We start from the raw sequence: 230,686 nt of genomic DNA on the forward strand, positions 1-230,686 counted from the left end.
CGACGGCCCGTACGGTGCCGCGCGGAGTGGTGAAGGTGACGCGCAGGTCGCGCACCTCCAGGAGTGGAGCGCCCATCAGTACCTCACCCTCGGGTCGACGACGGCGTACAGGAGGTCGACGACGAGATTGGCGACGACGATGAAGAAGGCGGCGAGCAGGGTGACGCCGAGAACGACGGGCTGGTCGGAGCTGACCAGCGCCCCGTAGAAGAGCCGGCCGATGCCGGGGAGCCCGAAGATGGACTCGGTGATGACGGCTCCGGCCAACAGCCCGCCGAGGTCCATGCCGAAGATGGTGAGGATCGGCGTCATTCCGGAGCGCAGCCCGTGTTTGACGACGACCGTGCGCTCGGGCATGCCCTTGGCGCGGGCGGTGCGGATGTACGGCTCGGCCATCGCCTCGATCATGGAGCCGCGGCTCTGGCGGGCGTACATGGCGGCGTAGAGCAGGGCGAGGGCGATCCAGGGCAGCAGCAGGTTGGCCGCCCAGGCGAGCGGGTCGTCGGAGAATGCCTGGTAGGTGGGGTAGGGCAGGAGTCCGGCGACGCGGATGACCCCGTAGATGAGCAGGACGGAGGTGAAGTAGACGGGCAGGGAGGCCGCGGCGACGGCGCCGACCATCAGGGCCTTGTCGGTGACGGTGTCCTTGCGCAGGGCGGCGGTGACGCCGGCGCCGAGGCCGAGGAGCAGCCAGAGGGCGGCGGCGCCGAGGGCGAGGGAGGCGGAGACGGGGAGCCGGTCCATGAGCAGGTCCCACACGGGCAGGGAGTTCTCGTACGAATAGCCCAGGCAGGGGAAGTCGCAGGCGACGGCGTACTGGCCGGTGCCGAGGGTGCGGCCGGTGAAGATGCCCGTGAGGAAATCGGCGAACTGCCGCCACAGGGGCTGGTCGAGGCCCAGGTAGGCGCGTACGTCGGCGAGGCGCTCGGCGCTGCAGGTCTTGCCGCAGGCGGCCGCGGCCGGGTCGGCGGGCAGGACGTAGAAGATGAGGAAGGTGACGGCGGCGATGGCCAGGAGCACGCCGGCGAGGGCGAGCAGGCGGCGGGCGAGGTAGAGGATCACGTGCGGCCGCCCCTCGGGTCGAGGATGTCGCGCAGGGCGTCGCCGAGCAGGGTGAAGGCGAGCACGGCGAGGAAGAGGAAGACGCTCGGGATGACGAAGTACATGGGGTCGGTCTCGTAGAAGGCGACGGACTCGGCGATCATCTGGCCCCAGGAGGGGGTGGGCGGGCGCACGCCCACGCCGAGGTAGCTGAGGGCGGCCTCGGTGCTGATCATCCCGGGGATGAGCAGGGTGGTGTAGGCGATGACGGGGCCCGAGACGCCGGGGAGGATGTCGCGCGTCAGGATCCGCCAGGAGCCGGCGCCGCCGACTCGGGCGGCGTCCACGTACTCGCGGTGTTTGAGGGAGAGGGTCTGGCCGCGGACGACGCGGGCGACGCCGGGCCAGCCGAAGACGCCGATCACGGCGGTCATGAGGACGATGCGGTTGACGTCCTTGGCGACGGACAGCATCGCGATCATGAAGATGAGGGACGGGAAGGACATGGTCAGGTCCATCAGCCGGGACAGGACGGCGTCGACGCGGCCGCCGAAGTAGCCGGCGGCGATCCCGGCGGCGGTTCCGGCGACGACCACGATGGCGGTGGCGGCGAAGGCGATGAGGAGGGAGACCTGGGCGCCGTGGACCACGCGGGCGAACAGGTCGCGGCCGGTGACGGGTTCGACGCCGAGCCAGTGCTCGGGGCTGATCCCGCCGAAGGAGCCGAGGGGCTGTCCGCCGAGGTAGGGGTCGACGGCGGACTTGTCGAACTCCTCGGGGGACCAGCCGCCGAGCGCGCCCAGCCAGGGGGCGGTGACGGCCATCAGGACGAAGAGGAGGACGACGCCGAGACTGACAAGGACGGCGGGGCGGCGGCGGAGCTCCCGCCGGGCGAGCTGCCAGGGGCTGCTGCCCGGCGGGGCCTCCTTCACCTCGCGGGCCGCCGGGGCGGATGCGGTGGCGGTCATCGCGGCCCGTCAGCCCTGGCTCTTGGACGGGTCTTTGAGGCCGACGGTGGCGTAGTCGATGGTGCCGGTCCAGACGGGGTGGCCGTAGGCACCCGCGATGTTGGCGCCGACGAGCAGCGGCTTGCGCTTCAGCAGAAGCGGGACGGACGGGGACTTCTTCATGATCTCGGCGTCGAGGTCGATCCAGGCCCGGTTGGCCTGCCGGGCGTCGGCCATGGCGTTGATCTCGTCGATCCGCTTCATGGTCGCCTCGTCGCGGAACTGGGCGTTGTTGCCCTGGTTGCCCTTCTCCTTGATGGTGCGTCCGTCAAAGACGAAGGGGATCCAGGTGGAGCCGGAGGGGTAGTCGGGGCACCAGCCGGAGAGCGTCATGTCGGGGGTCGTGGAGAGGTCGCCGATGACGTCGTAGTAGGCGCCCGGGTCGATGGTGTCGACGACGACCTCGACGCCGGCGCGTGCCAGGCCCTGCTGGATGGCTTCGGCCTTGCCCTTGTCACCGGTGGAGACGGCGAGGGAGACCTTGAGGGTCTCCTTGCCGGCGGCCTTGAGCAGTTCCTTGGCCTTGGCCGGGTCGCCGGAGGGGGCGATCTGCAGAGTGTCGGCCTGCTTGCCGTCGGAGAGGGCCGGGGGCAGGTAGGCGGTGGCCACCTCGTTGAAGGCCGGTCCGCCGCCCGCGATGACCACGGCCTCCTTGTCGACGGCGTACTGCATGGCCTCGCGGACCTTGGGGTCGTCGAAGGGGGCGCGGGAGTTGTTGAGGTGGAGCATCTCGGTGCACCCCTGGGATTCGGCGAGCAGGCGCGCCTTGACATCGGGCTTGGGCAGCACCTTGGGGGCGCTCTCGGGTCGCATGTCGGCGTACTGGACGGTGGAGGCGTCGGCGCCCTCGCTGGCGATGATGCGGTCGTCGATCTGGCCGCCCTTGAGGCCCATGAGGACGACGAACTTGTCGGGGTAGGCCTTGCGCACGGTGTCGGTCCCCGGGTCCCAGTGCTCGTTGCGGACGAGCACGAGTTTCTTGTCGCGGTCGTACTTCTCGATCTTGTAGGGGCCCGAGGAGAAGGGGCGGGCGTCGTACTGGGTGCCCTTCTCCTGGGAGGCGGGCACGGGCGCGAAGGTCGGCAGGGTGGCGGTCGCGGAGAACTCGGCGACGGGCCGCTTGAGTTCGAAAACGATCGTGCGGTCGTCGGGGGTCTTGACCGAGTCGAGGTGCTGCCCCTTGAGGGGGCCCTTGTAGCCCTTGGTTCCGGCCAGGTACTGGGCGGCGTAGTCGGGGCCGCCGGTGAGGTCGGGGGCGAAGGAACGCTCGACGTTGTACTTGATGTCCTGGGCCTTGATCGGTGAGCCGTCCTCGTACTTCACGCCTTCCTTGAGGGTGAAGGTCCAGGTCCGGCCGCCGTCGGAGGGGGTGCCGAGGTCGGTGGCGAGGTCGGGGACGAGTTCGCTTCCGCCCTTGCCGGGTTCGGCCTTGAAGGTGACGAGCGTGCGGTACAGGAGGCGGGTGCCGAAGTCCATGGTCGGCATGACCCAGTTGCGGGCGGGGTCGAGGTGGGAGAAGTCCTGGTTGGACAGGACGGTGAGGGTCCCGCCCTTCACCGGGGTCCCGCCGAGGATCTTGCCGTCGTTGACGGCGGCGGGGTTGGCGCCCGCGGCGTCGTCGCCCGCAGACCCCTTCTTGGGGTCGGAGCAGCCCGAGGCGCCGAGTGTGAGTGTCGCCACCAGGGCGGTAGCGAGGGCCAGTTGCGTGCGCTTGGTCATTGGTCACTCCAGTGAAGGGGCACTCCAGGATGTGACCGGTAACATAGTAATGTGAAATTGCACTGCACAAGAGGTTCGCGCCGCCGTTATCCAGCCGTGTCCAAATCGGCTCGGATCAGAAGTGGTTGGCTGGACCCGGACAGCGGAACGCCCGCCGTCCCGGACGGCGCGTCGGCGCCGGTACCGTGAGGCGGGCGGTCCGCACCGGGCCCGCCGGTCCAGGGCGTTCGGGATCGGCTCGGTGTCGCCGCGCCGGAGCGCGACCTTGGCGCCGGCGGCCGGGCCGAGCGCCCCGTCCGCCGGCGCCGTGGAGCCCGCACAGCGCCCTTCAACGCCAAGCAGGGCCCTGATCACGGTCTTGACACCCCGTGCCGGTCTCGACGCCGAACCCACCGGGTACGCGTACCCGGTGGGTCGGGGCTGGACGAGCAGGTTGAACGCGCCCGCGACGGCGGCCCGGGCCGGCGTGGAGGCCTTCAGCAGGGCCCCGGCGGTCGGGGGACGGCACGAGCGCGGCGCCTCAGCTTCGAGAGCGCTGCCCGCGATTCAGCAAAAGTTGGCCGACAGGGAGCAGACACCAAGGTGTCCGCTCCCTGTCGACGTCGCCTACCGATCCGTCACATGCGCGCGCCAATGCCTCCGGCCGGCCGGCCGACCGGTTCGTCGCGGCCCCGGGCCCACAACGAGCGGACGTGGCCGAGGTGGCGCAGCATGCACGCCTCGGCCGCCTCGGCATCACCGGTGAGCATGACGTCGAGCAGCTCGACGTGCTCCTCCGCCGAGGAGACCAGCTTGCCGGCCTCGTCCAGGCCGGTCAGACCGTAGAGGCGGGAGCGCTTGCGCAGGTCGCCGACGGTCTCGACGAGGCGGTCGTTGCCCGAGAGGCCGAGCAGGGTGAGGTGGAAGCACCGGTCCGCCTCCAGGTAGCCGATCAGGTTGTGTTCGCGGGCACTGGTGACGATCTCCTCGGCGATGGGACGCAGGGCCTCCAGCTCATCCGCGGTGGCGGTCTTCGTGATCCGGCCGATCGTGGGGACCTCGATGATCGTGCGCAGTTCGGTGTACTGGTCGAGGTCGCGCTCGCTGACCTCAGTGATGCGGAACCCTTTGTTGCGGACCGGCTCGACCAGCCCCTCCCGCGCGAGGTCGAGCATGGCCTCGCGCACGGGGGTGGCCGAGACGCCGAGCTCGGCGGCGAGACCAGGCGCCGAGTAGACGCTGCCCGGGCGCAGTTCGCCCGCTATCAGAGCCGCACGGAGGGCGTGGCCGACCTTGTCGCGGAGTCGTTCCTGGGCCTTGATGAGACTGTGCTGCTTCAGGACACCCATTACTTCCTCCGAGAGCCTTCACCACTCGCCGATGTGCAGGATCTCAGCGTACAATGTCACGTTTCGCTGTTTGCCCCGGCGGCCCCGAACAGTGCGACCGCCATGGCAAGATCTTCCCAGGCCATGCCCACGCTCTTGAAGAACTGTGGACGACTTCGTGACCCGCCCGCCGGGATCCTCCCGTGCACGAGGTCGGCGAGGGTGCCCGTGATGTGGTCTGCTCCGATCGCCCCCTCCGCCTCCGGGATCAGCAGGTCCCCGGCCTCCCGCAGTGCCGCCGCCCGCGACTCCACGTACACCGCCGCCCGTCGCACGAGGGCGGTGTCCGTCTCCCGGGCGGACGGTTCGTGCGAGCCGACGGCGACGACCACCGCGTCCGGCCGCACCAGCCGCCCGTCGAAAAGCGGCTCCCGGGCGGTGGTGCAGCAGACGACCAGATCGGCGTCGGCCACCTCCCCCGCCCCGCCCGTCCGGGCACGCACGCCCAGGCCCTCGGCGTGCGTGACGAGCCTCCCCGCCCGCCCCGGGTCCCGGGCGACGACGACCACCTCCTCCAACGCGCACTCCGCGAGCACGGCTTCGAGGTGTCCGTACGCCTGCGGTCCGGAGCCGAAGAGCACCAGCCGCAACGGCCGCCCGGTCGGCGCCAGATGGCGCAGCGCGAGCGCCGAGACCGCAGGGGTGCGCAGGGTGGTGAGGACCTCCCCGTCGAGCAGGGCGAGCGGGCGCAGGGTGGGGCCGTCGAGCAGGAGGTAGCTCCCGGTGATCCGGGGCAGACCGCGGGCCGTGTTGCCGGGCACGACCCCGGCGATCTTCACCCCGGCATACGTCCCGGAGGCTGCCGGCATCAGCAGCAGTTCTCCGGCGGGGACGGGAAGCACGGTGCGCTGCGGGCAGGCCTCCGGGTCGAGCCCGCCGCGCAGGGCGTCGGCCAGGGCATCGGCCGCGGCGGCCGGGGTGAGCAGCCCGGCCAGCTCCTGCGGGCCGAGCTGCGGGATCCCGGTCACAGCAGGAACCCCGTGCCGAGGGCGTCGTACGGGTCGACGGTGAAGGCATGCTCGCCGGTGCGGTGGGCGGTGCCGGTGACCTCGCTGACCCCGCCGGGCAGGATCCGCCCGGTGAAGACGGTGCCGGTGACCGACTCGTGCAGCAGCTCCTCGCCGGGACCGAGCCGCCCGTCCTCGGCCAGCAGCGCGAGCCGCGCGGAGGTGCCGGAGCCGCAGGGCGAGCGGTCGACCTGCCCGTCGGCGAAGACGGTGACGTTCCGCTGGTGTGGCCCGAAGGGGGTGTCGGGAAGTTCCTCGTGGAGGATCACCCCGTAGACGCCGGAGAGCAGCGGCCCGTCCGGGTGCCGGGTGGCCGGGTGGGTGGCCAGCATGGACCGGATCTCCCGTCCGGCCCGCACCAGGTCGGGCAGGGCGGCGCGGGAGACCTCCAGGCCGAGGTCGCGGGCGGCGACGGAGGCGTAGCAGGCCCCGGCGTGCGCGATGTCCACCTCGGCGGCGCCGAACGTGGTGGCGACGGGCACCTTGCGGGCACTCACCCGGGCCGGGACGTTGTGGAAGGTGACCCCGGTGGTGCGGCCGGATTCGCGGTGAACGGTGGCGGTGACCCGTCCGGAGGGGACATCGATACGGACCTGAGCCTCCCCGTCGTCCGGGGCGGCGACCCGGCCGCTGTCCACCGCCCAGACCCCGAGGGCCATGGTGCCGTGTCCGCAGGCGGTGGAGTAGCCGTCCTTGTGCCAGAACAGCACCCCGAAGTGGGCGCCGTCGTCGTCCGGCGGGACCACGAACCCGCCGTACATCCCGGCGTGTCCGCGCGGTTCCTGCACCAGGAGCCGCCGCATGTCGTCCAGTGCGCCGCGGCGCGGGGCGGCCGCGGATCCGCCGGGTCCGATGGTGGTGGCGCAGCGCTCGGCGACCGTGTCGCCGGGGACGGGCGGGAGTGCCCCGGCGACGATCCGAAAGGGCTCTCCCGCAGCGTGGTAGTCCACGGCCCGGACAGTGGTGGTCATAGGAGGAATCCTCCCGGGAAGGGGTCGGTGGGGTCGAGGAAGTACTGGGCGGTACCGGTGATCCAGGCCCGGCCGGTGACGGTGGGGACGACCGCGGGGTGACCGCCGACCGTGGCCTCCCCGATCAGGCGGCCGGTGAACTCGGTACCGATGAAGGACTCGTTGACGAAGTCGGCGCCGAGGTCCAGCAGGCCGCGTGCGTGCAGTTGGGCCATGCGCGCGCTGGTGCCGGTCCCGCAGGGCGAGCGGTCGAACCATCCGGGGTGGATGGCCATGGCGTGCCGGGAGCGGCGGGCGTCGGAGCCGGGTGCGGCGAGGTAGACGTGCTTGACCCCGGCGATGGAGGGGTTCTCGGGATGGACGGGCCGGTCGGCGGAGGCGTTGACTGCGTCCATGACGGCGAGCCCGGCGGCCAGCAGGTCGTCCTTGCGGGCCCGGTCGAAGGGCAGCCCGAGGGCGTCGAGTTCGACGAAGGCGTAGAAGTTGCCGCCGTAGGCGAGGTCGTAGGTGACCGTGCCGAAGCCGGGGACCTCGGCCTTGAGGTCGAGCCCCGCGCAGTAGGAGGAGACGTTGGTCAGGGTGACGGCGGTGGCCGCCCCGTCCTCGACGCGGACGTCGACGGTCACGAGCCCGGCCGGGGTGTCGAGCCGGACGGTGGTGACGGGTTCGGTGACCGGCACCATGCCGGTCTCGACCAGGACCGTGGCGACCCCGATGGTGCCGTGCCCGCACATGGGGAGCAGGCCGGACACCTCGATGTAGAGGACCCCGAAGTCGGCGTCGGGGCGGGTGGGCGGCTGCAGGACGGCGCCGCTCATCGCGGAGTGGCCGCGCGGTTCGTACATGAGCAGCGTGCGGATGTGGTCCATGTGCTCCATGAAGTGGAGCCTCTTGTCGGCCATGGTGGCGCCGGGGATCACCCCGACTCCCCCGGTGATCACCCGGGTCGGCATGCCCTCGGTATGCGAGTCCACCGCGTGGTAGATGTGGCGGGTGCGCATTGCGTTCCCTTCCCTCCCCTTCGGGGTCCCCCGCGGGGGCTAGTTGAGGCCCTCGGCCAGGGCCTTCTCGGTCGCGGCGCGGATGGCGGCCTCGGTCTCCCCGGTGAGCGGGAAGCGCGGCGGCCGGGTGGCGCCGCCGGGCCGGCCGGCCAGGTCCATGGAGAGCTTGATGGCCTGCACGAACTCGGTCTTCGAGTCCCAGCGGAGCAGGGAGTGCAGGGACTTGTAGAGCGGCAGGGCGGTGGCGAGGTCTCCCGCGACGGCGGCCCGGTACAGGGTGGCGCAGGCGCTGGGGAGGGCGTTCGGGTAGCCGGCGATCCAGCCGACCGCGCCGGCGAGTGCGAATTCGAGCAGGGTGTCGTCGGTGCCGATGAGCAGGTCGAGGCCGGGGGCGCGTTCGGCGACCTCGTAGGCGCGGCGCACGTCGCCGTTGAACTCCTTGACGGCGACGATGGAGCCGTCGGCGTGGAGCCGGGCGAGCAGCGACGGGGCGAGGTCGACCTTGGTGTCGATGGGGTTGTTGTACGCGACGACGGGCAGCCCGGCCCGGGCGACTTCGGCGTAGTGGGCGCGGACGGCGTTCTCGTCGGCCCGGAAGGCGTTGGGAGGCAGGAGGAGGACGGAGCCGGCCCCGGCCTCGGCCGCCTGGTCGGCCCAGCGGCGGGACTCGGTGCTGCCGTAGGCGCCGACGCCGGGCATGACGCGGGCGCCGTCACCGGCGGCTTCGACAGCGGTGTGGACGACGCGTGCCCGCTCCTCGTCGGTGAGGGTCTGGTACTCGCCGAGGGAGCCGTTGGGGACCACACCGTCGCAGCCCTGGGCGATCAGCCAGGCCACGTGTTCGGCGTACGCGTCGTAGTCGACGCTGAGGTCCGCGCGCAGCGGGAGCGCGGTGGCGACCATGATTCCGTGCCAGGGGCGGGCGCGGGTATCGGCGGCGGGCGCGGGGATGTGTCCGTGGGTCATCAGAACTCCTTAAGTAGTGTGTGACATTTTACTAGGTGGTGCGAGACGGCCACAAGGGTCCGGCGGACCCGATCAGCCGTCGGTCGGGGGAAGTTCGGCCAGCCGGCGCAGCGGGACCGGGCAGGACAACGGTCGCCGGTCGGGCGCGGGCCGGGTTCCGGCGAGGGCGGCGACGGCGGGGCCGCACATCCGGCCCTGGCACCAGCCCATGCCGGCCCGGGTGAGGAGCTTGACCGTACGGGCGTCCCGCGCCGCGAGCTCTTCCACCGCTCGGCGGACCGGTCCGGCCTGAACCTCCTCGCACCGGCACACGACGGCGTCGTCCGGGAGCCAGCCGGTCCAGGCGGGGCCGGGCCGGTGGGTGGCCGACAGCGCGGCGGCGAAGGCACCCAGCCGCGAGCGGCGCCGGGCGAGCGCGGCGGGCACCGGCCGGCCGGCGACCGTGTGCGCGGCGATCTCCCCCTCGGCCAGGGCGAGCTGGACACCGCCGATGCCACCGGTCTCCCCGGCGGCCCAGATGCCGGGGACGGACGTGCGCTGCCCGGCGTCCAGCTCCAGGGCGACGGTGCCGTCGGGGTCGCGGCGGGTGGCGCAGCCGAGGCCGGTGGCGAGCTCCAGTTGCGGTACGAGGCCGTGGCCCACGGCGAGGGCGTCGCAGGGGATCCGGCGGGAGGTGCCGGGCAGCGGGCGCCAGTCGCGGTCGAGCCGGGTCACGGTGACGGCCTCCACCCGGTCGGTGCCGTGGGCCTCGGTGACGGCGTGCCGGGTGAGGAGGCGGATGCCGTGGCGCAGCAGGGCGCCGCCGAACAGGGCGCCCTCGGCCAGCTTGCCGGGGTTGCGCAGCAGGGCGGGGGCCCGGCCGGCGTAGCTGCTGTAGGCCGACGCCTCGACCACGGCCGGGACGGTGGCCCCGGCGGCGGCGAGCGAGCCCGCCACGGCGAGCAGCAGCGGGCCGCTCCCTGCGACGACTACCCGGCGGCCCGGCAGCACCAGGCCGCCCTTGAGCATGGCTTGGGCGCCGCCTGCGCCGATCACTCCGGGCAGGGTCCAGCCGGGAAAGGGGAGTTGGCGTTCGTGGGCGCCGGTGGCGATCAGGACGGCGCGGGCGGTGACGGTCGCGGCGGCCTCCTCGGGGCCGTTCCCGGCAACGGCGTGCAGCAGCCAGCGGCCGTGGCCGGCGCCGCCCGGAACCACCGTCCAGACGTGGTGGCCCGGGAGGTACGTGATGCGGCCGGCCGACACGTGGGCACGCAGGGCGGCTTCGCGGGAGGCGAAGGCGGCCCAGCCGTGGTGCAGCGCCTCGGGCCGGGTGGCGCCCAGGCCCGGCGCGGGCCGCCGGTAGTACTGCCCGCCGGGCTGCTCCCCGGCGTCGAGGAGGGTGACGCGCAGCCCGTGCCGGGCGGCGGTGACGGCGGCGGCGAGCCCGGCGGGCCCGGCCCCGACGACGGCGAGGTCGGCGGGCGGCTCCGCTTCAGACGGCCAGGTCGTCATGGCCCGTTCCTTCCTGGGTGGTGACGGCGTCGCCCGGGCGGGCCGGGACCAGGCAGGCCCGCTGGTTGGGGCGCCCGTTGACGGTGACGAGACAGTCGTAGCAGCTGCCGATGCCGCAGAACGCGCCGCGCGGGGCGCCGCCCTCGCGGGTGGTACGCCAGGCGAGGATCCCGGCGGCCCACAGCACGGCGGCGATGCTCTGCCCCTCCTGCGCGGGCAGTTCGCGGCCGTCGAAGAAGATCCGGTGGACCGCGTATGGGGCGCCGCCGACCAGGGAGCGGGGTGTCGGAGTCATCGGCCGTTCTCCTTCGGGGGCTCGGCGGGGAACCGGTCCGGCCGGAACGGGCCGGGCGGGAGTGGGGGTTCGGCTCCGGTCAGGGCGGCGGCGATCAGGGCCCCGGTGGCGGGGGCCAGGCCGATGCCGGCGCCCTCGTGCCCGCAGGCGTGCAGCAGGCCGGGGCGGCGCGGGTCGGGGCCGATGGCCGGGAGATGGTCGGGGAGGTAGGGGCGAAAGCCGTGGTAGGTCCGCATCACGCGGACGTCGGCGAGCACCGGGAAGAGGGCTGCGGCCTGGGTGGCCAGTCGGCGCAGCGCCTCGGTGGACAGGGAGCGGTCGAACCCGACGCGCTCGCGGGTAGCGCCGATCAGGACCGGGCCGGAGGGGGTGCCCTCGACGACCGCCGAGGATTGGAGCGCGGCGGAGCCGCTGGCCACGTCCGCAATGTAGTCGGCGGCGTAGACCTTGTGCCGTACCACCCGGGGCAACGGCTCGGTCACCAGGACGAAGCCGCGCCGCGGCAGCACGGGCAGGCTCGTCCCGGCGAGTTCGGCGACGGCGCCCGCCCAGGTGCCGGCGGCGTTGACCACGGCGGGGGCGAGCAGGCGGCGACGCGGGGTGCGGACCCCGCACACCGCCTCACCGGAGCGTTCGAACCCGGTCACCTCCTCCCCCGGGTACATGGTGGCGCCCGACGCGGCCAGCAGCCGGGCCGCCGCCTGCGCGGGCTGGACCTGGGCATCCTGCGGGTAGTGGAAGGCGCCCGCCAGGCCGGGGGCCAGGTGCGGTTCCAGCTCGGGCAGGTCGACCAGCCCCACCTCGGCGACTTCGACGCCGGCCTTGCGCTGTCCTTCGGCAAAGTGGCGCAGGGCGTCGAGCGAAGCCGGGTCGGGGGCGACGACGAGCCCGCCCTTGGCCTCGTACTCGACCTCCTGCGGGAGGAGGGCGGCGAGTTCGCGCCACAGCCCGGCCGAGTACAGAGCGAGGTCGAGCTCCGGGCCGGGCTCCTTGTCGGAGACGAGCAGGTTGCCCTCGCCGGCGCCGGTGGTGCCACCCGCGACCGGTCCGCGGTCGACCACGGCCACAGTGAGTCCGGCGCGGGCGGCGTAGAAAGCGCAGGACGCTCCGACGACGCCGGCGCCGATGATCACGGCGTCCAGGGAATGTGTAGTGAGCACGCCAGTAATATGTCACATTCTTTAGTGCTTGCCCAGAGCGGATCCACTCCCGCTCCGGGGCGGGTCCGCCAGGGCCGGAATCCGGTGCGGATCGGCTGCGAATCGGGCCTTCGCAGCTGTAACTCGACGTCCCGGCGGTGACGAGGAGGGTCATGGCGGCGGAGGAGGTGAGGAGCGATGAGCGCACGGCTCTGCGCTTGAACACCGACAACTCCTGGCCGGAGAGGGTGACGCGGGGGCGGCGCGGTAACTGGTCTGCGCCATGCGGCGCTTGACGGGGATTTACGCACCACGGCGCGAGCCGTAACATAACAATGTGAAATTGCACTGACCGATCGGGCGTGCCCACCAGTTCACGTCTTCTCGAAGGAGCCTCCGTGACCGATACCTCCTCCCGCCTCCACACCGGCAGCCACGACCTGCCGGTTTCACCGGAATTGTCAAAATTCATGGCGGGGAACTGGACCCCGTCCCCGCTGCCGGTCGCGGCGCGGGTTCCTGGCCACTCCCTCACCCCGGCCCGCCGGGCCCGGCTCTCGGCCCGCTTCCCGGGCGAGCGGCTGATCATTCCGGCCGGTGAACTGAAGGTCCGCTCCAACGACTGCGACCACCGCTTCCGCCCGCACAGCGCGTACGCGTGGCTGACCGGACTGACCGGCGAGAACCAAGCGGGCCACGTCCTGGTCATGGAGCCGTCGGGACCGCATGGACACGAGGCGGTCCTCTACCTGCGGCCGCGCTCGCCGCGGGCGGACGGGAACGAGGAGTTCTACCGGGACCGCCGCTACGGGGAGTTCTGGGTGGGCCGCCGCCCCGACCTGACGGAGGCCGAGCGCCTCACCGGCATCCGCTGCGCCCACCTGGACGCGCTCGGCTCACCGGTGGGCCGCGACGCCGCCACCGATGCCGAACTGGCCGCCGCCCTCTCCGAGTTGCGCCTGATCAAGGACGCGTGGGAGGTCGAGCAGCTGCAGTTGGCCGTCGACCACACGACCGCCGGTTTCGAGGACGTCGTACGGGCACTGCCGCGCGCCCTGGAGCACCCGCGCGGGGAGCGGTGGATCGAGGGGATCTTCGGTCTGCGTGCCCGGGCCGAGGGCAACGGCACCGGTTACGACACCATCGCCGCCTCCGGCGCGCACGCGTGCGTCCTGCACTGGATCCGCAACGACGGCCGTCTGAACGGGGAAGACCTGCTGCTCCTGGACGCGGGCGTGGAGACCGACACCCTGTACACGGCCGACATCACGCGCACCCTGCCGCTGTCGGGCCGCTTCTCCCCGGTACAGCGGCAGGTCTACGAACTGGTCCTCGCCGCTCAGGACGCGGGGATGGCGGCCCTGCGCCCCGGGGCGAGCTTCCGCGACTTCCATCGGGCCGGCATGCGGGTGATCGCGGAGGGCCTCGCGGAGTGGGGCGTCCTCAAGAACGCGGAGAGCGATCTGCACCGGCGGTACACGCTGTGCAGCAGCGGTCACATGCTTGGCCTGGACGTCCACGACTGCGCGAAGGCCCGGTCGGAGACCTACCTGGACGGCGTCCTGGAGGAGGGCCAGGTCCTCACGGTGGAGCCTGGCCTGTACCTCCAGCCGGACGACGAGACTCTCCCGGCCGAGCTGCGCGGGATCGGCGTGCGCATCGAGGACGACCTGGTCGTCACGGCGGACGGCGCCCGCCTGATGTCGGGCGCCCTGCCGCGCACGGTCGACGGCATCGAGGAGTGGATGGGGCGCCTGCTGGACTCCGCCGCGGGCTGATCCGGGACCGGGGTCAGGCCCGGGGGCCTCGTCCGGGAGCGTGGTCGGCCCGGACGAAGCTCTCGGGGATGAACCGCCCCGGCCCGCATAGTGGCTCGACTTCATGAGAGGAAGGATCGAGTCATGGCACGACCTTCCCGTTGCCCGCTTGAGTTCTGCCGTCGTGCGATGCACATGGTCGCCGAGGTACGCAACGACCACCCGAACGAGACGGCCGCCTTGCAGGCGGCTGCGGAGAGGCCCGACATCGGCTCCCGCGAAACACTGCGGACCTGGCTGAAACAGCACGAGATCGAGGCGGGGACGCGGCCGGGAGCGACGACTGAGGAGTCCGCCCAGCTCAAGGCGCTGAAGAAGGAGAGCACCGAGCTCAAACGGGCCAACGAGACACTCAAGGGCGCGGCGAGTTTCTTCGCGGCCGAGCTGTGCGCCACGAAGCGCGATGTTGATCGAAAGGCGGTGCAAGACCGCATGCGCTGGGCCGTCGCAGCGGCCTGATCGAAGCTTGGGGCAGCCTGATCCGGGGAACGCCGGTGAGGGTGGCAAGCGGCCCCGACGACGACGGGACGTGCTGGAACTACCGGACGGGGCGGGCCCGCCCAGCGAGGTCAGAAGGTACAACGACAGCGAACCAGTGGTTGAAGCTCCGCAAGAGCGAAGCCGGGTCAAATCTGGTGGATGTCGGCCGGTGGGCAACGCGAGCTGTTTGTCTGCCCGCATCGCGAGGGCAGGGCCGTCACAGCTCCTTGTCATCCCATTGGCCCGGGAGATCGTCGCCCATGGCGTGACCGGGCTCGGCCGCATCGTCGCGCAGCGATTGATCGGCCCAGATGACCTCGCCATGGTCGGTGTACCGGGTGTCCCAGCATTCGGCGAACTGGGCGATGAGGAACAGGCCGCGTCCGCCCTCGTCCGTGGTGGCCGCCCGACGCAGATGCGGAGAAGTGCCGCTGCCGTCAGAGACCTCGCAGATCAGAATGTTGCGGTCGTACGGCAGGCGAAGCCGGACGGGGGCGACGCTGTAGGCACCGGGCCCGCGATCAGGTAGAACTTCCCGCCCAGACCTGCCGCTTCTTCCGCGGCCGACAACATCAGCCGCGCATCGTCCGCGGCTACTTCGGCGGCCCGCACGTCCACTACGTCCTGGACGAGAACCCCATGAGTTTCTGATCAATAGCGCCGGGGCTCAACCCTTGCGACCGGGTGGCGAACGGCAGAGGGAGGGGATGAATCCCTATCGAAATGGTGCAGGCCCGTGGCCATCCGGCGGTACCAAGCCGACCGAGCATGAAATCCGCTCGTACAAGACGGGTCACTACCACCTTCGGGTGATACGAGGTTACGAGCCTTGCCCCTCAAATCCCCCTGTGGGTCACTGAAATGGTGAACAGGCGGGCTGCACATCCCTGGCCGAGGAAGTTGAGAACAGACAGCACTTGCCGGTTCTTCTCCGTGCCCGAGAAGAAGTTCCGGCAGCCGGGGCCGGGCCCCGGCCTTATGCACCCGCTCCCCCGGACTCTCGGCAGCGCCAACAACTGCGTGCTACCACACGTGGCGTCGCTTGACGTCGTCGACAACCGACCTTTCCGGCGGAAGCCGAACACTTGGGTCGGGCGCGTTCCGCCGGTCCCCGAATGTTCCATCGGAGAACAAGGAGCGTTGTACATGCCTCTCGTCCAACCAGGGCTCCACCGGCGGCGGAACCCTGGTGACCATCACGGGAACGAACCTGCCCAACACGACCAAGGCGACATTCGGCAGCAAGCCGGCCACCAGCATCACCCAGGTATCCCCGGCCCAGGTCACGGCGTTCTCCCCCTCGGGCACCGGCACGGTCGGGGTCTCCGTCACCGCCCCATACCCCGGCACAACTCCTCCCGGATCAGGCACTGACCACTCGCATGCAGCACGGCGAGAAGCACCGGCAACTCATCGCCGTTCCGCCGGGCAGGATCCTGGGCGAGGAGTGAACCGGTAGGGCCACTGCTGGGCCAATGCGACCGAGTTCGAGTGGCGGCCCGACGGTGGACAGCCGAGGCCGAGGCAGCGGTTCGGGATCCGGACGGCAGACCCCGCCCTCGTGATTCCCGGACCACTCGCTCCCGCCACGAAAAGCGCGATTACGGAGCGCCCACCGTAATGGCGACGGCACACGAAAGTTCCTCAAGGAGCTCGCATGGAGGAGAAATCCCTCGATTTCTTGACCCCCGGGCCTGATGAATCCGCAATCGATACAAGCGGGTTCACCAGTCCGGAGACCGGAATCGAGAAAGACCTCGCCGAGGTGCTGGCCGACGTCATGTGCGTCGAACGGGTGTCGATCGACAGCCATTTCTTCGACGACCTCGGCGCCAACTCATTGGTGATGGCTCATTTCTGCGCACGAGTCAGAAAACGAGCGGACCTTCCCTCGGCGTCGATGAAGGACATCTACCGCCACCCGACGATCCGCAGTCTGGCGACGGGGCTCGCGAACGCCGCCCCCGTCGAGCCGTCGGTCCCGGCGCCGTCCGAGGTGGTGACCCCAGTCGGCACGGTGCGGTACGCCCTCTGCGGAGCCCTGCAGTTCCTGCTTTTCCTGGGATACGTCTTCCTCGCCGGACTTGTTGCCAACCGAGGCTACACATGGGTCTCCGCCGGGTCGGGTGTGGTCGATATCTACCTGCGATCTTTCGTCTTCGGAGGCATCGGCTTCCTCGGTCTGTGCACCTTCCCCATTGCAGCCAAATGGCTCCTCATCGGCCGGTGGACATCACGAAATTTCCCGGTCTGGGGTCTGACCTATCTGCGCTTCTGGACCGTCAAAGTGCTGATCCACGCCAACCCGATGATCTTCTTCGTCGGCAATCCCTTGTACGTGCTGTACCTGCGAGCACTGGGCGCACGGATCGGCAAAGGGGTCACGATCCTCTCCCGCAACGTTCCGGTATGCACCGACCTCCTCACGGTCGGCGCCGGCACCGTGATCCGCAAAGACTCGTTCCTGCTCTGCTACCGGGCACACGCCGGGCGTATCCAGACTGGCCGGGTCACCCTCGGCCGGGACGTGTTCATCGGCGAGAAGACCGTGCTCGACATCGACACGTCGATGGGCGACGGGGCCCAACTCGGCCACACGTCCACGCTGTACAGCGGCCAGGCGGTCCCGGGCGGTCAGCGCTGGCACGGGTCCCCGGCACAGCTCACGCAGCACGACTACCTGAGGATCGGGCCGGCCGCATGCGGCACGCTGCGCCGGGCCGGATTCGGCCTCATCACCGTGCTTCAGCTGTTCTTCCTCTACGTGCCACTGTCTGTCGGGGGCGCGTACATGCTGGTGAACCTGGCCCCGGCGCTGCACAACCGGCTGGTCCCGGGCACGGTGGAGCTCACGTCACTGGATCTCTACGTCGACGCGCTGCTCCTTTCCCTGCTGCTGTTCCTCGGCTTCGTCGTCGTGGGCCTGGCCGTGGTGTTCACCGTTCCGCGCCTGCTGAACCTGGTTGTCAAGCCGGACAAGATCTATCCGCTGTACGGGTTTCATTACTCGGCGCACCGGGCGATCGGGCGCATGACCAACATCAAGTTCTTCACATGGCTGTTGGGTGACAGCTCCTACATCGTCCACTACTTGCGCGGCATCGGATACGACTTGTCCCGGGTCGAGCAGACGGGGTCGAACTTCGGCACGGAAGTGCAGCACGAAACCCCGTTCCTGTGCTCGGTCGGGAGCGGAACGATGGTCGCCGACGGGCTCTCCATCATCAACGCCGACTATTCGAGCACGTCCTTCCGGGTGTCCCGGGCCTCGATCGGGTCACACAACTTCCTCGGGAACAACATCGCCTATCCCTCGGGGGCCAGGACAGGTGAGAACTGTCTCCTCGCGACGAAGGTGATGGTTCCGCTCGAAGGCGAGGTGCGCGAGGGGGTGGGCCTGCTCGGCTCGCCGTGCTTCGAGATTCCCCGGTCGGTCGAGCGCGATTCCCGGTTCGACCATCTGCGCGCCGGCGACAAGTTGCGCCGCAACCTCGCTGCGAAGAACCACTACAACATCCGCTCGATGAGCTTCTTCCTGCTCGTGCGCTGGCTGCACTTCTTCGTACTCACGATGCTCGGCCTGGCGAGCGCCCAGCTCTACGACTCCTACGGGCATGTGCTGATCGCCACGTTCCTGGTGCTCAGCCTCGTGTTCACCGCTGTCTACTTCGTACTGGTGGAGCGCGGCATCGCGGCATTCCGCGCGCTGCAACCGCAGGCGTGCTCCATCTACGACCCGTACTTCTGGTGGCACGAGCGCCTCTGGAAGGTGCCCGACACCTACCTCGACATCTTCAACGGCACCCCTTTCAAGAACGTGATCTGGCGGATGCTGGGGGTTCGGATCGGCAGCAGGGTCTTCGATGACGGCTGCTATGTGACGGAGCGGACGCTCACCACCATCGGGAACGACTGCACGCTCAATGCGGGAAGCAAGATCCAGTGCCATTCGCAGGAGGACGGCACCTTCAAATCCGATCGCAGCACCCTCGGCACCGGTTGCACCATCGGCGTGGGAGCCCATGTCCATTACGGCGTGACGATGGGCGCGGGTGCGGTGCTGGCACCCGACTCCTTCCTCATGAAGGGCGAGGAGGTCCCGCAGCACGCACGCTGGGGAGGAAACCCGGCCACGGAGATGCGAGACGCCCCTGATCAGCCCGAGGCACTGACGCGGAGGGGATAGCAGCTCCGCCCTTTTCGGGGCTGAACAGCACGGTGGCGAAGGCGAATGGAGAGGTACGACCAGATGGGAATGCAAGCGCAGGCCGACCGGGATTTCTGGCACGATGTGCTCGTCGCCGGTGGATTCACCGAAATCCCGCGGTGGACGCTCACTCCGCAGAAGGGCATCCGCGCACACGAGGCTCCGATCCCGGACGATGTCGTCGCGGCGTTGGGCCGGCTGGCCGAGGACCTGGCGGTACCACTCGACTCGGTGCTGCTGGCAGCGCACTCCAAGGTGCTCGCCGCGCTGTCCGGCGAGCACGAGGTCGCAACCGGATACGTCACCGCGGAGGGCGGCCGACCGCTGCTCTGCCGGCTGACGACCGAGCCCGACTCGTGGCGGACGCTGCTGCTGGACGCTCATCGAGTCGCGTCGGACCTGCTGTCGCACAAGGACTACCCGGTCGATGAGCTCAGGTGCGAACTGGGCCTGGCAGAGCCGTCGATCGCGGCTGTGTTCGATCCGCACGGCGTGGGCGGCGAAGTCGCCGGTAGCACCATGCTGTGGGTGGGATTCTCACAACGCGGCCGCCGCCTTGTGCTGCGGCTGCGCTATCGGACCGACGCGCTCGACGAGGACTGCGCCGTCAGGATCACCGGCTATCACCTCACCGCACTCGCGCTGATCGCCGCCGCTCCGGACGCCGAGCACGGGCGGCAGAACCTGCTCTCCGCCGAGGAGCTCCATTTCCAGCTCGAATCACTCGCTGGCCCACGCCGAAAACTGCCGGACCACCGGTTCCACGAACTGTTCGAGCAGCGGGTGGCAGCACACCCGGACGCCATCGCCGCGGTGCATGGGGAGCAGCAACTGACGTATCGGGAACTCAACGCACACGCCAACCGGGTGGGACGAGCCCTGCTGGCGCGGGGGCTGCGCCCCGAAGGCGTCGTCGCAGTGGTGACCGAGCGCAACCTGGACTGGATGGCCGCCGTCCTCGCGGTCTTCAAGGCCGGCGGCGTGTACCTGCCCATCGAGCCGCATATCCCGGCCGACCGTCTCGCGACCATGCTCTCCCGTGCCGCATGCGGGCTCGTGCTGACCGAACCCGGCAGCACCTCCACACTCGACCAGGCCCTCGACTCGCTGTCCGGGGTCCAAAAGCTCTTTGTCTGCGCAGCCTACGAGGAAGACCACGCCGACGATGATCTGGGCCTCCGCATCGCACCGGACCAGCTCGCCTACATCTACTTCACCTCCGGCTCCACAGGTGAGCCCAAGGGGGCGATGTGCGAGCACGCGGGCATGCTGAACCACCTCTACGCCAAGATCGACGACTTGGAGATCGGCGAGGGACAGGTGGTCGCCCAGACCGCACCCCAATGCTTCGACATCTCGCTGTGGCAGTTGGTGTCCGGGCTCCTGGTCGGGGGGCGGACCCTACTGGTGGAGCAGGAGGTGATCCTGAACGTCCAGCGGTTCGTCGAGAGGATCGTCGACGGCCGGGTCGCCGTCCTCCAGGTCGTACCCTCCTACCTGGACGTGGTCGTGTCCTGGCTGAAGCAGCACCCCCGCGAGCTGCCGGACCTGCGGTGCGTGTCGGTCACGGGCGAGGCGCTGAAGAAGGAGCTCGTACAGCGCTGGTTCGCCGCCCAGCCCGGGATCAAGCTGGTCAACGCCTATGGGCTGACCGAGACCTCGGACGACACCAACCACGAGGTCATGGAATGCGTGCCCGACGGAGACCGGGTCCTGCTGGGTGCCGCAGTCAACAACGTGCACGTCTACGTCGTCGACGAGCACCTGATCCCGGTGCCGCTCGGTGCCCCCGGCCTGATTGTCTTCTCCGGTGTCTGCGTCGGCCGCGGATACGTCAACGACCCCGAGCGCACCCGGCAGGCCTACCTGGCCGATCCGCACCGTGAGGGCGCCCGCCTCTACCGGGGCGGCGACTACGGCCGCTGGACGCCCGAGGGAAAGCTGGAGTTCCTCGGTCGCCGCGACACCCAGGTGAAGATCCGTGGCTTCCGGATCGAGATCGGCGAGATCGAGAACACCCTGTTGCAGGTGCCCGGTGTTCGCGACGGCGCGGTCGTGGTCACCGAGCGGGCCGACCGGAGCAAGCACCTGGTGGCGTTCTACTCCGGTCGGCGGCCGCTCGTGGTCGACGTCCTGCTGGATCGGCTCGGTGAGTCGCTGCCCGCGTACATGGTCCCGTCGGCCTTTCACTGGCGGGAGGCTCTGCCGCTGACGGCCAACAGCAAGATCGACAGAAGGACCCTGCAGGCACTCGCCCGAGAACTCGACGTGGTCCGGGACGACTACCGCGCGCCGGATACACCGACCGAACAGCAGTTGGCGGCCGCATGGGCGAAGGTCCTCGGCATCCCACAGGACCAGATCGGACGGCGGGACCACTTCTTCGACCGGGGCGGCACGTCGCTGTCGGCAGTAAAGCTGGCCATTGTCCTGGACCGTGCGGTGTCCCTCAAGGATGTCACCGGTCACCCGATCCTCGCCGATCTGGCCGGGCTGATCGACGGCAGGTCCGTGCGGCGTGCCGGGCTGCTTCAGCCGCTGTCGGAACCGGACGGTGCGCAGACCGCAGCCCTGGTGTGCTTCCCCTACGCCGGCGGCAACGCGGTGAACTTCCAGCCGATGGCCGCAGCGCTGCCGGACGGTGGACCGGCGGTCTACGCCGTCGAGCTGCCCGGTCACGACGTGGCCGCCGAGAGCGAGTCGCTCGTGCCGATGACGCACGTGGTCGAGCAGGTCGTCGACGAGATCACGGGGCGTGGCCTGACCAGGGTCCTGCTGTGGGGCCATTCCTCGGGAACCGCGCCGGCCCTGGAGACGGCCAGAAAGCTGCGGGAGCGCGGGGTGGACGTCCAACGGGTGTTCCTCGGCGCGCAACTGCTCGGTGACGCCGACGAGCGGCGCTCCGCCATCACCGAGCTGACCGGACGGAGCAACGCCGAGATCGCCGCGAGCCTGAGCACGCACGGCGGCCACAGCTCGCTCGGTGAGCTGGGTGCGCAGCACGCCGAGCACTTCGGCGCCGCCTACCGGCACGACTGCGTGTCCGCACACCACTACTTCGTCGACGTCCTGGAGCACCCGCCGGCGCAGAAACTCTCCGCGCCGGTCACCGTGGTGGTTGCCGCGGACGACCCGAGTACGGCGGAGTACCCGCGCCGGTACCTCGACTGGCAGCTTCTGGCCGAGCAGGTCGACCTGCATGAGCTCGCCGACGGCGGCCACTACTTCCTGCGCACCCGTCCGGTCGAGGCGGCAAAGGCCGTGCTGCACGCCGCCGAATTGTCCACTTCTTCCTGAGTATCGACTGAAAGGAAAACGAGATGTCGTTCACCTCCACGGCGTTGCTGGTCGACGTGGAACTGAATTCCGGCGCACCCCCACGGGTGCGGGCCGAGGCCACCGGCGACGCGCCGGCCTGGGCGGCCGGGCACCGGAACGCGCTGCGCGCAGTCGTCGCCGAGCATGGTTCGGTCCTGGTCCGTGGCCTCGGGCTGCGCGATGCGGCCGAGACCGGAGCCGTCTTCTCAGAGCTGGCGACCGGTCTGATGACCGAGCAGGAGGCCTTCGCACCCCGGCAGGCCTACTCCGACGGGCTGTACTCCTCATCGAAGTGGCCGCCGAACCAGCCCATGTGTATGCACCACGAACTGAGCTACACGCTGGAGTTCCCCGGCCTGATGATGTTCGCCTGTCTCAGCGCGCCCACCGACGGCGGGGCGACCGCGGTGGCCGACTCACCGACCGTGCTGAACGCACTGCCCACCGAGTTGACCGAGCGGTTCGAGCGCGAGGGCTGGCTGCTCACCCGCAGCTACAACGACGAGATCGGCGCGTCCGTCGCCGAGGCCTTCGGCACGGACGACCGGGGCGCCGTCGAGCGCTACTGCCACGCCAACGCAATCGCGTTCGAGTGGCAGCCCGACGGTGCACTGCGCACCAGACAGCGCCGTAGCGCCGTGGTGCGCCACCCGGTCACCGGCCGGCGCTGCTGGTTCAACCAGATCGCGTTCCTCAACGAGTGGACGATGGCCCCCGAGGTCCACGAGTACCTGGTGGACGTCTACGGCGCCGACGGGTTGCCGTTCAACACCCGATTCGGCAACGGCGACCCGATCGGCGAGGACGTCGTCGAACTGCTCAACAGCGTCTACGAGGCGAATACCGCACGCGAACCGTGGCAGGCCGGCGACCTGATGCTCGTCGACAACGTCCGCACCGCGCACAGCAGGGAGCCCTTCGAGGGACCACGCGAGGTGCTCGTCGCCATGGCCGAACCGGTGCGTCTGGCCGACTGCTCACCGACCGTGGAGGTGACCACGCGATGAGCACTGTCGATTCCACCGCGGGAGAGCCCGCAAGCGTCGCACCGCTCTCCGTGCCACCGTTCGCGGTGATTTCCGGTGCCCAGGTCCGGCGCACGCTGCACGGATGCGAGAAGCGGATCACGGAGTTGGTCGAGACCACCTACCGGGTGCACGGCGCCGGTGATTCGGTGAACCCGCCGTCGTACTTCCTGCGTTTCCCCGACCGCCCGTCCTCCCGGATCATCGCGCTGCCCGCCTCGATCGGTGGGGACACACGGGTGGACGGCCTGAAGTGGATCTCCAGCTTCCCGGAGAACGTGACGGCCGGCATCCCAAGGGCGTCGGCCGTGCTGATCCTCAACGACCATGACACCGGCTACCCGCTCGCCTGTCTGGAGAGTTCGATCATCAGCGCCACCCGGACGGCCGCGTCGGCGGCGTCGGCGGCCGACTGGCTCAGCCGCGACCGGCCGCGACCGACGCGCGTCGGGTTCTTCGGGGTGGGCCTGATCGCCCGCTACATCCACACCTTCCTGGTCGGTACCGGCTGGTCGTTCGACGAGATCGGCGTACACGACCTGTCCGCCGACAGTGCGGCAGGCTTCCGCTGCTACCTGGAGCAGTCGGACGCCCCCGGCCGAATCACCGTGCACGACAGCGCCGAACAGTTGATCCGAAACAGCGACCTGGTGGTCTTCGCCACGGTCGCCGGTCAGCCGCACGTCAGTGACCTGTCATGGTTCGCACACAACCCGCTGGTGCTGCATGTGTCGCTGCGCGACCTCGCGCCGGAGATCCTGCTCGCCTCGACCAACATCGTCGATGACGTCGAGCACTGCCTCAAGGCCGACACGTCGCCGCATCTGGCCGAGCAACTCACGGGCAACCGGGACTTCCTGCACGGCACGTTGGACGACGTGATGGCCGGGCGGGTGACAGTGCCGACGGACCGGCCGGTGGTGTTCTCGCCCTTCGGCCTCGGGGTGCTCGACCTCGCGGTGGGCAAGTACGTGTACACCGAAGTGGCCCGCCGCGGAGAGTTGCACGTCGTCGACGACTTCTTCCACGAACTGAGCCGGTACGGATGAGCAGGCCGAGAGTCCGGGAGGCTCCTTCAAGGCTGATTCCAGGAGAGACCACCGGTCACGTCGCAGCAGGTCCTGACACATGAGACAGCGGGTGCTGACGCAGGGCCCGTCCCGCCTGGTTGGACACGGGGTCTCGCCCGCACAAGCGAGGAACGCGCCCACGGCCGGATGGAAGTTCCGATAGTGCGCTGCTCCAGACAGAGGAGACCATCGTGCCCGTCATTTCCGCTCCCTACGCCTTCAACGAAGAGGATCTCTATGTCGACCTCCGGTCGATCTTCGGGCACTCGCTCTTCCTGAAGTGTGAGGGCTTCAACTTCGCCGGCTCGATCAAGTTGAAGGCCGCGACCGAGATGGTGGAGGACGCTGAGCGGGATGGAATCCTGACGCCGGAATCGATCCTGGTCGAGTCCTCGTCCGGAAACCTCGGCGTGGCGCTGAGCGTGATCGCGGCGAGCAAGGGCTACCGGTTCCTGTGTGTGACGGACTCCCGCGTCAATCTGTCCAACAGAATGATGATGGAGGCGTTGGGCAGCCAGGTGCACGTGATCGCCGAACAGGAGGCCAACGGCGGATTTCTCGGCGCACGGCTCGACTATGTCCGCGCGCTGTGCGCCTCCGACGACCGGTACGTGTGGCTCAGCCAGTACACCAATCCGAGCAACTGCAAGGCGCACTACCGCACGACCGCGCCGGAGATCGCCCGTCAGTTCCCACGGTTGGACGTGCTGTTCGTCGGAGCCGGCACCACAGGGACCCTGATGGGCTGTGCGCGCTACTTCCGGAGATGGCACCGGCGGGTGCGGATCATCGCGGTGGACAGCGTCGGCTCGGTATCCTTCGGCGGTTCGCCGGGCCGCCGGATGATTCCCGGTCTGGGCACGAGCATGCGCCCGCCACTGCTCGACGAGTCCTATGTCGACGAGGTGATTCGTGTCGAGGAGGCGAATACCGTACGTGCCTGCCATCGTCTGGCCAGGCGCGGATTCCTGTTCGGCGGCTCCACCGGCACGGTGATCAGCGGCGCAACGGACTGGATGGCCCGGCATGACGCGCGCGAACTCACCGCAGTGGCCATCGGCCCGGACCTCGGCGAGCGCTATCTCGACACCATCTACCAGACCAACTGGCTGCAGGATTTCTACGGCAAGGACGTGCTCGCCTCCGACAAGGAGGCCGCAGATTCCTGGGCAGCCGCCCCCTCGTCGGCGACACCGTAGGGCCGTCGGCCGGACCCTGCCGGCCGGCAGCCGCAAGATCACGGAGGAGAATCTTGCGAAGAATCTGAGCGACGAGCAGATCACCGAGTTCGCGAGCCGCGTATACGCGAGTGCCGGGACGTCCGCCGGTCAGTGGACTGAGTCTTGCCGGAGGCCACCGGTACTGCTTGCAGAGTTCATCGTGGTCCCTGCTGTGTCAGCGGCTGAAGGAAGCTCACGACCAGGCCCGGAGCACTTGCTGGCGGAGGCGGAAGTTCATGGCACAGAGTCGGCTTCGTACTGCAATCACAGTTATGAGGTCTGGCCTCGTCGTTTGTAGTGGCTGCGGCAGGCGCTCGTGGACCTCCGACCGAGCGGCGCATGCTGTGCAGACGAGTGCGCAGTCGTAGACCTTGTCCGACTTATGAATGAAACGGCCTGATGAAGCCGTACAGCAGATCGAGAAGGTGCCTGCGGAGTTCCTCGGTGGTCAGGCGGAGTGCGCCTGCGCCCGCCAGATGGTCGAAGACGAGCCCGTCCAGGAAGGCCACGAATATGGGCGCCTGTGACGGTGGATCGGATGCGCCCGCGGCGGTGAGCAAATCCTGCGCTACGGCCCGGTGGGCCTTGCCCGCGGCGACGAGAACGGCATGCAGCTCGGGGCGACGTGTGGACTCCAGGGACAGTTCGTAGCGGGCGAGCATGCGTTCGCGGCCGGCGGTGACCCAGCGTTCGACGAGATCGGCAGCGACCGTGGCGACCTGGGCGATGTCCGCTGGCTCGGCCATGACGGGGCGATCGGCCAGGTCGGCAATGTCCGCCTCGGCCAACCGCTCGACCGCCGCCTGCAGGAGCGCCTGCCGGGTGCGGAAGTAGTACGAGCACGTGCCGGTCGGTACACCAGCGGCCTCGTCGACCGCGCGGTGCGTCAGACCCCGCATCCCCGCCCGAGCCAGCGTGCTGATCGCCGCATCGGCCAGTTCCTGCCGCCTTGTCGTGCGTTCGGCCACTGTTCCCTCCCTCTCTACGATCAACCCACTCTACAGGTGTAGTATTCCCGGTTACTGCCACGGATGCAGAGGGCAGGCTCGGTGGGTGCAGGGACGTCACCCCAGGGCGTCAGTCCGCGTAGTGCGCTCGTGGTCGGAGCCTTGGCCCAGGAAGGCCGCGGCGAGGGCCTGGCCCATCAGGCCCAGGCCGAGGACCGAGAGGGGGGTACGGCCGGTGTCGGTGTTGTGCATCTTGCGCCCGCTTCCGGTGAATCGGCGTGGTTGGAGGGGTGCCTGGGGGTCAGCTCGTGGTCGTGGGCAGCTGCCAGGAGGTGCGCAGCTGGCGCACCAGGACGGAGGCCGGGGTCAGGCGGACAAGGGTGTTGCGTATCCGGGTGCGTCCGGGAGTGCTCCAGTGGGCGATGCGTCCGAGCTGGTGGGCGGCCTTGACGACGGCGTTGGCCCTGGGCTGGCGGAAGCGTTCGTAGCAGCGCAGGGCGTCCGGGGTGGGGCCGTATTCGGTGATCAGGTCGGTGAGGGCGAGAGCGTCCTCAATGGCCTGGCACGCGCCCTGGCCCAGGTTGGGAGTCATGGGGTGGGCTGCGTCGCCGAGCAGGGTGGTGCGGCCCCGGCCCCACTGGGTGACCGGCGGGCGGTCGCGGATGTCGTCGCGGCGGATGGCGCTGACGGGGGTGTCCTTGACTGCCTGGCGGACGTAATCGGGGAACTCGGCCGTGGCCCGGGTGAGTGCGGCACGGGTGTCGCTGTCCTTGCCTTCGGCGGGGCCGTTGGCGCACAGGAACCAGTACAAGCGGCCGCCGTCGATGACGCATCCGCCGAAGCGGCGGCCCGCTCCCCACATCTCTCCGATCCAGTCGCTCGGCAGAGGGTTGACGTCGGTGACGCCGCGCCAGCAGTAGTAGCCGCTGTAACTTGGCGCCTGGGCGCCCAGCAGTGCGGTTCGGACGGTGGAGCGCAGGCCGTCCGCACCGACCAGCACGGAGCCGTGTACTTCCTGTCCGTTGGCGAGGGTGACGGTGGCCCGATTGGGGTCGACGGCGGTGACGGTCGAAGCGAGCCGCAGTTCGTTGGTGCCGAGTTGGCCGACCAGTGCTTGGTGGATAGTGGCGCGGTGCAGGCCCAGGGTGGGGGCACCGATCTCCGCCAGCAGGGCGCTGGCCTGGGCGGGGCTGGGCTGCAGCAGCACGCGGCCGCGGGCATCGTAGACGGCGGCCGTGGAGAGCCGAGCGCCGACGGCTTCGAAAGGCTCGGCCAGGCCCAGGCGGCGCAGCGCGATCAGCGCGTTGGGCTGCACGGTCAGGCCTGCCCCGACAGGCGCGAGCTGTTCGGCCTGCTCCAGGACGACGGCCGGGATGCCGCGGTTGGCGAGTCCCGCCGCGAGGGTGAGTCCGCCGATGCCTGCTCCGACGATGAGTACGTGGCCCATAAGGTATTTTTTTCCTTTCGGGTTCTTGCCAGGTTTTGGGAACTTTTTTGCGGCAGATCCCGCCCCATCAACAGTGGTACCGAAATCACTTGGTGAAGGTGCGCATCAGGTACGGCAGCGTGGTGCACGGTTTGGCCGGGTGGAGATCGAATCCGTCCGGGCTGGCCAGAAGGTCGAAGATCAGACGCCGATGAAGGCGTTGGGTGCTTTCGCGCGCTGCTCCGGCATGGGGTTGTCGACTGCCGTAAGCAGGTCGACGATCGGCCATCGCATGTGTCCAGCTGCGATCTTCAGTAGCGCCCGCTGGTCGGGCCCGCATGTCGTCTCAAGGGCGGTTTTGTGGCGTGCCGGCGCTCACACGCGCCCCCAGGTCATCCGGTGCTTTTCGTAGGAGCGCCCGCCGGATCCCGAAGCAGGAGCAACAGGAGCCCTCCGCCGGCCCTGCCCGCTGGTCGACGGCTCGGTCAGTCAGCCCCCGCGTGACCGTCGCGGTCAGCTTCTTGATCACCGCGTCGGCCGACCGCTTCCGTCGTGTCGAGCTTTCCGTCACAGTCGTCCCCGTTCACGCGCCCCATCCCTCTACAGACGTAGAGTACACCCTTGCTACTACAGCTGTAGAGGCCAGGGGTGGGTCCACTGGTATGAAGGTCGAACTGGCAGCGGCCCCGGAAGTTGACATGCCGGTCCTTGAACGGTGAAACCCGGGCGACGCCCAGTGGACCGTTCCGGGTTCGGCAGGACTCGATCACCGGAGAGGACCGAGTCCTGGCACGTCCTTCCCAGTACCCGCTTGAGCTGCGCCGTCGTGCGGTGCGGATGGTCGCCGAGGTGCGGCCGGAGTACGACACCACGTGGGCCGCAAGGGAAGCGGTCGCCTCCAAGCTCGGGATCGGCACGACCGAGAAGCTGCGCAAGTGGATCCGACAGGACCAGATCGACGCTGGAACCCGACCGGGAACGACGACGGAGGAGTCCGCGCAGATCAAGGCGATGAAGAAGGAAATCGCCGAGCTGAAGCGGGCGAACGAGACCTTCAAGGCTGCGGCGAATTTCTTCGCGGCCGAGCTCGACCCGCCACACACGCGCGTAGCGTTCATCGACGAGCGCCGGGACCGCTTCGGTGGCGTCGAGCCGATCTGCCGTGTTCTGACCGGCCACGATTGCAAGATCGCCCCGTCCACCTACTACGCCCACCACAAGCGCCAGCAGGCTCCTTCGGCCCGCACGCTTCGGGACGCCGAGCCGAGGCACTGATCCGACAGGCGTACGACGCCAACCACCGCGTCTACGGAACGAGGAAGATCCGGCGGCACTTGAACCGACAGGGGCACAGCGTCGCCCGATGCACCGTCGAGCGGCTGATGCGCGAGCTCGGCATCACCGGCGCGGTCCGCGGCAAGCGGTGATCACCACAATCCCCGGGGTGAGCGCGGAACGGGCACCGGACCTCGTGGACCGCAGCTTCGTCGCCCCGGCCCCGAACCGCTGCTGGGTCGCACGGCAGCCAGAGCGCGTACCGGGCCCGACGCTTGCGGGCCCGGTACGCGCTCCTTCGGACGAGAACTCCCGCTCCCTAGTGGCGGATGCCCGCCTCGATCATGAGAGGGATGACCTCGTCCTTGAACATCGAGAGTTCCTGGTTCGGGTCGATCAGGCCCATGATCATGCCGCCCATGCCGGCCTCGTTGAGCTCCTTCATGCCCTGAACGACCTGCTCGGGGGTGCCGACCAGTGGGTAACCACCCCAGCCGGCGATGAAGCGCTCCGACATCTCCCTGGCGTGGTCGAACGACTGGCTCGCTCCGGAGAGCGCGATCTTGATGACGTTGCCCGCAGCACCCCAGTCGCCCTCGTCGACGACGTGCTGGAAGGCCGCCTTCGCTTCCTTCTCGGTGTCACGGACGACCACCAGGCCGTAGGTCATCACGTCGATGTCGCGCTTGTAGTCGTTGCGTGCCTTGTTGCGGACGGTCTGGGTGTAGGTCTTGATGTTCTCCAGCGTGTCGAGGCTGGCGAAGTTGATGTCGACGTTGCGGGCCGAGTAGTCAATGCCGGCGGGCGAGTTGCCCGCATTCAGCAGCACAGGGTTCGGACCCTGGTGCGGCTTCGGGTAGGCCTCCACGTCCCGGCCCTGGAAGTACTTGCCGTCGACGTCGAAGCTGCCCTGCTCGGACCACAGGCGCGTCGCGTAGTCGATCCACTCCTGTCCGAACGCGTACCGCTCGTCGTGCTGACGCTGCTCGCCGCCGAACATCTCCATCTCCGGCGGAACCCAGCCCATGACCAGGTTCAGGGCGAACCGACCGCCGGAGATACGGTCGATCGTGGTCGCGGCCTTGGCCGCCACGATGGGGTGCACGGTCGGCAGGTGCGAAGTCGCCGCCACCGCGATGTTCTCGGTGGCCTCGGCGATGCCGGCAGCCCAGGTGTAGGTCTCGAAGCAGTTGCCGTTGAAGTTCGTCGAGCCGCCGAAGCCCTTCCAGCGCGCGACGGGAACCATGACCTCCAGGCCCATTCGGTCGGCCTGCTGGGCAATGGACTTCGTGTGCTCCCAGGTGATCTCGTACGACGAAGCGGCGTGGGACATGATCAGGCCGTAGGAACAGTTGGTGCCGAACAGGCCGAGCTTCATCGGCTGGTCGTTGAGCAGCGGGTTGGTCTCCCGGCGGTCCTGAACCGGCTTGGTCTCGTTGTCGGGACGCGGGTCGGTGGCGGCGAGTCCGAGCCTCTCGTTCGCGCTGAGCGTCATGTCGTTCTCCTTGGTTCTCTGGTTCGCCTTGCACGAGAGAAGTCGTGCTCAGGAGGTGGTGGGGACGGGCGCAGTTCGCGTGGACGGTCGCGCCGGTCAGGGGGAAATGGGCGCGGTCAGCCCATCTTGAACGGGTCGCGGGTCCCGCCGGTGAGTTCGACCAGGACGGACTTGTTCTCCAGGTACTCATTGACAGCGTCGGTGCCGTTCTCGCGGCCGATGCCGGAGAGCCCGAAGCCACCGAAGGGCATGTTCGGAGTGACGACCCGGTAGGCGTTGATCCAGACCGTGCCGGCGCGTACGGCGGCAGCCACTCGGTGAGCTCGATGCACGTCCTTGGTCCACACGGCACCGGCCAGGCCGTACGGCGTGTCGTTGGCCAAGGCGATGGCCTCGTCCTCGTCGGTGAAGGTGTAGGCCGCCAGGACCGGGCCGAACACCTCTTCGCGCACAATCGTCTTGTCGGGGTCGGCGAGTACCACGGTCGGCCGGATGAACAGGCCGCCGATGTCGGCGTTCGGTTCGCCACCGCAGGCGATGGTCGCCCCCTCGGCCTTCGCGCCGTCGAGGAAGCCGAGAACCTTCTCGTACTGAGGACGGTTGGCGACCGGCCCCATCTCGGTCTCGGCCGCTGTGGGGTCACCCTGCTTGATGGCATTGGCGCGCTCGACGACCTTGGCCACCAGTTCGTCCTTGACCGACTCGTGCACGATGAGCCGGGACCCGGCCATGCACGTCTGCCCGGTTGCGGCGAACACGCCGGCGATGACTCCGTTGGCCGCGGCGTCCAAGTCGGCGTCGGGGAAAACGATCTGCGGCGACTTCCCGCCGAGCTCAAGGGTCACCTTGTTGATGTTCGCGACCGCGGCCTGCGCCACCTTCGCGCCGGTCGCGGTCGAGCCGGTGAATGCGACCTTGTCGACGCCCTTGTGCGCCGCGAGTGCCTCGCCCGTGGACCGGTCCCAGCCGGTGACAACGTTCAGGACTCCGGCGGGCAGGCCGGCTTCGGTGAGGATCTCGGCGAACGCGATCGTCGAGGCAGGCGAGTGTTCCGACGGCTTCACCACGCAGGTGCATCCGGCTGCCAGGAGCGGCGCGAGCTTGAACGTCAGAAGCAGCAGAGGGCTGTTCCACGGTGTGATGGCGCCGACTACCCCTACGGGCTGCCGAACTGTGTAGCCGAAGTAGGTCTGCGGGTTCAAGGCCGGCACCGTCTTGCCTTCGAGCTTGTCGGCGAGCCCGGCGTAGTAGGTGTACCACGTGCCGAGGCCCTTGAGCTGCCCGAGCATCTCGCGCAGGAGCTTGCCGGAGTCGCGCACCTCCAGCAGCGCGAGCCGCTCGGCGTTCGCGCTGATGGCATCGGCGATGTTGCGCATGATGGCGGCGCGTTCGAAACCGCTCTTGCCGCCCCACTCACCTTCGAACGCGGCCCGAGCGGCTTGGACGGCGACGTCGATGTCTTCCGGGCCGCCGTCGGCGATCGACGCCCACGGCTGCCCGGTGTAGGGATTGAGCGACTCGAAGGTCTTTCCGGAGATGGCATCGACGCACTTGCCGTTGATGAACAGCTTGAACGTCTCGAGTTGGGAGGAGGCGGGAGCCATGTTGTTCGGTCTCCTCGGGAGTGATTCGGAGTGTTGGGGGCTTCACACCGAACGCTAAGAACGGCGGCGGTCGGCTCCTATCCCTTCGCTGACGCGTAAGGGCCACTCAGTGCAGAGTTGACGGATGCATGGTCGGCATCGCCGTTGCGAGAGCATGACGACGCGCGCCCGGCCGTCGGGCCGGGCGCACATGGATGTGACGGGTCAGCGCTGGAGTGTGGCGGAGGGCAACTCGTTGAACTGGTCCCGGTACTGCTGAGCGAACCGTGACTGGTGGAAGAACCCCCACCGCATGGCCACGTCCGAGACCCGGATCTTCTGGGGGTCGCTGCGAAGCAGCTCGGATCGAGCTTTGCTCAACCGGATACGACGCACGTACGCCATGGGCGACTCGCCGAGCTGTTCCTGGAACGCGGCATGGAGGGTACGGACGCTCACGCACCCGATACGCGCGAGAATCTCGGGGGTTATCTCGCTGTCCGCGTGCTCCTCGATGTAGGAGACGACGGAGGACAGCCGACCGAGACGGCGCACGTCCTCGTTCCCGGTGAGCGCGTCACTGAACTGGTGGCGGCCTGCGTGCAGCAGCGACGTAAGGACATACGCCTCGAGTTGCTCACGCGCGAGCGGCATCTCGGCCAGGCCCGCGGGCTTGTCGAGCTCGGTCGCGAGAAACTGGACGGCCCGCAGTAGGGCGCGGCCGGAACTGGTGGTCAGGTCAAGGCCGAAGTCGAAGTCGATGACCTCGGTGACCGGCTTACCGAGCAGGTCCGAGAGATGTGCTTCAAGGCTGGTCCGTGGAATCTTCAGGATGAGCTGCTCCGCCTCAGGACTCCAAAAGACCCTGTTCGTCTGGACCGGGGACAGCACCACACCACGCTGGCTGGCCACCGTGACCTCACGGCCACCGTCACTGCGGGAAGCCCTCGTCTCACCGACAATGGTCAGGTTGACGTGGTAGCAGTGCTCGGTCGCGGGCATCGTGAGCTCGGCTTCGGCCTGATAGGTCAGGTAGCCCAGCGTCATGTGTCGGTCGGTGAGGGCGTTCAGGCGCATGTTCATCGCGTCCTGAGGGCCGACCAAATCGTGAGGCAAGTAGATCTTGGTGACCGCCTCGCGGGCCTCTTCCAGGCTATGCGTTTCGATCACCGAGGCAGAGGCCAGGTACTCCATGGCAACCCCCTCGGGGCACTATGTGATGAGTGTCGCAAAGCGTAGTTGCGCGGCGATGCCGCGCGCAGCCGCAGACGGTGAGCGCCTATCCACTGTATGCGGATTCAGGCGAAAGGCGGGCAAATGCGAGGGCGCAAAGCCTCTGAAGCAGAGAACACCACGTGGCAGCTCGGCCGCACGGAGCACCGCTGTGAGCGCTGACATCCCCTGCCGAAGCATCGCGACGGCGCCCCGGCGGCTCACCTGTTGCGGCACATGGCCGACACGGCCCGGGTTGTCAGACGGCCCGGAAGGATCACTCGAAGGCTCCGAGGACCTCCCGCAGCCAACTGACCTGGCCGGAGAAGCGCGGTACGTCGCACGGCCGGACCCACCGGTGAGCGACGTGCTCCCAGTTCAGCTGGATGCGCCTGCGAGTGGTGTTCGCGTGAAACGTGTGCACGCTCCACGGGAGGCCGTCGCGACCGTCCGGGAGGTGCAGAGTCGGACCGGCCTCAAAGGTGTCCATTTCCGCGCACCTTAGACCGGTTTCCTCCCAAATCTCCTGGATCGCCTGCCGGTAGGGGCCGATCTCGGTATCGACGTAACCACTTATACAGTGCCACTTCCCAGCATCATGGCCGACGGCCCCGCTCCTCTTGAACAGGCCCACGCGACCACGCCAGGTCAGAACCACGGCAACAATCTCCCGTCCGGCCGGGACTGCGGCCGGTGTGGGTTCGAGTTCGTTCAGCAATACCGACATCGTGTGGTCCTCCAGATAGGTGGACTGCTACCGGCCCAGAAGGGTCAGCGCCGCGTCGAGGATGGCGTCAGTCCCGATGCCGTGCAGTTTGTGCGCATCGGTCAGGTCCGAGGACTGCCCGAACTCGGTCACTCCCAGGCACCGGATGCGGTCACCGCGTGCGCCGGCGAGATAGGACAGCGTGTGCGGGTGGCCGTCCAGGACGGTGACCAGAGGCGTCGGATGGAGCGCGGGGAAGAGCTCGTCGATGATGTTCGACCCACCACCGGCCGCGCGCGCTCCACGCTGCTGGAACGAGCGGAAGACCAGGTCGGGGCTGGTGAGGCAGACGACCCCGGCTTTGACGCCCAGGCCCTCCAAGGCGTCAGCCGCTGCAATGACCTCCGGCATCATCGCACCGACACCGATCAAAGTGACCTGCTCGTCCGCCGGGCTCAGTGCCCTGAGACGGTACCCGCCGGCGACTGCCTGAAGGCGCCGTCGCTCCCTCAGCATCGGATCCTTCGGAACCTGGGCGAGCGCGGGGTCGATGGGGCGCGTCGAGAGCCGGAAGTAGGCCGACGTGCCGCCGGGGATGCCGACCTGGTTCATCGCGTGCAGGAAGCACCATTCCAGGTCCTGGGCGAACGCCGGTTCCCACGCGACGCAGGAAGGCTGTTCCAGGCCGATCGACGGTGTCGTGATGGACTGATGGGCGCCGCCCTCAGGAGCCAATGTCACTCCGGACGGAGTTCCGACCAGGATCGACTGCCCGCCGGCGTAGATGCCGTAGCTCCAGGGTTCCAGGGCCCGCGACACGAACGGGTCGTACAGGGTCGCGATGGGGATGAGTCGCTGGCCCCACCGGGACCATGTTGCGCCCAACTCACCGGCGAGCGAAACCAGGTTCACCTCGGCGATTCCGAGCTCGATGTGCTGCCCGTTGTGGACCTCCGACCACCGCAGGACGCGCTCGGTGTCGTCGGCGAACCAGTCGAACCGTTCGGCAACCGACCACACCCCGGTCTTGTTGATCCAGCCGCCGAGGTTCGTCGAGGAAGCGACATCGGGACTGCACGTCACCACCCGGGCGGCGGCTTCCGGGGCATCCCGGACCAGGTCGGCCAAGAGCCGGCCGAGCGCGGCCTGAGTCGAGGAAGCCTTGCGGTGCGGGCGTCCGAGCGATGCCGGAACCGAGATGGGTGCGGTCGGCGTGTACGGAGATCGCCGGAGCAGTTCTCCGCGCCGGGAACACAACTCGGCTGCCTCCGTGCCGGTCTCGAACATCCTCCACGGGTCTTCGAGGCTGACCCCGCACGACTCTGCCAGCGACCGCACCTGTGCTTCGGTCAGGAGCGCGGAGTGGTTGTTCGGGTGCCCCTCGGTCGGCAGCCCGCGTCCCTTGACGGTGTAGGCGAACACGACGGTGGGCCGGTGCGCGTCGACGGCGTCGAACGTGTCGACCAGGAGACCGAGGTCGTGTCCACCGAGGTCCCGGACCGCGGCTCTGAGCTGTTCCGAGGTCAGGGAGGCCAGCAGTGCCTTGAGTTCCGCTGAGCCCGTTTCTCCCATGATGCGGTCGGCGATCTCGGAGGAGTCGACCCGAAGCATCCGCTGATACTCCTCGTTCGGCATCACCTCGAGACGGCTCCGCAGTTCCTCTCCACCGGGGCGTGAGAACAGCTCACTGATGATGCGCCCCCACTTCAGGACGACGACCTGCCAGCCGGCTGCGGCGAACATGCCCTGAAGACGCTCGATCTGCATGTCGGGCACGATCCGGTCCAGCGATTGCCGGTTCAGGTCGACGACCCACAGCAGCTCGCCCAGTTTCGACACCTGTGGGTCCGCTACGGCCTCCCAGATGGCGCCTTCGTCGAGTTCGGCGTCGCCGAGCAGGCTCACGAAGCGGCCCGCAGGTGGCGTGTCCGGGAATTGAGAGGCGAGGTAGCGGTGCGAGATGGCCGCCCACAAGGCCGCCGTCGCGCCGATTCCGACCGACCCGGTGGAGAAGTCAACCGTGTCGGGGTCCTTGGTGCGTGACGGGTAGGACTGAAGGCCCCCCTTCGCCCGGAGCATTGTCAGGTACTTCGGGTCGAGGTCACCCAGCAGATAGTTGATCGCATGCAGGACGGGCGAGGCGTGCGGTTTGACCGAAACCCGATCCAGATGGGTCAGGTGGTGGAACCACAGGGCGACCATGATGTCGACCATCGACGCGGAGGATGCCTGGTGTCCGCCGACCTTGATTCCGGTCTCGTTCCGGCGTCCACGATTGGCGGCGTCGACGATGGCAGCCGCAAGCCAGAGCACTCGTCGGGAAATGTCACGCAGAGCGGCGACATCGCTGCCGCCCGTGGACCGGTCAGTCGCGTTCGTGGGCATGGTGGTGACTGGTGGGATCTGTGTCATGGGTGCGCTGCTTCTCGGTGAGGGGCGTGTGGGTTCAGGTACGCGCGGACCGAGCGCGGCGGTCGGTCGCGTCGGTCCTTGCAGCGTCTTGCACGGCGTCATCGCCGAGCTCGGCCATCGCATCCAGGCACGCCCGGCAGCTGCACGGGCGTGCGAGCAGCTCGGAGAGAACTTCGTGTGTGTGTTCCCCGAGGTCCGGGCCCGGGGAGGAAACCGGGATGGACTGCTGGTCCAGCACAGGCACGATCCCCGGGAACGCCACGTCGCGTATTTCTCCGGCGACGTCGACCGGCAGTGTCTGCACCATGTTGCGGACTGCGAACTGTTCGTCGTCGACGATGTCCTTGGCCGTGTAGATCGGTCCAGCGGGCACGCCGGCCGTCGCCAGGGCGGCCAGGACTTCGTCACGGGGGTGCTGGCTGGTCCAGGCCTCGATGGCACGGTCGAGCTCGTCGCGTCGGGCCCAGCGGCCATCATTGGTCGCCAGGTCAGGGTCGTCACGCAGATCGGGGCGCCCGATGGCTTCCATGTAGCGGCCGAAGATGGAGTCGCCGTTCCCTGCTATGACGACGGAGTCGCCGCCGGAGCAAACGTATGCGTTTGAAGGAGCGATGCCCTGCATCCGGCCGCCTGTGCGTTCTCGAAGGACACCATGGGCGGAGTAGTCGGGAACGAGGGACTCCATCATCGAGAACACCGCCTCGTGGAGCGCGACGTCGACGTGTCGTTCGACGGGTGTCCATGGCCGGCGGCCCTGCTTCTTGCGGTTGCCGCGATCCAGCAGCAACATGACGGCCCCGAACGCCGCGTAGAGGCCGGCGATGGAGTCACCGATGGACACGCCGACACGAGACGGAGGCCGGTCGCTTTCGCCGACGAGTTCCCGCATCCCGCCGAACGCCTCTGCGACGGCGGCGAACCCGGGCCGGGGAGCGAGCGGGCCGGTCTGGCCAAAGGCGGAGATACGCGCAACGACGAGCTCGGGGTTCGCGGCAGTGAGTGCTTCCGGCGTCAGCCCCCATTTGTCGAGGGTGCCGGGGCGGAAGTTCTCGATCAGGACGTCCGAACAGGAGACCAGCTCAAGGACCGCGGCTCGGCCTTCGTCTGTTCGCAGGTCGAGCTCGATCGACTTCTTGTTCCGGTTGATGGTGCGGTACAGCATCGAGGTGTCGCCCGCGAACAGGCGCCAGTTCCGGAGTTCATCACCCGTGCGGGGCCGCTCGATCTTGATGACCTCGGCGCCGAAGTCAGCCAACATGCGGCCCGCGGTGGGGGCGGCGATGAAGTTGCCGAGCTCGATGACACGGATGCCTGCCAGCGGCAGGGCGTCGGTCGAGGCGTGGGGACGGTGCGGTGTGTGGGCTACGAAGCTCACTTCTCGGTTCCTTCCTTGTCGATCGCGGGAACGGGCGGGGTGAAGTTGCAGACCCGGGCAATGGCCTCCTGATCGCAGTGGCCCCGACACCGACGGGCTTGGTGGGGTAGTCCACGCGGTCGGCATCCGCGTCGCGGCTGGGGCAGCTGCGCTACGGACCGCCGAGGGGACGGTGTGGCACCAGGTACGAGTAGTCCGGATCGCCCCGCAGATGCCTCATCGTGCACGGCGCTGAGGATGCCTGCGGCTCGGTTGAACTCCGGTCCTGCGCGATCAGGGTATGGACCCGCAGCACCCTCGTGATCGAGGTCATGGAGGCACTGGAGGTAGGGGCCGCCGTCCTTCAGGCCCGACGGGTTGGGGCACGGCTGGTTGGCATGGTCGGTGATCGCAGTGGATCGCCACAGCACCCGGTGCTCGACCGCTGTCGGCGTCGTGAGCAGCGTGGTGCGAGGGCTGCGTGCCGTCGACCGGGCAATTCCGCTGTCGCCTGCCGCGGTGGGGATGGCGTTCGTGCCGCGCACATCTTCCTGTGCATCGACGGATCGGTCCGGCCGGTGGATTCCGCAGCCGTCATGGCTTGCGTCCGGACGGCTGCGCGGGCGCGGTGAGTCCGTAGTAGTAGCCCCGGCCGGGCAGGAGAGCGCCCGAGCCGGCGAGCCAGCGCACGGCGGAATCGGAGACATAGTGTGAGGCTAGGAAGGATCGGGTCCAGCCACTATCCCCGGAGTGCCACCCCCTAGCCTCCGAGCGTCTTTTCACGCCTGGCCTGCCGGGACACCGCTCCCCGCCCGGCAGGGCCCGCCCCCGGCCCCGCGGTTCGCGGTTTGCCGAGAGGCCCGCCGCCCCTCGACGACGGTGGGCATTGAGGGGTCGCGACGTGGTCCGACGGGCATGGTGTGTCGCCGGTTGGCGGACAAGGGGGCGATGGACAGCACTCCACAATCTCGACAGGCAGGTCGGCCGCAGCCGCACGGTGACCAGGCCACGTCCGGCGCGGCCCGGCCCACTACCAGGACCGCCGCACGACGTCTGGTACCGGCACATCACCCTGTCCATGGCCGCCCTCGCCGCACTGACAGCCGTACGTGCCCAGGAACTGTCAAAGAGGGCAGCGACCTTGGACGACCCCACCTGATACCCCTGTCCGTCGCGGAGATCCGCCGCCTGGCCGGACTACTCCCCCGCCCACAACACCTCACCCCGACCCACCGTCTGCACTGGTCATGGTGGAGACGACTCAGCCGGACCCGCGCCCGCCGCAGCCACTGCAAACGACGAGGCCAAAGCCCATAACCGTGATTGCGGTATGAGGCCGGTGAGGCTTGCGTGCCGGGTGTGGGGAACGGAAGTCAGTTCTCGGTGCTTGCCTTCTCGCTCGACGAAACGGGTACGGCGAAGTCGCCGGAGCGAACGAGCAGGCCCTGCGGTGCGCTGTCGAGCTGGTCGCCGAGCCAGGATCCGACCCGGGCGAGGCCGTCTATGTCGGGGTCGCTGGGGCCGAGCATGGGGACGCCTTCTCCACGAAGGAGATAGGCGAGGTCCTCGGTCGCAATATTGCCCGTGGCAGCGGGCGCGAACGGACAGCCGCCGAACCCGCCGACAGAGGCGTCCAGGGCAACGACTCCGCCGGGGACGGCCCCGCTGGCCGGATCGCGGTGAGCGGCTGCGACGGCGTTCGCATAGCCGGTGTTCCGAGTGTTGTGGAAGTGGAAACGAAGCTTGCGGATACGTTCGTCGCCGGCCGCGAGAGCGGCCAACGCACGAACCTGGCGAGGGACTCCGACGCCAATGGTGTCTGCGAACGCGATCTCGTCCGGTTCGTTCTCGACCGCCCGCACCAGTACCTTCTCAACCTGGTCGATGGACACCGGCCCGGAGAACGGACAACCGAACGCCACCGCGAGGGTCAGGCTGACCCGCATACCGGCGTCACGGGCGACCTGCGAGGCCGCGGCCGCATGGTCGAGCATCGCCTCGACGGTGAGATTCTGGTTCCGGACGCAGAAGGCGTCGGTCACGGGGATGACGATGTTGACCTCGGTGCACGCGGTCTGTGCGGCCCGCTCAGCACCACGCCGGTTGAGGACCAGGCCGATGTAGGACACCTCAGGGTTCTGCGGCACCTTTGCCATCACTTCTTCGGCGCCGGCCATCTGCGGAACGCGGTCGGGACGGACGAAGCTGACCGCCTCGATACGTCGGGCGCCTTGGGCGACCAGCCGCCTGATGAGCTCTACCCGGGTGTCGACGTCGAGCGGCTTCTTCTCGTTCTGGAGGCCGTCGCGAGGGCCGACCTCGACAAGTTCGACGGTCGTGGACATGTACGCGTTCTCCATGCTGGTTCGAGGGCGGCTGGACTGTGGATTGCCACCCGGCACCGACGGCCTGGATGGTCGGCGCCGAGCGATGACATGCCGGAGTCCGGGGCATCCGATCGGCTGGGCTGCGCGCCGATCCGGCCGCGCCAGGCCCGCTGATCACACGAGCGGCTTGAGGAGGGCGATGTTTTTGCTCGCCCGGCATGCAGCCGCCAAATCTATGAGAGCACGTCCGTGCAAGACGCCTGCTTCGGCCGCCTCCGCGGTCAGGGACTTGTCCGGGCCGAACGCTGTCTGCGGGAGGAACAGTGAAGGTGAGAGCACCTGGACGGCATAGAACGATGCGAGAGTGGCCCGCAGCCTCTCCGTCGCCAGGAAATGCTCGGCGGCCGCGCCGGTCATCACCACAGCAGTCGCTTTCCCCTGCAGAGGAGCCCGGGTTTCGAACTTCGCACCGCGCTCGATGTGTTCCAGGAACGATGCCAGCAATGACGTGTGGGTGGCGCGATAGGTAGGGGAAGCGAACACAACAGCGTCCGCCTCCTCGACCGCGTTCACAGCGGCAGCGAACCCGTCGGCCGCGCCGTCGCGGAGGTCTACGAGGGTGCAGACGGCTCCGGCGTCGCGGCACCCTTCCACAACCGCGTTGACTGCGGCCGCTGTTGAGCCACTCCCGTGCGGACTAGCAAGAACCGCAGCGACCTTGAGTACTCCGTCGGCGTGCTCTGCGCTCTTCATCGGGACGCTCGCCAGTCCGCATGCAGGTAGGCTCCGCGGTAGTAGATCAGCGGGTTCCGCTCGATGTCGTGGTCGAGTGCGGTGACCTCGCCGATGACGACCGTGTGGTCGCCTCCGTCGTATTCGCGCCACAGGTTGCACTCCACCCAAGCGCTGACACCGCCGAGGATGGGCGATCCCTTGGGTGACAGCGTCCAATCGACACCCGCGAACTTGTCGGCCCCGGACCGGGCGAACTTGTTCGACAGTTCGGCGTGGTCGTCGGCCAGGACGTTGATGGCGAACCGGCCGACCTCACGGATGCGGGGCCAGGTCGTGGAACTCCGAGCCGGGCTGATGGAGATCAGCGGCGGGTCGAACGAAAGCGACACGAACGACTGGCAGGTGAAGCCCAGGGGCTTGCCGTCAGGCTGGTCGTCCAGTGCAGTGACGACGACAACGCCCGAGCAGAACGCACCCATTGTGGCGCGCAGGATCTCGGGGGTGATCGCGTTGGCTGCTACATGCGTCGGTGGGGTGGTGAGGCTGGTCATGGCATAAAGCGTCGTCCACATCGCACCGACGACATATCCGGTCGCAGCACTCTCAGATCCGGTCTGTGCGACAACGCCCGTCGCACCATACGGAACGATCGCGTACTGCAACAATCAAGGTCTGATCTTCACGCGACATCGGGCACCGAACCGCCCCGGGTTCGGCAGAGATCTCAGATCGCGGTTGTGACCTGGGGTCTCGTGGATCTCATGTAGGAGTCGGTCTCATGCTCGACGGGTGGGACGTGGCCTGTTTCACCGCGGAGTCGGCGAGGGCAGTACCAGTCGATAGTAGGTGTTCGTTGAGGATCTCGGTCGGCCGTGCCATGACTCGATCCTTTCGTGCGAGTCAACATTCGAACCGGGGCGGTTCACCTCCTCACCGTCATTCGATGACGGCCTTGTCGCTGGGAGGCCACAGGCATTCTCGCAATCCGCGGTGGGCCAGCGCGCGGCGACGGATGCGGTACATCGCACGGCGGAGGGGTGTCCGCATACTGGATGTATATGGACGTTCCGACAACGCGGCGAGGTGCCGTAGCCGTCGTCGCGCACCCGCCGGGGATTACGGGACAGCCCTTGCACGGTCTGGGGCGGCGTGCTGTGCCTATTGCCGCATCAGGCATTCAGTCGTGGCCCTGTGTGCGGGCCCGTATCGACTGGCCCCACCACGTGAGCCCTGCTACACCGAAGAGAGGAGGTCTTGGTATGCCTCGTGATCTCGTCAAGGGGCTGACCGCGCTGATTGCGGCACTGGCAGCTCCGCTGGCCGTGTGCGCGCTCCTGCTGCCTCTCCGAGGCACCCTGTCCTCCACCAACGTGGCCCTGGTCCTGATGTTCGTCGTCGCGGCGGTGGCCACCCTCGGCTACCGCTGGGCCGCGGCCCTCACGGCACTTTCCGCCGCGGCGGGGTTCGTTTACGTCTTCACCACCCCGTACGCGAGCTTCACCCGCTTCAGCCGCCCGGACGACATCATCACCGCCGGGCTGATGCTCGTCGTCGGCCTCGCGGTCTCTCAGCTGGCTCGCCGCTACACCCGTGAGCACGCCATCGCCACAACGCTGCAGCACAGCCTGCTGCCCCGCAGGCTGCCGGACACCAGCGCCGTCCGGGCCGCGTTCCGCTACGTGCCCGCCGATGCCGAGGTCAGCGGGGACTGGTTCGACGTGATCCCTCTTCCTGGGTTCCGCACCGCCCTGGTAGTCGGGGACGTGGCGGGCCACGGCCTGCACTCCGCGGTCACCATGGGGCGACTGCGCACCGCGGTCCGTAACTTCTCCACCCTTGACCTGCCGCCCGACGAGCTGCTGGCCCGCCTTGATGACCTGGTTGCCCAGATGGATGCGGAGGAGGGCGCCAGCCAGGGTATGACCGTCGGGACCACGTGCCTGTATGCGATCTACGACCCGGTCTCCTGTAGCTGCGCGATGGCAAGAGCCGGGCACTTTCCGCCCGCCATCGTCTATCCCGACGGCCGCGTGGAGATTCTCGACCTGCCCGAAGGACCTCCGCTCGGCGTGGGCGGCCCGCGCTTTCAGGCCGTCGAGCGGCAGCTGCCGGAGGGCACACAGCTCGTGCTCTATACCAACGGGCTCGTCGAGAACCGTCACCGCGACATCGGGGCCGGCCTGAAGCTGCTGTGCGACACGCTTTCCCATGCGGGAGTCGACCCGGAGGAGACGTGCGAGACGATCCTGAAGTCGGTGCTACCCGCCCATCCAGACGATGACGTTGCCCTCCTGATCGCCCGAACCTGCGCGTTTCCGCGTGATCGTATCGCTGAATGGGATATCCCGGCCCTCCCCGCAGCTGTGCCCGCTCTGCGCGCCGAGGTGCTCGCGAAGCTGACCGACTGGAACCTGGAAGAGACAGCATTCGCTACCGAACTCATCCTCAGCGAGCTGGTCACCAACGCTATCCGGCACGCGGCACCCCCCGTCCACCTGCGTCTTCTGCTCGATACCAGCTTGGCGCTGGAGGTCAGCGACAGCAGCAGCACCTCCCCACACCTGCGCTACGCAACGGCCATGGACGAAGGCGGCCGGGGAATCTTCCTCGTCGCCCAGTTCGCCGAGCGGTGGGGAACCCGTTTCACCGCCACCGGGAAGATCGTCTGGGCCGAGCAGCCGGCCCCATCAGCACCCGTCGCCCCCGCCCTGGCATCAGCCATGTGACCACTGCGCTGAACGGGGCCTGTGCTGCTCGCCGTCGGTGTGCTGCTCGGAGCGCGGCAGCAGGAGCAGCAGCGGTTGCACGGGATGACTGCACTGCGATGTCCCGAGCACGATCCACGCGCCGCTGTCGCATGGATCGGCGACGCCGGGCGGCCCGCGGGTTGTCCCGGAGAACCAGAACAACCCGGTTCACCTGGTGCTACCGGCACCGCTTTTCCGGTCGGCGCCGGGCTCCGGGGCTACTTCATACGGCGAACGTCCGCGACCAAGTCGGCCCTTGCCGCAGGCCGGCTGCTTGGTGGGAGGCGACCGACCTGCTGGGGACGTTTGCCTAAATTCGCACTGACGCTCGATTGATGGCGGGTGGTTGTGCGTGCACCTGCGGGGCTGCCGGGTCGGGTGTAGGCAGGAGGTATGCGACTGTGGCATCGGTTCACGCAACGCCTTCCACCACGTCAGGCGTGTGATGCCCTGTTGGTGCTCCCGCTCGGTCTGATCGCGGCCATTGTGCTGCTCGACGTGCTGGCCGAGGGGCTGCCGCTGGGTCCGTCGCTGCTGGTCGTGGCTCCCACGCTCGCCGCTTCCTTCGCCTCCACCCTGATGACGGCGGCGATCGCCGCCGTCACGGTGGTGGGCATGCTCGTCATCGGCCTGAAATCCAACCTGCTCGGCACGCGGGACTTCGATTCACAGTTCATCGCCCTGATGGTGGTCTCGGCCATCGTGACGGTCTTCTGCTTTCTGCGCGAGCGGCACGCCCGTGAGCTGGCGCTGGTGCGGAAGGTAGCGGAGGCCACACAGCGAGCAGTGCTACGTCCGCTGCCGCGGCGGATCGGCCCCCTGCGGGTGGCGTCCATGTATCTGGCGGCACAGTCGGAGGCCATGATCGGCGGCGACCTGTACGCGGCCGTCCGCACCCCCACGGGCACCCGGCTGATCATCGGCGACGTCATGGGCAAGGGTCTGACCGCGATCGGCGACGCCGCCCTGCTGCTGGGTGCCTTCCGGGAGTCCGCGCACCGTCAGGCCCGCCTGCCCGAGCTCGCGGCCTACCTGGACCACAGCGTGTGCTGGAACCTGGCCGAGCCCGCCGAGGTGGAGACGGCCGGGGAGTGCTTCATCACCGCCGCGCTCCTGGACATCCCCGACGCGCTGCCGCACGTCCACGTGGTCAGCTGCGGGCACCCGCCCCCCTTGTTGCTGCGCGGCCAGCAGGTCTTCGCGCTGCACGCCACCCGCCCCGCCCCGCCGCTGGGCCTGGGCGAACTGACCGCTGCCGCCTATCACGTCGACACCTTCACGTTCGAGCCCGAAGACCTGTTGCTGCTGCACACCGACGGAGTGATCGAGGCCCGGGATGCCCGAGGCATCTTCTACCCGCTGACCGAGCGCGCCGCGTCCTGGACCCGACACAGCCCTTCCGCGCTGATCCACCACCTGCGCACCGACCTGCTCGCCCATGTCGGCGGCCACCTGACCGACGACGCCGCCGTCGTCGCCGTCCAGCACACCCTCCGCGATGGTTACCACCCACGACAGCGCCTGACTGGCCGGGGCGAACCGTCGCGTCCTCGGCGGTTGCGCTGACCGTCTCGCCGTAGGAACGGGGGCCACGGTCGCGCCCGCGCGTAGCTGTGTACGAGCGAGGAGGGAAGATTCCCGACCTCCTGAAATGCCGTTCCGCCGGGGCCCCGCGACTCAGCCAGCCGATGCCTGCCCTCGGCTGGCGCCGGTATCGGTACGCGATGCGGCCCTGGCAGCGTTACTCATCTGACGTTGCCCCTTGAGAGATCTCCGCCGATCCGGCGGAAAGAAGGCGTGGTGCGATCGACGCCTCCCGCGGACAAGACGCACGGCGACGCAGCAGGCTCGAAGCTCCGGCCGCGAGTGTCCACACGAGGACGGGCAATGCCGCCACCCTCTCCATGCCCCCTATACCCAGTCCAAGGTAGTTGCGGGACAGGAACAGGAGCAGGGCGAGGAACGCGCAGGCTCCCAACAAGGCGGTCGCCCACCGCAGTCCGGCTGCGACATCGCCCGACAGGCCGACGCCGGCGAGCACGAGGCCGATGTTGCCGGTTCCCATGACGAGCATGGCGCCCAGTACGTGCTGGTTCTCGTAGACGTCGGCCGGAGCGAGTCCCACCACGGCGAATCCGATGCCGGCGCCGGCCAGCAGGAGCCGGGCGAGCTTCGCGGTCCGGCTGCTGAGCCAGAGGGATCGGCCCAGGACGGCCCCGACGGCGAGCAGCGCGCCCAGAGCGACGAAGGAGAAGTTCATCAGATCGTGTGCCGGTGAGCAGATGTACCGTGGCTCGGGCTGCGATTGCATGGCGCAGTAGGCATTGCCGAGGTCACTGATGTTGTTCCGGGCCCAGCTGTATGGGCTTGACCATGCGGACTCGACGACAAGGTGGATCGAGAAGAACTGCAGGGCACCCGTGACCCATGCGAGACAGCTGATCCTTTCCTTCAACTACCCGTCCTCTTCCGATTGGAGCCCCGGCCCACCCACCGCGGGGGATCGGTTCATGGCTGGGCCGGGGCGGTTCAGTTCGCCGCTGGGTCTTCTGCCGTCACGCGGCGGCGACGAGGCTCTTCAGGGGTCCCGGCGAGTGCCGGGAGCCGCGCGGGCCTCCCATGGAGTTACGCCGTCGCGCGACGTGCCGCGCTCGACAGGAACACGATTCCGAGCATCACGGCCGCGCTGACGATCAGGAACGCCGGCGACATGCCGGCCGGGCTCCCGTCGTCGGCTCGGATCGCGCCCATGAAGTCGACCGGCGCGATTCCGTTCACCGTGCCGTACCAGAGGGGCAGATAGGCGAACTGGAAGAGACGGTGCGTCCGGCTGAGCGTGCCGAGCACGAGAGCGAAGGACGGGATGAAGAGCGCCCCACAGAACCAATGGAGAAGGCCCAGGGTGTCGGATCCGGTGATCATACGCACTGCCGGACCGATGCCGGCCACAGCCGTGAGCAGGAAGCCCGCTCCCCATTCCGCGGCCACACGGATGCGCGCCGAGGGATACGCGCCGAGGATGGCTTCGACACCTGACTCGTGCCTCTGGGTGCCGAGCCTTGACCAGACAAGAACCGGCCAGATCCAGGCCAAAGGCAGCAGGAACCGCGAGACCCCGGTGGCGGGCGTGACCATCTGGGCGACGAGTGTGAGAAGGAGGACACCGGCCCACCACCACAGGGGAATGCCCTGGATGAGGATGCGGACCTCTCCGACGAGGAGACGCAGCATGGGGTTGCCGAACCGCACGGAGGCTCGGGGCAGATTCGTGAACCCGGCGGACGGCTTCCCCGTTACCTCGTCCTGCATGACCACAGCGGGGGCAACAGGCGTTTCGGGTGTGCGATCAGCGCCCCCGCCGACGTTGGCGAAGGAGCCCGTCCTGGCCGGGTCGAACCGCGGGAACCACAAGGTGGGCAGCAGTGCGAGTGCCAGAGCGATGAGGATCAGGGCGCAGCGGGTCAGCAGAAACGCGGGGCTGAGGTCGAATCCGTGCCAGTCGAAGGTCTTCAGGGGCTTGTCCACCAGCGTCAGCCCCAGGCTGAACTCGCCGACCTCGGCCGGGTCTATGCCCTGCGCCTTCATGCCCGCGCCCAGTGACTGGACGACGCTGTGCACACCGATACCGCCCAGTGGCGCGTTGGGAGACTGGCCACCGATGGCGATGAAGGCCCAGATGAAGAACCAGAGGACGTTACCGAATCCCGCCCTCAGCAAGGGAATCGTCTCAAAGAGAAGTGCCGCGGCAGCGGTGAACACCATCAGCGGGAGGGCGATCACCACGAACGGGCTCAGCAGGTCCACGGGGTTGACCGTCATCGACTCCCCGCGCGCCAACTGCATGACCACCGCTGTGACCACCAGGACGCCCAGCATGGAGGACAGGACCAACACGCTGCTGAGGAATTTAGCGACCAGGTAGGTGCAGGTCCGAAGAGGCGTCGCCGCCAGCAACCTGCCCACACCGGTGCTCTCGTCCCGCGAGATCGCGTTGCGCACGACGTAGAAGCCGCCGAGCGACAGCCAGACCGTCCCGGCCAGCGCGACGACCATTCCGATGTATGCGCTGTTGTAGGTGCCCCGGTAGGCGCCCACCTGCATGACCACCCACCCGGCTTCCTCGGCCGGCGTGGCGAGATAACCCAATCCGACCGCGCAGATCAGGATCACGGCGTACGCCGGTCGCCGCACGCGGTCCCAGAAATCGCCGACGGCGAGTCTGACAAGCGTATCCGGCATCACTGCCACCCCGTCCGCTCGGCGGGAGCGCCCAGTGGCACCGTCGAATCCGCCACCTGGTTCACGACGGCCAAGTACGCGTCCTCGAGGTCCGGCTCGACTCGTTCGGCGGTGGCATAGGGCGGAACGTGGGTCAGCATGCGCACCCGGACCCCGCTGGAGGTACGGATCATCCTGCTGACGATCTGACGCTTCTGGATCAGGGGAAGGTCCGCCGGGTCGACGAGGACCTCCCACACCCGCCCCTCGACAGCGGTCAGGAGGTCCTCGGGGGAGCCGCGGCTCAGCAGTCGTCCACGTGCGACGACCGCGATGTCGGAGGCCACGGACTCGACGTCGGAGACGATATGTGTGGAGAGCATGACGACGCGTTCCGCGGCGAGATCGCTCAACAGGTTCCGGAACCGGACCCGCTCCTCGGGATCGAGGCCGGCGGTGGGTTCGTCCACGATGATCACCTTTGGGTCGGCGAGCAGCGCCTGGGCGATTCCCACCCGCCGCATCATGCCGCCTGAGTACTTGCCCAGAGGGCGTTTGACCGCCTCGGTGAGATTGACCAGTTCCAGCAGCTCGTCGATGCGGGTCCGGGCCGAGCGGGCCGAAAGGCCCTTGGCGGCCGCGAGGTAGGAGAGGAACTCCCGCGAGGTGAGGTTGGGATAGACCCCGAAGTCCTGGGGGAGGTATCCGAGGGTGCGGCGTAATACGTCGGGCTTGGCCACCACGTCCATGCCGTTGAACAGAACCCGGCCGCTGGTCGGCCGGGTCACGGTCGAGGCGATCCGCATGAGCGACGACTTGCCGGCCCCGTTGGGACCGAGCAGGCCGAGCATTCCGGTTTCCAGCCGCATGGTCATGCCGTCCACGGCCCGCTTGCCGCCCCGGTAGACCTTGGTGATGTCAATGAGTTCGAGCATGACGTGTCCTCCTACGCCCCGAAGTCCCGTACGCCGCGAAGCGGCGCGGAAGCAGCCTCGTTCGTGCCCTTCAGACGCGTGGCACGGCCGTCGCGCAGGACTTTCACCGACTTCGGTACCTCGACGCGGAAGCGCACATCACAGTTGGCGAACCGCTCGCACCCGGCCTTCAGGTCCAGGGTGGCGTCCTTGAGCTCCCAGCTGGAGTGCGGCTTGGCCCCGGCCCGTACATCGAACCAACGGGTGACCTTGACGTCCTTGCGGTCGGTGGCGACGAGGTCGGTGGGCATGCCGTGGGCCCGGACGTCGAGGGTCTGGCCTGCGAACGAGAAGTTCTTCGTCTCGGGTTCCGCTTCTTCTGCACTGGCGCAGCCCGTGACCGCGGCCAATGAGGTGAGGGCAACAGCGGCCAGGATGCTCCTGGACACACTGCGAGACGACAAGCCAAGGCGAAACACGTGAACCTCCGGAAAGCTCGGTAGACGTTTCCAGCATGGTCCTTCCGAGCCTCCGACACATCTGCCGTTCGGCAGATATCCGGCGACGGGGCCGCGTCACGGGCGGCCACGGTGGGGCCGCGTCATGGGCGGCCAGAGCTGGGCGCGCGACTCAGCGGCCCGCGGCGGCCCCGTCCTGCGGAGGCAGTGGCAGGGTCCCCACGACCTGCCACCCGTCGGAGAAGGGACCCGCTGTGAGCGTTCCGCCAAGGACCCTGAAACGCTCGTCCAGCCCGACGAGCCCCGTGCCTCCGCCCACGCGGTGCGCGAGCAGCGGCTTGCCGCTCCCCCCGTCGTCGGTGACGCACACGCGCAGCGTGCTGTCGTCCGTCCGGGCGACGCTCACGGTGACATGGGAGGCCGAAGCGGCATGCCGCCGCACGTTGGTCAACGCCTCCAGTACCAGACGGTACGCCGCCTCGTCGAGGTCACGGGGAAGTGCGCCGGGCAGCTCCTGCGCCAGGTCGAGTTCGGTGGTGATGGTGCTGGATTCGGCGAACCTGCTGATCAGGCCGGGCAGGTCGGCCAGGCCGTACACGCGGGTCGACGGCTCCGCCGGCTCCTGCGTGGACGGGCCGTCCGGTACCTTCTCCGCCTCGCGCAGGGTCTGCAGGGTGCGGTCCATCGAGTCGAGGGCGCGCAGGCCGGCCTGCTCCACCCTGCTCAGCAGTGCTTGGTGCTGCTCCGGATCGTAGGCCGACGCCTGGGCGGCTTGCACCTCCAGCACCATACCGGTCACCTCATGGGCGACGGAGTCGTGCAGAACCCTCGCCATGTGGAGCCGCTGGTCGCGGCGCGCTGCCAGGACGGCCCGTTGCCGACGCTGGTCAGTGGCGCGCAGATAGCCGCCGATGCCGGCGGCGCAGGCCACCAGCATCAGCGTGAGGAGCACCGTGATCACCGAGTCGGCGGCCCCCGACTGGGGGTTGCGCAGCGTGAAGCGCAGGGGGAGCGCGGTCGTCGCGAGGACGGCCACGAGTGCGGCGGGGATGACGTGCCGCGGCAGCGACCGCCGGATCAGGCTTCCGGTGAGCACCAGCAGCCCCGCGAATTCGAAGGGCATCCACAAGAGGGTGAGGCCTGGCTTGCCGACGTACACCACGTCGGTGAGGACGGAGACCGCCATCGTCGCCAGCGCAGCTGCGTTCTCGGTGATCCTTCCCTGCGGCCATCGCAGCATCGGGACCGACACGGCCACCATGGCCGAAATGGCTGGTAGCAGTGTGTTGGGCAGGCCGAGCAAGGCCGGCACTCCCATGCAGAAGACCGCCGTCATCACGCATAAGCCCCGCCAACGCCCCGGTACGGCTTCGTTCGTTGTCATGGCGGTCAGCCTATGCGGACACCTGGACGGGCGCGGTTTTCGGTGTTCTGCGACGGGCCCAATGGCGCACCGCCGGCCGCTCGATGCAGACGTTCATCACCCAGGCCAGCGCGAGGGACACCAGGAAGGCACCGGCCAGGAAGGCAAGACCACCGGCGGCACCCCAGGCCTTTCCCTTCGGCATGCCTCCGTCCATCGTGTAACCGAGCATCAGATGGCCGTAGTTCAGTACGGGGCCATGGATCAGGTAGAAGGCAAAGGTGAGTTCGCCGAGCCGGACCATGGTTCTGCCGGTCAAATACGTGCGGCGTCCGGCGATGTCGGCCACTGCCAGCGACGCCAACAGCAGGGCGACGGGGACCGCGATCACGGCGGCGTACCGGTAGAGGAAGGGAAGCTGCTGGGCGATCGTGTACATCACGACCAGGAGGGCCGCGGCGGGCAGCGGGCGCAGGCCGGTCCACCGGCCGGTGATGACGATGCGGGCCATGAGCATGCCGAGCACACACTCCAGCATGCGAGCTGCCGGGAAGAAGTACACGAACCAGTACCTGCTCTCCGACGTGTGCCACAGCGGTGTGGGCGGGGTGTCGGGCAGGAAGAGGTTGGCAGCCACGGGGATCAGCGCGATGACCACGGCGACGCCCCCCACGGCGTACCACAGCCGCTCCGGCCTGATCCGCCGGATCAGGGGCAGCAGCAGTGGGAACAGGGCGTAGAACCCGATGTCCACGGACAGCGACCAGGTCGCGCTGTTGCCGACGTCGGTGAAACGGGGAGACGGAAACCAGGACTGGACCAGGATCAACTGAGTGAAGAGGGGGAACAGATCCGGCAGTTGCGTGAGGAAGGCAGCCAGTACGACGGTGAAAGCGAGGGCGACGACGTGATTCGGGAAGATCCGGACGGCACGTCGACGCCAGAATGTGCGTGCGGTGTCCTTCTCACGCCATGACCAGGCGAGGACGAAGCCGGAAAGGACGAAGAAGTACGAGACCGCTGTCTGGCCTGATGTGCCGACTCCCTCGAGATACGCCAGGCCCAGGTCATAGGACTTGAAGACGATCTCGAAGGAGCCATGGACGATGAAGACCAGAACCATGCCGACCACGCGCAGGCTGGTCAGGGAATTGAGCTGCGGACGCCTTTCACGAAGCTGCGGGGATATATCTCCGATGGCCATGATGCCTCTTCCGGATGTGATGATGCGTGGCTGTCATTTGGTGGCGTATCCCATCTCCCAGGCCCGCACGGCAATTCCGACGCGATTCCGCACGCCGAACTTTCGCTGAATGCTGGCAACATGTGTCTTGACCGTGCCCGGCGAAATGAACATCTCTGTCGCGATGTCGGCATTGGTCAGCCCCTCGGCGACCTTTCCGGCGATTTCGATCTCCCTCTTGGTGAGGGGCTCGACGCGGGCTTCAGACGCCGGGGCCGCACCGGGTCCGCGGCCGACGCCGGTAACGTGCCTGAGCAGCCTTACCGTGACGGACGGGCTGATGAGGCTGTCGCCGGCGACGGCGGCGCGCACTGCCTCCACGAGCAGCGTCGGCCCCGAGCGCTTGAGCAGAAAGCCCGAAGCGCCATAGCGCAGTGCCGGATACACGTACTCGTCCAGGTCGAAGGTCGTCACGACGACGACCTTGACCTGGAACTTCGCCGTGGGCGCCAGCAGTTGGCGGGTGACCTCGAGCCCGTCCATACGCGGCATACGGACATCCACGAGAGCGACGTCGGGTCGCAGCCGTCTGGCCGTCTCCAGGGCGTCCACCCCGTTGGCGGCCTCGCCGATCACCTCGATGTCCGGCTGGCCCTCCAGGATGCGCCGCAAGCCACGGCGAACCATCTCCTGATCGTCAGCGATGAGCACACGAATCGTCACAGTCGGCCATTCTTGCAGGCGACGGGCGGTGGAGATCCTCGGATACGGGGTGGACCTGCTAGTTCTCGGCCATCCTCTCGGCCAGCCGACGAGGCCTCATGTCCGTCCAGTTCTCGTTGACGTAGGCGAGCGCGGACTGCCGGTCCGTCGCCTCCAGGGCAACCTCCCAGCCGGCGGGCACGTCTGCGAAGGACGGCCACAGGGAGTGCTGTCCCTCGTCGTTGACCAGGACCAGGAACGTGCCGTCAGGATCGTCGAACGGGTTGGTGCTCACGTTGTCTCCATTCTTGGGTTCGGGCGGGAAATCGGGATCAGGCCGGAATACCGAGAGGCTTGACGGGCGCGGGACGCCGTGCCGGGGGCGTACGGCTGTCGAGCAGGGCCACTCCGAGCGGAGTGAGGGTGTGCAGTGCGGTGTTCCTGCTTCTCGTCGTCATGATCAGGCCGGCCCGGCGCAGGACGGACGCGTGCTTGCTCGCCCCGGCCAGCGACAGGTTGAGTCGTCTCGCCAGCTCGCTGGTGGTGCAGCTTTCGGTCAGTACCTGAAGCGCGGCGGCACGGGTGTGCCCCACGAGCGCACCCAGGGCCTCGGCATCCCCCGCACACCGCCGGCTGAACTCGGCCTTGGCGGAATCGTTCACCGGGAAGAGGATCGCGGGCGGTCCGTCCGCGCTCGTCGCTTCCACGAACATGCAGGTCTGTTCGAGCAGGAAGAACGAGGGGCTCAGCACGAGCCCGCGGCCTGCAAGATACACATCCCGGTCCGGTCCGCGGTGGAGTTCCAGAACAGGGGCGTGCCAGCGCAGGCGCGGGTGCAGGCTGCCGAGCAGCCGTTCCGCGCCGGAGGCGATCATGATGCGTCCGCTGGCGTCCCGGACGGCCTCCAGCACGCTCCGCACCTGTGACCAGTAGGGTCGTACGGCCGCATGGCTGAAGCCCGACAGGGCCGAGACCAATTCGGTCTGCCGCGAGGTGACCGGCCGCCTGCCCTGATCCGAGAACTGCTCGTCGCGGCGGACGAGGTTGACCAGGTCGTCGATCGACTCGGTCCTGCGTGCCAGCGTCTCGAACGCCGCGGAGCGGGGCCCGAGTTCGACGCGCAGCTGCCGGCGCCAACCGTGGAACATGGCGTTGCTGCTGTCGGCGTACAGCCGGAGCGCGAGTGCGCTCTCTGTCAGCAGCCCGAGACCGGCCGGCATGTGCAGCAGGGCGAGATCTTCGGCGGTGAAGTGAATCCTCAGCATGGCTCATCCCTCGGGGAGGGGCAGCAGGCGCCCTCCCTTGAGCGTCTCGGCGTACGAGAAGACGTGACCGGCCCCGACCTCGACCGGCCGCAGCCCGGCGAAGTCCTCGTCCAGGCCGTCGAAGAACTCCAGTTCGCCGGTACCGGTCCAGATGTCCCCGAACTCCACGTCGGTCACTTCCGAGGCGGCCAGCGGAGCGGGCTGCTCAACCGCAGTGGTCCAGGCCGGGGTGGCGAGGCTGTGCACGAGCGGCACCGTGTGCAGGGCAGGTGGTTCCTGGACAGGGCCGGTGAGGGTCACGGCGGCCTCGACGAGGCGCCTGCCGTGCACCGAGATGTTCCCGGCGAACAGGCCGCCCTCGGTCCGGCGCGAGCCGGCCCGCCCCACCAACCCGTGCCGGGTCTGGTGAACGGCGCCGTACTGCTTGGGCATACCCTGCACCCAGCCGCGCACGAGCGGCACCGCCTGGTCGACCCATGCGTACGGGCAACGCGCCATGGCGGCACCGTCGTAGGCGCAGCCGAGGAGGATCAGGAACTCGGAGAACTGGCTGCGGGACGGGTCGGAAAGCTCCTCGCCCGAGTCGGAACACCACTGCCAGGTGGCGAAGACGGCCGCAGCGGCGCCGGGGTCGTCCCCCGGCGTGAGCCCAGGTGGGAGGAAACGGGAGGCGGCGCGCGGGTCGACTCGGTAGTCGATCATGATGACGTCGCCCGAGAAGTGCCAGGGCGGTGGCGTGAGCATGGCGGAACGGCCCGAGGGCGACAGGGGAAGGCTGTAGCCGTGCGGACCCGTGCCGTCGGGGTGGGGGGTGATCGTCTGGTGTGAAGCAGGGGGCATCAGCGGTTCCCGTTTCCATGTCGGGTGTGCGGAGTGCGGCCGGTGCGGCCGGGCGAACACGAGGGCCGGCGCGAAGCCGGTACCCGGTCAGACGGTCCACGCCTCGACGAGGCGGTGCGCCGCCTCGGTCAGTACCGCGGGCGGGTTGAAGCTGTAGGCCAGCCTCAGTCGGGGCCGGTCACCGGTGCCGAATCGTGCCCCGTGTGCGAGCCTCACCCCGGCCGCCTCGGCGGCTGCGGCATGTGCCTCTTCCCGGACCTCGGTCGCGCCGCACGGCTCCAGCCACAGGAAGAAGCCACCGCCCGGAACCCGACAGCCGATCCGCTCGCCGGAGAAGGCGCGCAGCGGCCCCGCCAGGGCGTCCCTGCGCTTTCTCAACTCGGCCCGGAGCCATACGAGATGCCGGTCGTATTCACCGCCGCGCAGTACGGTCGCGACTGCCAGGGACGTGGTGTGGTTCAGCGAGCCGCCGCTGACGAGCATGCCGTGCTCCCCGAGCGACGCCACCAGCGCGGGGGCGCCGAGCAGCCAGCCGAGCCGTAGGCCGGGGGCGAGCGTCTTGGCGAACGTGCCCAGACGCAGCACGCCCCGATAGTCGGCCAATGCCGCCATCGAGGGGATGACCGGCCCGCCGCCCTCCAAGGCCAGTTCGGCGTAGGCATCGTCCTCGATCACCATCAGGTCGTATTCCCGGGTGACTTCGAGCAGCTCTGTTCTGCGAGCGAGCGGGACGACGATCCCGGTCGGGTTGTGGAAGGTGGGGTTGACGTAGGCAAAGGCGACGCGCCGCCCCGCCGCGTGCTCGTCACGGAGGGCTTCCCGCAGAGCCACCGGGTCCATGCCCAGGTCGTCCATCGCCACCGCGTGCACGCGCAGCCCGCAGTCGGTGAAGATGCGTCGCCCCAGGTCGTAGGAGTACTGGTCGGTGATGACCACGTCCCCGGGGCGTCCCAGCAGGCAGGAGATGAGGTGCAGGGCCTGGGACGTGCCGGCGGTCAGCAACACGTGGTCGGGTCCGCAGGGGTATCGGTCGGTTGCGGCGGCCCGCTCGGCCAGCGCCTCGCGCAACGGCATGGCACCGGTGTTGTGCCCGTAGGCCAGTGCGGCGGGGCCGTACTCCTCCAGTGCCCGGTGGTAGGCATCACCCAGCAGGCCGACCGGCAGCAGATCGGGCCCGGGGTAGCCGGGGCCGAGGTCGATCAGACCGGGCGGCGGGACGTCCTGGACGATACCCGGCCGCCAATGCCTCATCGCGCGGACGTGGTCTGCCGACGTATACCGGGCAGCAGGCGCGGTGAGGGGCGTCATCGGCGTGGCTCCAGAACGGCGCGCAGCATGCGGACCGCACGCTCAAGGGGTTCCGCGGACCGGGCGAGCGCGATGCGGAAGGTGTCGTCCCCCTCACCGGGGTCGGCCCAGTGGAACTTGTGGCAGGGCAGAACGTAGACGTTGTTGCCGCGCAGCTCGGCCCAGACCTCCGACGCCGAGCCCACGTGCAGGCGGACCCGCTCCACACTCACCCGGATGTCGTCCCCGAGGCACGTGATCCCCTCGACCCCGGCCAGTCCGTGCCGCACGATGCGGCGGTTGCCGGCGATGAACGCGTGGAGGTCGGCGAAGCCGCCGGACGCGGCGTCCTCGGCGAACCTGCGGATCAGGGTGAGGATCATCGGCGAGACGCCGAGCAGGATGTCGGAGTAGACCAGGTCGACCGGCAACCGGAGGTTGTCCGAGTACACAAGAAAGCCGGCCTTGAGGTCGAGGGTCGGCCACAGCTTGCCGGTGTCCTCGATCACCACCCAGCGGCAGCCGCTGGCGGTCAGTACCTCGTAGTGGTCGTACTGGGCGCGCAAGTCGAAACCGCGGAACGACGTGTCCAGGCACAGCACCACGTCGTGCTCGGCGCACTGCTGGGCGAGCCGGGCCAGGCGCTCCCTGGAGAGCACCAGACCGGTGGGGTTGTTCGGTGTGGTGACGAAGACCGCGCCGACGGACCGGAGGAACTCGGGGGCCAGGTCGCCGGAGTGCAGCGGCTCTTCGTCCAGGCGGACCAGGCGCAGGCCGCAGCCGCGCAGGATGTCCGGGATGTTGTCGAAGGTCGGATGGACCAGCGCGATGGCATCGATGGACGTCGCCAGGGTCCGGGCGAGGATCTCCATGGCGACGGACGACGCATAGCAGCTGAGCACGCGACCGCTGCCCGACAGATAGCGATGCTGGCCGAGTGCGTGGAAGAAAGCTTCATGGGCCTCGTTCTCCAGCTCATCGACGGGCCGCTCGGCGCTCTCCGCGAAGAGGGCGGGCAGCTCGTTGATGATCTTCTCCTGGGTCGGCGTCAGCCCCTGTCGGGCGTGACCGTCGGCCAGGTTGAGTTCACTGTTGATGGCCATGAACTCCAGCTGGGTGAGGTTTTCCTCACCGTAGCCCTGCAGGACGGGCCGGTTGCCTACCTCGGGTGCAGCAGTCACAACAACCTCGCGTGAAGTGGGAAGGATGGACGTACCGTTCGGTGGCGGTTCCGGTCAGTGGATGACCCGTGTCTCCGCGTCAAGTCGAGCACCACGGGAGGGGCGCAGGTCGCGGGCGATGTTCAGGCGCCGCAGCCAGCGGTCCGTGCCGTCGAAACGGGCCCGGAAGGGCTTGCGTCCGTGGACGGCCCGGAAGTTGTCGATGAAGCAGATGTCGCCGGGCCGGAGCACCACGTCGGCGAGCGCGGCATCGATGGCGGAACCCAGTGCGTCGAGCGCGCGCTGTTCCTCCTCGCCCTGGCTGTCTTCCATGTAGTAGGGGTCGACGCACAGATAGGGGTCGTCGATGTCACCGAAGAGGACGGCGACCGGCGTGGGATCGGCCAGGGCCCGCTCCACCCGCTCCCTGCTGCGCCGTAGCAGCTCGGCGGCACGGCCGGTGGTGGTGTCCGAGGCGTGGCCGGTCAGCCGGTGGGCGTCGTCCGGCCTGATGAAGAAGCGCTCCTGGGCGAGCAGGGTGCGCAGGTCGTCGTCGATGCGCACGTCGCCGATGTCGGCGACGGTCGTCTCCACACCATCCGGGTTGCGCAGGCACATCAGCCCGAGGTAGTCGGCGCGAAGCGGGTGGAAGGCGTCCTCGGTGTGCCAGGTGAGGGTCTCGGCGCTGCCCCAGCCGATCTGACCATACTCGTGTTCCTTGACCGGGTAGACGTCGTGCATGATCCGCCCGTTCTGCTGGGTGGCCCAGCCAACGGGGTCCCCGAGAAGCGCCGCGATCAGGAAGAACGCGATGTCCTGCCGGAGCGAGGCGGTGTCGTTCGAGGAGCCGGAGCGATCCAGCGGGGTGGGCCCGAGTCCGGAGTCGTTCACGGGAAGACCGGAGACGACGAGTGTGGCCGACCGCTCCGAGGAGCGGTAGTCCAGGACGGCCCTGCGCAGCTCACGCGGCAGTTCGCCCGCGTACAGCCGGCTCTCCTTCTGGAACTCGGCGGACTCCACCGAGTGGGTATGTGATGCTATCTCATGCACTAATCCCTGTAATGACTTTATTTCCTTTTCATTCAGAACGTGAGTGATCACGGGATACGACCTCCGCCAGTGGAATGGCTCTTTCCAACAGGGCACGGCGCAGCGTTCGGCAGCCGTCGCAAGTGCAAGCCGGCGCACGGGTGCTGCCCGCGCGACGCGGGGCAGCAGGCAGGACGGTCCCGCAGGAGTTTCCTGCCCAGCCGTCCGATCGTGCCACGTGAAGCTTCTCAGGCTTCTCTCGAACCACACCACATACTTCAGCCTCCGATGAAACACGGTCATCCCGCCATGGGCCCGGCCTCGTTCACAGACGGGAAGCGGCGCATCGTCGGACTCACCGTGACGAGCACGGCGACCACGCCGAACGCTGCCGCGCATCCCAGGACCGCCGGGGCGCCACCCCCGGTGGCCGCCATCAGTGAGCCGCCCACCGCCGGGCCGAGGGCGCCGGCCCCGCCGCTGCAGAAGCCCGCCAACCCGCTCAGCCGGCCGCGCAACGCGTCCGGGGTGACCATCAACTGGTAGGTGAGTACGGCTGTGTTGGCGGCCGGGGCCAGCAGCGCGAGCACACCGAGCAGCAATCCCAGAGCCAGACCCGGCGGCACGAAGGCCATCGCCGCGGTGCCGACCGCCGCCAGCCAGGAGAAGCCGAGGACGATCAGCACGGTCGGCATCCGTGCGTACAGGCGGGGTGCGATCAGAGCGCCGAGCACACCGCCCACACCGAAGCACCCCATCATCAGGCCCGTGCTGCCCGCCCCGACGTCCCCCTCCCCGGCGAGCACCAGCACGACCACCATCAGTGCGCCGAAGACGAAGTTGGTCAGCATCACCCATGCCAGGGTCGTCCTGATGACCCGATGCCCAAGCACCCAGCGGAACCCGCCCAGCACGTCCACACGGGTGTCACCGCGGCCCGGGGCAGCGGCGTGCCGCACCGGACCTCCGGGCAGTCGCAACAGTGTCAGCGCACCGCAGCACAGCGCCAGCATCACCGCATTGGCAAGGAACGGGTGCACGGGATGCAGGGCGAACAGGAAACCCGCGGCCGGCGGCCCGAGCACCGCGGCGACATAGGGCCGGGCCGTGTTGCGGGCCACGGCCGCGGACAACTGAGCCTCGGGCACCACCTGGGTCAGGGCCGCGTGCTCAGCCGGGTCGAACGCCGCACCGAAGACGCCCTCCACGACCACCACCACCAGGACGAGCGCGAAGCTGTAGCGGTCCCAGACGAGCGAGGCCGCGAGCACAGCCATCCCCGTGGTTCGCGCGCCGGCGCTGACCAGCAGGATCACCCGTCTGTCCCAGCGGTCGGCGAGGACACCCGCCGGGACGACGGCCGCCATCTGGGCGAACGACAGGGCGGAGGAGGCCAGCCCCATCTGTATCGGTGAGCCGGAGCCGGCCAAGATCAGCAGGGGCAGAGCGATGGCCAGGATCTCCGTCGTCAGCTGCGACAGAAGCTGACCGATCCACAGGACGGTGTAGTTGCGGTTGCGGGAGAGGGAGACCGGCGGGGCGTCCGCCCCGCCGGTTCCCTGGGAGCGGGTCGTGGCCATGCGCCCTACCCATCGGCCTGTCGCACACGGCACGCCAGACGCCCCGAGAACTGCAGGCCGTCCGTGCGGCCCGTGGCCGCGTCGCACAGAAAGCGGCCCACGAACAGCGCGGGTCCGCCGTCGAGGTCGTGCAGGGAGAAGCCACCGGTACGGCAGGTCAGCGCATAGGCGGGGCTCCCTTCGGAGGCGAGCCGCAGCAGCCCGTCCGACGCCCGCTCCACGGTCAGCGTGGTCGGCCCGTTCACATAGGTGCCCAGGCAGTCGTCGGGCGGTGGAGCCTCGGGGGCCGCGAACAGCGCCGCCGTACCCGTGCCGTTGCCCGCCGGCAGGCCGGCGCCCGCGAGGTGCTCGGACAGCTCGTCCCACAGCTGTGCGCCGGTGTTGGCGTTGGTGGTGAGGGCCACCGCCGTACCGTCGGCCGGGTCGAAGCGCAGATGACAGGAGACGCCGTCGAGTGTGCCGTCGTGCCCGTAGCGGTCACGTCCGGCGCCGTCCGTGTACCGGGCCAGGCCCAGCCCCCAGCCGTCGGCCATTCCGGCCGGTCCGGCACGGACGCCGCCGAGCTGGTCGCGGCACATCTCCGCCACCGTGGCCGGGCCGAGCGGCGCCGCCGCCCGGCCCGCGTCCGCGAGCAGGCCGGCGAAGGCGACGAGATCGGCGGCGCTCACAGCCAGGCCGCCGTCGGGATCCTCCACCGGGTGCAGCGCCTGTTCGGGTACGGCGACGATCCGGTCCCGGCCGTGCCGCACAGTGTGCCCGGCCGCCACCGGCCGGGCGGACGCCGCGGGGCGGCCCGTGACGAAGGAGGGCTCGATGCCGAGCGGTTCCAGCACGATCGCGCCGACGGCCTCACGCCAGTCCATACCCGTCACCTTCTCCACCAGCGCGCCCGCGACGACGTACCCAGCGTTGGAGTACGAGAAGACGGTGCCCGGCGAATGGACCAGGTCGCCTTCCCTGGTGTGCTCGCGCAGCCAGTGCGACCGGGTGTACGCGGCGCCAGGCTCCGGCTCGGCGACCGCCGACGCCAGGCCGGCCGTGTGACTGAGGAGTTGGCGGACGGTGACCTTCTCGCCGACGCCGAATCCGGGAAGGTGCGCGGCGAGTGGTTCGTCCAGACCGAGTTCCCCGTCCTCGATCAGCACCAGGGTGAGGACCGCGGTGAACACCTTGGTCACGGAGCCGACCGGGAAGGCGGTAAGCGCGGTGACGGGATCGCCGTCGGCCAGGGACCGTACTCCGTGCTCCACCGTCACCGTGACGCCCGCGTGGTGCACGGCCAACTGGGCCCCGGGCACCCGGTGCCGTACGCACAGTCGGCGCAGTTCCTCGCGCAGCGCGGCGGCGTCCGAGCCGCTCACTGGTCCGCCACCCGGGAGGCGATGGTCTGCAACACGGCCGTGAATTCCTCCGCCACCCGTTCCACGGTCGCCTGGTGATGGATGTTCCTGGAGTAGTACCACGTGAAACGGAACCTTCCCTCGCTCACGACCCCGACCACGTCCAGCAGGTGCCAGGCCGTGTTGTCAGGACTCTGATCTGTGCCGAGTGCCGGCAGGTGGCCCCGCACCAGCGATCCCGCGCCCGTCCCGGCGTCCACCTGCCCGTGGTAGTTGAAGACCACGTCGGAATACCGTCGACCGGCGAGCGCTCGCCCCGGCCCGCCGGGCCGGCTCAGGGTGCGCAGGGCCCCGTAGCCGAGTCCCTTGCCGGGTACGGCTCGAAGCGTGCGCCGTAGCGACCGCACCCATGCGGTGAGGTCCTCTCCCCCGTCATCGGGCAGGGCCAGAGCGACCGGGTACAGCGTGGTGAACCAGCCGACGGTCCTGGACAGGTCGATGTCCGGGAAGAGGTCCTCCCGGCCGTGGCCTTCGACGTCCACGACCACGTCCGGCCGGCCGGCCCAGCGGCCGAGAGCCATGGCCAGCGCGCCGAGGAGCACGTCACCGGTCCGCGTCCGCAGCGCGCCGGGTGCCTTGCGCAGCAGGATCTCGCTGTCGTACACGTCCAGGGTCACCTCCAGGTGGTCACGGGACCCCACCGTGTTGGGTCCGCCGCTGTCGACCGGCAGCGTCCCGGTGCCTTCGGGCAGCGCGGACCAGTGGTCCGCCTCGTTGTCGAAGCCGCCGTCCGCCGTGTGCGCGGCGAGCCGTGCCGCCCAGTCCCGGAAGGGAGTGGTCCGTGCGCCGAGGTCGACCATGCGGCCGGCAACGGCCTGCTCGTGTGCGGTGGTGAGGTCGTCCAGCAGGATGCGCCAGGACACCGCGTCGATCACCAGGTGGTGGGCGGTGAGGAACAACCACGGTCGCTCGTCCGCGCCGAAGGTGAACAGCAGCGAACGCATGACGGGTCCGGAGACCGGGTCGAGCGCCGCGTCCGCCACGGCCGCCAGCCGGTCGGCGGCCGCACGCCGGTCCGCAACGGGCACCTGCGACAGATCGTGCCGCACCAGCGGGACGGCGGTGCGGGGTCCTTCTCCAGCCGGGAGGACTTCCATCCTCCAGCCGTCCTCCGCCTGCGTCAGCACGGTCCGCAGCGCGGCGTGCCCGACCGGCAGCGCGGCCAGCGCGGCCCGCAGCGCGCTCTCGTCCAGCGCGGCCCAGGTCTGTGCCAGTTCCAGCGTGAGGGACTGGTTGTAGTGGTACGGGGACCGGTCACCGCGGTCCAGGAAGTGCCGCTGGATCGGGGTCAGGGGTGCGGAGCCGGTGTCCGGCAGCAGGTCCGGCCCGGCGGTCTCCGCTTGGTGTTCTTCGGCGACGGCGGCGAGGGACGCCACGGTCGGATGAGTGAAGAGGTCCTTCGCCGTCACCCGCAGACCGGCCCGGCGGATGCGGTACACCGCCTGGATGCTGAGGATCGAGTCGCCGCCGAGCGCGAAGAAGTCGTCGTCCACGCCGACGCGCTCCACGCCGAGCACCTCCGCCCAGACGGCGGCCAGTTTCGCCTCCGACGGCGTCCGGGGCGCCCGGGGCGCGCCGGCCATGCCGTCCTTGGTGTCCGGCGTCGGCAGAGCGGTCCGGTCCACCTTGCCGTGGGCGGTCAGCGGCAGTGCGTCCAGCACGATGAAGGCGGCCGGGACCATGTACTCCGGCAGGGTCCGCCGGACGGCCTCGCGCAGACCGGCGGTGTCGATCGCGCTGCCCGGAGCGGCAACGACGTAGGCCACCAGCTGGGGCGTGCCGGTCGTGGTGTTCCGGACGGCCACATGGGCACGGGCCACGGCCCGTTGGGCGCCGAGTACGGCCTCGATCTCGCCCGGCTCGATCCGGAAGCCCCGGATCTTGACCTGGTGGTCGGCGCGGCCGACGTACTCCGGGCCGCCGTCCGCCCGGCGCCGCACAAGGTCGCCCGTGCGGTACATGCGGGAACCGGGCGGCCCGAAGGGGTCGGCGACGAACCGGTCGGCGGTCAGCGCGGGGCGGCCGAGGTAGCCGCGCGCCAACCCCTCACCGGACACGTACAGTTCGCCGATGACGCCCGGGGGAACCGGCCGCAGACCTCCGTCGAGGACACGGGCGCGCAGATCAGGGATGGGCTCGCCGATCACGCTGCGGCCGCCGTACCGGGCTGCCGAGCCGGCGTCCAGCGGCAGATGCGTGACGTGCACGGTGGTCTCGGTGATCCCGTACATGTTGACCAGAACCGGCGCGTCCTCGGGGTGACGGGCGTACCACGACGCGAGCCGGCTCGGATCGAGGGCCTCGCCGCCGAACACCACCCGGCGCAGTGCGCCCAGGTCGGGGGCGTCACCCGCGCCGGCATGGGCCAGCTCGTCCGCTTGGTCGAGTTGGTAGAACGCCGAGGGCGTCTGATTGAGCACCGTCACCCGTTCCCGGGCCAGGAGGGCCAGGAAGTCCTCCGGGGAGCGAGAGGTGTCGTAGTCGACGACGACGAGACGCCCTCCGTGCAGCAACGGCCCCCACAGCTCCCAGACGGAGAAGTCGAAGGCGAAGGAGTGGAACAGCGTCCAGACGTCATCGGCGCCGAAGGTGAACCAGTGCGCGGTCTCGGTGAACAGGCGCACCACGTTGCGGTGCGGGACGACCACGCCCTTGGGCCGGCCGGTGGAGCCCGAGGTGTGGATGACGTACGCCGGGTGGGCCGGGCGCAGCACGGCACGGCCGGGCGGCGGGGAAGGCTCGCCGGACTCCCGTTCGGCCGACGGTTCGTCCACGAGCAGAACGGGCAGGTCGACCGCGGACAGCGTGGGCCGCACGGCGGTGTTGGTGAGCAGCACCGAGGGGCCGGAGTCGGCGAGGATGTACGCCACCCGGTCGGCCGGGTAGTCGGGGTCGAGCGGCACATATGCGCCGCCCGCCTTCAGTACCGCCAGCAGCGCCACCACGAGGTCGGCGCTTCGCGGCAGTGCCACGGCCACCAGGGACTCGGGACCCACTCCTTGAGCGGCGAGCCGGTGCGCGAGCCGGTCGGCGCGCGCGTCGAGTTCCGCGTATGTCAGATGCCGTGCGCCGTCGGTCACCGCCCGCGCCATCGGCGTGCGCGCGGCCTGGGCCTCGAACAGGTCCGCCAGAGTGGCGCCGCCGGCGTCGCTGGGCGCGGCAGGCCGGCCGTCCCCGGCCTGTTCCAGGGCGGCCCGCTCCTCCTTCGGGCTCAGCAGCGGCAGGGCGGCGATCCTGGTGCGCGGAAGGGCGGTGATGCCGTGCAGCAGCACCCGCAGATGGCCGGCCACGCGTTCTACGGTGTCCGGGTCGAACAGGGCGGTGGCGTAGCCGACGGCCGCCGTGACCCGGCCACCGCGATCGGTGAAGTGGAAGCTCAGATCGTGGCTGACGGCACCGCTGGTGAGCGGTATCTCCTCGACCGCCAGGCCGGGCAGAGCGAGTCCGCCGGACTGCTCCCGCTCCAGGTTGACCATGACCTCCACGACGGCGTTACGGCTGGGGTCGCGCTGGGGCCGCAGTGCCTCCACGATCCGGTCGAACGGCGTGCTCTCATGGACGAATGCGTCCAGCAGGGTGGTACGGACATCCGCGAGGAACTCGTCGAACGGCTGGTCGGCGTCGACGGCCGAGCGCAGCGCCACCGTATTGACGAAGAGGCCGACGAGCCCCTCGGTCTCCTGGCCCTCGCGGCCGGAGGCGGGAGTGCCCACGACGATGTCGTCCTGACCGGTGAGGCGGGCGAGCAGGATCTTCACCGCTGCGGTCAGCACCATGAACAGCGTGACGTCGTACCGTCGGGCCAACTCGCGTAGAGCAACGGTGAGTCCGGTATCGAGGGTGAAGAGGTGAGCCTGTCCCGCGGAGTCGCGCACGGCCGGGTGGGGCCGGTCGACCGGCAGCTCCAGCGGAGTGATCCCCCGGAGCCTTCCCCGCCAGTACGCCAGGTGGCGGTCGGTGCCGTCGGCGGCGAGGGACTCACGTTGCCAGACCGCGTAGTCCTGGTAGCTCACCGGCAGTTCGGGCAGGGCGGCCTCGGTACCGACGAGGGCCGCGGCGTAGCAGGCGGCGAGTTCGTCGGCGAGGATCCGCATGGACCAGCCGTCCGTCGCGATGTGGTGGATGACCAGCAGCAGGCTGTGGTCGGCCGGGCCGCTGCGGAACAGGGTGGCCCGTAGCACCGGGCCGGTACTCAGATCGAACGGCCGGGCGGCCTCCTGCCGCATCCGCTCGAGCAGGGCGGCCTCGGCACCGGGCCCGTCCACCGCACCGGCGTCCACGACGTCGAGCAGAGCGCTGGTCGCAGCCGGGGCGGGCTGGACGAACTGCATCGCCCGTCCCTCCACGGTGGTGTACAGGGTGCGCAGCGGCTCGTGCCGCTCGATGATCCGGGCCAGCGCGGCGCACAGGGCGTCCGTGTCGAGGGAACCCCGCAGCCGCATCGCGGTGACGAGGTTGTACTCGACGTTCGATGGGTCGAACTGGTGCAAGAACCACAGCCGTTCCTGGGCCGAGGACAGCGGTGACGGGCCGCTCCGCCCGGTGCGCACCGGGCCCGGCCGACCGCGGTCCGGCGGAGTGTCCCCGACGTCGAGGGCGCTCGCCAGCGCGGCCACGGTCGGCGTGTCGAACAGCTGGCGCGGTGAGACGTGCCGTCCGAGCCGGGTCCGGATCCGGGAGATCACCCGGATGCTGAGGACCGAGTCGCCGCCCAGGTCGAAGAACCGGTCATCGGCTCCGACCCGGGGCACGCCGAGCACCTCCGCCCAGATCTCGGCGAGCACCCGCTCGGTGTCGGTGCGCGGCGCCTTGTACGGGCGCTCCTCGTTCACCGGTGTCCGCGGCAGCGGGAGCGCGGCCCGGTCGACCGTGCCGCTCGGCTGGACGGGCAGCGCGTCCAGCAGCACCACGGCGGTCGGCACCGCCGCCTCGGGCAGGGCATCGGCGAGGAACGCACGCAAGCCGGCCGGGTCCGGGGCAGCGCCGGGTGCGGGCACCGCGTAGGCGGCGAGCCGGCCGCGGCCGGTGTCGTCCCGCCAGGTCCGGGCGGCCGCCTCGGCGACCTGGGGATGACGGGTCAGCGCGGCCTCCACCTCGCCGAGTTCGACGCGAAAGCCCCGGATCTTGACCTGGTCGTCGACCCGGCCGAGGATCTCCAGGTTTCCGTCGGCCCGCCAGCGCGCCCGGTCCCCCGTGCGGTACATCCGGGCGCCGGGCCGCTCGGCGAACGGGTCGTGCAGGAAGCGTGCGGCCGTCAGGTCGGGTCGGCCGAGGTAGCCGCGGGAGACGCCGTCACCGCCGATGTAGCACTCGCCGGCCACACCGACGGGTACCGGACGCAGCGCCTCGTCCAGCACATGCACGGAGGTGTTGGCGAGTGGTCGGCCGACGGGGGCGTACGCGCCCTCACCCAGCGGGTCCCGGCCCAGTTCGAAGTGGGTGGAGTCGACCGTGGTCTCGGTCGAGCCGTAGGCGTTGACCACCACGGTGTTCCGCGACAGCGCTTGCCACACCTCGGCGGCCGCCGGCAGGGACCAGCCCTCTGAGCCCACCATGAGCAGCCGCAGAGCCTCGGGGCAGCGCCCCCGCCAGGTGAACTCGGCGGCCAGCGCGTGGGCCAGCGAAGGAACAGTGATCATCAGCTGGGCCTCGCTGCTGAGCAGCAGGTCGGCGAGGGCCACCGGGTCGGCGACGGACTCCTGCGGGCAGACGATCATGGTTCCGCCGAAGAGGGCGGAGAGCAGGAAGTCGGCGAAGAACAGGTCGACGGACAGGCTGGAGACGGACAGCACCCGCGGGCGCATGTCGGTCAGCCCGTGGCGCAGGTCCCAGGCGCGCACCATGTGATGGGCCTGGCGGTGCTCGACCATGACCCCCTTGGGGCGGCCGGTGGTGCCGGAGGTGTACACGACGTACGCCAGGTCGTCGGGGGTCACGTCGCCGTGCGGGGCGGTGGCCGACTGCGCGGCGATGGCCTCGGCGTCGCGGTCCAGGTCGACGAGAGTGCCGGAATGGCCTGCGAGCAGGTGGCGCAGCGGCCCCCGGGTGACGACCACGGGCGCCTCGGCGTCCTGGAGCATCAGCCTGAGCCGTGCCGCCGGGTACTGCGGGTCCAGCGGTACGAACGCCCCACCAGCCTTGAGCACGGCGAGCATGACGACGGTGGCCTCGGTGCCACGCTCGACGAGCATGCCGACGACCCGGCCGGGGCCCGCGCCGAGACCGACGAGGTGCTGGGCGAGCCGGTTGGCGTGCCGGTCCAGCTCGGCATACGTCAGGGTCGTCGTGCGGTCCGCCAGGGCGGGCGCGTCGGGGGTACGGGCGGCCTGCTCGGCGAACAGCTCATGGATCAGCCGGGGTGTGGATGCCTCGACGGCGGTGTCGTTCCACTCCACCAGCAGCATGTGGGCCTCGGCCTCGGTGAGCAGGGGCAGCTCGCCGACAGGTGTGTCCGGGGCGGAGTCGAGGGCCGGGCCGAGCGCGTCGAGCAGCGTGTCCAGGTGGCCGGCGATGCGCTCGACGGTGTCGATGTCGAAGAGGTCGGGGTCGTAGCCGATCGCCAGACGCAGTTCGTCGGCGGCGTGCGCCGTGAGGGTGAGCGCGTAGTTGGTGTGTTCGTCACCGAGGTACGAGCCGACCTCCAGTCCCGAGCGGACCGCGGCGCCGGAGTCGTACGGGTAGTTCTCGAAGACGACGATGCTGTCGAACAGACCACTCGTGACGGGCAGATCGCTCCAGCGCCGGATGTCGACGAGTGCCGCGTGCTCATGGCCCCGGGAATCGGCCGCGGCGGCCTGCAGACCGCGCAGCCAGGACGCGGTGCCCGACCCGGTGTCCACCAGGGCCCGCACCGGGACGGTGTTGATGAACAGGCCGACCATGTCCTCGGCGCCCGGCAGGTCCGCGGGCCGCCCCGCGACGGTCACGCCGAAGCACACGTCGGCCTCGCCGGAGTATCGGGACAGCAATACCGCCCAGGCCCCCTGGACCAGGGTGCTCACCGTGAGACGGGCGCCGCGGGCGCTGTCGTAGAGGCGCCGTGAACGCGCGGCGGACAGCCGCAGTCCCACCTCCCGGGAGGACCGGGCCGCGTGGGCGCGCACGGGCACCCGGTCGTATGGCAGCGGGGTGGGGGCCGCGAGTCCGGACAGAACCCGCCGCCAGTGCCGCTCGGTCGCCGAGGCGTCCTGGTCGGCGAGCCAGGCGATGTAGTCCCGGTAGGGGCGGCGGGCGGCCGGGCGGGCTGCGGGCGAGCGGCCGATGAGGCGGGCGTACTCGGAGAAGACATCGGCGAGTACGGAGGAGAAGCTCCAGCCGTCGATCACGAGGTGGTGGGCCGACCAGTACAGCTGCACAGCGCTGTCGGCCAGCCGTACCACCAGCAGCCGCAGCAGAGGCGCCCGGTCGAGCGGAACGGTGCGCCGCTCGCGCTCCTCCCACAACGCGCCGAGCGCCGCCTCCCGCGCGGCATCGTCCAGGTCCCGGTGGTCCAGGTACTCGACGGTCAGGGGTACGCCGGTGTGCACGATCTGCACGGGTTCCCCGAGGTCGGCCCAGTGCACCGAGGTGCGCAGGGCGGGGGTCGCGTCCACCACGTGCTGCCAGGCCCGGCCGAGCGCCGCCGGGTCGGTCACCCCGTCCACCCGTACCGAGAAGTGCCCGGTGTAGGGGTCGCGCTCGCCGTCCGCGAGCGCAGTCAGGGAGTGGAAGAGCATGCCGCTCTGGGCCGGGGACAGTGCGTACACGTCCTCGACCGACGGGTCGTCCGCGGTGATCCGGTCCACGGCGACCTGGTCCAGGGCGGCGAGCGGGAAGTCCGAGGGGGTGAATCCGCCGGCGCCGGGCCGGGCGCAGTGCTCGACGATCGCCTCCAGTGCCGCGGCGAAGGCCCCGGCGACCCGTTCCACGGTCGCGCGGCGGTGCGCCCCGGTGGCGTACTCCCAACGGAACTCCATTCGGCGGTGCCGGACTTCGCCGTTGATCTCGATCAGATGGCCGCGTGCCTGATCCGGGGCACGCTCGGCGCCCGGCACCGGGTGCGTGCCGCGCAGCAGGCCGGTGCCGTCACCCGGGATTCCCTGTCGGCCGAGGTAGTTGAAGCTGACCTGCGGTTCCGGGCCGGCCGGCAGCACCTCCGGACTGCCGGCGAGGTGGCGCAGCAATCCGTAGCCCAGTCCGTGCCCGGGTACCGCGCGCAGTTGCTCCTTGACGCTCTTGAGTACGGCGCCCCAGTCGTGCTTCACCGGCATGGCGAGGGCCACCGGGTGGACGGAGGTGAACCAACCGACCGTGCGGGAGAGGTCGACGTCGGGAAACAGTGCTTCGCGCCCGTGGCCCTCCAGGGTGACGGGCACCGTGTCCGAGCCCGTCCAGTCGGCGAGGACCCGGCCGAGCGCGGCGAGCAGGACATCGTTGACGCGGGTGCGGTAGGCGCGCGGGACGTGCCGCAGCAGGGCGTCGGTGGTCCGTTCGTCCAGCCGGACCGTCACTTCATCAGCGCCGGCAACGGTGTTCTCGCCCGGTTCGGCGCTGTCCAGAGGCAGTCGGCCGGCCTCGGCGATCGCCCGCTGCACCCCTTGCCAGTGGGCGAGTTCGCCGAGCGGGCCACCGTCGGCGGCGTGTGCGGCGAGCCGGGCCGCCCACGCGCCCGGGGACGTCGTGCGCGGCCCCAGCTCGACGGGAGCGCCGGCGCGTGTCCGGCGGTACGCCTTCTCCAGGTCGGACAGGAGGATGTGCCAGGAGACGCCGTCCACGACGAGGTGATGGGCGGCCAGGAACAGCCGTGGCGGGCGCCCCTCATCGATGAACAACTCGGCGCGCAGCAGCGGCCCCTCGGCCAGGTCGAATCCGGACTGGGCGGCGACGGCCGCCTCCCGCAGGGCCGTGTCGGGGTCCGCCTCGCCCGACAGATCGGTCACCCGCAGCAGGTCGAGGGCCGGTTCCGCCGGCGCGTGGCGCAGCTGCCACCCCTCCGGCCCGCGCCGGGCGCGCAACCGCAGCGCGTCGTGCTCGCCCACGACGGCGGCCAGCGCGGAGCGCAGCGCCCCGGGATCGGTGCCGGCATCCAGTTCCAGCAGAACATGCTGGTTGAAGCGGTCCAGACTGGCGCCGAGCGTGTCGAAGAACCAGCGGTGGACGGGCAGCAGGGGTATCTCGCCGTCGGCGGTCGGCTCTGCGGCGGCGGTCGGCTGTTCCTCATCAGGGGTGGCCAGTGCCTCCGCCGCCAGTTCGGCGATGGTCTGCCGGAGGAAGGTGTGTTTGGCGGTGAGCCGCAGCCCGGCTTCGCGCGCTCGCGAGACGACCTGGAGGCCGAGGATGGAGTCGCCGCCCAGATCGAAGAAGTTGTCGTCGACGCTGACCTCGGGGATGCCGAGCAGCTCCGACCAGATCCGGGCCAGCGTGCGCTCGGTGGCGTTGCGCGGGGCCATGCGGCCGGTGGTGGCCGCCCCCAGGTCGGGTTCGGGCAGCGCCCGCCGGTCGACCTTGCCGTTGGCGTTCAGCGGCAGTCTCTCCAGCACCATCACCACCGAGGGCACCATGTGCTCGGGCAGGTATGTGCGTGCGTGCCTGCGCAGTGCGGCAGGGTCCGGCGCATGGCCGTCGGCCGGTGCGGCGTAGGCGACGAGCCGACGAGTGCCCCGAGCATCCTGCCGGACCGCGACGGCGACGGCGGTAACCGCCTCGTGTCGTTCGAGGACGGCCTCCACCTCGCCCGGCTCGATCCGGAACCCGCGCACCTTGACCTGGTCGTCAGTGCGTCCCAGGTACTCGACGACTCCGCCCGCGCGCCACACCGCTCGGTCACCGGTCCGGTACATACGGGTGCCCGCCGTGCCGTACGGATCGGCGACGAACCGTTCCGCCGTCAGGTCCGGGCGGCGCAGATAGCCGCGGGCCAAAGCATGGCCGGAAAGGTAGACCTCGCCGGGAACGCCCGGCGGGACGGGGCGCAGCCGGGCGTCGAGGATCTTCACCCGCACGCCGGGCAGTGGCCTGCCGATGGGCACATGGGTGCCTATGGCCGACGGGGTCAGCGGGTCGCTCATGGTGGCGCACACGGTGGCCTCGGTGGGCCCGTAGGCGTTGATCAGGCGTCGCCCGTCGGACCAGGTGCGGGCCGCCTCGGGCGGGCAGGCCTCGCCGGCGACGACGAGCGTCAGCTCCCGCGGTATCTCGGCCGTGGCGAGCGCGGACAGCGCGCCGGGCGGCAGGGTGGCATGGGTGACGCGATGCCGGTGCAGCGTCGTGGCCAGCGGCTCGCCGGGCAGCACGCGCTCCTTGGGTACGACGACGACCGCGCCGCCGCGCAGCAGCGCCATTCCCAGTTCCGAGAAGGCGGCGTCGAAGCCGAACGAGGCGAACTGCAGGACCCGGGCGTCCGTCCCGGTGCGCAAGTGCGTGCCCTGGCCCGCCACGAGGCCGTGCACTCCGGCATGGGTGACCACGACGCCCTTGGGACGCCCGGTGGATCCGGACGTGTAGATCACGTAGACCGGGTGCGCTGTCAGCAGCGGTGTGGTGCGCTGGGCATCGCTGATCGCGGTGGCGGGCAGGCCTCTCAGCAGGGCTGTGGTTCCGGGGTCGTCCAGCACGATCTGGGCGGAGCGGGCAGGGGACCGGTCGGCGAGCGCGCCCGTGGTGACGGTCAGCACCGGCTCGGCGTCCTCCAGGATCAGCTGTAGTCGTTCGTCGGGCTGATCGGGGTCGAGCGGCAGGTAGGCGGCACCCGACTTCAGCACGGCCAGCACCGCCACCACGGTGTCCGCGCTGCGCGGCACCGCCACGGCCACCATGTCCTCCGGTCCGGCGCCACGGGCGATCAGCATCCGGGCCAACCGGTTCGAACGTCGGTCGACTTCCGCGTAGTCGAGCTGCTCCTCGTCGGTGATCAGGGCGAGGGCCGACGGGTCGAGGGCCACCGCGTCGGCGAACAGATCGGGGACGGTGCGGGGGGCCGCGCCCGGCCCGTTGTCCGGCCACAGGTCGAGCAGCCGACGGCGCTCCGCGGCGTCCAGGGTGGGCAGCAGGGCCACCGGACGTGCCTCCGCCCCGTCCGCGAGTGCGGCAAGCAGGGTCGACAACTGACCGGCCATCCGCTCGGCCGTCTCCTCGGTGAACAGACCGGTGGCGTAGGTGAGGTGGACTTCGAGCGCGCCGTCACGTTCGAAGAAGTCGAATGCCAGATCCATGCTGGCGGTGGTGAGCGGGACGGGCCGGTCCTCGGCCTGCAGGCCGGCCGGCTGCCGCGGCGCGGCCTGCTCGTTGTGGAGGTTGACCGCCACCTCGGTCAGCGGTGGGCGGCTCGGGTCCCGCTCGGGCCGCAGCTCCTCCACGACCCGCTGGAAAGGCACGTCCTGATGCGCGAAAGCGTCCAGCAGTCCGGATCTGACCGCCGCCAGCAGTTGGGAGAAGGGCCGGTCCTCGTCGACGTCGGTGCGCAGGATCAGCGTGTTCACGAAGCAGCCGACCAGTCGCTCGGTGTCCACGTGCCCACGGCCGCTGACCGCCGTGGCGACGGCGATGTCCCGCCGCCCCGTCCAGCGGGCCAGCAGCACGTCCACGGCCGCCGTCAGCACCATGAACAGTGTGGCGCTCCGCGACCGGCCCAGCTCGCGCAACCGCCCGGTCACCTCGTGGGGCACGCCGAAGAGGTGGACGGCGCCCTCAGCGCTGCGCACGGGCGGGCGCGGCAGGTCGGTGGGAAGGTCGAGCGGCTCCAGCCCGGCGAGCCGGTCCCGCCAGTGGCTCAACCCGCCGGCGACACCACCGTCACCGCGGGCGTTCAGGCGCCGGTTCTCCCAGGCGGCGACGTCCGGCTGCCCGACGGTCAACTCGGGCAACGCGGCCCGGCCACCGCCGGTCGCAGCGTCGTAGAGCACCGCGAGGTCGTCGGCCAGGATCCCGAACGACCAGCCGTCGGTGACGATGTGGTGCATGCTCAGCAGCAGCACGTGCTCCCTCGGGGCGAGCCGGAGCAGCCGGGGCCGGAAGACCGGCCCGTGTCGCAGGTCGAAGGGGTCGTGGGCCTCCTCCCGCAGCCGCTCGTCCAGCAAGTCCGCCGGGTCCCGCCCGTCCGGCGGGGCGCCGAGATCCTCGTACGGCAGTGCCGTCCCGGCCGGCAGACGGACGAACTGGCGTCCCACACCATCGACGGTGTCGAAGGTCGTCCGCAACGCCTCATGCCGCTCCACCAGTCGGCGCACGGCCGACTCCAGGGCGGCGACGTCCAGGTCACCGGTGAGGCGCAGAGCGCGCATGGTGTTGTACTCGGTGCTCCCCGGGTCGACCTCGTGGAGGTACCACAGCCGCTGCTGGGCCGCGGACAGCTCCAGCGGGCCCTCACGGGCCACCCGCGGCAGAGCGTCGTCACCGGTCGGAACGCCGGAGCCTGCCCGGCCGGCCAGCCGCCGGCGCAGCTCCTCCTGGAGTCGCTCGGGCAGCGCCGCGATGTGGTCCGTCGCGGACATGGGCGTCGAAGGAGTTTCCACATGTTCCCCTGAGGTCATGAACGGGCCCCCGGTGCGTCGTCGGCGGCCTGGGCGGTACGCGCGACGTCACGCTCCAGATCCGCCAGAATCTTCTGCTGGACGAGTTGCGCGAGCGCGGCGATGGTCGGGGCGTCGAAGAAGTCCCGCGGCGAGACGGAGACGCCGAAGGCGTGTCCGAGCCGGGACATCAGCCGCAGGCTGGCGATCGAGTCGCCGCCGAGGTCGAAGAAGCTGTCCGCGACGCCTATCCGGCCGGGCGGCAGCACCTTCGCCCAGATGTCGGCCAGCGCCTGCTCGGTCGGATTGCGGGGGGCGATGTAGGCGGCGGACACGGTGTCCTCGCGGGTGGGTGCGGGCAGTGCCCCGCGGTCCACCTTTCCGCTGGAGTTCAGCGGCAGCGCCGCCAGCACGAGGAACGCGGACGGCACCATGTAGGCGGGCAGTTCTGCGGCGAGGGCGGCGCGCAGGGCGGCGGCGTCCGGCCGGGGTGCCGCGGCGGCCGACGCGACGTAGGCGACCAGTCGCTTGGCGCCGTCGTCCTCGGCGCGGGCGACGACCACGGCCTCGGCCACGTCGTCCAGCTTGAGCAGGGCGTTCTCGACCTCCTCCAACTCCACCCGGTAGCCGCGGATCTTCACCTGATGGTCGGCGCGCCCGGAGAACTCCAGTAGTCCGTCCGCGGTCCACCGCACCAGGTCGCCTGTGCGGTACAGGCGGGCCCCGGAAGGTCCGAACGGGTCGGCGACGAACCGCTCCGCCGTCAGGTCCGGGCGGCCGAGGTAGCCACGGCCGACTCCGATGCCGCCGAGGTACAGCTCGCCGGTCACCCCGGCGGGCACCGGACGCAGCCACGCGTCGAGGACATGGGCGCGGGCACCGCCGACCGGCGGTCCGATCGGCACGGTCCGGCCGATCGTTCCGTGGTCCACGGTGTGGAAGGCGGCCGCGATGCTGATCTCCGTCGGGCCGTAGGCGTTGATCAGGACACGGCCCCGGCTCCACCGGCGGGCGGTCCGCGGCGGCAGGACGTCACCGGCCGAGGCCGCCACGGCCAGCTCGGGGAAGTCCTCCGGGTCCAGGGAGAGCAGCACCGCGGGCGGAACCATCATCGTGGTGACCCCGTCCTCGTGCAGATGCCGTCCCAGCACGGCCGGACTGCGCTGTGCGTCCGCGTCCGGGACGACGAGGGCGGCGCCCGCCGTCAGCGTCATGAAAACCTCCATGACGCCGCCGTCGAAGCTCATCGTGTAGAACTGCAGCACCCTGCTGTCCGGGGTGATGCGAAACACCCGGCTCGACTGCTGCGCGATGTTGGTCAGGCCCCGGTGTTCGATCATCACGCCCTTGGGACGGCCGGTGGAGCCCGACGTGTACATCACATACGCCAGCGCGTCGAGGGACCCCCAGCCGTCGCGGACCGGGGTGGCGGGGCGCCGGTCGATCTCCGGGCGGTCGGTGTCCAGCAGCACCAGCGTCGCCTCCCGGTCCCGGAACCGTTCGACGAGGTGCGCCTGGGTCACCAGCACGGGCGGCCGGGTGTCGTCGAGCATCGTGCGCAGCCGGTCCTCGGGGAACGCCGGGTCGAGGGGGAGATAGGTGCCTCCGGCCTTGAGGATGCCGAGCAGGCCGACCAGGCCGTCGATGCCCCGTTCCGCGGCGAGACCCACGACGGTCTCGGGCCCGACCCCGAGGGCGGCGAGATGTTGTGCGAACTGGTTGGTACGACGCTCCAGTTCACCGTAGGTCAGCGTCCGTTTCCCGTGCACCACCGCAGTGGCTTCAGGGGTCCGCCGCGCGTGCCGGTCGATCAGCTCCTCGACCCTGCGAGGCACCACGGGGTCGCCGCCGCCCACGGCCCAGTCGCCGACCAGCCTGCGGTACTCGTCCGCTCCCAGCAGCGGCAGATCGGCCACGCGCCGGTCGAGCGGTCCGGCGGCGATGCTCTCCTGCAGCATCCTCAGGTGACCGCTCAGCCGCTCCACCGTGCCGGTGTCGAACAACCCGGTGTCGTAGTGCAGCAGCAGCGACAGCCGTTCCTCGGCGTAGACGACGATGTTGAGCGGGTAGTGCGTACTGTTGCTCGACTCCACGGCGAGGACGCGTGGGCCGCGCCCGCCCGGCGCATCCACCGGGTAGTTCTCGAACACCACGACGCTGTCGAAGAGTTCGGCGTGTCCCTCGCCTCCCATCCGGTGCAGCGGCGCGAGGTCGTGCTGCCGGGCCTCGGCCTGCTCGTCCTGGAGGTGGCGCAGCCAGTCGCCCAGCCGGGCCTCTTCGTCGACGTCCACCCGCACCGGCAGGGTGTTGATGAACAGCCCGACCATGGACTCGGCCGTCTCCAGCTCGGTCGGGCGTCCGGCCACCGTGGCGCCGAAAACGACGTCGCGCTCCCCGCTGTAGCGGGACAGCAGCAGCGCCCACATGCCCTGCACCAGCGTGTTGACCGTGACGCGGGCCCGCCGGGCCGTGTCGTACAGCCCGTCCGTCGTCGCCCGTGTCAGCTGCAGCCGCAGCTCGGCGGAGGTCTCGTGGGTGGAGACGGGGGGTGTGCCGTCCGGGGCCGGGCGGTCGTAGGGCAGCGGAGTACGCGCCTCGTGCCCGGCCAGATGCTGTTGCCAGTACGCCTCGGCGGCGGCCGTGTCCTGCCGGTTCAGCCAGCGCACATAGTCCCCGAACGGCCGGCTCGGCCGGCGCTCCGGCGCTCGCTGTCCGGCGAGTTCGGCATACTGGCCCAGCATGTCGTGGACCACCCGCATCACGCTCCAGCCGTCCAGCAGGGCGTGGTGGAAGGTCCAGATCATACGGACGCGTCCGCCGCCCAGATCGGCCACGGCCGCGCGGAACAGCGGCGGGGTGCCGAGGTCGATTCCCCGGTCGCGGTCCGCCTTCAGGTAGTCCTCGTGGGCGCGGCGCAGGGCGGCGTCGTCCAGGCCGCTCCAGTCCAGCCGGGTGATGGGCAGCGTCACCCGGGTGTGCACCAGCTGCAGCGGTTCGGGCAGGCCGTCCCAGCGGATGGCCGAACGCAGCACAGGTGTGTCGTCCACCGTCCGTTGCCAGGCCTCGGGGAGCAGCCCGGGCTCGCGGATGCCGGCCAGGTCGAAGGAGGTCTGCTCCAGGTAGACTCCGTGCCCCGCGTCCATGAGGTGATGGAAGATCATGCCGCTCTGCATGGGGGTGAGCGGATAGATGTCGCGCACCGACCTGCCGTCGCCGACGAGCCGGTCCAGGGTGGCCTGGTCGAGGGCGCTGAGCGGGAAGTCGGACGGCATCCGGCCGCCCGCACCGGGCTCGGCGCAATGTGCGACGATGCCGGCCAGGTGGTCCAGGAACGCGGACGCGAGCGCCTCAACGGTCCGTTCGTCGTGCCGGCCCGGGGAGTAGGACCAGGTGAACTCCAGCCGTCCGCCGCTGACCTGACCCACTATGTCGAGGGCGTGCAGGCGAGCGGCTGCGGGCTCCTCGGTCAGCCCGACGGGCGAGACGGAGCGGTACAGCGGGTCGCCGTCCGTGCGGCGCAGCAGTCCGTCGAACTGGCCGAGGTAGTTGAAGACCACCTGTGGCCGCGGGTCCTCGGAGAGTTCTGCGGCGGCGCCGAGGTGACGCAGGGCGCCGTAGCCGATGCCGCGCCGCGGCACCTGGCGCAGTTGGGACTTGACGGACTTCAGCAGGCTGCCCCAGCCACCGTCGGCGCCGACGGTGAGGGCGACCGGGAAGTAGGAGGTGAACCAGCCGACGGTCCGGCTCAGTTCGAGGTCGTCGAACAGCTCCTCGCGGCCGTGGCCCTCCAGGGCGAGCACGACACGGTCCTGGCCCGTCCAGTCGCTCAGCGTTCGGGCGAGCGCGGTGAGCAGGACGTCGTTGATCTCGGTGAGGTACACGTCCGGGACGTCGGTCAGCAGCGCACCGGTGGTGGCCTCGTCCAGCCGGACCGTGACGGACCGGGTGGCGGTGACCGTGTCCGGGCCGTCGCCGTCGGCCGGCAGTTCGGCGTCCGCCCGTCCCAGCACCCCGGCCCAGTGCGTCAGTTCTTCGGCGAAGCCGCCCTCGCGCACCAAGGTGTCGAGCCGCTGGGACCACCGGGGCACGGAACTGGAGGCCGGGCCGAGTTCGACGCGCTCGCCTGCCCGTGTCTGCTCGTAGGCGGTGCGCAGGTCCTCCAGCAGAATGCGCCAGGACACTCCGTCCACGACCAGATGGTGGGCGGCCAGACACAACCGGGCGGGTCGGCCGGCGGCCCCGGTGACAAGCACGGCGCGGAACAGCGGGCCGTGTTCCAGATCCATCGGGCCGGTCAGCCAGTCCAGATCCGCGGCCTCGGACATGGCCTCGGTGACACGGAGGGTCTCCCCGTGCTCGGCTTCGGCGATCCGCTGGGTCCACCCGCCGCCGTCGGTGTGCGCGAACCGGGCCAGCAGGGCGGGGTGCTCCACCGGCAGCGCGGTCAGGGCGGCGCGCAGTGCCGGTACGTCGGTGTCGTCACCGAGCTCGGCGGTGACGGTCTGGTGGAAGATCCCCGACCCGGCGCGGACCTCGAAGAACCAGTGCTGGATGGGGGTGAGCGGGGCCGGACCGGCCGGACCGGCGGGGCCGGCTCCGGCGTCCGCCAGCCGGCTCACGTGCGGGGCGAGTTCCGTGACGGTCTGCCGGCGGAACAGGTCCTTGGAGGTGACTCGCAGCCCGGCGCGCCGGGCCCGGGCGATGACGCCGAGGCTGAGGATGGAGTCGCCGCCCAGGCTGAAGAAGTTGTCGTCGACGCCGAACCGCTCGACGCCGAGCACCTGTGCCCAGATTTCGGCCAGCACCCGCTCCACCTCGGTGCGCGGCGCCCGGAAGGAGGCGTCGGCGGTACCGGCCGGGTGCGGGTCGGGCAGGGCACGCCGATCGATCTTCCCGTTCGCGGTCAGGGGCATCCGGTCGAGAACCAGGAACGCGGCGGGCACCATCACCGCGGGCAGCTGCTCCGCCAGCGCGGCGGACAGCCGGTCGACGGCGACGTCGTACCCCTTCTCGGCGACCACGTACGCCGCCAGCCGGCGGGTCCCCGTCCCGTCCTCCCGGGCGGTCACCAGGACCTCGGCGACCTCCGCGCGTGCGGCGATCACACTCTCGATCTCGCCGGGTTCGATACGGACACCGCGGATCTTGACCTGGTTGTCGATCCGGCCGAGGAAATCCAGTGTCCCGTCGGCCCGGCGGCGCACCAGGTCGCCGGTTCGGTACATGCGCCCGCCGGGTTCGCCGAACGGGCAGGCCACGAAGCGCTCCGCAGTGAGGTCGGGCCGGTTGTGGTAGCCCAGGGCCAGGCCGGGACCGGCCAGGTGCAGCTCACCGGGCACGCCTGCCGGCACGGGGTTGCCTCGCGGGTCGAGGACGTAGGCGGCGAGGTTGTCGACGGGGCGGCCGATCGGGGGCAGACCGGTGTCGGCCGTCTCCTCCTGGGGCGGCACGGCGCAGGAGGTGGCGAGAACGGTGGCTTCGGACGGGCCGTACCCGTTGATCAGGGTGAACGGCAGCCCTGGGCCGGGCCGGCGGCGCAGCACGTCGCCGGCGACGACCATCAGGCGCAGCCGGGTGCGCGCCAGCGCCGGCTCGTCCAGGATCGACTCCACGCGTGGGGTGGGCAGGAAGGTCACGGTCGTGCCCCTGCGGATGTACCAGTCGACCAGCGCGCCCGGGTCGTCCAGGACCTCCTGGGCCGGCTGGTCGAGACGGCCGCCCGCACAGAGGAAGGGCCACAGCTCGGCGATCGCCACGTCGAAGCCGATGCCGACGATGGAGGCGGACCGGTCCTCGGGGCCGATCCCGTGGTTGCGGATCTGCCAGGCGCAGTAGTCGACGAGCGCCCGGTGCGGGATCACCACGCCCTTGGGGCGGCCCGTGGACCCCGAGGTGTAGACGAGGTAGGCGGGATCGTCCAGTTCCACGGTGGTGGCCGGCGCGTCGGTGGGCCGCTCGGCGATCCGGGGCCAGTCCCGTGCCAGGTCGATCGTCTCGGCCCCGGCCGGTCCGCCCGTCGTGTCGAGTCCCGCGACAGCGGATGAGCCGGTGATGACGACGGGCGTGCCGGTCTCGGCCACGATGTGCCGTAGCCGTCCGGCCGGCACGTCCGGGGCGAGCGGCACATAGGCGCCGCCGGCTTTGAGGACGCCGAGCATCGCGACGAGCAGGTCGGGTTCGCGGCCCAGGCACAGCACCACCGGAACTCCGCGGCCGACGCCCCGTGCCGCCAGGTGGTGGGCGAGTCGGCTGGAGCGGTCGTCCAGTTCCGCGTAGGTGAGCGTGACACGGTCGGAGGAGACTGCGACGGCGTCCGGCGTGCGGCGGGCTTGCTCGGCGAACTGGCGGTGCGCGGGAAGGCCGGTGGGCGACGCCACAGCCGTGCCGTTCCAGTCGCCCAGCATCAGCCGGCGCTCGTCCTCGCCCAGCAGCGACAGGTCGCCCACGGGCCGATCAGGGCGTGCCGCCATGGCTGTGGCGAGCGTGTGCAGATGGCCGACCGTCCGAGCGATGGTGGACTCGTCGAAGAGGGCGGTGTCGTACTCGATCACGACGTCGAGGGCACCGGCCCGCTCCGTGAACTCGAAGGTGAGATCGAAGATCGACGCGGTGCGGGGCAGCGGGACGCGTTCCGTGCGCAGCCCGCCGAACTCGTCCGGGGCGGCCGGGGCGTTCTGCAGCAGCACCATCGCCTGCACCAGCGCGGTGCGGCTCGGGTCGCGCTCGGGCGCCAGTTCCTCGATCAGCCGGTCGAACGGCAGGTCGCGGTGGGAGAAGGCGCCGAGCACGCAGTCGCGGACCCGGCCGAGCAGTTCGAAGGTCGGCAGGGCGCCGTCCACGTCGGTGCGCAGGGCGAGGGTGTTGATGAAGGAACCGACGAGCCGTTCCAGCGCGGGGTGGTCGCGGCCCGACACGGCGGTGCCCACCACGATGTCCCGCTGCCCGCTGTAGCGGGACAGCAGCAACTGGCAGACGGCCACCAGGGTCATGAACAGCGTGGTCCCGTTCTCCGCCGACAACTGCTTGAGCGTGCCGGTCAACTGCCGGTCCAGCGTGCACCGGTAGGCGGCACCGGCTCCGGTGCGCACCGCGGGGCGGGGCCGGTCGGTGGGCAGATCCAGCGGCGGGGCACCGTCCAGCCGGTTGCGCCAGTAGGCGAGCTGGGGCGCGAGGCGAGCCGTGTCGAAGGTAGTGCGCTGCCATGCCGCGTAGTCCGCGTAGCGGACCGGGAGCGGGGCGAGGCCGGGGCCGGTGCCCTGCCGGGCGGCCGTGTACAGGGCGCTCAGCTCGTCCGTGATCAGCTCGGCACTCCAGCCGTCGGTCGCGATGTGGTGGACGCCGAGCACGAGGACGTGGTCACGTTCACCGCGGCGCACCAGCAGCGCGCGGAACACGGGCCCGGTAACCAGGTCGAAAGGCTGGTCCGCCTCCTCGCTCAGCACGCGCTCCTGCTCCCGGGCCAGCTCCTCGCCCGACAGACCGGACAGGTCTGCGATCCGCAGCGGCACGTCGGTGCCGGCAGCCGGAGTGACACGGCCGGCCGGTTCCGCGTCCGCCGCGCCGTAGGTGGTGCGCAGCGGCTCGTGACGTACCGTGATTTCGCGCAGCGCGGTGCGCAGCGCACCGGTGTCGAGCGGCCCCTGCAGCCGCAGGGCGGAGTGAACGTTGTACTCCACCTCGGTGGGGTCGGCGGCGTGGTGGATCCAAAAACGCCGCTGGGTGAAGGAGAGCGGCACCTCGTCGTCCGCGCACACTTCCGGAATGGCGCCGGCCCCGGGGCCACCGTCGCGGGCGTCCTCCAGTTCCTTCCGGGCGGCGAGCTGTTCGATCGTGGGGGTCTCGAACAGGGCGCGCGGCGAGAGTTCGACGCCGGTGGCCGCGGTGACGCGGGTCAGCACACGGACGGCGGACAGGGAGTCGCCACCGATTGCGAAGAAGTCATCCGTGACGCCGATCTCGTCCAGCCCGAGCACCTCGCGCCAGGCGGCGGCAAGGGCCCGCTCGCGCTCGGTGCGCGGCGCCACGAGCCGGCCGTCCACGCTGTCCTCGCGCGTCGGTGCGGGCAGGGCACGGCGGTCCAGCTTGCCGTTCGTGGTGAGCGGGAAGGCGTCCAGGACGACGAAGGCGGCGGGGATCATGTACGAGGGCAGGCGGGCGGCGAGCAACGCTCGCAGTTGGGACGGCGAGGGCACCTGCCGCCCCGGTCGGGGCAGCAGATAGGCCACCAGGCGCCGCTCGTCCGCGAGGTCGTCACGGACGACGACGGCGGCCTGTTCGACCGAGGGCTCGCGGGTCAGCGCGGCCTCGATCTCGCCCGGTTCCACCCGGAAGCCGCGCAGCTTCACCTGATCGTCCACGCGGCGCACGTACTCCAGGTCCGCACTGCCGTCGGCGGCGCGGCGGACGAGGTCGCCCGATCGGTACATCCGCTCCCCCGGCCCCCCGAACGGGCACGCCACGAAGCGTTCAGCGGTCAGGTCGGGCCGGCCCGCGTAGTTGCGGGCCAGTCCTGGGCCGCTGATGTACAACTCGCCCTGCTCACCCGGATCGACCCGGCGCAGCCCCTCGTCGAGCACGTGGAAGGACAGGTCGGGGATCGCACAGCCGACCGCACTGCCCTCGGCCCGCGCGGCCAGTTCGGCGGTGAGTGCCAGATAGGAGGCATGCACGGTGGTCTCGGTGATGCCGTACATGTTCACGAGGACCGGCGCGTCGTCCGCGTGCCACTCGTACCACTCCGCCAGCCTGCTCAGGTCGAGCGCCTCGCCCGCGAACACGATCCGACGCAGGACGAGACCGGCGCCCAGTTCAGGCTCCTCGCGCTCGGCAGCCATCAGTTGGTAGAAGGCCGAAGGAGTCTGATTGAGCACGGTGACCCGCTCGTCCACGAGCAGGCGCAGGAAGTCAAGCGGAGACCGGGTGACCTGCTGAGGCACCACGACGAGCCTGCCGCCGAACAACAGCGCGCCCCACAGCTCCCACACCGAGACATCGAAGGCGAAGGAGTGGAACAGCGGCCAGACGTCCCGCTCGCCGAACGCATACCAAGCATCGGTGGAGCCCAGCAGGCGCACGACGTTGCTGTGCGGGACCACCACACCTTTGGGGCGGCCGGTGGAGCCGGAGGTGTAGATGACGTAGGCGGGGTTCTGCGGCGACCGCTCGCGGGCCGTCGTGGCGATCGTGACGGGGGGCCTGTCCGGGTCGCACAGCGCGTCCACGGTCCCGGCTCCGTCGAGGAGCAGGAGAGGGGTGTCCCCGGCCGGCCAGGACACGCGTGCCGCGACCTCCTCCTCGGTGATGACGAGGACAGGTCGGGAGTCCTCCAGCACATGCCCGATGCGCTCGGCGGGGTATTCCGGATCGATGGGCACATAACCGGCGCCGGTCTTCAGGACCGCCAGGATCGCGACGACCAGCCACTCCGAGCGCGGCAGCACGATCGCCACCAACTGCTCGGGCCCGGCGCCCTTCTCGGCGAGCAGGCGGGCAAGCCCACCGGACCGCGCGTCCAGTTCCGCGTAGCTGAGCGACCTGTCCTGGAAGACGACGGCCCTTGCGTCCGGTGTCCTGGCCGCCTGCTCGGCGAACAATTCGTCCAGCAGTCGGCTTTCCCCGTCAAACATCGGTTTTCCCCTCGCCCCTTCCGCACGACCGAAATCCGTTTTCTGCCATCCGCACCCGTGATGTCCTCACCATTTACCGAGCTGCGCGGACCCGGGTCACATGTATCCGTTGTAGTGCCGGAATTCGGGCCAAATTTCCTCCCACGGTCCGCTGGGCTCCCGACAGATGTTGATCTTCTTTCCCTGCTCCGGGTTGGTCACCCCGAGGCCGTTGTCGATTTCGGCAACGACCGAGCAGCTACGGAATACGCGTCTCAGCAGGGCGGGGTCGATTCCGACGGTCACGACGACGTCCGCCGATTCCGGCGGAGGTCCCCACGCGTAGAGCTGGTTGTGCCCGCTGTACACAGGGGGCAGCGAGCGGGGACCGAATTTGTCGAGCGCACCGGCCTCACCGAAGTTCTCCGTGAGGATCACGGCCCGGTCCCGTTCGGCCTCCGGCAACGTCTGATGGACGTCGGTGACCTGCCGTACGACCTGCGGCCAGCCGACGCTCTCCAGGGACAGGGAGAAATACTGGAAGTCAGCAAGGTTCCGCTCCGGCACCAGGGGCAGCGCCAGAACGACCTGGAGCGCGCCGCCCACCGTCAGTCCGCCCGCCACCAGCGCCAGCCGTCCCCTGCGGTGCGCAGTCCAGCGCTCGGCGATCACGCAGCCGGCGGCAAACAGGCCGATCAGGAAGCCGCCCGTATAGTCGGAGCGGCCGCCCTCGATGCCCAGCGCGGCAACGGTGGCCACGAGATATCCGGCGCCCAGCGCCCGCACCAGCCGCCAGTGCGGTTCTCGGAAGACCTTGATCAGGCCGGTGACCCAGAAGAACGCCTGGGAGGGCCCGAACAGGAAGATCAGGTTGATGAAGAACACCTGGCGGTTGATCGAGCCGTCCGCTTGTGCCAGCCCCTGCGCCATCTGAATCTGCGGGAAGTCGTGAGCGATCTGGTAGATCAGGTTCGGAGAGCCGATGACCAGGGCCAGCGCCATCCCTTGGTAGAGCCGACGATCACGGAACACCGACCGGGGCCCGACCAGCAGCAGCCCGGCCAGCAGACTGGCGGGCAGCAGCAGGATGATGAACTTCGCGTACAGGGCGACGCCGACCGTGGTGCCGGCGGCCAGCCACCACCGTCCGTCGCGCCGGAGCACGGCCCGCAGCATGAACAACAGGACTGCGCACCAGGCGACGGTGTCGATGGTGCTGGTCAGGATCCAGTGCCCAAAGCCCAGCACCATCGCCGAGGTCGCCACACCGGCGGCCGTCATCACCTGCGCCCGGCGCCGTCCGCCGAGTTCGGCGGCGATCGACGCGCCGAGGACCACGATCACGGCCGCCGACAGAGCCCCCGGCACCCGGATCGCCCAGAGGCTGTCGCCGAGGACGAGAGTGCAGACTCGGACGAGCAAGGGCAACAGCGGGGGCTGGTCCACATACCCCCACTCCAGTCCGTGCTCGCCGAGCATCCGGAAGTACATCTCGTCCGGGTGGTAGCCGTACTCGTTGGCGAAGGCGAGCAGTACGACGGCAAGCGCCGCCGCCACGGCCCACACAGGACGTCGATGCAGTCGTACGGCCAAGGAGGTGGTGGCCCGGGTTCTCGGTTGCTCGGCGATCAACGGCAGCACGGCACTGGCTCCCTCGACGGGTCCGGACGGACACGGCACGGTCACCGGGAATTCTTCGCGCCCGCAGCTGCGCGGCTCCATCAACTTGACTTGTCAGCGAAACAGGATGTCGTCCCCGGTCGAGCCCCGGAAACTCGTGGTCCGGCCTGAGTCGCACCCTTCCCGGGAGGATTGATGACCACCAGTTCGTCGCCCTCGAAGTCTCGACTGGAGCCCATCGCCTCCGAGGTGGAAAAAGCCACGAAACCAACCACCGACCACGGGATCACCATCGTGATTCCGACATTCAACGAAGCGGCGAACATACCTGAATTATTGAGCCGGATTTCCGCTGCGGTGCCGCCCGGCGAGGAGACGTCGGTTCTCTTCGTGGACGATTCGACGGACGACACCCTTGAGGTGATCGAGAAGGAGGCCGCGCGGATTCCCCTCAAGGTCGAGGTGCATCATCGGGACGCTCCGGTGGGTGGCCTGGGCGGCGCCGTCATGGAAGGCATCGCGCGCAGCGGCTCCCGGTGGATCGTGGTGATGGACGCGGACCTCCAGCACCCGCCCGCCTTGCTGTCCGAACTCATCTCCCGGGGCGAGGAGACGAGCGCGCAACTCGTGGTCGCCAGCCGTTACACGGGAGAAGGCAGCCGCAGCGGCCTCGGGAGCCGGTACAGGGTCCTGGTCTCGGGAGCATCGACCTCCCTGGCCAAGGTTCTCTTCCCGAAGCTGTTGCGGGGGGTCAGCGACCCGATGAGCGGCTACTTCGCCATCCGTCGGGAGCTGGTCGACCAAGCCCGGCGTACCGGGGCCCTGCGGCCTCTGGGATACAAGATCCTGCTGGAGCTGATCGTCCGCTGTCGCCCGCACGCGGTCACTGAGGCGGCCTACGAATTCGGCCCACGCCATGCCGGCGAGTCCAAATCGAGCGTCCGGGAGGGACTGCGGTTCCTACGGCACCTCCTACGGCTGCGCACCAGCGGTGCTCCGGCCCGCGCGCTCGCTTTCGGCGCGATCGGTCTGTCGGGTTTTCTGCCGAACCTCGCGGTGCTGTGGGTCCTGATCCACAACACCGGTCTGCACTACACAGCCGCCGAGGTGATCGCCAACCAGGCCGGGCTGTTGTGGAACTTCCTGCTCATCGACAAGGTGTTGTACCGCGGCCGCGAGCCGTTGGGCCCGCACACGCGGCTGCTGGGCTTCATCGCCCTGGCCAATGCCGATCTCGTGGCCCGCATCCCACTGACAGTGCTGCTGGTTTCCAGCCTGTCCCTCACCCCCGTACTGGCCACGGCGATCACTCTGGTCCTGGGATTCACCGTCCGCTTTCTCTCCATCGACCGCTTCCTCTACCGGTGACACCGGCCCCGGCTCAGACGCTTTGCGCACCGGTGCCTCCGTTACGAGCACCGCGCGGCTCCCCGCGCCGGAATGCCGCACCGCGGCGGAGGCACCCGGTCCGGCTCCGACTGGTCGGTGCCCTGCACCGCGATCGCCGGGAAGCGGGTGCTCAACTGACCGGTGAGTAGTGCCATGCCCAGGGGGGTCACCGTGTGCAGGGCACTGGTGCGCACGCGTCGCGTCGTGATGAGTCCCGACTCTCTGAGCACCCCGGTGTGCTGACTCGCCGTCCCCTGCGAGATGCCCAGGTTTTCGGCGAGCTGCGAGGTCGTGGACGTGTCGATCAGAGCCCGCAGTATGGCGGCTCGGGTGTTTCCGACGAGGGCTGCCAGAGAGTGCAGTTCACGGGCCGGGTCCGGGGCCGGCGCTTCGTCCCAGCCGCGGACGATGCTCTGTGAAGCGGCGAAGACCAGTGTCGGCTTGCTCAGTTCGACGAATCGGCCCGCTCTGGCGAGCAGGAAGACCGAGGGCTTGAGGATCAGGCCCCGCCCGTTCAGGGCTATTTCCCGGTCGGGCCCGTCGTGGATCTCCAGTACCGGCGGGTTCCAGATGATGCGTGGATGCAGCGTGGACAGCAGGCGTTCCACGCCTCCCAAGGCTGCGAGTCGCCCGTGCGAGTCGCACACGGTGTCCAGGCGTTCGCGGATCCGGCTCCAGTACGGGGAGACTCCCAGCTTCCACACGTCGAGCGCCGCCTGCACGGCCTCGGCGGGTTCCAGGGCGAACGACGCCCGCGTGCGCCCCGTGGACGGCTCATCCTCCAGCAACGACACGAGATCGTCGAGCAGTTCGGCGGAACGCAGCGCGGGCCGGCGGATGGAGCAACCATGCTGCCTGAGCATGTTCTGTAAGTCGACCCTCCACCGGGCGTAGCTGTCGTTGCGCTGCGGCCCGTGCAGCACGGCGAGAGCGAAGATCCCCTCGACGAGGGGAGTCAACTCGCTCTGCAGGCGCACGCGGATCAGATCGGTAGCCGTGAAGTGGATTCTTTGCACAGCATCGCCCCCCGTGGCAATCGCCTCAGCTCGGCTCGACAGGCCGTCACTTACAGCACCTCCACTCATGCTGGATGAGTGAAGACGAGCCAGCACACCAGTTGAACCACTGGCCAACGCTAGGCTTTAACACCTGACCGGTCAACTGAGATTGGACAGCGAGTCGATTGCCTTGCATATCAGTCTGACGCTAAGGTGCTTCGCCGATGAGGGAGGCCACGCGATGACCGAAAGCGAGGGCGGGCCTGGCAACAGTCTGGCTGACAAGCTCAACCACCTGTTCGTCAAGACGGAGCCCATCGGCCGCCCCCCGTACACCGTTGAGGAGGTCGCACGCGTCATCAGTGCTGCCGGGACTCCGATCTCGGGAAGCTATATCTGGCTCCTACGCAGGGGCCAGCGCAACAACCCGACCCTCCGACACCTGGAGGGGCTGGCCAAGTTCTTCGGTGTACCCCCCGCGTACTTCTTCGACGACCAGGTCGCCGCAGCGGTGAACGCCGAACTGTCCTTGCTCACCGCGCTGCGTGACGCAAAGGTGCAAAAGATCGCCCTGCGCACCGCCGGGCTCTCGGCGAAGAGCCTTGAGTCGATCGGCGAAGTGATTGAACGAGTACGCGAGCTTGAGGGACTGTCCAAAGACGCGTCCGGCGATGAGGTCTGAGCTGTCTCAAAACGATCTGGACGCATGTGGACCAGGAGTGTTGGGATGACGCTCATGGCGATCTTCAGAGGCCCTCATGCACACGAACGGTAAGCGTTGCGGCTGTGCATCCTGATCGCCGTGGCCCGGCATTCCCGGCACCGCCTCCGCCTTTCCGCTCACCTCAGGAAGCGCTGCGAGGAACGCGTGCGCAGCCTCGGCCTGCCTCTGGATGACGAGCTTTCCGTCGAGGAACTCTGTGAGCACATCGGGAAGCTGCGGCAACGCCCCCTACGCGTGGTATCGCTCGCTCTTCCGTCCGACCCGCGCGGCCTGTGGGTGTCAACCGACACACACGACTACATCTTCGTGGAAGAAAACCTCGTCCCTGTTCACCAGCAGCAGGTGATCCTTCATGAGATCGGCCATCTTCTGTGCGATCACAAAACGTCTGCCGTACTGCCGCCGGAAGCATCACGGCTGCTCTTCCCCTCGCTGGCTCCCGGCACCGTACGGAGGATCCTGGGGCGGCAGCACTCGGATTCCGTGGCAGAGATCGAGGCCGAGCTTGTCGGCTCAATGATCGGGCAGCTCATCAGCACCTGGACGCCGCGCCGTGAACTGGTCGTTCCTCAGGAGGCTCGGGAGATAGCCGAACGACTGGCCCTCCTTGAGGCACCGAAGCCCGGAAAGTGACATGAATAGCGTTCTGTACCCGCTTTCCTCAGCCGTGGCTCTCGTGGCCCTGCTCTACAAACTCCGGGTACTCAGGTGGGAACGCTCGATCACCCAGATCGCTCTGGTGGCCCACTTCTTCTTCCTCTTCGTCACCTTCACCTTTTCGAGCCCACCAGTCTGGGTCGCAACCAGTGAACTGATCGGCATCACCAACTTCTCCGGGCTGCTCAGCCAGAGCTGTGTCGTCATCCTGAGCGCCTGTCAGCAACTCGTCCTCCTGGACCTCACCTACGGACCCGGAATCGCCCTACGGAGGGCACGGCCCCGTATTCTCCTGCTCACACTGGCGCTGATCACCATGGTCGGGCTCTTCATGTGGAACACTCCGAGCAGGGAAGCCCCGCACGACTTCGCCGTCGTCCTCGCCGACTCGCCGGCCTATCTCGTCGTGTACCTCGCCGCTTACAGCACGAACCAGGTGGCAATCGCAGTCATGGGCTGGCGCTACTCGAAGATCGCCCCCTCGCTCTGGCTGCGACGGGGGTTGCGCATGGTTGCCTTCGCCCTGCCTTTTGCGCTCGCCTACGCCGTGGTCCGCGCTTACGGCGTCATCGCAGCCCTATTCGGGACATCGGCGTACCCGTGGGAGCCCATCGCACAGGTCAGCGTCGCTGCCGCCGCGTGCGTGCAGACGGTCGGATGGATACTTCCGGACTGGGGTCCCCATCTCACAGGGGCTGTCGACCGCCTGCGCCACTGGCGGACCTACCGCACCCTGTCCGCCCTCCACCGGGACCTCATCGCACACGTTCCAGAACCAGTTCTCCCATGTGCTGGAGTACGTGATTCTCGAACTCGCCTGTACCGCCTGGCCATCGACGTACGCGACGCCCAATGGGCTCTTCAAACCTGGATGAGGCCGGAAGTCGCCCGCATAGCACACGAGGAAGCCGACAGGGCCGGCCTTCTGGGGGATGCGTACGCGGCCACGGTCGAGGCAATCCAGCTTCAGGGGGCCATCGCGGCCATGCGGCAGAACCGTCCGCCCGAGCAACCCGTCGACACACCGACGGTTGCCGCACCCGGCGATCTCGCCGCAGAACTGTCGTACCTGAAGCAGCTGGCCGAGGCGATGGTCTCCTCCGTCGTCCAGAGCTCCATGGACCGCATCACCTCACTGAACTCCGCGTGCAAGGAATCCCCGTGACTCGAACCGACCGTACGAGGTCGACCCGCCCGGCATTCGAGGCAGACCATGACCATCGCCTCGCACTGGGTCGGGTTCACCTTGCCCGGCATGATCGACGAGCCGGGCTCGTTCGCCGGGAGGACGAGTGCGTCAAGGCCGCAGCGGGGTCCGGAGGCCAGCCGGCGGATGTCGTTAGCGATCTTCATCAGGGGTGCAGCCAGGACCCGCAGCCCGGTGGAGGCACCGGTCATGGCGTCCAGGCCGCCCTGGGCGGCGAATTTGTTCTGCGCGGTGGTGAACGGGTAGCCGGTGGCGGTGGCGATCTCGGCTGCCACCCGCTCGCCGAATCCGGGTGGGGCGTTGAGCCCCGTGCCCACTGCGGTGCCGCCCATCACGAGCTCGTACAGGCCCTCGGCGGACCTGGTGTCACGGTCGACGGCCTGATCCAACTGGTGGGCGTAGCCGGACCATTCCTGCCCCACCGTGAGCGGTACGGCGTCCTCCAGGTGGGTGCGGCCGATCTTCACCACGTCATGCCACTGCTGTGCTTTGGTCTCGATGGCGTGCTGCAGCGCCCGCACGCTGGGCAGCAGGTGTTCGTGGATCTCCTTGACCGCGGCGAGGTGCATGGCGGTGGGGAAGGTGTCGTTTGACGACTGCCCCATGTTGACATGGTCGTTGGGATGGATCGGGGACTTGCTGCCCAGTTCGCCGCCGACCAGCTGGATGGAGCGGTTGCTGATCACCTCGTTGGTGTTCATGTTGGGTTGCGTGCCGGAGCCCGTCTGCCAAATGTACAGCGGGAAGTGATCGTCCAGCTTGCCTGCGATGACCTCGTCGGCCACCCGCTGGATCAGATCGGCTATCCAGGCCGGCAGCCGTCTTTGTCGGTGGTACTCGGGGTTCAGAAACGATGGACCGCATACACGTGCTCGCCATGCGCCCAGCGCCGGAGTCCCGGTCAGGTGATGAGAACGACGTGCTGGTACTGGAAAGATACGCTCCATGACCGAAAGCGCACCCGGCCAGAAGGCCCGCGATCTGCTTGCCCAGGCATCCCATCACCCGGTCGCCAGCCCTCAGCGCGACGCACTGGTAGCCGAAGCCGCCGTGTGGGCACGGCTTGACCACACGGCCAGCATGGACAACCACACAGCTGCAACAGCCGACATCAAGTCCGCCCTTGCCGCCCTCACCGACCCCGTGCAGAAACTCGGCAACGCGATCGGCGACCTGACCGCACACACCACGCGCAGCCGGAAACGTACGGCGGGGGCACGGCGGCGCTCGTGGCGGGGCTGACGCCGATCGAGGTCGGCTCGGACTTCGGGGGCTCGCTGCGGTTGCCGCCGCACTTCTGCGGTGTCTACGGCCAGAGGGCCACCGAACGCCGGGTACCGCTGCGCAGTCCCGGCCGACGCGCATGGAGGGCACGGCCGGGATGCGAGGGCCTGACGCCCTGGCCACCCGGGCGCCGGTCGGCCGACCGGTCGAGTCGGATGAGGTCGCCGAGACGATCGCCTACCCGGCCGGCGACGCGGTGAGCTTCGTCCACGGCGTGGTAATGCCCGTGGGCGGCGGCCACACAGTCGTCTGACGCGTGCGGGCGTCGGCGCCCCCAGCCTCCTTCCACCCATCGGAGCCTCCGGAAGGCCGTCATACGGCGGTCGAGGACGATGCCGGAACGGCCCCCCTCGGGACATTCCGAGCCCTCCACGAGGGCGCCCCGCCCCACATTGCGTCCGCGGTGGCGCGGCGCCGACGTCGGCTGGAGTCCGCCACGGCCGACCGTCAGATGCCCGGAAAGGGTTCGGCCAAAGACGTGAGCACGTGGTCGGCCTCGGCGGCGCGCAGTTCCTCGACGGTGTAGTGGCCGCTGGCAACGCCGACCGCGGTCGCCCGTGCCAAGTGCGCGGCCTGAATGTCACGAGGGGTGTCGCCGACCACGTAGACCTCGTCGCGGGTCAGTTCACGGCCGTGCAGACGAGCCGCCTTGGCCATCGCCAAGCGGGTGATCTCCGCCCTGTCCGGCGAATCCGAGCCATAAGCACCGAATACGAAGTAGCGGCCGAGCTTGCCCGGTTCCATCTTGGTCCTGGCCGCGCCCTCCATCGCGCCGGACAGCAGCCCGAGGATGACCCCGGCGTCCGCGAGCTGTCGCAGGGTTTGCTCGACACCGTCCAGAACGCGATACGCCTGTGACACCCAGATGTCCTCCGACAGGTGCCACAAGTACGCGGCGTACAGGCGGGCCATCTCGTCGCAACTGGGGTCGCGGCCGAGCACGGCGCTGAACGTTTCCCGGCCGACCTGTGGATCCGTCTCCCCGGCCGAGGTGTGCGCCCCGATATCGGCGGCTACGCCGTGCAACCGGTCGAATGCCCACGACCAACTACGTCTTCCCGAGTCTCCGGTGTGGACCAGGGTTTCATCGATATCGAAGAGCACTGCTATCGGTCGAGCCATGACGCGTTCTCCTCCCGGTCGACCCCGGTCGACCCCGGTCGCTGCAGCACCGGGGGCGGGACAGCGATGGTGCCTGCGATCGCACATTCTCATTTCCAGATTGCGTGATGGGCCGCGCCTCGTCTCTCGCAAGGCGCGGCACCGAGCGGACGCAGCGCGCTGGGGCAGGAGCCGCAGCCGCAGGCCTGGACCTTGAGTGGACGCTCGGCATCTGCATGTCCTGGATGTGCGGCAGGTGATCGAACTCCCGGAGCGCGACAACCACGAAGCGCCGGACCTCGGCCACAGCCGTAGGGGGTGGACACGGCCTGGGACCGCTTGAGCTTGTTGACCGCCTGCTTGCTGGTGATTGGTGATTCCTCTGGTCGTGGGGCTCATCGTCGAAGCCGGGCCCCATGAGCCCCTGCGCGGCCGGATGCCTGGCTGGCGTCCCACTGTCGTCACCGTAAGTGGCGTAGGCGTCGGCGACGCGGTGGCCGCCATGGCCGACGTGAACGGTGATGGCGGACGGGTCGCAACCGGCCGCGCCACCACCCCGGCGCACCGCCGGTGATCTCGGGTGTCCGCCCAAGCGGCTCAGGCGTAGTGGCGGCAGTGAGGGATCTACGTAGGCTTGATCGCATACGAGCAGGGGCCTTCCGTTCCAGGGGGCTGCCGTGCGGTGCTTTCACAAGGAGACTTGAAAGGTGGGACTTCCATGACCGTTTCCCCTGAGGGTGCCCGCCGTTCGGAGAACGACGCCACCGCATTCACGGCCTCGCCGCAGTTGGCCCAGGCGTTGCAACAGATCGTGGTAGATCTCGTCGAACTGCATCTCCAGGGAAAACAGGCCCATTGGAACGTGGTCGGTCACAACTTCCGGGACCTGCACCTGCAACTCGACCACATCGTCGATGACGCACGGGAGTCGGCCGATGTCATCGCCGAACGCATGCGCGCGCTCGCGGCTTGGCCGGACGGCCGCTCCGACACGGTGGCGGCCAGCACCACGCTCCCTGCCTTCCCGGAAGGAGAGCTGAGTGTGAGCACCGTTGTCGATCTCGTCACCGCTCGCCTGCGTGCCACTGTCGACACGGTGCGCACCCACCATGACCAGGTCGACAGCGAGGATCCCGCCACGGCCGACCTGTTGCACACGGTCATCGACTCCCTGGAGAAGCACGCCTGGATGGTCAGTGCGGAGAACCGATCCCTCTGACACCACTGACCGTCCTGCCCCTGGATGCGGGAGCGGGTGGATCCACTGCTCTCAACACCGTCGGTCATCACCGCCCCTCACCCCCGCGAGGCCCTACCGAAGGACCAGCTCATGCCTGCTCCCGTCGTCCTCATCACCGGCGCACTCACCGGGATCGGCCGCGCGACCGCCCTCGCCTACGCCCGCGACGGCGCGGACGTGACGGTCGGCGGACGCCACCAGGACGAGGGCGACGCACTCGCCGAGGAACTCCGAAGCAGCGGTGGCAGGGCCCTGTTCGTGAAGGCGGACGTGCGCCATGACGCCGAGGTCCGAATCCTGGTCGACCGCACGGTGGAGCACTTCGGGCGCCTCGACGTCGCCTTCAACAACGCCGGTACCGAGGGATGGCTCGGTCCGGTCACCGAGGTGACGGACGAGGCGTACGAGGGCACCTTCGACACCAACGTCAAAGGCACGCTCTTCGGTATGAAGCACGAGTTCCGAGCCATGCAGGCGCAGGACGGCGGGGGCAGCATCGTCAACGTCAGTTCCATCTACGGATTGATGGGCTACCCCGACTACGCCTTGTACGTGGGCAGCAAGCATGCCGTCGTCGGGATCACCAAGACCGCGGCCATGGAAGGTGCCAAGCACGGCATCCGTGTCAACGCCGTAGCCCCCGGCTACACACGGACCAGGATGTACGAGCGCGCCACTGGTAGTGATGCGGTGCGCGCCGCGGTCGACTCCGTACTGCCGATGGGCCGTCCGGGCACCCCCGAGGAGATCGCGGCGGCCGTGCAGTTCCTGGGCTCCGACCAGGCCGGCTACATCACCGGCCAGACGCTCACACTCGATGGCGGTCTGATGTCGGGCTGGCCCCTCTTCCCCACCTCATGACGGACGCCAGGTCACGCGCAGTCCACCGTCCACGAACAGGTCCTGGGCGTTGACGCCGGTGTCGCGGAGCAGGAACTCGGTGGCGTCAACCGCCTCCGCAGTCGTCACCGGGCGCCCGATGGGGGTGCGCGGCACGTGAGGATGGTCCGGCACGTCGATCCACTTGGGGCTGTCTGCCACCACGCCCGGATGGATCGCGTTGACACGGCGGGGCGCAAGCTCCACGGCCAGGGTCCGCACCAGGCCGCTGATGCCCCCGTTGGCGGTGGTCACCATGGTGGAGCCGGGACAGGGGCGCTCCTTGGCCAGGCCGTCGAAGAGCACCACGGCCGCCTCGGAGGTCGGCCGGTCGCCCAGAGCCCGCACCGTCTCGGCGTAGGCCACCAGCTTGATGGAAGGCCTCAGCCCAATGCCTTGTCGAGGTTGAACGCCGCGCTGATGAGTGCCAGGTGAGTAAAGGCCTGGGGGAAATTGCCCACTTGTTCGCCGGTGCGGCCGATCTCTTCGGCGTACAGCCCGACGTGGTTGGCATAGGTGAGCATCTTCTCGAAAGCGAGCCGGGCCTCGTCCACGCGGCCGGCTCGGGAGAGCGCCTCGACGTACCAGAACGAGCAGATCGAGAATGTCCCTTCCTCACCTCGCAGTCCATCCGGGCTGGTGTGGGGGTCGTAGCGGTAGACCAGGGAGTCGGACACCAGCCCCTCGCCGAGGACGTCCAGAGTGGAGAGCCATTTCGGGTCGGTCGGAGAGATGAACTTGGCCAACGGCATCATGAGGACGGCGGCGTCGAGAACGTCTTCGCCCTCGTGCTGGACGAATGCCTTCCGGTCGGCGGACCAGCCCCGCTGCATGATGCGCCGGTAGATCGCGTCGCGGGCTTGGGCCCATCGGGGCATATCCGCGGGCAGGCCCCGATGGGTCGCGATGCGCATCGCCCGTTCGATCGCGACCCAGCACATCAATTGCGAGTACAGGAAGTTCTGGATCTTGCCGCGGGTCTCCCAGATGCCCTCGTCCGGCTGGTCCCAGTTGTCACAGACCCAGTCGACCAGGGTGCCGATGGTGTCCCAGTGTTCACTGGACAGGGGCTGTCCCCACTTGTCGTAGAGGTAGAGCGAGTCGATGAGGGCCCCGTAGATGTCCAGTTGGAGCTGGTTGACGGCATTGTTGCCGACCCGGACAGGAGCCGACCCCAGGTGTCCCTCCAGGTGGGTGAGCTCCTGCTCCGGAAGTTCACTGCGGCCGTCTATGCCGTACATGATCTGCAACGGGCCGCCGGAGCTCTCCTTGAGGCAGATGTTGCCGGACAGGAAGCGCACAAAGGCCTCGGCCTCGTCGGTGAAACCCAGCCTGAGCAGCGCGTAGATACAGAACGCGGCGTCCCTCACCCACACGTATCGGTAGTCCCAGTTGCGCTCGCCGCCGATCTGCTCGGGCAGGCTGGTCGTAGGCGCGGCCACAATGGCGCCGGTCGGTGCGTAGGTGAGGAGCTTGAGGGTGAGCGCGGAGCGGTGCACCATCTCCCGCCAGCGCCCCCGGTAACGGGAGTGCGACAGCCATGTGCGCCAGTACCGCACCGTGGCGCCGAACAGTTCCTCCGCCTCCAGCACGGGGCAGGACCGCGGCTCCACCCTGCCGCCTATCCTGTCGAGCGCGAAAACCGCGGCCTTTCCCTCCTCCAATGTGAAAGAGGAAACGGCGTCCTGACCGTCGATTTCGACCGGAACGCTGGACGTCAGCGCCAGCGTGAGATCCGGAGAGTCGAACACTGTATGGCCCTGTTGCGTACTCACTGTGTGCGTACGCCGGCCGTAGTCGAACCGGGGAGCCACGCGCGCGATGAACGGCATCGACCCTCGCACGCAGAGAACCCGCCTGATCAGACGGTGACGGTCCGCCTCGCGCGAGTCGTCGACGATCGGCATGAAGTCCTGGACCTCGCCGACACCGTTGTCCGCGAAGAACCGGGTGATCAAGATGTTGGTGTCGGGGAAGTAGAACTGCTTCGTCCGAGCGGGTACATCCGGTGCGAGCTCGAACGCCCCACCACGGTCGGCGTCCAGGATCGCCGCGAAGACACTGGGCGCGTCGAAGCGCGAGCAGCAGTACCAGTCGATGGTGCCGTTCGTACCGACGAGGGCAGCGGTACGCAGGTCACCGATCAGGCCGTGCTCGGCGATGGGCATGTAGCGTGGCGCATCGGCCCTGCAGGGGCGGAGGCTGTCACCTGTGGTCATGTGACCTCCCCTGAGCTGGGGAGCGGAACAGTTGGTCTCAGGCTACCTCCGAGCCGCGGTGGGCAGCGAGCGCGCCATCCACTCGCTGTCTGCTGAGCCCCTCGCGGACCCATGCCGGGGAAATGCTGACCTTCGATGCTTCAAAACGCGCCTGACCTGCGCGGACACTCGGAAGCCCCTCCCCGAAGGGGCTGGGACGGAGGGCTCGCGCTGTGTTGAGGTGCACGCGCGCGACGGCGATCGGCTTTCGTCCCCGAACCGCCGCCGGTGGTGTCGGACCACACCGCATCGCGCTGCGGATCGGGGCGGTGCGGGGCTGCGGGTTCGGGGGGGGCGGCGCTTGATGTGCGCGCACGCTTCGTAGCCGCCGCACATGTCCTGGGGCGTGGCGGCGGACCCAGTTCCACAACGTCGCCGCGCGTGCCGGCAAACGGGCGGGCGGCGCGGCAGCGACGCTGACGGCCATCGGTGCGGCACGAAGTTGACGCGCTGCACAGGGTTCATGCCGTGCGCGGGATCTGCTGCGCACGGTTGTGGAGCCGGAGCGCCGTTACGAGCTCGACGATGCCGACCACGACCAGCCACCAGCCCGCGACCAGGGTGAGCACGGCGATCGAGGTGAACGGCGAGATGATCAGCACGATCCCCGCGATGAAGGTGACGACGCCGAGAAGGGCCTGCCAGCCGCGCGCGGGCATGGTGGGGTCGTGTGCGGCGGCCAGCGTGTGGGTGATCCCGCGGATCAGCCAGCCGATGCCGATCCACAACGCGAGCAGCAGGATCGACTCCAACCGGCCCCGGAAGCAGAACAGGCCCAGCAGGATCGACAGGGCGCCGCTGATGAAGGCCAGGACACGTAGCGAGGTCGCCTTGTGCGTGCCGAAGGCGGCCGCCAGTTGGAGCGCGCCGCTGAGAATGAGGTAGATGCCGAAGAGAACCCCTGCGACGAGCAGGGACGGGCCGGGCCAGGCCAGGAGCACGATCCCAAGGACCAGGGAGGCGATGCCGGTGATCAGGACGACCTGCCAGGCGGTACGGGAGAGGCGGTGCAGGACCCCCTCGAAGGGTGGCTCCATGTAGCCCGGGTGCGGTTTCGGCGCGTGCACGTCACCCGTGACATGGGTGTGCCGGTCGTCGTATTCCGGTCCGCGGGGGGAGCCGCTCGGTGCGTCGGTCATGATCCATGCTTGTACCGGGCACGGGCGCCCCGCCACCTCTGCCGGTCCACCTGGCTGACGGCGGGGGCACGGACCGCGCCGCGGGCGCGGGCGGCGAGACCCGCTTGGTGCAGCACGCTCGGGTGGTGCGACACCGTGGCGGGACTGAGGAAGTGGCCTGCTGCGAGCTGTGCGGTGGAAGCCGCTCCTGCCGGCGCCGCGAGCAGCCGGGCGCGGGTGTGGCCGAGCAGTCCGGCCGGCTCGATGGAGGGGCGGTCGGCGCCGTGGCCCTGTCACGGGCGGGGTAGGTCAGCAACGGCGGCCTTCGCCCGCCCCGCCCGGCCCGCACGGCGCGGACGCCGCGGTCGGCCCCGGCCTCGTGCTGCGCGAGGGCCTGCCTGGCCCGGGTGCTCGTCGACACGCTGTGGGAACACGCCCGCCGCTACGGCGAACCGCTCCACGGCATCGACGGCCTCGACACCCGGATCCCGCGGCCGCTCCTCGCCGGGCTCACCGACACCGCCGTGGCCGGTCAGCGCCCTGGACACAAGCGGCTCGGGTCCTTCACGCGGGCAGGCCGGCTCTGCGGCGGGAGACGTCCGTGATGGCGGCCCAGTCCTTGTCGGCGTCCCCGTGCGCCAGGGCGTCGAGGAAGGCGTCCCGCAGGACGCTGCCGAACGGCAGCGGGACGTTTCCCTCGGCGCCGGTCGTGAGCGCGAGGTCGACGTCCTTCAGGCCGAGTGGGACGCGGAAGCCGGCCGGCTCGTAGCGCCGCTCGGCAACCATCGGTCCGTAGCCGCCGTAGACCGGGCCGGGAAAGACCGTGTTGGTGAGCATGTCCACCAGGTCGGTGGCCGGCACCCCGTTTGCCTCGGCCAGCGTGCATGCCTCCGCCATGGACTCGATCGCGCAGGCGATCAGGAAGTTGACGGCGATTTTGGCGACGTTCGCCTGCCTGGGGCGGGCGCCGAAGTTCCAGGTGTGCTGCCCGAGGGCGGTCAGCAGGGGCGCGACGCGCTCCAGCAAGGCCGGGTCACCCGCGGTCAGGACGTTCAACTGCCCGGCCGCCGCCACCGGGGGCCTGCCCAACACGGGCGCAGACAGATACCCGATGCCGTGGTCGGTGTGCAGTGCCTCGGCGCGGTCGGCGAGCGTGGGCGAGACCGTCGCCATGTTCATGTGTACGGTGGCGCTCGAGGCTGCCAGCAAGTCCGGGTCCAGCAGCAGCTGCTCCACCACTGCGTCGCTGGCCAGCATGGAGACGACCACGTCGGCGGCGAAGGCCCCGGCCAGTCCGTCGGCCGCCTCGGCGCCCTGCCCCAGCAGCGTGACGACTGGCTGGGGCGAGCGGTTCCAGACCAGTACGCGATGGCCGGCGCGTACCAGGTTGGCGGCCATGCCCCGCCCCATCGCCCCCAGACCGACGAACCCGACAGTCATACCAGCCATCGTCCACTCCTCGCTGTCCGAGGGCGGCCCGCGGATTCGGCCGCATCGAACCTGACCGTACGCCAGGTGGCCAGAACGGGGGGTTACCGACGGGCCGTGTCTGCCGGCATGCAGACCGGCTGTCCACACCTCGGCACATCAACTCAACCCGCGGCGCCGCTGCCGACGGCATGCGACGCCGGTGGCCCGGCGCCACGCCTGGTCGCACCGGCTGCGCACACGCAGCACTCCGCGCGGCAGAGAGCGCTGGCCGGGCCCGTCCGCCGGTGCCTCGACGCAGTCCGTTCCGGACGTCAGCCGCGTGTGTTGCACTTCACCAGGCCTTCGGCGACGGCCGGGCCGTTCCATGACCGGCCCGGGAAGGCTGCGGCGGTCGATCGACACGGCCCCGTCCCCGTACTCGTCCCACCGCCGCAAGGAGGTTGGCTGGTCGTTGTGGTGGGGTGGGGAGGAGACAGCGAGGCGGACTTCATGTCCAGAGCTGTTCACCGAGAGTCCCGGCGGATGCGGCGCCGGGCAGGACGTAGGCCACCGCCGAGGCCCGGTGTTGGAGGAAGGGGTTGAGGGCGTCGCGGGCGGCCAGGCGGTTCTGGACGCGGATGAACTGATCGGGGTCGCGCATGAAGGCGCAGAAGAGAAGGCCGCGATCGGTCGGGCCGTCGTCGTAGCTGTAACTGCGGCGGAGCATACGGGCGCCACGGTCGAAGCGGGGACTGGCGAGACGCACGTGGGCGGTGGCGGGGATGAGGTAGGAGCCGTCGGGATTCTTGGCGTAGATGTCCGGCTCGTCATGCTCGGCGGTGCCGCTGAGGGGGACCCCGTCACGGGTACGGCGGCCGACCATCTGGTCGCGCTGGCGCTCGGGGAGGGCCGCGAAGCCGGTGACGTCCATGCGGATCTTGCGGTAGATCAGAACGGTGCTGTTGCGGTGGCCTCCGAGTGGGCCCCACACCCACCGCTCGGCCGCCGCTTGATCGGGGTTGGCGGTGCCGTCTTTGGAGCCGAACAAGTTGCGCGGGGTGGTGCCCGGGGCCGTGTGGGGCAGGAAACCCGACTGGGTCCAGCGCGGTACGGCGCCGACGGCATGCGCGGCCGTGCCGACGAGTTCGGCGACGACGGTGAGGGTCCAGCGGTCGACTGCGCACAGCTGGACCAGGAGGTCGCCGTTGCTGCGGCGCGGGTCGAGGCGATCGCCGGAGAAGCGTGGCAACTCGCCGAATGAGGCGGGAACGTTGAGCCCGAGGCGTGCGGCGAGGGCGGGGCCGATGCCGACCAGGGAGGTGAGCCGGGTCGCGGCGCCGCCCTGGAGTCGCGGGTCCGGCGGGGTGTCGGAGGCCGAGGTGGCGAGCGTGCGGGTCAGCGCGCCGAGGACGTTGCGCAGGGTCTTCCGGTCGGAGGCTGCGGAGGTCTGCGGGAGGTCGAAGGAGAGCAGGTGCGTCGCCGGTTGCTGGGGGCCCAGAACACCCGCCTGTCGGGGGCCGTGGAAGGGAATCGCGGACTCGGTCGGCGGAGCACCGGTGGTGGCACGGCCGGCTGTCCGGTCGTCTCTCACCAGTTCGTCGGCCGCCGCGCCGACCCCGGCGGCGAGCACCGCTCCGCCGACGAGCAGGGCCCGGCGCCGCGCTAAACCGGTTGCCGCGGATCGGGACGGATCCTGCGCATTTCCCTGTTCGGTGGGCATACGCCTATTGGAGACGATAAAACATCTGCCATGCAAATCCTGTGTACAGAAGGCCCGTTGACCCGCCCGGCAGTCCCGGCGGCGGTGTTCCGAGCGGCGCTGCGTCTGTCGGTGCCGGTGGTCTCGGTCGCGTTGGCGGCCACCGGGTGCTCCGCAACGGGGTCGACGCCCGCCGATGCACGGCATCCGGCCGGGAGCGTGCTGCGCGTTCCGCAGGACTTCTCCTCGGTGCAGCAGGCGGTGGACGTCGCTCGTGAGGGCGAGACGGTGCTGATCGGCCCGGGTGTGTACCGGGAGAGCGTGCGCGTCACCAAGCCCCGCGTGGTACTGCGTGGAACGGACCGCAACAAGGTGGTCTTCGACGGCGGTGTGCGTCTGGCCAACGGCATCACCGTGACCGGCGCGGGCTCGGTGGTCGAGAACCTCACCGTGCGCGGCTACCTCGCCAATGGCGTGCTGTTCACCGGCGTCACCGACGAGCGGTTGCAGCAGCGCGGCGCCGGCGGCTCCGCCTACGACCCGCTGGACACCGCCCGCTTCCCTGCCGTCCGGGGCTTCCGCGCGACCCGGGTCACGGCGTACAACAACGGTCTGTACGGCATCTACGCCTTTGACGCGCGCGACGGCGTGATCGAGGACTCCTACGCTTCCGGGCACGCCGACTCCGGCATCTACGTCGGCCAGTGCAAGCCCTGCGACACCGTCGTCCGCGGCAACACCGTGGAGCGCAACGCGGTCGGCATCGAACTGACCAATGCCTCGGACCGCCTGTCGGTGCTGGGCAACCGCGTCGTCCGCAACCGGGTCGGCGTCACGATCAACTCCAATGACCTGGAGGCCCTCGCCCCGCAACGCGGCGCGCTGATCGCGGGCAACGTGGTCACTGACAACAACGCCGCCGACACACCCGAGCAGGCGGACGGGGGATTCGGCATCGGCATCGGCATCGGCGGCGGCACCGGGAACCGTGTCCAGCGCAACCTGGTCCGGGGCAACCGGGCGGCCGGGGTGGTTGTCACCGACCCGCCGGGGCATCCGGCGAGCGGCAACCGCGTCGAGGGCAACCGCGCCACCGGCAACGGCGTCGACCTCGTGTTGGCTTCCGCCGAGCGCAGCAACTGTTTCGCGGGCAATCGGCCCGCCACCCAGAGCCCGGACGGCCTGGAGGGTCGCGCGGGCTGTGGCACCCGCCGTCGGGGAGCGCTGCCCGGCGGCCGGACGGCGTCGGTGCAGGCACCGCCCGGCGTTCCGTTCAGCCAGGTGCCGGCCCCGCCCGCCCAGCCGTCCATGCCGGACCCGACGGTCCCGGGCAGACCGGCGACCGGCCTGCCGGGGGCCGTCGACCCGGCCGCGTACCCCCTCCCGAAGGACGCGGACGCGGTACCGCACTCGCGCTGAGCACGCTGCTCCGGTGGGCTCGTCCCCGGTCGCCGTGCCGCTGTGACGGGTGTGTCGAGGAGGGGAGTCGGCACCCGTGGAAGCCGGGGTGCATCGGCACGGAACTGTCAGCCGGTGGCCCACGGCGCCTCGGGGAGCTTCGCGCGGCCATCACGTCCGAAGAACTCCACGGTGGTCGGGGTGCCCAGGCCCGACATCCGCATCGTCACCCGCCGCAGGCCGCCGTCACCGTCGACCCAGTACGTCAGCGGTGACCGTCCGCCGTCGGGCCCCGCGCTGGGTGTGGCGCCCTGGGCGCGCGGCCCGGCGAACCGGTCGTAGCCGCGTCCGTCGATGCGTTCGTGCTCCAGCCAACGAGCCCCGGACTGCGCGAGCAACAGCGGGTTGTCGGGACGGTCCGCGCCGAGCCCGATCAGCAACTGGAGCCCGGCGTCCAGGGGATCGGTCGTGTAGGAGCGCGCGGACCAGCCCGAGCGCGGGATGTGCTCGGCCTGCTTCCAGGGCGGTCTGTTGTCGCCCTCCGGCGCGGGGGCCAGGCCGAGGCCGCCGGTGTCCCAGACGATCAGCCCGTGGTCGAGCTGCCCCGCAGCGGGCCCGGATCCCCCGGAGGATCCGGCGGCCCCGGTGACCTGGTAACTCCCCACGGCCCGGTGGTTTCGGTAGTCCACGACCCCCTTGACCCGCACCACCACTCCGCCACCCTCGGTGGCGGTGAGCGTCACCGCCACGGGACTGGCCTGGTACAGATTCAGCCGCGACAGGGCCAGTCTGGACGCCTCCTCCATCGTCACCGGCCGCTCGGCGGCGGTGTCGTCGGAGAGGGTCCGATAGGCGGCCAGGCCGCCCACTGCGGCGCCGCACGCCGTGATCCCGATCAGTGTTCTGAACCAGAGGGCCCGACGCGGCGTACGGCCGTCGGTCTTCCTCTTCCGAGCCATGCACTCGCCTTCTCTCGTCGGTCGGTCACACAGGAGGGCGGGTTCGCGAACCGGTGGTCCGCGAACCCGCCCGAGCCGGCCCGGAGGGTCACCGGTGCCGGTCGCCCCGCTCCGGGGCTACTGCCGCTCCAGGCAACGTTTGCCCCGTCGCGGCGCTCGTGGGCTAGTGGTGCTGTGCCCTTCGCCTGCGCATCAGTACGACCAGCGCCGCGCCGAGCACGGTGAGCGCGGCGCAGCCGGCCAGGGCCAGCGAAACCATCTGGCTCATGCCGGTGGACGCCAGGCCCGAGTTGGGTGCGTGGCCCGGTGCACCGGGCGCACCCGGTGCGCCCGGAGCCCCCGGCGTACCCGGTTTGCCCGGTGCGCCTGGTGTGTCCGGCGTCGTCGGTGTCGGTGTCGGTGTCGGCTCGGTGTCGGGCAGCCGCTGGTTGACCGCTGTCACCGAGACCCCGTCGTCGAGGTTGTCGGAGGTGAGCACCAGCGGTCCGAACACCGGCTCGTCCGGTTCCGCGTACCCTTCGGGCGGGCTGACCTCCTGCCAGTAGTACGTTCCCGGTGCGCCGGTTCCGCTGCAGAGACCGTCGGTCCCGGTCGTGCAGGGCTCGCCGACCGGCGTATCCGGCTCCGCCCCGGTGGTCTGCAAGTCGTCGGAGCCGTTCGTCTCCTTCCACAGCTGGAACTTGGCCCGGGCCAGCGGTTTGCCGTCCTGGTCATGTTTGATCAGGCGCAGCGCACCCTCCTGTTGCCGGAAGCCGAAGTCGTAGGTGTGGTCGTTCTCCCCCGGCCCGCCGGTGGTCAACGTCCGCTCCGGGAACTTCGCGTCGCGCGGGACGATGCCCTTGGAGTCGATGAAGTGGTTGTCGCCGACATCCGCGTCGGTGGGCACCCACTGGTGGAGCGGTCCGCCCTGGGCGTAGTCGGCCGGTTCGTCGATGCGGATGGTGTACTTGGTCCTCGGCTGGAGGCCGCCGGTGACGTTGGAGTCGTCGAAGTAGTACTCGCCGCGCGCCGTCGTCTCGGTCGTCCCGACGAGCTTGCCCGACTCGTCGTACAGGTTGACGGTCGCGCCCACGACCGGGCGCTGGCCCGGGTTCTGGATGCCCTTGCGCTCGGGGTCGTACCAGACCCGGTTGCCGATCTGGAGCGGGGCCTGGTCGCAGAGCACCTCCAGGTCCCCCATCGAGGCACCCTTGCCGAACGGGGCGATGCTCCCCGGTGGGTTGAGGCGCAAGCCGAGCTTAGGGTCCTGCTTGCCGTCGCGCTTCACGAAGGCGGTGCCGTACCCGAAGGCGGTGCCGTCGGGGTCGAAGCCGGCGGTCGCGATGGTGTCCTCGACCCTGGAGAGCGCCATGCCCGCGAAGGAAGCGTTGTGGTGGGAGCCCATCCGGCTGTTGTCGAAGAAGCGGGTGCCGCGGGGGGAGAGCCCACAGCCGTTGTTGGTGTCCAGCACGTACACGCCGTCGGCCAGGCATGCCTTGTTCAGGTCGCCTCCGGCCATGACGTTGGCGACCGAGGCGGGCGTGAGTGCGGCCGGGGTGCGGTCGCCGAAGCGGTCGCGGAAGGCCAGCAGCATGGAACCATCGGACTCGAAGTCGATCTCGCCCAACTGCGGTTCGGGTTGGGCCAGATAGGACTGGCATGCCTGCCCGTTCTGGGAGGTCGGGAAGGTGTTGGTCCAGGGGAACCAGCCCGCGCCGTCGCACGGGGGCCCGCCGACCGTGGACTGGCGCGGATAGTCCAGCGGCTGGTCCAGCACCGGCTTCTCGAACGCTCCGGTGGCGAGGTCGAAGGGAATGACCACCGCACTCAGGTCCGAGACCTTCCCGGTGGACTCGCCGGAGCACACCCCGCCTACGTAGCCGACGCCGTCATGCAGTCCGAGGCCGAACGGGCGCCAGTCCACCGCCGCTGGACAGCCCGGGTCCGGAATGGCGGCGACGGCCTTCGGCGCCGCCGCGGTCGCCACCGTGGCGTCGTAGCGGTAGAGCTTGCGGTTGTTGAGGTTGACGACGAACAGGTCCCTGCCGTCATCGGTGATCTTGATGCCGCCCAGGCTCTCCTTGCCGGGCACGGCGAGGAAGGCGTCGTCGGTGCCCGATCCGTGCGCGGTCGTTCCCGCGTCCGGGACGACGGTGAACAGAGTGGTCTTCTTCTGCGCGCGGTCGGTCACGTAGATCCCGCCGGCGCCTCCCGGACCGTAGTCCGTGGTGCGCTTGGCCAGCGCCGAGGAGAACACACGCTTGTCGGCCTTGTTCCACGCGATGCCGAACAGCGTGCCGGTCTCGGCGTTGGTGGCGATGTCCGTGACGTCGACGCCGACGCCGTCCTGGCCGCGTGCGTCGTACGGGAAGGAGACCAGTGTGCGCTGAGCCGCGCCCTCGCGTGTGGCGGTCTGACACGTCGTCACCAGCGTGGCGTTCTTCTGGCAGTAGTCCCCCGGACTCCACAGCCCGGTGGTGTACGCCACGTTCTTCCCGTCGGAGAGGTCGACGAACTCCTCATTGCTGCTCAACTGGTTGGGCGCACCGTCCAGTCCCTGGCGCGAGGCGAAGGCCGGGAACAACACACCCGGCTTCGGATTCACCACCTGTACCCGATACGTGCCGCTGGTGGTCTCACCGGCCGTCGGGGTCAGTGTCACGGTGCCGTCGGCCGCCGTAACCCCCTCGGTGCCCACCCCGGCATCGTCGGTGAGGGTCACCTTGACGCCCGCGATGCCCGGTTCGAGTGCGGGCGTCCACACGCCGCTGGTGTCCACGGCCCGGATCACCCGGACCGTCACCGATCCGTCCCCCGCCTGCGAATACGCCGAAGGCGCCATGGCTAACGAGCCACTACCGATTCCTAAAGCGAGCGCGGCCACGCAGCCAACGGTGCGGCGACCGAGCAAGCCCGGTCGTCGCCGACGCGGCTCGGGCGCGGCTCCCTTCACTTGTTCACTTGTAGAAGTCATCCCCTGCTCTCAGCGTTCAGAAGGGCCTGTGGCCCTGCTCGTGAGGGAGTATTAGAGATGCGGAGAACCGCCTTGCCGCGATCTTAAAGGGGCTTTAGGCAAGATCGTGGCGGAATGACGAACTCGTCCTCCACCAAACCGTCATGCAACGCCTTCTACGCGCATTGCGGGCAGGACGGCCAGGTGGCGCGGTGGCGAGCGAGGCTCGCACGTCTGTCGCACCGGTCGCCGCAGAAGCGGATGTTCTCCAGGTTCCGACCGAACTCGACGATGGTACGGCCACCGTGATCGTTCGCTGGATGCGCACCGTCAGCCGCAGTTCCGGCGAGCGCCCAGGGTCGCCGTACCGCATCGCCCCTCACGGCGCCACGCGGGTGAAGGCTGAGCGACTGGAAGCGTCCGGGCCCAACGCAGCCTGTATGAGCAAGCAGTTGGCAGCGTGGCCGGCCGAGACGGCCGTGTTCCTGACCTGGACCGCGCCCACGCGTGGGACGAAGCCGACGCCGTGATCGGCGGCGCGGACACCCGGCAGAACTCTCTCCGGTTCTTCTGGACGGGGCAGAAGCCCGCGCACGAGCTACTGCCCCAACTTCTTCTTCGCCCTGCGGAGCGAAGAAACCGGCGGGGGCGTCGCCGTCGTACCCATGGCTTTCGAGATCACCCGGGCGGGGCGGGAGCCCGCCCGGGACCAGGACATCGAAACGTGCGGCAGCGGGGATGAGCGGCGTACGCTCGGCCGGCGTGGCGGCCGGACCCGTGCATGACGGTCGGCCGGCTCCTCCAACGGTCAGCCCGCAAGGCGCTCGACAACGCACGACGCGGACGCGGCTTCAGCGGTCGAACAGGCCGGGATTCTCACGGACGTATTCGGCCACCCCTGAAGCAGGCCGCCCGGTGACCTGCTCGACCCCTTCCGCCTTGCGGTCGTATCGGTTCTGCGCGTGGAGGCGAGCCATGGTGGTGATGTGCTGGAAGACATGGTCGGGCAGGCCCAGCGGCCTGAGATCGTCGTCGATCCATTCCTCCAGGGGAACGTTGGTGTACCCGACCGGTCGGCCCAGAGCTGTGGAGACCTCCGCCGCCATGGCGGCGACGCCCTCCGAGCGCGGGCCGGTCAGTTCGTAGACCCTGCCGATGTGCGGGGCCGGGTCGGCCAGGATCTCTTCCACGACCGCGGCGACGTCACCGGCCGCCACAGGGGAGGATTTCGCCTGGCCGAAGGGCAGTCTGATGGTCCCGTGCTTCGCGATCGAGGAAAAGCCGACACGGAACAAGGGATTTTCCATGAACACCGTGGGCCTCACCTGGACCACGGGCAGGCCCGACCAGTCGAGCACCTGCTCCACCAGCCACTGCTGCCACTGCTGCACGGACTCGGAGGTGCTGGTGAGATCCATTTCGGAGACAGTCAGCTGCGACATGTTCACGAACGCTTCCAGGCGCCCGTCCGCACGCGCGACGGCCGCCACCGTCACGGCGGCCTGCAGATACTGTGCCGACACTCCCATGCCGAAGTACACGCGTGCACAGCCTGCCAGGGCATCGGCGACCTCGCCCGCGCGCGTCAGGTCTCCGACGACGACCTCGGCACCGGTCGCACGAAGCGCCTGCGCCCGCTCGTCGTCGCGACGCACCATGGCTCGAACGGGCAGGTCCCGTCGCCGAAGGCCTTCGACCACGGATCGTCCGACAGCGCCGACGCTGCCCGCCGCGCCCGTCACCAGAACGGGCGGCGCGCCGACTTCTCGGGTGCGGTTCATAGGGGCAGCCTGCGCTGCGCACCACCACGACGCAACCGGAGCCCGACGGACCTCGCCGCTGCCACTTCCATCGGCTCGGACGACGTGAACAGCACACTCAACCAGCCATGCGCTCAGTAGCCAACGGAAACGCGAAGCCGCACCCGGGGGCCTTTACCCGGTCGGCCAATATTTCCCTGGTGGGTGAGGAGAGCACGCTGGTTGACGTCGCCGAGGGCGTGGAGCCGGTCGCCGTCGACGCCTCGGACCAGGCAGGTGGTGTCCACGTCCAGCCACGAGCCGGACTGGCCGCGGGCCGATCCGGGCCACGGTATTCGTCCCCGGTGTCAGCCCGCCATCGGCAGGCTTCTCCGCGACGGCACCGCGTTGAGTTCGTCCACGGCCACCGCCTCCCCGCTCTCCGCGTCGACATAACTGACACGGACGATCGGGTCGTCACCGGTGTCGCGCCCGGCCGTGGCGTCGAGTGCGAACACCACCACGACCGGGCGTGCGTTGGCTCGGTCCCCGTACACCCCCGAGTACTGGAGAATGCGCCAGCCGTCGTCCTCCCAGTGGTCCAGCAAGGCGGACCGAACCACTGGTGCGGCGGCCTGCCAGGCAAGGGAGTTCTCCAGCAGCTCCACGCTCGCCGCGACCGGCACCTGGTCCCTCCCGACGGTGCCGAGAAGCGGGTGGCCGAAGACACGCAGCCTCGTCCGGCGCAGCGGCAGCAGCCACCACCGGTCGAGGTCGGCCGAGAGGGCGAGCAGAACCGCCGCCGCCCCGGCCAGGAAGGCGAAGGCACCGACAGGCCGGTCGATGAGCGCCGACCACCAGGTGCCCTGTGTCACCGCAACGGTCGTGCCTCCGATGAGCACCACGGCCGCCCGTGCGAACGCCCGCCAGGTGAGGGGGAGGTCGTCACTGGCCGAGCAGCCGCAGGAGGACTCCGGTGCCACGGCCCGGCCGTAGCCGAGGTAGCCGAGGAAACCCGCCCCGAGGACCGCGGCTGCGGCCCCCGGCACCGGGCTCGCGGGGGACGCCAGCAGACCTGCGGCGATCAGGAGTTCACCCGCACCGGTCGCGCGCAGCATCGTCGTGGCCCGCTCACTGCTGCGCAGCATGCGGGCCAACGCCGTCTTCGGCGCCTGCCGTGCGGTGTCCCGGCTGAACACCTTGACCGCTCCGGTCCACCCGAGCAGGCCTGCGAGGACCAGTGGGGCGAGGCTCGTTGTCAGTGACGGCATCTCTTCCTCTCTCTGTCCTCGGGCCTGCGTCAGTGCCCGACGGAGATGCGGACGACGTCCACGGAGTTGTCGGACGGCCGCCAGGCTCCGAGCACCTGGGCGTGCTGCCCGATGCGCAGCCGGGACAGGTCGGACGTCAGTGCGCGACCGGCGTAGGAGGCGCTGGCGTCCGGGGCGACATGGCCGACCAGTTCGTGCTGCCCGTGGGCGAGGTGCAGTCGGTTCTTGGCGATGCCGCGAATCCGCGTGTCCAGGTTCACGATGTTCACCCAGACCGCGTCGGCCGCCACGGTGCCGTCGGGCATCTTGACGCCGCGTGCGTAGAGCCCGTCGCCGACCTCGATCACTTCGGCCGTGGTGGCGCGCACCTTCCACACGCTGGTCACGTTGGTCATCTGCACCCGGGAGTGACCGCCGTTGGATCCGGCCACCTCCAGGATGCTGCCGGTGATGCCCGTGATGCGGCCCTCCACAAAGGTGGACTTGGCCATCGCGGGGTCGAGCGAGGGTTCGGCGGCGAATGCGGCCTCGGCGTCGAGGCCGCCGAGCGCGCTCGCCCCGATGATGGTCGCGCCGCCGAGGGCGGCGTTGGTGAGGAAGCGCCGGCGGCGCATCCCGTCGGACCGGTCGTGTCGTACGGTCATGTCGGCGCTCCTCACTCGTAGATGTAGACCGGTAGCTTGCCCGAGCTCAGGTTGCCGATCGCCGAGAAGGCGGCCGGGGTCAGGTCGAGGACGCGGTTGGTGCGGCAGGTGCCATTGCAGCAAGTCGCCTCGCCGCACCACTCCTTGGTACGCGGGCCACAGTCGGTGATCGTGATGCACACCGTCGCGCCCGAGCACTGGTGCTTGACGTTCATCACCGCGCCGCAGCCGCGTCTGGGAATGTTCTCGCCGCAGAGGTCGGGCCGGGTGATGTTCCAGCATGCTTGTGAGGCGTTGGGCCACGCACCGTGGTGTGCGCCGGACTGGCAGGTGCCGCAGGCGCCGCCGCCGGCACTGGAGCATGGCCCCCAGGCGTTGCCGCAGCAGAACCAGCTGGCTTCGCCGGCCCACAGGCTGGTCGATCCGCAAGCCATTGTGTTCCTTTCTCTGAATTGACGCATGCATGACAATTTTGAACCAGTGGCGCCCGTCGCATCAGGGGCACCCGCGTTCCAGCCGAGGATGGTCGCGCGTGCGAAGCAACTCAATGATGCGCGTGGACAAGCCCGTTGTACAGACAGCCACCGACCGGAGCGGATTGACGAACGGCATGTGGAATCAGTGGAACGGCACACGGGGCAGGGGCCTCGTCCAAGGGGGCAGGATCCCCCGCACACCAGGAACGCACACCGGGAAAGCACATCGGGGACGCACACCGGCGCCCCGGCCCAACGCCTGCCGGGGCAGGCGCGGTCCGGCTCTCCGGACGACCTATCCCCCGCCGCCTCCCTGTGCGCGGTCCAGCCAAGGGCCGAACTCGCTCTCCATGACCAGTCGGCCGAGTTTGCGGTACTCCTGGAGCACGGCCGAGACGATCTGCTCCATACCGAGCGGTCCCCCCGATTCCGCCGCCTGATAGGCGGCGGTCACCGCACAGGCGCGGATCGATCCTCCCGTCAGCTCGAAGCGTCGCGCGCAGCATTCCAGGTCGAGGTCCGCGTCGCGCGGGATCGCTGTCCCGAGGCAGCGGTCCCACAGGGCCAGTCGCTGCTGGGCGTCCGGCACGGGGAACTCCGCGATCACGTCGAGGCGGCGGGTGAAAGCCTCGTCGAGATGGGCGCGCAAGTTGGTGGTGAGCACCGCGATCCCGTCGAAGGATTCGATCCGCTGGAGCAGATAGGCCGACTCCACGTTGGCGTGGCGGTCCTGAGCGTCCTTGACCTGCGAGCGCTTCCCGAAGATGGCGTCCGCCTCGTCGAACAGCAGGATGCCGTTGACGTCCGCCGCCTCGACGAAGATCCGTTCGAGGTTCTTCTCGGTCTCGCCGATGTACTTGTCCACCACGGTGGAGAGGTCCACCACGTAGAGGTCCATGCCGAGCTCCGAGGCCACCACTTCGGCGGACATGGTCTTCCCGGTGCCCGACTCTCCGGCGAACAACGCGATGACCCCTCGCCCCCGGCCTCCACCGGGCCGCATCCGCCACTCTCCGAGCACCTGCTCGCGGTGGCGTGCGCGCAGGGCGAGTTCGGACAGCTGGCGGCGGGTCGGGGCGGGCAGGACGAGGTCGTCCCAGCCCACCGTCGGCTCGATGCGGCGGGCGAGCCGTTCGAGCCCGGCGCCGTTCTGGGCCCGGACCGCCCTGCGCAGGTCCTGCGGGTCCACCGCACGCTCCTGCGCGGCCGCCAGCCGGGAGGCGACGGTGGCGGCCCTGCGCAGTTGCTCGGCGTCGAGTCGGTGGGACGTGACGGCCGCCGCGAGTTCCTCGGCTGCCCGCACGTTCTCGGGGGGCAGCCCGACCGCGGTGCCGGCCGCGGCGAGCGCCCGGCTCCAGTGCCGCGCCGCGCCTGCGGGACCGGTGGGCAGGACCCGGACCGGAACGGGGCTCTCCGTGCTCCAGCGGGGGTCCCATTCCCTCTTCCCGTACGCGATCAGCGGGGTGCCGCTGATCGCCGCACAGAGGCTGCCGAGCAGTCCGGCTCCCTCGGGGCGTTCGGGCGCGAGCCCCTCGATCGGCCCGAGGACGACACCGCCTCCGCTCAGCCGGGCCTCGGCCGCCAGGGTCCGGGCGATCTCCGCCGGTTTCGGGACGCCGGCCAGCGCCGCGACGTCGACCAGCAGCGGGCGCAGCCCCGCGCAGCGCAGTGCCCGCACGGCGAGTCCGCCCGGGTCGCCTCCCTGGTCCAGCAGATGCACCAGGCCGCTGCCCGTGCCCAGCGCCGCCGCGACCCGCAGTGCCTCGGACTCAGGGTCCGGCTCGTCCTCGGGACGGGCCACCCGGACCAGTCCGCGCAGTCTCCCGTCGGGTTCGTCGTCACCGAGCAGGTGGGCGGTGATCCGGTCCGGTGCCCGCAGTTGCCTTGACAGCAGCGGACGGTCGGCCTCCAGGACCGTCAGCAGTCCGCCCGCGACCAGCGGGGCGGACGGTGAGAACCGGAAGCGGCCGGAGCTCGCGGCGGGCAGCCCGCAGAGTTCGAGTGCCAGGCCGATGGTGGGCCTGCGCCGGTTGAGGTCGTCGTTGAGGTAGCCGTAGAGCCGCTCGAATCGGATGTCGATGTCCGGTGCCATCGCGACCATCAGCAGGTCGATGTCGAGCGGTGTCAGACCGAAGTCCTCGGCGAGCCGGCGGATCCGGCTGCCGGGCCGCGGATGTGGCGCGGGCTCGGACGCGTACGCCGGCACGGACCCGAAGGCGTCGCGGGCCGCCAGGATCCGTTCGGCCCCCTCGGAGGTGAGGTACTGCCCCCGGTAGGGGTCGTCGGGTTGCGGGTCGACGGCCCGCCGGACCGCGACGGCGTTCCTGACCCGCTGTTCGACGTGGATCAACCGCTCCCAGAGTTCCTCGACGGCGCTCGGGGCGGCGGGCCGTTCACGGGCGGTCCGGGTGTCCTGTGCCGTGGTCATCGAGCCGCGCTCCCGCGCCTGCGCCGACCGGGCGGCAGTCGCCGTTCGCGTTCCGCGGCGAAGCCCTGCTCACCGGGGTCGGACGCCCCGTCGTAGCGCAGCCGTCGACCCGGGCCCGCCACGTCGCCGTCCCGTGCGGGCGCGGCCCGTACCACCAGCCCTTCGGTGACCGGCGGGCCGGCGGACGTCCGTTCGCCTGCCAGCGGTGCCCACACCCGCAGGTCGATCGCGGCCTTGAGCTCGCCGCCGAGCGCGGACCACACGTCGGCCGTGGACGGCCGGTCGGTGCCCGGGCCCGCCGCCTCGATCTCCACGGTCAGGCCCAGTTCGGCGAGGCTGCCGGTGAGCGTCCGGGCGGGCAGCACGTCCGACCGTACGAGGCAGCGCAACACCTCGGCGAGCAGCCGATGTTCGTCCTGCGGGCGGTTGGTCCAGGCGGTCACCAGGTAGGTCAGCTCGAACCAGCGCGGCGGGGTCCTCCGGCCGACCACCATGCCCCGGTCGTCGTGCTCCTCGGCGGTGCCGGTGCGGCGCCGGGTCGCGTCCTCGCGGATACCGTGCAGGAACACGCTGACCGTGGGTGCGTTGCGCCGGGCGGACCATTCCTTCGTGGGCGCGTCGAAGACCAGATCGACACCGCTCTCCTGGAGACCGGCTCCGACCAGCAACAGCCGCAGTCCCTCGTCGACTTCGTGAATCACCGGCGCCCCACCTCGTCAGGCGGAACGATGGTGCCGCCGACCACCAGGAAGCGTGTGGTGACCGGGCTGAACCCGGGTCCCGTGGCGGTGATGGTGCGCGGTCCCGTCCGGTCCTTCACCAGGATCAGCAGCTGGGCGATGAACGTACGGTCCGCGCGTGGGACAGTGGGCGGTGCGGTCGCTGTGATCCCCGGTTTCCAGGTGAGCCTCACCGGGGCCCCCGGCGGGAAGTCCTTGCCCCGGACGGAAGTGACGAACCCCGGTTTGCCGACGGCGGGCACCGCGACGATGCGGGGCCGGAGGATGCGCAGCGGAGTCCTGGCGACGTTGTCGCGGGTGTCGGCGTCGGTACCGGTCGTGGTCAGCTTTCCGGTGATGGTCGTCCTCAGTGCCCGGTCGGGCGCGAGCACGACCCGGACCACCGTGGAGGCTCCCGGAGCCAGGTCGGGCAGGGTGCACACCCCGGCCGCGCAGCCCGCCGGGAGCGGCCCCGCCGGGATGCGCGCGGGCAGGCCGAGCTTCAGCCGCAGGCCGGTGGCGAGGGCGTTCCGTCCGTTGCGCACGGTGTACGTGACCACCACCCGGCCGCCGACGAAGCCGGGGCTGGGCTGGGCGCGCACGGCGACGCCGGGTCCCGCTTCCGGCTCGGGCGGCGGGGCCGGGGGCCGGGGCGGCACGGGCGGCGAGGTCGTGGGGGTGGGGGTAGGAGTGGGGGTGGGCGGCGCGTCGCGGACCGGGACGACGGTCCCGGTGGCGTTGTCCGTGGGATTGGGGTCGAGTACGGCCCCGGTGACCGACCAGCCGATCCGCTGCTCCCCGGTCGTCACGCCGGTCAGCCGGACGGTGACGTCCACGCTCGCCCCGGGCGGGAGCACGCCCAGGTCGCACTGCGGCGCCCCGGTGGAGCAGGTGCCGGCCGGGGTGGTGATCTCGTCCAGGCGCACGCCGGGCGGCGGATCGACGGTGAACACCGTGCCGGGCGAGTGGGCCGGGCCCCGGTTGGTGACGGTGACGGTGACCGAACCGGAGGAACCGGTCTCCACCGGGGGTCCGGTGGGCGGTGCGGTCAGCGACAGGTCGACCGACTGCTGGTAGGCGGGCTCCTTCTGACGTCCGGTGAGTCCGTTGTCGAACGGTGTCAGGCTGCCGGTGTCGAGGTCGAGTACGGACAGCCGCTCCGGGGAGTTCGCATCGACCGTCCGGCGCGAGCTCAGCACCAGCCGTCGCGCGTCCGGCGACCAGGCCACGTCGCGGGGCTGGAAGGGGCCGGTCCGCGAGGTGTCGGGCAGCTCCTGCCCGCAGGCATCGGGGTTGTCCCGTTGGGCGGACGGCAGCAGGACACGGCACCCTTCGCCGGTGGGCGAGGTCACCAGGACTCCGTTGCGCTCGTTGATCCGGCCGCCGCCGTCCTTCCGGTTGAAGGCGATCCGGCCTCCGTCCGGGGAGAACGCGGGGCTGTCGTCGATCACCTTGCATTCACCCGGGCAAGCGGTGACGCTGAGGTCCCGCTGCTGGTCGAGCGCCTTCACCGGGACGGTCCAGACGTGCTTGATACCGCCGAGTCCCCGGATCACGTGGTTGCGGGTGAAGGCGATGGTGGTGCCGTCCGACGACCAGGTGGGCTGCGCGTCACCGCCCACCGATTGCCCCTCCGGCGGGACGATCCGGCCGGTGATCGCCCCGGTGGCGACGTCCGCGATCAGGATGCTGCTGGGCCCGGGCCGTCCCTCGACCCTGCCGGGCGAGGACCGGGTGAAGGCCAGCTCGGTGCCGTCCGGCGAGAAGGCGGGGTCGGTGTCCCAGTCACGGGGACCGCGTCCGGCGAGCGGCATCGGTGCCGGGTTCGAACCGTCGGCATCGGCCAGCCAGATCCGCTCGACGCGCTCGTTCTCCGTGCCCTCGAACCGGGTCAGGACGATGCGCCGGCCGTCCGGCGTATAGCTCTGCCGCTCAGTCCACGGATCGTAGCCGTCCGCCGGATCGAACAGCGGGTCCTTGGCGTGGCTCTCGTTCTTGTCGGCCTCCGGGTCCTCCTTGAGGATGGTGAGCCCCAGGTCCCGCGGGTCCGAGCCGTCCTGCCTGACGTCCTGGAGCGTCGCGACGTGCGTTTCCCCGGTGGTCCGCCGCGCCACGACGACGGTCCCGGAGTCCATCGGTCCGGTCCAGGTGGGCGATTCGACCTCGCGGTCCTCGCCGAGCACCAGGAGCGGCTCGTTCCCGCCGAAGGCGGTCGCCCGGTAGACGTGGTCGTAGTCCTTGCACCCGCAGGTCGTGTCGGGGCTGAGGAAGACCAGGTCGTTCCCGTCCGGCAGCCAGGCAGCCGAGCGGGTGCGCCAGTCGGCCTGCACACCGGCCAGCAGGGGGCGGTCGTTCCCCGGGCCCTCGGTCACCCGGAGCCGCGGGTCAATCGTCCCGTCCTCGGTGAGGGTGTAGGCGACTCGGGCGCGATGGGTGTCGTCGTCCACTGGGTTCCACACCGGCTCGGTCGCGTCGCCGCTCGGGCCGTCGCTGATCCGGGTCGCCGGGCCACCGGACACGGCCCGTTCGTATATCTGCCGACCTCGCAGGGGATCGCCGTCCGCGGAGTACGCGATCCGGGTGCCGTCCGGGGAGAACGTCGGGTGGGTCTCGTCGGCGCCGGTGTCCGTCAGCCGGCGCAGGCCGGATCCGTCGACGCCGACCGTCCACAGGTCGTGCTGGACCCTGCCGCGGGCCCCCGGCTCCACGGAGTCGAACACCACGGTCCGCCCGTCCGGGGAGAGTTCGGGGTGGGCGGCGTCGCGGTCGGTGGTGAGCCTGCGTACCGCTCCCCCCGCCTCGCGCACGTACACCTGTGGGCGCGCCGTGTCGCGCAGGCTGGTGAAGACCAGCGTCCCGCCGCGTGCCGACGGGTCCTGGTCGTAGTGGACCGGTCCGGTACCGAACAGCGGGTCGCTGGTGTCGCTGTCCGGCGGGGAGACCCGGCCGAGGCTGCGGTGTCCGGTACCGGCGAAGGCGATCCGTCCGGCCTCCGCCGGGCCTTCGTCCGCCGCGGCGGCGTGTCTCGGCGCACCCTGCGGCACGGATGCGGAGCCGGCCACCAGAAGCGGGGCCAACAGCACCACCACGCCCGCCAGTCGGTGCAGCCGGGTCCGCCTCGCCGGGCCAGCAGTACCGGTCACGGCCCACCTCACAGTCTGGTCGATGACGCTCCCCTCACCAGCATCCCGCTCGCCCTGAGCCGGGAACAGGCCCCGAGTACCCGGATCGGGGGAAGGAGCCGCTGCCCTTTGCGTCCGTCTCTCCGGCTCCCCTCTCCGGGAACACCGGCGTGTTCCCGTGCGGCGGCGTCGGCGCGCCGCCCGCACGGGAGCGCGAGGCGGGACTCAGATGAGTCCGTGCCGCATGGCGTAGCCGACGGCGTGCGCCCGGTTGCGCAGTTCCAGCCGCGTCGCCATCTCGTGCAGCACGTTCTTGACGGTGCGTTCGGAGTACGAGGTCTTCTGCGCGATCTCCGCCGTGCCGAAGCCCTCCGACACCAGCCGGATCATCTCCGCCTCTCGGACCGTGAGGGTGGAGAGCGAGAGCCCCCGGGGGTCCAGGACCGTGCGCTGGAGGCTGCTGACGTGATCGAGGAGCTTTCCGAGCAGATCGCCCGGCAGGACGCCTTCGCCGTTGGCCATCGCCGTCACCAGGTGGACGAGACGGTCCTGGTCGGCCTCCCCGCGCCTGAGCACGGCGGCCACACCGCACTCGATCAGGGTCTGGAGCGCACCCGATTCGAAGAAGCCCACAACGAGTCCGGTGCGGGTCGCGGTGTTGCGCTGGAGACGGGACAGGAGCCGGACGGTTGGCTCGTCCACCATGTCCACCACCACTAAGGAGACCTGGGCCCGGTCGGCCTCGGACTCCTCTGCCAGTTCTATCTCGGGACGTGGGCGCAACTGGTGGATCACGCCCGTCTGAAGGATCAGATCCTCCGCGTACACCGCTACGGAGACTCGGCCCGACGGGGCCTTCCTCGCGCTGCGCTGGGCGGAGCGTTCCGAAGCGGTGGGCCTGCGGTACTGCCCGTGCGCCGTCGTTGCGTTCTTCATGTCTGTCGTCGTCATCGTTCCGTGCTCGTCTTCCTCAAGTGCTACTGCTCGATATGCCGGATGCCTTTCGCGTTCACGCCGGGTTCCGTCAAGGAGACCTGGCCCGGGGAAGGGGCCCGGGGACACCGTGCCCTTGGGCCGCCGGGGCACGAGCCCTGCCCGTTCGTTGCCCTCTCGACTCTGCTGTGCCGCCGTGTCCGCGGCCTAACGTCGCATCGTGACCACATCTGCCGAATTCGAAATGTCCACGGTGACGGTGTCGCCCGGCGCCGAGGCGACGACGACGCTGACCGTGCGCAACGACGGCGACATCGTCGAGGCCTACACGCTCGAAGTGGTCGGCGACTGCGCCGCGTGGAGCACCGTGGAGCCGGCGCGTGTCTCGCTCTATCCGGGTACTTCCGAGGTGGTGACCGTGCGGCTCGCACCGCCCCGCTCCCCCGAGGTCCGGGCCGGAGAGACGCCCCTGGGGGTCCACGTCCTGCCCGCGGAGCGTCCCGAGTCGGTGGCGGTCCCCGAGACCGCGGTGGTCGTCGAGCCCTTTCACGAGCTCCGGGCCCGGTTGGATCCCCGTCGGCGCCGTGGCTGGTGGGGCGCCCGGTTCCGGACCTCGGTGCAGAACAGGGGGAACACCCCGGTCGACGTCGTGCTCACCGGGACGCAGGCCGGGGAGGAACTCCGGCTGGCCTTCTCCCCGGACCAACGGCGCCTGGAGCCGGGCGAGTCCGCCGAGGTGGGCCTGCGGGTACGGGCCCGGAAGCTGATCTGGTTCGGCAAGCCGGCCACCTGGCCGTTCGAGGTCGAGGCCGCCGAGAGCGCCGAGCGGGACGCCGAGGACGAACAGCCCCGCCGGCCGGAGACGCTGTCCGGCGAGTTCGCGCAACTGCCGGTACTGCCCAAGTGGTTGCTGATCGTACTGGCCGCGTTGCTCGCACTGCTGCTCGCGTGGTTCGCGCTGGTCCGGCCCGCGGTAAAGAGCGCCGCGGAACAGGCGGTGGCCAAGGCCGCGGAGAAGCAGAGGCCGGACAACGATCGGCAGGACGATACTTCGGCCGGTGGCTCGGGCGGCCCGTCCGGCGGTCAGGGACAGGACGGAGGCCGGGAGCCCGGTCCCGGACAGTCCACCGGGCCCGGTGGTTCCGGCTCGGGCGGTTCCGGCTCGACGACGGGCACGGGCGCCGACGGCGACCAGCAGATATCGGAGACGATCGACGTGCAGACCGGGGCCGGGGCCGAGGAGAAGGAGACGTACCGGGTGCCCGAGGGGAAGGTTTTCGGTGTCACGGACATCGTGGTGGCGAACTTCCAGGGCGACGAAGGGGTGCTCACCATCACGTTCGGGAACCGGAAGATCACCACCATCGCCCTGGAGACCTTCCGCAACCAGGACTATCACTGGGTCACCCCCATCCAGATTCCGGAGAACGCCGCGGTCACCGCTTCCGTGACGTGCGACAAACCGGGTACTCCAGCTACCGGAACCCAGGCATCCGGATGCCACCAGGTACTCAATGTCAGCGGCAAACTGAGCGACCTCGCACCGTAGAACAAGGCGCCGGGCCCCACTTTCCCCGTGCGGGACGAGAACAGCAGAAATTCCGGTGCGGGGAAACCCGGCTTGCCGGTCGTTGGCCAAACCCATTCCCACGGGCCCCGGTGATGCGGACCCGCGGCGCCCCGCGAAACCGGCGGCGGGCGAAGAACGTCCGGTCCTCGTCCGTCCGCCGCCCCCTCCCCCCGCCTCGCAGGCAGGGCATCGCACGAGCACCGGTGCGGTCCGCCGGGCTTCTTGGGCACGAGGGCCCGGCCGGTCGGCCGATCGGGCGTGGCTCATTCTGGCCGATAGCGCATACCTATCAGCGGGCTCCGGCCACGGGCTGTCCCGCCAACCATGAAGGCGGGGGCGTCGTCGGGTGGCGTATGGCACGACGGAAGGGCAACGGCATCAGGGCGGGTGCGGCGCCATCGACAGACCCGGCGATGCGCCGCGCACCCGAGGGGGTTGACGGGACGGCCGTCGGCTCGGACGTTCACGAGCGGTTCCGGGAGCCCCGGCGGCGTCGGCCTCGCATGTCTTCGTCCACCGTCGTTCACCGAGTCCGGGCATCCGCGTTCCAGGCGGTCGGCATGGCCGACGAACCGCCGTACACCTCCCGGGCACCCGACTTCGTCTCGCATGCGCCGAATGAGCCGTAGGAACTGCTTCGGGCCGGGCTCGGGAAGCCCGCAGCGACCGTCCGCGCAGGGAAGAACTCCCCATCGCCCAGGTGCCTGGAAAGGCAGCGTCCTTGCCCCGTGCCCAGGACTCTGAGGCCTACTGCCCGCCGGGGCGGCCCGACAAGACTGGGCGTCGATCGGATGACCACCCGAAGGAGCGAGCATGCCGTCGTACCTCACCCCCGGTGTATACGTGGAGGAGGTGCAGTCCGGAGCACGGCCCATCGAGGGAGTCGGCACGGCGGTCGCAGCCTTCGTCGGTTTCGCGGAGACCGGCCCCTTCCACCGGCCGACGCTGGTGACCAGCTGGGACCAGTACGTCCAGACCTTCGGCACCCACGCGCCCGATACATACCTGACCCTCGCGGTCCACGGATACTTCGCCAACGGCGGCGGCGCGGCCTACGTCGTGCGCGTGGGCGGCCCCGCGCAGGACTCGGCGCACGGATCGGCCACCGCGGCGGCCCCGTCCGCCGCTCTCGGGGGCTTCCTGGTGTCCGCACGGCCCGGTGCGAGTGGCAACCTCTCGGTGGAGATCGCCGACGCCGAGGGGGAGAACCCTCCGGAGGACCGGTTCCGGCTGCTGGTGCGGCAGGCCGGCAAGGTCGTGGAGACCTTCGACGTCTCCACCCGCAAGAGCGTCAAGGGCTACCTGGTCACCCAGGCCCGCCAGTCCAAGCTGGTCGAGGTCGTCGAGCAGCCCGGCACGGCCCAGAGCCGCCCCGAGAACCAGGTCCTCCCGCTCTCACCCGCCGCTGCCGGCCCGGGGAGCGGTGCCGTGCGCACCGGCCCGGCCGAGTTCGTCGGGGACGCGTCGGAGCGCACGGGGATCACCGGGCTCGAAGCGATCGACGAGATCACCATGGTCGCCGTTCCCGACCTGATGAGCGCCCACCAGCGCGGCGACATCGACGCCGAGGGCGTCAAGACCGTCCAGCTCGCGCTGATCTCGCACTGCGAGCAGATGGGCGACCGGGTCGCGGTGCTGGACACTCCGCCCGGCATGAGCGCCCAGCGGGTCCGTACCTGGCGCAACGACGACACCGGATTCGATTCGCGCTACGCGACCGTGTACTACCCGTGGATCAACGTCTTCGACCCGGCCGTCGGCCACAACTCCCTGATGCCGCCGAGCGGTCATGTCGCGGGCGTGTGGGCGCGCAGCGACGGCGAGCGCGGCGTGCACAAGGCCCCCGCCAACGAGGTCATCCGCGGCGCGCTGGACCTGGAGATCCGGCTCAGCAAGGGCGAGCAGGACCTGCTGAACCCGATCGGCGTCAACTGCGTGCGCGCCTTCTCCGGCCGGGGCATCCGGATCTGGGGCGCCCGCACGCTCTCCTCCGACCCCGCCTGGCGCTACCTCAACGTGCGCCGTCTCTTCAACTACCTGGAGGAGTCGATTCTCCTGGGCACGCAGTGGGTGGTGTTCGAGCCGAACGACGACCGCCTGTGGTCGAGCATCCGGCGCAATGTGACCGCCTTCCTGACCGAGGAATGGCGCCGGGGCGCTCTCTTCGGCCGCACGGCCGAGGAAGCGTTCTACGTCAAGTGCGACCGCGACAACAATCCGCAGGAGTCGATCGACCTCGGCCAGGTCGTGTGCGAGATCGGCGTGGCGCCGGTGAAGCCCGCGGAATTCGTGGTCTTCCGCCTCGCGCAGTTCTCCGACAGCACCAGCCTCGTCAACGAGTGACCCGACAGGGTCCGCAAACGGAACAGGTGACACAGAGCCATGGCAGAGGGCGACGCTCTTTCCACCCACGTCTTCGGCGTACAGCTCGGCGGCTATCTCGTCGAGTCGATCCAGGAGGTCAGCGGTCTGACCGTCGAGGAAGAAGTCGTCGAGGTCCGTCAGGTGACGGCCGAGGGCAAGCAGATCATCCGCAAGCAGCCCGGTGCCCGCCAGGCCGGTGAGGTGACGATCACCCGGGGGATCGACAAGAGCAGCGAGTTCACCAAATGGATCAAGGAGACCCTCAACAAGGGGGCCGTCGACGCCGCGCGCCAGAACCTGACCATCGAGATCAAGGACTCGAAGGGCGACACGGTCCGGCGCATCCAGCTGATGCAGGGCTGGGCCAGCAAGTGGGAGGGCCCGTCGCTCAAGGCCGGCGAGTCCAGCGCGGCCACCGAGACGGTCACCATCACCTTCGAGGAGATCGTGGTCGAATGAGGCGCAGGACCGTTACGTCGGGCGGGCTCGACGAAGTCCTCGACACCCTGGCGCCCACCCCGTCCGCCGCACGCGAGGAGGGCTCCGCGCCCCCTTCGGCGCGGGAACGCCCACGCCAGGACCTGCGGACGGAGTTCGAGTTCGAGCTGCCACGCGGTTACGTCGACGACGAGGGCCAGGTGCACCGGCAGGGCTCGATGCGGCTCGCGACGGCACGGGACGAGTTGCGCCCGCAGATCGACCTGCGGGTGAAGGAGAACCCGGCGTACTTGAGCGTGGTGCTGCTGAGCCAGGTGATCACCCGGCTCGGCACCGTCACCGATGTGCACGCCGGGGTGGTCGAGCGGATGTACGCCACCGACGTGGCGTTCCTGCAGGACTTCTACCGGCGGATCAACAGCGAGGGCCACACCCACGCCGCGGTGACGTGTCCGTTGTGTCACGGCTCGTTCGAGGTGGACCTCTCGGGTGGGCGCCTGGGGGAATCGTGACGTACGCGCTTCCCCGCCTGCGGGAGGAGATCGCGTACGTCGCCTACCACTTCCATTGGCAGCGTGAGGACATTCTCGACCTCACCCACGGCGAGCGTCAGCAGTGGGTCCGGGAGATAGCGCGGATCAACACCCGCGTCAACGAAGGCGGGTGATCCTATGGGGTTCGGCAACTGGTTCCGCCGAGCGGACCGGATGCGGTCCGTCGTCCCCTCCCGGGGCGGGGACGAAGCCGGTGCCGGTCCGGCGGCCGGAACCGGCTCGGGCACCGGACGGGCCGATCGGCGGGACGGTGACTGGGACGGCGGCTGGCGGCAGGTCGCACCGGCGGCGGTGACCGTTGCCCGGTCCTCGATCGGGGTGAGTGACGGGCTGCGGTTCAGGTCCGGCCTCGCCTCGTGGCAGGACATCGCGTTCGGCGGCGAACTCGGCCATGCCGTGATGCCGTCCGCGCCGGTGGGACTCATCCGCGGGGTCACCCGCCCCGCGGGCCCGCGTGCGGTGTCCGCCGGTGGACCGCTGCTCCTGCGCGCCGCCCGGCCCGATGCGGACGGCAGCAGCACCGAACCCGCCGCGGACCTGCCGCCCGCGGCGGGCGGCGCGGCCGACCGGGGAGCGAGCGGCGGACGGCAGGGCCCGGCGGCCGTCCAGCGGTCGAACGCTCCGGTGCCTCCTGCTTCCCCCGGTCGGGGAACACCCGGGCAGACCGCCCGCGGGGCCGGCGCGACCGTTTACGCGGCCACGCCGGGGTCGTCCCCGACGAGGAGTACGGCATCGTCCGAAGGCCCGGACCCCGCTCCGGCATCGGCGTCCGCATCGGCATCACAGCAAGCCGAGGGCGCCGTACCGGCACCGGCCCCACCCAGGCGCACCCGCCCTGCCGCGGTGCGCCCCCGGCGGACCGCTCCACCCCTGATCGTCGCCCGGAGCCCGTCGATGCCGCTGCGGCACATCAACGGAATTCCGCCGGCCACGGGACCCGCGCCGTCCGCCCCCGTCACCGGCGGCGCCGCCGCGCGGCGGGTCACGGCCGAACGGCCGGGCGGCCCCGCCGCGGATGCCAGCACCGCGCCCGGCACCGCACCCGCACCCGCACCGGGAAGCTCCGCCGGATCTCCCGACGTCACGACGGTGCGGCCCGCCCTGGGCAAGCCGCTGCGGGAACTGCCCTCCGCGGCCGTGCCCGACGACCCGGCGGGGCGGCGCGGAGTCGTACCGTCCGCCCCGGCGGGGCAGCGCGAACCGGGCTTGCCCGTACTCCAGCGGCAGACGTCGGAGGCACCGGACCCGGTGACCACACGACCGCCGGAGGCGACGGCACCGTCCACGCGCCCGCAGCCGTCCCCGCGTCCCGGCGCCGCGAGGCCGCCCCAGGCACCCCCGTCGTCCCCGTCCCACCGGTCGGCACCGGCTCCGGGACGCGCCTCGTCCTCCGGGCCGGAACAGCCCCGGGAGTCCGCCGGGCACGAGCCGTCGAAGTCCTCGGGGTCTGTTGGGGCGTCGGCGCCGCCCCCGCCGGGCCGGACCGGCTCACCGAGGCGTGCCCGCGGCGGGATCGGCTCGCCGCTCCCCTCGCTCCCCTCGACGGCCAGGCTCCGGGAAGAGGCTCCCCTGCTCGGTGACCGCCGTCGGACGCACCCGGGAGCCATGGGCTCCGGGCAGGGCACGACGCCGGTGCGGGAGCCCTCGACTCCCCCGCCAGCCGCACTGGCCGGGCCCGTACGGACACCGACGCGGCCGGACGGGCCTTCCGGGATGCCGGTGCTCTCGTCCCCCGCGTCCGGATCTCCCGGCTCGGGCGCACCGGGCCCCGCGGCGGTCCAGCGCGCGGCGGACACCCGTACGCCCACGCACGCACCCACTCCCGGATCCTCTCCCGCCGCGTCCTCGGCTCGTTCGGCCTCGTCGACTTCTTCGCCCCCTTCAGCCTTCTCGGCCCCTTCGGCCCCTTCGGCTCCGACCGCTCCGGTACGTGTCCGGAGGGTCGCCCCGGAGCGGGCACCGGCAGGCCCGCACGAACCCGCCGGCAGCACCGGAGGGAAGGCACCCGCCGTCCAGCGGTCCCGTGCCCTCCTCCCGAGCAGGGCACTGAAGGTCAGCACCGGCTCGGCCGAGGGCTTCTCGGCCCCGGCGGCAATAAGGGGCGGCGGCACGGCACGGCCGGTCGTGGCAGCCACGTGGCGTCGCGACGTACCGCAACCGGCGTCCGCCGTGCCGCCACCGGGGCGTGGGAGTGCGTCGCCCGGACAGCACGGGTCGGCATCGGGTGCATCACCGCGGCCGACGGTCCCTCACCGGTACGCAGAACCCACCACCCCCTCCCCGTCTCACCGGCCCCGCGCCGACGGCCGGGCAGCGGCGCCCGAACGGCCGACGCGCACGGGACGCACACCCCAAGGGCCGGGGCCCGGCGGGACGATCCAGCGCTCGGTGTCCGGAAAGCCCGAACCCGCGGCTCCTTGGAGCGGGGCACGGTCGGGCCGGAGGACATCCGGTGCTCCCGCTCGGCCCGCACTGGACGGCTCCGTGGCGAGGCCCCCGGCCGGTACCGGCCGGACGGATCGTGGGCCGTCGGTCGGCGGCTCCCTCCTGCGGCTCGTGCAGCGTTCGGCGCGTGGTGGGCCGACCACGCCGTCCCGACTCGACGCCCACCCGTCGTCGGCTCGGGATCACGGGGAATCCCGCCCCGCACGCGCCCCCGTTCCACCGTCCCCGGCACCGCACCCCGCGCCGCCCCTCCCGTACGCGTCGCCGTCCTCCCCCGGAGCGTCCGTACCGCCTGCGTCGCCGTCCCCCTCCGGGGCACCCGCGCCGTCCGCCGCTCGGCCGGTTCCGGTGGTGCGCCCGCATCCGCCCGCGAGGGCCGGATCGGAACCGGCCGCCCTGGCCGTACAGCGGATGGCGATGCCGGTGGTGCCCGAGTCCGCCGGACCCGCGCTCACCGGTCCGGCGCCCGGAGACGGCGCCATGCCGGGCGGGGCACCGCCCGTTTCGGTGCGGGCCCCTCAGCCGCCGCGTGCCACCCCCGGTCCAGCCACCGGAACGGCCGGTCCGGGGGCCGCATCACAGGCCGTTCAGCGCGCGGCGGCCGAAGCCGGGATCACCGGCGTTCCGGTCGGGGCTGCGCCGGTGAAGCCCGCCGGTCCGTCGGTGCGGACCGGACCGGACGTCCCGCCCGATGCGGCGGCTCCGCCCGCGCACCGGGTGACCGGCGCGGAGCTCGAGGAACTGGCACGTCGTCTGCTCGATCCGGTGAGTCGGCTGATCCGCGCGGACCTGCGCCGGGGCCGGGAGCGCACCGGCCGCTTGTACGACGGCCGCCGCTGACGACGGACCCGCCCGGCGACGCACTGAAAACGGCAGAGAAGAAGAAAGGCATATGACGGACAACATCTTCGCGACGAGCGTGTTCTTCAAGCTGGTGATCGGAGGCGACGACCTGGGTGCCTTCCACACCTGCTCGGGCCTGGGTGCCGAGGTGGAGCTGGAGCAGTACGCCGAGGGCGGCAACAACGGCTTCACCTGGCACCTGCCGGGGCGGATCACCTGGACCAACATCACGCTGACCCGGCCGGTGACCACCGACACGCTCAAGATCGCACGGTGGCTGAACGACACGATCCAGCGGGTCGAGCGCAAGGACGGCGAGATCGTCGCGCTCCGCCCCGATCTCAGCCGCATCATCAGCTGGCAGGTACAGGGCATCGTGCCGGTGCGCTGGCAGGGCCCCTCCTTCGATCCCGCCAGTTCCCAGCCGGCGATCGAGACGCTGGAGATCGCGCACGAGGGCCTGGAGCCCTCCTGAGCGTTCACCGGACTGCTCGCGGACACCAGCAGCCCGTCATACGTGAAGTCCCGGAAGGAGGAACACGATGTCACCCGCCGCCCGCACGAGTCGTGCTCGCGCCCAGCTGACCATCATGGAGCCGCCGGCGGAGGTCGGCGCCAAGCCGGGCGGGAGGATCGCCCAGCTCACGTTGCAGTTCAACCCGGCGCGGCTGTCGCTGAACAAGAGCACGGAGTGGCGGCGGACACCGTCCCGGATGGCCGAGCAGTCCGCGCTGCCCGAGTTCGTGGGCAGCGGACCCCGAACCCTGTCCATGGAAGTCTTCCTCGACGCCACGGCCACCCACGACAACTCGGTGGAGAAGGCGGTGGAGCAGCTGATGCTGGCGTGTGCGCCCACCCCGGACAGCCTGGCCCGCAAGACGCCGGCCAGCCCGTGGGTGCGCTTCGACTGGGGTACGTCCCGGACGACCTCGTTCGACGGTGTGATGTCCAGCCTGTCCATCTCGTACACCCTCTTCGACGTCGACGGGAAGCCGTTGCGCGCCACCTGTTCCCTCTCGATCGAGGAGGCCGGCGGCGAGACGCCCGGCCAGAACCCGACATCGGGCTCGCGGGAGGCACGGCGCACCCACCGGGTCGTCGTCGGTGACAGTCTGCCGCTGCTCGCCTGGCGGGAGTACGGCGACGCCACCGCGTGGCGCACGATCGCCCACGCCAACGACATCGACGACCCGATGCAGTTGGTCCCGGGCAGGGAGCTGGTCGTACCCGGCCTGGAGGCCCCCGCCGCGGAGGGCGGCCGGTGACCGCCCCCGGCCGCTCCTTCGCCGCCGATCCGATCGTCGAGGCCCCCGGTGAACTGCCTCCCGCGTGGGCGGCCCAGTTGGTGAGCTGCGTGGTCGACGAGAACGTCGGACTGCCGGACACCGCCGTGCTGATGTACCGGGATCCCGACCACAAGCTGCTCACCGCCACCGGGCTCACCCTCGGCACCCCGCTGAACATCTCCGTGGTCACCGTGCAGGAGCGGGCGCGCGAGCGGCTGTTCAGCGGTGAGGTCACGGCGATCGAGCTGGACAGCGACACCACCGGTTCGTTCACCGTCGTCCGGGCCTGCTCCAAGGCCCACCGGCTGCAGCGCGGGCGGAAGGTGGTGGCCTACCGCAATATGAGGACCGCGGACATCGTCCGCAAGGTCGCCGCGGGTGCCGGGCTCGCCTGTGGAAGGATCGAGGCCGCGCCCGTCACGTACCGGCAGCTCACCCAGCCCAACGTCTCCGACTGGGAGTTCCTCCAGTACCTCGCGGGCGAGAGCGGCGCGCACGTACGGGTGGACGACCAGGGCCTGTTGCAGTTCGTGAGGCCGAAACCCGCCGCGTCGGCGCCCTCGCCCGACACCTCCGCCGCCCGGAACCCGATGGTTCTCGAGTACGGGCGCAATCTGCTGGCCCTGCGGGCCGTGCTGACCGGTGCGGACGGGGCGGACGACGTGGAGGTGCGCGGCTGGGACGTCGAGACCAAGACGCGGCTGGTGGCCCGCGAGCAGTCCGTGCGCAGCGACACGGTGTCCCCCGGGATGAATCCGTCACGGGCGGCCGGCGCGTTCGGGTCGAACACCCGGCTGACGGTCGCCGACACCCCGTACCGGACCCAGGCCGAGGCCACGGCCGTCGCCGGTTCCCTGGCCGCCTCGGTGAGCTCCGGTTTCGGGGAGATCGAGGCGGTCGCCGAGGGGAACCCCCATCTGCGGGCCGGTGAACCGGTGGCGCTCGGCAACGTCGGGCCCGCGTTCTCCGGCCGCTACACGGCGACCGCCGCGCACCACGTCCTGGAGCCGAACGGCGGCTACCGCACGACCGTGCTGGTGAGCGCTGCGCCCGACCGCTCCCTGGCGGGGCTGGCCGGTGGCGGGAACGCGCCCTCGCGCGGTCCGCGTATGCCGGGCCTCGCGATCGGCGTGGTCACCGACATCCGTGAGGGCAGGGACGAACGGGGCTGGGTCCGGCTGAAGTTCCCCTGGCTCGACGACACCTATGTGTCCGACTGGGTCCGGACGGTGCAGTGGGGCGGCCAGGGCGGCGGCGGTGTGTTCACTCCCGAGGTCAACGACGAGGTGCTGGTCGGATTCGAGCAGGGCCTGCTGGACAGCCCCTACGTGCTGGGCGGCCTCTACAACGGGGTCGACAAGCCGTCGCCCCACGACGTGCCGCTGGTCGATCCGACCAGCGGCAGGGTCAACCGCCGTTCGCTGGTGTCCCGTTCCGGGCACCGGCTGGAACTGCTGGACAGCCCGCGCGGACCGTCCGGCGTCCGGCTGGCCAGCGGTGGCAAGCGGCTCGACGTCACGCTGGACGAGCGGCGGAACGAGATCGCGCTGAAGGTGTTCGCCCCCGGCGGCACGCGGGTGCTGAGCTCCGTGACCCTTTCCGCGTCCGGCATCACGCTCGACGCCGGTACCGGGGAGGTGAACGTGAAGGGGAGCTCGGTGACCGTCAACGGAAGGACCGGGGTCACCGTCGACGGCGGACTGCTCGCCGTCCTCAAGGCCAAGCTCATCCGGATCAACTGACGCCCCGACACGGCCCGTACGGCGGCCGAAGTCCCTTTCGCAGCAAGGAGAACAGCGACCATGCCACCTGCAGCCCGGACGGGCGACTCCACCGTTCACGGCGGCCTCATCGGCACCCCGCCCCCGGGTGCCGCGGCCGTGGCCACCGTGCTGATCGGCGGCCGGCCGGCGGCCGTCGCCGGCAGCCTGCACGTGTGCGTGGTCCCCCCGCACGCCGCGCTCGGGCCCGGGAACGTCATCCTGCCGAACCCCGCCGCCGCGGTCACCGGCCCGGTGCTGATCGGCGGGCTGCCGGCCGCCCGCATGCGGGACACCACCAGTTGCGGCGCGCAGATCATCAGCGGCGCGCTGAACGTCCTGATCGGGGGCCCGGTGTGAGCGGCGGCTTCATCGGACGCGGCTGGGGGTTCCCGTTGCGGGTCGGTCCCACGGGCGGCATCGGCATGGTCGAGCGGGACCAGGAGATCGAGGAGGCGATCGGGCTGATCCTCGGCACGGCGCCGGGCGAGCGGCCGATGCGCCCGGAGTTCGGCTGCGGCATCCACGACTACGTCTTCGCCCCCGGCGACGGCGCCACCGCCGGGCGGATCGCGCGCGAGGTCCGCGCGGCGCTGGAGCGCTGGGAGCCTCGCATCGAAGTGACCGACGTGGTGATCGCGTTCGACGCCGTCGAGGAGGGCACCTTGTACATCGACGTGCACTACACCGTGCGCGCCACGAACGACCTGCGCAACCTCGTCTTCCCCTTCTACACCATCCCCTCGTCCGAGGGCTCCGAGGAAGCGGGGGTGCGCTGATGGCCCTGCCCTCGCCCAACCTGGACGACCGGCGTTTCCAGCAACTCGTCGACGAGGCCAAGCGGTACGTCCAGCAGCGCACCCCCAAGTGGACCGACCACAATGTTTCGGACCCCGGGGTCACGCTCATCGAGACGTTCGCGTACATGGTCGACCAGCTGCTGTACCGGCTGAACCGGGTGCCGGACAAGCACTACTCGGCCTTCCTCGACCTGCTGGGCGTGACGCTGTTCCCGCCGACGGCGGCGCGGGCGGAGGTCGACTTCTGGCTGTCGGCCCCGCAGGCGGAGACCGTGCTGCTCCCGGCGGGCACCGAGGTCGCCACCTCGCGCGGCGAGGCCGAGGATGCGGTGGTGTTCTCCACCCCCGACAGCCTTTCGATCGTGCCGAGTTCGCTGGTCCGGCTGGTCACCGCGCCGGTGTCGGGCGAGCAGACCGACCGCACCGCGCCGCTCGGTGCGGGCCAGGACGTCCCGTGTTTCCAGGCCCGGCCGGAGCCGGGCGACGCCGTGCTGTTCGGACTGCCGACCGCCGTCCCGCGGTGCATCGTCGCCGTACGCCTGGACAGTCGCGTGGAGGGCGTGGGCGTCGACCCGCGGCAGCCGCCGCTGGTGTGGGAGGCGTGGGACGGTGCCCGCTGGGTGACGTGCCGGACCGGCACCGACAGCACCGGCGGGCTGAACAGGCCCGGCGAGGTCACCGTGTTCGTCCCCGCCGGGCACACCGTGTCGGTGGCCGCGGGGAGCCGGGCGGGGTGGCTGCGCTGCCGGGTCACCGCGCCGGAGCCGGGCCAGCCGTTCTACTCCGAGTCGCCGACGATCCGGGAGGCGGAGGTGTTCACCGTCGGCGGCACCGCGGACGTGGAGCACGCGGAAACCGTCCTGGACGTTCCGCTCGGCGTCTCCGAGGGCGTCGCCGGTCAACGGTTCTCCGTGAACAGGGCACCGCTGCTGCTGGACGGGGAGCCGCCGGTGGTCCAGGTGTCCTCCACGGAGGGGTGGCAGGTGTGGACCGCCGTGGAGCACTTCGGCGCCTCCCTGCCGGACGACCGCCATGTGCGGATCGACGCCGTCACCGGCGAGTTCGCGTTCCCACCCGAGGTGCGCGAGCCCGACGGGACGATGCGCGCCTGCGGCGCCGTGCCCGAGAAGGGCGCGCAGCTGTGGGTCCCCCGCTACCGGACGGGCGGTGGTGCGGCCGGGAACGTCGCCCGGGGCGCCATCAATGTGCTGCGCAGTTCGGTGCCGTACGTGGCGAGCGTGAACAATCGTGAGGCGGCCCGGGGCGGGGTCGACGGTGAGACGGTGGAGAACGCGAAGGTCCGGGGACCCAACATCCTCCGGGTGCAGGAGCGGGCCGTCACGTCCGCGGACCACGAGGCCATCGCCCGCGAGGCCGCTCCCTCCCTGCGCAGGGTGCGGTGCCTGCCCGCGGGCGAGGGCGGTGCGGTGCGGGTCCTGGTGGTCCCCGACGCGGTCCCCGACGAGGGCGGGCACCTGCGGTTCGAACAGCTCATCCCGTCGGACTCGCTGCTCTCGGCGGTCGCGGCGCGGCTCGACGAACGGCGGCTGGTCGGGACCCGGCTGGTGGTGGAACCGCCCGCGTACCAGGGCGTCACCGTGGTCGCCAGGCTGGTGGCGTCCGGTGGGGACGTGGACCGGGTCCGTGCGGAGGCGCTCGCGGCACTCTTCCGCCACATCGACCCCCTGCGGGGCGGGGCGGAGGGTGCGGGGTGGCCGTTCGGCAGACCGGTGCAGTACGGCGAGGTCTTCGCGGTGCTCCAGAACGTGCGAGGGGTGGGGCTGGTGGAGGAGGTGCGGCTGTTTCCGGCGGACCCGATCACCGGCCGGCGCGGGGCGGCGCAGGAGCGGATCGACGTCGCCGCGGGTGCCCTGGTCTTCTCGCACCAGCACCAGGTCGTGGTCACCGCGGGCGGGCACGGTGACGGCTCATGACCAGAGCCGCGGTACCGGGGCTCGCCAGCCGCTACCCGATCGGCGGGCTGCTGCCCGCGCTGTACGCGGACGACGACCTGGCCCAGCGGTTCACCGCGGGTCTGGACACCGTGCTGGCCCCTGTCCTGTCCACCCTGGACAACCTTCCCGCCTACTTCGATCCGGCACTCGCCCCGGCCGACTTCCTGCCCTGGCTGGCGTCCTGGGTGGGCGCCGATCTCGATCCGGCGCTTCCCTTGGAGCGGCGGCGGGCCGTCGTCGCCCGCGCCGTCGAGCTGCACCGCCGACGCGGCACCCGTCGGGGCCTGGTCGAACAACTCCGGCTCTGCTTCGGCGTCCACGCCGACATCCGGGACGGCGGAGGCGTCGCGTGGTCGGCGGAGCCGGGAACCGCGTTGCCTGCGGCGCCGACCGGGGAACTACTGGTGCGGGTCTGGTCTCCGCACGGCGGCACGGTGGACGCCAGCCGCGTCCTGGACGTCGTCGCGGCGTTGTGCCCCGTACACCTCACGTGCCGGGTGGAGATCCTGCCGGGCCCGCCACAAGAGACGGGAGACTGACGCGATGCGCTCGTGTCCGGCGTGCGGTGCGGCCAACCGCGAGGGCGACGAATTCTGTGGGAACTGCGGTTCCTATCTGGGCTGGTCCTCCCGGCCGCCACGGAACCCTCCCGCCGGCGCGGAGCCCGCCGGTCCGGCGGAACCGGCAGCCGAGCCGATGAGCCCGGCTCCAGCCGTTCCCGAGACCGGTGTCGGCCCGCAGACCGCGGGCCCCGCGCCCGGGGCCCCGCCCTCCCCGCGCCCCGGGCCACCGGTGGAACCCACGCGGTCGCGCGCACCGGAGCCTGCCGGACCGCCCCCCGCGGTGCCCGCAGCGGCGCCGGAACCGCCCCCGCGGCCGGTACGGTCCGCCCCTGTCCCTCCGGAACCATCGGCGGAGGAGGAGATGCCCGTCCTCGCGGTGCAGCCGGCCGAGCCGATCGCCCGGCGCCCCGCCGTCAGGCCGGTGGCGGCGGAAGAAGACCCCGACGGGCCGCCATGTCCGGCGTGCGGCACCCCGAACCTTCCGGGACGCCGGTTCTGCCGGCGCTGCGCCGCACCGCTGCACGCCCGGGAGCAGCCGAAGCCGCTGCCCTGGTGGCGCACGGTGTGGCCGTTCCGCCGCCGGGTGCGGGGCGGATCGGGCCGGGCCCTGCGGGGCACCGTGCTGGTGCTGGCCGTCGTGGGGGTGCTGTGCGTGGGCTTCCTGCTGCTGCCGGCCGGGCGGTACCTCTTCGAGGACGTGCGGGACAAGCTCGGTGGAACGGCGGAGATCAGCCCGGCGAAGGCCACCGCGAGCTCTCAGGTTCCTGGCCATCCGGCGTCCGCGGCCATCGACGGAGTGACCAACACGTACTGGGGGGCGCCCGCGCTCGGCTCGTCCCTGACGTGTGTCTTCGACAAACCGTTCCGGCTGGTCGGCGTCATGGTGCACACCGGTGTGTCGGAGGAACCCCAGGAGTTCCGGCAGGGGGCCAGGCCCACTCGGGTCGATCTGATCGTCACCACGGCGGACGGCGAGGTCCATGAAGAGGAGGTGACCTTCACCGACAAGCCGCGCCCGAAGACGATACGGACCGGCATCAGCGATGTCGTCTCCGTCCGGCTCGTGCTGCGGGCCATGTCGGGCCAGGGCGAGGGCCGGCCCATCGCGGTCAGGGAGGTCGAGTTCTTCCAGCGCACCTGAGGCGGAGCGCCGCTCGGGAGCAAGCCGGGGCGGCGCCGCTCCGTTCCGCACGGCCTTCCCGGGCGATGGACGGGTCTTGCCTCGCCCACGGGCTCGTGCACGTGATCCGGCAACGCCGGGGAGCCGTGGCGGGGACGGACGAGGGGGCGGGGCCCGCACGTCTCGCGGCCGGGCGACCACTTCGAGCGCGCGGCCGAGGCGAACGCGGTCGACGTGGGGAGGAAGGCGGGGCGCGGACGAGGTTCCTGGCCGAGCGCCCGGGTATCGGGCGGCGCCCGCCGTGTCACCGCACCGGAATCGGGCGCACCGGGTGCTTGCTCAGGATGGACACGCGGTTGAAGGCGTTGATGGTGATGGCCACCCAGATCACCGCGGAGATCTGCTCGTCCGTCAGCACCCGTCGGGCCTCGCTGTAGGCGTCCTCCTGGAGGGCTGCGTCGGCCGGGTCGGTCGTCGCCTCCGCCAGGGCGAGCGCCGCGCGTTCCTGCGGGGTGAACACCTCGGTGTCGCGCCATGCCGGGAGCGCGCCGAGCCGCTGCGCGGTGTCGCCGGCCCGCAGGGCGGCCCCGGTGTGCACGTGGAGGCAGTAGGCGCAGCCGTTGATCTGGGAGACCCGCAGGTTGACCAGTTCCACGAGTGTGCGGTCCAGCCCGGCGTCCGCCGCACCCGCACGGACCGATTCCGCGGTCGCGCGCAACGCTCGGTAGGCCTGGGGGCTCCGCTTGTCGATGAACACCCTCCGAGGTGCCGGGGCCGCGGTCACTTCGGTTGTCGCCTCACTCATGGGAGCTCCTCTGGAGAACACTGTCGGACGGCTCTTCGCCGTGACATGATAGTTGAATCCAGAACCACTTAGGGGGCGGGGAGAGTACATCGTAAGCACCACCGAGAACGATCCCGTCGAGCCCCACACCGACACCGCGACGCACGGTCAAGGCCGGCCACAGGAGCCGCGGGTGGAGGTCCTGCCCGCAGGGGACGTGCCGCTGGGCGGACCACGGGCGATGACGGTACGGCGCACGCTGCCGCAGCGGACCCGGACACTGATCGGCGCCTGATGCTTCGCCGACCACTACGGACCCGACGACGTCGCCGAGACCGGCGGGATGGATGTCGCCCCACACCCCCACACCGGACTGCAGACCGTGAGCTGGCTGTTCACCGGCGAGATCGAACACCGGGACAGCCTCGGCGCGCACGCCTTCGTCCGGCCGGGCGAGGTGAACCTCATGACCGGCGGACACGGCATCAGCCACTCGGAGGTGTCGACCCCCGCGACCTCGATCCTGCATGGCGTCCAACTCTGGGTGGCGCTGCCCGAGCAGCACCGGCACACCGCCCGCGACTTCCGCCACCACGTGCCGCGCCCCGTCCCCCTGGACGGCGGCGAGGCCCGGGTCTTCCTCGGCTCCCTCGCCGGCGACACCTCCCCCGTCCCCACCTTCACCCCACTGCTCGGCGCCGAACTCACACTCCGGCCGCACGCGACCATCACCCTTGCCGTCGACCCCGCGTTCGAGCACGGCCTCCTCGTCGACCAGGGGGACGTCCGAATGACCGGCACCCTGCTGCGCCCGGCCGAACTGGGCTACCTCGCCCCCGGAACCAGCACGCTGACCCTCACCAACGTCACCGACACCGCGGCACGGACGATTCTGCTCGGCGGCACACCCTTCGACGAACAGATCGTCATGTGGTGGAACTTCATCGGCCGCAACCACCAGGACATCGTCGAGGCCCGCGAGGAATGGCAGAACGCCTCCGCCCGCTTCGGCAGCGTCACGGGCTACCCCGGGGATCGCCTCCCGGCACCGATCCTGCCCGCGGCCACCCTCACTCCGCGCGGCAATCCCCCGGTCCCGCACCGCGACTAACAGCGCAATCGTTTATTTTTCAACGCCAATCTTCGTTGGCGCACGCGCCTGACGATCATCACCATGGTGATCAGCCGCGCCCGTAGGAGGAACCATGGAGCAGCCCGTCAGCGACAACACCGAGAAGTCCCGGTTCGAGATCCACGACGGCGGAGAGCTCGCCGGCTTCGCCGAGTACCACCTCTCCGGCCGCGAGATCGCGTTCATCCACACCGAGATCGACCCCGCGTTCGAGGGGCGCGGACTGGGCAGCCGACTGGCGCGGGCCGCGCTGGACGCGGTGCGCGAACAGGGTCTCGCGGTACTGCCGTACTGCCCCTTCATCCGCGGCTGGATCAGCAAGCACCCCGAGTACGCCGACCTGGTGCCCGCCTCCCACCGCGCCCGGTTCGGCCTCTGAGACGACCGCACGCCGGCGATGCGGCCCGACCGGCACCACGCCGCACCCGGTCGACTGCTCGGCAAGGCTGCCGACGTTCACCGCGCCGGGCTCACCGAGTCGACGTCGGACCCCGTCAGGGATGACCTCGGTTCGGGGCACGTGGAAATCCGGCCGGCAGGCAGTGGGCGGTGCCGGAGACGCTGTCGCCGAAGGGCCGAGAAGTCCGGCCGCCCGTCCGCGTGGGCCCGGCTGCGGCTGCTCGACGGTTGGCACTGGACCACGCCGACGGACCCTCGCGACGACCGGCCGATCGACGGGATTCCCTCCGGGCCCCCTCGGAAGCCGGCCGGGCCGGTCTCGGGGCCGCCGTCGGGGCAGTCCCCGTGGCGTGGCTTCCGTCGTGACGCGGTCGCCTGATTCCGGCGGGACGCGCACCATGGATAGTGACCTGAAAGCCTTACTCCGCGGAGGTGAACCGCGATGACGCTGCCTGCACGACACCGGCCCGGCAGCCTGCTCGAGAGGTCTTTCCCCGGCCTGGGGTGGAACGAGCCGATCGCCGCAGAGTTCGACGAACTGTTCGAGCGGATGAACCAACTGCTGGGATCCGCTGCCGCCACACCGGCCGCACTCGCGTGGTCCCCCGCGGCGGACATGCGGGACACCGATGACGCCTACGTCATCGAGGCGGAACTCCCAGGCGTCCAGCGGGACGACATCGACATCGAGATCAGCGGCCGGGAACTGCGCATCACGGGGGATCTCAAGGAGCGTGAGCGCGAAGGGGTACTGCGCCGCAGCACCCGGCGGAGCGGGCGTTTCGATTACCACGCGCTCCTGCCGTCCGAGGTCAGGTCGGACGACATCAGTGCCACCCTCAGCGACGGCGTGCTGACCGTTACCGTGCCCAAGGCGCAGACCGTCAAGCCCCGGCACATAGCGATCACGGAATCCTGACGGCGCCCGGTCGCTCAGCCCGCGAACCGAGCGCCTCCCCGCACGGGCCAGGGGACGACCCTGCGATGGCGCGCCGCGTCGCACGTTGCCCGACCCGCTGTGAGCGTGGAACGCGGGTTCGCGTGCGAGAGCGATCGAGCACGGGAGCGACGGTGCCGCGCGAGCCGCGGGCGGATCCCGGGAGACACGTCGAGCAAGGAGAGACGTCGTGCGGGCGACCTTGAGTCTGGGGCGGATCGCAGGGGTCCGGATCGGGGTCCACTGGAGCGTGCTGTTCATCTTCTTGATCATCGCGTTCGGCCTCGCGCAGGGCCGCTTCCCCCGGACATATCCGGGGGAAGCCCCGGTGGTGTACTGGGTCGCGGGGCTCGGGGCCGCCGTGGTCTTCCTGGCCTCACTCCTCGCCCACGAGCTGGCCCATGCCGTGGTGGCGCGGCGCAACGGGGTGGCCGTCGACGACATCGTGCTGTGGCTGCTGGGCGGGGTGGCCCGCTTGAAGTCGGAGGCGTCGAACCCGGCGGCGGAACTGCGTATCGCGGGTGTCGGCCCACTGGTCAGCCTCCTGCTGGCCGGCTTCTTCGTCCTGGCGGACTGGCTGCTCGCTCAGGTGCCCGCGCCCGGCCTTCTGATCGAGGTGGTGGCATGGCTTGCGGGCATCAATCTGCTGCTCGCCGTCTTCAACGCCCTTCCCGCCGCCCCGCTCGACGGCGGTCGGCTGCTGCGCGCCTTCCTGTGGTGGCGCACGGGAGACCGGCTGCGGGCGACGGTCGGCGCCACCACGGCAGGCCGTGTCCTCGGTTGGCTGCTCGTCGCCCTGGGGCTCGTGGCGTTCATGAGAGGCGGCGGGTTCGGAGGGCTCTGGCTGGCCCTGATCGGCTGGTTTCTCATCGCGGCCGCCACGGCGGAGGGCAAGCAGGCCCAACTGCGCGGCCTGCTCGCGGGCGTCCCGGTGCGTGACGTCATGACGAGAGAACCGCTCACGGTGCCCGTGGCCCTGGCGGTCGCGGACCTGCTGGCCGACCAGCGCTACCGTTACCGGCACTCCGCCTTCCCCGTGACCGGTGCGAACGGCGCGCCGGTCGGGCTCGTGACAGTGAACTCCGCCAGGCAGGTGCCGCCCGGGAAGAGCGGCACGGTGACGGTCGGCGACGTGATGGTTCCGCTGCCGCGCACCACCGTGGTGGATCCGGACACCCCTCTCGCGGATCTGCTGCCCCGCATGGAGCCCGGCGCCGAGCACCGTGTCCTGGTCGTGGACCAGGGCAGACTGGTCGGAATCCTCTCGCTGTCCGACGTCAGCCGCACGGTGAACTGGCTGATGCACGCCGCACCGAGACGCTGAGCAGCCGATCGCGGAGTCAGGGGCATCGACCTCGGCCGGGCGGGAACCGGGTGCCGGTGCTCGCGCAGCGGGCCCGGACCGACGAGGACACCGTTCGCGACGTCATCCACCGGTACGACGAGATCGGCTCGGCCTGCCCGGCACCCGGTGGGCGGGGAGAGAGATATGAGCGGTGCGTCGTGGCTGATCACGCTGGGCGACGGGAAGCCTGGGTGGCCGCCGCGGTCCGGCTGCTGGTCTTCGGCACCATGGTCGCCGCTCGGGTCCGTGCGCCGGGCCCGCCGCGCGAGAGCGACGCGTCCCCGGCGCCGCGAAGGAGTGCCCCTCGGCAGCCCGAGCCCGGAGGCGTCGAGCCGACAGGGCCTGATCCCCCATCGGTCGCGGCAGGCCGACCACGAACGGGACAGGCTGCGGGGAGCGGACCGGCAGGCGGTCACCGGAACGGTCCACGCCGTTCATACCGGGGCAGGCCCTCGGAACCGGGCCGGATCTCGCGGTGTGGCCCGCTGAAGAAGCCACGGTCCAAAGAAGCCGGTACCGTCACCACGTCAGGTGCTCTGCGCGGCGCGCGGGGTCCGGAGGGTGAGCGTGCCGTCGCGCCCGCCGTCGACTCGGGTGCCGAACGCCCGGCTGTGTCGGTCCAGGACGGCGCGCAGCCATGCGGTGTCCTCCGGCGAGGTGCGGTCGAGTCGCATCCTGCGCGCCTGCAGGGGCACCATCCGCACGTCGACCAGTCGGCCGGTGTCCGCCTCCACCGACACCAGGTACAGCACCCGCAGATCGTCCCGGTATCTCTCGTATCCGCCGATGCCCTCGTAGTCGTCGATGAGGTCGCCGCAGCCGTACAGGACGAGCCTGCCCTTGTACACCTCCAGCGGGCGCGGGTGGTGCGAGGAATGTCCGTGCACGACGTCCACGCCCGCGTCGAGGAGTGCGTGGGCGAAGCGGACCTCGGAGCGGGAGACGTCGTAGCCCCAGTTGGGGCCCCAGTGGACCGAGGCGACCGTGATGTCCCCCGGTCGCCTCACCTGCCGCAGACGGTCGGCGAACGCCGCCGCGGCTGCCACCGATGGCTTCGCGACGACGTCGGCTCCGGCCCGCTGCCCGGTGGCGGCCCAGCCCACGGGGGTCCCGCTGGACGGCATCCCGAAGGAGAAGACCAGCACCCGCCCGCCGGTGCGCAGGGGGACGCTCGCCGGCTGCCTCGCTCGCACCGCGTCCCGGCCCGCGCCCGCCGTCCGCAGGCCCGCCTCCGCCAGGGCGTCGAGCGTCTCCCGGAGACCGCGCGGGCCGAAGTCGAGCACATGGTTGTTGGCCAGCGTGCAGACGTCCGGGCGGACGGCGGCCAGGCAGGGCAGGTTGGCCGGGCTCATCCGGTAGTGGACCTCCTTGCCGGGCGCGAAGTCCCCGTCACCGGTGACGGCGGTCTCCAGATTGACCACCCGCACGTCGGGCGCCGCGTCGTCCAGGACCGGCAGCGCCTCGCCCCATGGCCAGCGGAAGTCGACCGGCCGGGGAATCGGCCCGTTCGCCGCCTCGGCCAGGCCGACATAGGCCCGGGCGTCATGGACGTACGTCTCCCGCAACGCCGGATCGCCGGGGTGCGGGAGAATCTGATCGATACCCCGGCCGAGCATCACGTCCCCGCCGAGGAACAGGGTGACCATGCCCTCGTGCACCCTCCCAATCTAAGACCGTCGCGGACGGTGCGCGAAGAGTCCGCACCACGGGGGGTGCCGTGCGGCTGCCCGGGTGCGGCCCGGTTCACCGCCCTGCGCCGCTTCGCACCGGACGGCACCGGCCACGCCTGCCGCGAGGAACGGGGCAGCGTGATCCACGGGGACCACGTCCGGCCTGCCGATCCCGCCCACGCCTGCGCGTACGGGCGCGCTCCGGCCGGTTCGTCGCGCCCGTCGCACGCGCGGTGCCCGCGACCCGTCACTCTTCCCGGCCGCCGCCCTCGCCGACCGGCGGGGGCGCATCCGCCCGTCCGTGAAACCGATCGGAGCGAGGTACGGCAGGAGAGCGTTTGCGGCCGTTCCCCAGCCCCCGGGACAACGCCACAGGCTATTGATATCCCAAACATCTCAATAGCCTGCAACCAGGTATTTGTGCCGTATGGGAGTCACTCCTACGCTGAGGCGTATTCGAGGGCCCCGGAGACAAGAAAGGGGCTGCCCGATGGAGCTCAGGCATCTCCGGTATTTCGTGGCCGTCGCCGAGACACGTCATTTCGGCAAAGCCGCGGAACACCTGCACATGGCCCAACCTCCGCTCTCCCAGGCGATCCGCCGGCTGGAGACGGAACTGGGTGTGGAACTGCTGCGCCGGACGACCCGGCAGGTCTCCCTGACCGGAGCCGGCGAGGTCTTCCTCACCGACGCGGAGCGCATCCTCAAGGCCGTCGACGAGGCGGTCGCGCGGGTGGGGCGCTTCGCCTCGGGGGCGGAGGGGGTGCTGCGGATCGGCCTGACCGGCTCCGCTTCGTACCGACAACTGCCCGCTCTCGCACGGCTGGTGAAGCGCGAGATGCCTCAAGTGATATTGGAGGTGCACACCGAGATGCTCACGCCCGCTCAGGAGGCCGGGTTGATCGAGCGCCGCCTCGACATCGGCGTCCTCAGGCCGCCGGTCCGCCAGGAGGGCATCGCCCACCGCTCCATGGCCGACGAGTCCCTGGTCGTCGCCGTCCCCGAACGCCACCGGCTGGCCGAGACGGATACCGTCCGGGTCGAGCAGCTCCGGCACGAGGACTTCGTGATGTACGGCGCCACGCTCGGCTCCGTCGTCAACGACGCCGTCGTGCACAGCTGTCTGGCCGCAGGGTTCTATCCGCACCGCGCCTACGAGGTCACCGAGACCTCCGCCGCACTGGCGCTGGTCGCCGCCGGGCTCGGCATCGCCGTCCTGCCCGACTCGATCCGCTCCGCACCGCGCGAGGGCGTGGTGTGCAGGGACATCGAGGACGCCCTGTCCATCCCCCTGGCTCTGGCGTGGCGCGAGGAGGACGAATCCCCTCTGCTGCACAACTTCCTCAAGGTGCTGGAGCAGAACGACATGTTTCTTGAAGGAACGGCATGAAGATCGTCCGGGTGGAGACCATCCCCTTCGCCATCCCCTACGCGAAGCCGCTGAAGTTCGCGAGCGGCGAGGTGCACACCGCCGACCACGTCCTGGTCCGGGTGCACACCGACGAGGGACTGGTCGGCACCGCCGAGGCACCGCCGCGACCGTACACCTACGGTGAGACACAGGAATCGATCGTCGCGGTGATCGAGAAGATCTTCACTCCGCAGATCCTCGGGCTGACGGCCCTGGAGCGCGAGACGGTGCGCGAGCGCCTCGACCGGACCGTCGGCAACCCGACCGCCAAGGCCGCCATCGACATGGCGCTGTGGGACATCCTCGGCCAGGCCGCCGGCCTGCCGGTCTCCGGACTGCTCGGCGGCTACACCGACCGCATGCGGGTCAGCCACATGGTCGGCTTCGCACCGGCCCGGAAGATGGTCGCCGAGGCCGAACGCATCCGGTCGGTCTACGGCATCACCACGTTCAAGGTGAAGGTCGGACGCCGCCCCTACCGCGACGACGTCGCCGCCTGCCGGGCCCTGCGCGAGGCCCTCGGCCCGGACGTCGAGCTCTACATCGACGGCAACCGCGGCTGGACGGTGTCCGAGTCGGCCCGCGCCCTGCGGGAGATGGCCGACCTCGGGCTGACCTTCGCCGAGGAACTCTGCCCCGCCGACGACGTGCTGGGCCGCCGCTGGCTGGTGGCGCAGAGCCCGGTGCTGTTCATCGCCGACGAGAGCGCCACCCGCACGGGCGAGGTGACCCGGGAAATCCTCGGCGGATCCGCCACCGCCATCAGCATCAAGACCGCCCGCACCGGCTTCTCCGCCTCCCAGCGCGTCCTGCACGAGTGCGAGGGACTGGGAGTCGAAATGGTGATGGGCAATCAGATCGACGGCCAGATCGGCACGTTGTGCTCGGTCGCCTTTGGCGCCGCCCACCGCTCCAGTTCGCACCACGCCGGCGAACTGTCCAACTTCCTCGACATGACGGACGACCTCCTCACCGAGCCGCTGACCATCGAGTCCGGCACCCTGCGCGTGCGCGAGGGTGCCGGACTCGGCATCGACATCGACCCCGAAAAGCTGGCGCGCTACCGCCAGGACCGCTGACTCAACTCTCAGAAGACGGGACCGATCATGACCGACATCATCACCGAGCAGGCCCCGGCCGCCGCCGCCTCCGGAGCCGCCGCCACCGAGCAGTTCCGCAACAAGCAGCGCCAGGAAGCGGCTGCGGTCGACGCCGGGCGCGTCGACGCCGCAGTCACCGAACTGCTCGCCGCCGCCCACGACATCATCCGTCGCCACAAGGTGACCTACGCCGAGTACGACGCCCTGAAGGCGTGGCTCATCCGGGTCGGCGAGGACGGCGAGTGGCCGCTCTTCCTGGACGTGTGGCTCGAGCACGTCGTCGAGGAGGTCGCCAACGAGAACCGTGAGGGAACCAAGGGCACCATCGAGGGCCCGTACTACGTGCCGGACGCGCCCGCGCTGCCGGCCGAGGCGACCCTGCCGATGCGGGACGGCGAGGCGGGGACCCCGCTGCTCTTCCAGGGCCAGGTCACCGGCGTGGACGGCACTCCGCTGCCGAACGCCGCGGTGGAGATCTGGCAGGCCGACAGTGAGGGCTACTACTCCCAGTTCGCTCCGAACCTGCCCCAGTGGAACCTGCGGGGAACCGTGATCGTCGACGAGACGGGCCACTTCAAGATCCACACGATTCAGCCCGCGCCGTACCAGATCCCGACCGACGGCGCCTGCGGCGGCCTCATCCAGGCGGCCGGCTGGCACCCCTGGCGCCCTGCCCACCTGCACCTCAAGGTCTCCGCGCCCGGGCACCAGCTCATCACCACCCAGCTCTACTTCCGGGGTGGCGAGTACGTCACCGACGACATCGCCTCCGCGGTCAAGCCCGAGCTGATCCTCGACCCCACCCCCGTCGCCGACGGCACGGGGCGCGAGGTCACCTACGACTTCACTCTCGACAAGGCGTGATCGGTCGTGCTCTTCGCCGTACGCATGGACGTCGACATCCCGCGTGACCTCGACCCCGAGGTCCGCGGGGACCTGGTGGCACGCGAGAAGGCGTACTGCCGGGAACTACAGAAGTCGGGGCAATGGGTGCACATCTGGCGCTGTGTCGGGCAGTACGCCAACATCAGCGTCTTCGATGTCGCCGACAACGAGGCACTGCACCGCATTCTGTGGAATCTGCCCCTCTTCCCCTATATGACGATCGAGGTCACCCCCCTGGCCCAGCACCCGTCGGACCTGGCCGCCGCCGAGGTCGTGACGTGAGGGACGAGGTGGTGGCCGCGGGCCCGGTAGCGGTGGCCGATGTGCCGGACGGCGCGTCCCTCGCTCCCGCTGGGCGAGTCCGCCGAGCTCCTCGCCGAGAAGTACGGGATCAGTCGCGAACGGCGGGACGAGTTCGCTCTGCGCAGTCATCGGAAGGCCGCCCAAGCCCAGGCCGCGGCGCACTTCGACGTTGAGTTCGCTCCGGTGACCGTCCCGCAGCCCAAGTGCGGGGCGGTCGCCTTCGCCGCCGACGAGTCCGTCCGCCCGCACGATGGCCCCTCCCGAGGAGGCATGGTGTCCATGCACCACCTGTTGCACCACCACCTGGTCGGCGCGGCCGACGCACCACCCTTGATTCTCGGCCCGTCCCTGGGCACGTCCAAGGCGGTGTGGGAACCTCCGTTGCCCTCCTTGACCCGCCGTTTCCGGGTGCTGCGTTTCGACCTGCCCGGGCACGGCGGCTCACCCACCGCGGTGCTGCGCGATCCCGCACCGGGGCGTACCACGCTCGAAGACCTGGCGTCCCTGGTGCTCGATCTCGCGGACCACCACGGCTGGGACAGCTTTCACTACGCGGGCATCTCCCTGGGCGGAGCCATCGGGACCCACCTCGCGGCCTTTCACCCCGAGCGGGTCGCTTCCCTCACCGCGGTCTGCTCCTCCGCGCACTTCGGGGCGGCCGAGCCCTGGCTTCGGCGGGCGGAACTCGTCCGCGACGAGGGCACCGCGCCTCTTCTGGTCAGCATGCCGGACCGCTGGTTCGCCGCCGCGGCCTCCGCGAGCACGCCTTTCGGCCGCAGACTGCTCGGCGACCTCGCCGCAGCCGACCCTGCGGGGTACGCGGCCTGCTGCGACGCCCTGGCCGCGTTGGATCTGCGGCCCGCCCTGGCACGGATCAGCGCGCCCACTCTGGTGGTCGGCGGTTCCGACGACGCGGCGACTCCGCTGGAACACGCCGAGGAGCTCGCTGAAGGCATCCCGCGGGCCGGCCTGGAGGTGATCGGCTGCGGGCATCTCGCCATCGAGCAGCCCGAAGCGCTGCGGGCCGCCCTCACCGCTCATCTGTCCGCCTGCCTCCTGCGAGGCGGGACCCGGATATCAGGGGCCGACCAAGCCGTCGGCCCCTGACCGAGGGCTGTCCCGTCATCCGTGGTGGACCGGCGCGTGGTGTCGGATGTGTGGGGCGTCGCCCGGCGTGGGGGCGCCCGCACACCGGTTGCACGCGGGCGTTCCGGCACGGCGGCGTGGTGCCGCGGACGTCCTGGGGCCCGCCGGGGATGACGGGACGGCCTGTGATCCTGCCCCGCAGCAGTGGGGCTTCCCTTCCGGCCGGGGCAGGTCCGCGATCGGTTCGTCGACGCGGTGGGCGGGACACCGGCGGGTGACGGCGGTGTCGTCGCGGCGGGTCGCCATGACGGCCCGCGGTCCCCGACTGCTGCCGCTGCACCTCGGCTTTCCGGGCCACATCGACATTCCCGCCTGGCAGAACCGGCGAGCGGCCCGCGACGACGACGTCACCTCACACGCCTTGAACACGAGGCCGCTCAGGGCCGTCGGCATCGGAGTGTCAGGGGGCTGTGGCCCGTTGTGCGCGGGTTTCCTCACCGGATTCGTCGAGGGACGCGATCCATGAGGCGACCTGGGTGCGGGAGGCGAAGCCGAGTTTGCCCAGGATGCGCTCGACGTGGCCGTCCACGGTGCGGGGCGAGATCACCAGGTTCTCGGCGATCGCGCGGTTGCTCAGTCCCGCGGAGATCAGACGCGCCACCTCCAGTTCCCGGTCCGTGAGCGGGCAGCTTCGGGCCACGCGCGTCGCGGTGGTGAGCTTGGCGGCTGCGGCGATCTCCAGTGCGAGCTCGATCGCCTCGGCCTTGGTCAGATGAGCCAGGCGCTGGGTGATCTTCTCCACCCGTTCCGAGCCCACCGTTTCGGCGACCTGTCGGGCCATGCGCCGGGAGTCCGCGGTGATGTGGGGTCCGAACGCGTCGATGGAGGTGCCGAGCCGATGCCACACCGCTCCGGCGGCGGCTCCCAGCATGGCGGCGTTGTCCGCGTGCTGATTGGACATGGCGATCCAGGACATCAACTCCAGGACCAGGGCCGTGCAGACACCGTCCGTGAAGTCGCGCTGGATCTCCAGGGCCGCCGTCGCGGCCTGCTTGGCCGCGGGCATGTCGCCCGCGCGCCAATGCTGCAAGCCGCTGATCCACAGGGCATAGGCGTGATTCCAGCGTTCCCCGTGCCGGGCGCTCACGGCGAGCACCTCCTGGCAGGTCTCCAGAGCGTTGCCCACGGGTTCCTGGAAGTTCCGCGCCATGGCCAGCTGGAACTGCGCGGTGAGCGCCGCGCCGGTGCTGCCGAGCGCCCGGTGCCCCTGTACGGCCCGGTGGTACAGGTCGATCGCCGTGGGCAGGTTGCCGCTGAAGAGGTGGTAGAGGGCCCGCCAGTTCGCCGCGTGCGCGGCCAGCTCGGGGTCGTCCAGTACCTCTGCCACGTGCTCCAGTTCCGTCAGACGGACGGCGGCGGCCTCACGGTCGCCCTGGAGCAGCGCCGCCCAGGCGGCCACCCACAGCACCGAGCCCCGTTCGACGGTGTCACCGTCCAGCACGCCGAGGATACGGTCCAACCATCGTCGTCCCTCGCTGAGCGAGCCGCCGGCGATCCAGTGGTAGCACAGGTAGGACGCAAGCCGCCCGCCCTCGGGGCGTTCATCGGGGGTGGTGAGGGACCATTCCAGGACCGCCAGCAGGTTGGTGTGGTCGCGCCGCATGGTGGCGAGCATCTCGTGCTGCCCGGGCCCGCACCAGCGCTCCACCATGGAGCGGGCCTGACGCAGGTAGTGATCGCGCATGCGGCGCCGCAGCACCGGCAGTTCCCCGAGTTCGCCGAGCCGTTCGGCGCCGTATTCGCGCACGGTCATCAGCTGTCGGTAGCGGACCTGTTCGCCTGTGTGCTCGGCTATCACGATCGACTTGGCGACGAGCCGGTCGAGGACGTCGACGATGCGCTCGGAGGCCAGATCGCCCAACGCGCAGACCTCCTCGACCGTCTTCAGGTCGCATCCGCCCGGGAAGGCCGACATCCGTGCCCACAACAGGCGTTCGTCGTCGGAGCACAGCTCGTGGCTCCAGTCGATCAGTGCGCGGAGCGTCTGCTGTCGCGGGCGTGCCACGCGGCTGCCGCCGGTGAGCAGTTCGAATCGGCGGTCCAGACGCTCGACGACCTGGCCGACGCAGAGCGTGCGCAGCCGGATGGCGGCGAGCTCGATGGCGAGTGGCATCCCGTCGAGCCGTTCGCACAGCTGCTGCACGGCAGGGCGGTTGGCATCGGTGACGGCGAAGTCCGGGGCGACGCTCCGTGCCCGGTCGACCAGGAGCTGAACGGCTTCGCTGTGGTCGACGCTCGCGGCGTCGTGCAACTGCTCGGCCGTGGGCACCGACAAGGGCGGGATCACCGTGACCAGCTCGCCCGCGATGCCGAGCGGTTCGCGGCTGGTGGCAAGGACACGCAGGCCCGGTGCCGTTTCGAGGAGTTCGGCCAGCAGTTCGGCGGTGGCCGTCAGCACGTGCTCGCAGTTGTCCACGACCAGCAGCACGTGCTGGTTTCCCAGGTGATCGACCAGTTGCTGGGTCGCGGACCGGTTCGACTGGTCCAGGACGGTGAGCGCCGAGGTGAACGCGGAGGCCACCTCGCGCACGTCGTCGAGGCTGGCCAGCTGGATGATCTGCGTACCGTCCCGGAATGCTCTGCGGACCCGGTCCGCGACGACCAGCGCGAGCCGTGTCTTGCCGATGCCACCGGGACCGGTGAGCGTGACGAGCCGGGAGGTCGAGAGATTCCTGCGTACGTCGGCGATCTCCTGTCGGCGCCCCACGAAACTGGTGAGGCCGCCGGCGCCGACCAGACAACCGCGTCCACTGTCGTCGTGCATCGTCTTCGATGTCCTCGCCTCGGCCGTTCTGCTCCCACTGACGCTATGCCGAAGGACGCGTCGTGCCAAGGACGCGCACACGACGAGAAGCGCGTTTTCCCCGGTCAGCGCCCTGATCCATAGGCCCACGGCCGGATCCCATATCTCGCACGACTCAATTCGGCCATACGTTCGACCCCATGGGTACCCGCATGGGTGGAGGGGGTAGTGAAGGGGGTCATCTCACCCGAGACCAGGGCCTCGCCTCTGTCCAGTCTTCTGTCACCACGACGCGGGCCGCTGCTGTGGCGGGCACGGCACCGGCCCGCGTGCCACACCTCCGACAGGCAGGAGCGGGGCAATGTCACATACGAGGACGAGCCGCCCGGTACGGGAAGCGGGAAAGGCGTTCGACGCAACGATCGTCGACGCGGGCTTCACCGGACTCGACGGGGTGCACGCGACACGCGACGGGACGCCCCTGTCGGGGCATGCCCGGGACCGGACGTCCGGAGCCGGCGGCACCGGGTACGGGAAGGGTGAGAACCTCGCGTCCGCCGGCTCTCCGGGGCGGGCCGCATGAACCAGCGCCATCTCAGGAACGCCTTCGGCCGCTTCGCCACCGGTGTCACGGTCGTCACCTGCGCCACCTCGGACGGCGGACGCCATGGCGCCACCGTCAACGCGTTCACCGCCGTCTCCCTGGAACCGGCCCTGTGCCAGGTGACCCTCACACGCCAGTCCAAGGCGTGCCGGTATCTGAAGGACACGCCCTTCGCGGTCAACATCCTGGCGGCCGACCAGGTCGACACCGCCTGGCACTTCGCCGGCCGGCCCGTGGACCCGGAACCGCAGTGGTCCGACGGTCCCCTCGGCCCCGTGCTCACGGGAGCGGCCGCCACCCTCTCGTGCCGCCCGTGGCGCACCTACGACGGCGGCGACCACCTGATCGTCATCGGCGAGGTGGTCGAGGCCGACGTCACCGATCTGGAACCGCTGCTGTTCCACGCCGGAACCTTCCGCCACCTGGGCCGACGGGACGCGGGTGAGCACTGGGGCGCCTGTCTGGACAGTCCCGAGAGCGGATGGTTCACGGGCGCACCGGCCTTCACCGCGATGCAGGCGGAGCACGTCACCCGCCACGCCTCGTAATTCCCGATCACCCACCTTCGAGATCAGCTAGGAAAGACATGACTCTGGAAGACACCCCCACTCCGGCCGCCCAGCCCGCGGAGAACGTCCGCAAGACCCGCCCGCTGACGGGCGACGAGTACATCGAGTCCATTCGTGACGGACGGGAGGTGTGGGTCTACGGCGAAAAAGTGAAGGACGTCACCGAGCACCCCGCCTTCCGCAACTCGGTGCGCATGACCGCGCGGCTGTACGACGCCCTGCACGACCCGGACAAGCAGTCGGTGCTCACCGTGCCGACCGACACCGGGAGCGACGGCTTCACCCACCCGTTCTTCCGCACCCCCCGCAGCCGCGAGGACCTGGTCGCCGACCGCGACGCGATCGCCGAGTGGGCGCGGATGACCTACGGATGGATGGGCCGCAGCCCCGACTACAAGGCGGCCTTCCTCGGCACTCTCGGCGCCAACAGCGACTTCTACCAGCCCTTCGGCGACAACGCCCGGCGCTGGTACACCGAGTCCCAGGAAAAGGTCCTCTACTGGAACCACGCCATCATCAACCCGCCGGTCGACCGCGACCGCAACCCGGACGAGGTCAAGGACATCTTCGTCCACGTCGACGAGGAGCGCGACGACGGCCTGGTCATCAGCGGTGCCAAGGTGGTGGCCACCGGATCGGCCATCACGCACTACAACTTCATCGCCCACTACGGCCTGCCGATCAAGAAGAAGGAATTCGCGCTGGTCTGCACCGTCCCGATGGGCACGCCCGGCATGAAGCTGATCAGCCGGCACTCCTACGCGATGAACGCCGACGTCATGGGCAGCCCCTTCGACTACCCGCTGTCCAGCCGCTTCGACGAGAACGACACCATCTTCATCCTCGACAAGGTGAAGATCCCCTGGGAGAACGTCTTCATCTACGGTGACGCCGAGAAGGCCAGCACCTTCTTCCCCGGATCCGGCTTCCTGCACCGCTTCACCTTCCACGGCTGCACGCGCCTCGCCGTCAAGCTCGACTTCATCGCCGGACTGCTGATGAAGGGCGTGGAAGTCACCGGCACCAAGGACTTCCGCGGCATCCAGACCCGCGTCGGCGAGGTCATCGCCTGGCGCAACCTGTTCTGGGGCCTGACCGACGCCATGGCGAACAACCCGGACGCCTGGAAGGACGACGCCCTCCTGCCCAAGCTCGACTACGGGCTGGCCTACCGCTGGTTCATGACCCTGGGCTACCCGCGGATCAAGGAAATCATCATGCAGGACCTGGGCAGTGGACTGATCTATCTCAACTCCAACGCCAAGGACTTCTCCGTCCCGGAGATCCGCCCCTACCTGGACAAGTACGTGCGCGGCTCCAACGGTTACGACTCCGTCGAGCGGGTCAAGCTGATGAAGCTGATCTGGGACTCGATCGGCAGCGAGTTCGGCGGCCGGCACGAACTGTACGAACGCAACTACTCCGGCAACCACGAGCAGGTGCGTGCGGAGATGCTCTTCACCGCTCAGGCTTCCGGCGCCGCCGATGCCATGAAGGGCTTCGCGGAGCAGTGCATGGCCGAGTACGACCTGAACGGCTGGACCGTGCCGGACCTGATCAACCCGGACGACGTGAGCATCCACCGCCGCTGACCACGTTGCGGCCGGGGCGGCCCGGTGCCGCCCCGGCCCACCAAGGAGCCGCACGATGAACATCAACGACACTTCCACACCCCCCACCGCCGCGGGATCCGGCGCGTCGGCCAGCGCCGCCTTCCGGGTCAGCAGGCAACGCCGCGGCAGGGTGGAAACCTCGACCGAACGCGCCGATACGGTCCTGCGAGCCCTGCTCGACGCGGTGCACCAGGTCATCTCCGACCACGAGATCACCTATCCCGAGTTCCAGGCGGCCAAGAGCTGGCTGATGGAGGTCGGAGAGGGGGGCGAATGGCCTCTGCTCCTGGACGTGTTCGTCGAGCACACCGTCGAGGAGGTGGCCTCCCGCAGCCAGCAGGGCACGAAGGGCACCATCGAGGGGCCCTACCACCTGCCCGACAGCAAGCGTCTGCCCGCCGCCTGCGAACTGCCCCGCCGCGCCGATGAGAAGGGCACACCGCTCACCTTCACCGGCCAGGTCCGCGACGTGGACGGCACTCCGCTGCCGGGGGCAGAGGTCGACATCTGGCACGCGGACGCCGACGGCTACTACTCCGGCTTCGCGCCGCACCTCCCCGAGGGCAACCTGCGCGGCCTGGTCGTCACCGACGACGAGGGCCGGTTCGCCATCCGCACGATCCAGCCCGCGCCCTACCAGATCCCGACCGACGGGCCCACGGGACGCATGATCGCCGCGGCAGGATGGCATCCCTGGCGTCCCGCGCATCTGCACCTGATGGTCCGGGCCGAAGGACACCGTCGGCTCACGACGCAGCTGTACTTCGAAGGCGGCACGTGGGTGGACGACGACGTCGCTCGGGCGACCAAACCCGAACTGATCCTGCGCCCCGTGGCGGACAAAGAAGGCGGCCTCGTGCAGCGGTACGACTTCGTCCTCGAACGCGACTGAGACCGGGGATGCGGCTGTGACAGCACAACGACCCCTGGGCATCCCGGGGTTCACGTCGACGGACCGGCCCTCGGGCACCGTGTGGACGGGCCTGCGCGACGTTCCGTCCGACTGGCGAGGCTGCGCCGTGACCATGGGCGTCTTCGACGGGTTTCACCGCGGTCACGCCGCACTGGTCCGGCGGGTGCGCGAGCGGGCGGCTCAGCACGGGCTGCCGTCCGTGTTGCTGACCTTCGACCCGCACCCCCTCGCGGTGACGTGTCCGGAGCGCGCGCCCAGGCACCTGACGTCCCTCGAAGACCGCGTCCGTCTCGCCCACGGTCTCGGCATCGACACCGTGCTCGTGCTGCCGTTCACCACGGCGCTGGCCGGCATGGCGGCCGACGAGTTCACCGACCAGGTCCTCGGCCACACGCTCGGGGCTCGCGCGGTGGTGGTGGGCGAGAACTTCCGCTTCGGCCGAGAAGGCGAGGGCGACACCCCCCTGCTCGGCGCCGCGGGAAAGCGGCTCGGATTCACCGTGGACGCCATGCCGCTCGTCGCCCACGAGGGCCGGACCTGTTCCTCCACTCTGATACGCAGCCGCCTGGCGGCCGGCGACCTCAAGGGGGTGGAGGAACTGCTGGGACGCCCGTGGCGTACGGCACTCCCCGGCCCGCCCCCGCCGTCCGGAGGTACCGCATCCCCGGTTCGAGTCGTCGACGGCATCGCGTCGCGCGCCCTCCGGGGATGACGGGGCAGCCCTCAGCGCTTTGGGTCGATGACGGTGTCATCTCTCCGGGTCCGGGGCGGCGCGCACGGGCTGGGGCTCACGCGTCCGTGGGCACCGGCCGCTGCCCCGGCCCGTCGTAGGACGCCAAGGGGCGGATCAGGGCGTTGTGCGCGAGTTGCTCGGTGATGTGGGCGGTCCAGCCGGTGACGCGGCTCATCACGAAGAGCGGTGTGAAGACAGGGGTGTCGAAGCCCATGAGGTGGTAGGCGAGGCCGGCCGGGTAGTCCAGGTTGGGGTGGATGCCCTTGCGGCTCAGCATGGCGTGGCGCAGGGCCGCGTGGAGCGTGGCGAGGCGGGTGACCTCGGGGTCGGCGGCCCGCGCGACCAGGCGGTCCAGGGCGTCCTGCATGATCGGCACGCGGGAGTCGCCGTGCTTGTAGACGCGGTGGCCGAACCCCATGATCTTGCGCTTGGCGGCCAGCGCCTCGTCCAGCCACTGCTCCGCCATCTGCGGGTCGCCGATCTCCTCCAGCATGTGCATCACGGCCTCGTTGGCGCCGCCGTGCAGGGGGCCCTTGAGGGCGCCGATCGCCGCGGTGACGGCGCTGTAGAGGTCGGAGAGGGTCGAGGTGACGACGCGGGCGGTGAACGTGGAGGCGTTGAAGCTGTGTTCGGCGTACAGCACGAGGGAGATCTCGAAGCAGCGCACCACTTCGGGAGCGGGCACGCTGCCGAAGCACATGTGGAAGAAGTTCTCGGCGTAACCGAGTTCGGGGTTCGGGGGGATCGGGGCCAGGCCCCGGCGGCGGCGCTGGTCGGCTGCGACCACGGTGGGCAGTTTCGCCAGCAGGGTCAGGGACTTGGCGTGGTTGGCGGCGAGACTGCCGTCGTCCTCGGTGGGGTCCTCGGCGCCGAAGAAGCTGACGGCGGTGCGCAGCACGTCCATGGGGTGGCAGGTCTCCGGCAGCCGGGCCAGCAGTTCGGAGGTGGTGCGGTCCAGGGGGCGCAGAGCGCGTTCGCGGGCCCGGAAGTCGGCCAGTTGGCGCGGATCGGGCAGTTCGCCGTACCAGAGGAGGTGGGCGACCTCCTCGAAGGAGCGGCGGGCGGCCAGGTCCTGGACGGGATAGCCGCGGTAGGTGAGGGAGTTGGTCTCCTGTATGACGGTGGAGATCTCGGTGGTGTCGACGACGACACCGGCGAGACCGCGGTGGATCTCGGGCACGGTGGTGGACATGGGGTCTCCGATGCGTCGGACGGCTCAGGTGCCGGGCGGGAGGGTGAAGTCGAAGACGGCCGAGTCGAAGGCCGTGTAGTCCTCGTAGCCGAGGAGTTCGTACAGGCGGGAACGGGGCTGCATGCGGGGCAGCAGGGATTCCTGGCTGCCTTCGGCGGCGAGCGTGCGCAGACCGTTCTCGACGGCGCCCATGGCCAGCCGGAGCAGGGTGACCGGGTAGAGGGCGATGTCGTAGCCGAGGTTCTGCAGCGTCCGGCCGTCGAGCAGTCTGCTCTTGCCGAATTCGGTCATGTTGGCGAGCAGCGGGACCGGGACCGCTTTGCGGAACGCCTCGAACTCCCGCTCGTCGGCGAGGGCTTCGGGGAAGACCGCGTCGGCTCCGGCGTCGACGTACGCCTTCGCCCGGTCGATCGCCGCGTCGAGCCCTTCGACGGCGCGGGCGTCGGTGCGGGCCATGAGCAGGAAGTCGGGGTCGCGGCGGGCGTCGACGGCGGCCCGGATCCGCCGGGTCATCTCCTCGCGCGGCACCACCGACTTGCCGTCGAGGTGGCCGCAGCGTTTGGGGTTGACCTGGTCCTCCAGGTGGAGGCCGGCCAGGCCGGCGTCCTCCATCAACTGGACGGTGCGGGCCGCGTTCATGGGTTCGCCGAATCCGGTGTCGGCGTCGATGAGGACGGGCAGGTCGGTGACCCGGGTCGTCTGCTGGGCACGGGCGGCGATCTCGGTGGAGGTGGTCAGGCCGATGTCCGGCAGGCCGAGGTCGGCGGCGAGGACGGCGCCGGAGAGGTAGGCGGCCTCGAAGCCGGTGTCCTGGATGAGGCGGGCGGAGAGCGGGTTGAGGGCGCCGGGCATCGTCAACAGACGGTCCTCTGCGAGCCGTTCGCGCAGGGCGCGGCGGCGCTGCGCGGGGGTGGTGCGGGTGTGCAGCATCAGAACAGGCCCTTCGGCAGGCCCTCGTCGTACGCGGCGACGGCATCGGTGTCGACGGCCGGGAACAGGCCGTCGAGGTCGGAGGCGCCCAGTTCGGCGAGCTGCTCCGCGGCGGCCAGGAAGCGGTCCTGGTCGGCGACCGCGACGATCCCTTCGGCGAGGGTGCGGAACTTGCCGGTGTAGGCGCGGCGGTCGAAGGGGCGGGCGCCAGCGGGGTGGGCGTCGGCGACGGCGAGCTCGTCCTCGATCACCGTGCCGTCGTCCAGGGTGATGACCGCGCGTCCGCCGAAGGCCCGGCGGTCGGGGTCGGGGTCGTGGTAGCGGCGGGTCCACTCCGGGTCCTCGACCGTGGTGATCTTCTGCCACAGCTCGACGGTCTCCGGGCGGCGGGCGCGCTCGGGGGCGTAGGAGCGCTCGTGGTGCCAGGTGCCGTCCTCCAGGGCGACGGCGAAGATGTACGGCACCGAGTGGTCCAGGGTCTCGCGGCTGGCCGTGGGGTCGTACTTCTGCGGGTCGTTCGCGCCGGAGCCGATCACGTGGTGGGTGTGGTGGCTGGTGTGCAGGACCACCGAGCGCACCCGGTCCAGGGGGCCGGTCCTCTCGCGCAGCCGTCGGGCGAGGTCGATGATCGCCTGGGCCTGGTACTCGGCGGAGTGCTGCTTGGTGTAGGTGTCGAGGATGGCGCGGCGCGGCTCGCCCGCCTCCGGGAGCAGGACCGTGTAGTCGGACTTCGGGCCGTTCAACATCCAGGCCAGGAAGCCGTCCTCGCCCTCGTAGATCGGGGACGGGGAGGTCTCGCCGCGCATCGCGCGGTCCACCGCCTCGATGGCCGCCTTGCCCGCGAAGGCGGGGGCGTACGCCTTCCAGCTGGAGATCTCCCCCTTGCGGGACTGCCGGGTCGCGGTCGTGGTGTGCACGGTCTGCTGGACCGCCTGGTACACCGTCTCGGTCGGGAGCCGCAGCAGGGCGCCCAGGCCGCAGGCGGTGGCCGCGCCGAGGTGGGCCACGTGGTCGATGCGGTGCTCGTGCAGGCAGATGCCCTTGACCAGGGCGACGTGGACCTCGTAGGCGGCGACGATGCCGCGCAGCAGGTCGGAGCCCGTGCGGCCGGTGTGCTGGGCCACGGCGAGGAGGGGCGGGATGTTGTCGCCGGGGTGCGAGTAGTCGGCGGCGAGGTAGGTGTCGTGGAAGTCCAGCTCCCGTACCGCGGTGCCGTTGGCCCAGGCGGCCCATTCCGGGGAGACCCGGACATGGGTGCCGAAGACCGTCGCGCCGGGGGTGCTCGTCCGGTGCGCGGTGGCCTGGGCGCGGGCGACGGCGACCGGGCGGCGCAGCAGGGACGCGACGGCGACCGAGGCGTTGTCGATCACCCGGTTGACGGCCATCGCGGTGCTGTCGGCGTCCAGTTCCCCGGTGCCGGTCGCCACCGCGGCCAGCTTCCACGCGAGCTGGTCCTCACGGGGCAGCCGGTCGGCGCTGGGACGGACACGGACGTGGTGCTCGATCACGGGACTCCTCGCGTTCTCGGGCGGCAGCGCCTGAGCTTCGTCGGGCGGCAGTGCCTGATGCGGACACCTCTCAGCCTGCCCGCTGACAGGCCACCGGGCCACCGGGCCAAGGTGCGGAATCCGTACACCGCGACGCTGTGAATCTGCGAATGCTGCGAATTCTGCGGATGCTATGTTCGCAGGAAGGCAGACCCGTGATCGGGGACCACGAGGAGGTACGGGTCCATGGCCAGGCAACCGACCGGGCGGAAGGTCTACGCTCACGCCAAGCTGCGCCGGCTGCGCCGGGAGCACGGCATGAACCAGAGCACCATGGCGCAGGCCCTCGGCATCTCCACCAGCTATGCCAACCAGCTCGAACAGAGCCAGCGCCCGTTGACCGCGCCCGTGCTGCTGCGGATCGCCGAGGTCTTCGGGGTCGACGCCGAGTTCTTCTCCGAGGCGGCGGAGGACCGGCTCGCCACCGATCTGCGGGCCGCGCTCACCGACGAGGCCTGCGGGGTGGAACTGCCCGCGCCCGAGGAGATCGCCGAGGCCGCCCGCGACCACCCGGCGGTGGCCCGCGCCCTGGTCGCCCTGCACCACCGCTACCGGGACGCGGCCGAGCAGGCCGCCGCCCTCGGCTCCCCGGAATCGGCTGGTGCGCTGCTGCCTCCGGGCGAGCCGCACGACGAGGTCCGGGACTTCTTCTACGCCCACCACAACCACTTCGCTCCCCTGGAGACCGAGGCGGAACGGATCGCCGAGGCCCTGGAGCTGCGGCCGGGCCGCACGGCCGATCCGCTTGCCGCGCGTCTCGCCGAGCGGCACGCGGTGCGGGTGGTGCGGGCCCCAGCCGGCCGGTCCGCCGATGCCCGGCGCTTCGACCCGGACAGCGGGCTGCTGTTCCTCTCCCCCTGGCTCAGTGACGGCCAGCGCGCCTTCCAGCTCGCCACCCAGCTCGCCCTGCTGGAACACGCCCGGCTGCTCGCCCGGCTCGCCGACAGCGCTGCGGAACTCACCTCACCGCAGTCACCGGCGCTGGCCCGCATCGGACTGGCGAACTACTTCGCGGGCGCGCTCCTCATGCCGTACACCGCGTTCCACACCACGGCCGAGGAGGTGCGCTACGACATCGAGCTGCTGTCGGCCCGCTTCGGCGTCGGCTTCGAAACCGTCTGCCACCGGCTGAGCACCCTCCAGCGCACCGGACGGCGGGGCGTTCCCTTCTCCTTCCTGCGGGTCGACCGTGCCGGGAACATCTCCAAACGGCAGTCCGCGACCGACTTCCACTTCTCCCGGCTCGGCGGCACATGCCCGCTGTGGACCGTCTACGAGGCGTTCTCCGCACCCGGCCGGATACTGACCCAGGTCGCCGAAATGCCGGACGGGAAGCGGTACTTCTGGGTCGCGCGGACCATCACCCGCGGCGGCTACGGCCATCACGCCCCGCGTGCCGAATTCGCCGTGGCCCTCGGCTGCGAACTGCGGCACGCGCACCGGCTCGTCTACGCCGCGGGGATCGCCCTGGACGATCCCCGCGCCGCCACCCCGATCGGCCTGGGCTGCCGGATCTGCGAGCGCCGCGATTGCGCGCAGCGGGCCCGGCCACCGGCCGGCGGCCGACTGGCCGTCGACCCCGACCGGCGGGCGTACGTTCCCTACCCGGTGGAGACCGGCGGCCGATGACGGCACGCTGCGCCATCCGGCCCCGCCCGGGGAACTCGCCGGTGCCGACGGCCGGTTGACCGTCCCGCACGGAGTGCGGGACGGCGGCCCGGCCACGAAGGTGTGGACCGATCACCCCGCGGTGTGCGGGAGGCTCAAGGAGTTCAGCGGTGCCGGAATTCGGCGGGACGTTTGTCGACGAAGGCGCTCATGCCCTCCTTCTGGTCCGCGGTGGCGAATACCGCGTGGAACAGGCGGCGTTCGAAGCGAACGCCTTCGACGAGGGTCGTCTCGAAGGCCCGGCCGACGGCCTCCTTGGCCATCATCGCGACCGGCAGCGACATGCCCGCCACGGTCTCGGCCACCGCGAGGGCCTCGGTGAGAAGTTCGTCGGCGGGCACCACACGGGAGACGAGCCCGCTGCGCTCGGCCTCGACCGCGTCCATGGTGCGTCCGGTCAGGCACATCTCCATGGCCTTGGCCTTGCCGACGGCGCGCGTCAGCCTCTGGGAGCCGCCGATGCCGGGGATCACGCCGAGTTTGATCTCGGGCTGGCCGAAGACGGCGGTGTCGGCGGCGAGCAGGATGTCGCACAGCATGGCCAGCTCGCAGCCACCGCCGAGCGCGTACCCGGCGACCGCCGCCACGGTCGGGGTGCGCAACTGCCCCAGCCGGTCCCAGGCCGCGAACCAGTCGGCGAGGTACATGTCCATGTACCCCTGCGGCTGCATCTCCTTGATGTCGGCGCCGGCCGCGAACGCCTTCGCCGACCCGGTGATCACCACACAGCCGCAGTCCGGGTCCCGGTCCAGGGCCTCGGTGGCGGCGACGACCTCGTTCATGACCTGGAGGTTCAGCGCGTTGAGGGCCTTCGGACGGTTGAGCGTGAGCAGGGCGGTACGGCCCTTGCGCTCGACGCGGATCGTCTCGTGATCGGCCAGGGTCATGACTGCTCCTCGTTCTGGTCCCGGATGGTTCGTACGATGCCGGAGAAGTCCTCCGCCGCTCCGACCCGTTCGGCGTAGACGGCATACAACTCGGCTGCCCGCAGGCCGAGTTCGGCGTTCACTCCGGCGGCTCGGACCGCGTTCGCCGCCAGGCCCAGGTCCTTGGCCATGAGGGAGGCGGCGAAGCCCGGCCGGTAGTCACGATTGGCCGGGCTGGCCGGGACCGGACCGGGCACCGGGCAGTTGACGCTGAGCGCCCAGCACTGGCCCGAGGCCGCCGAGGCCACGTCGTACAGGGACTGGTGGGACAGGCCGAGGCTCTCGCCGAGGACGAAAGCCTCGCTGACGGCGATCATGGAGACGCCGAGGATCATGTTGTTGCAGATCTTGGCGGCCTGACCTGCGCCGGCCCCACCGCAGTGGACCGCCTTCCTGCCCATCACCTCCAGCAGGGGAAGCGCCTCGGCGAACTCCTCCTCTCCCCCACCGGCCATGAAGGTGAGGCCGGCGGCCTCGGCGCCGACGACACCGCCGGAGACCGGGGCGTCCAGGGCCCGCATCCCGGCCGCGGCGGCACGCTCATGGGCGGTGCGGGCATCGGCGACGTCGATGGTGGAGCAGTCGACGAAGAGGGTGCCCGGGCGAGCGGCGGGAAGGATCTCGTCGTAGAGCCCGAGGACATGGCGGCCGGCGGGCAGCATGCTGATCACGACGTCCGCGTCCGCGTCCGCGACGGCGTCCGCGGCGGAGGCGGCGGGCTCCAGACCCGGGCCGGGCGTGACCACGAGGTCGTAGCCGCGCACCCGGTGGCCGGCCTTGACGAGGTTGGCGGCCATGGGGCCGCCCATGTGTCCGAGTCCGATGAACGCGACGGTACGGCTCACCAGGCCACCTCCTGGGTGGTGTCGGGTGTGGCGAGCCCGAGTTCGCGCTCGCCGAGCGGGGTGAAGAAGCGCTCCACGTCGGCGTCGGTGACCTCGGCGAGGGTGCCCGGGGACCAGCGCGGGTCGCGGTCCTTGTCGATGACCTGGGCGCGGATGCCTTCCACCAGGTCGTCGGTGGCAAGGACGGCGCAGGAGACGCGGTACTCCTGGTCCAGGACCGCTTCGAGCGGTCCGAGCCCGCGCGCGCGGCGAAGGGCCTCCAGGGTGACCTTCAGGGCGGTGGGCGATTTGGTGAGCAGGGTCCGGGCCGTCTCGCTCGCGGCCGTGCCGCCGTGCGCGAGCAGCCGTTGGACGATCTCCTCGACCGTGTCGGCGGCGTAGCAGGCGTCGATCCATTCCCGGCGGTCGGCGAGTTCACCCTCGGGAGCCGGGCGCGTGTGCCGGGTGAGCGCCTCGTGCACGGGCAGATCGGCGAGGTCGGCGACGAGCCGAGGGAGCTCGTCCGACGGTACGTAGTGGTCGGCGAGCCCGCACAACAGCGCGTCCGCGGCGCTGATCGGCGCTCCGGTCAGCGCGAGATGGGTGCCCAGTTCGCCGGGTGCGAGGGCGAGCAGATAGGTGCCGCCGACGTCGGGGACGAAGCCGATACCGGTCTCCGGCATGGCGATCCGGGACCGTTCGGTGACGATGCGGACGCTGCCGTGCGCGGAGACACCGACGCCGCCGCCCATGACGATGCCGTCCATGAGGGCGACATAGGGCTTCGGGTAGCGGGCGATGCGGGCGTTGAGGCGGTACTCGTCGCGCCAGAAGGCGGCCGAGGCGGTGCCGTCGCCGGTGCGGGCGTCGTCATGGATGGTCCGGATGTCTCCGCCCGCGCACAGGCCGCGGTCCCCGGCACCGGTGATGACCACGGTTTCGACGGCCGGGTCGTGCTCCCATTCGGTCAGGGCTTCGGCGATGCACAGCACCATCTCGTGCGACAGCGCGTTCAGCGCCCTCGGCCGGTTGAGGGTGATGTGCGCGGCCCGTCCGGTGCGGTGCAGCAGGACGGGTTCCCGGGTGGCGGTCATCCGAACGCCTCCGTCAGGCCGCGGGCCACGATGACGCGCATGATCTCGTTGGTTCCTTCCAGGATCTGGTGGACCCGAAGGTCGCGGACGATCTTCTCGATGCCGTACTCGCTGAGGTAGCCGTAGCCGCCGTGGAGTTGCAGGGCGCGGTCGGCGACCGCGTACCCGGTGTCGGTGGCGAACCGCTTGGCCATCGCGCACAGGTACGGCGCCTGTGGGTCACCGCGGTCGAGTGCCTGGGCGGCCTGCTGGACCAGGGCGCGCGCGGCCGTCAGTTCGGTCGCCATGTCGGCGAGACGGAAGCGCAACGCCGGGGCGTCGAGCAGACGCTGCCCGAACGCCTCCCGGTCGGCGAGGTGGGTCAGGCTGCGGTCCAGGGCGCTGCGGGCGCCGCCGAGGGAGCAGGCGGCGATGCCGAGCCGGCCGCCGTTGAGCCCGCTCATGGCGATGCGGAAGCCGTCTCCCTCGGCGCCCAGCCTGCGGTCCGCGGGCAGCCGGACGCCGTCGAGGATCACCTGGCGGGTGGGCTGGGCGTTCCAGCCCATCTTCCGCTCGTTCACGCCGAACGACAGGCCGGGGTCGTCGCGCTCGACGACGAAGGCGGAAATGCCGTCCGGCCCGTCTCCCCCGGTTCGCGCCATCACGAGGTAGACATCGGATGTGCCTGCTCCGGAGATGAACTGTTTGACGCCGGTGAGGACATAGGTGTCACCGTCGCGCTCGGCGCGGGTGCGCAGGGCGGCGGCGTCGGAGCCGGCCCCGGGTTCGGTGAGGCAGTAGCTGCCCAGGGACTCGGCGGTGCACAGGGTGGGCAGCCAGCGGGCGCGCTGGGCGGGGCTCCCGTAGTGGTCGATCATCCAGCCGACCATGTTGTGGATGGAGAGGTAGCCGGCGATGGAGGGGCAGCCGGTGGCGAGGACCTCGAAGACGACCACTCCGTCCGCGCGGGTGAGGCCGGAGCCGCCGTGTTCCTCGCGGACGTAGACGCCGGCGAGTCCGAGATCGGCGGCGTGGCGCAGGACGTCGGCCGGAAAGTGCTTCTCCTGGTCCCAGTCGACGGCGTGCGGGGCGAGGTGTTCCTGGGCGAAGTCGAGGGTTACCTCGGCGAGGGCCAGCTGGTCCTCGGTCAGGGTGCTCGTGGTCATGGTGTTCACCCCATCGTGGGCATGGTGAAGCTCGCGTTCTCCTTGATCCCGGAGGGCCAGCGCGAAGTGACGGTCTTGGTGCGGGTGTAGAAGCGGATGGAGTCCGGTCCGTGCTGGTTCAGGTCGCCGAAGCCGGAACGCTTCCAGCCGCCGAAGGTGTGATAGGCGACGGGCACCGGGATGGGCACGTTGACGCCGATCATGCCGGTGTTGACGCGGCGGGCGAAGTCGCGTGCGGTGTCGCCGTCGCGTGTGAAGATCGCGACGCCGTTGCCGTACGGGTGCTCGCTGGGCAGCCGTAGCGCTTCCTCGTAGTCGGCGGCGCGGACCACCGAGAGTACGGGGCCGAAGATCTCTTCGCGGTAGACGCGCATGGCGGGGGTGACCCGGTCGAAGAGGGAGGCGCCGGTGAAGAAGCCGTCCTCGTGCCCGGCGAGGGTGAAGTCCCGTCCGTCGACGACGAGTTCGGCTCCCTCCGTGACGCCGATGTCCACGTAGCGGCGCACCCGCTGCACGGCGTCCCGGCTGACCAGCGGGCCGAAGTCCGCGTCCGGGTCGTCGGAGCGGCCGATGCGGAGGGTGGCGATGCGCTCCTTGAGCGCGGCGACGAGGGCGTCGGCGGTCTCCTCGCCGACGGGGACGGCGACGGAGATCGCCATGCAGCGCTCGCCGGCGGAGCCGTAACCGGCGCCGATGAGCGCCTCCACGGCCTGGTCGAGGTCGGCGTCGGGCATGACGATCATGTGGTTCTTGGCGCCGCCGAAGCACTGGGCGCGCTTGCCGTGGGCGGCGGCCGCGGCGTAGATGTGCGCGGCGATCGGGGTGGAGCCGACGAAGCCGAGGGCCTGGACGCGCGGGTCCTCCAGCAGGGTGTCGACGGCCTCCTTGTCGCCGTTGACGACGTTGAGGACGCCGGGCGGAAGGCCGGCCTCCAGGAAGAGCTCGGCGAGCCGCAGCGGCACGGACGGGTCGCGCTCGGACGGCTTGAGGACGAAGGCGTTGCCGCAGGCCAGTGCGGGTGCGGCCTGCCAGAGCGGAATCATCGCGGGGAAGTTGAAGGGGGTGATGCCGGCGACGACGCCCAGTGGGGATCGCAGTGAGTGCACGTCGATTCCGGTGCCGGCGTTGTCGGTGAACTCGCCCTTGATGAGGTGGGGCACCCCTGCGGCGAACTCGACCACCTCCAGGCCGCGCTGGATGTCCCCGTGCGCGTCGGCGACGGTCTTGCCGTGCTCGCAGGACAGCAGCCGGGCGAGGCCGTCCTTCTCCTCCTCCACGAGTTGGAGGAAGCGCAGCAGCACGCGGGCGCGGCGCTGCGGGTTCCACTCGGCCCAGGCCGCCTGGGCCTCGACTGCGTCGGCGATGGCCGCGCGTACCTCGTCCTCTGCCGCGAGGGGGACGCGGGCCCGGATGTCTCCGGTGTTGGGGTCGTACACGTCGGAGAACCGCCCGGACGTGCCGGCGGTGTGCTTGCCGCCGATGAAATGTGTCAGTTCACGGACCATGGAAGCCTGCTCTCGTCAGGTGAGATCCAGGGACGGCACGGCGAGGCGGCGCACCGGCACCGGTCGGGTGCGGGCGCGCGGGAGCCTGCCGTGGGACGCGAGGGCACGGGGCCGTCGAAGGACTACTGCCGGTCACGGCACTAGTGCCAGGAGCGGCGCTAATCGCGCCGTTCCGGGCGCGGTCTCTCCGCCGGATCGCCTGGACCATGGATACGGGCCGGTGCCATGCGTGTCTGCTCCATCCTCGTGGAAAACACGGAACAACCCGCGGCCGGTATCCTGACTCCCGGATCACTGCCCGCGTCCCGGCCTTCCCGGCGGATCCCTCCGCCAGTGGCTCCTGCTGCTGGAACGCACGCTCCCCGGTCACAGTGGCGGGACCGTGCCGGATTCACACCGGCTTCCCTGCACCGCGGGCCTTGTACCGGGACCATATAGTTGGACGTCCTAGTAAGTCCACCAGGCTCCCTGACCGCGTCGAATCGGCGTCTCCCCGGAAAGGCCCGTTGCGTGCCCCGGGTGGTCCGCGACGGCCGGACCGTGTCCCGAAACACCGCGAAGACGTGGCCTCCGGGCTCCTGGGTCGTCTTGAGGCGCCGCGTCGCTCCGGTCCGTCGGCGGACCGGAGCGACGCGGCGGCAGGAGGCGGTCGGCCCGCCGCAGGTCACGCGCCCCAGCGCAGCGCGATGGTGTCGCCGACGTTGATCGGCTTCTCTCGGGTCGCTCCCGCGAACGCCGATCCGTCGACGCTCACCTTCCAGGTCTGGGACCCGCTGTTGGCCTTGCCGTTGACGGCGGTCACGGTGCCGCTGCCGGACGAAGGGCTGACGCCCGTGACGCAGCCGGACGGCGTGGCCGCGTTGGTCGCCGCGTCGAGGACGGCCCCGAGGGTGGTCGTGGTCCCGGTGGGCGTGAAGGAGACCGAGCAGACCTTGAGGTTGCCCGTTCCGTCATCGACGGTAAGGGCCAACTTGGTGGCCGTGCCGACGGTGAAGGCGCTCTGCGCGACCCACTGGGGGGCGCCAGGGGTGACCGGGACGGCCGGTGCGCTCGTGAAGCCGCCGCCGACGACGGCCCGGAGAGCATCGATGGAGGCGTAGGCGGAGGGGGCGCTGTCGCTGGGCTTGTACTTGAACCCGCCGCCCGGGTTGTACTGGTTGGCAATGAGGAAGTCGATCGGAGTCTTGTCATTGACCGTGGTGAAGTCGGCGGACTGCGGGTCGATGCCGCAGGCGTTGAGGCCGGCGACCGCCCAGCCGTTGGAGCTGGTGTTCACGCCGTAGAGGGAGTTGAAGGCACCGGTGGTGGCGATCAGCTTGCCCTTGAGGAAGTTCTTCGCCTTGACGACGCCGGTGTCGGTGTTCGGCACGCCCGAGGTGCACAGTGCGGCGAGGGCGGCGCCCGTCATGTCGATGTCACTGGCCGTGTTGAGGGCGGCGGGGTCGCCCTCGACCTTCTGGTAGGTCCAGCCGCCGTCGTTGTGCTGGTTGGCGCGGAGCTTGACGACGAGCGCGTCGGTCAGAGTCTGGGGGACGCGGGCTCCGCCGGCCTGGGTCCGCGCGCCGCCGAGGGCCAGAGCGGCGAAGACGGTGCCGTTGAAGTTCGAGGGCGGGCCGAAGTAGCCGGGTTCCGCGGTCTGCCAGTAGCCGTAGATGTCGGCTATGAGATTGCGGGAGGCGGAGACTCTGGCCGGGTCGACGCCCGCGGCGTACGCGTTGAGGGTGCCGCGCTCGTAGTCGGTGACGACCGGAGCGGCCGACGGCCAGCCGGACGTGGCGAGCAGGTTGCGGTAGACGGTGCGTGCGTTCTTCGTGGTGTCACCACCTGGGGCCACGTCGACGACGGCCGTACCGGCGGCAGCGAAGGCGCTGAACGCCCACTCGTTGGAGAGACCGGATCCGGCGTACGAACCGTCCGCCGCCTGAAGGGTTTTCAGATAGGCGACGCCGTTCGTCTTCGCCGCGGCGAGCTGTGCCGGGGTGGAGGTCGCCGATGCGGGCAGGACGGTGAGGGCGAACGCGCCGAGGGTCACCGGCATCGTGAGCGCGAGACGCCGGGTGGTTCGAGTACGGGGCATGGCCTGCTCCTGAGGTCGGCGGACGCCGACCGCTCCCGGCGCGGGCCGCCGTGCCGGGGCGGCACGGGGAGAAGCCGGGGGGCCGCCGTCCGAAGTCGCGTGGTACGGCTTCCTGTCGTGTCGCCGTCCGGGCATTCGGACTCGGGACGGCTTGCGCCGTTCCACACCGCTGCGCGTCAGTCCCGGATTCCCACCGGGTTCCCCCATCAGGCGAGTTGGGACGCTACCCGAGCGCCCCGCGCACCGCCAGCGGTAGTGCCGGAAGCACGGCCGGTGAGCCGCGGGCGGTCTTGACGCCCCGTCCGGATCGGTGTTCCATTCGCGCTGAAAAGCACTCAGCTCCAGGGGAAGCCGGTCCAATTCCGGCGCTGACCCGCAGCCGTAGGCCCGGTACCGTCCCGGGCGAGCCGGATTGCCTGGTGCCGGGTGAACGAGCACAGAACGCCGTCGCGGATTGCGGCGTGGTCGTCACCGCCTCCCCACGGCGTCTCCGTGCGGGGGCGCATCGCCACGCACCCGGCCGCCCGGCAGAGACGAGGGGGCCGTGGCAACCGAGCAGTTGGCGAGGCGGCGTACGAACACCAGGCGACGGCTGCTGTCCCTGCTGACCGCGGGCCTGCTCCTCTCCGGTGCCGCGGCGGCCTTCGTCACACCGGCCCCGCCCGCGAGCGCCGACCCCATCGAGAAGTGCACGGCCACGGCCGGCGCGATCGTGGCAGTCGATTTCGGCCCCTTCGGCGGCGGTGTGGTACGTGGCTGCGACGCCACCCCCACCACCGGCTACGAGCTTCTCCACGAGGCCGGTTTCACCACCGAGGGAACGGTCAAGGACGGCCCGGCGTTCATCTGCCGGATCGGGCACGGATCTTTCAACTCCGGTGCGCAATATCCCACTTCGGCGGCGGAGGAGTGCCGCATCACCCCGCCGGCCACCGCGTACTGGTCGTACTGGATCGCCTCTCCCGGCCAGAAGAACTGGACCTACAGCCCGCTCGGCGCGATGGCGCGGACCCCGAAGCCGGGTGATGTGGACGCCTGGGTGTTCGGCGCCACCGACATCGGCGGCACCCGGGGCCGGCCCGGGTTCACCCCGGACGAGGTCCGCGCGGGCGCCACGACGCCCGAACCGGACCCGTCCGCGCCGCAGGTCCCGCCGGGGAAGGTCGAGTTGGACGCCGCCACCCGCTGGCTGACCGACAGACTCAAGGACGGCGAACAGGTCGTCGATCAGCCCAGCGTGTACCGCAACCACCAGGCGACCACGGAGGTCGTCCTGGCCCTGGCCGCGATCGACGCCAAGAACCCGGCGGCCCGCACGGCCGCCGCCTTCCTCGACCGCCCCGAGAACACCGACGCGTACCTCTACCCGGAGGGCGAGGAGAAGGCTCCCGACGCGACGGCGGCCGCCCGGCTCGCCCTGGTGGCTCAGGCCACCGGCCGGGACCCGCGCGCCTTCGGCGGGCACGACCTCCTCGACGACCTCGTGCAGAACGTCTGCCGGAGCGGTTCGGACGCGCCAGAACCGGTGCCCGGCTGCGTCACCAAGGGCGACTTCCGCACGGCGGGCCAGGCCGAGGGCCAGGCGCTCGCCGTGATCACCCTACTGAGCGGCGGGGTACGGCCCCCGGCCGACGCGGTCACCCGGCTCGCCGCGCTCCAGTGCGACGACGGCGGCTTCACCAGCATGCTGCTCGAACCCGGAGGCTGGTGCGACAGCGAGGCCGGTGCCACCGGCCTGGCCACCCTGACGCTCCAGGCGGCCGGCGGTCATGCGGCCGAGGTCGCCGAGGCGCGCGCCTATCTGCGCAAGACCCAGCAGTCGACAGGGGCCTGGCCGTCCGTCTCGTACAACACCACGGGCAGCGCGTACGCCACCGGTCTGGCCGCCCAGGCCATGCGTGCCCTCGGCGACACGGCCCGGGCCGACGCCGCGGTGTCCTGGCTGTCCAGGGAGCAGATGCCCGACGGAGGCTTCGCGTTCGAGGAGGGTACGACCGACCCCGCGCTGATCTCCGCCACCGGTCCGGCCGTCCTCGCGGGCGCGAAGAGCGACCTGGTGACACTGACCGGTCCGAAGCCCGCACCGACCCCGACGCCCACGAAGCCGACGACCGGCCCGACCGCACCCCCCGGTCCCTCCCCGGACCTGCGGAAGGGCACGGCCTACCTGACCGACCGCACCCGTCTGATCCAGGGCCACTACTACGAGAGCGGGCCCGGCAGCGGCTTCGCCGACTTCGGCCTCACCATCGACGGCGCCTACGCGCTGGTCGCCACCGGCACCGACGACAACGCCCTGCGCGCCCTCGTGGACTTCCTCGACAAGGGCGGCAAGGACGGCACCGGACGCGACGTCCACGCGTGGACCGGTATCGGCACGCCGCACGCGGGCGGCGGCTCGCTCGGCAAGACGGCGCTGCTCGCCGAGGCCGTGGGCCGCGACCCGCGGGACTTCGGCGGACAAGACCTGATAGCCGGGCTCGCCAAGGCGGTCTGCCCCGCCAAGTCCCCCGGAAAGGACAGGACTTGTGCGGGCAAGGGCGCCTACACCAACGCCGGTTCGGTCTTCTCGCAGTCGCTCGGCGTGATCGCGCAGATCCGGGCGGACGAGTCGGCTCCGGCAGCCGACGCGATCGCCTATCTGAAGAGTCTTCAGGAGTCGTCCGGCGCCTGGCCCAGCCTGATTGGCGAGCCCAGCGCGGCCGAGGTGGACTCGACCGCCGTCGCCGCGATGGCCCTCGATCTCCTCCCGGACGCGGCCTCGCAGACAGCCGTCGACAAGGCACTGACCTGGCTCGCCAGCCAGCAGAACCCCGATGGCGGCTTCCCCGGCGCCTCCGGCAATTCGGTCAACTCGGCCGCTCTCGGCGTCCAGGGCCTGTCCCTCGACGCCGAGAAGTACCAGGACCGCATCGCCAGGGCGCGGGCCTTCCTCGCCTCGCAGCAGAACGCCGACGGCGGGTTCAACATCGCCAAGGACGGCCAGCGGGGCTCCGACGTCCGCGCCTCCACCCAGGCGCTCGGGGGCACCACCGGCATCTCCTACGGCACGCTCAGCCGCAGCCTGGACGGCACCTCTCCGCAGCCCTCCCCCGGCGGCACGGCGGGCCCGTCCCCGACGACGTCTCCGGTGATCATCACCCCCGGCGAGGACGGCGGCACGGGCATTGCCAACGGTGCCGGGGGCGGCGGTCTCGCTGCCACCGGCACCCAGGTGGCCGCCCTCGCCACCGCCGCGGCGCTGCTCGTACTCGGCGGCTACGCCATGAACCGCGCCGCCCGCAAGCGCCGCACGACCGCGGGCACGAACGCGGGAACCACCGCCGGGGGGCGGCGGTGACCCTCCCGCCCCTCCGCCGCGCCCTCGGGCGGACCGCCGCCGCGCTCGGCCTGACCGTGGCGGCGCTCGCCGCCACCACGGGCCCGGTCGCAGCCGCCCCGCAGCCCATGGGGCAGTGCACGACCACCTCGGGCGCGGTGCTCGCCGTGGACTTCGGCCCTTGGGGCGGTCCCATCTACCGTTCCTGCGGGACCACCCCGACCACCGGCTACGAGCTCCTCAACCAGGGCGGCTGGCGCACCACGGGCACCGGTCACGACGGGCCCGCCTTCATCTGCCGCATCGGCTACAGCGGCCACCAGGGCGGGAAGCAGTACCCCACCCCGGCCGAGGACGACTGCGTCCTGACGCCGCCGGCCTCCGCGTACTGGTCGTACTGGCACGCCGACCCCGGCCAGAACACCTGGACCTACAGCCAGCTCGGCGCCATGCTCTACAAGCCGAAGCCGGGCAGCGTCGACCTGTGGATCTTCGGCGCCACGAACATCGAGGGCACCGAGGGGCGCCCGACCGTCACCCCCGACCAGCTCCGCGCCCACAACACCCGGCCGACGGGCGGCGACCGGCCGGTGCCGCAGGACACCCGCACCGCACCGCCGCTGCCCCCGGGCACCGGCACCGGCCCGCGACCCGAACAGCCCCCGCGGACCGACTCGGCCCGCACGCCGAGCACCACCCCGACCCCGTCCCCGACGACGACACCCCCGCCGAGTCCGACGGCCGACACTTCGGCGACGCCCACCGCCCCCGCCCCCTCCTCCGCGGCCCCGGCCGGAAGCGACGCCGCGCCTCGCGTCGTCGAGGCGGCCCCCGCCACCGACGCTCGGCACGATGCGGGCTCCTTCCTGCCCGTCGCGGCGACCGGAGCGCTCGTCCTGCTCATCGGCGGCGGCGCCTGGTACGCGGCCAAGCGCCGCCGCGCGGAGTGACCGGGTGACCCGCGCCACGCACCTGCCCGGACCTCCAAGTCCCGTTCAGCCGCCCCTGCCCGCCTCCGATGCGGACACGGGCGGCCGGAGGCTGCCCCGCACCCTGCACCCCGTCGCCTGGTGGATCTGGGCCCTGGCCCTGGCCACCGCCGTCAGCCGTACCAACAACCCGCTGCTGCTGTTCCTCGTCCTCGCGGTCCTCGGCTACGTCGTCTCCATGCGCCGCACCGAGGCACCCTGGGCCCGCGGCTTCGCGTACTACCTCTGGCTGGCCCTCACCGTCGTGGCGATCCGGGTGGTCTTCCGGGCGGTCTTCGCCACCGGCATCACCCCTCACGACCACCTCCTCTTCTCGCTCCCCCACATCCCCACCCCCGACTGGTACGCCGGCATCCGGATCGGCGGCCCCGTCTCGCTGGAGGCGCTGCTCTCCTCGGCGACGGACGGGCTCCGGCTCGCCTGCATGTTGTGCTGCATCGGCGCCGCGAACACCCTGGCCAACCCCAAACGCGCTCTGCGCATCCTGCCGGGCGCCCTGTACGAACTCGGCGTCGCCGTCACCGTGTCCCTCAGTGTCGCTCCCCAACTGGTGCAGAGCGTTCAACGCGTGCACCGGGCCCGTAGGCTGCGGGCCGGACGCGCCAAGGGGCTTCGCGCGCTGCGCGCCGTCGTGGTGCCGGTCCTCGAAGACGCGCTGGAACGCTCGCTGCGTCTGGCGGCCGCCATGGACTCGCGCGGGTACGGCAGAGCCGGGTCGGCCACTCGGGCCTCGCGACAGGCCACCGGTGTCCTGATGCTCCTCGGCATGTGCGGACTGTGCACGGGTGCGTACGGCCTCCTGGACGCGACCGCGCCGAGGGCACTGGGCCTGCCTGCCATGGGCATCGGCGCGCTGCTGTGCGTGGCGGGACTCCGGCTCGGCGGGCGGCGCGTCACCCGCACCGCCTACCGGCCCGACCCCTGGCGGTTCCCGGAGTGCGCGGTCGCCGGGTGCGGGGTCCTGTCGGCCGTTCTGCTGTTCGGCAACACCGGTTTCGACGCAGCCGAGCTGAACCCGTCCATCTATCCGTTGAGTTGGCCGTCGCTCCCGCTCGTGCCCGCGGCCGCCATCCTCCTCGCAGGCGCCGCCGGGTTCCTCGCCCCTCCGCCGAGTCCGCCGAAGTCCGCCCCCGTCCCCGTCCCCGCCCAGCGCACCGAGGAAGTCACGTGATCGTCTTCGACCAGGTCACCGTCCGGTACGAGGACACGGCCGAACCCGTTCTGCGGGACGTGAACCTGACGGTGGAGGAGGGCGAGCTCTGCCTCGTCGTCGGACACACCGGCGTGGGCAAGTCGACCCTCCTGGGCGCGGTCAACGGCCTCGTCCCGCACTTCACCGGCGGCACGCTGTACGGCCGCGTCGTCGTCGACGGCCGGGACACCTCCGACCACCCTCCGCGCGAACTGGCCGATGTCGTCGGCGTCGTGGGCCAGGATCCGCTCGACGGCTTCGTCACGGACACCGTCGAGGAGGAACTCGCCTACACCATGGAACAGTTGGCGGTCCCGCCGGCCACCATGCGCAAGCGGGTCGAGGAGACGCTCGACCTCCTGGGCCTCGCCGATCTGCGCCACCGCGCCCTGCACGAACTTTCCGGCGGCCAGCAGCAGCGCGTCGCCATCGGCTCCGTCCTCACCGCCCACCCCCGCGTCCTGGTGCTGGACGAGCCCACCTCCGCGCTGGACCCGGCCGCGGCCGAAGAGGTCCTGGCGGCGGTCACCCGCCTCGTCCACGACCTGGGCGTCACCGTCCTGCTGGCCGAGCACCGTCTGGAGCGGGTCGTCCAGTACGCCGACCGGGTCCTCCACCTCCCCGGCGACGGGCGCGCGGTCTCCGGTTCGCCCGCCGAGGTCTTCCGTACGACGTCCATCGCGCCCCCCATCGTCGAACTCGGGCGTGCCGCCGGGTGGTTCCCGCTGCCCCTGTCGATCCGCGACGCCCGCCGCGCCGCGGCGCCGCTCCGCACCCGGCTGGCGGGCACGGCTCCGGGCCCCGCCCGCCCGGCTCTCGCGAAGGACCGCCCCGAACTGCTCACCGCTCGCGGGGTGACCGTCTCCTACCGGGGTGTTCCGGCGGTCCGCGAGGTGGACCTGGTCCTGCGCGGTGGCGAGATCACCGCGCTCATGGGGCGCAACGGCTCCGGCAAGTCCTCCCTGCTGTGGGCACTCCAGGGCTCGGGGCCGCGTACGGCGGGCTCCGTGCGGATACCGGGCACGGGGCCGGGCCGGGACGCGGATCCGCAGAAGCTCCCGGCCGCCGAGGCCCGCACACGCGTCGGTCTGGTGCCGCAGACCCCCGCCGACCTGCTGTACCTGGAGACCGTGAAGCAGGAACTGGACCAGGCCGACATCGAATCCGCAACGGCCGCGACCGGTACGTCGGCCCGCTCCCTGCTGGACCGCCTCGCCCCGGGCATCGCCGACGACACCCATCCACGCGACCTCTCCGAGGGCCAGAAGCTCGCGCTCGTCCTGGCCGTCCAACTGGCCGCCGCGCCACGAGTCCTCCTTCTCGACGAGCCCACCCGGGGACTGGACTACCGGGCCAAGGACCAGCTCATCCGGATCGTCGACGAGCTGGCGGCCGAGGGCCGGAGCGTCGTGATCTCCACGCACGACGTCGAGTTCGTGGCCCGCGCCGCCGACCGGGTCGTGGTGATGGCCGAGGGCGATGTCGTCGCGGACGGCCCCACGACCGAGGTGATCGTCGCCTCGCCGGTCTTCGCCCCGCAGACCGCGAAGATCCTCGCACCACTGCCCTGCCTCACCGTCGCCCAGGCGGCCGTGCTCCTCTCGGAGGGTGCCGCCGGAACGGATTCGGCCTCATGACCGGGCACGCCGCCGCGGCCATCCGGATCGGCCCCCGGGCCGGCCTCGTGATCACGATGGCCGCTCTGCTCGGAGTCGTCGCCTTCTTCTGGCCCTTCCTCGTGGCACCGGGGAAGTTCGGCTCGAACTACGCTCCACCGCTGATCTTCGGCGTGTTGCTGGTGATCGTGCTGTGTGTGGTGATCTCCGAGATCGCCGAGGGCGGCATCAATTCCAAGGCGCTCGCCATGCTCGGAGTCCTGTCGGCGGTGAACGCCGCGCTCCGTCCCCTGGGCGCGGGCACGGCCGGAATCGAATCCGTCTTCTTCCTCCTCGTCCTCGCCGGCCGGGTCTACGGCCCCGGCTTCGGCTTCACCCTCGGCTGCACCTCGCTGTTCGCCTCCGCCCTGATCACCGGCGGGGTCGGGCCGTGGATGCCGTACCAGATGTTCGGCTGCGCCTTCGTCGGCATGCTCGCCGGGCTGCTGCCCCGGGCGACGGGCCGCCGGGAGATCCTGCTGCTCGCCGTCTACGGTTCGCTCTCCGGCTACCTCTTCGGCTTCCTGCTCAATCTGTCGTTCTGGCCCTTCTCCCTGGACCCGAACAGCTCGATCGCGTACCTGCCGGGGCTGCCCTTCACCGAGCAGTTCCAGCGCTATCTGGCGTTCGACCTGGCCACCTCGCTCGGCTGGGACACCGGCCGGGCCGTCACCAACTTCGTGTGCATCACTCTGGCCGGCCCCGCCGTCCTCACCGTCTTCCGCCGCGCCGCCCGCAAGGCCCGCTTCCAGGCCCCGATCCGCTTCGCGCGTCGCGGCGGTACGGGCTCGGGCGCCGCGGTCGGATGAACCAGGCACCACTCACCACTGCCACTCTCCGAGAGGAACTCCCATGCGTCAGCCCCTGCTCCGCCGCGCCGCCGTGACCACCGCGGCCCTCGGCCTCGCCCTGTCCGCCACCCCCGCGGTCGCGCAGGACCAGCACGCCTCCTCGTACACGAACCTGCCGGTGAGAGTCACCGTCACCGTCCAGGGTCCCGACGGTCTGCTCTTCCAGGGCAAGGTCTTCACCTGGGGCCATGACGTCACCACGGCCACCGGCGGCACCCACAAGTGCGACGGCACCAACGGCGGCGCCCACGCCTCGAAGGTTCCGACCCCGACCGCCGCCCTGGACCACGCGGCGAAGTGGAACGGCTTCTCCTGGGACGGCACCTGGTACCCGTCCTTCGACGACTTCACCGTCGACACCGTCAAGGCCGTCAGCGGCGGCGGCTCGGCGTACTGGAACATCGCCGTGAACGGCACTCCGACGCCGGTCGGCGGCTGCCAGTTCGAGATAGGGAACGGCGACCAGGTCTCGTTCGTCTGGACCTCCTTCTGAGGGCTGCGGCAGGTCCGCCCCCACGGCACACGGACGCTCCTCGGCCTCCCGCGCCGGGAGGCGAACGACCACGGATCAACCGTGTTCCGGCAGCGATCGACCCGGGCTCCGACCGTCCCGGACGACGGCCGGGCCCCTTGCCCGGCCGTCGTCCGGAGCCCGTGTCATCAGCCTCGCCAGATGTTGTCGAAGGCGGCCTGCTCGACGGTGCGCCGCAGCCGCATGGCCTCCAGTTGTGTCAGCGCGTCGTGGACGGCGGCGAGCACGGTGTCCACGACGTCGTCGTCGACGCTCGGGAAGTCGGCGGAGCCGATCGATTCCTCCCCGTCCTCGCCGTCCTCCCCGCCCTCGCCATGGATTCCGAGGGCTGCCACGAGGACGGCCAGGACGGGTTCCCTCGCCGCCCAGCGGTTCGCCGCATCGCGACGGTCCGGTGAATCGGCCAGCACGATCCGGCCTGCCCCGAAGGGCATCCCTCGACGGTGTCGCCTGCTGAGCTTTCCCTCCGCCTCAAGGACGGCCAGATAGGCCGCGGAGAGGTCCCGGCCCCGGCGCCACAGCCAGTCGCCGACCGACTCGTAGGGCGCCTCACGGACCAGCGACGATGCGGCCCGATCCAACAGGGGGTCGGCCAGGGCCGGGAGGTGGCCCGGCACGATGCGATCGCCGTCCAGCATGACGGCCTGGGCGCCGAGCAGGTCGATCACCTCGGCCCCGGCGAGAGCGAGGGACAGCTTGCCCTGCTCCACAGGACCGCCGGGCACCTGGTCCAGGCTGGTGATCAACAGATCTCGTGACGTGGTCATGGTAGACGTGGTCATGGTAGGTGGCCCTGTCAGTGGTCGGCGAGCACCATCCGGAAGCGGGCGTCACCCGCGATCATCTTCCGGTACCCCTCCTCGACCCGGCTCAGTGGCACCACCTCCACCATCGGACGGATCCCGTGCAGCGCACTGAACGCCATGGTGTCCTGCACGTCCTGCGCGGTGCCGGACGGATGGCCGCGCACGACCCGGCCGCTCATGAGCAGCTGGACCGGGCTGATTCCCAGCGGCTCGGGTGCCACACCGATCACCACCAGTTCCCCTCGGTGCGCCAGCCCGTCCACGGTCGCCGTGATGGCGTCGGCGTTGGCGGCGGTGGCCAGGACGACCTTGGCGCCACCGAGCGCCTGCAGCGCGTCCGCGACGCCGGTGCTCCCCGTGGCGTCGACGTAGTGATGGGCACCGAGTTGCTTGGCGAAGTCCGCCTTGCCGGCTCCGCGGGCGATGGCCACGGTCTCGAAGCCCATGGCGGCCGCGTACTTCACCCCGAGGTGGCCGAGGCCGCCGATGCCCAGGATGGCCACGAGGTCGCCCGGCCGTGCGGAGCTGCGCCGCAGGCCGTTGTACGTGGTCACCCCCGCACACGCCATGGGCGCCGCGTCGGTCGCCGCCAGCGCGTCCGGAATCCGGGCCAAGGCGTCGATCGGTGCGATCACGGTCTCCGCGAAGCCCCCGTCGTACGCCCATCCGGGAACCTTGAGGTTCTCGCACACGATGAAATCACCCTGTCGGCAGGGGGTGCAGTGGCCGCAGCTACCGCCGAACCAGCCGACGGCCACCCGGTCACCGACCTGCCAGCCGCTGTCCTGTGCCGCTTCACCCAGCGCCTCGATGCGGCCCGCGATCTCATGGCCCGCCACCAGCGGAAACCGTACGCCGGGCACCCCGGCGTCCACCAGGAGGGCGTCGCTGTGGCAGATGCCGCAGGCGTCCACGGCAATCCGCACATGGCGGGGCCCCGGCTCCGGTACTTCACGCTCGACGAGCTCGAACGGCCCGCCCGCCGTGACGACCTGCGCGACTCGATACGTACTCATCCAGACCACTCCCGAAAGTACGCGACACACGCTTGCCTTCCAGCAGATCAGCTCCCGCCCGATCGCGCGCGCCGAACGGGCGGACAGCCCGCCCTGACCGCCCGAGCCGGGCCGGGCGTACGGACCGGACGAGCCTCACCGGGCCGGGCGCTCCGCCTCCGCCACCCGCTTCGTGCGGTGGCCCGGCCCCCGCCCCGACGGGCGGCCGGCTGCGGGCCCTGCAGCCCCGACCGCGCCGTCAAGCGCTCCATCGGGCGGACGGCGGCCGTCAGGAGGAGTCGCGGACGATCAGTTCGGTCGGGAGCACGATGTGCCTGCGCTCCCGGCCCCCTCCGGCGATCTCCTGGAGCAACACCCGGGCCATGGTGCGCCCCATCTCCTCGATCGGCTGGCGCACGCTGGTGAGCGCCGGGTCCATGTGACGGGCCACCGCCGAATCGTCGAAGCCGACCAGGGCCACGTCGTCCGGGATGCGCCGCCCGGCCTCGCGCAGCACCTGGCGGGCGCCCGCGGCCATGACGTCGGAGGCGGCGAAGACCGCGTCGATGCCGGGCCGCCGCGCGAGCAGGGCGCGCATGGCCCGGGCGCCGCCCTCCTCGGTGAAGTCGGCGGGGGCGACCAGGTCCTCGTCGCGGGCGAGACCGGCCGCGGCGATCGCCTCGTGGTAGCCGTCGAGTCGCCGCCGGGCGCCGTAGACGTCCAGTCGGCCCGTGATCGTGGCGATGGTGCGACGCCCCCGCGAGACGAGATGGCCGACGGCGGTCCTGGCTCCTTCGAAGTTGTCCGAGTCGACCGAGGCGAGCGGCTCCGAGGCGGAGCGGGGACCGCTCGTCACGGCGGGCATGCCGAGTTGCTCCAACTGATCCGGCAGCGGGTCGTCGGCGTGGACGGACACCAGCAGTACGCCGTCGACCCGGTGCGCGGTCAGGTACTGGGCCAGCTTCCGGCGCTCGCGGTCGTTGCCGACGAAGGTGAGCAGCAGTTGCATGTCGGTGTCGGCGAGCGCCGCTCCGACCCCGCGCACGATGTCGGAGAAGTACGGCTCGGTGAAGAACCGGGCCTCCGACTCGGGCACGACGAGCGCGATGGCGTCGGTACGGTTCCCGGCGAGTGCGCGGGCGGCACGGTTGGGCACGTAGCCCAGTTCCGCGACGGCCGCCTCGACCGCCTCCCGGGTGCGTGCGCTGACCCGTGGGGAGCCATTGATGACCCGTGAGACCGTGCCGCGCCCCACTCCCGCCCGCGCCGCGACCTCTTCGAGCGTGGGCCGCCCGCCGCTCCGTGCTCGCGCTGCCGCCATGGCTGCCTCCCGTTCGCGGTCAATTTCTCACAGTCGCGATGGCCGGTCCAAGTTCCGGCGCCACGAGGCGGGAACGGCGGAGAGGGACGGAGGTGGACCGGGCCGGACCGGCGATCGCGGCGGGGGTGCGGGTCGTGTACGCCTCGGCCGGGTCGGGTCGGTCCGTACCGGTCACGCACCGGCCTGCGGGAGCCCGGCGCGGTGGCCGGGTCCCACAGGCCGGTGCGGCGGGTTCAGTCGGGGTCGGGGCACGGGGGCAGGGCATGGTGGCGGATGACGTCGGCGTACCAGTAGGCACTTGCCTTGGGGACCCGGCGCTGGGTGGCGTAGTCGACGTGGACGGCGCCGAAGCGCTTCGCGTACCCGTACGCCCACTCGAAGTTGTCCATCAGGGACCACAGGAAGTAGCCCCGGACATCCGCGCCGTCGGCCACGGCCCGGCGCACCGCGTCGAGATGACCGCGCAGGTAGGCGATGCGCTCGGGGTCGTCGACCCGGCCCTCGGAGGAGAGCTGGTCGTCGAACGCGGCGCCGTTCTCGGTGACCATCAGCGGAAGTCCGGGGTGGTTCCGGGAGACGTCGAGGAGGAGTCGGTGCAGCCCGTCCGGGTCGATCGCCCAGTTCATCGCGGTCCGCGGGCCCTCGGCGAGGTGGAAGGCGACGTGTTCGGAGCCGGGCCACGGGGAGTGGTCGCTGTCGCCGTGGCCGTCGTCGCGCGCGTCACCGCGGCCGTGGGCGGGCGTGGAGACCACGGTCGGGGTGTAGTAGTTGACGCCCAGAACATCGACGGGGCGGGAGATCGCCGCCAGGTCGCCGTCCCGTACGAGCGCGGACCAGTCCACCAGGTGCTCGGTGTCCGCGATCAGGTCCTCGGGGTACGCCCCACGCAGCATCGGACCGGTGAAGATCCGGTTGCCCACCGCGTCGATCCGGCGGGCGGCGTCCGCGTCGGCCGCGCTGCCGGTCAGCGGGCGGACCTGGTGGAGGTTGAGGGAGACCGAGATCCGCGCGGTGGCGGGGAGGTGGTCGCGCAGTGCTTCGACAGCTCGGCCGTGGGCGAGGTTGAGGTGGTGGGCGGCGCGCAGCGCGGCGTCCGGTTCGGTGCGCCCCGGGGCGTGTACGCCCGAGCCGTAGCCGAGGAAGGCCGAGCACCACGGCTCGTTCAGGGTGGTCCAGGTGGGGACGCGGTCGCCGAGGGCGCGGGCCACGAGGCCGGCGTAGTCGGCGAACCGCTCGGCGGTCGCCCGCCGGGGCCAGCCGCCGGCGTCCTCCAACTCCTGGGGAAGGTCCCAGTGGTAGAGGGTGACGACGGGCATGATGCCGGCTTCGAGGAGTTCGTCGACGAGCGCGCGATAGAAGTCCAGTCCACGCTGCACGGCCGGACCGCGGCCGGTGGGCTGCACCCTGGACCAGGAAACGGAGAAGCGATAGGCCGTCAGGCCGAGCCGTTTCATCAGGGCCACGTCGTCCTGGTAGCGGTGGTAGTGGTCGACGGCGACATCGCCGGTTTCCCCGTCGTGGACCTTGCCGGGCGTGTGGCTGAAGGTGTCCCAGATGGACGGGGTGCGACCGCCCTCGGCGACGGCTCCTTCGACCTGGTAGGCGGAGGTGGCCGACCCCCAGAGGAAGCCACGCGGGAACTGTGCGGTCTCGGGGGCCTGCTTCGGGCTGGTGCCGGGTCGTGCGTCGGTCATTTGGGAGCGCTCCCAGAAGTGGTCGGACGGGGTGGTGGGCCCTTGTGCGGGCGGAGCCCGGTTTCGGGGCCGGTTCAGGCGGCGGGATTTCGCGGCGAGTTCTCGCGGCGGGATTTCGAGCGGGTGGCGGGGCGGGTCCAGGAGCCGGTGGCGGGAGGCCGGTCACGCTGGAGGGGCGGGGGCGGCACGACCGGGCCGCCCATACGTTCACGTGACGCGGTCTCACCCCTTGACGGCGCCGGACATGATCCCTCCGACGATCCGCTTGCCGAAGAGCACGAAGACCACGAGCAGTGGCAGTGTGCTGATCAGCGCACCGGCCATCACGATGCTCTGGTCCGGTGTGTAGGAGGCGCTCAGCCGGCCGAGGGCCACCTGGAGCGTGGGATTCTGCTGGTTGAGGGCGAGATAGGGCCAGAAGAAGTCGTTCCACGCCTGTACGAAGGTGAGCATCCCCAGCACCATCATCGCGGGGCGGGCCACCGGGAGCACCACACTGCGCACGATGCGGAAGTTGTTCGCGCCGTCGACCTTGGCCGCCTCGACGAGTTCGTGAGGCAGCGCCTCGCTCAGGTACTGACGCATGAAGAACACGCCGAAGGCGCTCACCAGGGTCGGGAAGATCACCGACTCCAGCTTGCCGCCCCAGCCGAGGCCGGACATCACCATGAAGAGCGGTACGACGCCGAGTTGGGGCGGGATGGTGAGCGTGGCGACGACCGCGGTCATCAGCGCGCCGCGCCCCCGGAAACGCATCTTGGCGAAGGCGTACCCGGCCAGCGTGCAGAAGAAGAGCGTCGCCGCCGTGATGCAGCCGGAGACAATGACGCTGTTGACGATCGCCGTGCCGAGGTTCGCCTGACTCCAGGCCGCTTCGAGGTTGTGCGCCAGCCGCCCGCCGGGCAGCAACGGCGGGGTGGTGGCGAGCACTTCGTCCTGGGTGTGGGACGCGGCCACCAGCGTCCAGTAGAGCGGCAACAGTGAGCCGATGCCCACGACGGTCAGCGCGGCGTAGGCGAACGGGCCGCCCCGGAGCTGCTTGCCCGCGCCCGGTCGAAAGCGCATCGGACGCCGCCGGGCGGGCCGGGCTCTGCCAGGGGCGGGATCCTTGGCCGGGTCGGCGCCGGCGCCGCCCATGGACGTGATCGAGGACGTGGACGTGGTCATGGAAATCGCTCCCGGTCAGACCGCGGATGTGCGTACGAAGCGGCCGATGAGCCAGTTGACCGCGGCAATGATCAGCAAGAGGGCGAGCATCGCCCAGGCCACTGCGGCGGCCGGGCCGAGATGTCCCAGGTTCCAGCCGTAGTTGTAGAGATAGATACTGAGGGTCTCGTACTGATTCTCGTTGCCGCCGGTGGCTCCGAGCCTGCCGCCCTCCAACAGCAGTGGTTCGCCGAACAACTGCATGGAGCCGATGGTCGAGATGACGATCGTGAAGAGGATCGTGGGCCGCAGCGAGGGGATGGTCACCTTGCGGAACTGCTGCCAGCGCGAGGCGCCGTCCAGCGCGGCGGCCTCGTACAGGTCGGTGGGCACGGCCTGCATGGCAGCCAGGTAGATCAGGGCGTTGTAGCTGGTCCAGCGCCAGATCACGATGACGGAGATGGCCGTCTTCGAAGTCCAGTGGCCATTGGCCCAGTTGGTGTCACCGAGGCCGACGAAGTGCAGCAGCCAGTTCAACAGCCCGCCGTCGGCCCGGAAGACCAGGGCGAAGACGAGGGCGGCGGACGCCACCGAGGTGGCGTACGGGGTGAGCACGACCGTGCGCCAGAAGGTGCTGGCGCGCAGGCGGTAGTTCAGCAGGTGGGCCAGGCCGAGCGCGACGAGCAGTTGCGGCACTGTCGACATGACCCCGATCAGGAAGGTGTTGCCGACGGCCGTCCAGAACTCCGCGTCGTGCAGGATCCTGTCGAAGTTGTCCCAGCCGACCCATTCCATCCGGTCCAGGCCGGTCATCTCCACCCGGTGCAGTGCGATCCACCCGGTGTAGAGCAGCGGGTAGAACCCGAACGCGCCGAAGACGAGGAAGAACGGGGCGATGTAGGCGTACGGCGAGGCCTTGTCGTCGAACCGCCACAGCCGGCTCCGCCAGGACGGTCGGGGGGCCGGGTCCGGGGCGGTCGGCCGAGGGCCGCCGGGGGGCGGGGCGTATGTGCGCCGGCCAGGAGTGGAGGTGGCCACGGGCGGGAGTCCTTCCCTGCGTTGCTGCGGTGTTCCGGAGTCGGGTGGTGCCGCATTGCGGTGCCGTCGCGGCGGCGAGTCGACGTTCCGTTACGAGGGGCGGGCCGAAGCGCTTTCGCGGCGTCGCGCTGTCCCGGCGGTGGGTCTGCGGGTCGCCGCCGCCGTGCCGTTCGCGTCGCCGTGCCGTTCGGTCGCTGTGTCGTTCGGTCGCCGTGCCGTCCCCCGTCATGGCGACCCGGCGCGGGACCGGAGCGGGGTCGGGACCGGGTGGCCCCGGCGGCCGTGCGCATGGTGCGGTCGGCCCCGGGGAGACGGGCCGGTTCAGGGCGGTGCGGCGCGTGCGCCCCGGCACGGTCAGCCGAGCGCCTTGTCGACGGCGTCGATCGCCGCCTTCCACGCGTCGCCCGGGGCTGTTCCACGCTGCTCCATGTTGTTGATCTGAGTGGAGATGGTGTCCTTGATGACGCCGTCCTTCGGGCCGAGTACCGCCTCGGGGATCGACGTGGCCTCGCCCGCGTAGATCCGGCCGATGGGTGCGTCGTTGAAGTAGGGGAGCTTGGCGCCCTTCACCTCGGGCAGTTCGTACGCGCGCCGGTTGGACGGGAAGACCCCGATCGCTTCGAAGACGGCGGCCTGCTGCTCGGGGGCGGTCAGCCACTTCACGAGCTTGGTGGCCTCCTCGACGTTCCTGCCCTGCTTGGGAACGGCGAGGAAGGAACCGCCCCAGTTGGCGGCGGTCGAACCGGGCGCGGTGGCGATGTCCCACTTGCCCTTGTTGGCCTCACCGGCGTTGGCCGAGATCTGCCCGGCCATCCACGCGGGGCAGGCGACGGTGGCGACGGTGCCCTTGCGCAGGGCGGCGACCCACGGATCGCTGAACTGGGCGAGCCCCTGTGTCAGCTTCTTCGACGCGGCCTCGGCGGCCAGGTTCCACCCCTGCTTGACGCTGGCGCTGTCCTTGTAGACCGGCTTGCCGCCCTCGTCGTAGTACTGCTCCGCGTTGGAGCTCACCACGGCGTTGAACATGGCGCTCGCGGAGTCCATGAAGAACGTGCCCTCGGGAGCCTTCTTCCGGTACTCCTCCCCCAGTTCGAGGTAGTCCTCCCAGCCGCCGGCGACCCGCTCGGCGACCTTCTCGCGATCGGTCGGCAGGCCGGCCTTCCCGAACAGTTCGGTGTTGTAGCAGAGGGACATCGGGCCGATGTCGGTACCCGCTCCGATCACCGCGCCGTCGGGCGTGGTGGCCTGCTTCCCCTTCCAGGAGACCCAGTCGCCGACATCGATCACGTCACCGAGATCGACGAAGGCGTCCGCCTTGGTGTCGACGATCTCCTTGATACGGCCGACCTCTATGCCCTGGACGTCCGCGAGGCCGCTGCCCGCGTTCAACTGCTGGAGAAGTTTCGGATAGTAGACCTTCTCGTCGGTGGTGACGTCCTCCTTGACCGTGATGTTCGGGTGCAGCTCGTGGTACTTCTCGAAGAGCCCGGCCTCCTTGTAACCGAACTGTCCGTAGTCGGCGACGATCAGCGTGACGTTGCCGTTCTCATCGGGGCCCTTGCTGCCCGATGAGTCCGAGCCGCCGCCGCAACCGGTCAGCAGTACGGCCGAGGCCGTCAGGCCCGTGGTGGCGAGGACCGCGGCGCTGCGGCCCCGGCCGACGACGGTGCGGGTGAGGTGCATTCCACTACTCCTTGCTTCTGGGGCGTGCAGGGGGGATGACGATCCGTCATGCGACGGATGCGCGAGGCCTCCGCCGGGCAGGGCGTGCGGTGCGTGCTCAGGCGTACGGCTGTCGTGCGCAATGCGTACGCGTGACGGTGCGGGCGCGCGTGCCGAGGTGCGGACGCGCGCTCACTCCTGCGAGCGGATGTGCGTGTGCGCTTACGAGTCCGGGCGGGTGCCGGGTGACGCCGGGGTGGTGCGGGAAGAACACGGGCGGTGCTGTCCGAGCGGAGACCACACATATGGGAGCGCTCCCATTCCTCGCTGCCGGAAGGTTCCTGCCTCGAAGGGGCCGGTGTCAAGAGTTGAAGGCACCTCCATTGTGCGAGTGCGCCCGGCGCGTCACGGGAGCGCACCCCGCCGATGTCTCGCCTGGACCGGTCGATGCCACACAGGACTTCACACCGCCGCACGAAGGGCTCCACCCAAGGGGCCGGTTCACCCGAAGGCACCGACGTCTGCCGCGCCCCGCCCCGGCCGTCCCCACCACACGCCCGAGCGGCGGAGCACCGGAAACCGGGGGCGCATATGAGCAGGCCTCTCCACAGAGAAACGGTGCAATCCATGCTGAACGGGTAGATATAAGGCATGACCATCGGAAATCCCGACCCTGATCCGCGCACCACGACCGGCCTGGAGCCCGGAGGCGGCGTCCCTCCCGGCGAGACACCGCCGGCCGAAGGCAGCACCTCCGAAGCGGGGCCGCGCCACGAACCCCCCAGGGGATGGGCCGCGGGGCCGCTGATCGCCATCCTTGTCGTCGTCGTTCTCGTGGCGGCGTTCTTCCTCGCCTATGCCGTGTTGGTATGACGGGGCGCCGCCTCGTCGGCCGGAGAGACGGCACGGGCCGTCCTTCGCACGTGCCGGTGTCCGAACCGGTCCGGAACGCCGGAGTGGTCCTCCGGAGTAGCGGCCGCCCTGCGAGCGGCGTCCCGAGGCGACCGTCAGCCCCCGGATGACCGTCTTCCCCTGTGCCCGAGTGCCACCGCTCCGGGCCCGAGGTCGCCGTGTCGCCACGATTCCGGAACCGCCCACCCGTTCGGCAGAGAATCCTCCGCGGCGGGGTTTCGTTCATATCGGTGGAGAGCCGCTGCCCGCCTCGGCTCCCCGTGACGGTGTCCGGAACTCGGGGTGCCGGACACCGTCACGGCTCTGTGTGCACCCCGCCGAAGCCGAAGCGGAGCCGTTGCCCTCCGTTCGCATCGCCCCCCGTCCGAGAGGGCGGGACACACCCCTCCCCGGCACTCCGTCGTGGCCCGCACCGGCCATGTCACCGGCGTCCCGTACCGCCGGACGCGGAGGCCCACCGGTGGCTCATGGGCGGCGGCTGATCAGCTCACAGGAAGGTTTCCGGCCGACGGAATGGGGCTACCCAGCATGCGCGGCGGTGGGCTCCGTCACTGCCACCGCCCAGAACCACGGAGGCACCTTGTCACAGCTGGAACACCCGCAGCAGGCATCGCCGAAGAACGCTGTGACCGACAACCCCCGCGTGCGCATGGGCTGCCGGATCCGGGAGATCCTGACGACCACCGATCACAAGACGATCGGCAACCTGTACCTCGTCACCTCGTTCGCCTTCTTCCTGTTCGCCGGGGCCCTGGCCATGGTGATGCGCGCCGAGCTGGCACGGCCGGGGCTGCAGTTCCTGAACCCGACGCAGTACAACCAGCTGTTCACCGTGCACGGCACGGTCATGATGCTGCTGTTCGCGACGCCCACGTTCGCCGGGTTCGCGAACGCCGTCATGCCGCTGCAGATCGGCTCGCCCGACGTGGCGTTCCCCCGGCTCAACGCGCTGACCTACTGGCTGTTCCTCTTCGGAGGGCTGATCGTCGTCGGCGGTCTCCTCGTTCCCGGCGGCGCCGCCTCCTTCGGCTGGTTCGCCTACGCCCCGCTGAACAGCGCCATCCGCTCGCCCGGGGCCGGTGCTGATCTCTGGGCCATGGGGCTGGTCCTGAGCGGCATCAGCACCACTCTGGGGTCCGTGAACTTCATCGCCACGATCGTCTGCCTGCGCGCCCCGGGGATGACGCTGTTCCGCATGCCGATCTTCACCTGGAACATCCTCTTCACCTCGATCCTGGTCCTGCTGGCGTTCCCGGTCCTGACGGCGGCCCTGCTGGCGCTGATGGCGGACCGCAAGTTCGGGGCGCACGTGTACGACCCCGCCAATGGCGGGGCACTACTCTGGCAGCATCTGTTCTGGTTCTTCGGGCATCCGGAGGTCTACATCGTCGCGTTGCCCTTCTTCGGTGTGGTGACCGAGATCCTTCCCGTGTTCAGCCGCAAACCCGTCTTCGGCTATGTCGGGATGGTGGGGGCGACCATCGGCATCACCATGCTCTCGGCCAGCGTCTGGGCTCACCACATGTTCGCCACGGGTGCGGTGCTGCTGCCCTTCTTCTCCCTCATGTCGTTTCTGATCGCGGTGCCGACCGGTGTGAAGTTCTTCAACTGGATCGGAACGATGTGGAACGGAAGCCTGTCCTTCGAGACGCCGATGCTCTGGGCTCTGGGCTTTCTCACCACGTTCCTCCTGGGCGGACTGAGCGGTGTCCTCATCGCGTCGCCACCGCTGGACTTCCACGTCACCGACAGCTATTTCGTGGTCGCCCACCTTCATTACGTCCTGTTCGGCACCATCGTCTTCGCCATGTTCGGCGGCTTCTACTTCTGGTGGCCCAAGATGACGGGACGAGCGCTCGACGAACGGCTCGGCAGGTTTCACTTCTGGACGCTGTTCATCGGATTCCAGACCACCTTCCTCGTCCAGCACTGGCTCGGTGAGATGGGGATGCCACGCCGGTACGCGGACTACCTCGCCAACGACGGCTTCACCGTGCTCAACACCGTCTCCTCGGTAGGAGCCTTTCTGCTCGGGACCTCCACGCTGCCCTTCCTCTACAACGTCTGGAAGACCGCCAGGCACGCTCCGGCGGTGACGGTGAACGACCCCTGGGGATTCGGCCGTTCGCTGGAGTGGGCCACTTCCTGTCCCCCACCGCGGCACAACTTCGATTCGCTGCCGCGGATCCGCTCCGACTCGCCCGCGTTCGATCTCCATCATCCGGAGGTACTCTGGCCGAAAGCGGCGGGGCCGGGTGGGAGTACGCCCGCCCCGGACACGATCGGTGGGCGGGGCGCATGAGGCCGGAGGCACGGCTCTTCGCCGGGGTGGCCCTGTTCTTCCTGCTCACCGGCGCCGCCTACATCTGGTTCGCACGCGAACCGGCAGGCTCGGCGGCTCTCACCGTTTCCTTCCTCATGTCGGCGCTCATCAGCTTCTTCTGCTGGGCGAATCACCGAAGGAGGGGCATGAGACCGGAGGATCGTCGGGACTCGGCCATCCGGGAGCGTTCCGGCTTCGTGGACTTCTTCCCGCCGTACAGCGCCTATCCGGTGGCCGTCGCCGCGGGCATGGCGCTGATGGCCCTGGGCGTGGTCTATGCGCTCTTCCTGTTCCTCATCGGCCTCGGCATCACCCTGTGCGGGATCTTCGGCATGACGTTCCAGTTCGTCGGACGGGAGGGCTGAGTGATTCGTCGGACGGGGGGCTGAATGATCAGCGACGAGCGGCGCGGCCCCGCGACTGCCCCGGTGCGCGGACCTGCCGCTGCCGCATGACCGGGGCGATCGCGTCCATCACCGCTTCTCCGACTCGCCGACCGGGTCCCTGAGCCTTTCCGCGATCTGTGCGCGCTGTTCTGCCGTCGTCGGCATGTCGACCCGGTCGCGGTAGTACCAGTTGCTCAGCCGGAAACGGATGCGCGCCCGGCGCGGTGCCGTTCTGCCGGGCGCGGCCAGTGGCCGGGGTACGTCCCTCACCAGCGCCCGGTAGCGTCGCACGCCGTCGAGCGGCCGGTGGCCGCCGCTGATCGCGCCGTAGACGTTCTGCGTCACCTCTCCCGTCTCCTGCCCCTTCTCCACGACCTGGCGCTCGCGTGCCTGCAGCGCGAGGCACATACGTTTGGTGACGAGATAGGCGATCACCGGCCCGACGACCAACGCGGTCCTGAGGATCCACGTCAGTGTCTCGACGGAGACCCGGAAGACGAACGCCGTGATGTCGTTGCCGCCCGCGGCCAACAGCACCGCGTAGAAGACGATGGCCGCCACGCCCAGGCCCGTGCGCGTGGCACGGTCCCGGGGCCTGTCGCACAGGTGGTGTTCGCCGGTGTCGCCGGTGATCCACTTCTCGAAGAAGGGGTACAGGTAGAGGACCAGGAAGACCAGGCCCGGAAGCAGCACCGCCGGGACGAGCACGTTCCACATGAGCGTGTATCCCGCCACGTCGCTCTCCCAGGGGGGCATGAGCCGCAGCGCGCCCTCCAGGAACCCGACGTACCAGTCCGGCTGCGAGCCCGTGGAGACCTGGTCCACCCGGTAGGGGCCGTAGTTCCACACGGGGTTGATCTGGGCGGTGGCCCCGAGCCAGGCGGTGACGCCGGCGACCATCAGGCTCAGTCCCGCCGACTTGGCGGTGAAGTGCGGGAACATCGGCTGTCCCACCGCGTTGCGATTGGTCCTCCCGGGTACCGACCACTGAGTGTGTTTCAGGTACACGACCATTCCCAGATGGACGATCACCAGGCCGATGAGAAGACCGGGGACGAGGAGGACGTGGACGATGTAGAGGCGCGGGAGGATCGAGTGGCCGGGAAACGCTCCGCCCCACAGGAAGTGGCTCAGGTACGTGCCGACGACGGGCAGGGAGGTCACGATGGTGTTCGCGGTGCGCAGTCCGGTTCCGGACAACAGGTCGTCCGGGAGGGAGTAGCCGCAGAAACCTTCCAGAAGAGCGAGGAGGAACAGCGTCACGCCCACCATCCAGTTGCCCTCCCGGGGCCGGCGGAACGCACCGGTGAAGAACACCCGGAGCAGATGCGCTCCCAGCGCGGCGACGAAGATCAGGGCGCCCCAGTGGTGCATCTGCCGGACCAGCAGTCCTCCTCGCACGTCGAAGCTGAGGTGCAGCGTCGTGGCGTATGCCTGGGAGACCGTCAGGCCGTGCAACGGAGTGTAGGAGCCCTGGTAGGGACTCTGTTTCATGCTGGGGTCGAAGAAGAGCGTGAGAAAGGTGCCCGTCAACACCAGGACGATCAGGCTGTACAGGGCGAGCTCGCCCAGGAGGAAGGACCAGTGGTCCGGGAACGCCTTGCGCATCATTCCCCGGGCAGCCTCCGAGAGAGGCGTGCGGCGGTCGGTCGCGACATAGCCCGCCTCGGCGATCCGGCGCGTCTTCTCCTTGAGCGCGCGCCTGCGTCCGGGGAACAGAAGCACCGGTCGACTCCCTCTTCGGCTTGCGGGTGGCACACCCGCAAGCGCGCCCGCGGCGCACAGTGCGCCCCTGTGCACTATGCGGACTGTCCGGCAGGTACCGCCGCATTACGCAGATCAGGGGCACGGCACTCACTCGGTACGGCCGTACGGGGAACATGCGGTCTTCGGGCCGTCCGGCCCCGCCCCGGCCCCTGTCGGCTGCCGATGGCCGACGAGCGGGACCTGCACGGCTGGGGCTTCGCGTTCGCCACGGCGTGGTGGAGGCGGGCCGCGAGGGCCGCGCGCCGACGGCCCTTCACCATGGTGAGGGGCCGTCGGCGCGCTGGGGGCGGAGTGGGCGGGTGGTCGCCGCCGGTACGGCGCTGCGGCCTTCCCGGCGGCGGCACGGGTCAGGCGCGCGGCAACGGCGACGCTGCGGAAGCGCTCTCCCTGATGCCGTCGGTCCTCCGGGGCAGGCCGTAGGGGTTGTCGTCGGAGAGTTCCGGCGGGAGGAGTCCGGCGGGCAGGTTCTGGTAGCAGACCGGGCGCAGGAACCTGCGCATCGCGAGCGTTCCCACCGAGGTGGTGCGTCCGTCGGACGTTGCGGGGAAGGGCCCGCCGTGCACCATCGCGTGGCTCACCGCCACTCCTGTGGGCCAGCCGTCGAACAGCACGCGGCCGGCCGTGTCCTCCAGGGCGGGCAGGAGTTCCGCCGCCAGCGGGCCGTCCCCCTCGCCGTGGTGGAGCGTCGCGGTGAGCTGGCCGCGCAACGCGCGGGCCACTCGGGTCAGTTGGTCCGGGCTCTGGCAGACGACCAGGGTGGACGTGGCGCCGAAGGCCTCGTCCTGGAGCCCGGGGTTCTTCAGGAAGTCGTCGGCGGCGACGGTCAGCAGCCGGACCGTCGCCGTGTTCGCGCCCTCCCCCGGCAGGCCCGTGGCGATCTCACGTACGCCTTCGGCGGCCCGCAGCACGGCGGTGGCCTGCTGGTAGGCCCGGTGGATACCGGAGGTGAGCATGGTCTGCGCGGTGCTGCGGCCGATGGCTGCCGAAGCCGACGCGACGAACCGGTCCAGGTCTTCCCCGGCCACCGCGACCACCAGGCCGGGGTTGGTACAGAACTGCCCCGCGCCGAGAGTCAGCGATCCGGTGAACCCCTCGGCCAGTTCCTCGGCCCGCCCGTGCAGTGCGCCCGGCAGCAGGAACACCGGATTGACGCTGCTCATCTCGGCGTACACCGGGATCGGGACGGGGCGGGCCGCGGCGGTGCGCATCAGGGCGAGGCCCCCGGCCTGCGAGCCGGTGAAACCGACCGCGCGGATCCGGGGGTCGGCCACCAGGGCCTGTCCGAGATCGCTGCCCGCGCCGAAGAGCAGCGAGAACACGCCCTCGGGCAGTCCGCGGTCGCGGACGGCCGCCGCCACCGCGGAGCCGACCAGTTCGGAGGTGCCCAGATGGGCCTGATGGCCCTTCACCACCACCGGGCAGCCTGCGGCGAGGGCGGCCGCGGTGTCCCCGCCGGCCACGGAGAAGGCCAGCGGGAAGTTGCTCGCGCCGAAGACGGCCACCGGTCCGACGGCGAGATGGCGCTGGCGCAGGTCGGGTCCGGCCGCGCGACGGCCGGCGGGCGGTGCGGGGTCGACGCGCACCTCGGCCCATTCCCCGGTTCGGACCTCCTCGGCGAAGAGGCGGAGCTGCCCGGTGGTGCGGTCGCGTTCCCCGCTGATCCGGGCTCGGGGCAGGCCGCTCTCGGTGACGGCGCGGTCGACGAGTTCGTCTCCCAGTTCCTCGATGCGGTCCGCTATCCGTTCCAGGAGCGCGGCCCGTTCGGCGGGGGGTACGGAGCGGTAGTGGACCGCGGCCAGCGCGGCGCGTTCGCACGCGTCGGCGACGTCTCGTGCTCCGCCCGCGGGATAGGGCGGTTCCAACGGCTCGTTGGTCCGGGGATCGGCCGAGCGGGCCGCCGGGCCGGTGCCCGGCCGTCGTTCGGCGCCGATGAACATGGCTCCGCTGAGGGGCATGACTGTCTACCTCGTCAGGAAAGGGATGGGGGGCGCCGCTCGGGGACGGCGCCCCGTGGGACGGCTCAACCGCGCCGGTCGACGGCCAGGATGTGCAGGCAGGACAGGACCGTCTCGCCGTTCTGGTTGGTGCCGGTGTACTGCTTGGTCACGAGCCCGATGCCGGGCCTGCGGTGCTCACGCAGTTCGGTGACGACGCTGTGCGCGGAGACGGTGTCGCCGGCGCGAACCGGCCGGGGGAAGCGGATGCGCTCGTAGCCGTACGCCACCGCACGCGGGTTGTACTCTACCGTGAGCCCGACGACCAGTCCGAAGGTGAGCACTCCGTGGACCAGCCGGCCGCCGTACCGCTCCTCGGCGAAGGCCCGGTTCATGTGTGCCGGATGGAAGTCCATGGTCAGTCCGGCGAAGGCGCTGATGTCGCTCTGGTCCAGTGTCCGCGAGCCGCCCTCCTGGGCCTCGCCGACCGTGTAGTCCTCGAAGTAGCGTTCCACGAGCCTCATCTCAGACCACCGCCTTCGCCACGGGTTCGCCCTCGGTCCGGCTGGAGGACACCCATGCCTTTTCGGTGGCGAAATCGGTGTCGCTGCTCTGACGGGCGTCCGACCTGAAGTACTTCGAGTAGTAGACCGACACGAGCGCGATCGCGGCGTAGACGACCATGCAGACCGCGATGGGCCACCAGCTGTCCGCGGCCTTGTACAGCGCCGTCGCCACCAGCGGGGTGGTGCCGGCCAGGACGGCACCGCTCGTCTCGCGGGCGAAGGCCACCCCCGAGTAGCGCAGAGCGGGCGGGAACATCTCGGGGAGGAAGGCCGCCTGGGCGGCGTAGCAGACGGTGACGGAGCAGATGAAGCAGATCACCAGCGCCGCGATGATCACGGGGGTGCTGTGGCTGTCGATGAGCGCGAACATCGGGAAGGGCCACAGGATCCCGAAGGCGGTCCCGCCGAGGAAGAGCCTGCGCCGTCCGATGCGGTCGCCGAGGGCGCCGAAGACCGGCATGAAGGCGGCCCCCGACACCAGCACGATGGCGTTCACCGCCAGAGCGAGACCGGCTGCCAGACCGATGTTGTCCGTGAGGTAGCTCAGGATCCACACCTGGGGGATGTAGGAGTATCCGCTCAGGATGACGTTGGATCCCAGGGCGACGAGAAGGCGGCGCTTCTCCGTGCGCAGCAGCCGGACGAGCGGGACCTTCGGCGCGTCCTCGGACTCCTTGACCGCTTCGAAGGAGTCCGTCTCCGTCACCTTGCGGCGGATGTAGAAGGAGACGGCCAGCAGCACCAGGCTGAGCAGGAAGGGCAGGCGCCATCCCCAGGTGTAGAAGCCGTCGCCGGTGAGCGCCAGCACCCCCTGGAAGACGGAGAGTCCCAGTGCCGAGCCGATCCACACGCCGGCGCCCGACCACGAAGCGTAGAAGCCGCGGCGGGCCGGCGGGGCCGACTCGGAGGACAGGATCACCGCGCCCGCGTATTCGGCTCCCGCGCCGAGGCCCTGGGCCAGCCGCAGGAGGACGAGGAGGAGCGGGGCGACGAAGCCCACGCTGTCGTAGCCCGGCAGCACGCCGATCAGCGTGGTGCTGACGCCCATCAGCGCGAGGGTGACCACCATGACCGGCTTGCGGCCGATGCGGTCGCCCAGGTGCCCGAACACCATGCCCCCGAAGGGGCGTGCGAAATAGCCGACCGCGAAGGTGGCGAACGCTGCCATGAGCCCGACGTACGGGTCGTCGGTCCCGAAGAAGTAGTCCTTGAAGATCAGGGTCGCCGCGGCACCGTAGAGGCCGAAGTCGTACCACTCGACGAGGCTGCCCACCGCCGAGGCCATCGAGGCCCTGCGGGCCCGGGTCGTGGCTCTGTCCGCGGCGGGGGTTGGGGACGCATCCATATCTGCTCCATTGCTGTGATGGATCATCTCACTGACGGGTGTGCTCAGCCCTTTCGCTGTGCTCGCTGAGTGCTCCGGGGTGGGGAGCGGGTCCGGCGGCTAACCGACGGAGGCGCAGAAGACGACGCCGTCCTTCGCCAGTCGGTCGATGGCGTCCTCGGCGAGCCCGAGTTCGCTCAGTACCTGCCGGGTGTGCTGGCCGTTGACGGGGGCGGGGCGTTCCACGGTCTGCGGACTCGCGGCCAGCCTGAAGGGGAATCCGGGGGTGGTGACGGTCCCCTCGGTGGGGTGCTCGTAGGTGACGAACGACCCGTTGTGCGCGACCTGGGGGTCCGCCATCAACTGGTCGTAGTCGTAGACGGGTCCGCACCACACTCCCGCCCGGCCCAGTGTCTCCAGCCAGTGGGAAGTGGTTCCTCCCCGCAGGTTCTCCCCGACGAGCGCGGAGATCTCGTCGCGTGCGGCGAAGCCGTCGCGTTCCGCCTCGTAGTCGGCCAGCCGGGGGTCGCCCATCAGCTCGGCCAGCGTCGCGGGCTCGGCGAAGGAGAGCGCCACATATCCGTCCCGGGTGGGGTAGATCCCGTACGGAGCGCGGATGTAGCTGTGGGCGTGGACGTGTTCGCTGCGGCTCTGGTGCACGCCGCCCACCGTGCGCACGGTGATCTCCTGCATCTGCGCGGCGATGATCGCGTCGAGCATGTTGACCTCCACCAACTGCCCCTGCCCGGTCCGCAGCCGGTGGAAGAGCGCGGCGAGAGCGCCTTCGCACGCGGAGTAGGCCGCGAAGGCGTCGACCAGGAAGTACGGGGCCGCGGACGGGGCAGCACCGGGCTCACCGGCGCTGAACAGGGCGCCGCTCATGGCCTGGAGAAGGAGGTCCTGGCCCGGCCGCTCGGCGTACGGACCGCTCTCCCCGTATCCGGAGACGGAGACGTACACCAGGTCCGGCTTGATGGTCCTGAGCGTCTCGTAGTCCACGCCGAGGCGCTGGGCGACCCCCGGACGGTAGTTCTGCAGGAACACGTCCGCGGTCGCGACCAGTTCGCGCAGCAGCCGTTTTCCCTCCTCGGACTTGAGGTCGATGGACAGGCTGCGCTTGTTGCGGTTGAGCGAGAGGAACGAGGCGTTGACCTCGTTGCCCCGGGCGCCGCCCGCCGCCGCGTGACGCTGCCACTCCCCCGTCGTGGGCTCGACCTTGATCACGTCGGCTCCGAGGTCGGCCAGTTTCATGGCGGCGAACGGTCCGGACATCGCGATCGAGAGATCGAGCACACGGATCCCTTCGAGAACCTTCATGAGGAACCTCTTCATATCTGGAGTCGGAAAGGGGACGAAAGGGGCGGACCCTGGAGACATGAGCGATGTTAGCGCTATCGATAGCGCTAACAGAAGGGTTGGGCCGGAAATTGACCGAGAGTGCGTGAAGTGGTGCGGGGTGTCACCATTCATGCTTCCGGGATATCGGACGTGTACTCGGAACGAGGGGTGCGACTGCGTAGAGTTGTGCGGTACGCAATCCCCGATCACCACTCGGCACAGAGGGGCGAGGCCCAGCATGAGCAGCCGCGACGCCGCGACGGACCGGGTTCGCCGGCGCCGTTCCGGTACCCGGTCCGTGACACTTCAGGATGTCGCCGCGATCGCCGGAGTGTCGGCGCAGACCGTCTCCAGGGTCCTGCGGATACCCGATGAGGTCAGCCCGGAGACCCGGGACAGGGTGCGGGCCGCGTTGCGCGAGGCTGGGTACGTACCCAACCTGTCCGCGCGCAACCTGGCGTCGAACCGCAGCAAGATCGTCGCCACGGTGATCCCCTCGGTCTCGGCCTCCATCTTCTCCGAGACGCTGACGGGCCTATCCTCGGTACTGGCCCCGGAGGGTTACCAACTGCTGCTCGGTTACACGGACTACGACGACAAGCGCGAGGAGGAGCTCATCCGCTCGCTGCTCGGCCGGCGCCCCGACGGGTTCTTCATGACGGGCGCCCTGCACAGCCCGGCGGTGATCAAAATGCTCAAGGCGGCACGGGTCCCCGTCGTGGAGACCTGGGACTGGGTCGACACCCCGCTGGACACCCTCGTCGGCTTCTCGAACGAGGACGCCATGTACGCGATGGTCTCGTACCTGCACGGGGCCGGGTACCGCGAACCGTGCTTCGTCGGCTCGCTGCTGGGGGGCGACCACCGTTCACGGCGGCGGCTGGACGGCTTTCTGCGTGCGGTGAACGCCTACTGGCCGGGCCGGGAACCACGGGTGGTCGACGCCTCCGCGCACCCGTTGACCCTGGAGTCGGGAGGACGGCTGCTCGATGTCGCCCGGCAGGCGCACCCGGAGAGCGATGTCCTCGTCTTCTCGACCGACATCTTCGCCAACGGGGCGCTGCTCGCCGCGGCCTCGCGCGGCATCGCCGTGCCCGACGAGATCGCGGTGTCGGGGTTCGGGGACTTCGAGCTGTCGCGGCTGCTGCGACCCGGGCTGACCACGGTGGCCCTCCCCAACACCACGATCGGCCAGGAGGCGGCCCGCATGCTGCTGACGAGGATGCGCGGGCAGCAGCCGGAGTCGGCGAAGGTGGACATGGGTTTCGAGATCCGCCGGCGCGACAGCGCCTGACGCCCGGCTCCCCGCCGGACGCGCGGGGCCGGGGCGGGGAACCCGGCGCGTGAGCGCGGGGCCGGAGTCCGGACGCCCGAGGACCGGGGACCGGGGGACGGCCCGCTGAGCGCGCGGTCGCGGCACCCGGTCCACGCAGCAGGTCCGGACGCCGACGTACTCCGCCGTCGGGTGCGCGAGGAGCACCGCCGCCGGGCCGGTGACCTCCCCGCCATCGGCCGCCTCCCGCCCCGGCCCGCGGCGTTCACGCCGCAAGCGCCCCACGCCCACACAGCGGCGCCGTTACACCGACGGCGGGAGGGCTCGCGTCCAGGCGCGGCGACCGCTGCGGTCCCGGACCCGCGTCCGCCGGTCGCCGCCACGCGCGTTCGAAACCGTCGGCCGCCCCGCCGTCACAGGAGTCCGCGGCGTGCGAGGCCGGACATGAGCGCCCCCACCCCATAGGTCCACGGCGCGCAGTCCTGGCTGTCCCGGATCTCGTGGGCCAGCGTGCCCAGCTCCGGTGTCGAGATGCGGACCACGTCCCCGGTCCGGTGCCTGAAGCCGCGTCCGGGCTCGCCGCGGTCGTCACCGGGGGCGAACATCGTGCCGAGCAGCAGGACGACCCCGTCCGGGTACTGGTGGTGCTCTCCCATCAGCTGCCGGACCAGATCCTCCGGGTCCCGGCTGGTCTGCCCCTGGGACGACCTGCCGCTGAGCATGTAGCCGTCCGTGCCGTGGACCTCCAGGCGTACGGTCGTGGACCGGACGTCGTCGAGGCCGAAGGTGTCGTCGAAGAGCCGGACGAAGGGGCCGAGGACACAGGAGGCGTTGTTGTCCTTGGCCTTGCCCAGCAGGAGCGCCGAACGCCCTTCGTAATCACGGAGGTTGATGTCGTTGCCCAGGGTCGCGCCGACGATCTCCCCTCGTGAGGAGACCACCAGGCCGATCTCCGGTTCGGGATTGTTCCACTCCGATTCGCGCAGTACCCCGGCGCGGCTGCCGGGACCGACGGCGGAGAGCGGCAACGCCTTGGTGAAGATCTCGGCGTCGGGTCCGATGCCGACCTCCAGGTACTGGCTCCAGTCGCCCCGGGCCACCAGGCGCCTCTTGACCTCCGCCGCTTCGGGCGTCCCCGGTCGCAGCCGACGCAGATCTCCTCCGAGGACCTCGGCCAGCTCCGCGCGAATGGCCGCGGCGGCGCCCGGGTCGCCCTTGGCGCGCTCCTCGATCAGCCGTTCCACCATGGAGTTCGCGAAGGTGACACCGGCGGCCTTCACGGGCTGAAGGTCCACCGGGGCCAGGAAGCGCGCCACGCCCGGATCGTCGGGTCGGCGGACGGTCTGCGCCAGCAGCGCGTCGACGTCGCCGATCCGCGGCCCGGTCACCCGGTCGAGCGCCGCGGCCGGGTGCTCCTCCTCACAGAGCCGGGAGACGGTGGGGAAGTCGCCGGAGATGTCGTAGACACCGTCCGCGCGGACGGCGGCCGGTGAGGGGCCGTCCGCTTCGGGGTTCCAGATCCTGGCGAGCAGGCTTCCGGCCGTGCCGTCCTCGGGGAGGGTGGCTTCGGCGGACAGCTCGAGCGTCACGGTGGTGGGGTTGTCATGGGTGGTCATGGGACACCTGCCTTCGGTGGAGGTCCGGCCGGTGCTTCTCACCGAGGGCCGTGCGGCGCTGGGCCGCGTCGGCGGTGGCGAAGCACGCGGTCGGCAGATCGTGTTCGTGTGTCAGTCCTTGGTCCGTCGGCGTCGTCGCCGTCTGCGCGGCGGCCTCGGCGCTCTCGGCGGCGCCCGTGTCAGCTCCGGCCGGGGTGATCCGGATGTCGCCGCGCAGCACAACCCGGGGGCAGCCGCCCGGGGCCCGTCCGTCGACGGCCGTGACCGCCTGGTGTGCGGGGCGGAGCGGCCACGGGGGTCGATGCGGTCGCGGCAGCTCCGGTACGGGGCGTGCGCGTCGAACCGCCGCGCCGTTCAGGCCCGCGCCGCGGCGCGGGCCGTTCCGCGGTGGAGCGCCTCCAGGTCGTCGTAAAGCGCTGCAGCCGGTCGACCCGTCAGAAGTCCTTCCCGGATGAGTTCCGAGCCGGCCAGCTGGAACGCCGTGTAGCCGGGGTGGCGGGGGCGTACCCAGGCGTTCTCGGTGGTGGCGAGGGTGTCCCTGTAGAAGTCGCCGCTGTGTTCGTTCACGGTGGGGTCGGTCCATGCCTCGCGCCGGGCGGGCTGCCCCTGGTGCCGGGGCAGATAGTCCCGCTGGGTGTCGGCGGACAGCAGCCAGACGATGTGCTCGACGAGCTCCTCGCTCACCGGCGTCCGGCGCGACACGGCCAGCCCCGTTCCGCCCAGCACGGAGCCCAGCGGACCACCGGGACGGCAGCGGGGTACGTCGGCGAAGCGCACGGGACCGCTCTCGGCCGACGCGTAGTTGACGTAGCCGTACACGAAGGGGCAGTAGGCGATCCGCCCGTCCGCGACCCGTTCCAGCAGCGCGATGGGATTCAGCTCGGCCGTGGCGGGGTCGCAGCGGCCGAGGAAGTCGCGCATCATCTCCAGCGCCGTCACTCCCACCGCGCCGCCGACCAGGGGCACGGCGTCGGCGCCGGTGGCCGGGGCGTCGCCCAGGGCCACGCACAGCGAGAAGTAGGTCAAAAGGGCGTGCGGCCCGGCCAGGGACAACGCGCCCGGTGCCGTACCGGCCAGCTCCAGCGCCCGGTCCCAGGTCCGCGGCGGCTCGGGCACCGATGCCCGGTGCAGGGCCGCGACCTGCGTCGCCACGTCCAACGGCGCGGCCCACAGCCGCCCGTCCAGGGTGTACGAACGGGCGGTGGACCCCACAGTCGCGGCTCGCCACTCCTCTATGACCGACGCGGGCAGCAGCTCGTCCAACGGCTGCAGCGCATCAGCCTCCAGCGCGTCGCCGAGATGCGGATGATCGAGGACGACCAGGTCGTAGCGCGCGCACAGATCGCCCACGGGGTGCGACTCGAATCCCTCCAGGGGCTGACTGTCCCAGGCGAGCGTGTGCGCATGGCTCTCCTCGGAGAAACGCGAGGCCGCGGCGCGCAGGGCGACCGTGCCTCTCGGATGGTCCCAGGTGAGCCCTCGGTAGTCGGTCATGGAAGCACCTTCAGCGAATGGGGCGGAGGCGGTCACAACGGTTAAGTTAGCGCTACCGTTAGCGCTAACTTACTACAGGTCGACCTCCTGCGACACCCCCACACGACGCCCCCGTCTCGCTCCCGGCACGAGCGCGCCCCGCCCCGGAGCGACGGGGCGGGGCGGGGCAGGGCGAGGCCGGGAAGAGGGGAGAGCACCGCCGCAGACGACATGGACGCCGCCCCCGGCCCGCCCCGGCGGCGGTCCGACGGCGGGGCGGAGCCCGGTGCGCGTGGCGGCATGGGCCGGGCGCCGGAGAAACGGGGATCGAGGAACATCTCCGTCAGATCGTGCATGCGGTCAGCCCTTGCCGGGTTCGCGTCGCGCCGACGGCTTCGAGGTCCGCGACGAGGACGTGGCGTGCCTGTCCCCGTTCGCCCGCCACCGCACCAACATGCTCGGCCGCTGGCCATCGGGGGCGGGCGGCGGGTGATACGCCACAGGTCGAGCTGGTGGGGGTTCCGGCGTGCAGCCGGTCGACCGCCATCTTAGAGCGGGCAGGATTCTCCGAGTCCGGCGCCGTCAGCCGCTTCGCCCAAGCAGGCACCCCCGGGTGCGTCCTGGCCGCGCTCGCGGCACCAGGCGAACCAGAAGAGCCCCTCCGCCCGTCGGGCCGACGCCTCAGTGCTCCACCGGCATCGGCCGGGTGGAGGCGCGGGGCAGGAGCCTGGCCGGGACGAGGCGGTGCTCGGCCCCGGTTCCGGACGACGGCTGCCGCCGTATCACGTCGATCAGCAGTTCGGCCGCTTGCCTGCCGATCTCCTCGGGGGCCAGGTCGAGCGCGGTGAGCTCCGGGCGCGCGCTGCGCGCGAACTCCCCGTCGGCGCCCACCACGATCTGCACGTCGTCGGGGACGCCCAGGCCGAGTTCGCGGCAGACGGCGAGGGTGGCGAAGCCGAACTTCTCCATCACGACGTACAGGGCGTCGGGCCGGTCGGGGCGGGAGAGCAGGCGGTGCGCGGCAGCGGTGGAGTCGGTTCCGGACTCGGCCCGGTCCATGAGCACGGGACGGCCAGTGCTCCCACACCAGTCGAGATAGGCGCGTTGCGCGTCCTCGTCGTAGGACTGGCCGGTCGATCCGGTGAGCAGCCCGATGCGACGGGCGCCGGTGGCGGCGAGGTGGTCGAGGGCGGCGACGGCACAGGTGGACAGTTCGTTGTCCACCCAGGGGAAGGCGTCCTTGCGGGACAGGTCGCGGCCGGTGGTGACGACGGGGACCCCCATGCCCGACAGCCGGCTCAGCAGCGGGTCGTCGGTGAGCGGGTCGATGACGATGGTGCCGTCCAGCGGCAGCGAGTCGAACGGACGCCCGTCCAGCGACGGCGGGACGAGCACCAGGGAGTAGTCGTGCGCCATTGCGGTCCAGGTCGCCGCGTTCACGATCTTGACGAAGTACTCGATGTCGGTAATACCGCCCTCGACGGCGGTGCGGTGGGTCAGGCCGAGCAGCCCGGTCCGGGCGCCGCGCAGCCCACGCGCGTTGGGGTTGGCGCGGTAGCCGATCTCCGCGGCGACGGCGAGGACCCGCTCGCGGGTCTCCGCGCCGACCCGGCCGACCCCGTTCAGCGCGTGCGAGGCGGTGGTGACGGAGACCCCGGCCCTGCGGGCCACCTCGCGCAGCCCGCCTCCCCTGGAGGCGCCCGGCGCGCGGGCGGCGACACGTGCCGCACGAGGCACGCCGAGGCCCGTCGGCTCTGTGACGTCTGACATGACGGTGAGCTTACCGGTTGACTGCCAAAACGTTTAGGCATTACCGTCCGCTGCGTTGCCAAAACGTTTGGGCACCGCCTTCACGGAAATCTCCGGGGCATGCCCTGCGAGCTGCCCACCCCTCGCACACCGTCGTGCACCCCCTCTTGTTCCGGCCTCGCCGGACCTGCCCGTACATCCCCCGTCCCGTCCCTCCAGGCCGGGGCGCGAGTCCGCAAAGGACGCCTGCCGAACATGGCCGAGGCCACCACCGCCGCCCCGCCCGGATCCACCCCATCCGCCGCATCCAGCACGTCCGTCTTCACGGTCGAGCAGCGCGGCATCGACGCCGTACCGGCCGAGGAGCGCCAGGGCGGACCGACCCGGCTCCTCGGGCTCTGGGCCGGGACCAACACCACCGTCTTCACGGTCGTCTACGGGGCGCTCGTCGTCTCCTTCGGCCCGTCCTTCTGGTACGCCGTCGCGCTGATCGTCGCCGGCAATGTGCTGGGCTTCGCGATCACCGGACTGACCAGCCTCCAGGGCCCCCGCACCGGCACCTCCACCCACTCGATCTCGCGGGCCGCCTTCGGTCCGCGCGGCGGGAAGCTCCCGGCCCTGCTGAGCTGGGTGATGCTCGTCGGGTTCGAGGCCGGGGGCATGGTGCTGATCGTGCTCGCCGGGCTAGCCCTGGTCGACCAGGCGGGGGTCGCCACCGGCACACCCGTGAAACTGCTGGTCATCGCTTTCGCGGCGGGTCTGCAGATGCTGCTGCCGCTGGCCGGATACCACCTGATCATGAAGGTGCAGAAGTACTTCGCCTGGATCTTCGCCGCGATGTTCACGGTGATGGCGTTCCTCGTGGTGCCCAAGGCCGACTTCGGCACGCACGGCGAGGCCCCCTCCCTCGTCACCGTCTCCCTGGTCCTGGCCATGGTCACGGCCTCGGGCGGCCTGTCGTGGGCCGACATGGGCAGCGACTACTCGCGCTATCTGCCCGCCGACTCCGCCCCCCGCAAGGTGTTCGCGTGCGCCGCGCTCGGCGGCATGGTGCCCAACATCCTGCTGCAGATCCTCGGTGCCGCCGTCGCCACCGCGACCACCAACGCCGCCGACCCGATCTCCGGCCTGCCGGAGATCCTCCCCGGCTGGTTCAGCACGCCGTACCTGCTGCTGGCGATCGTCTCGCTGCTCGCCGTGAACACCACGGACATGTACTCCTCGGGCCTGAACCTGCTGGCGGTCGGCCTGCCGATCAAGCGCTGGATGGTCGTCTTCATCGACCTGTCGCTGTGCACCGTCATCACGTTGTGGGCGGTCTTCTCCGCCGACTTCTACACCCTGCTGTCGAACTTCCTGAGCCTGATCGTGCTGTGGCTCGGCCCCTGGGCCGCCGTCTACCTGACCGACTGGGCGCTGCGCCGGGGCCGCTACGACGTGCCGTCGCTGTTCCCGGCGGAGACCGGCCGCAAGGGCATCTACTGGCACCGGGGCGGGGTCCGCCCGGCCGGTCTGCTCGCGGTGCTGCTCGGTCTCGCCGCCGCCGTGCTCTGGGTCGACTCCAGCGTCTTCGTCGGCCCGCTGTCCCGTGCCGCCGGGGGCCTGGACCTCTCGGTGTTCGCCGGCGCCCTCGTCGCCGGAGTCACCTACTGGCTGCTCGCCCGCCGCGACGTCCGGGCCGAGGCCGAGGCGCCGCTCACCGCCTGATCCGCACCGCTTCCCTCTCCGTCCACGTCTCCGTCCCCGTACCACCTTCTGGAGCCACCCCCATGAACCAGCCCAGCCTCCGCGCGCTCATCGACGCCTCCGAGGGCGCCGTCAAGGCCGACCGCGTCATCAGGGGCGGACAGCTCGTCAACGTCTGCACCGGCGAGATCTACCCGGCCGACATCGCCATCACGGGCGACCGGATCGCCGCGACCGGCGACGTCTCGGCGTACGTGGGTCCGGACACCGAGATCGTCGACGCCACCGGCAAGTACCTGACGCCGGGGCTCATCGACGGGCACCTGCACCTGGAGTGCTCGAAGCTCTCGGTGACGATGTTCGCCGACGCCGCCGTCCGCTACGGCACCACCTCGGTCGTCTCCGGGCTCGACCAGTTCCTCGTCGTGGCCGGGCTGGACGGGGTGCGCGAGGCGCTGCGCGAGGCCGACGCGAGCCCCATGAAGATCTTCTGGGGGGCTCCGTTCAAGACGCCGTACACGCTGCCCGAGACCACGGTCGGTTTCTCGTTCGGCCCGGACGAGCACGCCGAGACGCAGGAGTGGGCGGACTGCTTCGGGGTGTGGGAGACCGTCGCCGAGTTCGTCCTCAACCGCGACGAGAAGGTGCTGCGCGCCCTCGAACTCGCCCACCGCAACCGTCTGCCGGTCTTCGGCTGCGCGCCGATGGCCGCGACGACCACGATCAACGCGCTCTCGGCCGCGGGCGTCCGGCTCGACCACGAGAGCTACACCGCCGAGGAGGCCCTGGAGAAGCTGCGCGCGGGCATGTCGCTGCTGATCCGTGAGTCGTCGGTGGCACACTTCATGAACGAGAACGTGCGCACCATCACCGAGTTCGGCGCCCAGTCGCGGCGCGTCGGCTTCTGCACGGACGACATGCACGTCGCCGACATCCTGCGCGAGGGCCACCTCGACAAGCTGGTGCGCATGGCCATCGAGGCGGGTGTGCGGCCGGTCGAGGCGATCCAGATGGCGACGCTCAACTGCGCGGAGATGTACCGCATCGACCACCTCGTCGGCTCGATCACGCCGGGTCGCTACGCGGACGTGCTGATCATCGACTCCCCCGAGTCCTTCCAGGTGGAGCGGGTGTTCGCGCGCGGCAGGCTGGTCGCGGAAGGCGGCCGGACCATCGAGGCGCCGCGGGCCCCCGAGCGCTCCGCCGCCCTCTCCCCCGCGTTCGAGGTCGCCCCGGTCGCCGCGGGCTCGATCGGTGTCGCCGCCGAGGGCGACGAGGCCCGTGTGCTGGTCGTCGAGATGGACCGCACCGTGCCGTTCGTACGCAAGGGCGTGGAGATGACCCTGCCGGTCGTGGACGGTACGGTCCGCGCCGACCTCGCACAGGACGCCCTGTACGTCACGGTCTCGGAGCGCTACGGGAAGAACGGCGGCGGCACCGTCACCGCGATGATCAACGGATTCGGTCTGCGCTCCGGTGCGATCGCCTCCTCCGCCGCCCCCGACGACAACAACATCGTCTGCGTCGGCGCCGACCGCGCCGACATGGCCCTGGCCGTGAACCACCTGGCCGAGCGGGGCGGCGGCCAGGTCGTCGTGGACGGCGGTGAGATCAAGGAGTTCCTGCCGCTTCCGGTGGCCGGTATCGTCGCCGACCTCGCCCCGGAGGAGATGGCCGCCGCGGAGGACCGCCTGGAGGCCGCCGCCCGCGCGCTCGGCTGCGCGCTCCCCTCCGCGTTCGGCTACCTGATCTTCCTGGAGATCACCGCCATCCCCGAGTACGCCGTCACCGACCTGGGCGTCGTCAACTACCACACCCAGGACGTCGTCGACATCCTGAACCCCGCCGCCAACTGACCCAGCCAGTCGAGGAGTTCACCATGACCACCGCATCCGACGCCGTCGACGCGTTCATCGCCGGGCTACCCAAGTGCGAGTTGCACCTGCACATCGAGGGCACCCTCGAACCGGGCCTGAAGTTCGCGCTGGCGCAGCGCAACGGCATCGACCTGCCGTACGCGGACGAGGCCGCGCTGCGCGCCGCGTACGACTTCCACGACCTGCCCGGCTTCCTCTCCGTCTACTACGAGGGGATGACCGTCCTCCGTACCGAGCAGGACTTCTACGACCTGGCGGCGGCCTACGCGGCGAAGGCGCACTCCCAGAACGTGCGCTATGCGGAGATCTTCTTCGACCCGCAGGCGCACACTGCCCGCGGCGTCGCCTTCGACACGGTCGTCCGGGGTCTGACCCGCGCCCTCGACGACGCCGAGCGCGCCACCGGTTTCCGGGGCCGCCTCGTGATGTGCTTCCTGCGCGACTTCCAGGCCGAGTTCGCCATGGCCACGCTGGTGCAGGCGCTCCCCTACAAGGAGTGGATCACCGGCGTCGGCCTGGACTCCGACGAGGCGGGCAACCCGCCGGTGAAGTTCCGCGAGGTCTTCGCCCGGGCACGCGCCGAGGGCTTCCGGCTGACGATGCACTGCGACGTCGACCAGAAGAACTCGACGGAGCACATCCGCCAGGTCATCGAGGAGATCGGCGTCGACCGCATCGACCACGGGGTGAACGCGCTGGAGGACCCGTCGCTGATCGAGCGGATCCGTGAGCGCGGTCTCGGCCTGACGGTGTGCCCGATCTCCAACGCCCATGTCACCGACGGCATGAAGGCCGCGGAGATCCGCGCCCTGCTCGACCAGGACGTGAAGGTGACGGTCAACTCCGACGACCCCGCGTACTTCCCGGGCTACGTCGCGGAGAACCTGGCCGCCCTGCGCGGGCCCGCATCCCTCTCCGACGCCGACCTGGTGCGCCTCCAGCGCAACGCCATCGAGATCTCCTGGGCGTCCCCCGCCGTCCGCGAGGAGTTCCTCGCGGAGCTCACTGCCTACGCGGAGCGCGGCGCCGCCTGACGTCCACCGGGAGGTCCCGCCGCTTCGCCACCGCGTCCGGGGCCCGGGGCCGTTCCGCCCAGCCGTTGCCGGAGCAGTGCCGCGCCCACTGCGCGCAGCACGGTCTGACGGCCGAGGTCCTGAAAGCCGACGTGCCCACGTACCGCGGTCCCGGCCGCCACCGGGCCATCGTGATTCCGACGGCTCACCGGCATGCGGGGACCGGCCCGGCGTGTGGCGTGGGCTCCGGTAGCCGCCACGACGGCTCACGGGCATGCGGGGACCGGGGTGTTTCCGGGTGCCTCACCACGCGACCGACCCCGTCCGTCCTGTCCGCCTCCTTCGGCCGGGGCGGGCGCGAGGCCGCCGCAGGAGCCGGACGGACGCGCGTGGCTCTGCCCTGCGGGACGAGCGGGAGCACTGCGGCCACCGACCGGGGGGCTCATAATGGAGTGCGTCTCGCCTGTGTGGTCTCCCCCACCTGCGACGAGGAGCGAAATGAGCGCCTCCCACGACCGGCCCGGTGATCGGGCATCCCCCTTCCGTGCCCTGGCGACCGCGGTGCTCGACGACGAGGGCACCATCCTCCGCTGGTCACGCGCGGCGACGGAACTGCTGGGCCGTTCGAGTGAGGAAGTCTGCGGGCATCCGGTCCGGGAACTGCTCGACGATGCCCCCGGCCCGGTGCGGGGGGCCGCTCGACGGCACCGGGGAGGGATCCCGGAGGCGGGCGAGGCGCGGCTCCGTCACCGGTCCGGCCGCACGGTCGACGTGACCTTCCGGGTGACGTCCCTGGAAGGGGGAGCCGAACTCCTGGTCGTGGCGGCCCCCAGCCACTGCCTGACGAGCGCGGAACAGAACACGTCCTTCCTGGACTCCTTGTTCCGCCAGGGCCGGATCGGGGTCAGCGTCCACGACGCCGATCTGAACGTCGTGCGCACCAATCTCACTCCGGAGATGTTCGGCAGACCGCCGGGGCCCTCCCCCGACCAACTGCGGGACGTGATGTCCGCCCCGGACGCGGACGAGGTCGAGAAGGCCCTGCGCCAGGTGCTGGACACGGGCGTCCCCCTGGTCGGGAAGCACCAGCGGGTGCACCCGCCGCAGGGCACCCGGCGTCACCGGTCCCTCTCCCTCTCCGCCTTCCGGCTGGAGGACACGGCGGGCAGTCCGACCGGCGCCGCCGCGCTGTTCACCGATTCCACTCAGCAGAACCGGTCCCGTCGCCATCTGGAACTACTGCATCGGGCCTCCCGGCGGATCGGTACCTCCCTGGACGTCGTACGGACCGCCCAGGACCTGATCGAGGCCCTGATCCCCGCCTTCGGAGACATCGGATGGGTGGAACTCGCCGAAGCCGTGTTCGACGGCAACGAGCCGTCCAAACTACTCGGCGGCGGACGGTGGCCGCTCCGTCGAGCCGCGGTGGCCTCGGCCTCCGGAGGCTGGCCCGCCCCGCTTCAGCAACCCCTCGCGGCGTGCCCGCCGCTGCCGGACGGCCTCACCCTGCGGAACCTGCAGCGGGGCAAGACCATCGTCGGCCGACGGGCCGACAATCCCATGGTCCATGTCCCGGAGCTGGCGCGACTGTTCGTCCCCGAGCACGGGCACTCGTTCGTGTGGTCCCCGCTCTTCGCGCGCGGTCTGGTGCTCGGCATCGTCGTGGTCTGGCGTACCGAGCAGCCGGATCCCTTCGACGCGGAGGAAGCGGATCTGCTGGAGGAGATCACCTCCCGGGCATCCCTGGCCGTCGACAACGCCCGCCGCTACACCCACGAGCATCGCGCGGCCGTCGCGCTGCAACAGCGCCTGCTGCCGCACGCCACCACCGACACCCCGGCGACGGAGACCGTGGGCCTCTACCGGCCTGCGGGCGGCGGGGCCGAAATCAGCGGCGACTGGTTCGACGTCGTCCCCCTGCCCTCGCTGCGGACCGCCCTGGTCGTCGGGGACGTCGTCGGCCGCGGACTGCACGCCACGGCCACGATGGGCCGCCTGCGTACGGCCATCCGCACCCTGGCCGATCTGGAGCTCGGCCCCGACGACCTGCTCACCCACCTCGATGACCTCGTCCAGCAGCTCGTCGACGAGGCGCCCCGAGCGCACCGGAACACCATCGGCGGCACCTGCCTCTACGCCGTCTACGACCCGGTCACCCGCTGCTGCACCCTGGCCAGCGCCGGGCATCCGCCGCCCGTCCTGGTCCGCCCCGACGGCACCACGAAGGTCCTCGACGTCTCTCCGGGGCCGCCGCTCGGCGTCGGAGGCATGCCCTTCGAGGCCACCACCATCGAGCTGGAGCCCGGAAGCGTCCTGGCCCTCTACACGGACGGACTGATCGAATACGACGGCCACGACCTGGGCCACGGACTGCGGCGGCTGACGAACGCACTCGACGACCTCTGCAGCCCCGACCGGTCGCTGGACGATCTGGGCCGCGCCCTGCTCGAGGACGCCGGCGACGCGCCGCCCGACGACATCGCCCTGCTCCTCGCCCGCACCCGCGCGATCGCCCCGGAGAACACCGCGAGCTGGGAATTCCCCACCGATCCCACCGAGGTCGCCACCGCCCGGGAGGCCGCCTCCCGGCAGCTGTCCGCCTGGGGGCTCGACGACCTGGCGTTCACCACCGAACTGGTGGTCAGCGAACTGGTCACCAACGCCATCCGTTACGCCGGCGGTCCGGTCGGCCTGCGGCTCATCCGGGAGGGCGTCCTGGTCTGCGAGGTATCCGACCCCAGCAGCACCCAGCCCCGGCTGCGCCGGGCCCGCTCCACCGACGAGGGCGGTCGCGGGCTGTTCCTCGTCGCTCAGCTCACCTCCCGCTGGGGAAGCCGCTACAGCCGTCAGGGCAAGACGATCTGGACCGAGCAGCCGCTCAACGGTCTCTCACCGCTGTCTCCGCTCCTGCTCTGCTGACACCCTCGTCCCCGTTCCTGCTCTGCCGCACACCGCGCACCGGCCGACGGGCTTCGGCCGACCGCGGTCCGGTGGGCGGCTCGTGTCGGAGCACGGCGACGTCAGGGGGCATGACGAGCACCCGGGCACGGGGAGCAGAAGAAGCGCGGCGGGGACGGTACCGTCCCCGCCGCGCGGTGGCCGACCGGCCCGGCGAACCAGGTCAGTTGTTCGCGATGAAGTCGGTGACCAGCCGGTTGAACTCGTCGGCGTGCTCGATCATGGCCCAGTGCCCGCAGCGGTTGAGCAGCACCAGCCGGCTGTTCGGGATGTTCGCCAGCAGGTGGAGCGAGGTCTCGAACGGGACGACGCGGTCGTCTCGGCCGTGGATGAGCAGCGTCGGCACCTTGATCTGCGGGAGCAGGGCCGGGTCGACCCACTTCGGCAGCGGCGCGCCCTTCGGCAGGCCCTCCACGTAGTTGCGCAGGTGCTCCGGGCGGGCGAGCGCGGCGTCCGAACGCGCCTTGCACAGCTCGGGGGTGGCGAACCGGGCCTTGTCGTAGACCATGATCTCGACGAGTCGGCGCACGTTCTCCGGGCTGGCGTCGTGGTAGGTCTCGATGAGGACCTTGAGGCCCTCCGAGGGACCGTCCCCGGCGCCGAAGAGCGTCGGTATCCGGGCGACCGGCGGGCCCATGGTGACCAGGTGCGAGATGCGGTCGGGGTACTCGGTGGCCAGCCGCAGCGAGGTCTGGCCGCCCATCGAGTTGCCGACGAACGCGGCCTTCTCGATGCCGAGGGCGTCCAGGAACCGGATGGCCGTGTCCACGTGGTCCAGCTGGTCCACGGTCGCGGGGTCCGACTCGCCCCAGCCGGGCATGTCGACGGCGTACACGTGGAAGTGCTCGGCCAGCGCCTCGATGTTGCCGGCGAAGTTGCTCCAGCCGGTGGCGCCGGGGCCGCTGCCGTGCAGCAGGATCACGGGGTGACCGGAGCCCGCCTCGTAGTAGCGGAGGTCGAAGTCACCGGCCCGGACGGTGCGGGCGAGGTCCTTGGGGTCGAGGGTCATCAGTGGTCCTCTCCATGGGGGTTGGGGGCGGCGGCGAGCAGTTCGGCGACGACGCCCGGGGGCCGGTGGCCCCAGCTGTGCAGCCGGTCGAGCGTCCTCACCTCCCACGTCTCGTCGTCGATGATCAGCCCGCCCCAGCCGTACTCGATGCTGAAGCCCGAGGGCGTGAAGACGTAGAAGCTGAACATGTGGTCGTTGGGATGCATGCCGAGCGTCATCTCGAACGGCTGCTTGGCGTCCATGCACCGGTCGTAGGCGGCGCCGACGTCGCGGATGTCGGTCACCTCGACCATGAAGTGGTGGGTCTTCTTCGGCGACGGCATGTCCCCGAAGGCGACGGTGTGGTGGCGGCCGTTGCAGTGCAGGAAGATCAGGTCGGCGACGATGCCCGGGGCCAGTTCCTCGACGATGATGTCGCTGATCCGGAAGCCGAGCAGGTCCATGTAGAAGCCCAGGTAGGTCTCCCGCGACACGCCATGCGCCAGCAGGACCTGGTGGCCCGCGCCGCTGGCGCCGGTCACGAAGCCGCCGAGCAGCTTCGCGGACCGGAACGGTGTGTCCGCGTCGGCCAGGCCGGTGACCAGCTCGACCCGGTTGCCCATCGGGTCCGTGGTGAGGAAGATCCGCTCCACCTTGCGGGCGGCGGCGAGAGCGGCGTCGCCCTCGGCGACCTCGATCCCGGCCGCGCGCACCTTCTCCACGAGGGCGTCGAGCGCGGCCGGGTCCTCGACCTCGTAGCCGGTGGCCACCAGGTCGTCGGCCGGGCCTTCGGTGATGATCCAGCGGTGCGCCTTCTCATCGGTGCGCAGCGTCAGCCCGTCGCGGGTCTTCTCACCGAGCTGCATGCCCAGCAGTTCGACGCCGAAGTGCTCCCAGTCGGCGGTGCTGCTGACTTCGTAGACGACATAACCGAGTTCCCTGACCCCGGACATCTGACTCCTCCTCATCCTTCTCAAGCCTCTTCCCGGACCCGCGGAGCGTGGTCCGGGCGGTCTCATGCGGGTACGGCCAGGCCGCTGACGTCGGCTGCGGCGACGAACTTGTCGGGGCGCACCGCCACGGCGCGCACGCCGTACCCGCGCAGCCACGGCAGGAGGACCTCGTCGAGGTCCACCAGTTCGTCGGGGCCCTGGGTGTGCGCCGTCTTCGGGCGCACCGCGATGTAGCGGGCGCCGAGCACGTCCCAGTCGGCCTTCTCCCCGGCCGTCAGCAGGGTCGACGGATCGATGTCGTCGCCGAGCAGGACGAAGCCGCTCCCCAGCAGGTCGTCCATGCGCGACATCCGGCCCGTGGTGTCGCCGACGACCGGCTGCGGGACCATCTGTCCGACGGCGCTGGTGTCGCCCACCGGGCCCCTCAGCCAGCCGGCCAGGAGCGCGGGCGGGGCGTTGAGCGGCGGCTCGACCCCGGAGACCTCCTGCTTGATGACCTGGCCCAAGGCCACCGCGAGGTCGGTGTAGAACGCGGCGTTGGGGCGCCGTTCCGCCTCGTAGGTGTCGAGCCAGCTCTCGGGCAGTTCGCCCTTGATGACGCGGGCGAGTTTCCATCCGAGGTCGTGGGCGTCGCGCATGCCGGTCTGCATGCCGGCGCCGGCCCACGGCGGCATCAGGTGGGCGGCGTCCCCGGCCAGGAAGATCCGGCCCGTGCGCCAGGTGTCGGCCATCCGGACATGGTGCTTGTAGAAGGCGTGCTGGTGGATCTCGACGTCGTCCGGTGTGACACCGAGGGCTTCGAGCAGCGGCCACACCTCGGCACCGGTCGGGTAGTCGGCCGGACTCTCGTCGGGCTTGAGCGGGATCTCCCAGCGGTGGTTGCCCGCGGAGAGCGCGATGTCGACGACCGGGCGCTCCTTGTCGGACCAGAAGGTCAGGACGTCGCGGTCGGGCCACCAGCGCTTGACGCGGCAGTCGATGACCACCCAAGTGACGTCGCCGGTGTCGCCCAGCAGTTGGCAGCCGGTCCGGCCGCGGGTCGCGCTGCTGCCGCCGTCGGCGCCGATCACGTACCGGGCGCGGACGGTGCGGGTCTCGCCGGTCGCGGTGTCCTCGGAGGTGACCGTGACGCCGTCGGCGTCCTGGTCGATGCCGGTGACCTCGGTGCCGTAGTGCACGGTGACGCGATCGCCGTACTCGCGCGCCGCCTCGCGCAGTTCGGCCTCCATCGTCGGCTGGTAGATGTTGAAGGCGCGGGCGCTGCATCCCAGTGCCGACTGCGGCCGGTCGACGCGCATGATCTGCGTGCCGTCGTAGGTGACCCAGCGCAGGGCCCGCTGAGGTTCGATCTTCTTCTCGACCCGCTCGTCGATGCCGAGGTCCTGGAAGATCCGCATCGTCCAGTCGTCGACCGTCACCGCCCGGGCCCGGGGATAGAGGTCCTTGTCCCGTTCGAGGGCCACGGCGGAGACACCGTACCTGGCGAGGGTGAGGGCGGCGATCACTCCGGTCGGGCCGTACCCGACGATGGCGACGTCCGCGTCGTAGCTCTGGGTCATGCGATGACTCCGTCGTCCATCGCACACTGCCGCGTGCGAAAGTTTTGGACCGCTCGGTCCATTCTTGAGGGAGATTAACAATGCGCATTGGCCTCGTGTCAAGGGTCGGTGCGCAACGAAACGACCTCGGTCGCGGTCGGGAGGCGGAGCACGGGCCGGGCGGGGAGCGGTGAGGCATGGGCAAGCGCCGGGCCTTCGTGCCCGACGGGGCGGCCCCTGAGGGCCGTCCAGCCGTCCGTGACCGATCAGCGCACGGCCCGGACATGGCGCGTCGCCAGGCGGAAGAGCGCCCACCTACCGGATGCGTGCGGACGTGCCGACCACGCGCGAAGGGGCCGCGGCTGCCGATGGGCGCCCTCCAGGAACGAAGGGGCAGCCCTTAGACTTCGACAAGTGCAGAATTCCGCGCTGCAGGCGCACTCCGGAAACCGACGCGGCCGACGGTCGCGGCAGGAGATCCTCGACGCGACCGCCCGGGTGATGTCCGCGCGCGGTTACGCGGGCACCTCGATGTCGGCACTCGTCAAGGAGACGGGCCTGCCGAAGAGTGCGTTCTACCACCACTTCGACTCCAAGGCGGGGCTGTTGTCGGCCGTCATGGAGCAGGGGGCGCACGACTTCTTCGACGCCATGCGGGAGGCGCACCGCGATCCCCCGGAGGGCGGCACCCCGCGCGAGCGCCTGGGTTGGCACCTCCAGCGGACGGGCGAGGTCCTGAAGCACCGGGAGGACTTCCTGCGCCTGCTGCTGGTGCTGGTGATGAGTCATGAGGCGGCCGAGGCGCCCGAGGCGCTGCGAACGGTGATCACGGTCCGCGACGAGGGCCGCGACTATATGCGCCACATGATCCGCTCGTCGTTCATCGGCGAGGGCGAGGACGCCGCGAACAAGGTCGCGGACGCCCTCGCCCACTTCGGCATGGCCGGTTTCGACGGCGCCTTCGTGTCCCTCCAGTCGGAGGACGGCAAGCCGATATCGGAGTACATGCGAGAGCTCACGGACTCCATGGCCGCCCTCGGCGAGGCGCTGGTCGCCGCCGGCTGAGCGCCGACGGCGATCACAGCGAGAATCCCGGCCGGAGGGGCGCCCCCGGCCGGGACGAGGGTCAGGCGGGCTGCTCCGCGCGCCCGTCGGCGAGCGTGAGCGCGATGTCGACGATCATGTCCTCCTGGCCGCCCACCAGGCGGCGCTGCCCGCACTCCATGAGGATGTCCCGGACGTCGACCCCGTACCGCGCGGACGCGGCCTCGGCGTGACGGAGGAACGACGAGTAGACACCCGCGTACCCCAGGGTGAGGGTCTCCCGGTCGACGCGCACCGGACGGTCCTGGAGGGGCCGCACGATGTCGTCGGCGGCGTCCTGGAGCCGGAACAGGTCGCAGCCGTGCTCGAAGTCCGACAGGTTCGCGACCGCGATGAACGCCTCCAGCGGGCAGTTGCCCGCCCCCGCGCCGTGACCGGCGAGCGAGGCGTCGACACGGCGGACACCGTTCTCGACGGCGACGACGGAGTTGGCGACCGACAGTGACAGGTTCTCGTGGGCGTGGATGCCGATCTCCGTCCCGGCGTCCAGCACGTCCCGGTAGGCGCGGACGCGTGCGGTCACGTCGCTCATCGTGAGACGGCCGCCGGAGTCGGTGACGTACACGCAGTGCGCGCCGTAGGACTCCATCAGCTTCGCCTGCCGGGCCAGCTCCTCCGGCGGCGCCATGTGGGAGAGCATCAGGAACCCGGACACATCCATGCCGAGCTCGCGTGCCGCGGCGATGTGCTGCGCGGAGATGTCGGCCTCGGTGCAGTGCGTGGCGACGCGGACGGAGCGGACCCCGAGGTCGTACGCGTGCTTCAGTTCGTCCACGGTGCCGACACCGGGCAGCAGCAGCGTGGTGAGGCGGGCGCGCTTCAGCACCGAGGCCGCGGCCTCGATCCATTCCCAGTCGGTGTGCGAGCCGGGACCGTAGTTGACGGATCCACCGGCGAGGCCGTCGCCGTGCGCGACCTCGATCGCGTCGACGCCCGCCTCGTCGAGTGCGGTGACGATGCGCTTGACGTCTTCCGGGGTGATCCGGTGTCGTACGGCGTGCATGCCGTCGCGCAGGGTGACGTCCTGGACGAAGATCGGGGTGCCCATCAGCTGTCTGCCTTCCCTGCTGCGATGCGCTCCGCGACCTGGAGCGCGGCGGAGGTCATGATGTCGAGGTTCCCGGCATAGGCCGGAAGGTAGTGTGCGGCGCCCTCGACCTCCAGGAAGACCGACACCTGGTGGGTGGGCCGGGTGCCGCCGTCGGCGAGGAGCGTGCCGACCGGCTGGTCCTCGGGGATCTCGGTGATCTGCACCTGCTGCTTGAGCCGGTATCCGGGCACGTACGCGGCGACGTCGGCGGCCATCTTCGCCACGGACCGCCGGATCTCCTCCTGGACGGCCGGGTCCGGGGCCGTGACGAGGCAGAAGACCGTGTCCCGCATCATCAGCGGCGGCTCGGCGGGGTTGAGGATGATGATCGCCTTGCCCCGGCGGGCGCCACCGACCCGCTCGATGGCGGCCGAGGTGGTCTCGGTGAACTCGTCGATGTTGGCGCGGGTGCCGGGGCCCGCCGACTTCGAGGCGATCGACGCGACGATCTCCGCGTACGCCACGGGCACGACCCGGCTGACCGCGGCGACGACCGGGATGGTGGCCTGGCCGCCGCAGGTGACCATGTTCACGTTGGGAGCGCCGAGGTGCTCGTCGAGGTTGACGGCGGGCACGACGTAGGGGCCGATGGCGGCCGGGGTGAGGTCGATCAGCCGCTTCCCGAGCGGGGCCAGCTTGGCGGCGTTCGCCTCGTGCGCCTTGGCGGAGGTCGCGTCGAAGACGATGTCGATCTCGTCGAAACCGGGCATCGCGATCAGCCCGTCGACGCCCTCGTGCGTGACCGGGACGCCGAGCCGCGCGGCGCGGGCCAGGCCGTCGGAGGCGGGGTCGATACCGACCATGGCCCCCATCTCCAGGTGCTTCGACCCGCGCAGCACCTTGATCATCAGGTCGGTGCCGATGTTGCCCGATCCGATGATCGCGACCTTCGTCCTGCTCATGAAGCCTCTCCCTCGCTGAAGCGGACCGTCACGGCACCGAAGCCGGACAGGGTGGCGGTGACGGTGTCGCCGGGGGACACCGGCCGCATCGGACCGAGCGCGCCGGACAGCACGACCTGTCCCGCCCGCAGCGGATCGCCGAGTTCGCGGGCCGTACGGGCCAGCCAGACGACGGCCTCGACCGGGTCGCCGAGGCAGGCGGCGCCGGTTCCGGTGGAGACCTTCGCGCCGTTGACGCTCATCGACATCGCGACGTCCACCGGTTCGGTCTCGTCGAGGGTGCGTCGGTGTTCCCCGAGCACGTAGGCACCCGCGGAGGCGTTGTCGGCCACCGTGTCGCCGAGACTGATGTCCCAGCCGGCGATCCGGCTGCCGCAGACCTCCAGCGCGGCGACGCCGTAGTCGATCGCGTCCCGGACCTGCGCGGTGTCGAGCGGGCCGTCGGCCAGGTCGGCGCGGAGCACGAACGCGATCTCCGCCTCCACCCGGGGCTGGAGGATCCGCCCGGCCGGGATGGTGCCGCCGTCCGAGTAGGCCATGTCGTCGAAGAGGACGCCGAAGTCGGGCTGGTCGACGCCGAGCTGCCGTTGCACCGCCTCGGAGGTCAGGCCGATCTTCCGGCCGGTGATCCGGGCGCCCTCGGCGAGGCGGCGTGCGGTCAGCTCGGCCTGTACGGCGTACGCGGCGGCCAGGTCGTCCCGGCCGATCAGGTCCCGCACGGGCGCGCAGGGCGCACCTGAGGCGGACGCCTCGGCGAGCCGCGCGGCCGCGGCGGCGATGTCGGACTTGCTCGCGGAGGCGAGCCCATGGTTCTCGGTCACGGCTTCACTGTGTGCCCCGGGCACGTACCGAACCAGCACTTCGTCTCGCTCAGCGATACGCCACACCTATGCTGGACATATGACGGAAGCAACCGGTCTCGACACGGTGCTGGGCAAGGCGGTGACGATTCTGCGGGCCTTTCGGCCCGACGACCGGGCCGTCGGCCTGGCGGAACTCGTGCGGCGGACGGGCCTCCACAAGGCGACCGTGCACCGCTTGTCCGGGGCCCTGGTCGCCAACCGCCTCCTCGACCGGGTCGAGGGCGGCTACCGCCCCAGCGGCGGCCTCTTCGAGCTCGGCATGCTCGCGTCCCCCGAACGCAGCCTGCTGGAGGTGGCGATGCCGTTCCTCCAGGACCTGTACGAACGCACCCACGAGACCGTCCACCTCGGGGTGCGCGAGGGACACGACGTCGTCTACGTCGCCAAGATCGGCGGCCATCGACAGGCCAGGGCTCCCTCACGCACCGGGGGGCGCATGCCGCTGCACTGCACCGCCATCGGCAAGGCGCTGCTCGCGCATGCCGACGACGGGTTGCGGCAGGAGGTGCTGACCGGACCACTGGAGCGGCGCACTCCGCGCACGATCGTGGCGCCGGGTGCTCTGCGCCGCCAGTTGCTGGAGATCACCGAGACGGGCGTCGCGTTCGAGCGGGAGGAGTCGACCGTCGGGCTCATGTGCGTGGCCGCGCCTGTGCTGGGGCGCGACAACGAGCCGCTCGCCGCGATCAGCGTGGCCGGACCGACCGGGAGATTCCGGCCCGAGCGGTTCGTGACGCAGGTGCGGGCGGCGGCCACCGGACTCGGCAGCACGCTGATCCGGCGCAATCTGCTGAGCTGATCCGAAGCGTCTTGCCCGCCGCGGTTCCGTGGACGGCATCCTGCTTCCGCGTACCGCCGCGATTCCGTGGACGGCACCCCGGCTCCGCGTACGAGCCGCGGTTTCGCGCACGGGCCACCGCAGGGAAGCCGCGGCCCGGCGGCCATGACCGGAGCCCGCCCCCGCTCCCCGAAGTCCGTACATCCGCGAGCCCGTTCCCCGGCAGCACCTGCGGCCCCGCGGCCGTGAGGCGGGCCGTCAGAGGGCTCCGGTGATCTCGTCGGCCGCCGCCGTCAGCGCGGCCGTGAGCGGCTTGAGCATCCTGGGCGAATAGCGGACGCTGGGCATCGACACCGACAGTGCCGCGGTCGTCGCGCCGGCCCGGTCCTTCACCGCGCACCCCACCGCCACCACACCCCGCTCGGTGCGCTCCAGGTTGAGCGCGACGCCACTGCGCCGCACCGCCCACAGCTCCCTTCGCAGCTGCGCCGGATCCGGCGGCTCCTCCCCCGGGGCACGCCGGTCGTCGGCGTACAGCGCCGCGACCTCCTCGTCCGAGAGAGCCGCCAGCTCGATCAGGCCGCCGGTGGCCTGATGGGCCGGGAAGACCGTGCCCTCGCGGCTGCCCACCCGCAGCGCCTGCCCGCACTCGGCCGAGGCGATGATCCGGACGGTCCGCCCGGTGCGGATGCTGAGGTTCACCGTCTCGTCGATCCGGTCGACCAGGGCGCGCATCGGCCCGACGGCCGCCGCGCGGAGGGCGCCGAGGCCGGATCGGGCGCGCTCGGCGAGCGCGAGGATGGGGCCCACCCGGTAGGTCCGGTCCTCGTCCTGCACCGCGAAATCGCGATAGACCAGTGCGGTCAGCAGCCGGTGGGCCGTGGAGCGGGCGACGCCCAGGCGCTCGGCCGCCGCGGAGACCGTGACCGATCCGTCGACCTGGAGGATCTGTGCCAGCCGGAGCGCGTGGTCGACGCTGCTCGGCGCGTAGGCGGGAGGTGTCTTCATCGGCTTGGCCATGGTCCGATCCTCACATACTCTGTTCCGCCCAGCAGAATTACGCGTTCCGATTCCGCGTCATCGGACGACGCGGCCCACCCTTCTCCCCGTTCGGGGGCGTCGGGTCTCCCCCGCTCGGGGGCGTCGGGCCGGCGGGGTGAGTACCGGTACTCACGCGTCCTTCGCGCCCCGGACCCAGGATGGGGGAAACGGATCGCGCCCCGAAAGGCCCCGCCCCCATGCTCTGCCGTCTCGCCGCCGCCCTGGTGCCCCCCGTCGGCCGTCTGAACGTCACCGCCGCCGACGGCGCCCGTTTCGCGCCGGGCAGCATCATCGCCGCCAACCACACCTCGCTCGCGGACCCCGCCGTCGTCCTCGCGGCGCTCCGCGGACTCGGCGTCGAACCGGTCGTCATGGCCGCCGCGGGCCTGTGGCGCATACCGTTGCTCGGCCGCGCGCTCGCCCGGGAGGAGCACATCCCGGTGCATCGGGGCGACCGGCGCGCCGTCGAGGCCCTGGACACCGCGGCCGAGGCCCTGGGCCGAGGACGCCTGGTACTGATCTACGGCGAAGGCGGCCTGCCGCGCCGCGAGGACCCCGGCGAGGCCGCCCCTCGCCCCTTTCGCAGCGGTCTCGCGCGACTCACGCGCAGCACCGGAGCCCCCGTCGTTCCCCTCGGCCAGGCCGGTGCCCGGCGGATCGTCTCCGGCAGCCGCCCCAAGCAGATGGCCGGACTGGTCACCGCACCCCTGCGCCGCCCCGGTGTTCACGTCCATGTGGGAGCCCCCGTCGTGCTGACCGGCACCCACGCCGCCCGCACCGCGCACGCCCACCGAGCGGTGACCGCGGCCTGGCGTATCGCGGCCGAGCGACTCGGCGAGCGACTCGTACCCGACGCCTGAAGGAGACGGCGACGCGGGAGCGCCCCACGCGCACGCCGCCGACTCCTCCGCGGTCCGGCCGGTGCGCGGACGGGGCCGTGCCCACCGCTGCCGCGCGGTGCGGCGACCGACCCGGCGACGGGGGCCCGAGGAAGCCGGGCAGGGTGGGCAGCGGCTGACCGTGGCCGGTCGACGCCCTGCCGCGACGACCGGGCAGCGCCCGCCCCCTGGCGCGTCGGACCGGTGCGGTGACCGGCGCCGCACGGTGGGGCCGTTCCCCGTCGCGCACTGCGCCCGCCCCCGTTCCGCCTGTAGCATATTAACCAAATAGCGACAAATGGGATGCCGTGCAGGCGGTGACGCACCCCGCCCCGATGGGCCCGGTGCGCATGTCCACGCGCGGACGGAACGGGAGCGTTCCTCCGCCGCGTGACGCCCGGCACAGGACGCGTCCCGGCGGCAGCCCGGTCGGGGCGGGGCGGAAACACCGCCGGTCCTGCTTGTACCGACACGCGCGGCGACGGGAGCCGGGCCGCGCCGTACGGGCGCGGCGGCGAGGTACAGCCGCGGCATCCCGGTGCCGGGACCGGCGGCATGTGCCGCAAACGGGGCGGACGCCGCAGGAAGGCGCACCAGTCCACCCAAGGCAGCGGCACGGGTCCGCTGATCGCCCGCCGCCAGGGCATCGGGCCCTGCTGTGAAAGGGAGGCAGTCATGGCGCGGGCAGTGGGCGTCGACCTGGGAACGACGAACTCCGTGGTGGCGGTTCTGGAGGCCGGTGAGCCCACCGTGATCACGAACACCGAGGGAGCGCGGACCACTCCCTCGGTGGTGGCGTTCGCCAAGAAGGGCGAGGTGCTGGTCGGTGAGGTCGCCAAGCGCCAGGCGGTGACGAATGTCGAGCGCACCGCGCGGTCGGTGAAGCGGCACGTGGGAGACGCCCAGTGGCGATTCCCCGAGTCCGGTGACATCGACGGCAAGCGATACACGGCGCAGGAGATCTCCGCGCGGGTTCTGCAGAAGCTGAAGCGGGACGCCGAGGCGTACCTCGGGGACGACGTCAAGGACGCGGTGATCACCGTGCCCGCGTACTTCAACGACGCGCAGCGCACCGCGACGAAGGAGGCCGGGCAGATCGCGGGCCTGAACGTCCTGCGGATCATCAACGAGCCGACGGCCGCCGCGCTGGCCTACGGCCTCGACAAGGAGAACGACCAGACGATCCTCGTCTTCGACCTCGGTGGCGGCACCTTCGACGTGTCGCTGCTGGAGATCGGTGAGGGCCTGGTGGAGGTGAAGGCGACCAACGGCGACACGCACCTCGGTGGTGACGACTGGGACCAACGGGTCGTCGACCACCTGGTCGAGCGGTTCAAGAACGGCTACGGCGTGGACCTGTCCAGGGACAAGATGGCATTGCAGCGTCTGCGCGAAGCCGCGGAGAAGGCGAAGATCGAGCTGTCGTCGGCGACCGAGACGACGATCAACCTGCCCTACATCTCGGCGTCCGCCGAGGGCCCGCTGCATCTGGACGAGAAGCTCACGCGCTCGCAGTTCGAGCAGTTGACGGCGGCTCTGCTGGAGCGGTGCAAGACGCCGTTCCACAACGCGGTCAAGGACGCCGGGATCAAGGTGTCGGACATCGACCATGTGATCCTGGTGGGCGGTTCGACGAGGATGCCCGCGGTGACCTCACTGGTACGGGAACTGACCGGCAAGGATCCGCACAAGGGCGTGAACCCGGACGAGGTCGTCGCCATCGGCGCCTCGCTCCAGGCCGGTGTTCTCAAGGGCGAGGTCAAGGACGTCCTGCTGCTCGACGTCACCCCGCTGTCCCTCGGTATCGAGACCAAGGGCGGCATCATGACGAAGCTGATCGAGCGCAACACCACGATCCCGACCAAGCGTTCCGAGATCTTCACGACGGCCGAGGACAACCAGCCGTCCGTTCAGATCCAGGTCTACCAGGGCGAGCGCGAGATCGCCGCGTACAACAAGAAGTTGGGTGTGTTCGAGCTGACCGGCCTGCCGCCGGCCCCGCGCGGTGTCCCGCAGATCGAGGTCTCCTTCGACATCGACGCCAACGGCATCATGCACGTCACCGCCAAGGACCTCGGCACCGGCAAGGAGCAGAAGATGACCGTCACCGGCGGCTCCTCGCTGCCGAAGGGCGACATCGACCGCATGGTGCGCGAGGCCGAGCAGTACGCGGAGGAGGACCGCCTGCGCAAGGAGGCCGCCGAGACCCGCAACCAGGCGGAGTCCCTCCTCTACCAGACCGAGAAGCTGCTGAAGGACAACGCCGACAAGATCCCCGGCGATGTGCGTTCGGAGACCGAGGAGGCCCTCGCGGAGGTGCGGGAGAAGCTCAAGGGCGAGGACACCGCCCAGCTCCGCGCCGCCACCGAGAAGGCGAGCGCGGCCGCACAGCGGATCGGCTCCGCCCTCTACGCGCAGGCCCGCGGCGGGGCGGCCGGTGACGGCACGGCCGGAAGCGGCTCCCCCGACGGTTCCGGGCCCGGTACGGGCGGGGGCGAGGACGAGGTGGTCGACGCGGAGATCGTCGACGACGAGCGAAAGGAGAGCGGCGGGTGAGCCGCGCCCGTGCACCGGAGCGTCGTGCGCTCGCGTGCACCGGAGCGTCGTGCGCTCGCACGCGGCCGGACCGGGTCCCGGTCGACCGACCGGTTCCCTGCGCCATCGCAGAAGTTGCTCCGTGCCGTCGGGTGATCAGCCGAGAACGAGCGGGAGTTGAGACGACGAGCGGGAGTTGAGGAGTCGAACCGCCGGTTCGACGCCGTCCGCGTTCGTCGGGGCGAGCCGTCCGGTGCCGGTCGGAAGAGCGTGCGCGTCAACGTCCGCATCGGAGAAGGACGCGGGGGTTCGACCGCATCCGGGCCGGGTGCGGTCCTCACGACGACCTGCTGGGTCGGAGGTCACGCAAAGCTGTCCGGGTCGGCTCTCGTCGGGGCGGCGGGCGGCTGTACAGACGCCGCCCGCCCGTCGCCCCTGCTCGGCAGGTCGCTCAGCCGGCGGTGTGATCGTCGGCCGTGGTGCCGATCCTCGCGGTCCTGCTGACCCACTGGGACAGGGTGAGCTGTGCGGCCGACTGCGTCCGGGCGCGTCGGCCGGACGCCACCCCACGGTGCTCGGCCCGGCCACCGGCGCCCGGCTCCTGCCCCTGGTTCCGGTCGGCGCGGTCGGCCAGCGCGTCGCGGAGCAGCAACAGGTGTGCGGGCGGGGTTCGGAATTCGGCCTTGGCCCGGTACGCGGGGCGGCTCGCCGGGTGTCCTCCCGAGGTGGCCGCCGCGTCGGCCCTGGCAGCGGCGGAGGCGGGCGTTTCGGCCGGTCGTTCGCCGATCGTGCTGCGCTGCTTGGTTGCAGTGAACATGGGAGGGGTTCCTTCCTGTGCTGCGGTGCCGGTCGCGCGGCCGTCGTGGCTGGGATTCGGGCACGGGAGTCCGGGGCGGGCGTCGTGCTGGGGCGATGCCGGATCGCCGGACGCGGGCCACGGTTCCGGGGAACGGCTCCCGGCAGCCGTGCGTCCTGCCGACTGCGTCGGAGGCACCCGCGTGTCGCGGTGCGTCCGTGAGTCGGATACCCCGGTCCCGAGGAGCGACACTCCGTGCTCGGTGTGCCGCTCAGGCGGGCGGGGGCGACCGATGGCGGCCGGGGAGGGGTTCGTGGCCCCCGCGCCGACGCCGTGGCGGCCGGTGTCCGGCCCGGCGGCGGTGGGGCGGCGGGTGGCGGCGGATGCTGTGCCGGTGAGGCGGGTCGCGTCATCCGCGTCGTACCGCTCTGCCGGGCCGTGTGCTTCGGTCATGGCGACACCTCCGTTCGCCATCCCACTCTCGCCCGGAGGCGACCCCCGGCGCGTCGTCCCGCCGCAGCGATTCCCGACTACCACGGCCGTGGTACCCGGACCGCACGCCTACCACCGGTGGGAACGGACTGTCACCGTGGCATCACACCGGCCCCCGCGACCGCGTGCACCTACGCCCCCATGCCCGCAACGCCCCCCGTTGCCCGCGTGCGCGCCCGCGCATGCGGCTACGGCTGCATGGACGGCTGCGAAGGTCCGGAGTCCGCCGCCGGACTCACCAGGCCGCACTGATACGCGATGACGACGAGCTGGGCCCGGTCACGGGCCGCCAGCTTGGTCATGGCCCGGTTGACGTGGGTCTTGGCGGTCAGCGGACTGACGAACAACCGATCGGCGATCTCGTCGTTCGACAGCCCCAGTGCCACCAGCCCCACGACGTCGCGTTCCCGCGGTGTCAGGCACCCCAGCCGCTCGTGCACCCCCGCCGGGCACGGCTCGGGCTGGGCGAGGAAGCGCCCGATCAGCGCACGCGTCGCCGACGGGGACAGCAGTGCCTCGCCGGCGGCGATCGTGCGGACGGCGTCGAGCAGTTCCTCGGGCCGGGCTCCCTTGCCGAGGAAGCCGCTCGCACCGGCGCGCAGCGCCTCGGCGACGTGCTCGTCGTCCTCGAAGGTCGTCAGGATGAGCACCTTCACCTCGCCGAGATCGTCGGCCTCACTGATGAGCCGTGTGGCTTCGAGACCGTCCATCTCGGGCATGCGGATGTCCATCAGGACCACGTCGGGGCCCTGCGCCCGTGCGAGGTCCAGCGCCTCCTGCCCGTTGGACGCCTCCCCCACCGTCTCCATGTCGTCCGTGGAGTCGAACAGCATCCTGAAGGTGCCCCGCAGCAGGGCCTGGTCATCGGCAAGCAGCACGCGGATCGTCATGCCCGTCCCTTCTCGGTGGTTCGCCCATGACCGGGCCGGGGCGCAACGGCAGCTCGGCCGTCACGGTGAAGCCGCCTTCCGGGCGGGCGCCCGCGTACAGCCGTCCGCCGACCGTGGAGGCGCGCTCGCGCATCCCGATCAGCCCGTGGCCCGCTCCCGGGTGGGTGTGGTTCGCCACGGTTCGCCCGTCGTTCTCGACCGTGATCGTCAGCCGCTCGGGCCGGTAGTGCAGGAACAGCCGGGCGTGATCGGCCCCCGCGTGCTTGTGCACATTGGTCAGGGCCTCCTGCACGATGCGGTACGCGGCCAGGTCGACCGCCGGGGCGAGCGGTTCGGCGACTCCGAGCCGGCTGTGGTTCACGGTCAGACCGGCCCTCTCGAACGACGCCAGGAGCGCCGGAACGCGGGCGAGGCCGGGCATCGGGTCGCGTGGCGTCACCGGGTCACCGGACTGCCGCAGCAGCCCGACGGTCACGCGCAGTTCGTCCAGGGCGGACCGGCTGGTGTCCCGGATGTCCTCCAGCGCGGCCAGGATCTTCTCCGGTCTCCGTTCCACGAGGTGGACCGCCACACCCGCCTGGGCGTTGATGAGGGCGATGTGATGGGCGACGATGTCGTGGAGTTCTCGGGCGATCCGCACCCGCTCGGCCGCCACCCGCTGCTGCGCCTCCTGTTCGCGGGTCCGCTCGGCGTGTTCCGCCCGCTCCTCCACCGCGGCCACATAGGCACGTCGTGAGCGCACCCCGTCACCGACGGCGGTGGGCAGAGCCGTCCACGCCAGCATCGCCGCGTTGTCGGGGGCCAGCCAGGAGCGCGGGTCGCACAGTACGGCGGCGCCCACGAGTATGGCGGCCGACAGGGGCGCCGCGGTCCAGGTCACGCGCCGGTCGGTGAGCACGGCGACGGTGTAGACCGACACCAGGACGGGGCTGATGACCAGCGGGCTCTCCCGGAATCCGAACACCTGGAAGGCCACCCCGCAGCCGACCGCCACGGCCAGTACGCCGACCGGGTGACGGCGCCGCCACACCAGCGCGGAGCAGCCGATGCCGGCCAGCACCACCGCCTGCCAGCGCAGGGAGAACTCGCGCTCGTGCGGAATGATCGAGGCGGCCACGACCGACAGGACGAACAGCACGACCAGGCCCACCGCCTCCATCACACCGAACCGGGACCGCTCCCCCCGCTTCCGAGCACTGTTCGCCGCCATGCCACCACCGTAGGGTCGGCGACCGCCCCGGGCATCGTCTCGCGGACGGGACGTTCGGCCTCCGCCACCGGTCGTCCGGCCCCTCCCGGCACCCCCGAAAGCCGGTGCCCACGCGTCCGCCGGGCCTTGGGCGGCGACCGGACCGAACGTCCGGCGGGGCCGTCACGATCGCCCGGCCGGATGCTCAGGACGGCTCCATTCGGCCGACGCCCGGCCGGTGCGGCGCCGCCGCGACGTCCCCGACACGCCGCTGCCCCACCCCGGCCGTTTCGCCGTGGGCGGGGCCGGGCCGGGCAACCTGCGGTACCACCGGTCGTCCGACGGGCGGCGGTTCGGTGGACGAGCGAGTGCGCGGGCGGACGACGCCGACGTACACCGGCGAGCGCGCGGACGGCCGACGGGCCGGATCCCCGGCCGGGGATCCGGCCCGTCGGCCGTCCGGCGTCGGTTCAGACGCCCTTCGTCGGGGCGATCCTCCCCACCCACGGCGACAGTTCGGTCGTCAGCCAGCGGAAGACCTGTGGCACCTGCCGCTTCCACAGTCCAATGGTGTGCGGTCCGGTCACCTGCGCCACCACCACCCGCGTCGGAGGTACCGCCGCCCGCCGCAGCGCGAGGCCGTCGCGATAGCCGTCGTCTCGGCTGCCCGAGAGGTAGAGCGCCACGCGCGGAGGCGTGGTCGCGTGGCGGAGGATCCACAACGGGTTGTTGACCCGCCGCAGCTCCGGGTCGCGGGCCGTGAGGGAGACGCGTTCGGCGGCCGGGTCGTTGTAGCCGGACAGGCCCACGGCGGCCCGGTACCGGTCGGGGTGGGCCAGTGCCATCTTGACGGCGCAGTGCGCCCCGGCCGAGAAGCCGGCCACCGCCCAGCCGCCGGCACTGCCGCGCGCGCGGAAGGTGTCGATCACCATCTGCCGGACGTCCACGCTCAGCCACGACTCGGCGTCCACGACGCCCGGTACGTTGGCGCATCCGGTGTCCTGACCGGCCAGCAGATTGGTGCGCGGTTCGACGAGGATGAACGGGGCGATCCCGCCGCTGCGCATCTCGGCCGCCAGCTGGGACTGAACCCGCAGGCTGCTGAACCACGCCTTGGCCGACCCGGGAAAGCCGCCGAGGAGTTCGACCACGGGGAACTTCTGGTGCCGGAACGCCGGCTGGTCGTACTGCGGCGGCAGCCACACGTACACCTCGCCGCGCACCCCCGACACCCGGCCGCGCAGCTGGGTGACACGGACGTTCGGCCCCATCCGGGGGTCGTGCGCGGGCTGGAACTCCTGGACGGTCTTCGGCTCGTTCGCCAGGTCCTTGTGGCTCCCGAGCCCGTCGCGCCCGAGGTCCGGGGCGGCGACGACGTGGTGTCCGGTGCCGAGCAGGTCGGACCAGCTGTCGTACAGCCCGTTGGTGTTGTTGACCACTACGAAGACGCTCAGCACGGCCGCTCCCTGCGCGAGGAGGACCATCGTCAGACGGGTCGCGCCGCGCACCACGGCGGGGCCGCGCACCCGCCCCCACAGCAGCAGGGGCAGCGTCACGCTGATCACGGCCAGCACGATCGTGGCCAGGAAGAAGGGTGTCCCCGTCAGGTTCATCACGGCACGGAGGATGTCGCACACAGGACGATGCTTTACCCGCTTTTCGACCTTTTTACGTCGAACGCGAGACGTCGGGAACCCCGTGTTGACGCCGCGACCTCGAAGAAACGTAGTATCAGCAGGTCATCGCCGCGACGGGAGACAGGAAGCCGGTGCGAATCCGGCACGGTCCCGCCACTGTGACCGGGGAGTGCAACCCTTCGACATGCCACTGCGCACGGCGCGGGAAGGCGGGGGGGAACGTCGATCCGGGAGTCAGGACACTGGCCTGTCGCGGGCCCGTTGTGAGGAGCGCGGACTCCCCAGGAAGGCTCTACGTGTACTTCGGCATGCTCGGCCGCCCCTGTTCTCCCTCTGCCCGGCCCCGTCGCACCCTGCGCGCCGCCGCCGGGGCCTTGGCCCTGACCACCGCCCTGCTGACGGCCGGCTGCGGCGCCGGTGACGACTCACCCGGAAAGCCACGGACGGGCGCGTCACCGGCCAAGGGTTTCCCCGTCACCGTCGACAACTGCGGCGTCACGACGACGTACGACGGACCGCCCTCGCGAGTGGTCACCATCCATCAGCACCCCGCCGAACTGATGCTCGCCCTGGGGCTGAAGGACCGCATGGCCGGTACCGCCTTCCCCGACTCGGCCGTCCTGCCCGAACTGAGCAAGGACTTCGCGGCCATACCCGAACTGGCGAAGAAGGAGCCGTCCTTCGAAACCGTCCTGGACGCGGAGCCGGACTTCGTCTACGGCGGCTACGGAAGCGCGTTCGCCGAGAACGAGGGCCGGTCGCGCAAGGCGTTCGCCGCGGCGGGCGTCGACACCTACCTCAACCGCGAGTACTGCGGCAGGAATCGGGTGACGATGCGGGACACCTACGACGAGATCCGCACCATCGGCGGCATCTTCGGCGTCCCGGACCGCTCCGCCGAACTGGTCGCCGATCTCCGCGGGCGCGTCGACCGGGCCGCCGCGGCGGTGAAGAACAGGCCCGCCGTACCCGTCTTCGTCTACGACAGCGGCGAGAAGACCGCCTTCACCGCGGGCGGGAAGGGCCTGGGCAACGACCTGATCGGCCTGGCGGGCGGCCGGAACGTCTTCGCGGACCTCGGCGACGTCTTCGGAGACGTCTCCTGGGAGCAGGTGGTGGCCCGCAAGCCCGAGGCCGTGGTGATCTACGACTACGCGGGCTCCGGCAGCGTCGAGCAGAAGAAGCGGTTCCTGCTCTCGCAGCCCGCCCTCGCCGACGTCCCGGCCATCAGGAACAAGCGGTTCGTGGTCCTGCCGCTGACCGCGACCCTCGTCGGCATCCGGTCGGCGTACGCCGTCGACGGCCTGGCGCGCGGCCTGCATCCCGAGAGCTTCCGATGACGCGGACGCCCGTGGGAACCGCCCCGGCCGATGGAACGGTCGAGGGGGCGGCCGACGGGGAGACGCGGCGCCAGCGGCGCCGCGGCAGCCCGTCGGGGCGCGTTCCGCTCGCTCTCGCGCTGACCGTCCTCGCGCTGCTGCTGGTGGCCTCCGTCACGGCGGGTCTGGCCATCGGCTCGGTGCGCGTACCGCCCGGCCAGGTGTGGGGCATCGTGACTCACGCGCTGGGCGCCGACTGGCGGGAGCCGTCCTGGACCCGGGCCCGGGAGACGATCGTCCTCGATGTGCGGGCGCCGCGGGTGCTGCTCGGTGCGGTGACCGGCGCCGGACTGGCGGTGGTGGGCACGGCCCTGCAGGCCCTGATCCGCAATCCGCTGGCCGAGCCGTACCTCCTGGGGGTGTCCTCCGGCGCGTCCCTGGGCGCGGTCTCCGTGATCGTGCTCGGCCTGGGCGCACTCGGCCCCGTCTCGCTGCCCGCCGCCGCGTTCGCCGGTGCCCTGGGCGCACTGGTGTTGGTGTACGCGGTCGCGCGCACCGGCGGCCGCATCACCTCCTCGCGGCTCGTGCTGTCCGGTGTCGCGGTCGCGTCGATCCTGACCGCGGTGACCAATCTGCTGCTGCTCACCACGGGCCGGGGCCACGAGGCCCGTGCCGTCCTCGCCTGGACCCTCGGCGGCCTGGGCGGAGCCGGCTGGGACGCGCTGTGGCTGCCGGTCGTCGCCCTGCTGCTGGGCATCACCGTCCTCCTGGTGCAGGCACGGAACCTGAACCTGCTCCTGGCGGGCGAGGAGGCCGCGGGCACGATGGGGCTCGACGTGGCCCGGTTCCGGGCACGCATGTTCATCCTGCTGTCTCTCGTCACCGGCATCCTGGTCGCGGCGGCGGGGCCGATCGGCTTCGTCGGTCTGATGCTGCCGCACACCGTGCGGCTCCTCGTCGGCGGCGAGCACCGCCGCGTCCTGCCAACAGCCGCTCTCGGCGGAGCCGTCTTCCTGATCTGGGCCGACATCGCCGCCCGCACCGTCGCGGCACCGATGGAACTCCCGGTGGGAGTCCTCACCGCGCTGTGCGGCGGACCCTTCTTCCTCTGGCTCATGCGCCGCGACGCCCGACGCAGCGCCGCAGGAGGAACGGCATGAGCGACACGACCGAACACACCGCCGGCGCCGCCCTGACCGTCGACGGCGTCACCCTGACGGCCGGTGCGCGCCACCTGGTCCGGGACGTCACCCTCCGGGCCCGCCCGGGTGAGGTCATCGGCCTGGTCGGTCCCAACGGCAGCGGCAAGTCCAGTCTGCTGCGCGCCGTCTACCGTGTGCTGCGCCCCGACACCGGACGCATACGGATCGATGACGCCGACGCCTGGCACCTGCCCGTGCGCGGGCTGGCGCGCATCCTGGCCGCGGTGGTCCAGGAACCGGCCACCGCCTTCGATCTGACGGTCCGTGAGGTCGTTGCCATGGGCCGTACACCGCACAAGGGGCTGTTCGACGGCGACACCGCCGAGGACGCGCGGCTGATCACCTCGGCGCTCGCGTCCGTGGACGCGACCGCCCTCGCGGACCACCCCTTCGACCGTCTTTCCGGCGGCGAGCGCCAGCGGGTGCTCATCGCCCGGGCGCTCGCCCAACAGCCCTCGCTGCTCGTCCTCGACGAGCCGACCAACCATCTGGACATCCGCCACCAACTCGACGTGCTCGGCGCACTGCAGCGGCTTCCCGCCACCGTTCTGGTCGCACTCCACGACCTCAACCTGGCGGCGTACTACTGCGATCGCCTCTACGTCCTGCGCGGGGGTGAGGTCACGGCGTCGGGCCCGCCCGCCGACGTGCTGACCGCGGAACTGCTGCGTGAGGTGTACGGAGTGGCCGGCGAGGTCGTCGTGCATCCCCGCACGGGAGCACCCCAGGTGACCTTCCTGCCGGGAGAGCGGTAGCCCGGCCGGCCGACGGCGGCCGACGACTCCGCTCCCTGAACGGGCGGGCGACGGAGGGCGGTCCGGCACCCGAGTCGCGTACGCCGGACGCCCGGCCGCCGCACAACCCTGGCTTCCCGGCCCGTGGTCCCCTCGCGGTGCGTGTCGTCCCGAGGGCCACCCGGAATGCGGAACGCCGTACGGCCCCTCCCGCGGAGCGCTCCCGCCGCACGACGCACCCACCCCTTTCCCGTGGCCTGTTCGCCGATCGGCCGACTGTCATTCACTAAACGGAAGCTGACTGTCCGTCACCGTGCATACAATTCCTGGCGAACACCGGGTCCCGACAGTCCGCCCGGTCCGCACCACCGAGCCCGGCCGAGCCGACAAAGCCCGGTCGCGGCGCGCGCAGTACTTCCTGACCCGAACCGGTTGTCCGGGGACACCCTCGCGGCCGGCCGACAGTATGGAGCACTTTCCGTGATGGAGCGTACGAGGCGGTCGAGCACTCTGATCGTCGGGGGAATGACAGCGGTGCTGCTGACGGGTTGCGGCCCCGAAGACCAGATCTGGCCGTCCGAGAGCAAGGGCAGGATGGTCGTCGGCATGTCCGACGGCATCCTCGCCACCGATCCGGCCTCGGGGTACGACCCGGGTTCGTGGCTCCTGTTCAACAACGTCTTCCAGTCGTTGATGAGCTTCCCTCCCGGTTCCTCCACCCCCGTCCCGGAGGCCGCCGACGACTGCGGGTTCTCGAACGGCAGCAAGACGTACACCTGCACCTTGCGCGACGGGTTGAAGTTCAGCAACGGCCACAGCCTCACGTCCAAGGACGTCAAGTACTCCTTCGACCGCACCATCGCGATCGACGACCCGGCGGGCCCCTCGCCGATGCTCTCCACCATCGCGTCGATCGACACTCCGGACGACAGAACGGTCGTCTTCCACCTCAAGGTGCCCGACGCGACATTCCCCAGCAAGATCGCCTCGGGTGCCGGTTCCATCGTGGACCACCAGGTCTATCCCAAGGACCGCCTCCTCGACGGCAACAGGACGGTCGGCTCGGGGCCGTACAAGCTGGACTCCATCGACAGGTCGCAAGCCGATTTCTCGGTCAACTCCGACTATCACGGGAACGCCGAGGTGAAGAACTCCGGTGTGACGCTGAAGCTCTTCCGCGGCGACCAGCAGGCCCTGAGGTCGTCACTGGAGAAGAGCGAGGTCGACATCGCGTACCGCGGCCTCACAGCGAAGGCGGTAGCCGCCCTGGACTCCTCGGCCGCCGCCAAGAAGGACGGCATCAAGGTGGTGCAGGGAAGCAGCGCCGAGGTCCAGCACCTGGTCTTCAACATCAGCGACCCCGTCGTCGGCGAACTCGCCGTGCGCAAGGCCATCGCCCATCTCGTCGACCGCTACTCCCTGGTCAGCAAGGTGTACCAGGACACGGCGACACCGCTCTACTCGGTGGTCCCGGTCGGCATCACCGGCCACGGCACCTCGTTCTTCGACGCGTACGGCGACAGCCCGAAGCCGCAGAGGGCACGGGAGGTCCTTCGCGCGTCCGGAATCAACGAGAGGGTGAAGCTCACGCTCTGGTCCACCCCGAGCCGCTACGGACCCGCGACCGACGACGAACTGCGGACGATCGCCGACCAGTTGAACCGAAGCGGACTCTTCGACGCCCAGATGAAGTCCGTCCCGTTCAAGCAGTACGAGAAGAACATCGCCGAAGGCAGGTACGGCGTCTATGTCAAGGGCTGGGTCCCGGACTATCCCGACCCCGACAACTTCACCCAGCCGTTCTTCGGCAAGGACAACGTGCTGTCGAACAACTACGAGAACAACGAGATAACGGACCAGATCATCCCGCGGACCTCTGCCATGACCGACCGCGCGAACACCCGGCAGGACTTCATCAAGCTCCAGGACATCGTGGCGCGGGAGCTGCCGTTCCTGCCGCTCTGGCAGGGCCAGCAGTACGCCGTCGCCCACGAGAGCATCCGGGGGCTGCAGAACTGCCTGGACACCTCGACGGTCTTCCGCTTCTGGGAGCTCAGTTCCGCGAAGTGAGGCCGGCACGGCCTACGTGTGCGGGCGTCTCGCGCGTGCGGCTGGTTCCGCCCCGAGGAGCGTCGGCGCGTCGGGTGCTGAGCGGTGACCGCCACACCGATGGCGCACGTCCGTCTGATCGACATCGCCCCCACGGAAACATGGGCCGTCGACCGGGTCGCGCAGGAGAGACCGAGTCCGGGACGGCCCGTCCGTCCTTTCGGCAGATCCCGCCTGTGCGACCCCCATCGGACACCCCTTCCCTGTGGATCGTCCGCATTCGTACGGGTTCCTTATCGCTTGCGGCATACATGGCGTCGCGATTGGGTTGAAGGGAACCGTCGTCGTACCAGGAGCTGCCATGTCGATGTCGTCATTCGGTTTCGGCTCGTCGGACCCGTTCAGCGAATTGCTGAACCGGTTCTTCGGTATGTCGCCCGCGTCGTCGCCCCCGGCGGTGCAGCGGGTCCCGATCGGGCGGCTGCTGACCGAGTCCTCGCTGCGCCTTCTCCAACTGGCCGGGCAGCGGGCGGTGGGGGACGGGACGTCCGACCTCGACACGGAGCACCTGCTGTGGGCGGCCACGAAGGTCGATCCGGCGCGTACTCTGCTCGCACAGGCGGGCACGGATCCCGAAGCGCTCGCGTCCCGGATCGCGAAGATCCTTCCCCGGGAGTCGGGCGAACCGTCCGCGGAACCGGGGCTCACGCCCGCGGCCAAGCGCACCCTCACCGCCGCGTACGCGCGCTCCCAGGCGGCCGGGGTCTCCTACATCGGTCCCGAGCACATTCTGGGCGCGCTGCTGGACGACCCCGACTCGGGCGCCTCCCGCCTGTTGGAGGCGGAGGGCCAGGACGTGAAGCGGCTTGCGGGCCTCACGGAACACACGGCCCGGGCCGACGGGGCGCCGACCGAGAGCAGAAAGGCCGCCACCACGCTCGACGAGTACGGACGCGACCTGACCGAGGAGGCGAGGGCCGGGAAGCTCGACCCGGTGGTCGGGCGGGCCGAGGAGATCGAGCAGACCGTCGAGATCCTCTCGCGGCGCTCCAAGAACAACCCCGTGCTCATCGGGGAACCGGGGGTCGGCAAGACCGCCATCGTCGAGGGCCTGGCCCAGCGCATCGTGGCCGATGAGGTCCCCGACGTGCTGAAGGGGAAGCGGGTGGTCTCCCTCGATCTGTCCGGTCTGGTGGCCGGGGCACAGTACCGCGGGCAGTTCGAGGAGCGCCTGAAGCAGGTCATCGAGGACGTCCGGACGGCTGGCGGGGAGATCATCCTGTTCATCGACGAGCTGCACACGGTCGTCGGCGCGGGTGCGACGGGCGAGGGCTCCATGGACGCGGGCAACATGCTCAAGCCCGCTCTGGCGCGCGGTGAACTCCATGTGGTGGGCGCGACGACGATCGACGAGTACCGCAAGCACGTCGAGAAGGACGCCGCGCTCGAACGGCGCTTCCAGCCCGTGATGGTGCCGGAGCCGACGGTGGAGGAGACGGTGCAGATCCTGGAGGGGCTGCGCGACGCGTACGAGGCGCACCACCAGGTCCGCTTCGCCGACGGCGCGCTGGCCGCCGCCGCGGAACTGTCCGACCGCTACATCAGTGACCGGTTCCTGCCCGACAAGGCGATCGATGTGATGGACCAGGCCGGCGCACGGGTGCGACTGCGCAGCGCGGGCCGCTCCACCGAGGTCGTCAGCCGCGAGGACCGCGTCGCCAAGCTGCGGCGGGAGCAGGACCAGGCCGTCTCGGCCGAGGACTTCGACAGGGCGGCGGAGCTCAAGCGGGAGATCGCCGAGGTGGAGAGCGAGCTCGCGGGCATCGAGGAACGCCGCGAGGGGGTCGTCTCCGTCACCGCCCGCGACATCGCCGACGTCGTCTCCCGGCGCACCGGGATCCCGGTCTCCCAACTCACGGCCAGCGAGAAGGAGAAGCTCCTCAAGCTGGAGGAGGAGATGCACTCCCGCATCGTCGGCCAGGACGAGGCCGTGACCGCGGTCTCGCAGGCGGTGCGCCGCAGCCGCTCCGGCATGGGCGACCCGAACCGCCCGGTCGGCTCCTTCCTCTTCCTCGGGCCCACCGGCGTGGGCAAGACCGAGCTCGCCAAGACGCTCGCGGAGCTGCTGTTCGGCGACGAGAACCGCATGGTCCGCTTCGACATGAGCGAGTTCCAGGAGAAACACACGGTCGCCCGGCTGCTCGGTGCGCCTCCGGGATACGTCGGCTACGAGGAGGCCGGGCAGCTCACCGAGAAGGTCCGGCGCCATCCCTACAGCGTGGTCCTGTTCGACGAGGTGGAGAAGGCGCACCCCGATGTCTTCAACACGCTGCTCCAGATCCTCGACGACGGGCGCCTGACGGACG

The 230,686-nt window shown here is 70.6% G+C and carries 174 protein-coding genes, 5 pseudogenes and 4 riboswitches (2 of these 183 running past the window's edge); of the genes and pseudogenes, 78 read left to right on the forward strand and 101 right to left on the reverse strand.

Going from position 1 to position 230,686, the window contains the following annotated elements; translation table 11 throughout:
* The 12 genes from ACIHCL_RS13350 to ACIHCL_RS13405 form a co-directional block, all read right to left on the reverse strand.
* Window positions 1–76, reverse strand: the 5' portion of a protein-coding gene (locus tag ACIHCL_RS13350; RefSeq protein ID WP_399860805.1) for an ABC transporter ATP-binding protein. 929 nt of this gene lie to the left of the window's left edge; 76 of the gene's 1,005 nt are visible here — the first part of the coding sequence; it begins with the start codon at window positions 74–76; its stop codon lies beyond the left edge, outside the window.
* A complete protein-coding gene (locus ACIHCL_RS13355; RefSeq protein ID WP_399860807.1) occupies window positions 76–1,062 on the reverse strand; it encodes an ABC transporter permease in 987 nt (328 codons plus the stop codon). The genes ACIHCL_RS13350 and ACIHCL_RS13355 overlap by 1 nt, the downstream gene beginning before the upstream one ends.
* Window positions 1,059–2,009 carry an ABC transporter permease gene (locus tag ACIHCL_RS13360; RefSeq protein ID WP_399860810.1) on the reverse strand — a complete coding sequence of 317 codons (951 nt, stop codon included), beginning with the start codon at window positions 2,007–2,009 and terminating at the stop codon, window positions 1,059–1,061. The genes ACIHCL_RS13355 and ACIHCL_RS13360 overlap by 4 nt, the downstream gene beginning before the upstream one ends.
* 9 nt (window positions 2,010–2,018) lie before the next feature.
* Window positions 2,019–3,767: an ABC transporter substrate-binding protein gene (locus ACIHCL_RS13365; protein ID WP_399860813.1), complete on the reverse strand. Its 1,749-nt coding sequence runs from the start codon at window positions 3,765–3,767 to the stop codon at window positions 2,019–2,021.
* Between the two features lie 617 nt (window positions 3,768–4,384).
* Window positions 4,385–5,095 (reverse strand): GntR family transcriptional regulator, encoded by a 711-nt coding sequence (locus ACIHCL_RS13370; protein ID WP_399860816.1) that lies wholly within the window; start codon window positions 5,093–5,095, stop codon window positions 4,385–4,387.
* Between the two features lie 56 nt (window positions 5,096–5,151).
* A complete protein-coding gene (locus ACIHCL_RS13375) occupies window positions 5,152–6,102 on the reverse strand; it encodes an ornithine cyclodeaminase family protein (RefSeq protein WP_399860819.1) in 951 nt (316 codons plus the stop codon).
* The gene (locus ACIHCL_RS13380) at window positions 6,099–7,112 is read right to left on the reverse strand and encodes a proline racemase family protein (RefSeq protein ID WP_399860821.1); all 1,014 of its coding nucleotides are present in this window, start codon (window positions 7,110–7,112) and stop codon (window positions 6,099–6,101) included. The genes ACIHCL_RS13375 and ACIHCL_RS13380 overlap by 4 nt, the downstream gene beginning before the upstream one ends.
* Window positions 7,109–8,113: a proline racemase family protein gene (locus tag ACIHCL_RS13385; protein ID WP_399860822.1), complete on the reverse strand. Its 1,005-nt coding sequence runs from the start codon at window positions 8,111–8,113 to the stop codon at window positions 7,109–7,111. Before ACIHCL_RS13385 ends, ACIHCL_RS13380 begins: the two co-directional genes overlap by 4 nt.
* Before the next feature lie 39 nt (window positions 8,114–8,152).
* A complete protein-coding gene (locus ACIHCL_RS13390) occupies window positions 8,153–9,079 on the reverse strand; it encodes a dihydrodipicolinate synthase family protein (RefSeq protein ID WP_399860825.1) in 927 nt (308 codons plus the stop codon).
* A gap of 72 nt (window positions 9,080–9,151) precedes the next feature.
* The gene (locus tag ACIHCL_RS13395) at window positions 9,152–10,570 is read right to left on the reverse strand and encodes an NAD(P)/FAD-dependent oxidoreductase (protein WP_399860828.1); all 1,419 of its coding nucleotides are present in this window, start codon (window positions 10,568–10,570) and stop codon (window positions 9,152–9,154) included.
* Window positions 10,551–10,865 carry a (2Fe-2S)-binding protein gene (locus tag ACIHCL_RS13400; protein ID WP_399860829.1) on the reverse strand — a complete coding sequence of 105 codons (315 nt, stop codon included), beginning with the start codon at window positions 10,863–10,865 and terminating at the stop codon, window positions 10,551–10,553. The genes ACIHCL_RS13395 and ACIHCL_RS13400 overlap by 20 nt, the downstream gene beginning before the upstream one ends.
* On the reverse strand, window positions 10,862–12,025 hold the full coding sequence (locus ACIHCL_RS13405) for an NAD(P)/FAD-dependent oxidoreductase (RefSeq protein WP_399860832.1): 1,164 nt from the start codon (window positions 12,023–12,025) through the stop codon (window positions 10,862–10,864). The genes ACIHCL_RS13400 and ACIHCL_RS13405 overlap by 4 nt, the downstream gene beginning before the upstream one ends.
* A 377-nt stretch (window positions 12,026–12,402) precedes the next feature.
* Here ACIHCL_RS13405 and ACIHCL_RS13410 point away from each other — a divergent pair, with 377 nt between their 5' ends.
* Window positions 12,403–13,782, forward strand: a complete 1,380-nt coding sequence (locus ACIHCL_RS13410) for an aminopeptidase P family protein (RefSeq protein ID WP_399860833.1) — start codon at window positions 12,403–12,405, stop codon at window positions 13,780–13,782.
* Window positions 13,783–13,905: 123 nt separating this feature from the next.
* Window positions 13,906–14,280 carry a hypothetical protein gene (locus ACIHCL_RS13415; RefSeq protein WP_399860836.1) on the forward strand — a complete coding sequence of 125 codons (375 nt, stop codon included), beginning with the start codon at window positions 13,906–13,908 and terminating at the stop codon, window positions 14,278–14,280.
* Between the two features lie 238 nt (window positions 14,281–14,518).
* Here the strand turns inward: ACIHCL_RS13415 and ACIHCL_RS13420 are convergent.
* Window positions 14,519–14,806, reverse strand: a pseudogene (locus ACIHCL_RS13420) (ATP-binding protein); the annotation flags it as partial.
* Window positions 14,807–15,343: 537 nt separating this feature from the next.
* Here ACIHCL_RS13420 and ACIHCL_RS13425 point away from each other — a divergent pair.
* The 6 genes from ACIHCL_RS13425 (at window position 15,344) to sbnA (ending at window position 25,120) form a co-directional block, all read left to right on the forward strand.
* Window positions 15,344–15,760, forward strand: coding sequence for an IPT/TIG domain-containing protein (locus ACIHCL_RS13425; RefSeq protein ID WP_399860838.1), 417 nt, complete (start codon window positions 15,344–15,346; stop codon window positions 15,758–15,760).
* 198 nt (window positions 15,761–15,958) lie between these two features.
* The gene (locus ACIHCL_RS13430) at window positions 15,959–18,487 is read left to right on the forward strand and encodes a Pls/PosA family non-ribosomal peptide synthetase (RefSeq protein WP_399860840.1); all 2,529 of its coding nucleotides are present in this window, start codon (window positions 15,959–15,961) and stop codon (window positions 18,485–18,487) included.
* Between the two features lie 63 nt (window positions 18,488–18,550).
* Complete coding sequence (locus ACIHCL_RS13435) at window positions 18,551–21,805, forward strand: amino acid adenylation domain-containing protein (protein WP_399860843.1); 3,255 nt, start codon at window positions 18,551–18,553, stop codon at window positions 21,803–21,805.
* A gap of 23 nt (window positions 21,806–21,828) precedes the next feature.
* Window positions 21,829–22,833 (forward strand): TauD/TfdA family dioxygenase, encoded by a 1,005-nt coding sequence (locus ACIHCL_RS13440; RefSeq protein ID WP_399860846.1) that lies wholly within the window; start codon window positions 21,829–21,831, stop codon window positions 22,831–22,833.
* Window positions 22,830–23,900, forward strand: coding sequence for a 2,3-diaminopropionate biosynthesis protein SbnB (gene sbnB / locus ACIHCL_RS13445; RefSeq protein ID WP_399860849.1), 1,071 nt, complete (start codon window positions 22,830–22,832; stop codon window positions 23,898–23,900). The genes ACIHCL_RS13440 and sbnB overlap by 4 nt, the downstream gene beginning before the upstream one ends.
* A gap of 212 nt (window positions 23,901–24,112) precedes the next feature.
* Window positions 24,113–25,120 (forward strand): 2,3-diaminopropionate biosynthesis protein SbnA, encoded by a 1,008-nt coding sequence (sbnA, locus tag ACIHCL_RS13450; RefSeq protein WP_399860851.1) that lies wholly within the window; start codon window positions 24,113–24,115, stop codon window positions 25,118–25,120.
* Between the two features lie 401 nt (window positions 25,121–25,521).
* On the opposite strand, the gene ACIHCL_RS13455 is transcribed toward sbnA, so the two are convergent.
* From ACIHCL_RS13455 to ACIHCL_RS13470, 4 genes are all read right to left on the reverse strand, one after another.
* Entirely contained in the window at window positions 25,522–26,109 is a 588-nt protein-coding gene (locus ACIHCL_RS13455) for a TetR/AcrR family transcriptional regulator (protein ID WP_399860853.1), read from the reverse strand.
* 96 nt (window positions 26,110–26,205) lie between these two features.
* The gene (locus tag ACIHCL_RS13460; protein ID WP_399860856.1) at window positions 26,206–26,340 is read right to left on the reverse strand and encodes a hypothetical protein; all 135 of its coding nucleotides are present in this window, start codon (window positions 26,338–26,340) and stop codon (window positions 26,206–26,208) included.
* A gap of 49 nt (window positions 26,341–26,389) precedes the next feature.
* Window positions 26,390–27,535, reverse strand: a complete 1,146-nt coding sequence (locus tag ACIHCL_RS13465) for an FAD-dependent monooxygenase (protein WP_399860858.1) — start codon at window positions 27,533–27,535, stop codon at window positions 26,390–26,392.
* Between the two features lie 85 nt (window positions 27,536–27,620).
* Window positions 27,621–27,803 (reverse strand): hypothetical protein, encoded by a 183-nt coding sequence (locus ACIHCL_RS13470; RefSeq protein WP_399860860.1) that lies wholly within the window; start codon window positions 27,801–27,803, stop codon window positions 27,621–27,623.
* A gap of 419 nt (window positions 27,804–28,222) precedes the next feature.
* Between ACIHCL_RS13470 and ACIHCL_RS13475 the strand changes: the two genes are divergently transcribed.
* Together ACIHCL_RS13475 and ACIHCL_RS13480 are read left to right on the forward strand one after the other, a co-directional pair.
* Entirely contained in the window at window positions 28,223–28,789 is a 567-nt protein-coding gene (locus ACIHCL_RS13475; RefSeq protein ID WP_399860863.1) for a transposase, read from the forward strand.
* The gene (locus ACIHCL_RS13480) at window positions 28,696–28,941 is read left to right on the forward strand and encodes an IS3 family transposase (RefSeq protein ID WP_399860865.1); all 246 of its coding nucleotides are present in this window, start codon (window positions 28,696–28,698) and stop codon (window positions 28,939–28,941) included. The genes ACIHCL_RS13475 and ACIHCL_RS13480 overlap by 94 nt, the downstream gene beginning before the upstream one ends.
* 167 nt (window positions 28,942–29,108) lie before the next feature.
* Here the strand turns inward: ACIHCL_RS13480 and ACIHCL_RS13485 are convergent, their stop codons facing one another.
* The 9 genes from ACIHCL_RS13485 to ACIHCL_RS13525 form a co-directional block, all read right to left on the reverse strand.
* Window positions 29,109–30,284 (reverse strand): LLM class flavin-dependent oxidoreductase, encoded by a 1,176-nt coding sequence (locus ACIHCL_RS13485; protein WP_399860867.1) that lies wholly within the window; start codon window positions 30,282–30,284, stop codon window positions 29,109–29,111.
* 116 nt (window positions 30,285–30,400) lie between these two features.
* The gene (locus tag ACIHCL_RS13490) at window positions 30,401–31,888 is read right to left on the reverse strand and encodes an aldehyde dehydrogenase (RefSeq protein ID WP_399860870.1); all 1,488 of its coding nucleotides are present in this window, start codon (window positions 31,886–31,888) and stop codon (window positions 30,401–30,403) included.
* A gap of 204 nt (window positions 31,889–32,092) precedes the next feature.
* Window positions 32,093–33,061 (reverse strand): AraC family transcriptional regulator, encoded by a 969-nt coding sequence (locus tag ACIHCL_RS13495; protein WP_399860873.1) that lies wholly within the window; start codon window positions 33,059–33,061, stop codon window positions 32,093–32,095.
* A 295-nt stretch (window positions 33,062–33,356) separates the two neighbouring features.
* Window positions 33,357–33,797 carry an NUDIX domain-containing protein gene (locus ACIHCL_RS13500; RefSeq protein ID WP_399860875.1) on the reverse strand — a complete coding sequence of 147 codons (441 nt, stop codon included), beginning with the start codon at window positions 33,795–33,797 and terminating at the stop codon, window positions 33,357–33,359.
* A 36-nt stretch (window positions 33,798–33,833) separates the two neighbouring features.
* On the reverse strand, window positions 33,834–36,197 hold the full coding sequence (locus tag ACIHCL_RS13505) for a transketolase-like TK C-terminal-containing protein (RefSeq protein ID WP_399860877.1): 2,364 nt from the start codon (window positions 36,195–36,197) through the stop codon (window positions 33,834–33,836).
* 34 nt (window positions 36,198–36,231) lie between these two features.
* A complete protein-coding gene (locus ACIHCL_RS13510; protein ID WP_399860878.1) occupies window positions 36,232–37,572 on the reverse strand; it encodes a CaiB/BaiF CoA transferase family protein in 1,341 nt (446 codons plus the stop codon).
* 1,352 nt (window positions 37,573–38,924) lie between these two features.
* Window positions 38,925–39,896, reverse strand: coding sequence for a hydroxymethylglutaryl-CoA lyase (locus tag ACIHCL_RS13515; protein WP_399860879.1), 972 nt, complete (start codon window positions 39,894–39,896; stop codon window positions 38,925–38,927).
* Window positions 39,897–40,052: 156 nt separating this feature from the next.
* Window positions 40,053–40,631 carry an NADPH-dependent FMN reductase gene (locus tag ACIHCL_RS13520; protein WP_399860881.1) on the reverse strand — a complete coding sequence of 193 codons (579 nt, stop codon included), beginning with the start codon at window positions 40,629–40,631 and terminating at the stop codon, window positions 40,053–40,055.
* Window positions 40,628–41,164, reverse strand: a complete 537-nt coding sequence (locus ACIHCL_RS13525) for a flavin reductase family protein (protein ID WP_399860884.1) — start codon at window positions 41,162–41,164, stop codon at window positions 40,628–40,630. The genes ACIHCL_RS13520 and ACIHCL_RS13525 overlap by 4 nt, the downstream gene beginning before the upstream one ends.
* Window positions 41,165–41,872: 708 nt before the next feature.
* Here ACIHCL_RS13525 and ACIHCL_RS13530 point away from each other — a divergent pair.
* A complete protein-coding gene (locus ACIHCL_RS13530; protein ID WP_399860887.1) occupies window positions 41,873–43,339 on the forward strand; it encodes a SpoIIE family protein phosphatase in 1,467 nt (488 codons plus the stop codon).
* A 477-nt stretch (window positions 43,340–43,816) separates the two neighbouring features.
* A complete protein-coding gene (locus tag ACIHCL_RS13535; RefSeq protein ID WP_399861226.1) occupies window positions 43,817–44,926 on the forward strand; it encodes a PP2C family protein-serine/threonine phosphatase in 1,110 nt (369 codons plus the stop codon).
* 175 nt (window positions 44,927–45,101) lie between these two features.
* Here ACIHCL_RS13535 and ACIHCL_RS13540 read toward each other — a convergent pair whose 3' ends face one another.
* The 18 genes from ACIHCL_RS13540 to ACIHCL_RS13625 all read right to left on the reverse strand — a co-directional run bounded on the left by ACIHCL_RS13540 (window position 45,102) and on the right by ACIHCL_RS13625 (window position 84,490).
* Window positions 45,102–45,815: a DUF998 domain-containing protein gene (locus tag ACIHCL_RS13540; protein ID WP_399860889.1), complete on the reverse strand. Its 714-nt coding sequence runs from the start codon at window positions 45,813–45,815 to the stop codon at window positions 45,102–45,104.
* 170 nt (window positions 45,816–45,985) lie between these two features.
* Window positions 45,986–47,599 (reverse strand): hypothetical protein, encoded by a 1,614-nt coding sequence (locus ACIHCL_RS13545; protein ID WP_399860892.1) that lies wholly within the window; start codon window positions 47,597–47,599, stop codon window positions 45,986–45,988.
* Window positions 47,599–48,513, reverse strand: coding sequence for an ABC transporter ATP-binding protein (locus ACIHCL_RS13550; RefSeq protein ID WP_399860894.1), 915 nt, complete (start codon window positions 48,511–48,513; stop codon window positions 47,599–47,601). Before ACIHCL_RS13550 ends, ACIHCL_RS13545 begins: the two co-directional genes overlap by 1 nt.
* A gap of 11 nt (window positions 48,514–48,524) precedes the next feature.
* Window positions 48,525–48,941 (reverse strand): hypothetical protein, encoded by a 417-nt coding sequence (locus ACIHCL_RS13555; protein WP_399860897.1) that lies wholly within the window; start codon window positions 48,939–48,941, stop codon window positions 48,525–48,527.
* A gap of 181 nt (window positions 48,942–49,122) precedes the next feature.
* Window positions 49,123–50,334: a sensor histidine kinase gene (locus tag ACIHCL_RS13560; protein WP_399860900.1), complete on the reverse strand. Its 1,212-nt coding sequence runs from the start codon at window positions 50,332–50,334 to the stop codon at window positions 49,123–49,125.
* A gap of 10 nt (window positions 50,335–50,344) precedes the next feature.
* Window positions 50,345–51,517, reverse strand: a complete 1,173-nt coding sequence (locus ACIHCL_RS13565; RefSeq protein WP_399860902.1) for an acyltransferase family protein — start codon at window positions 51,515–51,517, stop codon at window positions 50,345–50,347.
* A 33-nt stretch (window positions 51,518–51,550) separates the two neighbouring features.
* Window positions 51,551–52,219 carry a response regulator gene (locus tag ACIHCL_RS13570; protein ID WP_399860905.1) on the reverse strand — a complete coding sequence of 223 codons (669 nt, stop codon included), beginning with the start codon at window positions 52,217–52,219 and terminating at the stop codon, window positions 51,551–51,553.
* Window positions 52,220–52,277: 58 nt separating this feature from the next.
* Window positions 52,278–52,493 carry an MbtH family protein gene (locus tag ACIHCL_RS13575; RefSeq protein ID WP_399860907.1) on the reverse strand — a complete coding sequence of 72 codons (216 nt, stop codon included), beginning with the start codon at window positions 52,491–52,493 and terminating at the stop codon, window positions 52,278–52,280.
* A 37-nt stretch (window positions 52,494–52,530) separates the two neighbouring features.
* Window positions 52,531–53,463, reverse strand: a complete 933-nt coding sequence (locus tag ACIHCL_RS13580; protein WP_399860910.1) for an ArsR/SmtB family transcription factor — start codon at window positions 53,461–53,463, stop codon at window positions 52,531–52,533.
* Between the two features lie 3 nt (window positions 53,464–53,466).
* Window positions 53,467–54,303, reverse strand: coding sequence for an enduracididine biosynthesis enzyme MppR (gene mppR, locus ACIHCL_RS13585; RefSeq protein ID WP_399860913.1), 837 nt, complete (start codon window positions 54,301–54,303; stop codon window positions 53,467–53,469).
* A gap of 87 nt (window positions 54,304–54,390) precedes the next feature.
* Window positions 54,391–55,554, reverse strand: coding sequence for an aminotransferase class I/II-fold pyridoxal phosphate-dependent enzyme (locus ACIHCL_RS13590; RefSeq protein ID WP_399860915.1), 1,164 nt, complete (start codon window positions 55,552–55,554; stop codon window positions 54,391–54,393).
* Between the two features lie 53 nt (window positions 55,555–55,607).
* The gene (gene mppP / locus ACIHCL_RS13595) at window positions 55,608–56,771 is read right to left on the reverse strand and encodes an enduracididine biosynthesis enzyme MppP (RefSeq protein WP_399860918.1); all 1,164 of its coding nucleotides are present in this window, start codon (window positions 56,769–56,771) and stop codon (window positions 55,608–55,610) included.
* A gap of 54 nt (window positions 56,772–56,825) precedes the next feature.
* Window positions 56,826–58,178, reverse strand: a complete 1,353-nt coding sequence (gene gntD, locus ACIHCL_RS13600; protein WP_399860921.1) for a guanitoxin biosynthesis L-enduracididine beta-hydroxylase GntD — start codon at window positions 58,176–58,178, stop codon at window positions 56,826–56,828.
* Window positions 58,079–59,359, reverse strand: coding sequence for an MFS transporter (locus tag ACIHCL_RS13605; RefSeq protein ID WP_399860923.1), 1,281 nt, complete (start codon window positions 59,357–59,359; stop codon window positions 58,079–58,081). Before ACIHCL_RS13605 ends, gntD begins: the two co-directional genes overlap by 100 nt.
* A 5-nt stretch (window positions 59,360–59,364) precedes the next feature.
* On the reverse strand, window positions 59,365–60,720 hold the full coding sequence (locus tag ACIHCL_RS13610) for a serine hydrolase domain-containing protein (RefSeq protein ID WP_399860925.1): 1,356 nt from the start codon (window positions 60,718–60,720) through the stop codon (window positions 59,365–59,367).
* Window positions 60,717–73,226 (reverse strand): amino acid adenylation domain-containing protein, encoded by a 12,510-nt coding sequence (locus ACIHCL_RS13615; RefSeq protein WP_399860928.1) that lies wholly within the window; start codon window positions 73,224–73,226, stop codon window positions 60,717–60,719. Before ACIHCL_RS13615 ends, ACIHCL_RS13610 begins: the two co-directional genes overlap by 4 nt.
* A 35-nt stretch (window positions 73,227–73,261) precedes the next feature.
* Entirely contained in the window at window positions 73,262–82,870 is a 9,609-nt protein-coding gene (locus ACIHCL_RS13620; protein ID WP_399860930.1) for an amino acid adenylation domain-containing protein, read from the reverse strand.
* A 96-nt stretch (window positions 82,871–82,966) separates the two neighbouring features.
* Window positions 82,967–84,490 (reverse strand): glycosyltransferase family 39 protein, encoded by a 1,524-nt coding sequence (locus tag ACIHCL_RS13625; RefSeq protein ID WP_399860933.1) that lies wholly within the window; start codon window positions 84,488–84,490, stop codon window positions 82,967–82,969.
* A gap of 174 nt (window positions 84,491–84,664) precedes the next feature.
* Between ACIHCL_RS13625 and ACIHCL_RS13630 the strand changes: the two genes are divergently transcribed.
* Window positions 84,665–85,837, forward strand: coding sequence for a glycosyltransferase (locus ACIHCL_RS13630; RefSeq protein ID WP_399860936.1), 1,173 nt, complete (start codon window positions 84,665–84,667; stop codon window positions 85,835–85,837).
* A gap of 41 nt (window positions 85,838–85,878) precedes the next feature.
* Here the strand turns inward: ACIHCL_RS13630 and ACIHCL_RS13635 are convergent, their stop codons facing one another.
* Window positions 85,879–86,835, reverse strand: coding sequence for an ArsR/SmtB family transcription factor (locus tag ACIHCL_RS13635; RefSeq protein WP_399860939.1), 957 nt, complete (start codon window positions 86,833–86,835; stop codon window positions 85,879–85,881).
* Between the two features lie 262 nt (window positions 86,836–87,097).
* Here ACIHCL_RS13635 and ACIHCL_RS13640 point away from each other — a divergent pair, with 262 nt between their 5' ends.
* The 3 genes from ACIHCL_RS13640 to ACIHCL_RS13650 all read left to right on the forward strand — a co-directional run bounded on the left by ACIHCL_RS13640 (window position 87,098) and on the right by ACIHCL_RS13650 (window position 89,402).
* Window positions 87,098–87,538: a helix-turn-helix domain-containing protein gene (locus ACIHCL_RS13640; protein ID WP_399860941.1), complete on the forward strand. Its 441-nt coding sequence runs from the start codon at window positions 87,098–87,100 to the stop codon at window positions 87,536–87,538.
* A 186-nt stretch (window positions 87,539–87,724) separates the two neighbouring features.
* Complete coding sequence (locus tag ACIHCL_RS13645; RefSeq protein ID WP_399860944.1) at window positions 87,725–88,213, forward strand: ImmA/IrrE family metallo-endopeptidase; 489 nt, start codon at window positions 87,725–87,727, stop codon at window positions 88,211–88,213.
* Window position 88,214: 1 nt separating this feature from the next.
* Entirely contained in the window at window positions 88,215–89,402 is a 1,188-nt protein-coding gene (locus tag ACIHCL_RS13650; RefSeq protein ID WP_399860946.1) for an MAB_1171c family putative transporter, read from the forward strand.
* A 50-nt stretch (window positions 89,403–89,452) separates the two neighbouring features.
* On the opposite strand, the pseudogene ACIHCL_RS13655 reads toward ACIHCL_RS13650, so the two are convergent.
* Window positions 89,453–90,391 (reverse strand): annotated as a pseudogene (locus tag ACIHCL_RS13655) (lyase family protein); the annotation flags it as partial.
* Between ACIHCL_RS13655 and ACIHCL_RS13660 the strand changes: the two are divergent.
* The 3 genes and pseudogenes from ACIHCL_RS13660 to ACIHCL_RS13670 all read left to right on the forward strand — a co-directional run bounded on the left by ACIHCL_RS13660 (window position 90,390) and on the right by ACIHCL_RS13670 (window position 90,981).
* The gene (locus tag ACIHCL_RS13660; protein WP_399860949.1) at window positions 90,390–90,686 is read left to right on the forward strand and encodes a hypothetical protein; all 297 of its coding nucleotides are present in this window, start codon (window positions 90,390–90,392) and stop codon (window positions 90,684–90,686) included. The pseudogene ACIHCL_RS13655 and the gene ACIHCL_RS13660 sit on opposite strands and share 2 nt — an antisense overlap.
* Window positions 90,674–90,730, forward strand: a pseudogene (locus ACIHCL_RS13665) (hypothetical protein); the annotation flags it as partial. The gene ACIHCL_RS13660 and the pseudogene ACIHCL_RS13665, both read left to right, overlap by 13 nt.
* 95 nt (window positions 90,731–90,825) lie before the next feature.
* A complete protein-coding gene (locus ACIHCL_RS13670) occupies window positions 90,826–90,981 on the forward strand; it encodes a hypothetical protein (RefSeq protein WP_399861256.1) in 156 nt (51 codons plus the stop codon).
* A gap of 194 nt (window positions 90,982–91,175) precedes the next feature.
* On the opposite strand, the gene ACIHCL_RS13675 is transcribed toward ACIHCL_RS13670, so the two are convergent.
* Window positions 91,176–91,850 carry an HAD family hydrolase gene (locus ACIHCL_RS13675; protein WP_399860952.1) on the reverse strand — a complete coding sequence of 225 codons (675 nt, stop codon included), beginning with the start codon at window positions 91,848–91,850 and terminating at the stop codon, window positions 91,176–91,178.
* A gap of 697 nt (window positions 91,851–92,547) precedes the next feature.
* On the opposite strand from ACIHCL_RS13675, the gene ACIHCL_RS13680 reads away from it, so the two are divergent.
* Both ACIHCL_RS13680 and ACIHCL_RS13685 read left to right on the forward strand, forming a co-directional pair.
* Window positions 92,548–93,048: a Dps family protein gene (locus ACIHCL_RS13680; RefSeq protein ID WP_399860954.1), complete on the forward strand. Its 501-nt coding sequence runs from the start codon at window positions 92,548–92,550 to the stop codon at window positions 93,046–93,048.
* 111 nt (window positions 93,049–93,159) lie between these two features.
* The gene (locus ACIHCL_RS13685; protein ID WP_399860957.1) at window positions 93,160–93,930 is read left to right on the forward strand and encodes an SDR family NAD(P)-dependent oxidoreductase; all 771 of its coding nucleotides are present in this window, start codon (window positions 93,160–93,162) and stop codon (window positions 93,928–93,930) included.
* Here the strand turns inward: ACIHCL_RS13685 and ACIHCL_RS13690 are convergent.
* From ACIHCL_RS13690 to ACIHCL_RS13710, 5 genes are all read right to left on the reverse strand, one after another.
* Window positions 93,925–94,314 carry an SDR family oxidoreductase gene (locus tag ACIHCL_RS13690; RefSeq protein ID WP_399860960.1) on the reverse strand — a complete coding sequence of 130 codons (390 nt, stop codon included), beginning with the start codon at window positions 94,312–94,314 and terminating at the stop codon, window positions 93,925–93,927. The two genes, ACIHCL_RS13685 and ACIHCL_RS13690, sit on opposite strands and share 6 nt — an antisense overlap.
* A gap of 17 nt (window positions 94,315–94,331) precedes the next feature.
* On the reverse strand, window positions 94,332–96,167 hold the full coding sequence (locus tag ACIHCL_RS13695; protein WP_399860962.1) for a glycoside hydrolase family 15 protein: 1,836 nt from the start codon (window positions 96,165–96,167) through the stop codon (window positions 94,332–94,334).
* Between the two features lie 500 nt (window positions 96,168–96,667).
* Window positions 96,668–97,345 carry an HdeD family acid-resistance protein gene (locus ACIHCL_RS13700; protein WP_399860965.1) on the reverse strand — a complete coding sequence of 226 codons (678 nt, stop codon included), beginning with the start codon at window positions 97,343–97,345 and terminating at the stop codon, window positions 96,668–96,670.
* 543 nt (window positions 97,346–97,888) lie between these two features.
* Window positions 97,889–98,902, reverse strand: coding sequence for an NAD(P)-dependent oxidoreductase (locus tag ACIHCL_RS13705; protein ID WP_399860968.1), 1,014 nt, complete (start codon window positions 98,900–98,902; stop codon window positions 97,889–97,891).
* A gap of 340 nt (window positions 98,903–99,242) precedes the next feature.
* Window positions 99,243–100,454, reverse strand: coding sequence for a Dyp-type peroxidase (locus ACIHCL_RS13710; RefSeq protein ID WP_399860971.1), 1,212 nt, complete (start codon window positions 100,452–100,454; stop codon window positions 99,243–99,245).
* Between the two features lie 57 nt (window positions 100,455–100,511).
* Between ACIHCL_RS13710 and ACIHCL_RS13715 the strand changes: the two genes are divergently transcribed.
* Window positions 100,512–101,852: a right-handed parallel beta-helix repeat-containing protein gene (locus tag ACIHCL_RS13715; protein ID WP_399860974.1), complete on the forward strand. Its 1,341-nt coding sequence runs from the start codon at window positions 100,512–100,514 to the stop codon at window positions 101,850–101,852.
* A 107-nt stretch (window positions 101,853–101,959) separates the two neighbouring features.
* On the opposite strand, the gene ACIHCL_RS13720 is transcribed toward ACIHCL_RS13715, so the two are convergent.
* Window positions 101,960–102,790, reverse strand: a complete 831-nt coding sequence (locus ACIHCL_RS13720) for a hypothetical protein (RefSeq protein WP_399860977.1) — start codon at window positions 102,788–102,790, stop codon at window positions 101,960–101,962.
* Window positions 102,791–102,953: 163 nt separating this feature from the next.
* Window positions 102,954–105,572, reverse strand: coding sequence for an SdrD B-like domain-containing protein (locus ACIHCL_RS13725; RefSeq protein WP_399860980.1), 2,619 nt, complete (start codon window positions 105,570–105,572; stop codon window positions 102,954–102,956).
* Between the two features lie 362 nt (window positions 105,573–105,934).
* Here ACIHCL_RS13725 and ACIHCL_RS13730 point away from each other — a divergent pair, with 362 nt between their 5' ends.
* Window positions 105,935–106,252, forward strand: a complete 318-nt coding sequence (locus ACIHCL_RS13730) for a hypothetical protein (protein ID WP_399860985.1) — start codon at window positions 105,935–105,937, stop codon at window positions 106,250–106,252.
* Between the two features lie 321 nt (window positions 106,253–106,573).
* On the opposite strand, the gene ACIHCL_RS13735 is transcribed toward ACIHCL_RS13730, so the two are convergent.
* The 4 genes from ACIHCL_RS13735 to ACIHCL_RS13750 all read right to left on the reverse strand — a co-directional run bounded on the left by ACIHCL_RS13735 (window position 106,574) and on the right by ACIHCL_RS13750 (window position 109,591).
* The gene (locus ACIHCL_RS13735; protein ID WP_399860988.1) at window positions 106,574–107,464 is read right to left on the reverse strand and encodes an NAD(P)H-binding protein; all 891 of its coding nucleotides are present in this window, start codon (window positions 107,462–107,464) and stop codon (window positions 106,574–106,576) included.
* A 365-nt stretch (window positions 107,465–107,829) separates the two neighbouring features.
* Complete coding sequence (locus tag ACIHCL_RS13740; protein WP_399860991.1) at window positions 107,830–108,732, reverse strand: MauE/DoxX family redox-associated membrane protein; 903 nt, start codon at window positions 108,730–108,732, stop codon at window positions 107,830–107,832.
* Window positions 108,733–108,761: 29 nt separating this feature from the next.
* A complete protein-coding gene (locus ACIHCL_RS13745; protein ID WP_399860994.1) occupies window positions 108,762–109,376 on the reverse strand; it encodes a cell wall protein in 615 nt (204 codons plus the stop codon).
* Window positions 109,377–109,387: 11 nt separating this feature from the next.
* Window positions 109,388–109,591 (reverse strand): RlpA-like double-psi beta-barrel domain-containing protein, encoded by a 204-nt coding sequence (locus ACIHCL_RS13750; protein ID WP_399860997.1) that lies wholly within the window; start codon window positions 109,589–109,591, stop codon window positions 109,388–109,390.
* On the opposite strand from ACIHCL_RS13750, the gene ACIHCL_RS13755 reads away from it, so the two are divergent.
* Window positions 109,581–109,832, forward strand: coding sequence for a hypothetical protein (locus ACIHCL_RS13755; RefSeq protein WP_399861000.1), 252 nt, complete (start codon window positions 109,581–109,583; stop codon window positions 109,830–109,832). The two genes, ACIHCL_RS13750 and ACIHCL_RS13755, sit on opposite strands and share 11 nt — an antisense overlap.
* 315 nt (window positions 109,833–110,147) lie before the next feature.
* On the opposite strand, the gene ACIHCL_RS13760 is transcribed toward ACIHCL_RS13755, so the two are convergent.
* The 4 genes from ACIHCL_RS13760 to ACIHCL_RS13775 all read right to left on the reverse strand — a co-directional run bounded on the left by ACIHCL_RS13760 (window position 110,148) and on the right by ACIHCL_RS13775 (window position 117,057).
* A complete protein-coding gene (locus tag ACIHCL_RS13760) occupies window positions 110,148–112,280 on the reverse strand; it encodes an ATP-binding protein (protein WP_399861003.1) in 2,133 nt (710 codons plus the stop codon).
* Window positions 112,277–112,981: a DUF4255 domain-containing protein gene (locus ACIHCL_RS13765; RefSeq protein ID WP_399861005.1), complete on the reverse strand. Its 705-nt coding sequence runs from the start codon at window positions 112,979–112,981 to the stop codon at window positions 112,277–112,279. The genes ACIHCL_RS13760 and ACIHCL_RS13765 overlap by 4 nt, the downstream gene beginning before the upstream one ends.
* A complete protein-coding gene (locus ACIHCL_RS13770; protein WP_399861007.1) occupies window positions 112,978–116,142 on the reverse strand; it encodes a hypothetical protein in 3,165 nt (1,054 codons plus the stop codon). Before ACIHCL_RS13770 ends, ACIHCL_RS13765 begins: the two co-directional genes overlap by 4 nt.
* Before the next feature lie 204 nt (window positions 116,143–116,346).
* Window positions 116,347–117,057 (reverse strand): response regulator transcription factor, encoded by a 711-nt coding sequence (locus ACIHCL_RS13775; RefSeq protein ID WP_399861010.1) that lies wholly within the window; start codon window positions 117,055–117,057, stop codon window positions 116,347–116,349.
* A 241-nt stretch (window positions 117,058–117,298) separates the two neighbouring features.
* On the opposite strand from ACIHCL_RS13775, the gene ACIHCL_RS13780 reads away from it, so the two are divergent.
* From ACIHCL_RS13780 to ACIHCL_RS13850, 15 genes and pseudogenes are all read left to right on the forward strand, one after another.
* On the forward strand, window positions 117,299–118,603 hold the full coding sequence (locus ACIHCL_RS13780) for a hydrolytic protein (protein ID WP_399861229.1): 1,305 nt from the start codon (window positions 117,299–117,301) through the stop codon (window positions 118,601–118,603).
* 834 nt (window positions 118,604–119,437) lie between these two features.
* Window positions 119,438–120,967 carry a phage tail sheath family protein gene (locus tag ACIHCL_RS13785; RefSeq protein WP_399861013.1) on the forward strand — a complete coding sequence of 510 codons (1,530 nt, stop codon included), beginning with the start codon at window positions 119,438–119,440 and terminating at the stop codon, window positions 120,965–120,967.
* Window positions 120,968–121,006: 39 nt separating this feature from the next.
* Window positions 121,007–121,447, forward strand: coding sequence for a phage tail protein (locus ACIHCL_RS13790; RefSeq protein WP_376241284.1), 441 nt, complete (start codon window positions 121,007–121,009; stop codon window positions 121,445–121,447).
* Window positions 121,444–121,938, forward strand: coding sequence for a hypothetical protein (locus ACIHCL_RS13795; protein ID WP_399861016.1), 495 nt, complete (start codon window positions 121,444–121,446; stop codon window positions 121,936–121,938). Before ACIHCL_RS13790 ends, ACIHCL_RS13795 begins: the two co-directional genes overlap by 4 nt.
* Window positions 121,935–122,093 carry a DUF6760 family protein gene (locus ACIHCL_RS13800; protein WP_003966147.1) on the forward strand — a complete coding sequence of 53 codons (159 nt, stop codon included), beginning with the start codon at window positions 121,935–121,937 and terminating at the stop codon, window positions 122,091–122,093. The genes ACIHCL_RS13795 and ACIHCL_RS13800 overlap by 4 nt, the downstream gene beginning before the upstream one ends.
* A gap of 2,683 nt (window positions 122,094–124,776) precedes the next feature.
* The gene (locus ACIHCL_RS13805; protein WP_399861020.1) at window positions 124,777–125,265 is read left to right on the forward strand and encodes a hypothetical protein; all 489 of its coding nucleotides are present in this window, start codon (window positions 124,777–124,779) and stop codon (window positions 125,263–125,265) included.
* Window positions 125,266–125,317: 52 nt separating this feature from the next.
* Entirely contained in the window at window positions 125,318–125,743 is a 426-nt protein-coding gene (locus ACIHCL_RS13810) for a phage tail protein (RefSeq protein ID WP_399861022.1), read from the forward strand.
* A gap of 67 nt (window positions 125,744–125,810) precedes the next feature.
* The gene (locus ACIHCL_RS13815) at window positions 125,811–126,533 is read left to right on the forward strand and encodes a peptidase M23 (protein WP_399861024.1); all 723 of its coding nucleotides are present in this window, start codon (window positions 125,811–125,813) and stop codon (window positions 126,531–126,533) included.
* Window positions 126,530–128,296, forward strand: coding sequence for a VgrG-related protein (locus ACIHCL_RS13820; RefSeq protein WP_399861026.1), 1,767 nt, complete (start codon window positions 126,530–126,532; stop codon window positions 128,294–128,296). The genes ACIHCL_RS13815 and ACIHCL_RS13820 overlap by 4 nt, the downstream gene beginning before the upstream one ends.
* A 60-nt stretch (window positions 128,297–128,356) precedes the next feature.
* Window positions 128,357–128,674 (forward strand): PAAR domain-containing protein, encoded by a 318-nt coding sequence (locus tag ACIHCL_RS13825; protein ID WP_399861029.1) that lies wholly within the window; start codon window positions 128,357–128,359, stop codon window positions 128,672–128,674.
* Window positions 128,671–129,093, forward strand: a complete 423-nt coding sequence (locus ACIHCL_RS13830; protein WP_399861031.1) for a GPW/gp25 family protein — start codon at window positions 128,671–128,673, stop codon at window positions 129,091–129,093. Before ACIHCL_RS13825 ends, ACIHCL_RS13830 begins: the two co-directional genes overlap by 4 nt.
* Window positions 129,093–131,048 carry a putative baseplate assembly protein gene (locus ACIHCL_RS13835; RefSeq protein ID WP_399861035.1) on the forward strand — a complete coding sequence of 652 codons (1,956 nt, stop codon included), beginning with the start codon at window positions 129,093–129,095 and terminating at the stop codon, window positions 131,046–131,048. Before ACIHCL_RS13830 ends, ACIHCL_RS13835 begins: the two co-directional genes overlap by 1 nt.
* Window positions 131,045–131,608 (forward strand): phage tail protein, encoded by a 564-nt coding sequence (locus ACIHCL_RS13840; protein ID WP_399861038.1) that lies wholly within the window; start codon window positions 131,045–131,047, stop codon window positions 131,606–131,608. The genes ACIHCL_RS13835 and ACIHCL_RS13840 overlap by 4 nt, the downstream gene beginning before the upstream one ends.
* 4 nt (window positions 131,609–131,612) lie before the next feature.
* Window positions 131,613–131,675 (forward strand): annotated as a pseudogene (locus ACIHCL_RS13845) (zinc ribbon domain-containing protein); the annotation flags it as partial.
* A gap of 318 nt (window positions 131,676–131,993) precedes the next feature.
* Window positions 131,994–132,773, forward strand: coding sequence for an NADase-type glycan-binding domain-containing protein (locus ACIHCL_RS13850; protein ID WP_399861231.1), 780 nt, complete (start codon window positions 131,994–131,996; stop codon window positions 132,771–132,773).
* A 283-nt stretch (window positions 132,774–133,056) separates the two neighbouring features.
* Here ACIHCL_RS13850 and ACIHCL_RS13855 read toward each other — a convergent pair whose 3' ends face one another.
* A complete protein-coding gene (locus tag ACIHCL_RS13855) occupies window positions 133,057–133,557 on the reverse strand; it encodes a carboxymuconolactone decarboxylase family protein (RefSeq protein WP_399861040.1) in 501 nt (166 codons plus the stop codon).
* 88 nt (window positions 133,558–133,645) lie between these two features.
* On the opposite strand from ACIHCL_RS13855, the pseudogene ACIHCL_RS13860 reads away from it, so the two are divergent.
* The 4 genes and pseudogenes from ACIHCL_RS13860 (at window position 133,646) to ACIHCL_RS13875 (ending at window position 137,328) form a co-directional block, all read left to right on the forward strand.
* Window positions 133,646–134,647, forward strand: a pseudogene (locus ACIHCL_RS13860) (pirin family protein).
* 94 nt (window positions 134,648–134,741) lie between these two features.
* A complete protein-coding gene (locus ACIHCL_RS13865; protein WP_399861042.1) occupies window positions 134,742–135,047 on the forward strand; it encodes a GNAT family N-acetyltransferase in 306 nt (101 codons plus the stop codon).
* 462 nt (window positions 135,048–135,509) lie between these two features.
* Window positions 135,510–135,986, forward strand: a complete 477-nt coding sequence (locus ACIHCL_RS13870) for an Hsp20/alpha crystallin family protein (RefSeq protein ID WP_399861045.1) — start codon at window positions 135,510–135,512, stop codon at window positions 135,984–135,986.
* Window positions 135,987–136,194: 208 nt separating this feature from the next.
* Window positions 136,195–137,328, forward strand: coding sequence for a site-2 protease family protein (locus ACIHCL_RS13875; RefSeq protein WP_399861047.1), 1,134 nt, complete (start codon window positions 136,195–136,197; stop codon window positions 137,326–137,328).
* 548 nt (window positions 137,329–137,876) lie between these two features.
* Here the strand turns inward: ACIHCL_RS13875 and ACIHCL_RS13880 are convergent.
* A complete protein-coding gene (locus ACIHCL_RS13880) occupies window positions 137,877–138,995 on the reverse strand; it encodes a CapA family protein (RefSeq protein ID WP_399861234.1) in 1,119 nt (372 codons plus the stop codon).
* Between the two features lie 514 nt (window positions 138,996–139,509).
* On the opposite strand from ACIHCL_RS13880, the gene ACIHCL_RS13885 reads away from it, so the two are divergent.
* Genes ACIHCL_RS13885 through ACIHCL_RS13905 form a run of 5 tightly spaced genes read left to right on the forward strand, consistent with a single transcriptional unit; the run spans window position 139,510 to window position 143,825 of the window.
* A complete protein-coding gene (locus ACIHCL_RS13885) occupies window positions 139,510–140,409 on the forward strand; it encodes a LysR substrate-binding domain-containing protein (protein ID WP_399861050.1) in 900 nt (299 codons plus the stop codon).
* A complete protein-coding gene (locus ACIHCL_RS13890) occupies window positions 140,406–141,509 on the forward strand; it encodes a mandelate racemase/muconate lactonizing enzyme family protein (RefSeq protein ID WP_399861053.1) in 1,104 nt (367 codons plus the stop codon). Before ACIHCL_RS13885 ends, ACIHCL_RS13890 begins: the two co-directional genes overlap by 4 nt.
* A 27-nt stretch (window positions 141,510–141,536) precedes the next feature.
* Entirely contained in the window at window positions 141,537–142,394 is an 858-nt protein-coding gene (gene catA / locus ACIHCL_RS13895; protein WP_399861055.1) for a catechol 1,2-dioxygenase, read from the forward strand.
* A 6-nt stretch (window positions 142,395–142,400) separates the two neighbouring features.
* Entirely contained in the window at window positions 142,401–142,697 is a 297-nt protein-coding gene (gene catC, locus ACIHCL_RS13900; protein WP_399861057.1) for a muconolactone Delta-isomerase, read from the forward strand.
* A 39-nt stretch (window positions 142,698–142,736) separates the two neighbouring features.
* Entirely contained in the window at window positions 142,737–143,825 is a 1,089-nt protein-coding gene (locus ACIHCL_RS13905; RefSeq protein WP_399861059.1) for an alpha/beta fold hydrolase, read from the forward strand.
* Window positions 143,826–144,264: 439 nt separating this feature from the next.
* Here the strand turns inward: ACIHCL_RS13905 and ACIHCL_RS13910 are convergent, their stop codons facing one another.
* The gene (locus tag ACIHCL_RS13910) at window positions 144,265–146,628 is read right to left on the reverse strand and encodes an ATP-binding protein (protein WP_399861061.1); all 2,364 of its coding nucleotides are present in this window, start codon (window positions 146,626–146,628) and stop codon (window positions 144,265–144,267) included.
* Window positions 146,629–146,968: 340 nt separating this feature from the next.
* Here ACIHCL_RS13910 and ACIHCL_RS13915 point away from each other — a divergent pair, with 340 nt between their 5' ends.
* The 5 genes from ACIHCL_RS13915 to ACIHCL_RS13935 are packed head-to-tail and all read left to right on the forward strand — an operon-like array spanning window position 146,969 to window position 151,018.
* Complete coding sequence (locus ACIHCL_RS13915; protein ID WP_399861064.1) at window positions 146,969–147,190, forward strand: hypothetical protein; 222 nt, start codon at window positions 146,969–146,971, stop codon at window positions 147,188–147,190.
* Window positions 147,187–147,759, forward strand: a complete 573-nt coding sequence (locus ACIHCL_RS13920; RefSeq protein ID WP_399861066.1) for a flavin reductase family protein — start codon at window positions 147,187–147,189, stop codon at window positions 147,757–147,759. The genes ACIHCL_RS13915 and ACIHCL_RS13920 overlap by 4 nt, the downstream gene beginning before the upstream one ends.
* A 38-nt stretch (window positions 147,760–147,797) precedes the next feature.
* A complete protein-coding gene (locus ACIHCL_RS13925) occupies window positions 147,798–149,372 on the forward strand; it encodes a 4-hydroxyphenylacetate 3-hydroxylase N-terminal domain-containing protein (protein ID WP_399861069.1) in 1,575 nt (524 codons plus the stop codon).
* Between the two features lie 55 nt (window positions 149,373–149,427).
* Window positions 149,428–150,285, forward strand: coding sequence for a catechol 1,2-dioxygenase (gene catA, locus ACIHCL_RS13930; RefSeq protein WP_399861071.1), 858 nt, complete (start codon window positions 149,428–149,430; stop codon window positions 150,283–150,285).
* 16 nt (window positions 150,286–150,301) lie between these two features.
* Complete coding sequence (locus tag ACIHCL_RS13935) at window positions 150,302–151,018, forward strand: hypothetical protein (protein ID WP_399861074.1); 717 nt, start codon at window positions 150,302–150,304, stop codon at window positions 151,016–151,018.
* Between the two features lie 76 nt (window positions 151,019–151,094).
* Here the strand turns inward: ACIHCL_RS13935 and ACIHCL_RS13940 are convergent, their stop codons facing one another.
* From ACIHCL_RS13940 to ACIHCL_RS13950, 3 genes are read right to left on the reverse strand one after another with little or no spacing between them, the layout of a single operon-like run.
* Entirely contained in the window at window positions 151,095–152,231 is a 1,137-nt protein-coding gene (locus ACIHCL_RS13940) for a bifunctional 2-methylcitrate synthase/citrate synthase (RefSeq protein ID WP_399861077.1), read from the reverse strand.
* A gap of 24 nt (window positions 152,232–152,255) precedes the next feature.
* A complete protein-coding gene (prpB, locus tag ACIHCL_RS13945) occupies window positions 152,256–153,161 on the reverse strand; it encodes a methylisocitrate lyase (protein WP_399861080.1) in 906 nt (301 codons plus the stop codon).
* Window positions 153,161–154,669, reverse strand: coding sequence for an MmgE/PrpD family protein (locus tag ACIHCL_RS13950; protein WP_399861083.1), 1,509 nt, complete (start codon window positions 154,667–154,669; stop codon window positions 153,161–153,163). Before ACIHCL_RS13950 ends, prpB begins: the two co-directional genes overlap by 1 nt.
* 225 nt (window positions 154,670–154,894) lie before the next feature.
* On the opposite strand from ACIHCL_RS13950, the gene ACIHCL_RS13955 reads away from it, so the two are divergent.
* Complete coding sequence (locus ACIHCL_RS13955) at window positions 154,895–156,337, forward strand: short-chain fatty acyl-CoA regulator family protein (RefSeq protein WP_399861085.1); 1,443 nt, start codon at window positions 154,895–154,897, stop codon at window positions 156,335–156,337.
* 143 nt (window positions 156,338–156,480) lie between these two features.
* Here ACIHCL_RS13955 and ACIHCL_RS13960 read toward each other — a convergent pair whose 3' ends face one another.
* The 6 genes from ACIHCL_RS13960 to ACIHCL_RS13985 all read right to left on the reverse strand — a co-directional run bounded on the left by ACIHCL_RS13960 (window position 156,481) and on the right by ACIHCL_RS13985 (window position 163,947).
* A complete protein-coding gene (locus ACIHCL_RS13960; RefSeq protein WP_399861088.1) occupies window positions 156,481–157,263 on the reverse strand; it encodes an enoyl-CoA hydratase in 783 nt (260 codons plus the stop codon).
* Window positions 157,260–158,147 carry a 3-hydroxyisobutyrate dehydrogenase gene (gene mmsB, locus ACIHCL_RS13965; RefSeq protein ID WP_399861090.1) on the reverse strand — a complete coding sequence of 296 codons (888 nt, stop codon included), beginning with the start codon at window positions 158,145–158,147 and terminating at the stop codon, window positions 157,260–157,262. Before mmsB ends, ACIHCL_RS13960 begins: the two co-directional genes overlap by 4 nt.
* Window positions 158,144–159,220, reverse strand: coding sequence for an enoyl-CoA hydratase/isomerase family protein (locus tag ACIHCL_RS13970; protein ID WP_399861093.1), 1,077 nt, complete (start codon window positions 159,218–159,220; stop codon window positions 158,144–158,146). The genes mmsB and ACIHCL_RS13970 overlap by 4 nt, the downstream gene beginning before the upstream one ends.
* Entirely contained in the window at window positions 159,217–160,365 is a 1,149-nt protein-coding gene (locus ACIHCL_RS13975) for an acyl-CoA dehydrogenase family protein (RefSeq protein ID WP_399861096.1), read from the reverse strand. Before ACIHCL_RS13975 ends, ACIHCL_RS13970 begins: the two co-directional genes overlap by 4 nt.
* Window positions 160,366–160,370: 5 nt before the next feature.
* Window positions 160,371–161,870, reverse strand: a complete 1,500-nt coding sequence (locus ACIHCL_RS13980) for a CoA-acylating methylmalonate-semialdehyde dehydrogenase (RefSeq protein ID WP_399861098.1) — start codon at window positions 161,868–161,870, stop codon at window positions 160,371–160,373.
* Window positions 161,871–162,121: 251 nt separating this feature from the next.
* A riboswitch (cobalamin riboswitch) is annotated at window positions 162,122–162,320 on the reverse strand.
* Window positions 162,321–162,534: 214 nt separating this feature from the next.
* The gene (locus ACIHCL_RS13985) at window positions 162,535–163,947 is read right to left on the reverse strand and encodes a hypothetical protein (RefSeq protein WP_399861100.1); all 1,413 of its coding nucleotides are present in this window, start codon (window positions 163,945–163,947) and stop codon (window positions 162,535–162,537) included.
* A gap of 129 nt (window positions 163,948–164,076) precedes the next feature.
* Window positions 164,077–164,156: riboswitch (cobalamin riboswitch) on the reverse strand.
* Window positions 164,157–164,252: 96 nt separating this feature from the next.
* A riboswitch (cobalamin riboswitch) is annotated at window positions 164,253–164,386 on the forward strand.
* Between the two features lie 105 nt (window positions 164,387–164,491).
* Here ACIHCL_RS13985 and ACIHCL_RS13990 point away from each other — a divergent pair.
* From ACIHCL_RS13990 to ACIHCL_RS14015, 6 genes are read left to right on the forward strand one after another with little or no spacing between them, the layout of a single operon-like run.
* Window positions 164,492–167,287, forward strand: coding sequence for a prenyltransferase/squalene oxidase repeat-containing protein (locus tag ACIHCL_RS13990; RefSeq protein ID WP_399861103.1), 2,796 nt, complete (start codon window positions 164,492–164,494; stop codon window positions 167,285–167,287).
* Window positions 167,284–168,216, forward strand: a complete 933-nt coding sequence (locus ACIHCL_RS13995) for a hypothetical protein (protein WP_399861106.1) — start codon at window positions 167,284–167,286, stop codon at window positions 168,214–168,216. The genes ACIHCL_RS13990 and ACIHCL_RS13995 overlap by 4 nt, the downstream gene beginning before the upstream one ends.
* A 22-nt stretch (window positions 168,217–168,238) precedes the next feature.
* Window positions 168,239–169,426 carry an energy-coupling factor transporter transmembrane component T gene (locus ACIHCL_RS14000; protein WP_399861237.1) on the forward strand — a complete coding sequence of 396 codons (1,188 nt, stop codon included), beginning with the start codon at window positions 168,239–168,241 and terminating at the stop codon, window positions 169,424–169,426.
* Window positions 169,423–171,084, forward strand: coding sequence for an ABC transporter ATP-binding protein (locus tag ACIHCL_RS14005; RefSeq protein WP_399861109.1), 1,662 nt, complete (start codon window positions 169,423–169,425; stop codon window positions 171,082–171,084). Before ACIHCL_RS14000 ends, ACIHCL_RS14005 begins: the two co-directional genes overlap by 4 nt.
* Window positions 171,081–171,911 (forward strand): ECF transporter S component, encoded by an 831-nt coding sequence (locus ACIHCL_RS14010; protein ID WP_399861113.1) that lies wholly within the window; start codon window positions 171,081–171,083, stop codon window positions 171,909–171,911. Before ACIHCL_RS14005 ends, ACIHCL_RS14010 begins: the two co-directional genes overlap by 4 nt.
* Before the next feature lie 43 nt (window positions 171,912–171,954).
* A complete protein-coding gene (locus ACIHCL_RS14015; RefSeq protein WP_399861115.1) occupies window positions 171,955–172,446 on the forward strand; it encodes a DUF4430 domain-containing protein in 492 nt (163 codons plus the stop codon).
* 167 nt (window positions 172,447–172,613) lie between these two features.
* Here ACIHCL_RS14015 and ACIHCL_RS14020 read toward each other — a convergent pair whose 3' ends face one another.
* From ACIHCL_RS14020 to ACIHCL_RS14050, 7 genes are all read right to left on the reverse strand, one after another.
* On the reverse strand, window positions 172,614–173,252 hold the full coding sequence (locus ACIHCL_RS14020; RefSeq protein WP_399861118.1) for a GPP34 family phosphoprotein: 639 nt from the start codon (window positions 173,250–173,252) through the stop codon (window positions 172,614–172,616).
* 29 nt (window positions 173,253–173,281) lie between these two features.
* On the reverse strand, window positions 173,282–174,307 hold the full coding sequence (locus ACIHCL_RS14025) for an alcohol dehydrogenase (protein ID WP_399861120.1): 1,026 nt from the start codon (window positions 174,305–174,307) through the stop codon (window positions 173,282–173,284).
* A 268-nt stretch (window positions 174,308–174,575) separates the two neighbouring features.
* Complete coding sequence (locus ACIHCL_RS14030; RefSeq protein ID WP_399861123.1) at window positions 174,576–175,607, reverse strand: LacI family DNA-binding transcriptional regulator; 1,032 nt, start codon at window positions 175,605–175,607, stop codon at window positions 174,576–174,578.
* Between the two features lie 233 nt (window positions 175,608–175,840).
* Window positions 175,841–177,301: a GH1 family beta-glucosidase gene (locus ACIHCL_RS14035; protein WP_399861124.1), complete on the reverse strand. Its 1,461-nt coding sequence runs from the start codon at window positions 177,299–177,301 to the stop codon at window positions 175,841–175,843.
* Window positions 177,302–177,523: 222 nt separating this feature from the next.
* Complete coding sequence (locus tag ACIHCL_RS14040; RefSeq protein ID WP_399861239.1) at window positions 177,524–178,438, reverse strand: carbohydrate ABC transporter permease; 915 nt, start codon at window positions 178,436–178,438, stop codon at window positions 177,524–177,526.
* Window positions 178,439–178,483: 45 nt separating this feature from the next.
* Complete coding sequence (locus tag ACIHCL_RS14045) at window positions 178,484–179,485, reverse strand: carbohydrate ABC transporter permease (protein ID WP_399861126.1); 1,002 nt, start codon at window positions 179,483–179,485, stop codon at window positions 178,484–178,486.
* A 354-nt stretch (window positions 179,486–179,839) separates the two neighbouring features.
* Window positions 179,840–181,168, reverse strand: coding sequence for an extracellular solute-binding protein (locus tag ACIHCL_RS14050; protein WP_399861128.1), 1,329 nt, complete (start codon window positions 181,166–181,168; stop codon window positions 179,840–179,842).
* Window positions 181,169–181,798: 630 nt separating this feature from the next.
* Here ACIHCL_RS14050 and ACIHCL_RS14055 point away from each other — a divergent pair.
* The 3 genes from ACIHCL_RS14055 (at window position 181,799) to ACIHCL_RS14065 (ending at window position 184,747) form a co-directional block, all read left to right on the forward strand.
* On the forward strand, window positions 181,799–182,020 hold the full coding sequence (locus ACIHCL_RS14055) for a DUF6480 family protein (RefSeq protein ID WP_399861130.1): 222 nt from the start codon (window positions 181,799–181,801) through the stop codon (window positions 182,018–182,020).
* Between the two features lie 688 nt (window positions 182,021–182,708).
* Window positions 182,709–184,361, forward strand: a complete 1,653-nt coding sequence (gene ctaD / locus ACIHCL_RS14060) for a cytochrome c oxidase subunit I (protein ID WP_399861241.1) — start codon at window positions 182,709–182,711, stop codon at window positions 184,359–184,361.
* Window positions 184,358–184,747, forward strand: a complete 390-nt coding sequence (locus ACIHCL_RS14065) for a cytochrome c oxidase subunit 4 (protein ID WP_399861132.1) — start codon at window positions 184,358–184,360, stop codon at window positions 184,745–184,747. Before ctaD ends, ACIHCL_RS14065 begins: the two co-directional genes overlap by 4 nt.
* Window positions 184,748–184,855: 108 nt before the next feature.
* On the opposite strand, the gene ACIHCL_RS14070 is transcribed toward ACIHCL_RS14065, so the two are convergent.
* From ACIHCL_RS14070 to ACIHCL_RS14090, 5 genes are all read right to left on the reverse strand, one after another.
* Window positions 184,856–186,379 (reverse strand): cytochrome bc complex cytochrome b subunit, encoded by a 1,524-nt coding sequence (locus ACIHCL_RS14070; protein ID WP_399861243.1) that lies wholly within the window; start codon window positions 186,377–186,379, stop codon window positions 184,856–184,858.
* 503 nt (window positions 186,380–186,882) lie between these two features.
* Window positions 186,883–188,490: an aldehyde dehydrogenase (NADP(+)) gene (locus ACIHCL_RS14075; protein ID WP_399861134.1), complete on the reverse strand. Its 1,608-nt coding sequence runs from the start codon at window positions 188,488–188,490 to the stop codon at window positions 186,883–186,885.
* A gap of 65 nt (window positions 188,491–188,555) precedes the next feature.
* Window positions 188,556–188,993, reverse strand: a complete 438-nt coding sequence (locus ACIHCL_RS14080) for a MaoC family dehydratase (RefSeq protein ID WP_399861137.1) — start codon at window positions 188,991–188,993, stop codon at window positions 188,556–188,558.
* 1 nt (window position 188,994) lies between these two features.
* Window positions 188,995–190,380 carry an MFS transporter gene (locus tag ACIHCL_RS14085; RefSeq protein WP_399861139.1) on the reverse strand — a complete coding sequence of 462 codons (1,386 nt, stop codon included), beginning with the start codon at window positions 190,378–190,380 and terminating at the stop codon, window positions 188,995–188,997.
* A gap of 99 nt (window positions 190,381–190,479) precedes the next feature.
* On the reverse strand, window positions 190,480–191,676 hold the full coding sequence (locus ACIHCL_RS14090; RefSeq protein ID WP_399861142.1) for a CaiB/BaiF CoA transferase family protein: 1,197 nt from the start codon (window positions 191,674–191,676) through the stop codon (window positions 190,480–190,482).
* 319 nt (window positions 191,677–191,995) lie between these two features.
* On the opposite strand from ACIHCL_RS14090, the gene ACIHCL_RS14095 reads away from it, so the two are divergent.
* Window positions 191,996–192,991 carry a LacI family DNA-binding transcriptional regulator gene (locus ACIHCL_RS14095; RefSeq protein WP_399861144.1) on the forward strand — a complete coding sequence of 332 codons (996 nt, stop codon included), beginning with the start codon at window positions 191,996–191,998 and terminating at the stop codon, window positions 192,989–192,991.
* Between the two features lie 392 nt (window positions 192,992–193,383).
* On the opposite strand, the gene ACIHCL_RS14100 is transcribed toward ACIHCL_RS14095, so the two are convergent.
* The 3 genes from ACIHCL_RS14100 to ACIHCL_RS14110 all read right to left on the reverse strand — a co-directional run bounded on the left by ACIHCL_RS14100 (window position 193,384) and on the right by ACIHCL_RS14110 (window position 196,080).
* Window positions 193,384–194,586, reverse strand: coding sequence for a fumarylacetoacetate hydrolase family protein (locus ACIHCL_RS14100; RefSeq protein WP_399861145.1), 1,203 nt, complete (start codon window positions 194,584–194,586; stop codon window positions 193,384–193,386).
* On the reverse strand, window positions 194,573–194,806 hold the full coding sequence (locus tag ACIHCL_RS14105) for a hypothetical protein (RefSeq protein WP_399861148.1): 234 nt from the start codon (window positions 194,804–194,806) through the stop codon (window positions 194,573–194,575). Before ACIHCL_RS14105 ends, ACIHCL_RS14100 begins: the two co-directional genes overlap by 14 nt.
* A 134-nt stretch (window positions 194,807–194,940) precedes the next feature.
* Window positions 194,941–196,080: an ABC transporter substrate-binding protein gene (locus ACIHCL_RS14110; protein ID WP_399861151.1), complete on the reverse strand. Its 1,140-nt coding sequence runs from the start codon at window positions 196,078–196,080 to the stop codon at window positions 194,941–194,943.
* Window positions 196,081–196,426: 346 nt separating this feature from the next.
* Between ACIHCL_RS14110 and ACIHCL_RS14115 the strand changes: the two genes are divergently transcribed.
* On the forward strand, window positions 196,427–196,552 hold the full coding sequence (locus tag ACIHCL_RS14115; RefSeq protein ID WP_399861259.1) for a hypothetical protein: 126 nt from the start codon (window positions 196,427–196,429) through the stop codon (window positions 196,550–196,552).
* A 188-nt stretch (window positions 196,553–196,740) separates the two neighbouring features.
* On the opposite strand, the gene ACIHCL_RS14120 is transcribed toward ACIHCL_RS14115, so the two are convergent.
* Window positions 196,741–197,829: a LacI family DNA-binding transcriptional regulator gene (locus ACIHCL_RS14120; RefSeq protein ID WP_399861153.1), complete on the reverse strand. Its 1,089-nt coding sequence runs from the start codon at window positions 197,827–197,829 to the stop codon at window positions 196,741–196,743.
* Window positions 197,830–198,063: 234 nt separating this feature from the next.
* Here ACIHCL_RS14120 and ACIHCL_RS14125 point away from each other — a divergent pair, with 234 nt between their 5' ends.
* The 4 genes from ACIHCL_RS14125 to ACIHCL_RS14140 all read left to right on the forward strand — a co-directional run bounded on the left by ACIHCL_RS14125 (window position 198,064) and on the right by ACIHCL_RS14140 (window position 205,303).
* Window positions 198,064–199,515 carry a purine-cytosine permease family protein gene (locus ACIHCL_RS14125; protein WP_399861155.1) on the forward strand — a complete coding sequence of 484 codons (1,452 nt, stop codon included), beginning with the start codon at window positions 198,064–198,066 and terminating at the stop codon, window positions 199,513–199,515.
* 62 nt (window positions 199,516–199,577) lie between these two features.
* Window positions 199,578–201,350: an adenine deaminase C-terminal domain-containing protein gene (locus tag ACIHCL_RS14130; RefSeq protein WP_399861158.1), complete on the forward strand. Its 1,773-nt coding sequence runs from the start codon at window positions 199,578–199,580 to the stop codon at window positions 201,348–201,350.
* Window positions 201,351–201,373: 23 nt separating this feature from the next.
* Window positions 201,374–202,405, forward strand: coding sequence for an adenosine deaminase (gene add, locus ACIHCL_RS14135; RefSeq protein WP_399861160.1), 1,032 nt, complete (start codon window positions 201,374–201,376; stop codon window positions 202,403–202,405).
* A gap of 477 nt (window positions 202,406–202,882) precedes the next feature.
* Complete coding sequence (locus ACIHCL_RS14140) at window positions 202,883–205,303, forward strand: SpoIIE family protein phosphatase (RefSeq protein ID WP_399861163.1); 2,421 nt, start codon at window positions 202,883–202,885, stop codon at window positions 205,301–205,303.
* A gap of 202 nt (window positions 205,304–205,505) precedes the next feature.
* Here the strand turns inward: ACIHCL_RS14140 and ACIHCL_RS14145 are convergent, their stop codons facing one another.
* The 3 genes from ACIHCL_RS14145 to ACIHCL_RS14155 all read right to left on the reverse strand — a co-directional run bounded on the left by ACIHCL_RS14145 (window position 205,506) and on the right by ACIHCL_RS14155 (window position 208,842).
* Complete coding sequence (locus tag ACIHCL_RS14145) at window positions 205,506–206,351, reverse strand: alpha/beta fold hydrolase (RefSeq protein ID WP_399861166.1); 846 nt, start codon at window positions 206,349–206,351, stop codon at window positions 205,506–205,508.
* On the reverse strand, window positions 206,351–207,283 hold the full coding sequence (locus ACIHCL_RS14150; RefSeq protein WP_399861169.1) for a VOC family protein: 933 nt from the start codon (window positions 207,281–207,283) through the stop codon (window positions 206,351–206,353). Before ACIHCL_RS14150 ends, ACIHCL_RS14145 begins: the two co-directional genes overlap by 1 nt.
* Window positions 207,284–207,345: 62 nt before the next feature.
* The gene (locus tag ACIHCL_RS14155; protein ID WP_399861173.1) at window positions 207,346–208,842 is read right to left on the reverse strand and encodes an FAD-dependent monooxygenase; all 1,497 of its coding nucleotides are present in this window, start codon (window positions 208,840–208,842) and stop codon (window positions 207,346–207,348) included.
* Between the two features lie 393 nt (window positions 208,843–209,235).
* Here ACIHCL_RS14155 and ACIHCL_RS14160 point away from each other — a divergent pair, with 393 nt between their 5' ends.
* Complete coding sequence (locus ACIHCL_RS14160) at window positions 209,236–209,886, forward strand: TetR/AcrR family transcriptional regulator (RefSeq protein WP_399861176.1); 651 nt, start codon at window positions 209,236–209,238, stop codon at window positions 209,884–209,886.
* Window positions 209,887–209,947: 61 nt separating this feature from the next.
* Here the strand turns inward: ACIHCL_RS14160 and dmpG are convergent, their stop codons facing one another.
* Genes dmpG through ACIHCL_RS14175 form a run of 3 tightly spaced genes read right to left on the reverse strand, consistent with a single transcriptional unit; the run spans window position 209,948 to window position 212,738 of the window.
* Window positions 209,948–210,973 (reverse strand): 4-hydroxy-2-oxovalerate aldolase, encoded by a 1,026-nt coding sequence (gene dmpG / locus ACIHCL_RS14165; protein ID WP_399861178.1) that lies wholly within the window; start codon window positions 210,971–210,973, stop codon window positions 209,948–209,950.
* Window positions 210,973–211,917, reverse strand: a complete 945-nt coding sequence (locus tag ACIHCL_RS14170) for an acetaldehyde dehydrogenase (acetylating) (protein WP_399861181.1) — start codon at window positions 211,915–211,917, stop codon at window positions 210,973–210,975. Before ACIHCL_RS14170 ends, dmpG begins: the two co-directional genes overlap by 1 nt.
* Entirely contained in the window at window positions 211,914–212,738 is an 825-nt protein-coding gene (locus ACIHCL_RS14175; RefSeq protein ID WP_399861183.1) for a 2-keto-4-pentenoate hydratase, read from the reverse strand. Before ACIHCL_RS14175 ends, ACIHCL_RS14170 begins: the two co-directional genes overlap by 4 nt.
* Window positions 212,739–212,817: 79 nt before the next feature.
* On the opposite strand from ACIHCL_RS14175, the gene ACIHCL_RS14180 reads away from it, so the two are divergent.
* On the forward strand, window positions 212,818–213,579 hold the full coding sequence (locus ACIHCL_RS14180) for an IclR family transcriptional regulator (protein ID WP_399861186.1): 762 nt from the start codon (window positions 212,818–212,820) through the stop codon (window positions 213,577–213,579).
* 237 nt (window positions 213,580–213,816) lie between these two features.
* Here ACIHCL_RS14180 and ACIHCL_RS14185 read toward each other — a convergent pair whose 3' ends face one another.
* On the reverse strand, window positions 213,817–214,578 hold the full coding sequence (locus ACIHCL_RS14185) for an IclR family transcriptional regulator (RefSeq protein ID WP_399861189.1): 762 nt from the start codon (window positions 214,576–214,578) through the stop codon (window positions 213,817–213,819).
* Window positions 214,579–214,796: 218 nt separating this feature from the next.
* Between ACIHCL_RS14185 and ACIHCL_RS14190 the strand changes: the two genes are divergently transcribed.
* Window positions 214,797–215,459, forward strand: a complete 663-nt coding sequence (locus ACIHCL_RS14190; RefSeq protein ID WP_399861246.1) for a lysophospholipid acyltransferase family protein — start codon at window positions 214,797–214,799, stop codon at window positions 215,457–215,459.
* 693 nt (window positions 215,460–216,152) lie between these two features.
* Window positions 216,153–218,033 (forward strand): molecular chaperone DnaK, encoded by a 1,881-nt coding sequence (dnaK, locus tag ACIHCL_RS14195; RefSeq protein WP_399861192.1) that lies wholly within the window; start codon window positions 216,153–216,155, stop codon window positions 218,031–218,033.
* Between the two features lie 430 nt (window positions 218,034–218,463).
* Here the strand turns inward: dnaK and ACIHCL_RS14200 are convergent, their stop codons facing one another.
* The 4 genes from ACIHCL_RS14200 to ACIHCL_RS14215 all read right to left on the reverse strand — a co-directional run bounded on the left by ACIHCL_RS14200 (window position 218,464) and on the right by ACIHCL_RS14215 (window position 222,992).
* On the reverse strand, window positions 218,464–218,829 hold the full coding sequence (locus tag ACIHCL_RS14200; protein ID WP_399861195.1) for a hypothetical protein: 366 nt from the start codon (window positions 218,827–218,829) through the stop codon (window positions 218,464–218,466).
* 659 nt (window positions 218,830–219,488) lie between these two features.
* On the reverse strand, window positions 219,489–220,190 hold the full coding sequence (locus ACIHCL_RS14205) for a response regulator (protein ID WP_399861198.1): 702 nt from the start codon (window positions 220,188–220,190) through the stop codon (window positions 219,489–219,491).
* Window positions 220,162–221,400, reverse strand: a complete 1,239-nt coding sequence (locus ACIHCL_RS14210; protein WP_399861201.1) for a sensor histidine kinase — start codon at window positions 221,398–221,400, stop codon at window positions 220,162–220,164. The genes ACIHCL_RS14205 and ACIHCL_RS14210 overlap by 29 nt, the downstream gene beginning before the upstream one ends.
* Before the next feature lie 449 nt (window positions 221,401–221,849).
* Window positions 221,850–222,992, reverse strand: a complete 1,143-nt coding sequence (locus tag ACIHCL_RS14215) for an alpha/beta hydrolase (protein ID WP_399861249.1) — start codon at window positions 222,990–222,992, stop codon at window positions 221,850–221,852.
* Between the two features lie 106 nt (window positions 222,993–223,098).
* A riboswitch (cobalamin riboswitch) is annotated at window positions 223,099–223,282 on the forward strand.
* A 42-nt stretch (window positions 223,283–223,324) separates the two neighbouring features.
* Between ACIHCL_RS14215 and ACIHCL_RS14220 the strand changes: the two genes are divergently transcribed.
* The 5 genes from ACIHCL_RS14220 to ACIHCL_RS14240 form a co-directional block, all read left to right on the forward strand.
* The gene (locus tag ACIHCL_RS14220; protein WP_399861251.1) at window positions 223,325–224,356 is read left to right on the forward strand and encodes an ABC transporter substrate-binding protein; all 1,032 of its coding nucleotides are present in this window, start codon (window positions 223,325–223,327) and stop codon (window positions 224,354–224,356) included.
* Window positions 224,353–225,495 carry a FecCD family ABC transporter permease gene (locus ACIHCL_RS14225; protein ID WP_399861204.1) on the forward strand — a complete coding sequence of 381 codons (1,143 nt, stop codon included), beginning with the start codon at window positions 224,353–224,355 and terminating at the stop codon, window positions 225,493–225,495. The genes ACIHCL_RS14220 and ACIHCL_RS14225 overlap by 4 nt, the downstream gene beginning before the upstream one ends.
* Complete coding sequence (locus ACIHCL_RS14230; RefSeq protein ID WP_399861207.1) at window positions 225,492–226,292, forward strand: ABC transporter ATP-binding protein; 801 nt, start codon at window positions 225,492–225,494, stop codon at window positions 226,290–226,292. Before ACIHCL_RS14225 ends, ACIHCL_RS14230 begins: the two co-directional genes overlap by 4 nt.
* 462 nt (window positions 226,293–226,754) lie before the next feature.
* Window positions 226,755–228,341, forward strand: coding sequence for an ABC transporter substrate-binding protein (locus ACIHCL_RS14235; RefSeq protein ID WP_399861210.1), 1,587 nt, complete (start codon window positions 226,755–226,757; stop codon window positions 228,339–228,341).
* Window positions 228,342–228,681: 340 nt separating this feature from the next.
* Window positions 228,682–230,686: the 5' portion of an ATP-dependent Clp protease ATP-binding subunit gene (locus ACIHCL_RS14240; RefSeq protein WP_399861212.1), read on the forward strand. Its footprint extends 572 nt past the window's final position; the window shows 2,005 of its 2,577 coding nt (coding positions 1–2,005); the start codon lies at window positions 228,682–228,684; the stop codon falls past the right edge of the window.

The organism is Streptomyces sp. NPDC052042 (assembly GCF_044548345.1).
Lineage (GTDB): Bacteria > Actinomycetota > Actinomycetes > Streptomycetales > Streptomycetaceae > Streptomyces.

What these genes read in the sequence shown, in the direction of transcription:
- ACIHCL_RS13660 (WP_399860949.1), top strand. Translation starts at nt 90,390, where the DNA reads ATGACCGAAAGCGCACCCGGCCAGAAGGCCCGCGATCTGCTTGCCCAG.
- ACIHCL_RS13905 (WP_399861059.1), top strand. Translation starts at nt 142,737, where the DNA reads ATGTGCCGGACGGCGCGTCCCTCGCTCCCGCTGGGCGAGTCCGCCGAG.
- ACIHCL_RS13890 (WP_399861053.1), top strand. Translation starts at nt 140,406, where the DNA reads ATGAAGATCGTCCGGGTGGAGACCATCCCCTTCGCCATCCCCTACGCG.
- ACIHCL_RS13910 (WP_399861061.1), bottom strand. Translation starts at nt 146,628, where the DNA reads ATGCACGACGACAGTGGACGCGGTTGTCTGGTCGGCGCCGGCGGCCTC.
- ACIHCL_RS14230 (WP_399861207.1), top strand. Translation starts at nt 225,492, where the DNA reads ATGAGCGACACGACCGAACACACCGCCGGCGCCGCCCTGACCGTCGAC.
- ACIHCL_RS13855 (WP_399861040.1), bottom strand. Translation starts at nt 133,557, where the DNA reads ATGAGTGAGGCGACAACCGAAGTGACCGCGGCCCCGGCACCTCGGAGG.
- ACIHCL_RS13380 (WP_399860821.1), bottom strand. Translation starts at nt 7,112, where the DNA reads ATGACCACCACTGTCCGGGCCGTGGACTACCACGCTGCGGGAGAGCCC.
- ACIHCL_RS14150 (WP_399861169.1), bottom strand. Translation starts at nt 207,283, where the DNA reads ATGTCCGGGGTCAGGGAACTCGGTTATGTCGTCTACGAAGTCAGCAGC.
- ACIHCL_RS13590 (WP_399860915.1), bottom strand. Translation starts at nt 55,554, where the DNA reads ATGAGGCATTGGCGGCCGGGTATCGTCCAGGACGTCCCGCCGCCCGGT.
- ACIHCL_RS13680 (WP_399860954.1), top strand. Translation starts at nt 92,548, where the DNA reads ATGACCGTTTCCCCTGAGGGTGCCCGCCGTTCGGAGAACGACGCCACC.
- ACIHCL_RS13385 (WP_399860822.1), bottom strand. Translation starts at nt 8,113, where the DNA reads ATGCGCACCCGCCACATCTACCACGCGGTGGACTCGCATACCGAGGGC.
- ACIHCL_RS13430 (WP_399860840.1), top strand. Translation starts at nt 15,959, where the DNA reads ATGGAGGAGAAATCCCTCGATTTCTTGACCCCCGGGCCTGATGAATCC.
- ACIHCL_RS13790 (WP_376241284.1), top strand. Translation starts at nt 121,007, where the DNA reads ATGGCAGAGGGCGACGCTCTTTCCACCCACGTCTTCGGCGTACAGCTC.
- ACIHCL_RS14155 (WP_399861173.1), bottom strand. Translation starts at nt 208,842, where the DNA reads ATGACCCAGAGCTACGACGCGGACGTCGCCATCGTCGGGTACGGCCCG.
- ACIHCL_RS13615 (WP_399860928.1), bottom strand. Translation starts at nt 73,226, where the DNA reads ATGTCCGCGACGGACCACATCGCGGCGCTGCCCGAGCGACTCCAGGAG.
- ACIHCL_RS13750 (WP_399860997.1), bottom strand. Translation starts at nt 109,591, where the DNA reads ATGAACGTCAAGCACCAGTGCTCGGGCGCGACGGTGTGCATCACGATC.
- ACIHCL_RS13435 (WP_399860843.1), top strand. Translation starts at nt 18,551, where the DNA reads ATGGGAATGCAAGCGCAGGCCGACCGGGATTTCTGGCACGATGTGCTC.
- ACIHCL_RS13955 (WP_399861085.1), top strand. Translation starts at nt 154,895, where the DNA reads ATGGCCAGGCAACCGACCGGGCGGAAGGTCTACGCTCACGCCAAGCTG.
- ACIHCL_RS13775 (WP_399861010.1), bottom strand. Translation starts at nt 117,057, where the DNA reads ATGAAGAACGCAACGACGGCGCACGGGCAGTACCGCAGGCCCACCGCT.
- ACIHCL_RS13760 (WP_399861003.1), bottom strand. Translation starts at nt 112,280, where the DNA reads ATGACCACGGCACAGGACACCCGGACCGCCCGTGAACGGCCCGCCGCC.
- ACIHCL_RS14035 (WP_399861124.1), bottom strand. Translation starts at nt 177,301, where the DNA reads ATGACCGACGCACGACCCGGCACCAGCCCGAAGCAGGCCCCCGAGACC.
- ACIHCL_RS14085 (WP_399861139.1), bottom strand. Translation starts at nt 190,380, where the DNA reads ATGGATGCGTCCCCAACCCCCGCCGCGGACAGAGCCACGACCCGGGCC.
- ACIHCL_RS13720 (WP_399860977.1), bottom strand. Translation starts at nt 102,790, where the DNA reads ATGGCTCGGAAGAGGAAGACCGACGGCCGTACGCCGCGTCGGGCCCTC.
- ACIHCL_RS13395 (WP_399860828.1), bottom strand. Translation starts at nt 10,570, where the DNA reads ATGACGACCTGGCCGTCTGAAGCGGAGCCGCCCGCCGACCTCGCCGTC.
- ACIHCL_RS14075 (WP_399861134.1), bottom strand. Translation starts at nt 188,490, where the DNA reads ATGCCCCTCAGCGGAGCCATGTTCATCGGCGCCGAACGACGGCCGGGC.
- ACIHCL_RS13460 (WP_399860856.1), bottom strand. Translation starts at nt 26,340, where the DNA reads ATGCACAACACCGACACCGGCCGTACCCCCCTCTCGGTCCTCGGCCTG.
- ACIHCL_RS13785 (WP_399861013.1), top strand. Translation starts at nt 119,438, where the DNA reads ATGCCGTCGTACCTCACCCCCGGTGTATACGTGGAGGAGGTGCAGTCC.
- ACIHCL_RS13400 (WP_399860829.1), bottom strand. Translation starts at nt 10,865, where the DNA reads ATGACTCCGACACCCCGCTCCCTGGTCGGCGGCGCCCCATACGCGGTC.
- ACIHCL_RS14220 (WP_399861251.1), top strand. Translation starts at nt 223,325, where the DNA reads ATGCTCGGCCGCCCCTGTTCTCCCTCTGCCCGGCCCCGTCGCACCCTG.
- ACIHCL_RS14145 (WP_399861166.1), bottom strand. Translation starts at nt 206,351, where the DNA reads ATGACCCTCGACCCCAAGGACCTCGCCCGCACCGTCCGGGCCGGTGAC.
- ACIHCL_RS13795 (WP_399861016.1), top strand. Translation starts at nt 121,444, where the DNA reads ATGAGGCGCAGGACCGTTACGTCGGGCGGGCTCGACGAAGTCCTCGAC.
- ACIHCL_RS13485 (WP_399860867.1), bottom strand. Translation starts at nt 30,284, where the DNA reads ATGACGCTCAGCGCGAACGAGAGGCTCGGACTCGCCGCCACCGACCCG.
- ACIHCL_RS13970 (WP_399861093.1), bottom strand. Translation starts at nt 159,220, where the DNA reads ATGACCGCCACCCGGGAACCCGTCCTGCTGCACCGCACCGGACGGGCC.
- ACIHCL_RS14190 (WP_399861246.1), top strand. Translation starts at nt 214,797, where the DNA reads ATGCTCTGCCGTCTCGCCGCCGCCCTGGTGCCCCCCGTCGGCCGTCTG.
- ACIHCL_RS13495 (WP_399860873.1), bottom strand. Translation starts at nt 33,061, where the DNA reads ATGGAGTACCTGGCCTCTGCCTCGGTGATCGAAACGCATAGCCTGGAA.
- ACIHCL_RS14185 (WP_399861189.1), bottom strand. Translation starts at nt 214,578, where the DNA reads ATGGCCAAGCCGATGAAGACACCTCCCGCCTACGCGCCGAGCAGCGTC.
- ACIHCL_RS14130 (WP_399861158.1), top strand. Translation starts at nt 199,578, where the DNA reads ATGAACCAGCCCAGCCTCCGCGCGCTCATCGACGCCTCCGAGGGCGCC.
- ACIHCL_RS13980 (WP_399861098.1), bottom strand. Translation starts at nt 161,870, where the DNA reads ATGGTCCGTGAACTGACACATTTCATCGGCGGCAAGCACACCGCCGGC.
- ACIHCL_RS13835 (WP_399861035.1), top strand. Translation starts at nt 129,093, where the DNA reads ATGGCCCTGCCCTCGCCCAACCTGGACGACCGGCGTTTCCAGCAACTC.
- ACIHCL_RS13550 (WP_399860894.1), bottom strand. Translation starts at nt 48,513, where the DNA reads ATGCTCGAACTCATTGACATCACCAAGGTCTACCGGGGCGGCAAGCGG.
- ACIHCL_RS14180 (WP_399861186.1), top strand. Translation starts at nt 212,818, where the DNA reads ATGACGGAAGCAACCGGTCTCGACACGGTGCTGGGCAAGGCGGTGACG.
- ACIHCL_RS13780 (WP_399861229.1), top strand. Translation starts at nt 117,299, where the DNA reads ATGTCCACGGTGACGGTGTCGCCCGGCGCCGAGGCGACGACGACGCTG.
- ACIHCL_RS14055 (WP_399861130.1), top strand. Translation starts at nt 181,799, where the DNA reads ATGACCATCGGAAATCCCGACCCTGATCCGCGCACCACGACCGGCCTG.
- ACIHCL_RS14235 (WP_399861210.1), top strand. Translation starts at nt 226,755, where the DNA reads ATGGAGCGTACGAGGCGGTCGAGCACTCTGATCGTCGGGGGAATGACA.
- ACIHCL_RS14015 (WP_399861115.1), top strand. Translation starts at nt 171,955, where the DNA reads ATGCGTCAGCCCCTGCTCCGCCGCGCCGCCGTGACCACCGCGGCCCTC.
- ACIHCL_RS13920 (WP_399861066.1), top strand. Translation starts at nt 147,187, where the DNA reads ATGAACCAGCGCCATCTCAGGAACGCCTTCGGCCGCTTCGCCACCGGT.
- ACIHCL_RS13370 (WP_399860816.1), bottom strand. Translation starts at nt 5,095, where the DNA reads ATGGGTGTCCTGAAGCAGCACAGTCTCATCAAGGCCCAGGAACGACTC.
- ACIHCL_RS13685 (WP_399860957.1), top strand. Translation starts at nt 93,160, where the DNA reads ATGCCTGCTCCCGTCGTCCTCATCACCGGCGCACTCACCGGGATCGGC.
- ACIHCL_RS14070 (WP_399861243.1), bottom strand. Translation starts at nt 186,379, where the DNA reads ATGATGCGCAAGGCGTTCCCGGACCACTGGTCCTTCCTCCTGGGCGAG.
- ACIHCL_RS14210 (WP_399861201.1), bottom strand. Translation starts at nt 221,400, where the DNA reads ATGGCGGCGAACAGTGCTCGGAAGCGGGGGGAGCGGTCCCGGTTCGGT.
- ACIHCL_RS13985 (WP_399861100.1), bottom strand. Translation starts at nt 163,947, where the DNA reads ATGCCCCGTACTCGAACCACCCGGCGTCTCGCGCTCACGATGCCGGTG.
- ACIHCL_RS13620 (WP_399860930.1), bottom strand. Translation starts at nt 82,870, where the DNA reads ATGTTTGACGGGGAAAGCCGACTGCTGGACGAATTGTTCGCCGAGCAG.
- ACIHCL_RS13490 (WP_399860870.1), bottom strand. Translation starts at nt 31,888, where the DNA reads ATGGCTCCCGCCTCCTCCCAACTCGAGACGTTCAAGCTGTTCATCAAC.
- ACIHCL_RS14110 (WP_399861151.1), bottom strand. Translation starts at nt 196,080, where the DNA reads ATGACCGACTACCGAGGGCTCACCTGGGACCATCCGAGAGGCACGGTC.
- ACIHCL_RS13465 (WP_399860858.1), bottom strand. Translation starts at nt 27,535, where the DNA reads ATGGGCCACGTACTCATCGTCGGAGCAGGCATCGGCGGACTCACCCTC.
- ACIHCL_RS13650 (WP_399860946.1), top strand. Translation starts at nt 88,215, where the DNA reads ATGAATAGCGTTCTGTACCCGCTTTCCTCAGCCGTGGCTCTCGTGGCC.
- ACIHCL_RS13915 (WP_399861064.1), top strand. Translation starts at nt 146,969, where the DNA reads ATGTCACATACGAGGACGAGCCGCCCGGTACGGGAAGCGGGAAAGGCG.
- ACIHCL_RS13700 (WP_399860965.1), bottom strand. Translation starts at nt 97,345, where the DNA reads ATGACCGACGCACCGAGCGGCTCCCCCCGCGGACCGGAATACGACGAC.
- ACIHCL_RS13360 (WP_399860810.1), bottom strand. Translation starts at nt 2,009, where the DNA reads ATGACCGCCACCGCATCCGCCCCGGCGGCCCGCGAGGTGAAGGAGGCC.
- ACIHCL_RS13940 (WP_399861077.1), bottom strand. Translation starts at nt 152,231, where the DNA reads ATGTCCACCACCGTGCCCGAGATCCACCGCGGTCTCGCCGGTGTCGTC.
- ACIHCL_RS13870 (WP_399861045.1), top strand. Translation starts at nt 135,510, where the DNA reads ATGACGCTGCCTGCACGACACCGGCCCGGCAGCCTGCTCGAGAGGTCT.
- ACIHCL_RS13415 (WP_399860836.1), top strand. Translation starts at nt 13,906, where the DNA reads ATGGCACGACCTTCCCGTTGCCCGCTTGAGTTCTGCCGTCGTGCGATG.
- gntD (WP_399860921.1), bottom strand. Translation starts at nt 58,178, where the DNA reads ATGCGCGGCAGCGTTCGGCGTGGTCGCCGTGCTCGTCACGGTGAGTCC.
- ACIHCL_RS14010 (WP_399861113.1), top strand. Translation starts at nt 171,081, where the DNA reads ATGACCGGGCACGCCGCCGCGGCCATCCGGATCGGCCCCCGGGCCGGC.
- ACIHCL_RS13565 (WP_399860902.1), bottom strand. Translation starts at nt 51,517, where the DNA reads ATGGCCATCGGAGATATATCCCCGCAGCTTCGTGAAAGGCGTCCGCAG.
- ACIHCL_RS14215 (WP_399861249.1), bottom strand. Translation starts at nt 222,992, where the DNA reads ATGAACCTGACGGGGACACCCTTCTTCCTGGCCACGATCGTGCTGGCC.
- ACIHCL_RS14120 (WP_399861153.1), bottom strand. Translation starts at nt 197,829, where the DNA reads ATGTCAGACGTCACAGAGCCGACGGGCCTCGGCGTGCCTCGTGCGGCA.
- ACIHCL_RS14100 (WP_399861145.1), bottom strand. Translation starts at nt 194,586, where the DNA reads ATGACCACCCATGACAACCCCACCACCGTGACGCTCGAGCTGTCCGCC.
- ACIHCL_RS13640 (WP_399860941.1), top strand. Translation starts at nt 87,098, where the DNA reads ATGACCGAAAGCGAGGGCGGGCCTGGCAACAGTCTGGCTGACAAGCTC.
- catA (WP_399861055.1), top strand. Translation starts at nt 141,537, where the DNA reads ATGACCGACATCATCACCGAGCAGGCCCCGGCCGCCGCCGCCTCCGGA.
- ACIHCL_RS13840 (WP_399861038.1), top strand. Translation starts at nt 131,045, where the DNA reads ATGACCAGAGCCGCGGTACCGGGGCTCGCCAGCCGCTACCCGATCGGC.
- dnaK (WP_399861192.1), top strand. Translation starts at nt 216,153, where the DNA reads ATGGCGCGGGCAGTGGGCGTCGACCTGGGAACGACGAACTCCGTGGTG.
- ACIHCL_RS14020 (WP_399861118.1), bottom strand. Translation starts at nt 173,252, where the DNA reads ATGACCACGTCACGAGATCTGTTGATCACCAGCCTGGACCAGGTGCCC.
- catA (WP_399861071.1), top strand. Translation starts at nt 149,428, where the DNA reads ATGAACATCAACGACACTTCCACACCCCCCACCGCCGCGGGATCCGGC.
- ACIHCL_RS13670 (WP_399861256.1), top strand. Translation starts at nt 90,826, where the DNA reads ATGCGAGGGCCTGACGCCCTGGCCACCCGGGCGCCGGTCGGCCGACCG.
- ACIHCL_RS13960 (WP_399861088.1), bottom strand. Translation starts at nt 157,263, where the DNA reads ATGACCCTGGCCGATCACGAGACGATCCGCGTCGAGCGCAAGGGCCGT.
- ACIHCL_RS13695 (WP_399860962.1), bottom strand. Translation starts at nt 96,167, where the DNA reads ATGACCACAGGTGACAGCCTCCGCCCCTGCAGGGCCGATGCGCCACGC.
- ACIHCL_RS13825 (WP_399861029.1), top strand. Translation starts at nt 128,357, where the DNA reads ATGCCACCTGCAGCCCGGACGGGCGACTCCACCGTTCACGGCGGCCTC.
- ACIHCL_RS13880 (WP_399861234.1), bottom strand. Translation starts at nt 138,995, where the DNA reads ATGGTCACCCTGTTCCTCGGCGGGGACGTGATGCTCGGCCGGGGTATC.
- ACIHCL_RS13675 (WP_399860952.1), bottom strand. Translation starts at nt 91,850, where the DNA reads ATGGCTCGACCGATAGCAGTGCTCTTCGATATCGATGAAACCCTGGTC.
- ACIHCL_RS14040 (WP_399861239.1), bottom strand. Translation starts at nt 178,438, where the DNA reads ATGGGCGGCGCCGGCGCCGACCCGGCCAAGGATCCCGCCCCTGGCAGA.
- ACIHCL_RS14050 (WP_399861128.1), bottom strand. Translation starts at nt 181,168, where the DNA reads ATGCACCTCACCCGCACCGTCGTCGGCCGGGGCCGCAGCGCCGCGGTC.
- ACIHCL_RS14125 (WP_399861155.1), top strand. Translation starts at nt 198,064, where the DNA reads ATGGCCGAGGCCACCACCGCCGCCCCGCCCGGATCCACCCCATCCGCC.
- ACIHCL_RS13745 (WP_399860994.1), bottom strand. Translation starts at nt 109,376, where the DNA reads ATGACCGTACGACACGACCGGTCCGACGGGATGCGCCGCCGGCGCTTC.
- ACIHCL_RS13850 (WP_399861231.1), top strand. Translation starts at nt 131,994, where the DNA reads ATGCCCGTCCTCGCGGTGCAGCCGGCCGAGCCGATCGCCCGGCGCCCC.
- prpB (WP_399861080.1), bottom strand. Translation starts at nt 153,161, where the DNA reads ATGCTGCACACCCGCACCACCCCCGCGCAGCGCCGCCGCGCCCTGCGC.
- sbnB (WP_399860849.1), top strand. Translation starts at nt 22,830, where the DNA reads ATGAGCACTGTCGATTCCACCGCGGGAGAGCCCGCAAGCGTCGCACCG.
- ACIHCL_RS14170 (WP_399861181.1), bottom strand. Translation starts at nt 211,917, where the DNA reads ATGAGCAGGACGAAGGTCGCGATCATCGGATCGGGCAACATCGGCACC.
- ACIHCL_RS13525 (WP_399860884.1), bottom strand. Translation starts at nt 41,164, where the DNA reads ATGACCAGCCTCACCACCCCACCGACGCATGTAGCAGCCAACGCGATC.
- ACIHCL_RS13630 (WP_399860936.1), top strand. Translation starts at nt 84,665, where the DNA reads ATGACCACCAGTTCGTCGCCCTCGAAGTCTCGACTGGAGCCCATCGCC.
- ACIHCL_RS14140 (WP_399861163.1), top strand. Translation starts at nt 202,883, where the DNA reads ATGAGCGCCTCCCACGACCGGCCCGGTGATCGGGCATCCCCCTTCCGT.
- ACIHCL_RS14080 (WP_399861137.1), bottom strand. Translation starts at nt 188,993, where the DNA reads ATGAGGCTCGTGGAACGCTACTTCGAGGACTACACGGTCGGCGAGGCC.
- ACIHCL_RS13865 (WP_399861042.1), top strand. Translation starts at nt 134,742, where the DNA reads ATGGAGCAGCCCGTCAGCGACAACACCGAGAAGTCCCGGTTCGAGATC.
- ACIHCL_RS13365 (WP_399860813.1), bottom strand. Translation starts at nt 3,767, where the DNA reads ATGACCAAGCGCACGCAACTGGCCCTCGCTACCGCCCTGGTGGCGACA.
- ctaD (WP_399861241.1), top strand. Translation starts at nt 182,709, where the DNA reads ATGGGCTGCCGGATCCGGGAGATCCTGACGACCACCGATCACAAGACG.
- ACIHCL_RS13580 (WP_399860910.1), bottom strand. Translation starts at nt 53,463, where the DNA reads ATGCTGAGGATTCACTTCACCGCCGAAGATCTCGCCCTGCTGCACATG.
- ACIHCL_RS13515 (WP_399860879.1), bottom strand. Translation starts at nt 39,896, where the DNA reads ATGTCCACGACCGTCGAACTTGTCGAGGTCGGCCCTCGCGACGGCCTC.
- ACIHCL_RS13925 (WP_399861069.1), top strand. Translation starts at nt 147,798, where the DNA reads ATGACTCTGGAAGACACCCCCACTCCGGCCGCCCAGCCCGCGGAGAAC.
- ACIHCL_RS14030 (WP_399861123.1), bottom strand. Translation starts at nt 175,607, where the DNA reads ATGGCGGCAGCGCGAGCACGGAGCGGCGGGCGGCCCACGCTCGAAGAG.
- ACIHCL_RS13810 (WP_399861022.1), top strand. Translation starts at nt 125,318, where the DNA reads ATGACGGACAACATCTTCGCGACGAGCGTGTTCTTCAAGCTGGTGATC.
- ACIHCL_RS14225 (WP_399861204.1), top strand. Translation starts at nt 224,353, where the DNA reads ATGACGCGGACGCCCGTGGGAACCGCCCCGGCCGATGGAACGGTCGAG.
- ACIHCL_RS13470 (WP_399860860.1), bottom strand. Translation starts at nt 27,803, where the DNA reads ATGGCCGATCGTCGACCTGCTTACGGCAGTCGACAACCCCATGCCGGA.
- ACIHCL_RS13975 (WP_399861096.1), bottom strand. Translation starts at nt 160,365, where the DNA reads ATGACCACGAGCACCCTGACCGAGGACCAGCTGGCCCTCGCCGAGGTA.
- ACIHCL_RS13560 (WP_399860900.1), bottom strand. Translation starts at nt 50,334, where the DNA reads ATGACAACGAACGAAGCCGTACCGGGGCGTTGGCGGGGCTTATGCGTG.
- ACIHCL_RS13520 (WP_399860881.1), bottom strand. Translation starts at nt 40,631, where the DNA reads ATGAAGAGCGCAGAGCACGCCGACGGAGTACTCAAGGTCGCTGCGGTT.
- ACIHCL_RS13530 (WP_399860887.1), top strand. Translation starts at nt 41,873, where the DNA reads ATGCCTCGTGATCTCGTCAAGGGGCTGACCGCGCTGATTGCGGCACTG.
- ACIHCL_RS13710 (WP_399860971.1), bottom strand. Translation starts at nt 100,454, where the DNA reads ATGCCCACCGAACAGGGAAATGCGCAGGATCCGTCCCGATCCGCGGCA.
- mppR (WP_399860913.1), bottom strand. Translation starts at nt 54,303, where the DNA reads ATGCCCCCTGCTTCACACCAGACGATCACCCCCCACCCCGACGGCACG.
- ACIHCL_RS13740 (WP_399860991.1), bottom strand. Translation starts at nt 108,732, where the DNA reads ATGCCGTCACTGACAACGAGCCTCGCCCCACTGGTCCTCGCAGGCCTG.
- add (WP_399861160.1), top strand. Translation starts at nt 201,374, where the DNA reads ATGACCACCGCATCCGACGCCGTCGACGCGTTCATCGCCGGGCTACCC.
- ACIHCL_RS14200 (WP_399861195.1), bottom strand. Translation starts at nt 218,829, where the DNA reads ATGTTCACTGCAACCAAGCAGCGCAGCACGATCGGCGAACGACCGGCC.
- ACIHCL_RS13605 (WP_399860923.1), bottom strand. Translation starts at nt 59,359, where the DNA reads ATGGCCACGACCCGCTCCCAGGGAACCGGCGGGGCGGACGCCCCGCCG.
- ACIHCL_RS13885 (WP_399861050.1), top strand. Translation starts at nt 139,510, where the DNA reads ATGGAGCTCAGGCATCTCCGGTATTTCGTGGCCGTCGCCGAGACACGT.
- ACIHCL_RS13505 (WP_399860877.1), bottom strand. Translation starts at nt 36,197, where the DNA reads ATGACACAGATCCCACCAGTCACCACCATGCCCACGAACGCGACTGAC.
- ACIHCL_RS14065 (WP_399861132.1), top strand. Translation starts at nt 184,358, where the DNA reads ATGAGGCCGGAGGCACGGCTCTTCGCCGGGGTGGCCCTGTTCTTCCTG.
- ACIHCL_RS13815 (WP_399861024.1), top strand. Translation starts at nt 125,811, where the DNA reads ATGTCACCCGCCGCCCGCACGAGTCGTGCTCGCGCCCAGCTGACCATC.
- ACIHCL_RS13440 (WP_399860846.1), top strand. Translation starts at nt 21,829, where the DNA reads ATGTCGTTCACCTCCACGGCGTTGCTGGTCGACGTGGAACTGAATTCC.
- ACIHCL_RS14025 (WP_399861120.1), bottom strand. Translation starts at nt 174,307, where the DNA reads ATGAGTACGTATCGAGTCGCGCAGGTCGTCACGGCGGGCGGGCCGTTC.
- ACIHCL_RS14205 (WP_399861198.1), bottom strand. Translation starts at nt 220,190, where the DNA reads ATGACGATCCGCGTGCTGCTTGCCGATGACCAGGCCCTGCTGCGGGGC.
- ACIHCL_RS13545 (WP_399860892.1), bottom strand. Translation starts at nt 47,599, where the DNA reads ATGCCGGATACGCTTGTCAGACTCGCCGTCGGCGATTTCTGGGACCGC.
- ACIHCL_RS13390 (WP_399860825.1), bottom strand. Translation starts at nt 9,079, where the DNA reads ATGACCCACGGACACATCCCCGCGCCCGCCGCCGATACCCGCGCCCGC.
- dmpG (WP_399861178.1), bottom strand. Translation starts at nt 210,973, where the DNA reads ATGGGCACCCCGATCTTCGTCCAGGACGTCACCCTGCGCGACGGCATG.
- ACIHCL_RS14090 (WP_399861142.1), bottom strand. Translation starts at nt 191,676, where the DNA reads ATGAAGGTTCTCGAAGGGATCCGTGTGCTCGATCTCTCGATCGCGATG.